This is a genomic window from Promicromonospora sp. NPDC023805 (assembly GCF_040639635.1).
Taxonomy (GTDB): domain Bacteria; phylum Actinomycetota; class Actinomycetes; order Actinomycetales; family Cellulomonadaceae; genus Promicromonospora.
This window is the reverse complement of record NZ_JBFAAH010000001.1, coordinates 168,454-399,139: the sequence shown is the minus strand read 5'-3', so window position 1 is coordinate 399,139 and position 230,686 is coordinate 168,454. Positions and strand designations below refer to the sequence as shown.

Annotated in this window: 193 protein-coding genes, 7 tRNA genes and 1 pseudogene (2 of these 201 running past the window's edge); 139 read left to right on the top strand and 62 right to left on the bottom strand. The window is 70.9% G+C overall.

The features are described 5' to 3' along the window. The 3 genes in view from AB0F70_RS01830 to AB0F70_RS01820 are tightly spaced (at most 28 nt apart) and all read left to right on the top strand, a layout consistent with a single transcriptional unit that may run on beyond the window. Positions 1-680: the 3' portion of an extracellular solute-binding protein gene (locus AB0F70_RS01830; RefSeq protein ID WP_357442849.1), read on the top strand. 652 nt of this gene lie to the left of the window's left edge; 680 of the gene's 1,332 nt are visible here — the last part of the coding sequence; its start codon lies off the left edge, out of view; the stop codon is at positions 678-680. A 28-nt stretch (positions 681-708) separates the two neighbouring features. Continuing rightward, a complete protein-coding gene (locus tag AB0F70_RS01825; protein WP_357442846.1) occupies positions 709-1,713 on the top strand; it encodes a sugar ABC transporter permease in 1,005 nt (334 codons plus the stop codon). Continuing rightward, positions 1,710-2,648, top strand: a complete 939-nt coding sequence (locus AB0F70_RS01820; RefSeq protein WP_357442844.1) for a carbohydrate ABC transporter permease — start codon at positions 1,710-1,712, stop codon at positions 2,646-2,648. The genes AB0F70_RS01825 and AB0F70_RS01820 overlap by 4 nt, the downstream gene beginning before the upstream one ends. A gap of 8 nt (positions 2,649-2,656) precedes the next feature. Here the strand turns inward: AB0F70_RS01820 and AB0F70_RS01815 are convergent, their stop codons facing one another. Further along, positions 2,657-3,676: a LacI family DNA-binding transcriptional regulator gene (locus tag AB0F70_RS01815; protein WP_357442842.1), complete on the bottom strand. Its 1,020-nt coding sequence runs from the start codon at positions 3,674-3,676 to the stop codon at positions 2,657-2,659. A gap of 51 nt (positions 3,677-3,727) precedes the next feature. Between AB0F70_RS01815 and AB0F70_RS01810 the strand changes: the two genes are divergently transcribed. The 4 genes from AB0F70_RS01810 to AB0F70_RS01795 all read left to right on the top strand — a co-directional run bounded on the left by AB0F70_RS01810 (position 3,728) and on the right by AB0F70_RS01795 (position 12,005). Continuing rightward, entirely contained in the window at positions 3,728-4,684 is a 957-nt protein-coding gene (locus tag AB0F70_RS01810) for a family 43 glycosylhydrolase (RefSeq protein ID WP_357442840.1), read from the top strand. After that, positions 4,681-6,861: a glycoside hydrolase family 36 protein gene (locus tag AB0F70_RS01805; protein WP_357442838.1), complete on the top strand. Its 2,181-nt coding sequence runs from the start codon at positions 4,681-4,683 to the stop codon at positions 6,859-6,861. The genes AB0F70_RS01810 and AB0F70_RS01805 overlap by 4 nt, the downstream gene beginning before the upstream one ends. 251 nt (positions 6,862-7,112) lie before the next feature. Beyond that, positions 7,113-10,670, top strand: coding sequence for a discoidin domain-containing protein (locus AB0F70_RS01800; RefSeq protein WP_357442836.1), 3,558 nt, complete (start codon positions 7,113-7,115; stop codon positions 10,668-10,670). Positions 10,671-10,739: 69 nt separating this feature from the next. Further along, the gene (locus AB0F70_RS01795; protein ID WP_357442834.1) at positions 10,740-12,005 is read left to right on the top strand and encodes an alginate lyase family protein; all 1,266 of its coding nucleotides are present in this window, start codon (positions 10,740-10,742) and stop codon (positions 12,003-12,005) included. Positions 12,006-12,038: 33 nt separating this feature from the next. On the opposite strand, the gene AB0F70_RS01790 is transcribed toward AB0F70_RS01795, so the two are convergent. Beyond that, on the bottom strand, positions 12,039-13,151 hold the full coding sequence (locus AB0F70_RS01790) for a chorismate-binding protein (RefSeq protein WP_357442831.1): 1,113 nt from the start codon (positions 13,149-13,151) through the stop codon (positions 12,039-12,041). 190 nt (positions 13,152-13,341) lie between these two features. Between AB0F70_RS01790 and AB0F70_RS01785 the strand changes: the two genes are divergently transcribed. The 3 genes from AB0F70_RS01785 to AB0F70_RS01775 all read left to right on the top strand — a co-directional run bounded on the left by AB0F70_RS01785 (position 13,342) and on the right by AB0F70_RS01775 (position 13,640). Next, positions 13,342-13,413, top strand: a tRNA-Gly gene (locus tag AB0F70_RS01785). 68 nt (positions 13,414-13,481) lie between these two features. Next, positions 13,482-13,552 (top strand) — tRNA-Cys (locus tag AB0F70_RS01780). Positions 13,553-13,565: 13 nt separating this feature from the next. Next, a tRNA-Val gene (locus AB0F70_RS01775) sits at positions 13,566-13,640 on the top strand. Positions 13,641-13,747: 107 nt separating this feature from the next. Here the strand turns inward: AB0F70_RS01775 and AB0F70_RS01770 are convergent. The 9 genes from AB0F70_RS01770 to AB0F70_RS01730 form a co-directional block, all read right to left on the bottom strand. Beyond that, entirely contained in the window at positions 13,748-14,038 is a 291-nt protein-coding gene (locus AB0F70_RS01770) for a hypothetical protein (RefSeq protein WP_357442828.1), read from the bottom strand. Further along, on the bottom strand, positions 14,035-14,277 hold the full coding sequence (locus AB0F70_RS01765; protein ID WP_357442826.1) for a hypothetical protein: 243 nt from the start codon (positions 14,275-14,277) through the stop codon (positions 14,035-14,037). Before AB0F70_RS01765 ends, AB0F70_RS01770 begins: the two co-directional genes overlap by 4 nt. Positions 14,278-14,350: 73 nt before the next feature. Continuing rightward, positions 14,351-14,866, bottom strand: a complete 516-nt coding sequence (locus AB0F70_RS01760; RefSeq protein WP_357442823.1) for a hypothetical protein — start codon at positions 14,864-14,866, stop codon at positions 14,351-14,353. A 125-nt stretch (positions 14,867-14,991) separates the two neighbouring features. After that, positions 14,992-15,300 carry a hypothetical protein gene (locus AB0F70_RS01755; protein ID WP_357442820.1) on the bottom strand — a complete coding sequence of 103 codons (309 nt, stop codon included), beginning with the start codon at positions 15,298-15,300 and terminating at the stop codon, positions 14,992-14,994. A gap of 29 nt (positions 15,301-15,329) precedes the next feature. Further along, positions 15,330-15,953 (bottom strand): hypothetical protein, encoded by a 624-nt coding sequence (locus tag AB0F70_RS01750; protein ID WP_357442818.1) that lies wholly within the window; start codon positions 15,951-15,953, stop codon positions 15,330-15,332. 485 nt (positions 15,954-16,438) lie between these two features. Beyond that, positions 16,439-16,795, bottom strand: a complete 357-nt coding sequence (locus AB0F70_RS01745; protein WP_357442815.1) for a DUF6507 family protein — start codon at positions 16,793-16,795, stop codon at positions 16,439-16,441. Next, positions 16,792-17,622 carry a hypothetical protein gene (locus tag AB0F70_RS01740; RefSeq protein WP_357442813.1) on the bottom strand — a complete coding sequence of 277 codons (831 nt, stop codon included), beginning with the start codon at positions 17,620-17,622 and terminating at the stop codon, positions 16,792-16,794. Before AB0F70_RS01740 ends, AB0F70_RS01745 begins: the two co-directional genes overlap by 4 nt. Next, the gene (locus AB0F70_RS01735; RefSeq protein ID WP_357442810.1) at positions 17,619-19,622 is read right to left on the bottom strand and encodes an alpha/beta hydrolase; all 2,004 of its coding nucleotides are present in this window, start codon (positions 19,620-19,622) and stop codon (positions 17,619-17,621) included. The genes AB0F70_RS01740 and AB0F70_RS01735 overlap by 4 nt, the downstream gene beginning before the upstream one ends. A gap of 527 nt (positions 19,623-20,149) precedes the next feature. Beyond that, positions 20,150-21,154 (bottom strand): hypothetical protein, encoded by a 1,005-nt coding sequence (locus AB0F70_RS01730; RefSeq protein ID WP_357442807.1) that lies wholly within the window; start codon positions 21,152-21,154, stop codon positions 20,150-20,152. Between the two features lie 312 nt (positions 21,155-21,466). Here AB0F70_RS01730 and AB0F70_RS01725 point away from each other — a divergent pair, with 312 nt between their 5' ends. Further along, entirely contained in the window at positions 21,467-22,006 is a 540-nt protein-coding gene (locus AB0F70_RS01725; protein WP_357442805.1) for a hypothetical protein, read from the top strand. A 562-nt stretch (positions 22,007-22,568) separates the two neighbouring features. On the opposite strand, the gene AB0F70_RS01720 is transcribed toward AB0F70_RS01725, so the two are convergent. The 5 genes from AB0F70_RS01720 to pip all read right to left on the bottom strand — a co-directional run bounded on the left by AB0F70_RS01720 (position 22,569) and on the right by pip (position 27,459). Next, the gene (locus AB0F70_RS01720; RefSeq protein WP_357442802.1) at positions 22,569-23,417 is read right to left on the bottom strand and encodes an alpha/beta hydrolase; all 849 of its coding nucleotides are present in this window, start codon (positions 23,415-23,417) and stop codon (positions 22,569-22,571) included. Positions 23,418-23,959: 542 nt separating this feature from the next. Then, positions 23,960-24,466, bottom strand: a complete 507-nt coding sequence (locus AB0F70_RS01715) for a hypothetical protein (protein ID WP_357442800.1) — start codon at positions 24,464-24,466, stop codon at positions 23,960-23,962. Positions 24,467-24,584: 118 nt separating this feature from the next. Next, positions 24,585-25,412, bottom strand: coding sequence for an aminoglycoside adenylyltransferase domain-containing protein (locus tag AB0F70_RS01710; RefSeq protein ID WP_357442797.1), 828 nt, complete (start codon positions 25,410-25,412; stop codon positions 24,585-24,587). 88 nt (positions 25,413-25,500) lie between these two features. Continuing rightward, complete coding sequence (locus AB0F70_RS01705) at positions 25,501-26,364, bottom strand: PHP domain-containing protein (RefSeq protein ID WP_357442795.1); 864 nt, start codon at positions 26,362-26,364, stop codon at positions 25,501-25,503. 135 nt (positions 26,365-26,499) lie between these two features. Continuing rightward, the gene (pip, locus tag AB0F70_RS01700) at positions 26,500-27,459 is read right to left on the bottom strand and encodes a prolyl aminopeptidase (RefSeq protein ID WP_357442793.1); all 960 of its coding nucleotides are present in this window, start codon (positions 27,457-27,459) and stop codon (positions 26,500-26,502) included. Between the two features lie 46 nt (positions 27,460-27,505). Here pip and AB0F70_RS01695 point away from each other — a divergent pair, with 46 nt between their 5' ends. Then, complete coding sequence (locus tag AB0F70_RS01695) at positions 27,506-28,006, top strand: MarR family transcriptional regulator (RefSeq protein ID WP_357442790.1); 501 nt, start codon at positions 27,506-27,508, stop codon at positions 28,004-28,006. A 456-nt stretch (positions 28,007-28,462) separates the two neighbouring features. On the opposite strand, the gene AB0F70_RS01690 is transcribed toward AB0F70_RS01695, so the two are convergent. Then, positions 28,463-29,110: a TetR/AcrR family transcriptional regulator gene (locus AB0F70_RS01690; protein ID WP_357443583.1), complete on the bottom strand. Its 648-nt coding sequence runs from the start codon at positions 29,108-29,110 to the stop codon at positions 28,463-28,465. A gap of 111 nt (positions 29,111-29,221) precedes the next feature. Between AB0F70_RS01690 and AB0F70_RS01685 the strand changes: the two genes are divergently transcribed. Further along, a complete protein-coding gene (locus AB0F70_RS01685; RefSeq protein WP_357442787.1) occupies positions 29,222-30,121 on the top strand; it encodes an alpha/beta hydrolase in 900 nt (299 codons plus the stop codon). A 1-nt stretch (position 30,122) separates the two neighbouring features. Here the strand turns inward: AB0F70_RS01685 and AB0F70_RS01680 are convergent, their stop codons facing one another. The 3 genes from AB0F70_RS01680 to AB0F70_RS01670 all read right to left on the bottom strand — a co-directional run bounded on the left by AB0F70_RS01680 (position 30,123) and on the right by AB0F70_RS01670 (position 32,057). Beyond that, positions 30,123-30,947 carry an MBL fold metallo-hydrolase gene (locus AB0F70_RS01680; protein WP_357442784.1) on the bottom strand — a complete coding sequence of 275 codons (825 nt, stop codon included), beginning with the start codon at positions 30,945-30,947 and terminating at the stop codon, positions 30,123-30,125. 61 nt (positions 30,948-31,008) lie between these two features. Beyond that, complete coding sequence (locus AB0F70_RS01675) at positions 31,009-31,575, bottom strand: dihydrofolate reductase family protein (RefSeq protein ID WP_357442782.1); 567 nt, start codon at positions 31,573-31,575, stop codon at positions 31,009-31,011. Positions 31,576-31,661: 86 nt separating this feature from the next. Continuing rightward, positions 31,662-32,057, bottom strand: coding sequence for a PPOX class F420-dependent oxidoreductase (locus AB0F70_RS01670; RefSeq protein ID WP_357442780.1), 396 nt, complete (start codon positions 32,055-32,057; stop codon positions 31,662-31,664). Between the two features lie 151 nt (positions 32,058-32,208). On the opposite strand from AB0F70_RS01670, the gene AB0F70_RS01665 reads away from it, so the two are divergent. The 3 genes from AB0F70_RS01665 (at position 32,209) to AB0F70_RS01655 (ending at position 32,457) form a co-directional block, all read left to right on the top strand. After that, positions 32,209-32,280 (top strand) — tRNA-Gly (locus tag AB0F70_RS01665). A gap of 25 nt (positions 32,281-32,305) precedes the next feature. Then, a tRNA-Cys gene (locus AB0F70_RS01660) sits at positions 32,306-32,376 on the top strand. A 6-nt stretch (positions 32,377-32,382) separates the two neighbouring features. After that, positions 32,383-32,457: transfer RNA gene (locus tag AB0F70_RS01655), tRNA-Val, on the top strand. 71 nt (positions 32,458-32,528) lie between these two features. Here AB0F70_RS01655 and AB0F70_RS01650 read toward each other — a convergent pair. Beyond that, the gene (locus AB0F70_RS01650; protein WP_357442778.1) at positions 32,529-33,539 is read right to left on the bottom strand and encodes an NADP-dependent oxidoreductase; all 1,011 of its coding nucleotides are present in this window, start codon (positions 33,537-33,539) and stop codon (positions 32,529-32,531) included. Between the two features lie 84 nt (positions 33,540-33,623). On the opposite strand from AB0F70_RS01650, the gene AB0F70_RS01645 reads away from it, so the two are divergent. Next, complete coding sequence (locus tag AB0F70_RS01645; protein WP_357442775.1) at positions 33,624-34,229, top strand: helix-turn-helix domain-containing protein; 606 nt, start codon at positions 33,624-33,626, stop codon at positions 34,227-34,229. Positions 34,230-34,441: 212 nt separating this feature from the next. Continuing rightward, positions 34,442-38,191 (top strand): Ig-like domain-containing protein, encoded by a 3,750-nt coding sequence (locus AB0F70_RS01640; RefSeq protein WP_357442772.1) that lies wholly within the window; start codon positions 34,442-34,444, stop codon positions 38,189-38,191. Between the two features lie 63 nt (positions 38,192-38,254). Here the strand turns inward: AB0F70_RS01640 and AB0F70_RS01635 are convergent, their stop codons facing one another. Together AB0F70_RS01635 and AB0F70_RS01630 are read right to left on the bottom strand one after the other, a co-directional pair. Continuing rightward, positions 38,255-38,962: a tyrosine-protein phosphatase gene (locus AB0F70_RS01635; protein ID WP_357442769.1), complete on the bottom strand. Its 708-nt coding sequence runs from the start codon at positions 38,960-38,962 to the stop codon at positions 38,255-38,257. Positions 38,963-38,972: 10 nt separating this feature from the next. Then, positions 38,973-40,742, bottom strand: coding sequence for a sodium:proton antiporter (locus AB0F70_RS01630; protein WP_357442767.1), 1,770 nt, complete (start codon positions 40,740-40,742; stop codon positions 38,973-38,975). 177 nt (positions 40,743-40,919) lie between these two features. Between AB0F70_RS01630 and AB0F70_RS01625 the strand changes: the two genes are divergently transcribed. From AB0F70_RS01625 to AB0F70_RS01575, 11 genes are all read left to right on the top strand, one after another. Next, a complete protein-coding gene (locus AB0F70_RS01625; protein WP_357442765.1) occupies positions 40,920-41,105 on the top strand; it encodes a hypothetical protein in 186 nt (61 codons plus the stop codon). A gap of 126 nt (positions 41,106-41,231) precedes the next feature. Further along, complete coding sequence (gene thrS, locus AB0F70_RS01620; protein ID WP_357442763.1) at positions 41,232-43,250, top strand: threonine--tRNA ligase; 2,019 nt, start codon at positions 41,232-41,234, stop codon at positions 43,248-43,250. Next, entirely contained in the window at positions 43,250-43,822 is a 573-nt protein-coding gene (locus AB0F70_RS01615; RefSeq protein ID WP_357442761.1) for an HIT domain-containing protein, read from the top strand. Before thrS ends, AB0F70_RS01615 begins: the two co-directional genes overlap by 1 nt. Continuing rightward, positions 43,823-44,452 (top strand): phosphatidylinositol phosphate synthase, encoded by a 630-nt coding sequence (gene pgsA / locus AB0F70_RS01610; RefSeq protein ID WP_357442759.1) that lies wholly within the window; start codon positions 43,823-43,825, stop codon positions 44,450-44,452. Continuing rightward, complete coding sequence (locus AB0F70_RS01605; RefSeq protein WP_357442757.1) at positions 44,452-45,408, top strand: phosphatidylinositol mannoside acyltransferase; 957 nt, start codon at positions 44,452-44,454, stop codon at positions 45,406-45,408. The genes pgsA and AB0F70_RS01605 overlap by 1 nt, the downstream gene beginning before the upstream one ends. A 29-nt stretch (positions 45,409-45,437) precedes the next feature. Then, entirely contained in the window at positions 45,438-46,634 is a 1,197-nt protein-coding gene (locus tag AB0F70_RS01600; protein ID WP_357443581.1) for a glycosyltransferase family 4 protein, read from the top strand. Further along, positions 46,631-47,218: a hypothetical protein gene (locus tag AB0F70_RS01595; RefSeq protein WP_357442755.1), complete on the top strand. Its 588-nt coding sequence runs from the start codon at positions 46,631-46,633 to the stop codon at positions 47,216-47,218. Before AB0F70_RS01600 ends, AB0F70_RS01595 begins: the two co-directional genes overlap by 4 nt. Positions 47,219-47,336: 118 nt before the next feature. After that, positions 47,337-48,251 carry a pyridoxal 5'-phosphate synthase lyase subunit PdxS gene (gene pdxS / locus AB0F70_RS01590; RefSeq protein WP_357442753.1) on the top strand — a complete coding sequence of 305 codons (915 nt, stop codon included), beginning with the start codon at positions 47,337-47,339 and terminating at the stop codon, positions 48,249-48,251. Positions 48,252-48,370: 119 nt separating this feature from the next. After that, positions 48,371-48,790 carry a DUF6000 family protein gene (locus tag AB0F70_RS01585; RefSeq protein ID WP_357442751.1) on the top strand — a complete coding sequence of 140 codons (420 nt, stop codon included), beginning with the start codon at positions 48,371-48,373 and terminating at the stop codon, positions 48,788-48,790. Between the two features lie 22 nt (positions 48,791-48,812). Next, entirely contained in the window at positions 48,813-49,061 is a 249-nt protein-coding gene (locus AB0F70_RS01580) for a ribbon-helix-helix protein, CopG family (protein WP_253871117.1), read from the top strand. Beyond that, on the top strand, positions 49,058-49,399 hold the full coding sequence (locus AB0F70_RS01575; RefSeq protein WP_308292352.1) for a type II toxin-antitoxin system PemK/MazF family toxin: 342 nt from the start codon (positions 49,058-49,060) through the stop codon (positions 49,397-49,399). Before AB0F70_RS01580 ends, AB0F70_RS01575 begins: the two co-directional genes overlap by 4 nt. A 1,242-nt stretch (positions 49,400-50,641) precedes the next feature. Here AB0F70_RS01575 and AB0F70_RS01570 read toward each other — a convergent pair. The 5 genes from AB0F70_RS01570 to AB0F70_RS01550 all read right to left on the bottom strand — a co-directional run bounded on the left by AB0F70_RS01570 (position 50,642) and on the right by AB0F70_RS01550 (position 55,150). After that, positions 50,642-51,277: a hypothetical protein gene (locus AB0F70_RS01570; RefSeq protein WP_357442748.1), complete on the bottom strand. Its 636-nt coding sequence runs from the start codon at positions 51,275-51,277 to the stop codon at positions 50,642-50,644. Between the two features lie 532 nt (positions 51,278-51,809). Next, positions 51,810-52,793 (bottom strand): aldo/keto reductase, encoded by a 984-nt coding sequence (locus AB0F70_RS01565; protein ID WP_357442746.1) that lies wholly within the window; start codon positions 52,791-52,793, stop codon positions 51,810-51,812. A 43-nt stretch (positions 52,794-52,836) separates the two neighbouring features. Continuing rightward, positions 52,837-53,823 (bottom strand): aldo/keto reductase, encoded by a 987-nt coding sequence (locus AB0F70_RS01560; protein ID WP_357442744.1) that lies wholly within the window; start codon positions 53,821-53,823, stop codon positions 52,837-52,839. Positions 53,824-53,825: 2 nt separating this feature from the next. Further along, positions 53,826-54,248, bottom strand: a complete 423-nt coding sequence (locus AB0F70_RS01555) for a cupin domain-containing protein (RefSeq protein WP_357442742.1) — start codon at positions 54,246-54,248, stop codon at positions 53,826-53,828. Further along, positions 54,245-55,150 carry a helix-turn-helix transcriptional regulator gene (locus tag AB0F70_RS01550; RefSeq protein ID WP_357442740.1) on the bottom strand — a complete coding sequence of 302 codons (906 nt, stop codon included), beginning with the start codon at positions 55,148-55,150 and terminating at the stop codon, positions 54,245-54,247. Before AB0F70_RS01550 ends, AB0F70_RS01555 begins: the two co-directional genes overlap by 4 nt. Before the next feature lie 176 nt (positions 55,151-55,326). Between AB0F70_RS01550 and AB0F70_RS01545 the strand changes: the two genes are divergently transcribed. The 6 genes from AB0F70_RS01545 to AB0F70_RS01520 all read left to right on the top strand — a co-directional run bounded on the left by AB0F70_RS01545 (position 55,327) and on the right by AB0F70_RS01520 (position 58,873). Beyond that, on the top strand, positions 55,327-55,701 hold the full coding sequence (locus tag AB0F70_RS01545; RefSeq protein WP_357442738.1) for a carboxymuconolactone decarboxylase family protein: 375 nt from the start codon (positions 55,327-55,329) through the stop codon (positions 55,699-55,701). 3 nt (positions 55,702-55,704) lie between these two features. Then, positions 55,705-56,727, top strand: a complete 1,023-nt coding sequence (locus AB0F70_RS01540) for a zinc-dependent alcohol dehydrogenase family protein (protein ID WP_357442736.1) — start codon at positions 55,705-55,707, stop codon at positions 56,725-56,727. Between the two features lie 53 nt (positions 56,728-56,780). Beyond that, entirely contained in the window at positions 56,781-57,164 is a 384-nt protein-coding gene (locus AB0F70_RS01535) for a DUF2255 family protein (protein WP_357442734.1), read from the top strand. 26 nt (positions 57,165-57,190) lie between these two features. Beyond that, a complete protein-coding gene (locus AB0F70_RS01530; protein ID WP_357442732.1) occupies positions 57,191-57,883 on the top strand; it encodes an NAD(P)-binding domain-containing protein in 693 nt (230 codons plus the stop codon). A 69-nt stretch (positions 57,884-57,952) separates the two neighbouring features. Continuing rightward, positions 57,953-58,474, top strand: coding sequence for an ATP-binding protein (locus AB0F70_RS01525; protein ID WP_357442730.1), 522 nt, complete (start codon positions 57,953-57,955; stop codon positions 58,472-58,474). A gap of 102 nt (positions 58,475-58,576) precedes the next feature. Beyond that, complete coding sequence (locus AB0F70_RS01520) at positions 58,577-58,873, top strand: RloB family protein (protein ID WP_357443579.1); 297 nt, start codon at positions 58,577-58,579, stop codon at positions 58,871-58,873. A gap of 442 nt (positions 58,874-59,315) precedes the next feature. Here the strand turns inward: AB0F70_RS01520 and AB0F70_RS01515 are convergent, their stop codons facing one another. Continuing rightward, entirely contained in the window at positions 59,316-60,815 is a 1,500-nt protein-coding gene (locus AB0F70_RS01515; RefSeq protein WP_357443577.1) for an SDR family NAD(P)-dependent oxidoreductase, read from the bottom strand. 333 nt (positions 60,816-61,148) lie between these two features. On the opposite strand from AB0F70_RS01515, the gene AB0F70_RS01510 reads away from it, so the two are divergent. The 3 genes from AB0F70_RS01510 (at position 61,149) to AB0F70_RS01500 (ending at position 65,849) form a co-directional block, all read left to right on the top strand. After that, the gene (locus AB0F70_RS01510) at positions 61,149-63,749 is read left to right on the top strand and encodes a glycoside hydrolase family 48 protein (protein ID WP_357442728.1); all 2,601 of its coding nucleotides are present in this window, start codon (positions 61,149-61,151) and stop codon (positions 63,747-63,749) included. A 192-nt stretch (positions 63,750-63,941) separates the two neighbouring features. Beyond that, on the top strand, positions 63,942-64,907 hold the full coding sequence (locus AB0F70_RS01505; protein ID WP_357442726.1) for a hypothetical protein: 966 nt from the start codon (positions 63,942-63,944) through the stop codon (positions 64,905-64,907). Positions 64,908-64,985: 78 nt separating this feature from the next. Continuing rightward, positions 64,986-65,849, top strand: coding sequence for a CPBP family intramembrane glutamic endopeptidase (locus AB0F70_RS01500; protein WP_357442724.1), 864 nt, complete (start codon positions 64,986-64,988; stop codon positions 65,847-65,849). Here AB0F70_RS01500 and AB0F70_RS01495 read toward each other — a convergent pair whose 3' ends face one another. Next, the gene (locus tag AB0F70_RS01495; RefSeq protein WP_357442722.1) at positions 65,850-66,548 is read right to left on the bottom strand and encodes a hypothetical protein; all 699 of its coding nucleotides are present in this window, start codon (positions 66,546-66,548) and stop codon (positions 65,850-65,852) included. After that, a complete protein-coding gene (locus tag AB0F70_RS01490; RefSeq protein ID WP_357442720.1) occupies positions 66,545-67,423 on the bottom strand; it encodes a hypothetical protein in 879 nt (292 codons plus the stop codon). Before AB0F70_RS01490 ends, AB0F70_RS01495 begins: the two co-directional genes overlap by 4 nt. Positions 67,424-67,483: 60 nt before the next feature. Between AB0F70_RS01490 and hrpB the strand changes: the two genes are divergently transcribed. The 15 genes from hrpB (at position 67,484) to AB0F70_RS01415 (ending at position 82,545) form a co-directional block, all read left to right on the top strand. Then, a complete protein-coding gene (gene hrpB, locus AB0F70_RS01485; RefSeq protein WP_357442718.1) occupies positions 67,484-69,997 on the top strand; it encodes an ATP-dependent helicase HrpB in 2,514 nt (837 codons plus the stop codon). A 73-nt stretch (positions 69,998-70,070) separates the two neighbouring features. Beyond that, complete coding sequence (locus AB0F70_RS01480) at positions 70,071-70,541, top strand: hypothetical protein (protein ID WP_357442716.1); 471 nt, start codon at positions 70,071-70,073, stop codon at positions 70,539-70,541. A 25-nt stretch (positions 70,542-70,566) separates the two neighbouring features. Beyond that, a complete protein-coding gene (locus tag AB0F70_RS01475; RefSeq protein ID WP_357442714.1) occupies positions 70,567-71,109 on the top strand; it encodes an NUDIX domain-containing protein in 543 nt (180 codons plus the stop codon). A gap of 64 nt (positions 71,110-71,173) precedes the next feature. Then, positions 71,174-71,443: a hypothetical protein gene (locus AB0F70_RS01470; RefSeq protein WP_357442713.1), complete on the top strand. Its 270-nt coding sequence runs from the start codon at positions 71,174-71,176 to the stop codon at positions 71,441-71,443. Next, positions 71,440-71,832, top strand: a complete 393-nt coding sequence (locus AB0F70_RS01465) for a PIN domain-containing protein (protein ID WP_357442711.1) — start codon at positions 71,440-71,442, stop codon at positions 71,830-71,832. The genes AB0F70_RS01470 and AB0F70_RS01465 overlap by 4 nt, the downstream gene beginning before the upstream one ends. Before the next feature lie 78 nt (positions 71,833-71,910). Further along, positions 71,911-72,537, top strand: a complete 627-nt coding sequence (gene pdxT / locus AB0F70_RS01460) for a pyridoxal 5'-phosphate synthase glutaminase subunit PdxT (RefSeq protein ID WP_357442709.1) — start codon at positions 71,911-71,913, stop codon at positions 72,535-72,537. 84 nt (positions 72,538-72,621) lie between these two features. Beyond that, positions 72,622-73,383 (top strand): YebC/PmpR family DNA-binding transcriptional regulator, encoded by a 762-nt coding sequence (locus AB0F70_RS01455; protein WP_357442707.1) that lies wholly within the window; start codon positions 72,622-72,624, stop codon positions 73,381-73,383. 74 nt (positions 73,384-73,457) lie between these two features. Next, positions 73,458-74,036, top strand: coding sequence for a crossover junction endodeoxyribonuclease RuvC (gene ruvC, locus AB0F70_RS01450; RefSeq protein WP_357442706.1), 579 nt, complete (start codon positions 73,458-73,460; stop codon positions 74,034-74,036). 143 nt (positions 74,037-74,179) lie between these two features. Further along, entirely contained in the window at positions 74,180-74,806 is a 627-nt protein-coding gene (gene ruvA / locus AB0F70_RS01445) for a Holliday junction branch migration protein RuvA (RefSeq protein WP_357442704.1), read from the top strand. 43 nt (positions 74,807-74,849) lie between these two features. After that, on the top strand, positions 74,850-75,911 hold the full coding sequence (gene ruvB / locus AB0F70_RS01440) for a Holliday junction branch migration DNA helicase RuvB (protein ID WP_357443575.1): 1,062 nt from the start codon (positions 74,850-74,852) through the stop codon (positions 75,909-75,911). Between the two features lie 141 nt (positions 75,912-76,052). Further along, positions 76,053-76,484, top strand: coding sequence for a preprotein translocase subunit YajC (gene yajC / locus AB0F70_RS01435; protein ID WP_357443573.1), 432 nt, complete (start codon positions 76,053-76,055; stop codon positions 76,482-76,484). A gap of 81 nt (positions 76,485-76,565) precedes the next feature. After that, positions 76,566-78,440, top strand: coding sequence for a protein translocase subunit SecD (gene secD / locus AB0F70_RS01430; protein WP_357442702.1), 1,875 nt, complete (start codon positions 76,566-76,568; stop codon positions 78,438-78,440). Continuing rightward, the gene (gene secF, locus AB0F70_RS01425) at positions 78,440-79,531 is read left to right on the top strand and encodes a protein translocase subunit SecF (protein WP_357442700.1); all 1,092 of its coding nucleotides are present in this window, start codon (positions 78,440-78,442) and stop codon (positions 79,529-79,531) included. Before secD ends, secF begins: the two co-directional genes overlap by 1 nt. Positions 79,532-79,553: 22 nt before the next feature. Beyond that, positions 79,554-80,123, top strand: a complete 570-nt coding sequence (locus tag AB0F70_RS01420; RefSeq protein WP_357443571.1) for an adenine phosphoribosyltransferase — start codon at positions 79,554-79,556, stop codon at positions 80,121-80,123. A 79-nt stretch (positions 80,124-80,202) separates the two neighbouring features. Next, the gene (locus AB0F70_RS01415; protein ID WP_357442698.1) at positions 80,203-82,545 is read left to right on the top strand and encodes a bifunctional (p)ppGpp synthetase/guanosine-3',5'-bis(diphosphate) 3'-pyrophosphohydrolase; all 2,343 of its coding nucleotides are present in this window, start codon (positions 80,203-80,205) and stop codon (positions 82,543-82,545) included. A gap of 83 nt (positions 82,546-82,628) precedes the next feature. Here AB0F70_RS01415 and rox read toward each other — a convergent pair whose 3' ends face one another. The 3 genes from rox to AB0F70_RS01400 form a co-directional block, all read right to left on the bottom strand. Beyond that, on the bottom strand, positions 82,629-84,056 hold the full coding sequence (gene rox / locus AB0F70_RS01410; RefSeq protein WP_357442696.1) for a rifampin monooxygenase: 1,428 nt from the start codon (positions 84,054-84,056) through the stop codon (positions 82,629-82,631). A 128-nt stretch (positions 84,057-84,184) separates the two neighbouring features. Continuing rightward, positions 84,185-85,342 carry an ATP-dependent DNA ligase gene (locus AB0F70_RS01405; RefSeq protein ID WP_357442694.1) on the bottom strand — a complete coding sequence of 386 codons (1,158 nt, stop codon included), beginning with the start codon at positions 85,340-85,342 and terminating at the stop codon, positions 84,185-84,187. Positions 85,343-85,356: 14 nt separating this feature from the next. Further along, the gene (locus tag AB0F70_RS01400; protein WP_357442692.1) at positions 85,357-85,782 is read right to left on the bottom strand and encodes a hypothetical protein; all 426 of its coding nucleotides are present in this window, start codon (positions 85,780-85,782) and stop codon (positions 85,357-85,359) included. Positions 85,783-85,922: 140 nt separating this feature from the next. Here AB0F70_RS01400 and AB0F70_RS01395 point away from each other — a divergent pair, with 140 nt between their 5' ends. Then, entirely contained in the window at positions 85,923-86,192 is a 270-nt protein-coding gene (locus tag AB0F70_RS01395) for a Rho termination factor N-terminal domain-containing protein (protein ID WP_357442690.1), read from the top strand. Positions 86,193-86,296: 104 nt separating this feature from the next. Here the strand turns inward: AB0F70_RS01395 and AB0F70_RS01390 are convergent, their stop codons facing one another. The 4 genes from AB0F70_RS01390 to AB0F70_RS01375 all read right to left on the bottom strand — a co-directional run bounded on the left by AB0F70_RS01390 (position 86,297) and on the right by AB0F70_RS01375 (position 90,838). Continuing rightward, a complete protein-coding gene (locus AB0F70_RS01390; RefSeq protein WP_357442688.1) occupies positions 86,297-87,400 on the bottom strand; it encodes a DNA primase small subunit domain-containing protein in 1,104 nt (367 codons plus the stop codon). A gap of 10 nt (positions 87,401-87,410) precedes the next feature. Then, positions 87,411-88,031, bottom strand: a complete 621-nt coding sequence (locus tag AB0F70_RS01385; RefSeq protein ID WP_357442686.1) for a hypothetical protein — start codon at positions 88,029-88,031, stop codon at positions 87,411-87,413. 72 nt (positions 88,032-88,103) lie between these two features. Continuing rightward, positions 88,104-90,059 carry a DUF349 domain-containing protein gene (locus tag AB0F70_RS01380; protein WP_357442684.1) on the bottom strand — a complete coding sequence of 652 codons (1,956 nt, stop codon included), beginning with the start codon at positions 90,057-90,059 and terminating at the stop codon, positions 88,104-88,106. Continuing rightward, the gene (locus AB0F70_RS01375) at positions 90,056-90,838 is read right to left on the bottom strand and encodes a peptidylprolyl isomerase (protein WP_357442682.1); all 783 of its coding nucleotides are present in this window, start codon (positions 90,836-90,838) and stop codon (positions 90,056-90,058) included. Before AB0F70_RS01375 ends, AB0F70_RS01380 begins: the two co-directional genes overlap by 4 nt. 202 nt (positions 90,839-91,040) lie before the next feature. On the opposite strand from AB0F70_RS01375, the gene AB0F70_RS01370 reads away from it, so the two are divergent. The 7 genes from AB0F70_RS01370 to AB0F70_RS01340 all read left to right on the top strand — a co-directional run bounded on the left by AB0F70_RS01370 (position 91,041) and on the right by AB0F70_RS01340 (position 100,122). After that, positions 91,041-91,703: an MBL fold metallo-hydrolase gene (locus AB0F70_RS01370; protein ID WP_357442680.1), complete on the top strand. Its 663-nt coding sequence runs from the start codon at positions 91,041-91,043 to the stop codon at positions 91,701-91,703. Continuing rightward, positions 91,700-92,383 carry a DinB family protein gene (locus AB0F70_RS01365; protein ID WP_357442678.1) on the top strand — a complete coding sequence of 228 codons (684 nt, stop codon included), beginning with the start codon at positions 91,700-91,702 and terminating at the stop codon, positions 92,381-92,383. The genes AB0F70_RS01370 and AB0F70_RS01365 overlap by 4 nt, the downstream gene beginning before the upstream one ends. Positions 92,384-92,413: 30 nt before the next feature. Beyond that, on the top strand, positions 92,414-93,784 hold the full coding sequence (gene hisS, locus AB0F70_RS01360) for a histidine--tRNA ligase (RefSeq protein WP_357442676.1): 1,371 nt from the start codon (positions 92,414-92,416) through the stop codon (positions 93,782-93,784). Positions 93,785-93,851: 67 nt separating this feature from the next. Then, positions 93,852-96,020 (top strand): intein-containing Rv2578c family radical SAM protein, encoded by a 2,169-nt coding sequence (locus AB0F70_RS01355; RefSeq protein WP_357442674.1) that lies wholly within the window; start codon positions 93,852-93,854, stop codon positions 96,018-96,020. A gap of 60 nt (positions 96,021-96,080) precedes the next feature. Next, the gene (locus AB0F70_RS01350; RefSeq protein WP_357442672.1) at positions 96,081-96,365 is read left to right on the top strand and encodes a hypothetical protein; all 285 of its coding nucleotides are present in this window, start codon (positions 96,081-96,083) and stop codon (positions 96,363-96,365) included. Next, a complete protein-coding gene (locus tag AB0F70_RS01345; protein ID WP_357442670.1) occupies positions 96,362-98,449 on the top strand; it encodes a hypothetical protein in 2,088 nt (695 codons plus the stop codon). Before AB0F70_RS01350 ends, AB0F70_RS01345 begins: the two co-directional genes overlap by 4 nt. A 50-nt stretch (positions 98,450-98,499) precedes the next feature. Next, positions 98,500-100,122, top strand: coding sequence for an alpha/beta hydrolase (locus AB0F70_RS01340; RefSeq protein WP_357442668.1), 1,623 nt, complete (start codon positions 98,500-98,502; stop codon positions 100,120-100,122). 91 nt (positions 100,123-100,213) lie between these two features. On the opposite strand, the gene AB0F70_RS01335 is transcribed toward AB0F70_RS01340, so the two are convergent. Next, positions 100,214-101,428, bottom strand: a complete 1,215-nt coding sequence (locus tag AB0F70_RS01335; protein WP_357442666.1) for a pyridoxal phosphate-dependent aminotransferase — start codon at positions 101,426-101,428, stop codon at positions 100,214-100,216. A 147-nt stretch (positions 101,429-101,575) separates the two neighbouring features. Between AB0F70_RS01335 and AB0F70_RS01330 the strand changes: the two genes are divergently transcribed. Genes AB0F70_RS01330 through AB0F70_RS01320 form a run of 3 tightly spaced genes read left to right on the top strand, consistent with a single transcriptional unit; the run spans position 101,576 to position 106,064 of the window. Further along, positions 101,576-102,556, top strand: a complete 981-nt coding sequence (locus tag AB0F70_RS01330) for a hypothetical protein (protein ID WP_357442664.1) — start codon at positions 101,576-101,578, stop codon at positions 102,554-102,556. Continuing rightward, on the top strand, positions 102,553-104,289 hold the full coding sequence (locus AB0F70_RS01325) for a hypothetical protein (protein WP_357442662.1): 1,737 nt from the start codon (positions 102,553-102,555) through the stop codon (positions 104,287-104,289). Before AB0F70_RS01330 ends, AB0F70_RS01325 begins: the two co-directional genes overlap by 4 nt. Beyond that, entirely contained in the window at positions 104,286-106,064 is a 1,779-nt protein-coding gene (locus tag AB0F70_RS01320; protein ID WP_357442660.1) for an insulinase family protein, read from the top strand. The genes AB0F70_RS01325 and AB0F70_RS01320 overlap by 4 nt, the downstream gene beginning before the upstream one ends. Positions 106,065-106,079: 15 nt before the next feature. On the opposite strand, the gene AB0F70_RS01315 is transcribed toward AB0F70_RS01320, so the two are convergent. Next, complete coding sequence (locus AB0F70_RS01315) at positions 106,080-106,550, bottom strand: PPOX class F420-dependent oxidoreductase (RefSeq protein ID WP_357442658.1); 471 nt, start codon at positions 106,548-106,550, stop codon at positions 106,080-106,082. A gap of 107 nt (positions 106,551-106,657) precedes the next feature. Between AB0F70_RS01315 and aspS the strand changes: the two genes are divergently transcribed. The 6 genes from aspS to AB0F70_RS01285 all read left to right on the top strand — a co-directional run bounded on the left by aspS (position 106,658) and on the right by AB0F70_RS01285 (position 111,380). Then, positions 106,658-108,448, top strand: a complete 1,791-nt coding sequence (gene aspS / locus AB0F70_RS01310) for an aspartate--tRNA ligase (RefSeq protein ID WP_357442656.1) — start codon at positions 106,658-106,660, stop codon at positions 108,446-108,448. Between the two features lie 10 nt (positions 108,449-108,458). Beyond that, positions 108,459-108,590, top strand: a complete 132-nt coding sequence (locus AB0F70_RS01305) for a hypothetical protein (protein ID WP_357442654.1) — start codon at positions 108,459-108,461, stop codon at positions 108,588-108,590. Positions 108,591-108,646: 56 nt separating this feature from the next. Further along, positions 108,647-109,186: a DUF4190 domain-containing protein gene (locus AB0F70_RS01300; protein ID WP_357442652.1), complete on the top strand. Its 540-nt coding sequence runs from the start codon at positions 108,647-108,649 to the stop codon at positions 109,184-109,186. Positions 109,187-109,327: 141 nt separating this feature from the next. Then, entirely contained in the window at positions 109,328-109,912 is a 585-nt protein-coding gene (locus AB0F70_RS01295; protein ID WP_357442650.1) for a DUF4190 domain-containing protein, read from the top strand. Between the two features lie 123 nt (positions 109,913-110,035). Then, on the top strand, positions 110,036-110,686 hold the full coding sequence (locus AB0F70_RS01290; protein WP_357442648.1) for a DUF4190 domain-containing protein: 651 nt from the start codon (positions 110,036-110,038) through the stop codon (positions 110,684-110,686). A gap of 64 nt (positions 110,687-110,750) precedes the next feature. Then, the gene (locus AB0F70_RS01285; RefSeq protein WP_357442646.1) at positions 110,751-111,380 is read left to right on the top strand and encodes a DUF4190 domain-containing protein; all 630 of its coding nucleotides are present in this window, start codon (positions 110,751-110,753) and stop codon (positions 111,378-111,380) included. On the opposite strand, the gene AB0F70_RS01280 is transcribed toward AB0F70_RS01285, so the two are convergent. After that, positions 111,374-112,777 carry an FAD-dependent monooxygenase gene (locus AB0F70_RS01280; protein ID WP_357442644.1) on the bottom strand — a complete coding sequence of 468 codons (1,404 nt, stop codon included), beginning with the start codon at positions 112,775-112,777 and terminating at the stop codon, positions 111,374-111,376. The genes AB0F70_RS01285 and AB0F70_RS01280 overlap by 7 nt on opposite strands. A 122-nt stretch (positions 112,778-112,899) precedes the next feature. On the opposite strand from AB0F70_RS01280, the gene AB0F70_RS01275 reads away from it, so the two are divergent. Beyond that, the gene (locus tag AB0F70_RS01275) at positions 112,900-113,493 is read left to right on the top strand and encodes a TetR family transcriptional regulator (RefSeq protein WP_357442642.1); all 594 of its coding nucleotides are present in this window, start codon (positions 112,900-112,902) and stop codon (positions 113,491-113,493) included. Positions 113,494-113,506: 13 nt separating this feature from the next. Here AB0F70_RS01275 and AB0F70_RS01270 read toward each other — a convergent pair whose 3' ends face one another. Both AB0F70_RS01270 and AB0F70_RS01265 read right to left on the bottom strand, forming a co-directional pair. After that, a complete protein-coding gene (locus AB0F70_RS01270; protein WP_357442640.1) occupies positions 113,507-114,838 on the bottom strand; it encodes a HAMP domain-containing sensor histidine kinase in 1,332 nt (443 codons plus the stop codon). Then, positions 114,838-115,521, bottom strand: a complete 684-nt coding sequence (locus AB0F70_RS01265) for a response regulator transcription factor (protein ID WP_357442638.1) — start codon at positions 115,519-115,521, stop codon at positions 114,838-114,840. The genes AB0F70_RS01270 and AB0F70_RS01265 overlap by 1 nt, the downstream gene beginning before the upstream one ends. Before the next feature lie 150 nt (positions 115,522-115,671). Between AB0F70_RS01265 and AB0F70_RS01260 the strand changes: the two genes are divergently transcribed. From AB0F70_RS01260 to AB0F70_RS01225, 8 genes are all read left to right on the top strand, one after another. Further along, positions 115,672-116,775, top strand: coding sequence for an outer membrane lipoprotein carrier protein LolA (locus tag AB0F70_RS01260; protein ID WP_357442636.1), 1,104 nt, complete (start codon positions 115,672-115,674; stop codon positions 116,773-116,775). Further along, positions 116,772-117,812, top strand: a complete 1,041-nt coding sequence (locus AB0F70_RS01255) for an ABC transporter ATP-binding protein (RefSeq protein WP_357442634.1) — start codon at positions 116,772-116,774, stop codon at positions 117,810-117,812. Before AB0F70_RS01260 ends, AB0F70_RS01255 begins: the two co-directional genes overlap by 4 nt. Further along, on the top strand, positions 117,809-118,690 hold the full coding sequence (locus AB0F70_RS01250) for an ABC transporter permease subunit (protein WP_357442632.1): 882 nt from the start codon (positions 117,809-117,811) through the stop codon (positions 118,688-118,690). The genes AB0F70_RS01255 and AB0F70_RS01250 overlap by 4 nt, the downstream gene beginning before the upstream one ends. A 107-nt stretch (positions 118,691-118,797) precedes the next feature. After that, positions 118,798-119,316, top strand: coding sequence for a DoxX family protein (locus AB0F70_RS01245; protein ID WP_357442630.1), 519 nt, complete (start codon positions 118,798-118,800; stop codon positions 119,314-119,316). A gap of 241 nt (positions 119,317-119,557) precedes the next feature. Further along, the gene (locus AB0F70_RS01240) at positions 119,558-121,240 is read left to right on the top strand and encodes an ATP-binding cassette domain-containing protein (RefSeq protein ID WP_357442628.1); all 1,683 of its coding nucleotides are present in this window, start codon (positions 119,558-119,560) and stop codon (positions 121,238-121,240) included. A 151-nt stretch (positions 121,241-121,391) separates the two neighbouring features. Beyond that, positions 121,392-122,675, top strand: a complete 1,284-nt coding sequence (locus tag AB0F70_RS01235; protein WP_357442626.1) for a ricin-type beta-trefoil lectin domain protein — start codon at positions 121,392-121,394, stop codon at positions 122,673-122,675. Further along, entirely contained in the window at positions 122,675-123,979 is a 1,305-nt protein-coding gene (locus tag AB0F70_RS01230; RefSeq protein ID WP_357442624.1) for an alginate lyase family protein, read from the top strand. The genes AB0F70_RS01235 and AB0F70_RS01230 overlap by 1 nt, the downstream gene beginning before the upstream one ends. Before the next feature lie 104 nt (positions 123,980-124,083). Further along, complete coding sequence (locus AB0F70_RS01225) at positions 124,084-126,171, top strand: M3 family metallopeptidase (protein ID WP_357442622.1); 2,088 nt, start codon at positions 124,084-124,086, stop codon at positions 126,169-126,171. Between the two features lie 77 nt (positions 126,172-126,248). Here the strand turns inward: AB0F70_RS01225 and AB0F70_RS01220 are convergent, their stop codons facing one another. The 3 genes from AB0F70_RS01220 to AB0F70_RS01210 are packed head-to-tail and all read right to left on the bottom strand — an operon-like array spanning position 126,249 to position 127,575. Next, positions 126,249-126,467 carry a hypothetical protein gene (locus AB0F70_RS01220; protein ID WP_357442620.1) on the bottom strand — a complete coding sequence of 73 codons (219 nt, stop codon included), beginning with the start codon at positions 126,465-126,467 and terminating at the stop codon, positions 126,249-126,251. Next, positions 126,464-127,282, bottom strand: coding sequence for a Fic family protein (locus tag AB0F70_RS01215; RefSeq protein WP_357442618.1), 819 nt, complete (start codon positions 127,280-127,282; stop codon positions 126,464-126,466). Before AB0F70_RS01215 ends, AB0F70_RS01220 begins: the two co-directional genes overlap by 4 nt. 53 nt (positions 127,283-127,335) lie before the next feature. Continuing rightward, positions 127,336-127,575 (bottom strand): hypothetical protein, encoded by a 240-nt coding sequence (locus AB0F70_RS01210; protein ID WP_357442616.1) that lies wholly within the window; start codon positions 127,573-127,575, stop codon positions 127,336-127,338. 100 nt (positions 127,576-127,675) lie between these two features. Between AB0F70_RS01210 and AB0F70_RS01205 the strand changes: the two genes are divergently transcribed. After that, the gene (locus tag AB0F70_RS01205; protein WP_357442614.1) at positions 127,676-129,025 is read left to right on the top strand and encodes a M20/M25/M40 family metallo-hydrolase; all 1,350 of its coding nucleotides are present in this window, start codon (positions 127,676-127,678) and stop codon (positions 129,023-129,025) included. Positions 129,026-129,120: 95 nt separating this feature from the next. On the opposite strand, the gene AB0F70_RS01200 is transcribed toward AB0F70_RS01205, so the two are convergent. Continuing rightward, positions 129,121-129,339, bottom strand: a complete 219-nt coding sequence (locus AB0F70_RS01200; protein WP_357442612.1) for a DUF5703 family protein — start codon at positions 129,337-129,339, stop codon at positions 129,121-129,123. 191 nt (positions 129,340-129,530) lie between these two features. Here AB0F70_RS01200 and AB0F70_RS01195 point away from each other — a divergent pair, with 191 nt between their 5' ends. After that, positions 129,531-129,851, top strand: a complete 321-nt coding sequence (locus tag AB0F70_RS01195; protein WP_357442610.1) for a primosomal protein — start codon at positions 129,531-129,533, stop codon at positions 129,849-129,851. 58 nt (positions 129,852-129,909) lie between these two features. Here the strand turns inward: AB0F70_RS01195 and AB0F70_RS01190 are convergent, their stop codons facing one another. Continuing rightward, positions 129,910-130,884 (bottom strand): aldo/keto reductase, encoded by a 975-nt coding sequence (locus tag AB0F70_RS01190; protein WP_357442608.1) that lies wholly within the window; start codon positions 130,882-130,884, stop codon positions 129,910-129,912. Positions 130,885-130,952: 68 nt separating this feature from the next. Here AB0F70_RS01190 and AB0F70_RS01185 point away from each other — a divergent pair, with 68 nt between their 5' ends. From AB0F70_RS01185 to AB0F70_RS01175, 3 genes are all read left to right on the top strand, one after another. Further along, entirely contained in the window at positions 130,953-131,873 is a 921-nt protein-coding gene (locus AB0F70_RS01185; protein ID WP_357442606.1) for an undecaprenyl-diphosphate phosphatase, read from the top strand. 63 nt (positions 131,874-131,936) lie between these two features. Then, complete coding sequence (gene mshC / locus AB0F70_RS01180) at positions 131,937-133,247, top strand: cysteine--1-D-myo-inosityl 2-amino-2-deoxy-alpha-D-glucopyranoside ligase (RefSeq protein ID WP_357442604.1); 1,311 nt, start codon at positions 131,937-131,939, stop codon at positions 133,245-133,247. Positions 133,248-133,358: 111 nt separating this feature from the next. After that, complete coding sequence (locus AB0F70_RS01175) at positions 133,359-133,574, top strand: hypothetical protein (protein ID WP_116675661.1); 216 nt, start codon at positions 133,359-133,361, stop codon at positions 133,572-133,574. A gap of 67 nt (positions 133,575-133,641) precedes the next feature. Here the strand turns inward: AB0F70_RS01175 and AB0F70_RS01170 are convergent, their stop codons facing one another. Further along, complete coding sequence (locus AB0F70_RS01170; RefSeq protein WP_357442602.1) at positions 133,642-134,520, bottom strand: PAC2 family protein; 879 nt, start codon at positions 134,518-134,520, stop codon at positions 133,642-133,644. Positions 134,521-134,625: 105 nt separating this feature from the next. Beyond that, on the bottom strand, positions 134,626-134,913 hold the full coding sequence (locus AB0F70_RS01165; protein WP_165827219.1) for a hypothetical protein: 288 nt from the start codon (positions 134,911-134,913) through the stop codon (positions 134,626-134,628). Between the two features lie 151 nt (positions 134,914-135,064). Here AB0F70_RS01165 and AB0F70_RS01160 point away from each other — a divergent pair, with 151 nt between their 5' ends. Both AB0F70_RS01160 and AB0F70_RS01155 read left to right on the top strand, forming a co-directional pair. Then, positions 135,065-135,826 carry a helix-turn-helix domain-containing protein gene (locus tag AB0F70_RS01160; RefSeq protein ID WP_357442600.1) on the top strand — a complete coding sequence of 254 codons (762 nt, stop codon included), beginning with the start codon at positions 135,065-135,067 and terminating at the stop codon, positions 135,824-135,826. Continuing rightward, the gene (locus tag AB0F70_RS01155; protein ID WP_357442598.1) at positions 135,826-136,299 is read left to right on the top strand and encodes an NUDIX domain-containing protein; all 474 of its coding nucleotides are present in this window, start codon (positions 135,826-135,828) and stop codon (positions 136,297-136,299) included. The genes AB0F70_RS01160 and AB0F70_RS01155 overlap by 1 nt, the downstream gene beginning before the upstream one ends. A 27-nt stretch (positions 136,300-136,326) precedes the next feature. On the opposite strand, the gene AB0F70_RS01150 is transcribed toward AB0F70_RS01155, so the two are convergent. Continuing rightward, complete coding sequence (locus tag AB0F70_RS01150; protein ID WP_357442596.1) at positions 136,327-136,893, bottom strand: HD domain-containing protein; 567 nt, start codon at positions 136,891-136,893, stop codon at positions 136,327-136,329. A 96-nt stretch (positions 136,894-136,989) separates the two neighbouring features. Further along, on the bottom strand, positions 136,990-137,409 hold the full coding sequence (locus AB0F70_RS01145; protein WP_357442594.1) for a hypothetical protein: 420 nt from the start codon (positions 137,407-137,409) through the stop codon (positions 136,990-136,992). 312 nt (positions 137,410-137,721) lie between these two features. Here AB0F70_RS01145 and AB0F70_RS01140 point away from each other — a divergent pair, with 312 nt between their 5' ends. Then, positions 137,722-138,267 carry a hypothetical protein gene (locus tag AB0F70_RS01140; protein WP_357442592.1) on the top strand — a complete coding sequence of 182 codons (546 nt, stop codon included), beginning with the start codon at positions 137,722-137,724 and terminating at the stop codon, positions 138,265-138,267. A gap of 62 nt (positions 138,268-138,329) precedes the next feature. Here AB0F70_RS01140 and AB0F70_RS01135 read toward each other — a convergent pair whose 3' ends face one another. Continuing rightward, a complete protein-coding gene (locus AB0F70_RS01135) occupies positions 138,330-138,890 on the bottom strand; it encodes an HD domain-containing protein (protein WP_357442590.1) in 561 nt (186 codons plus the stop codon). 99 nt (positions 138,891-138,989) lie between these two features. On the opposite strand from AB0F70_RS01135, the gene AB0F70_RS01130 reads away from it, so the two are divergent. After that, complete coding sequence (locus AB0F70_RS01130) at positions 138,990-139,694, top strand: HAD family phosphatase (RefSeq protein WP_357442588.1); 705 nt, start codon at positions 138,990-138,992, stop codon at positions 139,692-139,694. Positions 139,695-139,724: 30 nt separating this feature from the next. Here the strand turns inward: AB0F70_RS01130 and AB0F70_RS01125 are convergent, their stop codons facing one another. Continuing rightward, a complete protein-coding gene (locus tag AB0F70_RS01125; protein WP_357442586.1) occupies positions 139,725-140,642 on the bottom strand; it encodes a PD-(D/E)XK nuclease family protein in 918 nt (305 codons plus the stop codon). 93 nt (positions 140,643-140,735) lie between these two features. Here AB0F70_RS01125 and AB0F70_RS01120 point away from each other — a divergent pair, with 93 nt between their 5' ends. The 27 genes and pseudogenes from AB0F70_RS01120 to AB0F70_RS00990 all read left to right on the top strand — a co-directional run bounded on the left by AB0F70_RS01120 (position 140,736) and on the right by AB0F70_RS00990 (position 174,677). Next, complete coding sequence (locus AB0F70_RS01120; protein WP_357442584.1) at positions 140,736-141,905, top strand: site-2 protease family protein; 1,170 nt, start codon at positions 140,736-140,738, stop codon at positions 141,903-141,905. Between the two features lie 94 nt (positions 141,906-141,999). Next, the gene (locus AB0F70_RS01115) at positions 142,000-143,013 is read left to right on the top strand and encodes a tRNA (adenine-N1)-methyltransferase (protein ID WP_357442582.1); all 1,014 of its coding nucleotides are present in this window, start codon (positions 142,000-142,002) and stop codon (positions 143,011-143,013) included. 141 nt (positions 143,014-143,154) lie between these two features. Then, positions 143,155-144,816 (top strand): proteasome ATPase, encoded by a 1,662-nt coding sequence (gene arc / locus AB0F70_RS01110; RefSeq protein WP_357442580.1) that lies wholly within the window; start codon positions 143,155-143,157, stop codon positions 144,814-144,816. A 143-nt stretch (positions 144,817-144,959) separates the two neighbouring features. Continuing rightward, the gene (gene dop, locus AB0F70_RS01105; RefSeq protein WP_357443569.1) at positions 144,960-146,621 is read left to right on the top strand and encodes a depupylase/deamidase Dop; all 1,662 of its coding nucleotides are present in this window, start codon (positions 144,960-144,962) and stop codon (positions 146,619-146,621) included. A gap of 96 nt (positions 146,622-146,717) precedes the next feature. Next, positions 146,718-146,915 carry a ubiquitin-like protein Pup gene (locus AB0F70_RS01100; RefSeq protein WP_357442578.1) on the top strand — a complete coding sequence of 66 codons (198 nt, stop codon included), beginning with the start codon at positions 146,718-146,720 and terminating at the stop codon, positions 146,913-146,915. Between the two features lies 1 nt (position 146,916). Then, positions 146,917-147,750 (top strand): proteasome subunit beta, encoded by an 834-nt coding sequence (gene prcB / locus AB0F70_RS01095; RefSeq protein ID WP_357443567.1) that lies wholly within the window; start codon positions 146,917-146,919, stop codon positions 147,748-147,750. Next, a pseudogene (gene prcA, locus AB0F70_RS01090) lies at positions 147,747-148,433 on the top strand (proteasome subunit alpha); the annotation flags it as partial. The gene prcB and the pseudogene prcA, both read left to right, overlap by 4 nt. 401 nt (positions 148,434-148,834) lie before the next feature. After that, the gene (gene pafA / locus AB0F70_RS01085) at positions 148,835-150,196 is read left to right on the top strand and encodes a Pup--protein ligase (protein ID WP_357442576.1); all 1,362 of its coding nucleotides are present in this window, start codon (positions 148,835-148,837) and stop codon (positions 150,194-150,196) included. Positions 150,197-150,288: 92 nt separating this feature from the next. Beyond that, a complete protein-coding gene (locus tag AB0F70_RS01080) occupies positions 150,289-151,242 on the top strand; it encodes an FKBP-type peptidyl-prolyl cis-trans isomerase (RefSeq protein ID WP_357442574.1) in 954 nt (317 codons plus the stop codon). Continuing rightward, positions 151,242-152,012: an imidazole glycerol phosphate synthase subunit HisF gene (gene hisF / locus AB0F70_RS01075; RefSeq protein WP_357442572.1), complete on the top strand. Its 771-nt coding sequence runs from the start codon at positions 151,242-151,244 to the stop codon at positions 152,010-152,012. The genes AB0F70_RS01080 and hisF overlap by 1 nt, the downstream gene beginning before the upstream one ends. Before the next feature lie 234 nt (positions 152,013-152,246). Continuing rightward, positions 152,247-154,151 carry an ABC transporter ATP-binding protein gene (locus AB0F70_RS01070; protein WP_357442570.1) on the top strand — a complete coding sequence of 635 codons (1,905 nt, stop codon included), beginning with the start codon at positions 152,247-152,249 and terminating at the stop codon, positions 154,149-154,151. Further along, positions 154,148-156,034 carry an ABC transporter ATP-binding protein gene (locus AB0F70_RS01065; protein WP_357442569.1) on the top strand — a complete coding sequence of 629 codons (1,887 nt, stop codon included), beginning with the start codon at positions 154,148-154,150 and terminating at the stop codon, positions 156,032-156,034. The genes AB0F70_RS01070 and AB0F70_RS01065 overlap by 4 nt, the downstream gene beginning before the upstream one ends. Positions 156,035-156,104: 70 nt before the next feature. After that, entirely contained in the window at positions 156,105-156,503 is a 399-nt protein-coding gene (hisI, locus tag AB0F70_RS01060; RefSeq protein ID WP_357442567.1) for a phosphoribosyl-AMP cyclohydrolase, read from the top strand. Positions 156,504-156,553: 50 nt separating this feature from the next. Beyond that, positions 156,554-158,170 (top strand): anthranilate synthase component I, encoded by a 1,617-nt coding sequence (locus tag AB0F70_RS01055; RefSeq protein ID WP_357442565.1) that lies wholly within the window; start codon positions 156,554-156,556, stop codon positions 158,168-158,170. Further along, entirely contained in the window at positions 158,167-158,817 is a 651-nt protein-coding gene (locus AB0F70_RS01050; protein ID WP_357442564.1) for a Trp biosynthesis-associated membrane protein, read from the top strand. The genes AB0F70_RS01055 and AB0F70_RS01050 overlap by 4 nt, the downstream gene beginning before the upstream one ends. Before the next feature lie 60 nt (positions 158,818-158,877). Further along, on the top strand, positions 158,878-159,141 hold the full coding sequence (locus AB0F70_RS01045; protein WP_357442562.1) for an HGxxPAAW family protein: 264 nt from the start codon (positions 158,878-158,880) through the stop codon (positions 159,139-159,141). Positions 159,142-159,145: 4 nt separating this feature from the next. Beyond that, positions 159,146-159,466, top strand: coding sequence for a DUF4190 domain-containing protein (locus tag AB0F70_RS01040; protein ID WP_357442560.1), 321 nt, complete (start codon positions 159,146-159,148; stop codon positions 159,464-159,466). Between the two features lie 13 nt (positions 159,467-159,479). Then, positions 159,480-159,941 (top strand): DUF2752 domain-containing protein, encoded by a 462-nt coding sequence (locus AB0F70_RS01035; RefSeq protein WP_357442558.1) that lies wholly within the window; start codon positions 159,480-159,482, stop codon positions 159,939-159,941. A 185-nt stretch (positions 159,942-160,126) separates the two neighbouring features. Further along, the gene (trpC, locus tag AB0F70_RS01030) at positions 160,127-160,942 is read left to right on the top strand and encodes an indole-3-glycerol phosphate synthase TrpC (RefSeq protein WP_357442556.1); all 816 of its coding nucleotides are present in this window, start codon (positions 160,127-160,129) and stop codon (positions 160,940-160,942) included. An 11-nt stretch (positions 160,943-160,953) separates the two neighbouring features. Further along, complete coding sequence (gene trpB / locus AB0F70_RS01025; RefSeq protein WP_357442554.1) at positions 160,954-162,228, top strand: tryptophan synthase subunit beta; 1,275 nt, start codon at positions 160,954-160,956, stop codon at positions 162,226-162,228. After that, positions 162,225-163,169, top strand: coding sequence for a tryptophan synthase subunit alpha (trpA, locus tag AB0F70_RS01020; RefSeq protein ID WP_357442553.1), 945 nt, complete (start codon positions 162,225-162,227; stop codon positions 163,167-163,169). The genes trpB and trpA overlap by 4 nt, the downstream gene beginning before the upstream one ends. 50 nt (positions 163,170-163,219) lie before the next feature. Further along, positions 163,220-164,290 (top strand): prolipoprotein diacylglyceryl transferase, encoded by a 1,071-nt coding sequence (lgt, locus tag AB0F70_RS01015; protein ID WP_357443564.1) that lies wholly within the window; start codon positions 163,220-163,222, stop codon positions 164,288-164,290. Between the two features lie 114 nt (positions 164,291-164,404). Then, positions 164,405-168,976, top strand: a complete 4,572-nt coding sequence (gene gltB / locus AB0F70_RS01010; protein WP_357442551.1) for a glutamate synthase large subunit — start codon at positions 164,405-164,407, stop codon at positions 168,974-168,976. Next, positions 168,969-170,447 carry a glutamate synthase subunit beta gene (locus AB0F70_RS01005; protein ID WP_357442549.1) on the top strand — a complete coding sequence of 493 codons (1,479 nt, stop codon included), beginning with the start codon at positions 168,969-168,971 and terminating at the stop codon, positions 170,445-170,447. Before gltB ends, AB0F70_RS01005 begins: the two co-directional genes overlap by 8 nt. 70 nt (positions 170,448-170,517) lie before the next feature. Further along, a complete protein-coding gene (pyk, locus tag AB0F70_RS01000; protein ID WP_357442547.1) occupies positions 170,518-171,954 on the top strand; it encodes a pyruvate kinase in 1,437 nt (478 codons plus the stop codon). Between the two features lie 115 nt (positions 171,955-172,069). Further along, a complete protein-coding gene (locus AB0F70_RS00995; protein WP_357442545.1) occupies positions 172,070-173,740 on the top strand; it encodes a RyR domain-containing protein in 1,671 nt (556 codons plus the stop codon). 124 nt (positions 173,741-173,864) lie between these two features. Continuing rightward, on the top strand, positions 173,865-174,677 hold the full coding sequence (locus AB0F70_RS00990) for an oxidoreductase (protein WP_357442543.1): 813 nt from the start codon (positions 173,865-173,867) through the stop codon (positions 174,675-174,677). A gap of 36 nt (positions 174,678-174,713) precedes the next feature. Here AB0F70_RS00990 and AB0F70_RS00985 read toward each other — a convergent pair. Continuing rightward, a tRNA-Leu gene (locus AB0F70_RS00985) sits at positions 174,714-174,797 on the bottom strand. Between the two features lie 148 nt (positions 174,798-174,945). On the opposite strand from AB0F70_RS00985, the gene AB0F70_RS00980 reads away from it, so the two are divergent. Both AB0F70_RS00980 and AB0F70_RS00975 read left to right on the top strand, forming a co-directional pair. Beyond that, the gene (locus AB0F70_RS00980) at positions 174,946-175,554 is read left to right on the top strand and encodes a response regulator (protein ID WP_357443562.1); all 609 of its coding nucleotides are present in this window, start codon (positions 174,946-174,948) and stop codon (positions 175,552-175,554) included. A gap of 127 nt (positions 175,555-175,681) precedes the next feature. Then, positions 175,682-176,329: a GNAT family N-acetyltransferase gene (locus AB0F70_RS00975; protein ID WP_357442541.1), complete on the top strand. Its 648-nt coding sequence runs from the start codon at positions 175,682-175,684 to the stop codon at positions 176,327-176,329. A gap of 70 nt (positions 176,330-176,399) precedes the next feature. Here the strand turns inward: AB0F70_RS00975 and AB0F70_RS00970 are convergent, their stop codons facing one another. Next, entirely contained in the window at positions 176,400-176,741 is a 342-nt protein-coding gene (locus tag AB0F70_RS00970; protein WP_357443560.1) for a hotdog fold thioesterase, read from the bottom strand. Positions 176,742-176,862: 121 nt separating this feature from the next. On the opposite strand from AB0F70_RS00970, the gene polA reads away from it, so the two are divergent. Continuing rightward, positions 176,863-179,592: a DNA polymerase I gene (gene polA, locus AB0F70_RS00965; RefSeq protein ID WP_357442539.1), complete on the top strand. Its 2,730-nt coding sequence runs from the start codon at positions 176,863-176,865 to the stop codon at positions 179,590-179,592. A gap of 74 nt (positions 179,593-179,666) precedes the next feature. On the opposite strand, the gene AB0F70_RS00960 is transcribed toward polA, so the two are convergent. Continuing rightward, positions 179,667-180,467 carry a class I SAM-dependent methyltransferase gene (locus AB0F70_RS00960; protein WP_357442537.1) on the bottom strand — a complete coding sequence of 267 codons (801 nt, stop codon included), beginning with the start codon at positions 180,465-180,467 and terminating at the stop codon, positions 179,667-179,669. A gap of 227 nt (positions 180,468-180,694) precedes the next feature. Between AB0F70_RS00960 and AB0F70_RS00955 the strand changes: the two genes are divergently transcribed. From AB0F70_RS00955 to AB0F70_RS00930, 6 genes are all read left to right on the top strand, one after another. Then, the gene (locus AB0F70_RS00955) at positions 180,695-182,341 is read left to right on the top strand and encodes an ABC transporter substrate-binding protein (RefSeq protein WP_357442535.1); all 1,647 of its coding nucleotides are present in this window, start codon (positions 180,695-180,697) and stop codon (positions 182,339-182,341) included. A 122-nt stretch (positions 182,342-182,463) separates the two neighbouring features. Further along, positions 182,464-183,471, top strand: a complete 1,008-nt coding sequence (locus AB0F70_RS00950; RefSeq protein ID WP_357442533.1) for an ABC transporter permease — start codon at positions 182,464-182,466, stop codon at positions 183,469-183,471. A gap of 56 nt (positions 183,472-183,527) precedes the next feature. After that, the gene (locus tag AB0F70_RS00945) at positions 183,528-184,430 is read left to right on the top strand and encodes an ABC transporter permease (RefSeq protein ID WP_357443558.1); all 903 of its coding nucleotides are present in this window, start codon (positions 183,528-183,530) and stop codon (positions 184,428-184,430) included. Then, complete coding sequence (locus AB0F70_RS00940) at positions 184,427-186,214, top strand: ABC transporter ATP-binding protein (protein WP_357442531.1); 1,788 nt, start codon at positions 184,427-184,429, stop codon at positions 186,212-186,214. The genes AB0F70_RS00945 and AB0F70_RS00940 overlap by 4 nt, the downstream gene beginning before the upstream one ends. 184 nt (positions 186,215-186,398) lie before the next feature. Then, positions 186,399-187,895, top strand: a complete 1,497-nt coding sequence (gene rpsA / locus AB0F70_RS00935; protein WP_357442529.1) for a 30S ribosomal protein S1 — start codon at positions 186,399-186,401, stop codon at positions 187,893-187,895. A gap of 214 nt (positions 187,896-188,109) precedes the next feature. Beyond that, a complete protein-coding gene (locus AB0F70_RS00930) occupies positions 188,110-190,851 on the top strand; it encodes a tetratricopeptide repeat protein (protein WP_357442527.1) in 2,742 nt (913 codons plus the stop codon). Between the two features lie 17 nt (positions 190,852-190,868). On the opposite strand, the gene AB0F70_RS00925 is transcribed toward AB0F70_RS00930, so the two are convergent. After that, positions 190,869-191,792, bottom strand: a complete 924-nt coding sequence (locus AB0F70_RS00925; RefSeq protein WP_357442525.1) for a cation diffusion facilitator family transporter — start codon at positions 191,790-191,792, stop codon at positions 190,869-190,871. 56 nt (positions 191,793-191,848) lie between these two features. Continuing rightward, the gene (locus tag AB0F70_RS00920; protein WP_357443557.1) at positions 191,849-193,738 is read right to left on the bottom strand and encodes an ABC transporter ATP-binding protein; all 1,890 of its coding nucleotides are present in this window, start codon (positions 193,736-193,738) and stop codon (positions 191,849-191,851) included. 227 nt (positions 193,739-193,965) lie between these two features. Here AB0F70_RS00920 and AB0F70_RS00915 point away from each other — a divergent pair, with 227 nt between their 5' ends. Continuing rightward, positions 193,966-195,198, top strand: a complete 1,233-nt coding sequence (locus tag AB0F70_RS00915; protein WP_357442523.1) for a cytochrome P450 — start codon at positions 193,966-193,968, stop codon at positions 195,196-195,198. A 21-nt stretch (positions 195,199-195,219) separates the two neighbouring features. On the opposite strand, the gene AB0F70_RS00910 is transcribed toward AB0F70_RS00915, so the two are convergent. After that, the gene (locus tag AB0F70_RS00910) at positions 195,220-197,607 is read right to left on the bottom strand and encodes a S8 family serine peptidase (protein ID WP_357442521.1); all 2,388 of its coding nucleotides are present in this window, start codon (positions 197,605-197,607) and stop codon (positions 195,220-195,222) included. 136 nt (positions 197,608-197,743) lie between these two features. Between AB0F70_RS00910 and AB0F70_RS00905 the strand changes: the two genes are divergently transcribed. From AB0F70_RS00905 to AB0F70_RS00870, 8 genes are all read left to right on the top strand, one after another. Next, the gene (locus AB0F70_RS00905; protein ID WP_357442520.1) at positions 197,744-204,067 is read left to right on the top strand and encodes a LamG domain-containing protein; all 6,324 of its coding nucleotides are present in this window, start codon (positions 197,744-197,746) and stop codon (positions 204,065-204,067) included. Further along, positions 204,064-209,751, top strand: coding sequence for an RHS repeat-associated core domain-containing protein (locus AB0F70_RS00900; RefSeq protein ID WP_357442518.1), 5,688 nt, complete (start codon positions 204,064-204,066; stop codon positions 209,749-209,751). Before AB0F70_RS00905 ends, AB0F70_RS00900 begins: the two co-directional genes overlap by 4 nt. 128 nt (positions 209,752-209,879) lie before the next feature. Then, positions 209,880-212,687: a BTAD domain-containing putative transcriptional regulator gene (locus tag AB0F70_RS00895; protein ID WP_357442516.1), complete on the top strand. Its 2,808-nt coding sequence runs from the start codon at positions 209,880-209,882 to the stop codon at positions 212,685-212,687. A gap of 75 nt (positions 212,688-212,762) precedes the next feature. Continuing rightward, positions 212,763-213,392 (top strand): dephospho-CoA kinase, encoded by a 630-nt coding sequence (gene coaE / locus AB0F70_RS00890; RefSeq protein ID WP_357443555.1) that lies wholly within the window; start codon positions 212,763-212,765, stop codon positions 213,390-213,392. Positions 213,393-213,435: 43 nt separating this feature from the next. Then, the gene (locus tag AB0F70_RS00885; protein WP_357442514.1) at positions 213,436-214,122 is read left to right on the top strand and encodes a pyroglutamyl-peptidase I; all 687 of its coding nucleotides are present in this window, start codon (positions 213,436-213,438) and stop codon (positions 214,120-214,122) included. A gap of 94 nt (positions 214,123-214,216) precedes the next feature. Beyond that, positions 214,217-216,331, top strand: coding sequence for an excinuclease ABC subunit UvrB (uvrB, locus tag AB0F70_RS00880; RefSeq protein WP_357442512.1), 2,115 nt, complete (start codon positions 214,217-214,219; stop codon positions 216,329-216,331). Positions 216,332-216,539: 208 nt separating this feature from the next. Next, positions 216,540-217,511, top strand: a complete 972-nt coding sequence (locus tag AB0F70_RS00875) for an NAD(P)-dependent alcohol dehydrogenase (protein WP_357442510.1) — start codon at positions 216,540-216,542, stop codon at positions 217,509-217,511. Positions 217,512-217,771: 260 nt separating this feature from the next. Beyond that, positions 217,772-218,800, top strand: coding sequence for a TerC family protein (locus AB0F70_RS00870; protein ID WP_357442508.1), 1,029 nt, complete (start codon positions 217,772-217,774; stop codon positions 218,798-218,800). A 152-nt stretch (positions 218,801-218,952) separates the two neighbouring features. On the opposite strand, the gene AB0F70_RS00865 is transcribed toward AB0F70_RS00870, so the two are convergent. Together AB0F70_RS00865 and AB0F70_RS00860 are read right to left on the bottom strand one after the other, a co-directional pair. Continuing rightward, on the bottom strand, positions 218,953-219,819 hold the full coding sequence (locus AB0F70_RS00865) for a hypothetical protein (RefSeq protein ID WP_357442506.1): 867 nt from the start codon (positions 219,817-219,819) through the stop codon (positions 218,953-218,955). Positions 219,820-219,943: 124 nt separating this feature from the next. Then, positions 219,944-220,225 carry a YciI family protein gene (locus AB0F70_RS00860; RefSeq protein WP_357442504.1) on the bottom strand — a complete coding sequence of 94 codons (282 nt, stop codon included), beginning with the start codon at positions 220,223-220,225 and terminating at the stop codon, positions 219,944-219,946. Between the two features lie 108 nt (positions 220,226-220,333). Between AB0F70_RS00860 and sthA the strand changes: the two genes are divergently transcribed. The 6 genes from sthA to rapZ all read left to right on the top strand — a co-directional run. Continuing rightward, positions 220,334-221,752 carry a Si-specific NAD(P)(+) transhydrogenase gene (gene sthA, locus AB0F70_RS00855; RefSeq protein ID WP_357442502.1) on the top strand — a complete coding sequence of 473 codons (1,419 nt, stop codon included), beginning with the start codon at positions 220,334-220,336 and terminating at the stop codon, positions 221,750-221,752. Between the two features lie 203 nt (positions 221,753-221,955). Next, on the top strand, positions 221,956-224,748 hold the full coding sequence (locus AB0F70_RS00850) for a tetratricopeptide repeat protein (RefSeq protein WP_357442500.1): 2,793 nt from the start codon (positions 221,956-221,958) through the stop codon (positions 224,746-224,748). Positions 224,749-224,841: 93 nt separating this feature from the next. After that, a complete protein-coding gene (uvrA, locus tag AB0F70_RS00845; RefSeq protein WP_357442498.1) occupies positions 224,842-227,787 on the top strand; it encodes an excinuclease ABC subunit UvrA in 2,946 nt (981 codons plus the stop codon). 132 nt (positions 227,788-227,919) lie between these two features. Further along, a complete protein-coding gene (locus AB0F70_RS00840; RefSeq protein WP_357442496.1) occupies positions 227,920-228,405 on the top strand; it encodes an OsmC family protein in 486 nt (161 codons plus the stop codon). Positions 228,406-228,525: 120 nt separating this feature from the next. Continuing rightward, on the top strand, positions 228,526-230,502 hold the full coding sequence (gene uvrC, locus AB0F70_RS00835; RefSeq protein WP_357442494.1) for an excinuclease ABC subunit UvrC: 1,977 nt from the start codon (positions 228,526-228,528) through the stop codon (positions 230,500-230,502). Between the two features lie 19 nt (positions 230,503-230,521). Continuing rightward, on the top strand, positions 230,522-230,686 hold the 5' portion of the coding sequence (gene rapZ, locus AB0F70_RS00830) for an RNase adapter RapZ (RefSeq protein WP_357442492.1). 774 nt of this gene lie beyond the right edge of the window; the window shows 165 of its 939 coding nt (coding positions 1-165); its start codon is at positions 230,522-230,524; its stop codon lies off the right edge, out of view.

The following is a 230,686-nucleotide window of genomic DNA, read 5'->3' as shown; positions in this document are numbered from 1 at the left end:
AGTGGGTGGTGAACTTCACCGACGAGCACACGCTGGCGGCGGCCGACGTGATCCAGCCGCTCATCGACGAGGACCTGGTCTCCAACCAGACGTACATGGACAAGCCGGCGCTGCTCGAGTACTTCGACTCGGGCAAGATGGCGTCCACGACCACGCAGTGGTGGTCGCTCACCGGCTACCAGACCGGGTTCCCCGACTCGGCGGGCGACTGGTCGGCGCACCCGATCCCGCAGTTCTCGGACGCCGCGGAGCCCGTCACCCCGGGCCGCACGCTCCCGTCGTTCGTGCCGGAGGGCTGCGAGAACCCGGAAGCGGCGGTGGCCTTCTCCGACTGGCTCACCACGCCCGAGGCGATCGAGGCCGGGCGGAACAAGGAGACCGGCGCCGTCGGGTTCCCCGTCCAGATCCCCGACGCGTCCCCCTATGTCGAAGAGGTGGTCCCGAAGGACTTCTTCGTCGACGACAAGGTCGCGGGCGAGGAGATCGTCGCGGCCCAGGAGCGCGTGATCGGCAAGTTCGAGCTCGGCCCGAACTACGACGCCTGGTTCCCCGAGCTGCAGGACCAGTGGGGCAAGGCGGTAGCCGGCGAGATCACCCTCGCCGAAGCCCTCGAGGCGGTCCAGGCGTTCGTCGTCTCCGACCTGGACGCCAAGGGCATCTCCTACACCGTCGCCGAGTGAGCCGCTGATCCACGAGGGGAGGACGCCGATGTCCGTCAACACGCAAGACAAGCACGCCACCGCGCGTGAACCGGTCGCCGGCTCGCCACCCGGCGGGCGCCCCGGGCGCGGCGCCTCACCTCGTGGGCGCGGCCCACGCTGGACCTGGCGCACCGCGCAGAGCGTCAAGGGTGCCTCGCTCACCTTCCCGTTCCTGGCCGGCTTCACGCTCTTCGTGCTCGTGCCGGTCGGGATGGCCCTGCGGGAGAGCGTCTACGCCACGAAGTCCACGGGTGGCCTCGGCTTCGGCGGCCAGACCGTGTCCTTCGTCGGGCTGGACAACTTCGCCGCCGGGCTCGCCGACGGCAACTTCTGGGCGGGGATGCTGCGGGTCTTCCTGTACGCCCTGGTGGTCGTCCCCGTGACCCAGGTCCTGAGCCTCGCCATGGCCCTCCTGCTCGACGCCGCACGCCGCCGGACCGCCGCCGGGTTCCGCATAGCGCTCCTGCTGCCGTACATGGTGCCGGGCATCGTCGCGACCATGGTCTGGATCTTCCAGTACAGCCCTACCGTCGGGCCGCTGACCCCGTTCTTCGAGGCTCTGGGGCTCGACCTGAACTTCTTCTCCAGCTCGATGGTCTGGGTGTCCATGGGCAACCTCGCGGTCTGGGGCGCCCTCGGCTTCACCATGCTCATCCTGTACGGCTCGCTCCAGTCGGTGCCGCACGAGATCTTCGAGGCGGCACGGCTGGACGGCGCGTCCGAGCTGCGGATCGCCTGGTCCATCAAGGTCCCGTTCGTCCGCGGGTCCCTCGTGCTGACGTCGCTGCTCTCGATCATCGGGACGCTGCAGCTGTTCGACCAGCCGCTGCTGTTCCGGGCGGTCACGCCGGAGACCATCACGCGGGACTTCACCCCGGCGATGATGATCTACGACCAGGCGTTCAAGGTGGGCAACCTCAACTACGCCACCGCCCTGTCGGTCATCCTCGCCGTCGTCGTCGGTGTCGCCTCCGCGATCATCTACCGCTTCACGAACAGGGAGGACTCATGAGCGACACGACACTCGTGCCCGAGGCCGCCGCCGCGCAGACCGTACGCACGCAAGGACGCCGCCGGCGCCGGGCCGACGAGAACTCGTCCATCGCGGAAGCCAGGGGCTCGTCCCGCTGGGTCGTCCTCGGGGTGCTGGTCGCCCTGACGCTCTACGCCGTCGGGCCGCTGTGGTGGCTGCTCGTCGCGGCGACCAAGAACCAGCGCGAGCTGTACACCACCAACGGGCTCTGGTTCAGCAGCTTCAACCTGTGGGAGAACGTCAGCACCCTGTTCACCTACCAGGACGGGATCTTCGGCCGCTGGCTGTGGAACACGGTCGTCTACGCGGGGCTCGGCTCCCTCGGGCTCACCCTGGTGGCGCTCGCGGCCGGGTACGGCATCGCCAAGTACCGGTACCGCGGGCGCGGGCTGACCATGGGCCTGATCATCGCGTCCTTCCTGATCCCGGGCTCGCTCATGATCGTGCCGAGCTTCGTGCTGTTCGTGCAGCTCGGCCTGTACGACACGATCTGGGCGATGATCCTGCCCGGCATGTTCGGGTCGTTCTCCGTCTACCTGGCCAAGGTCTATGCGGAAGGTGCGGTCCCGACCGAGCTCATGGAGGCCGCCCGCATCGACGGCGCGGGCGAGTACCGGATCTTCTTCTCCATGGGGCTGCGCCTGCTGTCCACGGCGGGCGCGACCATCTTCCTGCTGCACTTCGTGGCGTCGTGGAACACGTTCATGTGGCCCCTGGTCTTCCTCAAGGGTGTCGAGAAGTGGCCGGTCATGCTCGGCATGTACTCCTGGTTGCAGCGCGGCACCGACAGCACCGTCGACCTGACCAGCCTCGTCCTGACGGGTTCGCTCGTCTCGACCATCCCGATGGTGGTGCTCATGATCGCCCTGCAGCGCTACTGGCGTTCGGGCGTCACGCTCGGGAGCCTCAAGTAGTGGCCGGGTCAGCCCTTCGGCGGGGCGGTCGACTCGCGCACGACGAGCTGCGGCGTGCTGACCGACGACGCCACACCCTCCTCGCCGTCGACCACCTGGGCCAGGAGGCCGAACGCCCGGGCGCCGAGATCCTCGAAGTCCTGGTCCACGGTGGTCAGGGACGGCCGCCACAGGGCGACCAGCGGCTGGTCGTCGAAGCCGACCACCGAGATGTCGCCGGGGACGTCGAGGCCCCGGTCGGACAGGGCCCGCATCAGGCCCAGCGCGATGTCGTCGTTGGCGCAGAAGACCGCCGTGACGTCGCTCATCCCGGCGATCCGCTCGCCCCAGCGGTAGCCGGCGCTCGCGTCCCACTCGGCCCGCATGATCTGCGGGACCGGGGCGCCGGCGGCGGCCAGGGCCGCGCGCCAGCCGTCGGTGCGGCCCGAGTGCTTGCCCTCGGTGGGGCCCGCGATGTGATGCACGGTCCGGTGGCCGAGGTGGAGCAGGTACTCGGTCGCCTGGCGGCCCGCCGCGCGCTCGTCGATCAGCGCGGCGGGGACGTTGCCGGTACGGCGCGAGCCACCCCCGGCGACCACCACAGCCAGACCCTCGGGCAGTGCCCGGGTGGCGTTGATCCCCGCCCGGTCGAACTCGAGCACGATCACGCCCGCCGTGGGCTGCGCGAGCGTGAGGTCGATGGCGGCGCGCACGTGCTCGTCGTCGCCGGACTCCACGACGGTGATCGACACGGTCATGCCGGCGCGGCGGGCCGCCGTCTCGACGCCCTGCAGCGTGCGGGCGTAGCCGTAGTTGGCGGTCGCCCCCGCGAGCACGGAGACGAGCGTGCGTCGGCCGGAACGCATCGAGCGGGCAGCGCCGTTCGGACGGTACCCGAGGGTCTGCACCGCCTCGTGCACACGCTGAGCGAGCTCGGGCGCCACGTACTTCGAGCCGTTGAGGACCCTGGAGACGGTAGGCACCGAGACCTCCGCTGCCCTCGCGACATCGGCGAGAACAGGGGCTCGGTACGACTTCGGACTGGCCATGAGCCGAGCATACGGCAGCTGATAACGTTTTCCCCACCCGAGGAGAGTTGAGTGCCCACCCCACCGCGCGCCCCACGTGGCGTCATCGCACCAGGACGGCTCTTCGTCGACGACCAGGGCGCCGTCGCCCAGCTGCACGGCGTCGGCATCCAGAGGTTCGGCGACCTGTTCTACGCCTGGGGCGAGGACAAGACGAACGGCGGAACCTTCGGGGGAGTGGCCTGCTACTCGTCACCCGACCTCGCGACCTGGACCGCGCACGGGCACGCCCTGCTCGTCTCGTCCGACGTCCCCGACCTCGCCCCCGGACGGGTGATCGAGCGCCCCAAGGTGCTGCGTAACCCCGCCGGGACGTACGTGATGTTCCTGCACGTCGAGTCCGCCGACTACTCCAACGCGCGCGTGGGCTGGGCCGTTGCCGACAAGCCCGAGGGCCCGTACACCTACCTGCGCAGCGAGCGCCCGCTGGGCAACATCAGCCGGGACATCGGCGTCTTCGCGGACGACGACGGCACCGGGTACCTGCTGTCCGAGGACCGGGAGCATGGCCTGCACGTCTACCGGCTGTCCGCCGACTACCTGGCGGTCGAGGAGATCGTGTCGACCACGCTCACACCGCCCAGCGACCACCCGGCCGGCCCGCACGGCTACGAGTCGCCGGCCCTGGTGAAGGTGGACGGCCTGTACTACCTGTTCGGGTCCGACCTGACGGGCTGGTCCACGAACGACAACAAGGTGGCGACGGCGTCGTCGCTCGCGGGGCCGTGGAGCGACTGGGCCGACTTCGCGCCCCAGGGCGCGGCCACCTTCGACTCGCAGACCTCCACGATCGTGACCGTGCACGGTTCCCTGACCACGAGCCACGTCTACGTCGGCGACCGGTGGGACCGGGACGACCTGTTCCACTCCGCGCCCGTCTGGCTGCCCGTGCGGCTCGCCGACGGCGCCGCCGTGCTCGAGTGGCGCGACACCTGGACCATCGACCCCACGACGGGAGTGATCGCATGACCGTGACCCTTCCCGGCCTCGAGGACGCCTCCGAGCAGCGGCTCGAATGGGGCAACGACGTCGTCCGCGTCGTGATAGCCCATGGGCCGTACACGGCGCCGCGGCTCGTCGCGCTGTGGCACACGGCGGAAGGCCGGCCGGACCTGGCCGGCCTGCGCCGCTCCGCGCTCCCGGTGCTTGAGGTCGCGGTGCTCGGCGAGGGCCGCTCGGGCACCTCCGGCAAGCGGCACGTCGACGGCGCCGCGGCCCAGCGCATGCGGATCAGCGAGGTGACCGAGGAGCGGTCCGGCGCCGTCCGGCGCCTCCTGCTGGGCCTTGCCGACCCCGAGACCGGGCTGCGCGCCACCGTCCACTACGAGCTCGCCGACACGATCCCCGTGCTGCGGACCTGGGCGGAGCTGATCTCCGACCGTGAGCTGGTGCTCGACCACGTCACCACAGGCGTCGTCTCCGGGCTCGGCCACGCCGCCCGCTGGGAGACCGAGCTCGCGGTGTGGGAGGCGGCCAACCCGTGGAGCGGCGAGTTCCGCTGGCGCCGGTCCACGCTCGCCGAGCGCGGCCTGTACGACGTCGGCATGGTGCGGTTCGGCCAGGTCGGCTCGAAGAACCGGATAGGCCTCACCTCGACCGGCGCCTGGTCCACGTCCGAGCACCTGCCCATGGGCCTGGTCGAGGACACGCGCACCGGCCGGCTCCTCGCCTGGCAGGTCGAGACCAGCGGCGCCTGGCACACCGAGCTCGGTGACCGGTACGACGACGTCTACCTCGCCGCCATGGGGCCGACGGCGCACGAGCACCAGTGGGCCGGCCGGCTCGCGCCGGGCTCGTCGTTCATGAGCGTGCCGGTGAGTCTCGCCGTCGTCCCCGGAGCCGCGGCCGGAGCCGAGGCGACCCTGGACGCCATGGGCGCGGCGCTCACCGCCCACCGCCGTCGGACCCGGCGGCCCCACCCCGACCACGACACCCTGCCCGTCGTCTACAACGACTTCCTGAACACCCTGATGTCCGACCCGACCACCGACCGCGAGCTGCCGCTCATCGAGGCCGCCGCCGACCTCGGCGCCGAGTACTACGTGATCGACGCCGGCTGGTACGACGACGAGAACGGCGGCTGGTGGGACTCCGTCGGCCAGTGGGAACCCTCGACCACCCGGTTCCCCGACGGCGGCCTCGGCGGCCTCATCGACCGGATCCGCGCCCACGGCATGCGGCCCGGCCTCTGGCTCGAACCCGAGGTGGTCGGCGTACGCAGCCCCGTCGCGCACACCCTCCCCGAGGCGGCGTTCTTCCAGCGCCACGGCCACCGCGTCGCCGAGTGGGGGCGCTACCAGCTCGACCTGCGCCACCCCGCCGCACGCGAGCACCTCGACACGGTGGTCGACCGGCTCGTCACCACCTTCGGGCTCGCCTACCTCAAGCTCGACCACAACATCGACATCGGCCCCGGGACCGACGCCGGCACCGGCGAGGCCCCCGGAACCGGGCTGCTGGAACACGGCCGCGCCTTCCTCGACTGGGCGGGCGCAGTCATGGACCGCCACCCCGGCCTGGTGATCGAGGCCTGCGCGGCCGGCGGATCCCGTACTGACGCGGCCACCGGCGGCGTCTTCCCCGTCCAGTCGGTCACCGACCAGCAGGACTACCGGGCCACCCCGCCCATCGCCGCCGCCGCGCCCCTCGCCCTCCCACCCGAGCAGGCAGGGGTCTGGGCCTGCGTCGACGGCACCATGGACCGCGAACAGCTCGCCTTCTCCCTGGTCACGGCGTTGCTAGCCCGTGTGCACCTGACCGGCCGGGTCGACACGCTGGACGCCGACCAGCGCGCCGTCGTCCGGGAGGCGCTCGCGGCCTACCGGGCGGTGCGCTCCGCCGTCGGCCGCTCCATGCCGGTGTGGCCGCTCGGCCTGCCGGGCTGGCGCGACCCCTGGATCGTCCAGGGGGCGCGCGACGGCGACCACCTCTACCTCGCGGTCTGGCGCAGGGGCGACTCGGACGACGGTGCGCCCGACACGCTCCGGGTGCCGCTGCCGGGCCGGGCCGCCGACGAGGCGGTGGAGGTGCTGTACCCGCGCTGGGGCGGCGAGTCGGTAGCAGTGGTCGACGACGGCGGTGCGCTGGAGCTCAAGCTTCCGGGGCTGACGTCGGCGCGTCTGCTGCGGGTGCGGGTGGGCACGTGAGCGGTGCGGTGCTTAAGGGGAGCGTGGGCCTACGGCCCTGACTCGGCGTACCAGGTACCTCGAGTCAGGGCCGGAGGCCGGCGACCGAGCGTTCTGGCCCGGGAGACAACCGGTTCACAGGGCCCTTGTGCTGTCCGGTACGTCGGGATAACGTATTCCGGGGATAACGATATCCCGACTCACAACGAGGTGACGACGGCGCGGCCACGGCTGCGCTCGGCCCGCAGAGTTGCGGCCGTGGAGGGAACACGATGAGGCAACGCACGTCCAGGCTGCGCTCGAGAGCCACCGCACTCTTCGCCACGGCGGCCGTCGTGGTCGCCGGCATTGCCCCGGCGTCCGCGGCGGTGGCGGACGACGCCGGCCCCGCCGAGCTGCTGGCAGGCCAGGCCGTCGAGATCCACAAGACCGTGAGCGACGCCGGGTTCGCCCATCCCGGCGTCGGCCTGACCGCGGACAACCTCGAGAACATGCGGACCCAGGTGCGCGCCGACGTCGAGCCGTGGGCGAGCTACTACGACGCGATGACGCAGACCAGGTATGCGGCCCGCGACTTCAAGGCGTCCATCCAGGGCCCCACGGACGAGCAGCCGACCACCACCGCGTACGACAACGCGAGCATGCGCAGCCGACAGCACGCCGACAGCACCGGCGCGATGACGCAGGCCCTCATGTACCTGGTGACCGGTGACGACGTCTACCGCGCCAACGCGCTGCACGTGATCCGCACGTGGTCCAGCCTCGACCCGGCCAGGTACAAGTACTTCGGCGATGCGCACATCCACACCGGCGTCCCGCTCTACCAGACCCTCGTCGCCGCCGAGATCATCCGGTCCACACAACCGGCGCAGGACGAGCTCGACGGGTACGACCTGCGCTGGACCGAACGCGACCAGCAGCGGATCGAGGACAACCTCGTCCGCCCGGTGCTCGACACGTTCCTGTTCTCCCGGAACCGCCTCTGGAACCAGCACCTGTACGGCGTGATCGGCATGGTGTCCGCGGCGATCTTCCTCGACGATGCAGACCTCTACGCCGAGCGCGTCGAGTGGTTCACCGTCAACGCGGGCTACGAGAGCGAGCACACGATCAACGGCGGCGACGTGAACGGCTCGCTGGCCGCGATCTTCCGCACCATCGACGCGGACGACCCGCTCAACCCGTACGGCAAGGACTTCGTCCAGCACATGGAGATGGGCCGGGACCAGGCGCACGCCGAGGGCGACGTCGACATCCTGGCGGCCCTCGCCCGGATCGTGAACAACCAGGGCACGCGGATCGACCCGGTCGAGGGGACCGTCTCGACGGCGTCCGACGCCGTCAGCCCGTACGCGTTCCTGGACAACCGCATCCTCGAGGGAGGCGACGCCTTCGCGGCCTACATGATGGGCGAGGGGCCGCCCTACATCGACACCTCCGGCGGCTCGGGCAGGCTCTCCGAGGCCTACCGCGGCCGCCTGCGCGAGCCGCTGAACGAGCTGTACTACCAGTACGAGTACGTCGCGGGCGTGGACGTCGCGCGGGCGGCTCCCTACGTCGCCGAGCTGTACGAGCAGGGCGACGGGCCGCTGTTCCACTACGGCAGCGCCGTCACGAACTTCTGGAACGAGAGCGGCTCGGACTACACCGGCGCCGAGTACTGGGTGGCGTTCCCGCCCGCGCTCGCCGACGAGGACGTCACCGTGCCCCCGCTGGGTGCCGGGCCACAGCTGCCGCTCGAGCAGTTCGGCCACACCCTCGGCAGGGGCGCCAAGCAGCGCAGCAACGACGACGGCGAGAGCTTCGTCCGCCTCGACGCCAGGAGGGACGACGCCGAGGTGGCCGTGCGCCGCGTGGTCTATCCGGACCGCAGCCGCACCGCGCTGGTCGGGGTGCGGGTCCGCACGAAGGGCACCGCAACCCTCGAGATCTCCCGGACCGCGGACGCCGCACCGTTCACCACCGTCCAGCTCCCCGACACGCACGGGCGGTGGCGGCACGTCTGGTTCGACGTCGCCTCGGCCAAGGCGCCGGCCGCGGGAGCCAACCTCGTGGTGCTCCGCGCGACCGGAGGCCGCACCCACGTCGACGTCGAGAGCCTGCTCGCCGACGCCAACGGGACCCTCGCCCCGCCGACCTTCGGCGACGGCGCGGCGCTCGACGCCGTGTCGGTAGCCGGCGAGCCCTACACCCGGGATCTCGGGGTGACCGACCCCGACAGCGACTTCGCGCTGACGCTGCAGGACGCGCCGCGCGGGGCGAAGATCTCGGCGGACGGCACGTTCACGTGGACGCCGGACGGCAGGCACGACGTCGAGCACCTCGTCGTCGTCGCGTCCGACGACGAGGCAGACACCGCGCTGCCCCTGTCCCTCACGATCGCGCCCGACCGGGCGGGTGCGGTGGCCGCGCACCTGGCAGACCTGGACGAACCGGAGGCGTACACGACCGCGACCTGGACGCCGGTCGCCGAGGCGCAGGCGGCCGCGCTCGACGGCGCGGACGACTCGACCACTGCGGAGTTCGGCGCCCTCCTGGAGAACCTGAGACTGGCCGTCGCGGACCTCGAGCTGCTCGACCCGCGCCTGCCGGACGGCACCCTCGACTACACGCGTGCGGTGTCCTCGGCGCAGGTCTCGCCGACGGCCCTCGCGGCCCTGACGGACGGCGACAACCAGACCTCCTGGGGCGACCTCCGGGTACCGAACGTCGTGCTCGACCTCGGGCCGGGCTACCGCGTCCGGGCCTACGGCTTCGGGTTCCTCGCGCGGGACACGTTCCCCAACCGGGCCGAGGGCACCAACGTCTACGGGTCGTCCGACGGTCAGACCTGGACGCTGCTGACCGAGCATCCCAACGTGGGCGACGACGTCGAGGTCGAGCAGGTAGCGGTGCGCGAGGCCGAGCGTGACAGCGCGTTCCGGTACCTCAAGCTCCAGGTCGACGAGCCGGGCGTGCCGACGGATCCCGCGTATCCAGGCATCTGGAGCCTCGCGGACTTCCGGATCGACGGCGAACGGATCGAGGCAGACCTGGACCTGCTGCTCGCCGAGGCGGAGGCCGCTGACCTGTCGGAATACTCCCGTGCGTCGGTCGTGCGGTTCACCCGGGAGGTCGAGGCGGTCCGTGCGGCCGCGGGGCCGGGAGCTGACGAGAAGGCGCTCGCGCGGCGCGTCCTCGACGCCTGGGACCTGCTCGAGCCGCCGGAGCCCGAGCTCGCTGCCGTGTCGCGGCCGTGGGTCACCTCGAGCTCGCCGTCGTGGGACGGACGCCTGGACGCGGCAGCCAACGGCTGGGCGATGTTCGACGGCGACCCGGCCACCTTCACCGACACGAAGCAGGCCGCAGGCTGGGTCCAGGTGGTTCCTGACGACGGCAGCACCTTCCATGTAGAGGCGGTGCGGTACCTGCCCCGCTCCACCCACGTGAGCCGCGCCGAGGGGATCCAGCTCCAGGGTTCCACCGACGGCGGCCGGACCTGGCAGACCTTCGCCACGGTCAAGGGCGCGACGTCGGGCTGGAACCAGATTGCCCTGCCCGAGCCCGTCGACACGGGCGCGATCCGGGTGCTGGCCACCTCCGGCAGCACCAACCTGGCCGAGGTCGAGCTCGTCACCAGCACCGTGGACCGCTCGGGGCTCGACCTGTACCTGGCTGAGACCGCGGACCTGGTAACCGCGGACTGGACGGCGTCGTCCTGGCAGCGGCTCGACGCCGCCCGCGAGGCGGCGCTCGCGCTCCGCTCGGCAGGCGCCGCCCCCGACCAGGAAGAGGTGGACGCCACCACCAATGAGCTCGCCGCGGCAGTGGCCGCGCTCGAAGCGGCCTGAGCTCCGGCCGGCCGGCAGCTGTGCCCGTTATCTATGGCCGTTGTCAATGACGACAGAACGGAAACCGCGATGACCGCACCTGAAGAACACCCGAACACCGGGGCGGACGGCGCCTCGCGCCGGGCCTTCCTCGCCGGATCGTCCCTGGCGGTGCTGGCCGGGCTCTCCGGCAGCGCGCTGGCGGCGCAGTCCGCGTCCGCCGCACCGGCGAGCCCCGCCGCCGTGCTCGCCACCCACCCCGGCATGCAGCACACGGCGGCACAGCTGACCGCCGCCCGTAACCGTGTCGCCGCCGGTGCTCAGCCGTGGACCGCCGGCTGGGGCCGCCTCGTCGCGAACGGCCGGTCCGCCGCGACGTGGCAGCCGCGTCCGCTCGCCGACGTGATCCGGGGCGGGACCGGCGAGAACTATGCCCAGATGTACCCCGACATCCACGCGGCCTATCAGAACGCGCTGCGGTGGCACGTCTCGGGCTCCGATGCACACGGCGCGGCGGCGTCGCGGATCCTCAACGCCTGGTCCGGCACCATGCGGACGCTGGGTGGCAACGCGGACCGGTACCTGGCCGCAGGGCTCTACGGGTACCAGTTCGCCAACGCGGCCGAGCTCGTGCGGAACCGTCCGGACTTCGACCGCGGGCGGTTCGCGGACATGCTGCTCGGCATCTTCCACCCGATGAACGAGCAGTTCCTCACCAACCACAACAACGCGGTGATCACCAACTACTGGGCCAACTGGGACCTGTGCACCATGAACTCGGTGCTGGCGATCGGGATCTTCACCGACCGCTCGGACCTGGTCCAGCGCGCGGTGGACTACTTCGAGGACGGCGCGGGGAACGGCTCGATCCGGCACGCGGTGCCCTTCCTGCACGACGTCGACGGCGGCCTCGGGCAGTGGCAGGAGGCGGGCCGCGACCAGGGGCACACCATGATGGGCATCGGCCAGCTGGGCGCCTTCTGCGAGATGGCCTGGAACCAGGGCATCGACTGCTACGGGTACGACAACAACCGCTTCCTCAAGGGGGCGCAGTACGTCGCCAAGTACAACCTGGGGAACGACGTCCCGTTCACCGACTACACGTGGCAGTCCGGTCCCAACACGACCCCGCCGCACGTCGGCTGGTCCACCCACACCGACGTCAGCTCGGCCAGCCGGGGGCAGCTGCGGCCGGTGTGGGCGTCGGTGCTCGCGCACTACAGCGGGCGGAAGGGCCTGGAGGCGGGCTGGGTGCGTCAGATGGCGGAGCGAGTGCGCCCCGAGGGCGGTGGCGGCGACTACGGCTCGACGTCGGGCGGGTACGACCAGCTCGGGTTCGGCACGCTGATGTACTGATCCGCCGACACACCTGTCACCAACCGGCCTTCGTCACCGGGGCTCCGACGCCAGCGCGACCAGCCGCTCCGCCTTGAGCTCGGTCTCGTGCCACTCCGCCGTCGGGTCGGAGCCCCAGGTGATGCCGGCGCCGGTGCCGAAGCGGAGCACGCCGCCTGTCCCGCCGTCGGCCCACCAGAACGTGCGGATGCCGACGGCGAGGGAGGCCTCGCCGTCGGCCACCCAGCCCACCGCGCCGCAGTACGGGCCGCGGGGGACGGGCTCCAGCTCGCGGATGATCCGCAGCGCGCTCGACTTCGGCGCGCCCGAGACCGAGCCGGGCGGGAACGTCCCGGCCAGCAGGCGGCGCCACAGCTCGCCGGAGCGGACGACGTCGTCGGACAGGGTGCCGCGCACGCGCGAGACGAGGTGCACCAGGCCTGGATGCTCCTCGACCTCCAGCAGCGAGGTGACCGCGACGGTGCCGGGGCGGCAGACGGTCTGCAGGTCGTTGCGCACGAGGTCGGTGATCATGACGTTCTCGGCGCGGTCCTTCTCGGTGAGGCCGTCGGGGGTGCGGGCGGTGCCCTTGATCGGGCCGGACTCGACGACGGTCCCGGTCCCCGGCCCGTCCCGCACGGACAGGTAGAGCTCGGGGGAGGCGCTCACCACCCACACCGGGTCCAGTCCGGTTGCGGCGGGTACGTGGACGGCGGCCGCGTGCGGCGCCGGGTTTCCGGCGGCGAGCCGGGCGGCGAGCGCCCGGGCGTCGGGTTCGTCGCCCGCCTGCCCGATCGCGAGGGGTGCGGACAGCACCCGGCAGATGTTGGCCTGGTAGACGTCGCCCTCGCGCACGTGCTCGCGCACCCGGCGGACGGCGGCCTCGTAGCCGGCCTGGTCCATCGAGGAGGTCCAGGCATCAGCCGGGGGACCGGTCCAGGTGGTGGCGGGTGGTGCTCCGGCGTCGTGCACGGTGGCGAAGCGCCAGGCGCGGGCCTGTCCCGCTGGGCGGGCTCCTGGCGGTGTTCCGGCGGCTGCCTCGAAGTCGGCGACGACGAACCAGGTTCCCGTGGCGAGCCGTTCGGGCTCGGCCAGGACGTCAATGCATTCGACCGCGTCCGTCGCGACGCGTCCGGCGAAGCTCGCCCATCCCGTGTCTCCGGTCACGTCGGACGGCGGAGCTGCGGAAGTCCGGCGGGACGGAACCGGGCGAATCGTGCGGTTTGCGGGCGGATGGGCCGGGCTGGGGGACACGGGACAACCGTACGGCGGCGCGATCGATTGGACGGTTAGCCCTCCGTTCGATTAGTGTTCAGAACGCCGGAACACCGGGGGAAACCCCAGGATGCCCGGCATCGCGGACGTAGCTCAGTGGTAGAGCATCACCTTGCCAAGGTGAGGGTCGCGGGTTCAAATCCCGTCGTCCGCTCGGAAAAAACGCCGCTCTCGTAGATCTTCGGCTGATGAGAGCACGCCAAGGTTGTAGGTTGGCCGGGCGGTGGGTTGGCCGAGTGGCGAGGCAGCGGTCTGCAAAGCCGTATACACGGGTTCGAATCCCGTACCCACCTCGCACAGCAGCATGGGCGATTGGCGCAGCGGTAGCGCGCTTCCCTGACACGGAAGAGGTCACTGGTTCGATCCCAGTATCGCCCACCATGCATGACAGGCCCTCTGGCCGGCGGAGACGCTGGCTGGGGGGCCTTTCGCGTTCCTGGTGCTGGTGGCTGAGCCGCGGCCGTCAGTAGAGCGCGACTTCCCAACTCTCAAGTTCGGGTTCGCCCGGCGGCAGGCTCCCGGTGCAGTACTGGTAGAGCCATGCTGCCGCTCGGCGCTCGGCGCTCGGCGCGCTTCTCGTTCACTGGTTCGCCCTCGTCGTCGAGTTCTAGGACGTTGGCGAAGATCGCGAATAGGGTCTCCATCTGGCTCGGCGAGTCGCGCAGGTCGTCCCAGTAGTCGGTCCCGTCGAGCAGAGGATGTCCGACCGACCCGCGAGCAACCCAACCCGCGAAACGCCGCAGCGCGCCCGATGCCCCGTGGGCCAGCTTTGTGCTCACAACACCAAGCCGTGTTCGGCGTAGGTCTTCTTGTCCCAGTCGGGGTAACTCGTCGTGTAAATGCCCCAGCCCTGGTGCTCGTAGTACAGCGTCATTGCCTCGAAGTGGCTGCTGGCTTCAACTGTCCATGTGAGGCGAGCAGCGGTGGAGAGACCTGCGCGGGCTTGTTCCCCATGTTTGCCGGCGAGGCAGAACAAGTATGGATTCCCCTCGGGGTCCTCCCAGAGCTCATGCAGCACACGGTGAGTGTAGAGCGACCGCCTCGTCATCTCTGGGCCCATGGTGTGCCGTCATGCCAAGAGGACCGGGCTACTACTCAATGGGGAACTTCGCATCGGGGCCTGATGCCGGAACGACGAACGGAGAAGCCCCAGGGGCGACTGTGGTGATCTCCAGGCCAGAGAAAATGAGCGACAAGTTGTGCCCGTTGGTTTCGATCAGTGCCTCGTGGAACGGCCGGCCCATGTCGGCTGACCACTCCTGTGCTTCGCGTGACGCAGGTAGGAGCTGCATGCCCGGGTACAACACCTGCCACTTCACCCCCCGCACGTACGCTTCGCGCTCGCCCGACCGAGTCCAAGCGTCGTAGTCGATCAGGTCGTCGTCCTGCGAATAGAGCCAGACATCACGCCGAACGGCCGTGGTCACTGTCGCGCGAACACAATGGGTGAACCGGTACCGGAGGTGCTCGGGCTCGATACCCGTTCGTGGATCCGCTGTCGCGTAGATGTAGAGGTCGTAGTCACGCATGTAGTCGGCGAAGCCGTGGAAGACCAAGGCCTGGTCGAGCACCTCGTCAAACGCCTGCCGGATCTGCTGTTCGTCCACGTGGACACCCTGCACCAAGCGGCTCGTAGATGCCCGCAACCACAGCCGCGCTGCGCTCCGTGATCAGCCTTGACCACGGGTCCAACAACGCGGACCGTGCCACTAGGGCATGTCTCAGAACTGGGTCAAGGCTGGTTTGGTCGGAAGCGCGACGCTAGCCAGATAGTGAGGTCTTTGGCGATATCGCTGATGCTGTCGCTGATCTGAAGTTCGTGCTCCCGGCGGTGCTTGTCGCGTCGAACGATCTCGTATTGCCCGGGAGACAAGAGGCCAACCGTGGCGAACCAGACAGGGTCATCGGTGTCAGGCTGGATCACAACGAACGTGTTGTCGACGGTGTTCAAGTCGCTGATCAGGATGAACAGCGCGTCCTCGGACGGGTCATCGATGTGGTCGCCGTTCTCGGTATCAGCGACGTAATAGTCCGCGGTCACGAAGATCCTCCGCTTTGGGCTTGTGCGGATCACATGATGACAGAAACACGCCCTAGCAAACGGTCGTCCGAAGCGGACCACTGCCTGGCCCAGACCACCGACGGCAGCCCTCCGCCGTGCCAGGCTTCGATCCGCACCCGGAGCGCGTAGTCCTCGCGGATCAGCAGCTCCAGCGTCGCTTCACGCGACAGCTCCAGGTCCTGGTCCGGTTCGCCGGCCGTGGCCGACGACGGAGCACGCAGCATGCTGATATCCGGAAGCGTTCGCGCGATGGACGGCCACAGGCCTTCCGGTGTGGTGAACGCGACCTGAGCGCCCGGCTCGACGCGTCGCCGGCCGTCGACCCGCGCCAGACGCCGAGTGACCAGCACGACCTGGCCGCCCTGCATCGTCAGCTGGGTCTCCGTGCCGCGTTCTCGGTGCGCGGCGACCAGCGAGCCGCGTACCTGGGCGTTCCGGTGCTCGGCGGCGTCTTCGCCATGGGCGCCGGTACGGATCAGCTCCTGGAGTCGCGACCATTCCGTGCCGCCCACACGCAGGGTCCTCGACAGGGTCATGCGGTGGCCTTCTTCCATGGTGCTCGACGGCGGGCACCACGCCCGAGTAGCCCTGTCGCTGTGGTCGGCCTCATGGCTCGATGCCGAGCGGTTCACGAGCGACCCTCACCTCGGTGGCCGCCTGTCGCGAACCAGGTGCCGTCTTCGAGGTAGATGATGGAAGGGCCGTACCAACCAGGTTCAATCTCGGGGTTGCGGGCCATGGCCTCATCGATCCGCATGATGATCTCGTACGCTTCCGGCTTGGTCTTCGCGGTCAGGTCGGCCGCACCCCTGCTCGCACCGAGCTTCCGAAGCTCTCGCGGCACACGGCTTCGACGGATTCCACACCCTGGACCTGCGCAACTGTCTCGTTGATCAGCTGCTCGCACTTGGCCGTTGTAACGCCGCAGGCCCCGAGGAGCGTCACGGGGCAGCACGCCGGCCAAGGCCAGCAGTCCGTGCGCTCGGCCGTTCCTTCTGGCGCCTGATGTCGTTGGTCGAACTTCCTCTCCACAGGTACGTACTCAACGTTCACCTGGGGTACCGCAGTACGGACCACCACGGGGCGTTGGCCGCCTCGCCGGGTTTCCACCTCGTCTCTACTGCGGGATGGGCAGGCCGCCGGGTGCTTGCGGGCGGGGTCTCGGCATCGGGGGCAGAGCACCGATCGTGGCAGCTGCTCGCTGGTGCTGTCCGGCCATGAGTTCGTCGCCGTCTTCGTAGGCCTGGAGCGCTCCCGAGGCTCCAACAGTGACGGCGGTGATGCGTTCGTCGATCCATCGCAGGCCGGGAACGCGCGACCGGAAGAACTCCCCGATCGCATCGGCACCGGGGGTGGTACTGGTCGCGTCATGGGACTCGACGTCCTTGCGGACGGTCACCAGGGCCTGCTGCTCAATCTCGGCCTTGGCGATGATCGTGCGGACCGGCTCTGGCCCGATGCTCCAGCCGGTCATCGATCCCCGCCGAACAGTGCGCGGGCCGCGGCGGGCGACGTTGGCGCCGGCAGGTCGAGGGCCGCGCGGGCAGCTTGGATGAAGTCGCGGATCTCACTCGAGGCTGCCCGCCAGCGGGACACGCCTTCGAGGAACGCGGTCTTGCGCTCAGCGCTCCCGAAGAATGCCATCGCGCGCGCGTCCGCGATTTCCTTGTCGTAACGGTCCAGAGCCCGTTCCATCGCCGCGGCGGCTGTCTCGAACTCGCGGACGGCATCCCGCGCGGCGTCGCGCTGCTTGACCTTCTCCGACTCGGCGCGGTTACCGGTAGAAGGGCCGACGATGTTGATGTCCACAGTCTGCTGGCCAGATGTGTCGTCGTCGCGCGAGAAGTAGATCGCGACGACCCATTGGCCGTGGCTGCCTGCCTCGGCCGGCCGCTCGAACTGCCAGTGGCCACCGCCCTCGTTGCCGCTGTGCTCGGCAACGGTCCACCCGTCGTCGGAGTCCTTCAGTACCGTGGCCATACGGTCGGCAGCTTCTTCGGGGGTGACCTTGGTGTCTTCAGCGAAGATGAAGCCGGTGTTCCAGCCCCAATAGCGCTGCGAGCCTGGGTCTTCGCCGCCCATCTCGACGTTGGTCCACGTCCAGCCGGAGTTGGGGCCGAGCTGTTCCTCAATCGGCACGTCGTCGATAGTGGCCAGCAGGGACTCCCCGATGGCTTCTGCTTCATTGCCGAGTTCGTCGATGTGCACGTCAGTCACTCCACACGCGGTCAGGAGGGTCAGGAACAGAGCCGTCAGCACGCCTGCGGCGGCCTGGCGTCGTCTCATGTAGCGGTGGTTCATGGCTGCTCCCGGATTTGCGGCGGCTGGTTCTCCCAGTCGTCGACGTCGATCAAGTTCGCCTCGTAATCGGGCAGTTCAATGCCGTTGCGCCAGGTCACCCCGCCGTACCGGTTCCCGACCGTGCCACCCGGCGCGTAGACCTCGACCTGCGTGGCTGTGGCGACGCCCACGATGTTCGCTTGCCCGGTGGTTTCGTTGTAGTAGATGGCCGAGTGTGAGTCCCAGAAACGGCCGGAGTCTTCCAACGGCGCTCCTGCGGCGTCGGTCCCGGATTCCAGGCGCAGCACGTACTGGCCGTCGTGGATAGGCGAGCCGCCGTGGATGAAGTTGTCCTGGATGGGTCCGGTCACGGTGTCGTTGCGGACCATCATCGAGTAGTGCGGGATGTTCTCGGTGCCGAGATCCTTCACCGAGTCCATGCCCATCCCGTACCCGGCAGCCGACACGTACACAACCGCGTCCGGGCGCAGGCCGTCTTTCTCGGCGGTCGCCACGATCGCGCCACCGTAGGAGTGTCCGGTTACGGTCAGGCGTGCGTCGTCGGGTGGGTTCACACCGCCGTCGACGAACTCGTGGAACTTCGGGCCCAGGTCGTAGTAGTACCCCGAGTCCAACGCCTCGTTGATCGCCTGCGGATACACCCCGCCGGCCCACGCGATTACCGCCGTCGACCCACCCGACGTATCCCGGATGCCCGACTGGTTTGCCTGGAAGTAGATGTTGTAGAGCGACTCGTCGGTGCGGCGGAACCCGACGGTGTCCGTGCCCATCCCGGGGGAGTGCACCAGCACGTTCCGCATGTCGGCTGGGATGTCTCCGTTGGCGTCGTACGTGCCGTAGTACGTGGCGAGGACGGACTTGCTGGGGTCGAATGCGATCACGTTCACGCCCGTCCGTACCGTCTTGGCTCCGTTCTCGTCATATTCCCAGCGTTCCCGAAACTCGATGTCGCCTGGCATATCCTGGAGGTTGAGGTAGCCCTTGTACGACGCAAGAGCCTCGGCAGCGGCCGCGCGCTGCTCTTTGAGGGCGTCGAGATGCGCGAGGTAGCCACCAAAGGACCCACCCGGCGGCGGTCCCGCGGCGATCTGCCGGTCGAGATTCTCGATCGCTGCTCCGAGCCGCGCGACCTCGTTGCGGATGTTGATCTCGTTCGCCTCCGCCCGTGTCGCCAGGGGGATGCCGTTGAGGTTCCCGATCACCAGCGGCATCCCCGCAATGAGAGCCGCGCGCTGCCAGGCATCCAGGCCGTCCCACCATTCGCGGACCTGCTCGGGCGTCGCGTTCTCGAACCAGTCCTGATCCGGAGCGAACCACGAGATGTCATCCGCATCCACCCCCGCTTGTCCGGGACGGTGGTCGTTCGCACCCCAGCCGGCCTGGCCGTCGGCGTCGTCGCGCAGCTCTCGCAGGCGGCGTTCGAGCTCGGCGCGTGCGGTCTCGATCTGGTCGAACAGGCGGCGGGCCTCCGCGATGAGCTCCTGGTTGCGTTCGACGGTCGGGGTGTGCTGATGCCAGGCGACGAACCCGGACGTCTTCGCGCCGGCGTACCACTCGGCCAGCTCCGGGGGCTCCAAGGTGACGCGACCGCGCTCGACGTCGTAGAAGTCGATCGTGACACCCGCGGCGACACTGTTGCGGAACGCGTCGATCTCGATGGTCAGCGCCGCGAGCTTCTGCTTCAACGGGGCAAGTTCGTACGCGTAGCCGTCGATCTTCCCGGCGGCGATGAACCACATGTTCGACTCGTGCTTGCCGCGGTCCTGGACCGGGTCCATCGCCTGATAGAGCTGCGATGCTTCGGGCGCGTCGTAGTGCTCCTTCACGCCGGACCAGAGGTTGAAGGCGGTGCCGGTGGCCTCTTCGACCTTCTCACCGGTCTTTCGGCACCACTGTGCTTGCTCTTCGAGCCAGGCCACGTCCAGATCGCTGGCCTGGAACGGGAACGCGGCACTGTCAACCAGGCCGTCGCTGCTTGTGAGGGCCCCCTGACCAGCCATTGAACACTCCCTGTCGACACCTCTCGCCCGGCCGGGCGAGTCCCCGGCGAACAGTGAAGCAGGCCAACAGGGCCCGGGCCAGGTAAGTGGCGCAGCTCGATGAGCTTGGCGTGCGGAGCCGGCCGGGCATTCATTGCCGGGGTGAAGTCGACCTTATACCGTGAGATCCGACATTCGTTTGATGTGGTGATGTGCCTGGTCGAGGCGTGCCCGGCCCATGGGATCTTGTGGAGTCGGTGTTCGTGACCCGCATGACGACGAGCCTGGGTGGCGTGGCTGCTGTTCTCGTCCTCAGCCTGAGCCTGGTGGCCTGCCAGGCCGACGACCCGTCGGATGAGGCTCCCGTGAGCGAGTCGACACCGAGCCCGACGGCGTTGCCGAGCCCGAGCGTTGACCCGTCGAAGGCCGCAATCGCTGAGCGGAGCCTCCTCGACGTCCGCGGAAGATGCCCTACCGGCCCATGTGGCCGTAGTAGCGGGGAGTCGAGTTGGGTTGCGTAACGTGAGGCGCTGTTCGGCACCGGGAGTTCAGTCGAGCAAGACCACCACGGGCTTTCGCGAACGCCGGGAGCCCACCAGACGCTTCTCTGTGGCAAGCAGCGTCATGACGTGCAGGGACTTGACCGGGCCGCGGCTGGCGAACCCAAGGGCGAGTAGCACGAACAGTGCTGTGTGGATGCCGAGGTAGATCAGGTACGGAGTCATGTCGTTCATCCTGAGGCTGGTGCTCGCAAGACCAGTGATGAGCACCGCCAGGAGCGAGAACGCGTAGGCAACTCCATGGCCGACCCAACTCCACGGCCGCTGCTGAAAAACGTAGGCGACCGCGGCCTCGCGAGACTGAATAGCGGCGCCGAACCAGATGGGCATTACCAGCCCCATGACGACGACCTGGGCCACCCCCACGGGTAGCAGAGCGATCACGGACACGCAGGAGGCAAGCGCGAGCGTGGCCAGGAGAGTCCAGCGGGCGGACGCCAGGCGGTCGAGGGGCAGGGGGTACACCGCCTGTTCGACAGCATGCTCGATCCGCATCCGATCTGCCTCGCGCACGTCGTGAGCGAACGCGGTCGAGTGCCGGACCTTCTGCATCTGGATGAAGATCCACGCTCCGAGGCTCGCCGACATGAGCCCGTTCAGGGCCCAGCCGTCGCCGCCGTACCGCCAGTACGACGCAGTCAAGAGGATGCATGCGGTGATGAACAGGTGGCAGGCCAGCCACTCGATACCGTTGATGCGGTCGAGCAAGCGCAGCTCGCGTACGAGCAACGCATCGGTGCGGCGGCCCCGACCGCGGTAGAGGCGTGCCACTGTCTGCCCACGGCGGACTGTGTCCATCAAGGCGAACGTTGCAGCGACCGCGACACCCACCAAGGTCTGGAGCATGCCCAGCTGACCGCCCGGCCCCATCGGCATGAACCCGTCGAATCCATCTCCGACCGCATCCCACAGCGACCAATCGGTCGCGGGGTCCTGGAGCAGGACGCCCACGATGACGGGGAGCCCGAGCGCCAGGAGCACCGGGAACAGCACCTCGACCCACCAGGGGCTCGTCCAGAGCTCGGCAGGAGATGTGCCCCCTGCCGCCGTCGCACGCATACGTCCCACTCGACCAGTTTCGGGCGAAGCTCTCCGTCGCGGAGTGGATCGAACTCGAACACTGGCCGGACGGCGGTTGATACGCATCGCTGCACCTTGGCCGAAGGCTCGGCAACTGTCCATCACATGCGGTGAAGCCATCGGCGTTCAGTACCGAGGATGATTTCGTGCCAAGGGTCGGGCATCGGAACTGTCGCAGGCCACATGGTGCACGGTGCCCGGGATCTAACAACCATTGGAGAGCCGATGACAGAGTCCGAGCTGACCACCAAGCGCCCCGACTACCTGCGCGAGGCACTCTTCAGCGCCCTTGAGCAGAGAGAACGAGCGCGAGGCACTTCCCGGCACCAAGTCTGGGTGCTCACCGGGGTGACTGACATCCTCGCTGACGGCTACCAGATCACGTACATCCCCCTTGACTACGACGGCAAAACGGTCGAGTCGTACTGGCTGCGGCGCGGTTTCATCGACATCGGCAGCATCCACGGGCGGACGCTCATGGTCGTGGCCGAGAACGTCCCGAAACGGCAGTCTGTGCTCCGGGCATGGCGGATTGATCACCGCCGCGACGACGAGCGCCCTCTGCAGGCGCGCGGCATCTCTGCGAGGTCTGTTCGGGGTGTTGTGGAATCGTTCTTGCAGTACCGGAAGGATGTCGCGGCGCATGCAGTTGGGCCGGACGACAACCTCGGCCCGCAGCAGATCCCGATCCGATGGTCGGACTTCGGAGTCCGAGACAGCGAGTCCTTCACCATCGGGAAAGTGCTCACCGCGCCCGGTGTGTAACGGTGTCGCGGAGCTGAGCCCCGAGACATAAAGTGACTCCCGGACGCCGTCGCACCCGCCTCGTCGTCCCCGGCCTGTGACAGCACCTTCTGCACAGCCCACCGTCCTGCCAAGATCCTGGTCCCACTGGGTCCCACGCTCGGCTCAGAGACACCGTCGTTGCAGGTGAGAGTAGGTACTGGAACAGATTCGATCCCAGTATCGCCCACCATGCACGACAGGCCCTCTGGCCGGCGGAAACGCTGGCTGGGGGGGCCTTTCGCGTGCCTGGTGCTGGTGGATTGGTGTGGAGTTCCAGCTCGCCGCGACGATGCCCTCCTCGAACCTGACCGAGCTCCCGCACCAGCGACGTGAACGCAGCCGCCTGGGCCGCTCTGGCGGCCCGGGACTGGGGCGCCTATGTTCACGATCGCGCTAGCGGACGCTGATGCGCACAGACGACATGGTGGCCATAGGGCTCATGGCTCATCGCGCACGCGCTGGTGCAGCGGCGCCGTGGACCGCTCACCGCTTCGGAGCCAAGGGCCTCAAACGCTCCAGTTCTGCGCCTGCGCCTGCACGGTCACTGTTCGAGGTTCTCTTTCAGGAACTGGTCGACGATGTCCATGACGGGCTCGCTGAAGAACCCGCCCGCGCCGTGGCCAGCACCGTCGAGCCGGTAGAGCTCGATCCGGTGGCCTGCCGCCACCAGGGCGTCGCCGAGGACGACGCTCTGCTCGAACGGCACGACCTCGTCGTCGCTGCCATGCATGACCAGGAACGGCGGCAGGGCCTGCTCGGTCGCGGGCCGGATGTGGGTCGACGCGGCGGCGGGCGCGGCCGTGTCGGGGTGCTGGCGGGGGTCGATGCCGCCGAGGAGCTGGACACAGGCGGGGTCCTCAGGCATCAGCGAGAGGTCGCTCGGCCCGTAGAAGTCGACCACCGCGCGAACGCCAAGGGGTTCGTCGTCGTGCACGCCGGGCGCGCCGGCTACGCCGTCGGTCACTGTCGTCAGTACTGCGAGGTGGCCGCCGGAGGAGTCGCCCCACAGCGCGATCCGGTCTGCATCGATCCGGTACTGGCCGGCGTTCTCGCGCAGGAAGCGCACCGCGGACCGGAGGTCCTCCACCTGGGCGGGGAACGGCGCGACGTCGCTCGGCCGGTGCTCGACGATCGCGACGACGTACCCGCGCCGCGCGAACTCGGCCAGGGCGAGAAGCCACTGCCCGAGCTCCTGCTTGCCCCAGCCTGAGCCCTGGACGAACACGACAGTCGGGTACTGGCTCGGGGTGAACCAGTCCTCGATCGGCGGCCAGATGATCTGCAGATGCAGCGCGCGGCCGGACGCTTCTGCGTAGGGCACGTTCATCCAGACGACGCCGTGCCCGTGGGGTGCGGTGCCGTCGATGTTCTTGATCTCCAGGGCATTCATGTGTGGATCGTCGTGCCTGCCCGGTGTCCAGGTCCATGGAATATCGGCACCAAGGGCTGCGTGGCGGATCGGGCAACACCTGACACCGTCGTTGCAGGTGAGAGCTGGTAGTGGAACAGTTTCCATCCCGGTATCGCCCACCAGGCACGACAGGTCCTCTGTCCGGCGGAGACGCTGGCAGGGGTTCTTTCGCGTGCCTGGTGCTGGTGGACTGGTGTGGGCAGACGTCGCGCCAGCCGGGGTCGCTCGTCCGACCAGGCCGTACGCTGCCGGGCGTGCGAGATCTTGGGCGAGCGGTTGGTGGATGACACCCTCTGAGCCAACATGAGCATCGCCGGCGTGCGTCTGCCCGGACGGTGTCGAGTTCGGGATGGCCGGCACCGTGGACCAGCCCAACACCGTCTACCTCGCCCGCGGCGGGCGTGACACGGGTGCCGCTCTGGACATTAATGAGGCGGAGGAGATCCGGTGGATGCCGCTCGCGGAGATCCCGGCGTTGATCGAATCCGGGCAGACCGTGGGTGCAGCGTCAGTGGCAGGACTCATGAAGGTCCTTCTGGACCACGCCGAAGGCCGTCTCGAGGGGTCCTGCTCTCCGTACGCACGAGGCGGATCCGGTCTCGAATCTGTGCCTGCTTGTCGGCGAAGTACTTACTCTCCACCAGTGGTTCGTACGCCATGCGGATCACCCGCCGAGTACGCCAGTCGACGACGTCCACTGCTATGTCGTCCTCATACACAGCGCTGAGTGCGGTCGTGTAACCCTCGGCGCGTTCCTGCTTCTCTCGGCGTTCCACGACCCACATCATCGGACTGAAGCTGCCCCGCCCGACCAGGAGCACGGACGTCAGGAACACAACGAGCGTCACGTACAAGTAGGGCAGATCCTTCGGCACGATCCCGACAAGCGACAGCCCGATGCCGACGGTCAGGATGCCGAACGACGCGAGGGACACGACCAGGAGGACCGAACCCGCATGTTGCCACGCACGTGCAGTGGGTCCGGCCAGAATCCGCCGTTGCATGTCTGGATGCCACTGCTGTTCCATGGGAATGAGTCTGGCCTAACGTGCGACAAGATCGTGGGCACGGGCCACGTAGATATTCACGGTATCGGTCCCGGCATGTAGCCCCAGGCGCACGCCCGATGACCGGATCATCCGCAGGTCATCGGACGGCTTTCGTGACGACCGGTCGGCCAGTGCCGGTCTCCACGACGTAGGCCAGGAATTCCCGCACGTCCCGAAGCAGATCGGCCTGATCCGAGTACCCGGAGCCGCTACCGCCATCGCGCAGCCGCAGGCCCTCGGTCAGCACCCGGTGCCAGCGCTCGTCGTAGTGCGTCAGCGCCCAGCGTCCGGCGCGTGACTTCGCGGTCATCTCGCCGGTGACCAGCAGGTGGTGCAGACGCACCGAGCCTAGGACGCAATGTGAGAGCAGATAGTCGCGCTCGCGTTCATCGGCCGGAAGATCAGCAGGGGTCGCCCGGGCCAGGCCCTCGGCGTTGCGCCGCCAGTAGGTGTCGAGGTTGCCCACGGTGTAGTCACGTAGCGCTTCCTGGTCGGTCCACACCCCGAGCGTGGACTGCTCGGGCCCGGTGACAGTGATCCCGGCCCGGGCCAGTTCGTGCCAGACGATCATCCACGACGGCGAGGCGACCACTTCGAGCTTCCTGGTGAACATCACCTCAGGCATCGGTGGCACCGTGCGCGGGTCGCTCGCCAGATCGGCGGCCAGTACGTGCGGGCCGTCGAACCGGACCGCGGAGTGCGCGGCCATCTGCGCGTGCACGCCCCGCAGCGCCTCGACCTCCGCCGGCCCTGGCCGGTAGGCGAGCGTGGCGACGAAGTCGACGTCGGACTCGCGGGGCGCCCACTCGCCGAAGACCACCCCACCATGCAGGTACAGCCCGGTCAGGAGACCCGCAGGCAGCTCCCGCTCGGCCAGCGCGAGAAAGTGGTCACAGACGTCCTGGACAGGGACCGGCAGCGTCATGCTTCTCTCCTGTAATTAGCGTGCTGAAGGACACGGCTGCGGCGAACGCTGTGCGTACCGTCTCGTCGACGGCGCTGAGGCAGTATCCCTAAAGGGGCCGCGACCTCGTCCACAGCTCCTCCGCCACACTTCCCGGGCTGAACCCGAAATGCTCCAGCATTGCCGTGGCCTCGGGAAAGTTTGCCGCGATCGCGTCGGGTGTGTGAGCGTCGCTACCGATACTGACCGTCGTGCCGCCTTCTTCGGCCCACCACTGCGGAATCCACGACCAGAGTCGTCGCGTGTTCATCTCGAGGGCTCGTCCGCTCTGGGCAATCGACCGCATCGCAGCTCTGAACCCCTCCTCGAACGGGCGCGGATCGAACGGCCCGACAGCTTCGGTAGGCCAGTGCCGGGCCGCGTAGTCGATGTGCGTAAAGACGTCGAACGCGTCCGACCCCTGCACCATGACGGGGACCTGCTCCAGATAGGCACGCATGACGACTGCCGGATCCTGGTCATGGAAGAGCGTCCTCGGTTCCGCGGCGCCGTCGCCGAGGTCGAGGGTGTGCAGCGAGCCGAGTACCCGGTCGATCAGGCCCAGATCGACGATCTCCGTGGCCTGGGCGCCGAACAGGTGCGGCTGCCCGAATTCCACCCCGGTGTGGATCCGGAGGTCGGGGAAGTCATGCCGCATGCGATCGATGGCGTCGAAGTAGCCTTCCGCGTCCAGCACGGCGAAGTCGACGCGGCCCGCATCGTTGATGAGGTCTTGCTGGTGTGGCCTCAGGTCCTCGGGCTCGGCGCGCCACGTATCCGGCATGTCGAGGTGCTCGGTGAAGAAGAGCGCAGGCAGGCCGATCCGCACGGCCTGGGCGCAGGTGGCGCGCATGCGTCCGACGGCCTGAGATTGCGGGCCGCCCGTGTCCCACGACCACTCGCTGTGAACGTGGCTGTCAGCCGGCAATGTCATGAGCCGATGCTGCCACCGTTTGTCCTGATCGTCCCGACCGGGCGCGCGCCTCAGCCGCCTCACCACATCGGGATCGTCCACGGAGTCGGCAGCAGCCCACGAATCTTCAGCGATTCATGACACTGGCGGCTGCGCCTATCCGCGCCGGAACCGGTCGGTGGCCGCCAGTACGGCGTCGAGCGTGGCTTCACCGGACATCCCGTGGCCCTCGTCGGAGATCAGGACCAGCTCCGCATCTGACCAGACCTGTGCCAGATTCCACGCGATGTCCGCGGGTCCGCTGATGTCCATGCGTCCGTGGACCAGCACACCAGGGATACCTGCGAGCTTTCCTGCGTCGCGCAGCAGCGCCCCGTCCTCCAGGAAGCCGGCGTGTCCCCAGTAATGCGTGACCAGGCGGGCGAACCGCATGCGGAAGCGCGGGTCCTGGTACCGGGCGTCGGGTCGGCGCCCAGGGTCGGTGGAGACGTGCACGTCCTCCCACCGGCACCACTCGCGCGCCGCCCGCTCCCGCACGGCCGGATCGGGATGGGCGAGCATCCGGGCGTACGCCTCCGCCAGGTTGCCGTCGCGCTCCGGCTCCGGAGCGGCGTCGCGAAAGCGGGTCCACTCCTCAGGGAAGACCCGCCCCATGTCTCGGGTGACCCACTCCACCTCGCGGCGGCTGGTGTTGGTGACGCTGAACAGCACTATCTCCGAGACGCGATCAGGGTGTCGCTGAGCGTACGCCAGACCGAGCGTGGCGCCCCAGGAGGCGCCGAGGACCGTCCACTGCTCGATGGCGAGGTGCTCGCGAAGCAACACGATGTCGGCGATCAGGTGGGCAGTGGTGTTGGTCGCCAGCGAGGTCTCCGGATCGGCGGCATCGGGAGTGCTTCGTCCGCAGCCACGCTGGTCGAGGAGCACGACGCGGTAGGCCGCGGGGTCAAACATCCGACGCCAGAACGGCCCGGCGCTGGACCCCGGGCCGCCGTGCAGCACCAGCGCGGGCTTGCCCTCAGGGTTCCCGCAGGTCTCCCAGTACACGCGGTTGCCATCCCCGACGTCGAGCATGCCCTGCTCGTAGGGCTCCACGGGGGGATAGATCTTCGTCATGCGGGACGCCTCCTCGGGATTATGACAGCGCTGTTAGATTAACAGCGTGAAGCGCCACCCCGACTCCGAAGCCCTCGGCACCCTGCTCCGCCACGTCCTCGAGCTGCTCGATGGCGACGTGGCCAAGGTTTACCAGGAGCAGGGGCTGCCTGAGTACCGGCCACGTTTCTCCCCGATCATCCGGGCGCTGGTGGCCGAAGGCCCCATGTCGATCAGGGACCTGGCGGAGGCTGTGGGCGTCACGCACTCGGCCGCAAGCCAGACGGCGACCCAGATGGCACGAGCGGGCTTCGCCAGCCATTCCACCGACCCAGGCGACAACCGCCGGCGGCTGATCACCTTGACCCCGAAGGCCCAGGCCTTGCTGCCGACGATCACTGCCGAGTGGGACGCGACGTCGGACGCGATGGCTGAGCTGGACGCGGAGGTCTCGATGCCGCTAGCTGGCCTGCTGACAGAGGTGGCGGAAGCGGTACACCGCCGCCCCTTCCAGGAGCGGATCTCGGCGGCCTACGAGCGCCAGGCGACCAGTGGAGGCTCCAGCTAACGGGTTCCCCCGGTTGCACCACTCGGCGCGGTCGGAAAAGTGAACGAGCGGACGACGTCGCCCAGGGAACCGGGCTGGCCCGCGCTCGGTCGCGGTGATCCCGGCCTTGACCACGCTCCCGTGGTGGGCGAGATAGACGCAGAACTCGCGGGGGTCGTCCAGGACGGTATCGGTCGCCACCGACCGGGTGCGGGCGATCGCCGCGCAGGAGTCGCACTGCCCGGACTTCGCACCCGCGTCGATCGGTGCCCGAGCAGTGCAGGGCACTCGGCGGCCGTCCCACCACAGCCCGACACACCGCCGGTCGAGCCCTACCCCGAGCGACAGTCGCAAACCGAGATCAACCGCGCTGGCCCGCACGTCACCGGTCGGCGAGAGCCACTCCAGCTTGGCGCCGTCCTCGGTCCAGCCGAGCCCGGTAGGCCGCCAGGCGGGCGCGGGGGTGTTGGTCATGAGTCAGCGGTCGTTCGGGAGCAGCCCACTGAGTACCCGTCGCAGGACCCGGTCGAACTGGTCCGCGGAGGGACCGGTGTCGGCCAGTGCCGCAGCGAGGTGCGGAAACGAATCAGTGGATGGCGCGAGAGCTGCATGCGCTTCGCCCGGGTCTCGCCGGTCGTGCTCTTCCTTGCTGAGCAGCCTCGTCACGGCGCTGAAGACGGCTACCGCTTCCAGCATCGTGCCGCCGTCCGACCGGGTCGGCGCGAGGACGGCGAGCGCGTGCTCGAGGTAGGCGCACCCGTTCGGGCCGAGCGCCGGCGCCGTGCTCGACGCCTCGATCATCCAGGGGTGGCGACGGTAGAGATCCCGCGCGTCGTGGGCCAGGTCAAGCATCTGGTCCACCCACGGGCGATCGTCCGGTCCGTTCAGGCGGAGCTCGCCGGTGACCTCGTCGACCATGAGCGCGAGGAGCTCGTCGCGAGTACTGAAGTAGCGGTAGAGCGAGGCCGCCCCGGTACCCAGGGCTAGCGCGACCGACCGCATGGTCACGGAACCGAGCCCCTCGCTATCAGCGACCTCGATGGCAGCCGCGGCAATCTCCTGGCGGCTGTGTCCTGGCGCCCTGCCGCGTCGAGGGCTTGCTGAGGACGAGCCCAGCTCGACCATTGCCGACATCTCGATGAACCTCCCCGTAGCCCCGGATTATGCGAACGCCGTTCGTGAAGTGTAGGTTGCAGTTTACGCGAACGCTGTTCGCATAAGCGGAAGGGGCCTGTCATGACCGACACAGCGAGGTGGAGCCCGACGCGATACGCCCGCAACGGGCAGGTGGAGATCGCCTGGGACGAGCTGCTCGGATCCGACGGCGATCCGCTGCTGCTCGTCATGGGCCTCGGCACCTCTCGGTTCTGGTGGCCCGCCGGCCTGTGCCGAGCCTTCGCCGACCAGGGCTTCCACGTCGTGCGCTATGACCAGCGCGACGCCGGACAGTCGACCCGGATGCCCTCGGCCCGCACCGGAAACCCGTTCGCGGCGCTGTTTGGCAGGAGGGGCGGCGCCTACAGCGCGGAGGACATGACCGACGACGCCGTCGCGGTGCTCGATGCCCTCGGCTGGCCGTCCGCGCACGTCTTCGGGCACTCCCTGGGCGGTACCGTCGCCCAGCGGATCGGGCTGCGGCACCCCGGCCGGGTGCGCAGCGTGGTGTCCTCCGCGGCTCTGCCCAGCGACGTCTCGGGTGTCGGAGTCGCCCGCTACCTGCGATTCGGCCTGCTCGCCCGGCTAGCACGCATGACGTTTCCTGCGGGGCGCGAGGGCGACGTCGCCGCAGGCCTCGCTGTCGCGCGGGGCGTGGCGTCTCCGGCCTACCCGTTCGACGAGGACGCGGCACGGGAGTGGATCGAACGTGAGGTGGACACCGGGCCGCGTGACCGCGCCGCGCAGAGTCGGCAGATCGGTGCCCAGTGGCACGGCCCGCGCCTGAGCGAGCTGACCAGGCCGGCCCTTGTCATGCACGGGGACGCCGACCCGATCCTGCGGGAGTCGGGCGGGCGGGCCACCGCCGCCCGCCTCGACGGGGCCCGGATGGTCACCTGGCCCGGCGTCGGACACGACCTGCCGGAGCCCCTGTGGTCGCAGGTGGCACGTGCTGTCCGCGAGCTGGCTGACTCGGTCTAGCTCATGCCCGAGACCGCCACCGGGCGAAGCTCTGGGCCTGCCCCTCGTGGATGCCACTCACCCACTCCCAGCCGGGCCTGTCCGAGCCGATCCGCGGGTCGTCGGGAGTGCGGCCGTCACGCAGCGCGTCCAGGTACGCACGGTCCAGCTCGATCCTTGCGCGTACCTGGTCGGCTCCGCCGACGGCGGACCCGTGGCCCGGGACGAGCGCATCGACGTCGGCCGTCACGTCCTCCAGCAGCTGCAGCCCGACCAGGTACTCCTCGACCGGGTCGTTGGTGTCGCTGAAGTCGTCGAGCATCGGAGGGAAGAGATCGGAGAGCATGTCGCCGGCGACGAGGACCCCGCTTCCCTCGACCAGCAGCGCCGCATGTCCGGGGGAGTGTGCGGGGTGCTCGATGATCCGAACATCCGGGCCGTCCCACGGTATCCGTGCGGTCCCGGTGGACAGGCCGGTGAGGAGGCCGAACAGGTCCAGCGGCACGTCGTCGGCGATCTCGGGCGGCATGGCCTCGGCGACGCGGGCCTGCCAGCCCGCCCTTGAGCGCAGCTCGTGCATGTCGGCCGCACAGCGGGTCGTGCCGTAACGGGGCGCCTCGCCGAGCCCGGCGTGCCAGAGCACATGGTCCCAGTCGGGATGCGTCGAGAAGCCCGCCACGACGGGCAGGCCCAGCTCGTGGAGGTCGTTCGCGAGGCAGGCCATCTCCGAGTTCTGTATCCCGGCATCGACGACCAGCACGCCGTCCCGGCCCTGCACGACAACCGTGTTGTTCTGGAGAAGCTCGCTCTGATGGACCAGCACACCCTCAGCGACCTGCGTCAGCATGGGCTTCCTTCCGCTCGTGGAGTGGATCTGCCTGTCGGGACCCTGCACGCCGCCCCGACACTCAGCCACCAGCCGCCGGCGGCGCATCCAGCACCGTGGGGATGTACTCCAGCAGCTGGAGCTGCCCGTCGAACAGGTGGTTGTTGACCAACTCGAGCGTGACGTCCGGGTACCCGTCGAAGATGCGCTCCTTGCCGTTGGCGCCCGTGATGACGGGGAAGACCACCACGCGGAAGCGGTCAACGAGGCCCGCCCTGAGCAGCGACCGGCTCAGGCTGAGGCTGCCGATGGTGCGCAGCGGGCGCGAAGAGGTGCGCTTCAGCTCGCGGACCACCTCTACGGCGTCGCCGTCGACCAGCTCGGAGCTGGCCCACGAGAGCGGCGCCGTCAGCGTCGACGAGAACACCACCTTGGGCATGGTGGTCAGGGGATCGTCGGGCATCTTGGCGGCGAACCCGGACATGACCCGGTACGTCGTCGCGCCCATGAGTGTCGTGTGTGACGTCTCGGAGTCCGAGTTGATCCAGGCCAGGTACTCGGGCCCGCCCATGCCCCACAGGCCGGGCCAGTCCTCGGCCGCCGCGTATCCGTCGAGCGAGATGATGAAGTCCACCATCAGGTTCGGCATCGGTCTCTCCTTCGTCGGGGAATCTTCTGTACCAGGAGAGACCGGCCGTGCGCGGAGAACTCATCGCCCCGCGCCGATGACGGCTGCTACGACGAGCAGTGCTCGATGCTCATCACCAGGATGACGCGGTCGGCGCTGTCCGGCGGCGGCAGCTGGTCCGGGTTGCCGTAGCGCTTGCCCAGGTGGACGTAGTACGCACCGGTCGGGTCCGGGATCGTCTCGATCAGCTTGCCGCGGAGCTCGACGTAGCCGTACGCGTTCTCGTGGTTGAGGATCGCGAAGCTCATCGACGGGTTGCGCTGCAGGTTGCGGTACTTGGCGCGCTTCGTGGTGTGCGTGAAACGCAGCGTCTCGCCGTCGAAGTCGAACCACATCGGGTTGACCTGGACTGTGTCGTCCGGGCGGATGGTGCCGAGGAAGCCGTAGTTCGGCGCTTCCAGGATCGGTATCAGGTGGGCGGGGACGAGGTCGGTCGCACTCATACGGCAGAACATAGCCCGCACCTGGGCCCAGAGGCTCCGGAAGACGCGTCGCAGGTGGCGAGGCCATTTCGATTGGACCGGCACACCGTTTGTGAACTACTCTTCCGGAGCGTCACCAACAGGGGCCCGAAAGGGTCCGAGCTGGTGCAACGCGGATGTAGCTCAGTGGTAGAGCATCACCTTGCCAAGGTGAGGGTCGCGGGTTCAAGTCCCGTCATCCGCTCGAACCCATTTTGGTGGGAGAGCACGGTGGGTTGGCCGAGAGGCGAGGCAGCGGTCTGCAAAGCCGTACACACGGGTTCGAATCCCGTACCCACCTCGCAATGGGCGATTGGCGCAGCGGTAGCGCGCTTCCCTGACACGGAAGAGGTCACTGGTTCGATCCCAGTATCGCCCACCAGCACGGAAAGGCCCTCTGGCCGGCGGAGACGCCGGTCAGAGGGCCTTCTGCATGTCTCCGTTCAGCTGCGTTCAGACGCGGACGAGCATCTTGCCGGTGTTGGCGCCGCGCATCATGTCGAGGAACGCGTCGACGGTGTTCTCGATGCCGTCGACGATGGTCTCGTCGTAGGAGATCTCTCCGGCCGCGAACCAGGCCGTCATCCGCTCCTGGAACTCGGGGGCCAGGTGGAGGTAGGCGCCGAGGGTGAACCCCTGCAGGGTGAGCCCGCGGGTGATGATGTTGGCCATGTTGTCGGGCCCGGGGGTCTTCTCCGTGGTGTTGTAGGCGGCGATGGCCCCGCAGAGCGCGGCACGCCCGCCGTCGTTGAACGCGGCGAGGGCGGCTTCGAGGTGGTCGCCGCCGACGTTGTCGAAGTACACGTCGATCCCGTCGGGCGCGGCCTCGGCGAGCTGGGCACGCACGTCGCCGTCCTTGTAGTTGAAGGCGGCGTCGTAGCCGTACTTCTCGGTCAGCAGGGCGACCTTCTCCGGTGATCCTGCCGATCCGATGACCCGCTTGGCTCCGAGGAGCTTGGCGATCTGGCCCGCGGCGGTGCCGACGGCGCCGGCTGCGCCGGAGACGAAGACGGTGTCGCCCTCCCGCATCCCGGCGATCGCCGTGAGCCCCACGTACGCGGTGAGCCCGGTCATGCCGAGGACGTGCAGGCGCAGCGAGAGCGGCACGCCGGGGACGTCGGGGACTACGCGGAACGTCGAGGCGTCGTCCTGCACCGTGTCGGACCAGCCGTGCTGGTGCAGCACGACCGCCCCGACGGGGACGCCGTCGGCGGCCGACTCGACGACGCGGCCGATCGCACCACCAGGGATGGTCTCCCCGAGCGTGAAGGGGGCGACGTAGCTGCGTACGTCGTTCATCCGTCCCCGCATGTACGGGTCGACGGAGACGAACTCGTTGCGCACGCGTACCTGACCGGGCCGGAGGGCGTCGTGGGTGACCGCCACGGTGCGGAAGTTCTCGTGTGTGGGCCATCCGGTCGGGCGGGAGACGAGCTGGATCTGCGTGCTCATGGACTCGGACATGACGTGCTCCCTCGGGGTGGATCTATTCTGTAATGACTCTTCCAATATATACTGGACCGAGCGTTTCAGAAACTGGAGGCAGGGATGGCTCGGACACAAGGGTTCGACCGCGATGTGGTGGTGCGTGCGGCGCGCACCCTGTTCTGGCGTGCCGGGTTCGAGGGCGCCTCGGTCCCAGCCCTGGAGGAGGCGACGGGGCTGAGCCGGTCGAGCATCTACAACACGTTCGGCTCGAAGCGAGGGCTGTTCGACGCCGCGGTGCAGAGCTATCTCGACGAGGTGATCCGGCCGAGGCTGCGCCCCCTGAAGGCCGACGTCGTCGCACCGGAGGCGGTGCTCACGTACCTGGACGGGCTGCGGGAGGCGTTCGCGCGTACCGACTCGATGTCGGCGACCAGCGGCTGCCTGCTCATCAACACCGCCACCGCGCCGGTCGTGCACGACGGCGAGGTGGCGCGCGTCGTCGCCGACTACCGCGACGAGCTGCGCGCGGCGATCGGCAGTGGGGTCGCCGCCTACCTCGATGCGGCAGCGCCGGAGGAGCGGGAGCGCCTCGCCGACGCGGCCACAGGGCTCTCGATCGCCGCGTTCGCGCTCGTGCGGATCGCCCCGGCTGAAGCAGACCGCACGCTCGCCGCCGCTCGGGACCTGCTCACCGCGGCACGTGACCAGGCGGCTCGCGCCTACTGACGCACGCCGCCGTCGCGGCGAAGTGATCAATACAGAACAACATCTTGGCGCTTTTCGCCGCTCCCTATAACGTGGCGCCCAGTAGCTGATCTTAAACGATCAGAAACGAACATCGACGTCGATGGTCACCGAGTGCGGCTCGAGGGAGACCTGCACCGCCTCCGCCGTGCGCCCGGCGTCGAACAAACACTTCAACGTGGAAGGGGAGCACCATGAGACGTAGCCGAATGTCGTCAGCCGCCATCGCCGGGATGCTCGTGTGCGGCGTGATCGGGTCGTCGCTCGTCGCGGGAGCGGGAGCGGGAGCGGGAGCGGGGGCGTCGGCCGCGGAAGCACCTCGTGCGCCGGAGGTCACCGAGATCACCGTCGACGGGGACGACGTCGCAGCGGACAACGTCAACGGCCTGACGTTCAAGGGCTTCGGTGTGCTCAGCGCCAACAGCACCAGCGCTCTCCTGATGGACTACAAGTCCGAGCAGCCGCGGAAGTACGCGGAGCTGCTGCAGATCCTGTTCGGCGGCGAGCACCCGATCATGCAGCACGTCAAGATCGAGATGGGCGACGACCGCAACAACTCGACAGGCTCGGACGTCTCGACGATGCGCACCGCGGACGAGCCCGCGAACGTGCGGCGGCACCCGGGCTTCCAGCTCGCGGCGGACGCCAAGAAGGTCAACCCCGACCTCAAGGTGTCGATCCTGCGCTGGAACGCCGCTCCCTGGGCGGACACGAACGACAAGATCTACGACTGGTACAAGAACACGATCCTTGCCGCGTACCGCGACTACGGGTACATGGTCGACTACGTCCACCCCGGCGTGAACGAGCACACCGCGGACCTGGACTGGACCAAGGAGTACGCCCAGCGCGTCCGTACCGACACGACCGGGTACGTGAGCGACGACCCGCGGCTCGCGGGCTTCCGCCGTGGGGAGGCGAGCCTCTTCCACCAGATCCAGGTGATGGTCTCCGACGAGGCGGGCCTTGGCACCTTCGGTGACGAGATGGTCGCCGACGCGTCGCTGCGCGACGTCGTGGGCGCCTCCACCTACCACTACTTCACCGACGACGACGCGGCAGGGAACTTCAAGCGCCTGGCCGACGAGTTCGACGAGGAGGTCTGGAACAGCGAGGCGCAGGCCACGTTCAGCAACTCGTCGTTCCGGCCGAACAACAACACTGCCGACCCGACGGTCGAGGGCACCGGCCTGGGCGGGAGCGGAAGCTCCCTGGAGATGGCGAACACCATCGTCAAGGGCTTCGCCAACTCCCGGCGCACGCACTTCATCTATCAGCCCGCGATCGGCTCGTTCTACGAGGGCGGGCAGTACTCGTACAAGGAGCTCGTGAGCGCCCGCGACCCGTGGTCCGGATGGATCCACTACGACGCCGGCCTGGCCGCGCTGCAGCACTTCTCGAACTTCGCGGTGACCGGCTGGGAGGACGCGCGCAACCGGTCGGGGATCTGGCGTGCGGTGCCTCAGGCCTCCGCCACCACCGCGACCGGCACCAACCCGGTCAACGGCCGCAACGGCGGCCCGAACTACCTGACGCTCGCGGCGCCCGACCGCTCGGACTTCTCGACGGTGGTCGTCAACGACTCCGAGACGCCGCGGACCTACCGGATCACCCCGGAGGACCTGCACCTCGGGTACAAGCCCCGCCTCGCGGTGTGGGAGACCCGTGCCGCGGACGACGGCGAGGCCTTCGACGCCCGCTACAAGCAGCACGTCGGCAACGTCTCCGCGGACGCCGATGGCGCCTACAGCGTCACCGTGCAGCCGTACTCGATCACCACCGTGACCTCGCTCGACGTCCGCCGCGACAAGGGCTGGACCACGCCGCTGCCCGTCGAGGGCGAGCGCACGGTGCTCGACGCCGGCGCCTCCCGTGAGGCACCGCGGAACGTGCTCTGGTCCGACGACTTCGACTACTCGGACAAGCGCGTGCCCATCGTCCGCAAGGGCGGCGGGCTGACCGGCCGCACCGAGGACTTCGTCGACTCCCGCGGCGGGGACACCGGCGCGATCCCGCTGTACACGTGGGACCGCAACGGCTCCTTCGAGGCCTACCGGGCCGACGACGGCGAGCGGGTCCTGCGCCAGCAGGTCGACCGCGAGGGCACCGGCGTCGGCGGCGCGTGGAACAACGGCGAGCCGATCACCGCCGTCGGCGACCGGCGCTGGAGCAACTACCGCGCCACCGTCGACGTCCGCTTCGAGCGCGACACCGTGAGCGGCAACTACGCCGCCCTCGGCGCCCGCTCCAGCGGCGGCGACACCTCCCACGACCTCCGCGGCACGCCGTACGCGCTGAAGCTGGCCGTGGACGGCGGCTGGCAGCTCACCCGGCGGGGGACCACCGTCGAGAGCGGCTCCGTCGCGGGCGACGGGTGGGACGCCGCCGCGTGGCACCAGCTGTCCGTGCAGGTAGCGGGTGACCAGGTCACCGGCTGGATCGACGGCGCGCAGGTGTTCGCCTGGACCGACGCCGCCCCGATCCTGTCGGGCTGGGTCGACCTCGCCAGCGGGTTCCACTGGACACAGTTCGACAACCTGAAGGTCGAGCGTGTGGCCGATGAGGTGCCGTACTACGGCGAGTACCTCGACGGCCACGAGATGACCGACCTCGACGACCCGGCGGCCACCAGGCTCGTCTACGACGGCGAGTGGGCGCACGCCAACGGCAAGGGCATGTTCGAGTACGGCCGCACGTCGTCGATCAACCAGGCCGACGGCGCCTCCGTGAGCTACACCTTCACGGGCTCCGGTCTGGACGTGCTCGGGGTGAACGACGGCTCCGCACGGCTGGACGTCACGGTCGACGGCAAGCCGGTAGAGCTCAACGCCCGCACCCGCGCGTCCGGCCAGTACCAGCAGGCGTTCGAGCTGCGGGGCCTTGGCTGGGGCGAGCACGCGGTGACGCTCACCGTCGCGTCGGGCAAGCTCAACATCGACGCCGTCGGCGTGGTCTCGGCACCGGCCACCCGGGCGACCGACGTCCGGGCGCTCGCCGCCGCGCTGGACGCTGCGGAGGGCGTCGAGCGCACCGGCGACTTCACCGACGTCGAGTGGACGGTGCTCCAGAACGGCATCGCGGACGCTCGTGCAGCGGTCGCCGACCCGAGGCGCTACCGGCTCGACGGGCAGGGTTCGGCGGACCTCGTGGCCCGGCTCCGGACGGCGTCCGCGCCGGTCGCGAACCGGATAGTCGACCTCGAGGAGCCCCGCGTGGCGACCTACGTCGGCGAGGCTCCGGCCCTGCCCGACACACTCACGGCGGAGCTCACCGACGGCACGACCCGCGAGGTGCCGGTCGACTGGACCGTCGACCCGGCGGCGTTCGACGAGGCCTGGGCGACGGCCGCCGTCAAGGGTTCGTACGGCCAGGCGTCCGCCACCGCGCATGTCGAGGTGGTGCCGCGGGGGACCGTCGCGTTCGCCGACGTCAACGCGACCAGCGGCGTGCTGGGGTACGGCTCGCCCGCCTACACGGCCATCGCCGGCCTCGTCGGCGACGCGCTCGTGAACGACGCACCCGACCGGGTGCGGGAGAACGGCGCGGCGTGGGGGCACTGGGGACAGAGCGCCTCGGGCAGCCGGTCGGTCAGCTACAAGGGCGTCGTCCCCGGTGCGTACGACAAGACGACGACCACCGGGATGTACACGGCGAACCAGGTGGGGGCCGAGGTGTCCTACACCTTCACGCTCCCCGCCGGGTCGTACACGCTCGCGGCGGGCTCACACTCGTGGTGGCCCGACAACAGCAGGAGCGCTGACGTCGTGCTCGACCACGACGGCGCGAGCCACCCCGTCGGGACGGTGACCCTGGACTCGGGAAACCCGAGCGAAGTGCTCAGCTACGACGTCGAGCTGGCCGAGCCGGGCCCGGTGACGATCCGCCTCAAGGCGACAAACAACCAGTCCCCGATGCTCTCGTGGGCGGCGGTAACCCACCCCTGACCTGACCGTTGAGTGCTGGATATTCGCCCTCTGATGGCTGTCAGAAGGGCGAATATCCAGCACTCAACGAGAAGAGGGGGCGGTCAGGCGGGTGCGGAGGGCTCGGACGTGGCCTGGGGTGAGGCCGTTGCGGGAGAGGTAGGCCTCCACCGAACCGTGCCGCGTCCGCAGGTGCTCCAGGGCCCCGAGGATGACGTGCCGGGTCGGCGGGATCTCCCGCCCGACCGTGAGGTCGCGGTCCGCCCCCGGCGCGGCGTACCGCGGGGCGAGCCGCTCGTTGGTGAGCTCGTAGTCGTCGGCCAGCGCGTCGAGGTCCGCCCCGACGAGCGAGAGCGCGAGCGCCACCACCAGCCCGGTGCGGTCCTTGCCGGCGGCGCAGTGCACCAGCACCGGCCCCTCGGGAGCGTCCGCGACGGCGGCGACGGCGCGGGCGAACAGCTCGGGACGCCGGTCCAGCAGCCCCACGTAGAGGGGGACCCACGGCCCCTCGACGGGGTCGCCGGGCTCCTGCAGCGGGAGGTGGAGGGCGGTGGGGCCCGCCAGCCGGCTGGGTTCCAGGTCGATCTCGGTCGGACGGCGCAGGTCGATGATCCGCGAGAGGCCGTACGCGGTGGCGGCGACGACGCCGTCGTCGGTCAGGAAGCTGGGGGACTCCGAACGGACCAGTGCCCGTTCGCGGACGGTGCCGCCGCCCGTGAGGGGGAGTCCGCCCAGGTCACGCACGTTGAGACAGCCGGGCCAGTCGAGGTGGAGCGGTGTGTAGTCCGTCACAGGGGTGAGATTAACGGTCCGAATCGTCCGAATGTATCGGCAGCTTGCCCTTGCGCATCTCGACGGCGATCTGCTCGGCGTCCAGCAGGTCCAGGGCGTCGCCGAGCTGGGCCGAGTCGTAGGTGCCGGCGGACCGGGCGGCGAGGAGCTCCTCGCGCTGGGCGGCGATGGCGGCCAGCCGCAGCTCCCGGTACTGGACGAAGCGCTCCCTGGTGAGCTCCGCGTCCTCGTCCTGCGACTCGTGCTCCCGGAACATGTCCTTGCGCACCCGGGCGACCACGCCGTCGTCGTACGGCGTGCCGTCCGGGCGGCGGGGATCGGCGAGGAAGTCGCGCGCGGCCCGCACGGTCTCGCGGCGTAGGGCCGGGAGGTCGCCCGTGGTGTCCTGCCCGATCAGGCCCAGCCGGCGGGTCACCCATGGCAGGGTGCTGCCCTGGACCAGCAGCGTCCCGAACGCGACGCCGAACGCGACGAGGACCAGGAAGGACCGGCCGGGAGTCTCCGCCGGCAGCGTCTGCGCTGCGGCGAGCGTCACCACGCCGCGCATGCCCGCCCACACCAGCAGGGTGCCCTCGCGCCAGCCGAGCGGCTTGGCGAGGACGTAGTCGATGTCGGCGGTGCGGCGGCGCAGCGTGCCCTGGATCCGTTCCAGCCGGGCGGCGGTCGACCGCCTGCCCTTGACCTCCGCGTTCCCGGCGGCCGGGGGAGGGGTGGCGGCGACCCGGAGGTCTATGCGGTCCTGGAAGCCCGACAGGGTCTCCCGGACGGCTTCGCCGCGGCGCGCCCTGCGCGCCTGGATGCCGATCAGCGGGGTGACGAAGGCCGCCCGCACCACGAGCACCACGGCGCCCGCGATCGCGGCGACGCCCGCGGCCTGCAGGACCGAGCCGTTGCCGCGCTCCACGTCCTCGATCAGGTCGAACAGCTGGATGCCCATCGCGAGGAAGACCGCGCCCTCGAGCAGCAGCTCGACGGTGTGCCAGTTGGACCGCTCGGCGATCCGGTCCTGCGGCCGCAGGTGCCGTGCTGACCCGTTGCCGGTCACGAGGCCCGCCGCCACCACGGCGACCAGGCCCGACGCGTGCAGCTCCTCCGCCGGCAGGTACGCCGCGAACGGGACGACGAACGACATGGCGGTGCTCAGCGCGGCGTGTCCCAGCCGCTTGCGGATCCGCAGGCCCACCCAGCCGACGGGCACACCGATCGCGACCGCCACGCCGGCGGCGTACGCGAAGTCGCCGACGACCTCCCACAGGCTGACGGTCGCCGCCGTCGCCGCGATCGCCGACCGGAGCAACACCAGCGCCGAGGCGTCGTTGAGCAGAGACTCGCCCTCGAGCATCGTGGAGCTGCGCGGTGACGCCCCGAGCCGTTTGACGATGGTCGTCGCCACGGCGTCGGTAGGGCTGACTATGGCGCCAAGGGCGATGGCGGTGGCCAGGTCGATCCCCGGGATCAGCCACCGGAACAGCAGTCCCAGCAGCACCGAGCTGATCACCACGAGGGTGACCGACAGCCCGCCGATGGCCGCGAAGTCGCGCCGGAAGTCCATGGACGGCAGACCGACCGCCGCCGAGTACAGGAGCGGGGGCAGCACACCGCCGAGGATCAGCTCGGGCGGTACCTCGACCGCCGGGACGAACGGCAGCAGGCTCACGCCGGCGCCGAGCACCACGAGCACGAGGGGCGACGCGACGCCGGCCCGGGGCGCGAGCGCGGTCACGGCGATGATGAGGGCAGCCGCTGCGACGGCGATGGTCAGGTACTCGACGTACTCCACGGCCTGACGGTACGAGACGCGGAGCCCACCTGCCGACTCCTGGGCCCGGAATGCTCCGATCTGCCCAGCCCAGCAGTGCGCGGGCGGCAGGGTGCGCGTAGGTTCTCGACTGGTGGCGGATCCCCGTCGCCGAGCAGGGGGCGCACAGCGGTGTGCCTGTGTCGAGAGGATTCGAACATGGGGCTTTTTGACAAGGCCAAGGAGTTCGTGACCGACCCGGACAACATCGAGAAGGCGAAGGAGCAGCTCAACGACGGGAACGTCGACGCTGCTACCGACAAGCTCAAGGAGATCGCGCCCGACAAGGCGGACGGCCTCATCGACTCGCTGGGCGAGAAGGCCAAGGACTTCGGCCAGAGCTGACTCACCGGTCCTCCTGCGGTGCGACCGCAGGCACGGGACCGCTGCTGTATCGGTACGATCGAGGGGCACCGTCCGCGGACGGTGCCCCTCGATCCGTTTCGTTCAGCTTTCGCAAGGAGCACCCCTGTGTCCGACGTCGTATCGCCGCCCAGCCCTGCCGCACTCAACCCGGCTGATACCGGCACGGAGGCGACGACGACCACCGCGACGACCACCGGTATCGAGCTGTACGGCACGCGCCGCGACGTCGTGGTCGTCCGGGTGAACGGTGAGCTGTGGGACCTCGACCGGGAGATCCCGGCCGGCCACAAGGTCGAGCCCGTGACGGTCGCCGAGCCCGACGGCCTTGCCGTGCTGCGGCACAGCGCCGCGCACGTGCTCGCCCAGGCGGTGCAGCAGGTCAACCCGGACGCGAAGCTGGGCATCGGCCCGCCCGTGACCGACGGCTTCTACTACGACTTCGACGTCGAGACGCCGTTCACGCCCGAGGACCTCAAGAACCTCGACAAGATCATGGGCCGCATCATCAAGGAGGGGCAGACCTTCCGCCGCCGGGTCGTCACCGAGGACGAGGCGCGCGCCGAGCTGGCGAACGAGCCGTACAAGCTGGAGCTGATCGGCCTCAAGGGCGGCTCGGGCGACGACGACAACGGCGAGAACGTTGAAGTGGGTGGCGCCGAGCTCACCATCTACGACAACGTCCGGGGCGCGGGGCGCGAGAGCGAGACCGTGGTCTGGAGCGACCTGTGCCGCGGGCCGCACCTGCCGAGCACGCGCCTGATCGGCAACGGCGTGCAGCTCATGCGCTCGGCGGCCGCCTACTGGCGCGGCAGCGAGAAGAACCCGATGCTGCAGCGCGTCTACGGCACCGCCTGGCCCTCCAAGGACGAGCTCAGGGCGCACCTGGAGCGGCTGGCCGAGGCCGAGCGCCGCGACCACCGCCGCATCGGCGCCGAGATGGACCTGTTCAGCTTCCACGACGAGGTCGGCTCCGGCCTGCCGCTGTTCCACCCCAAGGGCGGTGTGATCAAGCGCGTCATGGAGGACTACGTCCGCCAGCGGCACATCGAGGAGGGCTTCTCCTACGTCGGCACGCCGCACATCACCAAGGACGGGCTGTTCCACACCTCGGGGCACCTGCCGTACTACTCGGACACCATGTTCCCGGAGATGGACCTCGAGGGGTCCAAGTACCGGCTCAAGGCCATGAACTGCCCGATGCACAACCTGATCTTCGCCGCGCGCGGGCGCTCGTACCGTGAGCTGCCGCTGCGCCTGTTCGAGTTCGGTTCGGTGTACCGGTACGAGAAGTCCGGCGTGGTGCAGGGCCTGACCCGCGTGCGCGGCCTGACCCAGGACGACTCGCACTCCTACGTGACGCCCGAGCAGGCGCCGTCGGAGGTCAAGCACCTCCTCGACTTCATGCTGAGCGTGCTGCGCGACTTCGGTCTGGACGACTTCTACCTGGAGCTGTCCACGCGGGACGACTCCAAGCCGGACAAGTTCGTCGGCTCCGACGAGGACTGGGTCGCGGCCACGAAGATCCTCGAGGAGGTCGGCCGCGAGACCGGCCTGGAGCTCGTCGCCGACCCGGGCGGCGCCGCGTTCTACGGTCCGAAGATCTCCGTGCAGGCCAAGGACGCCATCGGGCGGACCTGGCAGATGGGCACCGTGCAGTACGACTTCAACCAGCCCAAGGGCTTCGGGCTGGAGTACACGGCCGCCGACGGCACGCGCCAGCAGCCGGTGATGATCCACTCGGCCAAGTTCGGTTCCATCGAGCGGTTCATGGGCGTGCTCATCGAGCACTACGCGGGCGCCTTCCCGGCCTGGCTCGCCCCCGTGCAGGTCAAGCTCGTGCCCGTCGCCGAGGCGTTCGACGACTACGTGAAGGATGTCGCCGCGCAGCTCATGGCCCGCGGTGTCCGCGTCGAGATCGACCTGTCGGACGACCGGTTCGCCAAGAAGATCCGCAACGCGTCCAAGGAGAAGGTGCCCTTCACGCTCATCGCCGGCGGTGAGGACGCCGAGGCCGGCGCCGTCTCGTTCCGGTTCCGCGACGGCGCGCAGGAGAACGGCGTGCCCGTGGCCGACGCCGTCGAGCGCATCGTGGCGGCCGTGGCCGAGCGGTCGCAGCAGGCCTGATGGAACCCACCGTCCAGGACGCAGCGGACTTCGGCCCGCCCGACGACGGCCAGCAGCGGCTGTGGACGCCGCACCGCATGGTCTACATCGGGGGTCAGGACAAGCCGGCCGACTCGACGGTCGGGCAGTGCCCGTTCTGCCGCATCCCGCAGGGCGACGACGAGCAGGGACTCGTCGTCGCCCGCGGGGAGCGGTGCTACGTGGTGCTGAATCTCTACCCGTACAACTCGGGGCACCTGATGGTGCTCCCGTACCGGCACGTCTCGGACTACACGGACCTCGACGCTGCCGAGACCGTCGAGCTGGCGCAGATGACTCAGCAGGCCATGCGCGTGTCGCGCGCCGTGTATGCGCCCGCAGGCTTCAATCTTGGTATCAACCAGGGCGAGGTCGCGGGCGCGGGCATCGCGGCGCACCTGCACCAGCACGTGGTGCCTCGCTGGCTGGGCGACGCGAACTTCCTGCCCGTGGTGGGACAGACCAAGGCGTTGCCCGAGCTGCTGGGAGAGACTCGCCGCCGGCTCGCGGAGGCGTGGGTGACCGCAGGGGGCGGCAACCAAGAGGAGAACTGAATGTTACGGAGCCTGCGCTCCCTCATGACCACGGTGTTCACGCCCCTGGCCCGGCTGCTGCTCGCGCTGCGGGTCTCGCCGGACGCCGTGACCATCGCCGGCACGCTGATCGTCTCGGCGATCTCACTGACGCTGTTCCCCCTGGGGTACACGCTCGTGGGCGGCCTCCTGGTCGGGTTCTTCGTCCTGTTCGACTCGCTCGACGGCGTGATGGCGCGCATGTCCGGGCGGTCCGGGCCGTGGGGCGCGTTCCTCGACTCCACGCTGGACCGCGTGGCCGACGGCGCCGTGTTCGGCGGCATCATGCTCTGGTTCGTGCTGCACCCCGACGAGCACAACGGCCTCTGGGGCATCGCCGTCGCGCTGGCCTGCCTGGTGCTCGGGAGCGTCGTGCCCTACGCCAGGGCACGGGCCGAGAGCGTCGGCGCCACCGCCCAGGTCGGCATCGCCGAACGCGCCGACCGGCTCCTGCTCGCGCTCGTCCCGTTCACGTTCATCCAGGTGGGCCTGCCGGTGGTGGTACTGGAGGTGGTCCTGACGCTGCTGGCGCTCGCGAGCCTCGTCACCGTCTTCCAGCGCATGGCGACCGTGCGGGCGCAGCTCACCAGCAGGGCCGGGCAGGAGGCCTGATGAACGTCGCGGCGGCGCACACGTTCGCGTGGCGGAACGCGACGAAGATCCCTGAGCCCGTCCTGCGGGCCCTGTTCACCGTGGTGGCCGACGTCACCTGGCTGCGGCACGGCAAGAGCGTGCGCCGGATGGAGGCCAACTACGCGCGGGTCCGGCCGGACCTCGACGCCGCCGCGATCCGCCGCCTGTCCCGCGCCGGGATGCGCAGCTACATGCGGTACTTCCGTGAGGCGTTCACCCTGCAGGGCATCACGCCTGAGCAGCTCCGGGCGCGCGTGCGTGTAGTGGGCTACGACGAGCATGTGCGGCCGGTGGTCGACGGCGGGGGAGCGGCCGCCCTGGCGCTGGCCCACCTCGGCAACTGGGACCTGGCCGGGGCCTACGGCTCCCAGTACCTCGCGAGCGTGCTCACCGTCGCCGAACGGCTCAAGCCCGACGAGCTGTTCGACGAGTTCGTCCGGTTCCGCAGCTCCCTCGGCATCAACGTGCTGGCCCTCGGCGGCGGAGACGTGCTCGGCGCGCTGGTCCGCGGCGCCAAGGAGGGCAGCAAGCTCATCCCGCTGCTCAGCGACCGTGACCTCACCTCGACGGGCATCGAGGTGGACCTCGCGGGGCACCGGGCCCGGGTCGCCGCCGGGCCGGCCCTGCTCGGCCTGGAGGCCGGCGTCCCCGTGCACGCGGTCAGCATCACCTACGAGCGGCTGCGCGGCGACCGACGTCGGGCCGCCCGCACGCCGTGGGGAATCGTCATCACCTTCCACCCGCCGCTCCCCGTACCGGACGCCGGGCTGCCGCGCGACGAGCGGGCCCGCCTGCTCACGCAGGGCTGGGTGGACCGGCTCGCGCGGACGATCGTCGAGCACACCGAGGACTGGCACATGCTGCAGCGCGTGTTCGTCGACGACCTCGGACCCGCCCGCCAGAACGCCGCCCGCCGCGCGCGGGAGACCGGATGAGAGGCGTCCGACGCCGCAGCCACCGCGTGCTGCGGATAGGCATCGTCTGTCCCTACTCCTTCGACGCCCCGGGCGGCGTCCAGTTCCACGTGCGCGACCTCGCCGAGGCGCTGCAGGCCGCCGGCCACGAGGTGTCGGTGCTCGCCCCGTCCAGCGACGACACGGAGCTGCCCGACGTCGTCACCGCCGCCGGCCGCGCAGTCCCCGTGCCCTACAACGGGTCGGTCGCACGGCTCACCTTCGGGCCGCTGACCGCCACCCGGGTCCGTCGCTGGCTCGAGGGCGGCATCGGCGGCCACGCGTTCGACATCGTCCACCTGCACGAGCCGATGGTGCCGTCGCTGTCGATGCTCGCGCTGTGGCAGACGACCGAGCCGGTGGTCGCCACCTTCCACACGTCGCAGGTGCGCTCGCGGGCGCTCCAGGTCGCCTACCCGCTGGTCCGCCAGTCCCTGGAGAAGGTCGCCGCCCGGATCGCCGTGTCCGAGGACGCGCGCCGCACCCTGGTGGACCACCTCGGCGGCGACGCCGTCGTCATCCCGAACGGCGTGTACACGCAAGTGTTCGCGAGCAGCCCCCGGCGCCCCGAGTGGACCGGGACACCCTCCGCCCCGACCGTCGCGTTCCTCGGCCGGCTCGACGAGCCGCGCAAGGGCCTGAACCTTCTCGTGCAGGCCGTGCCCACGATCCTCGCCGGCAAGCCCGGCACCCGGTTCCTGGTGGCGGGCCGCGGGGACGACATAGTCGCCGAGACCCGTGAGCTGCTGGGCGAGCAGGCCTCGTCCGTCGAGTTCCTCGGCGGCGTCACCGACGCCGAGAAGGCCGAGCTCCTGGCCTCCGCCGACCTGTACGTGGCCCCCCAGACCGGCGGGGAGAGCTTCGGCATAGTGCTCGTCGAGGCCATGGCCGCCGGGGCCGTCGTGGTGGCCAGCGACCTCGGCGCCTTCCAGCGCGTCCTGGACGACGGCGCCGCCGGCGCCCTCTTCCGCACCGGAGACCCCGACGACCTCGCCGCCACGGTGCTCGCGCTGCTCGCCGACCCGGCGCGACGCGACGCCTACCGCGCCCACGCGACGCAGTGGGTCCAGCGGTTCGACTGGTCCGGCGTCACCGAGCAGGTGCTCGCCGTCTACGACATGACGCTCGCCGCCGACAACGCCATCGGCGGCGACGTCGTCGGACGCATCATGGGACTCTTCCCGCGCCGGGTCGGAGGCGACGCATGACCTGGTCGGAGATGGCGCTCGTAGCCCTAGGGGTGCTCGCGATCGGCCTGCTGCTCGCCTGGCGGGCCGCCTACCGCGTGGACCGGCTGCACCGCAAGGTCGCCGCGTCGCGGATCGCCCTCGACTCGCAGCTCGTGCGCAGGGCGTCGACGGCGGTCGAGCTCGCGGCGTCGGGCGCGCTGGACCCCGCGAGCGCCATCCTGGTGGCGGACGCCGCGTACACGGCGTCGGACGCCGGACCCGTCACCTCGCCCGCCGCCGCGCTGAAGATGGACGGGCTGGGCCCGGACCGGGAGCGGGCGGAGTCGGGGCTCACGGCGACCCTGCGCGAGGCGATGGGGGAGCCGGAGTCGATACAGCTCCTCCTGGCGGGGCCGTCGAGCGAGATCATGGCGGCGCTCGCCGCGGCCTGGTACCGCGCGACGCTGGCGCGCCGGTTCCACAACGAGGCGGTCGCGCAGACGCGGCGGGTGCGCAGGCTCTGGTACGTCCGGCTGTTCCACCTGGCGGGCCGGGCGCCGATGCCGCGCACCGTCGAGCTGGACGACGCCCTGCCGCACGCCCTGGAGCCCAACGGCGGGTGATCGCCCTGTGAACGGCGGACTGGGTGGGTCGGGTCGGGCGATAGAATCCGCTCAGGGCGCCGACCGCGCCCGGAACGACCGGCGTCGATCCCATCGGCGAGAACTTTGCGAGGTAACCGTGACTGAATCCGTGACCGGCGAGAACACCGTGGGTACGGTCGGCACCGCGCGCGTGAAGCGCGGTATGGCCGAGATGCTCAAGGGCGGCGTCATCATGGACGTCGTCACCCCCGACCAGGCGAAGATCGCCGAGGACGCGGGCGCGGTGGCCGTCATGGCGCTGGAGCGGGTGCCTGCGGACATCCGTGCGCAGGGCGGCGTGTCGCGCATGAGCGACCCCGACATGGTCGACGGCATCATCGAGGCCGTCTCGATCCCCGTGATGGCGAAGGCGCGCATCGGGCACTTCGTCGAGGCGCAGGTGCTGCAGTCGCTCGGCGTCGACTACATCGACGAGTCCGAGGTGCTGACCCCGGCGGACTACACGAACCACATCGAGAAGTGGAACTTCACCGTTCCCTTCGTGTGTGGCGCGACGAACCTGGGTGAGGCGCTGCGCCGCATCACCGAGGGCGCGGCGATGATCCGCTCGAAGGGCGAGGCCGGCACGGGCGACGTGTCGAACGCGACCACGCACATGCGTCAGATCCGCCAGCAGATCCGCCGCCTGGCCTCGCTGCCGGAGGACGAGCTGTTCGTCGCCGCCAAGGAGCTGCAGGCGCCGTACGAGCTGGTCAAGGAGGTCGCGACCACCGGAAAGCTGCCGGTCGTGCTCTTCACCGCTGGCGGCATCGCCACCCCGGCCGACGCCGCGATGATGATGCAGCTCGGCGCCGAGGGCGTGTTCGTCGGCTCGGGCATCTTCAAGTCGGGCAACCCCGAGCAGCGTGCGAAGGCGATCGTCCAGGCCACCACGTTCTTCGACGACGCCGACGTGATCGCCAAGGTCTCGCGCGGTCTCGGCGAGGCGATGGTCGGCATCAACGTCGAGGAAGAAGCTGCGCCGGTTCGGCTGGCGGAGCGCGGCTGGTGAGCTAGGTCTTCTACGGAGGGGCCCCGCGGACATCGAGTCCGCGGGGCTCTTCTGCTTTCCTGGGCACGGTGGCCCCTGTGGCCGTGGCTGGGTTGGGTTCAGTAGGCTCGGGCAGAGCCATGACCCGTCCGATAACGGCCGCCTGGAGCCTATTGAATCAAGGTCATGTGTCGGCGCCGTTGTCGGAGTATGAGTGGGGCCAGTCCGGGGCAGGAGAGGGGCGCAGCTCATTGCTCTATACCCGTGAAGACGCCCGGCTGATCAGGCGGCTGGTTCGGCCGTTCTACCTGAAGATGTACTTGGTGGAGGCGCCGACCGAATTCGATCCGGATGCTGCACGCAGGTTCCGGCGCAAGCTGATCAGAGCGGGTATGCGACCGACTTCCGAGCAGGTGGAATGGCTGCTCTTGAGCGGCGGGTGGCGTGAACAGACCATGGGTGCGTGGTTCGCCCTGGCGGTACCCGCCGACAGAGTTCGTGAGGCAGTAGCCGCCGCGTGGATCGACGCGTCCTCGCGCACCTCTCTGGCGGGGCGGTAGAAAAAGTTATACCGTTTGATCCATGAAGACAGCGATCAGCCTCCCGGACCACACGGCGGAGCGCTTCGACCACATCGCGCAGAAGCACGGCATGACGCGGTCGGAGTTCTATCGGCGTGCCGCTGAGCACTACGCCGACGAACTGACCAGTGCAGACCTGACCGAGCAGATCGACGACGCGATCGACGCCATCGGGCAGCCCGGCGACGACACCGCCGAGTTTCGCCGTGCCGCGAACGCGCGCCTGGTCGAGGCTTCGGACGAGTGGTGATCCGGCGCGCAGAGGTGTGCTGGGTCGACTTCGGAGAACCCCGGGGCAGCGCTCCGGCCAAGCGGCGGCCTGCCGTCGTCGTACAGTCCGATCAGTACAACAAATCCCGCATCGCGACCGTCGTCGTCCTGCCGATCACCTCGAACACGGCCCTCGCGCGGCATCCTGGCAACGTGTTCCTCCCAGCTTTGGCGTCCGGGCTGCCGAAGGACTCGGTCGTCAACGTGTCCCAGCCGATGACCGTGGACCGCACTGACATCGAACCCACCGGATTCGCGCTTCCTGACAACCTGATGGATGCCGTCGACGCCGGCCTTCGACGAGTGGTGGACCTGTGACGGTCGACCCGCTGGCCGGGCGATGGAGTCCGTCCTTCTGCGCACCCTGATGTGTACGCCTGATGAGGCGTGCCTGGCGGCGCGACCATTGGGTGTGCGGCAGAACGACCACAAGTCGTGCGGCAAAGACGACGGCCTGTACCAATCTTGGACCACGGCATCAACGTCGACGAGATCCCGGAGCCGCACCGCTTGGCCGAGCGCGGCTGGTGAACTGTCTCTGACCAGCGTTGATGCCCGGAGCGTCGGGGACCTGCTCGGTCCTCGGCGCTTCTGGCGTCTTGGGTGTTGTCCCTGGTCAATCTTGGACACCGGCATGGGGCGCCGACTCGAATGAACGTCTGACCGATATCACGTTCTGCCTCGACTTCCGCGGGTCGGCGCCTACTCTGGTCGGCATGGGGACGGTGCCCACGCCAGAAGAGATCGAGACCGCTCGTACACCTAACGGTGGCTGGACTCGCGAGACGCTTTGGTGAGAGGCCAACTGGTAGCGGCGTTCACCACCGGTGTCTTCACTGTGACCGTCGATCATCCTGGTGGACAGTCCCGACACAAGGCCACCCCGGTCGGTTCTCTGGCAAGGTGTGGGCGAGCGGGACCGTCGTGTACGGCGACGGCGGAGCTGCCATCGAGGTCCTGACGGAAGCCGGGGTTCACCCAAGCCACGATCGCTGAGTAGCTCGGCCTTGGCGCGAGGCTGCCCAACGCGTAGCCGCCGGTGATCGACATGCTCGGTCAAAGGTTCGGCCGCGTGGTTCCATGAGGCGCTTGCGAACCAGGTGCGACTCTGGCCGGCCTCCGCCGGCAACCGGTTGTCGCGTCGAGGCGCGCCGCTGTGATCAATCGGCCGTACCTGTCGTCTGCGTCCGACACCGCGGAGGAGAACGCGCAGATGCCGAGCCTGCCCGGCTCGTCTGGCCGAGCGCGATTACTGATGCTTCGTCCCCCTCTTGCGGCTTGCTGGCGTCCCGATCTCCTGACCGCCCTGGGGGAGCCAGTTGAGTCACATCAACATGACAGGCCCACTTCTCACGATGAGACGCGGGTCTGTTCTCTTCTTGCGCATCACAGTGACACCAGGATGATGTCTGTGTCACGAGCATGGACAGTACCTATGCGAAGCCGTTCTCAACTATCCCGGAGCAGATCCGCCGGTTCCGGGAGCGTGGCATGGGTATGCGACCGAGGCTGCGCGGGCGGTCCTCACCAGCTTCGACGATCGGGCTCTTGGCGCAGTGACTATTCCGAGCCCTCGACGTCCGGGCCGTGGATCGACGGCCCGTAGATGAAGGCGCGGATGCGCTGCTCGGCAGGGGGCTCGGGCATGCTGACGAAGAGCTCCATCCACCACTCGGCGGTTGCGCGACCGTCCGGGACGATCTCGTAGGAGTGTGCCGCGAAGTCGTCGGTCTCGTAGGTATGGGAGACGGTCCACCCGGCCTCGTCGTCGGCCAGAAGTTGATCCTCTATGCGTTCGACGGCTTCCTGTGCGGACACCTCCGATCTCGAGGACAGGAGGAACACGCCCTTCCACTCCCAGGCTGATGTCGCTGAAGCATGCGGGCCGTCGGGGGTTTCGAAGATCTCGGCAGTGATGTCATCGGGCGCGGCGCGCTCCGCGCCGTCCAGCGCATCGACGAGCGTCGCCGCGATCTGCTCGCCATACTCCTGGGACCTCTGCATCGGGTCGGCCGTCGGGCTGGGGGTGCTGGTGTTCGACGTCGATTCGGGTGACGTCGACTCGGAGGACGAGGTGTCCGTGTCTTCCGGAGGGCTGGAGGCCGGAACGCTCGTGCAGGCAGCGAAGGAGCCGGCAACGAGGGTGGCGACCAGTGCGCCGACGACGGCGGTCGTGGCGCGGGTTCTTCGGGTCATCAAGATCTCCTGTGCGTGCCCTCGCCCTTTGACATGCGCGTTTGCATGTTCTCGCGAACCTGCGCGAGGTTGCCAGAACGGTTGCCGACCTGCAACGAAACAGCGGGTTTCGGCTTTCAGAACAGTGATCTGGGACGTCGGCGGGGTGACTACCGGTCTGGAAAGACCGTCAGACGTTGCCACCGGTCGTCAGTTCTCGCCGACAGCGCACCCGATCCGCAGCGGCATCAGAGGACGGCGAAGAAGGAGAACGCGGAGACGCAGGGATTCAGCCAGAACGCATACACGACCGGGCCGAGGAGTCCAAGGACACTTAGTGATCCCGGGGGCGTCGCACTTCAACCTCTACGTCGGGCCCGAATACGTCGAGCCGGCGGTGGCGCGCATGGCCGAGTTCTTCACCGAGCATCTGGCGTAGGCACGCCCTCTGGATACCCACAACCGCCGTCGGACCGTGGGGAGGTGTTAGTCCTCGGGCTGGCCAGTTCGGTGCGTGGTCGGCTCGCGCGGTGCCTTGTCGTGCGGCTCGCGGTCACCAGGCGTAGGCCTGGGGTGCTTCGCCGGGGCTGGGCCAGATCTGGTCGAGCGCGGCGAGTGTGTCGGGGTCGAGGCTGATCGATCCGGCTCGCAGGCTCGCTTCGAGGTGGCTGGTCGTGCGGGCGCCGGCGATGAGCGTGGAGACGACGGGCTGGTGCAGCAGCCACGCCTGGGCCACCTCTGCGGGCGAATGCCCTAGCTCGGCGCACAGGCGCTCGTAGCTGCCGAGCTGGTCGGCGAGCTGGCGCAGCTTCTCCTGGACCTCGGGGGCCTTGCGGCGCGCGGCGGCGTCGTTCTCTGGCGTACCGGCGAGCAGCCCCATCGCGAGAGGGCTCCACGGGATCAGCCCGATGCCGAAGTGCTGCAGTGCCGGGACGAGCTCGCGCTCGATGGCGCGGTTGGTGAGGTTGTAATGGCTCTGCTCGGACACGAGCCCGAGGAAGTGTCGTGACTGGGCGGTCAGCTGGGCGGTAGCGACGTCCCAGCCTGCGAAGTTGCTGGACCCGACGTAGGTGATCTTGCCCTCGTTCACCAGCTGCTCCATGGCCTGCCAGATCTCTTCGAACGGGGTGGACCGGTCGACGTGATGCATCTGGTACAGGTCGATGTGATCGGTCTGCAGCCGTCGAAGGCTCGCTTCGCAGGCCCGCTTGATGTGATAGGCGGACAAGCGTCGGTCGTTCGGCCCGAGCCCCATCGGCTGATAGACCTTCGTGGCCAGGACTATCTCGTCACGGCGGCCGCTCTTGGCCAACCACTCGCCGATGATCTCCTCGGACGTGCCGAACCCCTTCTCCATGTCCGGGGACTGGGGGCCGCCATAGACGTCGGCAGAGTCGAAGAGGTTGATGCCGGCCTCGACCGCTGTGTCCATGATCTCGAAGCTGGCCGGCTTGTCGGTGACATCGCCGAAGTTCATGGTGCCCAGTCCGATACGGCTGACGAGCAGGCCGGATCGGCCGAGGTGCGTGTACTGCATGGGTGATTCCTTCCTTGGCCGGGCGGGTGTCAGGCGGCGCGACTCAACGGTTGACGTAGCCCATGTGGGTGGCGTTGTAGCGGTCGCCGTGGACGCCGACGCGCTGGGCGAGGGCGTCGAGGTCGGCGCGCTCGTCCGCGGACAGGGCAACCGTGGTCGCGGCGGCGTTCTCTTGGATGCGGGAGGTGCGGCGAGTTCCGGGGATGGGAACGATCCACGGCTGCTGGGCGAGCAGCCAGGCCAGCGCCACCTGCCCCGGAGTGACAGCCTTGTCGTCGGCGAGTGCCTTGACGTGGTCGACGAGTGCCCGGTTGGCGGCCAGGTTGTCCGCCTCGAAACGCGGGACGCGGTGGCGGATGTCGTCGTCGGTGAACGTGGTGGTGGTGTCGACAGTGCCCGTGAGGAAACCCTTGCCCAGGGGGCTGAAGGGCACGAACCCGATGCCGAGCTCGGCGAGGGCAGGCAGCACCTCGGTCTCGGGGTCGCGGGTCCACAACGAGTACTCGCTCTGCACGGCGGTGATCCTGTGCACGGCGTGCGCGGCACGGATCGTGGCGACGGACGGCTCGGAGAGCCCGAAGTGGCGCACCTTGCCCTCGGCGACCAGGTCGCCCACGGTGCCGGCGACCTCCTCGATGGGCACGTCGGGGTCGACGCGGTGCTGGTAGAACAGGTCGATCACGTCGGTGCGCAGGCGGCGCAGGGACTCCTCGGCGACGCGACGGATCTGCTCGGGTCTGCTGTTGAGCCCGACGCTGCGCCCGTCCTGGATGTCCCAGCCGAACTTGGTGGCGATCACTACCTGGTCCCGCACCGGTTCCAGGGCTTCACCCACGAGGTCTTCGTTGTCGTACGGGCCGTACACCTCGGCGGTGTCGAAGAACGTCACCCCACTGTCCAGTGCGGAGCGCAGGACGGCGATCATCTCGCTGCGGTCGCCGGGGTTGGGGCCGTAGCTCTGGGACATACCCATGGCGCCGAGGCCGATCGCCGAGACCTCCAGGCCTTGGCCGAGGATCCTGGTGTGCACGGTCAAGCCTCCGTCGTGGTGTGGTCGGCGCGGGTGTAGTCGTCGTCGGTGACGTGCTCGAGCCAGGTTGTGGTCGTGGCGGGGTCGTCGGCGTTCTCCAGCATGGCGAGGTGCTCCATGAACCGGTCCGGTGCGGCCCCGTGCCAGTGCTCCTCGCCGGGAGGCGTGTAGATCGTCTGGCCCGGGGTCGCCCGGATGACGTTCCCGTCACGGGTGCCGATCAGAGCCACGCCGTCGGTGACATGCAGGGTCTGCCCGTTCGCGTGCGAGTGCCAGGCGGTGCGGGCACCCGGCGCGAACCGGACGCGGGCGACGACCATCCGCTGGTCGGGCTCCTGCGGTGCGACGATCGTGTCGACCCACACGTCGCCGGTGAACTGCGCAGGCGGGTTCTTCACGGTCGTGCCCGCGGGGACGATCTTCATGGTCGGGTCTCCTTCTGGCTCTTCGCGGCGGACTCGTGCGGCCGCGGCTGGGTGGTCGTCGTGGCGGCCCAGCTCGCCAGGAGGCGAAGACGCTCCTCGCTGGGCGAGCCGGGCTCGGCGGTGTAGACGAGGAATGACAGCCCCGGTTCGGCGGTGAGCTCCATCCCCTCGTAGGTCAGGGTCACGTCGCCGACGACGTGGTGGTGGAAGCCCTTGGTGCCGCTGCCGTGGCGGCGCACGTCGTGCGCGCCCCACCGGGTGCGGAACTCGTCGCTGCGGGTGGACACCTCACCGATCAGGTCGTGCAGCTGCTTGTCGCCGGGGTCGCGCCCGGCCTCGGTCCGAAGGATGGACACGGTGACGTCGGCGGCGGCCGCCCAGTCGGGGTAGAACTCCTTGGCGCGCTCGTCGAGGAAGCAGAACCGGGCCAGGTTGCCGCGCCCCGGGCCCTCGAAGACCTGGTCGTAGAACGCCTGGCCGAGCAGGTTGGTGGCGAGGATGTCCATGCGCCCGTTGCGCACGAATGCCGGCCCGTCGGTGATCACGTCCAGCGCACGGATCAGGCTCTGGCGGGCGACCCAGTTCTTGGGCTTGCGCCGGCGTACCGGAGCGGTCGCGCCGGCGGCGGCACGCGCAAGGTCGAACAGATGCTCGCGCTCGGCGTCGTCGAGCTGCAGGGCACGCGCGATCGAGTCGAGCACGGCGTCCGAGACGCCGACGAGGCTGCCGCGCTCGATCCTCGCGTAGTACTCGACGCTCACATCCGCGAGCGCGGCGACCTCGCTGCGCCGTAGCCCCGCGACCCGGCGGTGGCTACCGCCGGTGGGCAGGCCCGCCCGCTCGGGAGTGAGCTTGGCGCGGCGCGTCATCAGGAACTCGCGCACCTCGGTCCGGTTGTCCATGCCTTCGACGTTACGACACCTCACCGAACTCAGGGATGCCCTACCAGGACACCTCTCATCAGTGACTCCCACCTGTGCAGGCGGCGTGCTTGATTGGAGATGCCCGCGAAGCAGCCGAGCGGAACTCGCCTCTGGTGCTGCGCGAGCGCGCCGAGACGGAAGGAAAGGGAGCACTGATGAGCGAGAACAACACCCATGAGGACGTCGAGAGCACCGGGGGGTGGACCGGGGGTCAGCAGGCCTTCGGCGACTTCGCGCCGGGGCTCGCGCACTACACCGACAAGGTCCTGTTCGACGAGGTATGGGAGCGCGACGGCCTGTCCAAGCGGGACCGCAGCCTGGTCACGATCGCCGCGCTCACCGCGATGGGCAAGACCGACCAGCTCACGTTCCACCTGGACTTCGCCCGTCGCAACGGCGTCACCGAGGACGAGCTGAAGGAGGCGATCACCCACCTCACGTTCTACACCGGCTGGCCCAACGGCATGAGCGCGATGACGGTCGCCAAGAACGTCTTCACCACCGACACCCCTGCCCCCGAGGAGCGCTGAACCATGCACGGAGCCGTCATCCACGCCCCCGGCGACGTCCGCTATGAGCAGCGCGAGGACCCGCAGATCCTCGCCCCGACCGACGCGATCATCCGCCTGTCCGCCACGTGCGTGTGCGGGTCGGACCTGTGGGACTACCGCGGCATCAACCCGGTCAACCAGCCCACCGCGATGGGCCACGAGTACGTCGGCGTCGTCGAGCAGGTCGGCGACGCTGTGCGCAACGTCCAGGTCGGTGACTTCGTCATCGGATCGTTCATGGCCTCGGACAACACCTGCGAGATCTGCCAGGCCGGGTACCAGTCCCGCTGCGCGCACGTCGAGTTCGCCGGGGCAGGTGGCGCCCAGTCCGAGCTGCTCCGCGTCCCCCTGGCCGACGGCACCCTGGTCGCCACCCCGGGCCAGCCCGACGCCGACCTGATCCCCTCGCTGCTCGCAGCCTCTGACGTGCTCGGCACCGGATGGTTCGGCGCGGTCGCCGCCCAGGCCGGCCCCGGAAAGACAGTGGCCGTGGTCGGTGACGGTGCGGTCGGGCTGCTCGCGGTCCTGGCCGCCAAGCAGCTCGGCGCGGACCGGATCATCGCCATGTCCCGCCACGAGTCCCGGCAGAAGCTCGCCCTCGAGTTCGGTGCCACCGGCATCGTGACCGAACGCGGCGACGAGGGTGTGGCCCGGATCAAGGAGCTCACCGGCGGGTACGGCGCGCACTCGGTCGTCGAGGCCGTCGGCACCCAGGAATCGATGATGCAGGCTATCCGCTCCACCCGGGCCGGCGGGCACGTCGGCTACGTCGGCGTCTCCCACGGCGTCTCCCTCGACGGGCAGGAGCTGTTCTTCTCCGGCGTCCACCTCCACGGCGGTCCCGCGCCGGTGCGCCGGTTCCTGCCCGACCTCATCGACCGGATCTGGCGGCGCGAGATCGACCCGGGCAAGGTCTTCGATCTCACCCTCCCGCTCAGCCAGGTCGCCGACGCCTACCAGGCCATGGACGAGCGCCGCGCCATCAAGGCGCTGCTTCAGCCCTGACGCCGAACGCCCGAAAACCCGGATCCCGGAACCTGCTGAGAGAGGACATCCCCATGGCCACCTGGCCCAGCGACGTTATCGAAAAGATCGGCGCGACCGACGACCTGCACATCGCTCCCTTCCGCGCGGACGGCGAGACGACGGGCACCCTGACCTGGATCTGGTCGGTGGTCCTCGATGGGCGCCTGTTCGTCCGTGCCTACAACGGTCCCCGCGGCCGCTGGTACCGGTCCGCGATCGCGCAGCGCGCCGGACGAATCACTGCTGCTGGGAACGAGCACGCGGTCGAGTTCGTCCCGATCACCGAACCCGAGCTGGGTGACAGGATCGACGCCGCCTACACCCGGAAGTACGCCGGTAGCCCCTACCTGCCGCCGATGGTCGCCGACGGGCCGAAGGCCGCGACCGTCGAGATCACTCCGCGCGACGCGCACTGACAACCCCCGTTGAAGGAATGAACCCTATGAGAATCGCCGTCCTTGGAACCGGAATGGTCGGCCGTGTCCTCGCCGCACGCCTGGCAGGCCTCGGGCACGACGTCGTGATCGGCACCCGAGACCCCGAGGCGACCCTGGCCCGTACGCAGGCCGGCACCATGGGTACCCCGCCCTACGCTCGATGGCAGACCGACCACCCCGACGTGCGCCTGCTGGCCTTCCCTGACGCCGGCGCGCACGCCGAGGTCGTCCTCAACGCCACTCAAGGAGCGGTAGCACTGGACGCGCTGCACGCGGTCGGCGCGGACACCCTGGCCGGCAAGGTGCTGCTCGACCTCGCCCTGCCCCTGGACTTCTCCCAGGGCATGCCGCCCACACTGACCGTGGCGAACACCGACAGCCTCGGCGAGCAGGTCCAGCACGCCTTCCCCGAGACGAAGGTCGTCAAGTCCCTCACCACCGTGTTCTGCGAAGTCATGGTCGACCCGGCCCGCATCCCCGGCGAGCACAACATCTTCGTCGCCGGGAACGACGACGAAGCGAAGAAGACCGTCGAGGGCATCCTCGAACAGTTCGGCTGGCCTACCGGATCGATCCTCGACCTCGGCGACATCACCGGTGCTCGAGCCGTCGAGATGTACTCCCGGCTGTTCTTCACCCTCGCCGGGAGGATCGGCTCCTTGGAGCTGAACATCAACGTCGTCCGCGGCACCCACTAGAGCCGGGGGTGTGTTCAGCGCCCGCGAGGACTGACCACTGAGCCCAGCCTGCCGCCACCGCGAACCGCCGTGCCGTGGCAACCCGCGCGAGGGATCCTGACGCTCCGGGATCGCCGCGCTGGAGTCAAGCGCCGGCCCTTTCTGCTGCACGAGACGGCTCAAGGAGCCATGCCGCTCGACCTGTCACAGGAATCCGAAGGCACCTGGACGTGGTTCGCCCTCATCGCGCCCGTCCTCGAAGCGTTGAACACCGGAGCACCAGTAGTCTTCGACGAGCTCGATGCGAGCCTGCATCCGGTCCTGTCGGCCGAGCTGATCAAGATCTTCCACGACCAGCGCACCAACCCCCGCGGCGCCCAACTGATCTTCTCCACTCATGACACGAGCCTGCTGACCCACCTCAATCGCGACGAGGTCTGGCTGACCCAGAAGCGTCCCGACGGCTCGACCGAGCTCGGAGCCCTCGCGGACTTCGCCGGCGAGCGGGTCCGCAAGTCGGCGAATCTGGAGTCTGCGTACCTGCATGGCCGGTACGGAGCGATCCCTGAGATCGACCCGACCCGGTTGCGCTCGCTCGGGCTCGCGGGCTGAGCCGGCGATGGGGCGAAAGCAGTCGCTGTCGCGCACCAGCGCAAGGAAGCAGCCACGCCGCGTCCTGGTTGTGTGGACCGAAGGCGAGGTCACTGAACCGGCATACAGCAGGCGAGTGACGGTGATGTCGACGAGATCTGGTGCCTCATGGACGTCGAGGCGCCTCGACAGCATCCCCGGCTGTCCGAGACAGTCGCGTTGGCCGCACCGCACTCCAAGGTCCACCTTGCGTTCTCGAACCCGTGCTTCGAAGCCTGGTTGCTGCTCCACGACCGCGACCTTGATGCTTTCCTCACCACCGCCGACGCAGTGAAGGCAGCGCAGGCGTTGGACGGAGTCAACGGCAAGCATGTCGACGCTGGACAGTTCGTTGCGCGCCGCGCCGCCGCGTCCATGTGAGCACAGAAACTGAGGCGGCGGCGAGAGAAGGACGGCGCCGTATTTCCCGATGACAACCCGTCGAGTGACGTGGACCTGTTCCTCGCAGCTGTCGAAGGCGCTTCCTGACAACGTGCGCGTAGAGACTCGACCTGGGAGGTAGCCGGCGAGGTGTGCCAATCCTGGACCATGGCATCAACGTCGACGAGATCCCGGAGCCGCACCGGCTGGCCGAGCGCGGCTGGTGACAGCCCGCGCTCGCGACTGACGGAGAGGCCCCGCGGACAATCGTGTCCGCGGGGCCCCTCTTTTTCCGTAGCGTTGCAGAACAGCGGCTTAGACCCTGCAGAACAGCGACTTACGAAACGCCAGACTACAACTTTCACGATCTGCGGCATGCAACTTTCGGAACGTTGCGTAGGCAGATTTCGGGGACCGGGTCCATCGCAACCTGATCCGAGTTCTACCAGGGCGACGGCACGTAGTCCTTGAGGAAGCAGCCGTACAGGTCCGTCCCGGCCTCGCCCTGGACGATCGGGTCGTAGACGCGGGCGGCGCCGTCCACCAGGTCGAGGGGCGCGTGCCAGCCCTCTGCGGCGATCCGCAGCTTCTCCTGGTGCGGGCGCTCGTCAGTGATCCACCCGGTGTCCACCGCGGTCATCAGTACCCGGTCCTTCTCGAACATCTCCGCAGCGGAGGTCCGGGTCAGCATGTTGAGTGCGGCCTTGGCCATGTTGGTGTGCGGGTGTCCCGCGGACTTGTACCGGCGGGAGAACTGCCCCTCCATCGCCGAGACGTTGACGACGTACCCGCGCCGCGCCTTGGACGTCGCGGCGCGCATCGCGGGCCGCAGCCGCGAGATCAGCAGGAACGGCGCGATCGCGTTGCAGAGCTGGACCTCCAGGAGCTCCAGCGGGTCGACCTCGTCCACGACCTGGGTCCACGAGTTGGTCGTCTGCAGGTCGGGGAGCAGCCCGCCGGCGTCGACGGCTGTGCCGGCCAGGTGGGCGTCCAGGGAGGCCGACCCCGCCCGGAGCGCCAGCGCGGTCAGGGACGCCGCGCTGTGCATCGCGACGGCGTCGTCCTGCGACTGCCCCTCGTGATGGGCGACCGACAGGGCGGTCAGCGCCCCCGCGATCGCAGCGGGGTGCGCCTCCGAGATGTGGTCGAACGTGACCATCTCCGGCGCTACCAGCCCGTGAGGAAGCGGGGCGACCGGCGTCGACTCGCCCGTGACGAGCTGCGAGTACGACCCCGGGGACCGGCGGACCGTCTGGCAGGCGTTGTTGACCAGGATGTCGAGCGGGCCCGCCGCGGCGACGTCGTCGGCCAGGGCGATCACCTGGGTGGGGTCGCGCAGGTCGATCCCGACGATCTTGAGCCGGTGAAGCCAGTCGGCGGCGTCGGGCATCGCCGAGAAGCGGCGCACCGCGTCCTTCGGGAAGCGGGTGGTGATGGTGAGGTGGGCGCCGTCGCGCAGCAGGCGCAACGCGATGTACATGCCGATCTTCGCCCGGCCCCCGGTGAGCAGGGCTCGGCGGCCGGTCAGGTCCGTGCGCTGGTCGCGCCGCACGTGGCTCTTCGCGGCGCAGTCGGGGCACAGCCCGTGGTAGAACGAGTCGACCAGCGTGTAGTCCGCCTTGCAGATGTAGCAGGCGCGGGCGGTGCGCAGCTCCCCGGCGAACGCCCCCGTCGTGTTCGAGACCAGCGGGATGCCGGCGGTCTCGTCGTCGATCCGCGCCGCCGAACCGGTCGCCGTCCGCTCGATGACGCTCCGGTCGTGCGCCTGGATCTCATCGCGGACCGCGGCCTTGCGGGACTTCTTGAGCAGCTTCCACATGTAACCGGTCGCCCGTTTGACCGTCTGGACGTCGGGATGGTTGGGGTCGAGGTCCTTGAGGCTGCCCAGCACCCGAAGGGTGGTAGCGAGCTCGTCCGGGTCGATCCCCGCGTTCGTTGGCACGCCGTAGGGTACCCGCCGCCCGGGCCGGAACCCCAGTCGGAGCACTGTCGCTGCCTGCCCGACGGCGTCCCGCGCGGCCCACGAACCCGCCACGTTAATCCTTTAGGTTCGTTGCCCGGCGCCGCCCTCCGACCGGACAGTCATGACGCGCCCCGGCCCGCCGAGGCGTCGGCCATGTGCACCGACCAAGGAAGGCGGCCCGCCATGCACGGGATGCACGGGATGCACCGAGACCCAGCGGCTCCGAGGAGTCCAAGGAGTCCGAGACGACGGCGGCGCATAGCCGCGACGACCGCGACGCTCACCGTCGCGGCCCTGGCGACGATCGGCATGATGGCGCCCGCGAGCGCCGGCCTGCCGGGCGTCACCCCGGAGGACGACGGCGGCGGGGCGACCGTGGCAGCGCCGCTCGCGGTGGCCGGTGAGTACACCGACCGGTTCCTCGAGATGTACGAGAAGCTCCACGACCCGGCGAACGGCTACTTCTCGCCGCAGGGGATCCCGTACCACGCAGCAGAGACGCTGATGGTCGAGGCCCCGGACTACGGGCACGAGACGACGTCGGAGGCGTACAGCTTCTGGCTCTGGCTGGAGGCGTCGTACGGGCAGGTCACGGGGGACTGGGACCCGTTCAACCATGCCTGGGACACGCTCGAGGACAACATGATCCCGACCACGGAGAACCAGCCGACGAACGGCGCCTACAACCCGGCGGACCCGGCGACGTACGCCCCCGAGCACGACCATCCGAGCCAGTACCCGTCACAGCTCGACACCGGTGTGTCCGTCGGCTCGGACCCGATCGGCTCCGAGCTGCGGCAGACCTACGGCACGTCCGAGGTCTACGGCATGCACTGGCTCTCCGACGTCGACAACATCTACGGCTTCGGCGCGGCGCCTGGCTCGTCGACCCTGCAGGGGCCCAACCACCCAGGCCCCTCGTACATCAACACGTTCCAGCGGGGTCCGCAGGAGTCGGTGTGGGAGACCATCCCGCAGCCGTCGATCGACGACTTCTCCTACGGCGGGCCCAACGGCTACCTCGACCTGTTCACGGGCGACGCGAGCTACGCGAAGCAGTGGAAGTACACCAACGCACCGGACGCCGACGCCCGGGCCATCGAGGCCGTGTACTGGGCCAAGCAGTTCGCCGAGGCGCAGGGCGCCGGCGGCGAGATCGCCGGCACGGTCGACAAGGCGTCCAAGATGGGCGACTACCTGCGCTACTCGCTGTTCGACAAGTACTTCAAGGAGATCGGCTGCGAGTCGACGTCGTGCCCCGCGGGCAGCGGCCGGAGCTCGGCGCACTACCTGCTGTCCTGGTACTACGCCTGGGGCGGCGCGCTGGACACGTCCGGCCCGTGGGCCTGGCGCATCGGGTCGTCGCACGCGCACTTCGGCTACCAGAACCCGCTCGCGGCGCATGCGCTGTCGACGGACCCGGACCTGGTCCCGGCGTCACCGACCGCGCAGGACGACTGGTCGGAGAGCCTGGACCGGCAGATCGAGTTCTTCCAGTGGCTGCAGTCCGACGAGGGCGGGATCGCCGGCGGCGCGACCAACAGCGTCGGCGGCCGCTACGCCGCTCACCCAGCAGGCACCAGCACGTTCTACGACATGGTCTACGACGAGGACCCGGTCTACGAGGACCCGCCGTCGAACCAGTGGATCGGCATGCAGGGCTGGGGCATGGAACGGATCGCGCAGCTCTACCACGAGACGGGCGACGCGCGGGCCGAGGCCATCCTGGAGAAGTGGGTGCCGTGGGTACTGTCGGAGATCACCGTCACCGGCACCTCCTGGGCGGTGCCGTCCACGCTGTCGTGGTCCGGCCAGCCCGACACGTGGAACCCGGCCAACCCGGGCAGCAACTCTGGGCTGCACGTCGAGGTGACGGACCACGGGCAGGACGTCGGCGTCGCGGGCGCTCTCGCCCGCACGCTGATCTACTACGCGGCGGCCTCGGGCGACCAGGCCGCTGACGACACCGCCAAGGCCCTGCTCGACGCCATGTGGACCCAGGACAGCGACGCCCTGGGCGTCGGCACGGTGGAGACCCGCACGGACTACGGCCGGTTCGACGACGAGCTCACCCCCGGCGGGAACGGCACCTACGTGCCGCCGGGCTGGTCGGGCACGAACCCGAACGGCGACCAGGTCGAGCCCGGGGTGTCGTTCCTCGACATCCGGTCGTTCTACCAGGACGACCCGATGTTCCCCGAGGTCCAGGAGTACCTGGACGGCGGCGCCGCGCCGCAGTTCACCTACCACCGGTTCTGGGCCCAGGTCGCCGTCGCGACGGCGATGGCCGACTACGACCGGCTCCTGGGCGACGGCGTCGGCGAGCCGGACACGCAGGCGCCGACGGCGCCGACCGGCCTCCGGGTCACCGGCACGACGGCGAGCTCCGTCTCCCTGACGTGGGCCGCCGCCACGGACGACGTGGGCGTGACGGGTTACGAGGTGCTGCGGGGCGGCGCGGTAGTGGGCCGTTCGAGCACGACGTCGTACACCGAGTCGGGCCTGGACCCGGAGACGGCGTACGGGTACACGGTGCGGGCGTACGACGCCGCGCGCAACGTCTCGCCACCGTCCGGCGCGGTCACGGCGACCACCGACGACGGCCCGATCGGGCAGCCGGGTGGCTGCACCGGCTCGCTGACCGTCGTGAACCAATGGAGCGGCGGCTTCCAGGCGGCCGTCCGGATCACCGCGGGCAGCGCCGCGATCGGCGGCTGGACCGCGAGGTTCAACCTGGCGCCGGCGTCGTTCACGCAGGGCTGGAACGGGCGGTTCAGCACGTCGGGCTCGGCGGTGACGGTTTCCGACGTCGACTGGAACGGGTCGCTGGCTGCCGGCGCGTCTACCGAGGTGGGGTTCACCGGGAACGGCACCGCGCCGTCGTCGGTGCCGGTGACCTGTACGGCTGACTGAGCGGAGCAGGTGAGGCAGATCGTTGACGGAGGGGCCCGCGGATATCGTGTCCGCGGGCCCTTCCGTCTCGCTTCAATTCATCCTGGTCTGTGTGTCCATGTTGTCCGTAACATCACCCGCAGGCTCGCTGGCTGCGGTGGGACGGCGGCTCAGGGCAGGCGTCCGATCCCACCGGAGCGTGAGGGAGTTCCGATGGGGTTGTTCGGTCGCGGCAAGGCGAAGGACCCGTACGGGCGCGAGGCACTGATCGCCCAGAACGAGGCGATGGTCGCAAAGGCAGGAGCCGCCGCGGAGCGGGAGGCGGCCGCCGGACGATGGGCTGACGCCCTCACCTTCAGCGACATCTCGTTGCAGGCCGTCCTGATGTTGGCGCGGTTCGAGCCCGGAGACCCCCGGCACGTCCACGGCGAGGCCGCCACGTTGTACTTCCACGCGTCGGTCCTCGGCCGCAACGGGCGCGTCGACGAGGCGATCGCCGCGGCCGACCGTGCGGCGGAGCTCTACCGACGGCTACAGCCCCACAACCCCGGGAAGTACAACCAGCTCGTCGCCGACGCCGACGGGCGGGCCGAGCGGTGGCGCGCCGAGCTCGCCGGGGATGCGGCGCCTGCGGTGGAAGCGCCCGCCGTCGCCGCGCCCGAGGAAGACGTCGCCGACACCTACGACTCCGCCGCTGAGATCCTCGGCGACGTCGCCCTCCGCCTCCTGGATGAGAGTCCGTTGAGTCCCGAGGAGGCGCGTGGGCTGTTGGCGATCGGCATCGCCCCGGTGGGTGCGGATTCCACGCACGCAAGGCGGGCACGGTTCCACAACACGATCGCGGACCGCCTGAGCGTGGAGGACCCCGACGATGACTGGACCGTCGAGCGGCTCCGGGGGCATGCGCACGACTTCTTCGTCAAGAGCTCCGAGGCGCAGGAGACGGAGATGCGGACCGGCATCGGCGACTACGGGCTGGAATGGGCGCGGACCCTGCTCTTCCTGGCGAAGGGTGAGCGCGAGTCGGCGGACGCCGACGACACGTACTTGCTCGAGGAGTACTGCGGGTGGCTCGCCGGGGTGCTGGGACAGCTGAGGCCGTACACGATCGTCGACGGTCCGACGGCGGAGCTCGTACAAGAGGCGGACGCGTTCCTCCAGGAGGTCGGCGACTGGTGAACGGTAGGCCTGGCACTACCCCTGAATGACCCGTTGCCGTCGATGACCGTGCCCGTGCCCCGATGATCTTGTGGGGGCATGACACTTCTGAAGACCCGCGCGAGCGGGCTCCTGGTTTTCCTCGGCCTCGCGTTCGGCTTTGCCTGGCTGGGCATGGTCGGCGCCTGGGCGCTCGGCTACTCGTTGGTGAACCCGCTGGTGCAGCTGCCGTTCGCATTCGCGCCGGCGCTCGCGGCCTTCGTCGTGCGGCGGTGGGTGACCGGCGAGGGGTTCGCGGACGCCGGGCTGCGGTTGCGGCTGCGCGAGGCGTGGCCGCAGTACCTCATGGCGTGGCTGGGCCCGGCCGCTCTCGTCGCGGCCACCGCCGCCGTGGCCGCGCTGTTCGGCGTGCGCCTCGCCCCGCTGGACGGCCAGATCGCTGGTCTGCCCGGCTGGGCGCTGGTCGCGGTGCTGCTGCTCGTCGTGCCCCTGCTCACGCCGATCTACTGGGGCGAGGAGTTCGGCTGGACCGGCTACCTACGGCAACGGGTGTTCGTCGGCCGGCCCGTGGCGGCGACCCTCGCCACCGGTCTGATCTGGGCGGTCTGGCACTACCCGCTCGCGTTCGTCGGATACATCGAGTTCGACAACGTCGTGGTGGGCCTGGCGGTGTGGACGGTGTCGTTCGTCTGCCAGGAGATCGTGCTGAGCTGGCTCCGGGTGCGCAGCGACAGCGTGTGGACGGCGAGCCTCGCCCACGCCGGGAACAACATGGTGCTTGCCCTGCTGGTCGGGTTCCTGCTGGTAGACGTGGACGTCACTATGGTCACGGTGTACATCACGATCCCGGTCGCAGGGCTCGCCGCCTGGGTGCTGGCGACGGGCCGGCTCGCCCCGCTGCCGGACGTGGACGGTCGCGTCAATGCAGAGGAACTGGCAGCGTCGACCAGTTCGCTGGGCTGATCAGCGCAGCGGGACGATCCCCGTCCGGCCCTCCCACGTGCCATGCTCCGCGAGCGGGCGGAAGCGGAACGTCGCGAACTCGTGGTGGAAGTCGCGGCGCCGGCGTTCGACCATCGCGTCGGCGTGCCGCCGGTCCGCGGGGACGCCGGAGCGGCCGTGCACCATCGACTCCATCTCGCGCACGGTGCGCCACACGGAGAACGTGGAGATCGTGTGCGGCGGCCGGAAGGCGGCCAGGGCGAGCGTGGTGCCGGGGTGGTCGCGCACCTGACGTTCGACGGGCTTGCCCCAGCGCAGGAACCGGGGCACCTCGAGCAGCCGCATCCGCGCGACGGTCACCGCGACCACCGGTTCCTCCTGGTCCCAGTCGCCGGTCCGGGCTGGCAGCCCCGGCAGGGCCGCCAGCCGGGACCAGCGGCGCAGGTACTCCAGGCGCACGTGCCAGCCGGTCGCCAGGTGGCGGCCGAGGACGTCGTCGGACAGGAAACGGTCCACGGCGTCCTCGTCGCGCCACTGCGCGAAGACCGCCATCCGTCGTAGCTGCAACCGGTCCAGGGAGACGGTGGGTGCCCCCAGACGCATGAGGGCCAGGCACTCGGCGTGGTCCAGTCCGGGCGTGGTGGTGCCCGACGGCGGCCGTAGCAGCGCGCGCGCCGTCACGGCGGCCGGCAGCTCGGCGAGATGGAACGTGTGGATCATCGGGTGTGCTCCATCTTGTAGTGGAGACGCATCATCCAGGTGCGCCACATCCGCAGCTCGTGGTCGGTGCGGAGCACCCCGTACGGGTCGCAGTACAGGCGGAAGGTCTCGTGGAGCGGGACGCGCGCCGCGAAGTCCCGCCCGCCGTCGTGCACGACGACGTACGCGCCGTCCTCCCCGAACCGTCCCGGGGGCGACTCCAGGACGAGCCAGCCCTCTTCGGTGACGGCGGGGCGCAGGAACACCTGGACGTTGCCGGACTCGAGCGGGAACGCGACGTGGACGCTCGGCCGTGCCGCGCCGGGGAGGCGGCGCGTCGAGTAGCAGCCGCTGAACACGTAGCGGCCCGACGGCCGGAGTGTCCGCAGCCAGGCGGCGCCCACCTGCTCGCCGTCCCGGTCGCGGATCACGCGGACCTTGCTGTCCATGCCGTGCGCGACGTCGAGCGGACGCATCGGGAGAGACAGCTGCTCCACCCGGCGGGCGAACACCCGCGCGATCAGCTCGCCGGCGGGCCAGAACAGCGGCGACCAGCCGGTCCACACCTCCATGTGCCAGGCGGCGGTGTGCTCGTAGAAGTCCCGGACCCGCGGATCCAGCCGGGAGGCGTCGAACCCGGGACCGTCGAGGACCGTCATCGCGGAGAGCAGGCCGGGTGCGGGGCCGGGTGCCGGGCCTGCTGACGGCTCCGCGGGTGCGACGTCGGCGTCCACCGTGCCTCCGTGGTGCGCGGCCTCGGCGGCGAGCCAGCCGTCCCCGACCGTGGAGGAGCGGCTCATCGGGGCGCGCAACCAGGAGTGGTCCGTCGCGAGATCGATGGGCCTGCCGACCAGACGCCAGAACTTCCGGGACCCGAGGTCCAGCAGATGGTTCACGATGACGCATTCTTGCAGGGTTCTGGCGGCGCATCGCCGATGGTCGGTTACGGTCAGGGCGTGCTGCTGCCTGAATCGTCGGTGCCCGGGGCGGATCTGCCCGTCCGGGCCGTGCTGCCTGCCACGGTCGACGCGGTGCGGTCGCGCGGGACCGCGGTGCTCGTCGCGCCGCCCGGGTCGGGGAAGACCTCGCTGCTGCCGCTCGCGCTGGCCGACGCGCTCGAGGGCACGATCATCGTCGCCGAGCCGCGCAGGATGGCGACCCGCGCGGCCGCGACCCGGCTGGCGATGCTGGTCGGCGAACCGCTCGGGCAGCGCATCGGCTACGCCATGCGCGGCGAACGCAGCGGCGGCAAGGGGCTCCGCGTCGAAGTGGTGACCACGGGGCTCCTCGTCCGGCGTCTGCAGCGGGACCCGGAGCTGCCGGGCGTCGCCGCGATAGTGATCGACGAGTGCCACGAGCGCCACCTCGACGCCGACCTGCTGCTCGCGCTCGCGATCGACGTCCGGGCGAACCTTCGCGAGGACCTGGCGATCGTCGCGACGTCGGCCACGGCGGACACCGTCAGGCTGAGCCGCGCACTGGGCACGGACGTCCCCGCGCCCGTGATCACGGCGTCCGCCGCGCTGTTCGACGTCGCGGTCGAGTGGACCCCGCCGCCGGTCCCCGTGCCGCTGCTGCCCGGAGGGCGGGTGGACCCACGCCTGCTGGACCACGTCGCCGCCGTCGTGCGGCGGGCACTGACCGAGAACGAGGGCGACATCCTCGTGTTCGTCCCGGGGGAGGGGGAGATCAACGGGGTGACCCGCCGGCTGGCCGACCAGAACGTCCTGCCGTTGTTCGGCCGCCAGTCACGGGCCGAGCAGGACCGCGCCCTGGCGCCGTCCGCCACCCGCCGGATAGTGGTCACGACGTCGGTCGCGGAGAGCTCGCTCACCGTGCCAGGGGTCCGGGTCGTCGTCGACGCGGGTCTGGCCCGGGAGCCGCGGACCGACCAGTCCCGTGGCCTCGGCGCGCTGGTCACCTGCCGGGTCTCGAAGTCGTCGGCCGACCAGCGCGCGGGCCGCGCCGGGCGGGAGGCGCCCGGCCGGGTCTACCGGTGCTGGTCGGCTACCGACCACGGCCGGCTCGACGACCACGCGGCGCCCGAGATCGCGATCGCCGACCTGGCGGGCTTCGCCCTCGACCTCGCGGCCTGGGGCGCGCCCGCTGGTGCCGGGCTGACCCTGCTCGACGCGCCGCCGGTGCCCGCGATGACCGCCGCTACCGAGCTGCTGCACCGCATCGACGCCACCGACGACGACGGCCGGATCACCGAGCGAGGCCGGCGGATGACGGCGATCGGGGCGCACCCTCGCCTTGCCCGCGCGCTGCTGGACGGGACGCCGCGGGTCGGCGCCGACCGGGCGCACGAGATCGTCGCGATGCTCTCGGACGACTCAGGGCGCAGCTTCGGCGACGATCTGCCGGCCCGCTGGCGGGCCCTGCGCCGGGGTGAGGACCGCGGAGCGACGGCCCGCTGGCGCGAGGAGGCGAAGCGGCTCGGCCGAGGCACGACCGGCGACCCGCAGGCCGGTCGGGGGACGCGCGGAGTACCCGACGACCTCGCCGTGGGGATCGTGGTGGGGCTGGCCTATCCGGACCGGATCGCGCGGGTCCGGGGGACCGACTCGGCGACCTACCAGATGTCCGGCGGCACGGGCGCCGCGCTGGATCCGCAGTCGCCGTTGCGGACCACTACCTGGCTGGCGATCGCGGTCGCCGACCGGGCGCCCGGTCGCGCCGACGCCAGGATCCGTTCCGCGGCGCCGATCGACGAGCTTACGGCGCGAGACGTCGCAGGCGACCTCCTCTCGACCACCGACCAGATCCGCTGGGACGACGGCCGGATCGTGACGCGGCGCGTCGAGGCGCTCGGCGCGATAGTGCTGGCTGATGTCCCGCTGGCGAAGCCAGACCCCCTGCTCGTCCAGGCCGCCGTCCGCGACGGCATCCGGCGCAGCGGGCTGTCCGTGCTGCGCTGGTCGGAGGCCGCGCTCGCCCTGCGGGAGCGGCTCGCGTTCTGCCACGCCCATCTGGGTGCCCCGTGGCCCGCCGTCGACGACGAGGCGCTGCTGGCCGACCTCGACGGATGGCTGGGGACCGAGCTCGCTTCGGTGCGCGGCGCGCGCGACCTCGCCCGCATCGACGTCGCCTCGGCCCTGAGGCGGCTGCTGCCCTGGCCCGCAGCGGGCCGGTTCGGCGAGCTCGCGCCGGAACGGCTGCGGGTCCCGTCGGGCTCCGAGGTCCGGCTCGCGTACGACGGCGTCGAGCCGCCGGTCCTCGCGGTGAAGCTGCAGGAGGTCTTCGGCTGGACCGCCACGCCGGCCGTCGCGGACGGTCGCGTCCCCGTCGTCCTGCACCTGCTGTCGCCCGCACAACGCCCGGTCGCGATCACCAGCGACCTCGCCTCCTTCTGGAAGAAGGTCTATCCCCAGGTCCGAGCCGACCTGCGGGCCCGCTACCCTCGCCATCCGTGGCCGGAGGACCCGCTGACCGCCGCCCCGACGAAACGCGTCAAGCCTCGCCAGTGAATGCTCGGGACCGCTCCCGAGCCTGACCTGTAAAACTGAGCAGTGGATCCATGACCCGGAGGAAGGGGCGTCCATGAGGCTTCGATACGCAGCGCTCGCGGCTGTTGTGCTCGGGCTGGCGGCCTGTGGCGGACCCGGCCCGGAGCCGAGCGGCCCGTCCGTGGCGACCAGCCCGTCCTCGGGGACGGCGTCCACGGTGCCCGACGACGAGCCGGTCGCCGCGGCGGACGGCACCGACTACGAGGCCTGCTTCGACGCCAACTGTGAGGTGGTCGTCGAGGCGGGGACCGCGATCGAGCTGGACGAGAATCTCGGCTGGGGGATGCCGGCAGGTCTGGATATCGACGGCTGGAACCTGCTGACCGTGGACGACATCGCCGACGGATCCGTCGGCCTGACGCTCTCGGGAGACGGCGCGTCGAGCGGGGGCAGCACGGCCACGATCATCACCGCGGACGGCACTCAGTTCTACCTGAACGGGTTGCTGGTCGACGCCGTCGAGGCACCCGACGGCCAGGCCGTGCTCAGCCTGAGGTGGGGCTGACGGCGCTCCGGTTATCCTGACCCGCATGTCCATCACCTCCGCCCTCGGGGACGACTGGGTCCCGGCACCGGACGGTATCCGGGAGCGTTCGGCGGCTCGCGTCATCCTGCTGGACGCCGAGGGCCGGGTCCTCGTGGTGCGTTCGCACGACGTGAACCAGCCCGAACGGTCCTGGTGGTTCACGGTGGGCGGCGGCATCGACGCGGGGGAGACCCCCGAGCAGGCAGCGCTGCGGGAGATCCACGAGGAGGTGGGCATCACGCTCGACGCGGGCGACCTGGTCGGTCCGGTGCTCACACGGACGGGCATCTTCGAGTTCTTCGCCGAGACGTGCCGCCAGCACGAGGTCTTCTACTTCGCGCGGACGCCGGAGGCGGTGGAGATGACGGACGTCGGCTGGACCCCCGCGGAACGCGAGCTGCTCGACGAGCTGGCCTGGCTGACGGCGGCGGAGCTGCGCGACCAGCCGCTGGAGGTGTTCCCGCCCGAGCTGCCCGACGTCGTCGACCACCTGGTGGCGGGCTGGGACGGGCAGGTCCGGCACCTGGGCGAGCAGTTCGACGACTGAGCTGACCGCTGGAGGCCTGGGTCAGAATGTAGACGCACGTCTACATTCTGTCTACGATGCTGTCATGAAGACAGTTGGCGCTCGCGAGCTGAAGCAGAACCCACACACTGTGATCCAGCACGTCCTGGAAACCGGAGACGAGTACGAGATCACTAGTTACGGCCGTCCGACCGGGGTGCGAATCGTCCCGGACGTCAGGTCTCCTCGCCGCTGGGTTCCGGGGAACAGCCTTGCGGACATCCCGCCGATGAGTCCGCGCAACGCAGCCGCGTGGCGCACGGACATCGAGAGCGCGATGGACGACGAGGTCAGTGACCCCTGGGGGCAGCCGTGATCCTGCTCGACACGAACATCCTGATCGATCTCGATCTGTACGTGTTCGACCCGCGCGAGGAATACGGCGCCAGCATCCTGTCCAGGGCCGAGCTCGAGTTCGGCATCCAAGCGGCCAGAAACCCGCACGACGCCGGCGAGCGGACCCGTCGAATCAACAGTCTTGACCAGCGATTCGCCTGGGTCGAGCTCGACATCGAGTCGACTCGCTCGTACGGCATCGTCGCGGCGGGAGCGCGAGCGACCGGGGCGAAGGTCCGCAGCAAGGACGCCCTCATCGCGGCCCAGGCGCACCGGCACGGAGCCGCGGTGATGACGGCGAACACCGATGACTTCAAGCCTTTCGATCACCTTGTCGAGGTCATCGCTCCCGTTCGCCGGGAAGCTTGAGGCCGATCGACCTTCGTCGTCCGGTCGGTAGAAGACCGGTCCTCGGGCGACTGCCGCGGCGCCGTAGAATGAACAGTTGTGAGTACACCGACCATCGGCGTCCTCGCCCTGCAGGGCGACGTCCGTGAGCACCTGACCGCCCTGCAGTCCGTGGGCGCGCACGCCGTGTCCGTCCGGCGTCCCGCCGAGCTGGCCGCCGTCGACGGGCTCGTGCTCCCCGGCGGGGAGTCCACGACCATCGACAAGCTGCTGCGCATCTTCGAGCTGCGCGACCTGCTGCAGGCCCGGATCAAGGAGGGCCTGCCGGTGTACGGCTCGTGCGCCGGGATGATCCTGCTCGCCGACCGGATCCTGGACGGCACCGCCGACCAGCAGACCGTCGGCGGCATGGACGTCGTCGTGCGGCGCAACGCGTTCGGGCGGCAGGTCGACTCCTTCGAGACCGACCTCGACCTCGTCGGCATCTCCGACGGCGGCCCGGTGCGCACCGCGTTCATCCGCGCCCCCTGGATCGAGGAGGCCGGGCGCGACGTCGAGGTGCTGGCACGGATTCCCGCTGTGGATACGCAGGGCCGTCCCGTGGCGGCCGCCGGTAGGATCGTCGCAGCACGGCAGGGTCCGCTGCTCGCCACCGCATTCCACCCCGAGATCACGGGGGACACGCGGGTGCACGGGTTGTTCGTCGGCATGGTTGCGGGCGGCTGAGCGCTTTCCCCGCTACCGTTCGACCCTGTATCGAAGCCCCGAAGTCATTAGAGCCATCGGAAATGCAAGGAGTCAGGTAGAGGCATGTCAGGTCACTCAAAGTGGGCCACGACCAAGCACAAGAAGGCCGCGATCGACGCCAAGCGCGGCAAGCTCTTCGCGAAGCTGATCAAGAACATCGAGGTCGCGGCGCGCACCGGTGGCGGCGACCTCGCCGGTAACCCGACGCTGTTCGACGCGGTGCAGAAGGCGAAGAAGTCGTCAGTGCCGAACGACAACATCGAGCGCGCACTGAAGCGTGGTTCGGGCGAGGGCGCCGACGCCGTCGACTACCAGACGATCATGTACGAGGGCTACGGCACCAACGGCATCGCCGTCCTCGTCGAGTGCCTCACGGACAACAAGAACCGCGCCGCCTCCGAGGTGCGTCTCGCGTTCAGCCGCAACGGCGGCAACCTCGCCGACCCGGGTTCGGTGTCGTACCTGTTCTCCCGCAAGGGTCTGATCGTGGTCCCGAAGGCCGACGGCGTGGGCGAGGACGAGGTCATGCTCGCCGCGCTCGACGCCGGCGCCGAGGACGTGACGGACCAGGGCGAGGTCATCGAGGTCCTGACCGAGGCCACCGACCTGGTGTCGGTGCGTACGGCCATCCAGGAGGCGGGCATCGAGTACGACTCCGCCGACGTGATCTTCCACCCCTCCATGCAGGTAGAGGTGGACGTCGAGGGTGCCCGCAAGATCATGCGCCTCATCGACGCGCTCGAGGACAGTGACGACGTGCAGAGCGTCTTCGCGAACTTCGACGCGAGCGACGAGGTCATGGCCGCCCTCGACGAAGAGGAGTGACGGCTCTGCCTGTCTGACTGCGTTGCTGGTCGAGCCTGTCGAGACCCCGCCCGGCGCCATGAGAACCTGACGCCATGCGCGTTCTAGGGGTCGACCCCGGCCTGACCAGGTGCGGAATCGGTGTGGTCGACTCCCTGCCCGGGCGCCGGGCACGGATGGTCGCGGTCGGGGTGATCCGCTCCGAGCCGGACCTGTCCACCGACCTGCGGCTGCTCAAGATCGCCGAGGGCCTGGACATGTGGCTCGACGAGCACGTGCCCGACGTCGTCGCGGTCGAGCGGGTGTTCGCGCAGCACAACGTCAGCACGGTGATGGGGACCGCCCAGGCGGCGGGCCTGGCCATGGTGGCAGCGGCCCGCCGGGGCGTGCCGGTCGCCATGCACACGCCGTCGGAGGTGAAGGCGGCGGTGACCGGTTCCGGCCGCGCCGACAAGGCCCAGGTGACCACGATGATCACCCGCATCCTCGACCTCGACGAGGCACCGCGGCCCGCCGACGCCGCCGATGCGCTGGCCCTCGCCGTCTGCCACCTGTGGCGCCCCGCCGGCGCACTGCAGGGCGGCGACCGGCACGAGCTCACCCCGGCGCAGCGCGCCTGGGCCGCCGCGGAGCAGGCAGCGAAGCAGGCAGCGAAGCAGCGCCCCCGCCGCTAGCAGTGCTGCAGTCGCGGGCCGGCGGCGTGGTGTGGGGGGACCGGGTGGTCCGGCTTGTTAGGGTCGTCGCACGACTGTTCGAGTGGGTCTCGACGAAACTGGATCATCGAGGCCCCCATCCACGACCCGAGAAGGGGGACCCCGTGATCGCCTCGCTGACGGGAACCGTGGCCCATGTGGGCCTGGACCGCGCGGTGGTCGACGTCGGCGGCGTCGGCTATCTCGTGCACGCCACGCCCACCACGCTGGCCACGCTGCGCGTCGGCGAGACGGCCGGCGTCGCGACGAGCATGGTGGTCCGCGAGGACTCGATGACGCTGTACGGGTTCGGCGACCCCGACGAGCGCGACGTGTTCGAGGTGGTGCAGACGGTGTCCGGCGTCGGGCCGCGCCTGGCGCTCGCGATGCTCGCGGTGCACACCCCGGACGCGCTGCGCCGGGCGGTCGCGGGTGAGGACCTCGCCGCGCTGACCCGCGTCCCTGGCATCGGCAGGAAGGGCGCGCAGCGCATAGTTCTCGAGCTGGGGGACCGGCTCGGGCCGCCGTCCGGGGCGCTCGCGGGCCCGGGCTCGGTCGAGCCCGCCGCGAACGTGGGCGACCACTCCGAGCGTGTGGTCGAGGCCCTGGCGGGACTCGGCTGGCCCGCCAAGCAGGCCGACGACGCCGTGGCGAAGGTCCTCGCCGACGCCGGGACCGACGCGATAGCGGCCGACGAGGTAGCGACCACGCTCCGTGCCGCGCTCCGCCTGCTGGGAGGACACCGTGGCTGAGGTCTCGGCAGGCTCGACCACCGGCGCGGGCTTCACCACGGGCATGGACCCGGAGACCGGGAGCGGCTCGGCCGGTGAGCGCAGCCGTATCGTCGCGCCGAGCGCCGACGAGATCGAGCGGGCCGCCGAGGCCGCGCTCCGGCCCAAGCGGCTCGAAGACTTCGTCGGCCAGCGGGTGGTGCGCGACCAGCTCTCCCTCGTGCTGCAGGCAGCGATCGCGCGCGGCAACCCGCCCGACCACGTGCTCCTGTCCGGCCCGCCCGGCCTCGGCAAGACGACCCTGGCGATGATCATCTCGGGCGAGCTGGACGCGCACATGCGGCTCACCAGCGGGCCCGCGATCCAGCACGCCGGAGACCTCGCCGCCGTCCTCTCCTCGCTGGAGGAGGGAGACGTGCTGTTCATCGACGAGATCCACCGCCTGGCCCGCCCCGCCGAGGAGCTCCTGTACGTCGCGATGGAGGACTTCCGGGTCGACGTCATCGTCGGCAAGGGCGCGGGCGCCTCGGCGATCCCGCTGGCACTGCCGCGGTTCACCGTCGTCGGCGCGACCACCCGCTCCGGCCTGCTGCCCGCCCCGCTCCGGGACCGCTTCGGCTTCACCGGGCACATGGACTACTACTCGCCCGAGGAGCTGGAGCGCGTCATCCTGCGCTCCTCCGGGCTGCTCGGCGTACACCTGGAGCACGCGGCGGCGCACGAGATCGCCGGCCGCTCCCGCGGCACCCCCCGCATCGCCAACCGGCTGCTGCGCCGCGTGCGCGACTGGGCGCAGGTGCGCGGCGACGGACGCCTCGACCTGCACGCCGCGCGGTCCGCGCTCGAGGTCTACGAGGTCGACCCCATCGGCCTGGACCGCCTCGACCGCGCGGTCCTCACCGCGCTGTGCACCCGGTTCGGCGGCGGGCCCGTCGGGCTCAGCACGCTCGCCATGACCGTGGGCGAGGAGGCCGAGACGGTGGAGACCGTCGCCGAGCCCTACCTGGTGCGCGAGGGCCTGATCGGACGTACTCCGCGGGGCCGCGTGGCGACCCCCGCGGCGTGGGAACACCTGGGGCTCACGCCTCCCGCGCAGTCGCTCCCGGGAACTTTGCCCGGGCCCTGACGTTGATCACGTGGCGTCCCTCGCGGGGCACCCGAGGATCCGGCCCCGGCACTACACTGGGTTGGATCCTCGTCGTACGCACGCGACATACGAGCGCTGCTCATCCGACACCGCAATCGAACAGGGACCCTTACCGTGGAAATGCTCATTCTCGTCGCGATCCTCCTCGTGGTGATGTTCTTCATGTCCTCCCGTACCCGCAAGCAGCAGCGCGAGGCCGCGGAGTTCCGAAACAACCTCACGGTCGGGACCAAGGTCATGACCGCGTCCGGCATGATCGGGACCGTCCTCGACGTCGATGACGCGAACGACCAGGTGACCATCGAGTCCTTCCCGGGCAGCCCCACCACGTGGCTCCGCGCCGCGATCTCGAAGAAGATCGAGGAGCCCCTCGCCGACGACGCGGACACCGACGACGAGGCCGATGAGTCCGAAGTCACAACGGACGGCGAAACGGCAAGTACGATCAGCCCCGACACGAAGGACGTTCCCGACGACCTGTCTGAGCTGGACACCGCCAAGCGCGAGTACCAGGAGCAGCAGCGACGGGACGCCGACGCAGACGGTAAGTGACGGCCGCGCCGTCCGGTAACCCCGGACGGCGCCGAACCCGCACCGGACGTACCCCGGTGCGCACACGAGAAGAGACAGACGTTGGCGACTGACACCCGGCGCTCGCGGCCGGTTCGCACGATCGTGCTCCTGACGATCTTGACGATCCTGCTGCCCTTCGGCGCCCTCTTGGCTGGTTGGCAGTTCGACGGTAAGTCGAACGACAATCCTGACGGAGCGAGCCTGGCCCCTGGCCTGGCCCTTGACCTGCAGGGCGGCACCCAGGTCGTCCTGGAGGCCGTTACCTCCGACGGATCCGAGATCACCCCGGAGGCGATGGAAGAGGCCATCGGTGTCATCCGGCAGCGTGTCGACGCCAACGGCGTCACCGAGGCCGAGATCGCGAGCCAGGGCGACGACCAGATCGTCGTCGAGATCCCCGGCAAGGTGGACCCGGCGACCGTCGCGCTGATCTCGCAGGCGGCGCAGATGAAGTTCCGCCCGGTCCTGACGATCGGCAGCCCGGTCGCGACGGTGCAGCCCTCGGCGAGCCCCTCCGCGTCCGGCGACGGTGCCGACGCGGCCGCGGGCGACGACGCCGCAGCCGATGACGCCGCAGCCGCCGAGCCGACCAAGGAGGAGATCGCCGAGCAGGAGAAGGCGATCAAGGCGGCGACGGACCCGTCCGACCTGGCGCAGATCACGCCGTCGGTCCAGGCCGCGTTCGACGCGCTCGACTGCACCGACCCGAAGAACCTCCAGGGCGGCGGGGGTGACAACCCGAACCTGCTGCTCGTCACGTGCGACCAGACCGGTGCGGCCAAGTACGTCCTCGGCCCCGTCGAGGTGGACGGCACCGACCTGACCTCGGCCACCTCCGGCCTGCAGCCGGGCGGGAACGGCGCCGTCTCGAACGTCTGGGGTGTCAACCTCGACTTCAACGGCGAGGGCACAACGAAGTTCCGCGAGACCACGACGCGCCTGACGCCGCTGGAGCCGCCGCGCAACCAGTTCGCCATCGTGCTGGACGGTCTGGTCGTCTCCGCACCGAGCAGCAACGCGGCGATCACGAACGGGCAGGCCAGCATCTCCGGCTCCTTCACCCGCGACACGGCCGCCACGCTGGCCAACCAGCTGAGCTTCGGTTCGCTCCCGCTCACCTTCGAGGTCCAGGGGCAGAACACGATCTCGGCCACGCTGGGCTCCGAGCAGCTGCAGCGTGGTCTGTTCGCCGGTCTGATCGGTCTGGCGCTGGTCGTCGTCTACTCGCTGTTCCAGTACCGCACGCTCGGTCTGCTGACCGTCCTGTCGCTGGTCGTGGCCGGTGCGATGACCTACGTGGTGATCGCGCTCCTGAGCTGGGGAATGGGCTACCGCCTCTCCCTGCCGGGTATCGCCGGTCTGATCGTTGCCATCGGTTTCACGGCGGACTCGTTCATCGTGTACTTCGAACGTATCCGTGACGAGCTACGTGACGGGCGCACCCTGCGGCTCGCCGTCCAGCGCGGCTGGCTCCGTGCGCGCCGCACCATCTACGCGGCCAAGGCAGTGAACCTGCTCTCCGCGGTGATCCTGTACTTCATGACCGTCGGCGGGGTGCGCGGCTTCGCGTTCACGCTGGGTCTGACCACGATCATCGACGTCATGGTGGTCATCTGGTTCACCCACCCGGTCATGGAGCTTCTCGCCAAGGTGCCGTTCTTCCGTGACGGACACAAGGCGTCGGGCCTCTCGGCCGACCGGCTGGACGTCGCGCCGCGGTACCGGGGCGCCGGGCAGTTCTCCGGTCCGCAGTCCGCCGTCGCCGACGCCCCCGTCGCCGACGCCCCGGACCGGGAGCGTGAGCTGGTCTCGGCACAGTCCGTGAGCAAGGCGCCCCGCGTCGCCGAGGACGGCCGCAGGATGACTATCGCTGAGCGGCGTGCCGCCGAGCGCAAGGCTGCCGCCGAAGCGGCTCAGAACGAGGAGAAGCACTGATGGCTCGCGGCGGTTTCGCCCAGTGGGGCAACGACCTCTACACGGGGCGTCGGTCCTACCCCATCATCCAGAAGAGGCGCGTCTGGTTCTCGATCGTCGGCCTCTTCTCGGTCGCGTCGATCCTTGTGCTCGTGTTCCAGGGCCTGAACCTCGGTATCGACTTCCGTGGTGGGTCCGAGTTCACCGTCTCGGGCACGTCCAACACGGACCAGGACCTTGCGATCGACACGGTCGCCGAGGTGGTGCCCGGTCATGAGCCGCACGTCACCCAGGTCGGCCCGAACGGCGTCCGGGTCCAGGTATCGCAGCTGAACAACGACCAGACCACCGAGCTCCAGAACGCGCTCGGCGAGGCCTACGGCGTGGAGCCGTCGGAGGTCACGGCGAACTTCATCGGCCCCACCTGGGGTCAGTCGGTGAGCATGCGGGCCCTCTGGGGCACCGTCGTGTTCGTCATCGCGGCGGCGGTCTTCATGGCCATCTACTTCCGGGCCTGGCGCATGTCGGTGGCGGCCATCGTCGCGATGCTCCTGGACGTCCTGGTCTCGGCCGGTGTGTACGCGCTGATCGGCTGGGAGGTCACGCCGTCGACGATCATCGGCTTCCTGACCATCCTTGGCTTCTCGCTCTACGACAAGATGGTCGTCTTCGACAAGGTCCGCGAGAACTCCGTGGCCCTGACCGAGCAGACGCGCAGCACCTACGCCGAGCGCGCCAACCTCGCGGTGAACCAGACGCTGGTCCGGTCCATCAACACCTCGGTGGTGGCGCTGCTGCCGGTGGCGGGCATCCTCTTCGTCGGTGGCTTCCTCCTGGGTGCCGGCACGCTGAAGGACATCTCGCTGTCGCTGTTCGTGGGTATCGCGGTGGGCGCGACGTCGTCCATCTTCCTCGCCACGCCGCTGGACGTGGCGCTGCGTGAGGGCGAGCCCAAGATCGCCGCGCACACCAAGAAGGTCATGGACCTGCGTGCGGGTCTCGTGGCGGAGGGTGCCGACGAGAGCATGCTGGCCGCCGCGGCGTCCGGTTCCGCGCAGCTCGTGCCCGGTCATCACCAGGGACATACCGCTCAGCCCAAGCGTCGCCGGTAGGCTCCGCTTCGTGGCAGACGACATGACCGACGTCGCCCTCTCCGGCTTGCTGCCGGAGAGGGCGACGCGCGTTCGCGACCTGATCGTGGACGTCCCAGACTTTCCCTCGCCGGGCATCCTCTTCAAGGACATCACCCCGCTCCTGGCCGACGCCGAAGGGCTGGCCGACGTGATCGAGGCGTTCACCCGCCTGGCTCTGGCCGACGGCGTGGACGTGGTCGCGGGTATGGAGGCCCGCGGCTTCCTGCTCGGTACCCCCGTGGCCCACGCGCTCGGCCTGGGGTTCCTGCCCCTGCGGAAGGCAGGCAAGCTTCCGCCGCCCACGGAGAGCGTGTCGTACGACCTGGAGTACGGCTCGGCGACCATCGAGCTGCGCTCGGGAACACTCACCCCCGGTGCGCGTGTTCTCATCATCGACGACGTTCTCGCCACGGGTGGTACCGCGGCGGCGGCCGCACAGCTGGTGGAGCAGTGCGGGGGAGTGGTGGCAGGACTGGCGTTCCTGCTCGAGCTGGAAGCACTCCACGGCCGGGACAGGCTTCAGGGCCATAACGTCGATACTCTCCTGCGGGTAGGCACGACGTTTCGGTGACTGAGCCGTACGGACGGGGAATAGAGGTCCAGGGCTAGACTGGCGACTCCGGGTTCAACCCGGGGAAGGAGGCGCGTACATGGCTGAGAACACGGTGTCACGCGCTCCCGTGCCCGAGAAGAATCCGCCGACGCCGCCCGGTGGCAACCGGATGCGGAACCGGCTGGTGCGTCTCGGTGTGCGCAGCGTGAGTGGTGGTGGTTCACCCGCGGCGATCGAGCCGCTGCTGCAGGCCATCCGCAGCAATCATCCCAAGGCCGACGTCGCGCTGATCGAGCGTGCGTACGTGGTCGCCGAGAAGGCGCACCGCGGCCAGATGCGCAAGAGCGGCGACCCGTACATCACGCACCCCGTCGCCGTCTCCACGATCCTCGCGGAGCTCGGCTTCGAGGGCACGACGATCGCCGCCGCGCTGCTGCACGACACCGTCGAGGACACCGACTACTCGCTGGACTCGTTGCGCGGCGACTTCGGCGACGACGTCGCGCTGCTGGTGGACGGCGTCACCAAGCTGGACAAGGTGAAGTACGGCGACGCGGCGCAGGCCGAGACCGTGCGCAAGATGGTCGTGGCGATGGCCAAGGACATCCGCGTGCTGGTCATCAAGCTGGCCGACCGCCTGCACAACGCCCGCACCTGGAAGTACGTCCCGTCCAAGTCGGCGGAGCGCAAGGCGCGCGAGACCGTCGAGATCTACGCGCCCCTGGCCCACCGGCTGGGCATGAACACGATCAAGTGGGAGCTGGAGGACCTGTCCTTCCAGGCCCTCTACCCCAAGGTGTACGACGAGATAGTCCACCTCGTCGCCGAGCGGGCCCCCGCGCGCGAGGAGTACCTCGGCGTGGTGCGCGGCCAGATCGAGTCGGACCTGCGCAGCGCCAAGATCAAGGCGACCGTGACGGGCCGCCCGAAGCACTACTACTCGATCTACCAGAAGATGATCGTGCGCGGTCACGACTTCGCGGAGATCTACGACCTGGTCGGCACGCGCGTCCTCGTGGACACCGTGCGCGACTGTTATGCGGCGCTCGGCGCCATGCATGCGCGGTGGAACCCGGTCCCCGGCCGGTTCAAGGACTACATCGCGATGCCGAAGTTCAACATGTACCAGTCGCTGCACACGACGGTGATCGGCCCGGGCGGCAAGCCCGTCGAGATCCAGATCCGCACGCACGACATGCACCGGCGCGCCGAGTACGGCGTCGCGGCGCACTGGAAGTACAAGGAGAAGACGCCGGCCGGCGTCGCGAACGGCGACCCGAAGAACCAGGACATGGCCTGGCTGCGCCAGCTCGTGGACTGGCAGCGCGAGACCGCCGACCCGGCCGAGTTCCTCGACTCGCTGCGGTTCGAGATCGGCGGCGACGAGGTCTACGTCTTCACGCCAAAGGGCATGGCGATGGCGCTGCCGGGCGGCGCCACGCCCGTCGACTTCGCGTACGCCGTCCACACCGAGGTCGGCCACCGCACCATGGGCGCCCGTGTGAACGGCCGCCTGGTGCCGCTCGACTCGCCGCTGGAGAACGGCGACGTCGTCGACGTCCTCACGTCGAAGTCGGAGACGGCGGGGCCGAGCCGGGACTGGCTCGGGTTCGTGAAGTCGCCGCGGGCGCGGAACAAGATCCGCCAGTGGTTCACCAAGGAGCGCCGCGAGGAGGCCGTCGAGACCGGCAAGGACTCGATAGCGAAGGCGATGCGCAAGCAGGGCCTGCCGATCCAGCGCCTCATGTCGCACGAGACCCTGCTCGGGGTCGCGGACGAGATGAACTACCAGGACGTCACCGGCCTGTACGCGGCCGTCGGCGAAGGGCTGATCTCCGCGAACAACGTGGTGGACAAGCTCGTCAAGGCGCTCGGTGGCGCGGACGGCGCCGAGGAGGACATGGCCGAGGCGGCCCGGCCCGGCGGCCTCACCGCCCGGCGCGTGCGCTCGGGCGACCCGGGCGTCATGCTCAAGGGCTCCGACTCCGCCGACGTGTGGGTCAAGCTCGCCAAGTGCTGCACGCCGGTGCCGGGCGACGACATCGTCGGCTTCGTCACCCGTGGCCAGGGCGTGAGCGTGCACCGTTCGGACTGCGTGAACCTGGACGGCCTGCGCAAGCAGCCGGAGCGTCTCGTCGAGGTCGAGTGGACGCAGGGCGCCAACACGATGTTCCTGGTCCAGATCCAGGTAGAGGCGCTCGACCGGTCCCGGCTCCTGTCGGACGTGACCCGCGTGCTGTCCGAGAACCACGTCAACATCCTGTCGGCGTTCGTCTCGACGTCGGACGACCGGCTCGCGGTCTCCCGGTTCATCTTCGAGATGGCGGAGCCCGCACACCTCGCGACGGTGCTCGCGGCGGTCCGGAAGGTCGAGGGAGTGTTCGACGTGCACCGCATCACCGGTACCAAGCCGGTGGAGCGGCCGCAGCTGCCGGTCTGACGGCGTTCGCCGGCCGAGCTGCCTTCGCTGGTCGAGCCTGTCGAGACCGAACCAGGTCTCGACAGGCTCGACCCCCGCGCCGCTCAGCGAACGCTTGACCCGAACCACCGCGCGAGCGGTCCGGCCAGATCCGTCTGGTCCTCGCCGACCCACACCACGTGGCCGTCCGGCCGGAGCAGTACCGCCGGCACGTCCAGCTCCGCGCCGGGGTCGACGACGTGCACCACCCGGTCCGCCCACCCGGCCACGGAGAGGCCACCGGTCCGGTCGAGCAGCACCCCGCGGCCGTCGTGCATCCGCTCGTAGATGCGGCCCTGCTCCAGCTTGATGTCGGGCAGCCGCCGGCCGAGCACCTCGTGCCCCTCGCCGACGTCGTAGCGGATCCCTGTCGCCATGATCTTCTCGGTCAGGAGCCGGCTCACGTCCTCGATGTCCATCAGCTCGGTCAGCAGCCGGCGCACGGCCTGGGCGCCGGGCTCCAGGGACAGCAGCTCGCCCTGGGCGCGGGTGTTGTCGAGCACGTCGGCGGCCACGGGGCGGCGTTCGGCGTGGTAGCTGTCCAGCAGCCCCTCCGGCGCCCAGCCGTTGACCTCGGCAGCCAGCTTCCAGCCCAGGTTGAAAGCGTCCTGGACGCCGAGGTTGAGGCCTTGGCCACCGTACGGCGGGTGGACGTGCGCGGCGTCGCCCGCGAGCAGCACCCGGCCGACCCGGTAGCGGTCGGCCAGCCGGGTGGCGTCACCGAACCGGGACAGCCAGCGCGGTGAGTGCGCGCCGAAGTCGGTGCCGGCGAGCTTGCGCACCTGCTGCCTCAGCTCGTCCAGGGTCGGCGGCGTGGCCCGGTCCTCGGCGACCCCCTCCGCGGGTGCGCCGATGCGGAACAGCCCGTCCCCGATCGACATGGCGCCGAACTCCCGCTGGGACTTGCGCACCTCGGTGACCACGGCCTCCACCTCCTCGGGCGGGGTGGTCAGCTCCACCTCGCCGAGCAGCGTCTCGCGCCGGGCGGGCTCACCAGGGAAGCCGACGCCGAGGAGCTTGCGTACGGTGCTGCGGCCGCCGTCGCACCCGACGAGGTAGCGGGACCGCAGCTGCGTACCGTCCGCCAGCTCGGCGGTCACACCGTCGTCGTCCTGGCTGAGGCCGACCAGCTCGCAGCTCCGGCGGATCTCGATGCCGAGGCTGATGGCGTGCTCGGTCAGCAGGCGCTCCGTGGTGGGCTGCGGGATGCCGAGCACGTACGGATACGTGGTGTCGAGGCCGCCCGGCGTCGGCTTGCTGATGCCCGCGAAGAAGCCACCCACCGGGTACTGCTTGCCGAGCGGGAGGAACCGGTCCAGGAGCCCTCGCTGGTCCAGCACCTCGACGGTGCGGGCGTGCAGCCCCAGCCCGCGGACCACCTTGGTCGGCTCCGCCGCCTTGTCCAGGACGAGCACGCGCACGCCCTGCAGCCGCAGCTCGCTCGCCAGCATCACGCCGGCCGGCCCCCCGCCCACCACTGTCACATCGATCATCGGTTCCCCCGTCAGCATCGCGATATCCGCAGGCTCTGGCCTGAGCCGCCGATTCTCCGGTACGACGGGGGTCTTGCCGCAAGCCCCCCGGTGCGTTATAAGTTGAAGATGGGGGAGGGCATCGTTCTTCAGGCCGTGCCTGGTGCCCCCGGCAGCAGCTCGCCCAGGTCGAAGCCGACCGGCTCGTCCAGCTGCTCGTAGGTGCACGACGCCGGCTCGCGGTCCGGGCGCCAGCGCTTGAACTGCGCGGTGTGCCGGAACCGCATGTCCTCCATGTGGTCGTAGCCCACCTCGAGCACGCGCTCGGGACGCAGGGGAGTGAACGACAGGTCCTTGCCGGAGCTCCAGCGCGACTGCGCGCCGGGCAGCCGGTCGCCGGCCTCGCCGCTCGCGGGGTCGGTCCAGCCGTGCCACGGGTGCTCGTCCGCCGCCGGCGTGCCGGGCTCCACGACCAGGGGCGCCAGCTCCTCGACCAGCTCCGCGCGCCGGGCCGCCGAGAACGACGCGGCGACGCCGACGAACTGCAGCCGCGGACCGTCGTCGGACTCGTCCCACAGGCCCAGCAGCAGCGAGCCCAGCACCGGGGCCTCGGGCGTCGAGGTCTTGTGCAGCCGATAGCCCGCCAGGACGACGTCTGCCGTGCGGGTGTGCTTGATCTTCAGCATCGCGCGCTTGTTGGGGGCGTACGGGCCGTCGGCGGGCTTGGCGACGACGCCGTCGAGCCCCGCACCCTCGAACGAGCCGAACCAGTCCTGGGCCACCGCGGCGTCCAGCGTGCGGGGCGTGGCGAACACGAGCGGGCCCGTCAGCCCCAGCCCGTCCAGAGCCGTGAGCCGCTCGGTGAGCGGCCGGTCCATGAGCGACTCGTCGCCCAGCGCGAGGACGTCGAACACCACCAGCGCGGCGGGCGTCGTCTCGGCGAGCATGTTCACGCGCGACGCCGCCGGGTGGATGCGCTGGGACAGCAGCTCGAAGTTCAGGTGCGCCGCGCCGCCGTCCGGCGTCTGCGCGATGACTATCTCGCCGTCGACCACGCACCGCTCCGGGAGCGCCTCCCGGACCGCCGCGACGACGTCCGGGAAGTAGCGGTCCATCGGCTTGGTGTTCCGTGAGTCGATCCGGACCTCGTCGCCGTCGCGGTAGACGATGGCGCGGAAGCCGTCCCACTTCGGCTCGTAGACGTAGGCGGGACCGACGTCGGTCTCCGACTGGGCCGGGATCGACGCGACACTCTTGGCGAGCATCGGCCGGACCGGTGGCTGCACGGGCAGGTTGAGTGTGGTCACGGTACGAGCCTGCCTCAGCGCGGGACGTAGCGCAGGTAGACGGCGCCGTTCGCGAACGTCCGGGTGTCCACGAGGCGCAGGCTCAGCCGGGCGTCGGGCGGCATGGCGGGCAGGCCGCCGAGCTGCAGGTCGCGCACCAGCCGGGTCCGCGCGGACGTGACCGCCTCCTCGGGCAGGGACGACGACGCGACGACCTTCTCCACGCCCCGCCAGATCTCCGCGTACCGCGTCGTGTGCGGGTCGGGGCCCGGGTCGTGGGTCTCCGAGTAGACCATCGTCTCGTACATGCGCCGGCCGTGGACGTAGACGGCGACGTCCTCCTCGATCTGGTTGATGAACGCGAGCACCTCGTCCGTGGGCGTCGCCCAGCCGAACCTCCCGTCGGCGTCGACGGTGTACCCGTCGGCGGACATGTTCGCGAAGTAGCTCAGGGTTCCCATGCCCCTTCCGACGGCGCCGCGGGGCGGAACTCATCGGTCCGCACCAGTGTCGGGCCGCGCGTGCGAGCCGCTCCGGGCTGGGCCATCGTGGAGGGAACGGTGCTGATGGTGAACGGTCAGCCTGAGCGGGAGGAGCAGCCATGCCGAAGCGTGACCCAGGCCCGAGCGTCAAGGACAAGGAGCTCTACGAGAAGCTCCGCGACGACGGCAACTCCAAGGAGAAGTCGGCGCGGATCGCGAACGCCGCGGCAAACACGTCCCGCAAGAGCGTCGGCCGCAAGGGTGGCAAGTCGCCAGAATACGACGACTGGACGGCCGAGGACCTGCGCAAGCGCGCCGCCGAGATCGGCATCGAAGGCCGCTCCAAGATGCGCAAGGACGACCTCATCAAGGCCCTCCGGTCCCACTGACAACCCTCTGACCCCTTTGAGGTCTAAGTTGCTCCGCTCTGAACCCATTCAGAGCGGAGCAACTTAGACCTCAAAGGGCGCGGGGCGGCCGGAGGGGGAACAGGTCAGTCGGGGGCCGGGTCATTGGTCTTGTCCCGGTCCTTGTCGCGGCTGGGCTGGACGCGCTTGGGCTCGCCCGGCATCTTCGGGTACTCCGGCGGGTAGGGTAGGTCCTCGAGGCCGTCGGCCTCGTCCCGGGCCGCGAGCTCCAGGGCCGAGTCCAGCGAGCAGTCCAGCTCCGGGTCGCGGTCGGCGCGCAGCTCGGCGAACAGGTCGCCCCGCTCGGCGAACCGCGCAGGCGCCGACAGGACGTCGAAGTCGTCCGGGTGCACGTCGGCGACCTCGTCCCAGTCGAGCGGCATCGACACGGTGGCCTTCCCGTTGGCCCGGATCGAGTAGGCCGAGGCGATGGTGCGGTCCCTGGCCATCTGGTTGTAGTCGACGAAGATGGCCTCGCCCCGTTCCTCCTTCCACCACCGGGTGGTGACCTTGCCCGGCAGCCGGCGCTCCAGCTCCCGCCCGATCGCGATGGTCGCCCGCCGCGCCTGCGTGAACGTCCACCGGGGCTCGAGCGGTACGAACACGTGCAGCCCACGCCCGCCGGACGTCTTGGGATACCCGGTCAGGTTGAGCTCACCCAGCAGCTCCCGCAGGTGCGGGGCGACGGCTGCCGCGTCGTCGAAGTCGGTGCCCGGCTGCGGGTCGAGGTCGATCCGCAGCTGGTCGACCGACTCGACGTCGTCGCGCCGCACCGGCCACGGGTGGAAGGTGAGCGTGCCCATGTTGGCCGCCCAGGCCACCACCGCGGGCTCGGTCGGGCATACCTCGTCCGCCGTCCGGCCCGACGGGAACGCGATCGTCGCGGTCTCCACGTAGTCCGGCGCGCCCTTCGGGACACGTTTCTGATAGAAGCCGTCACCCTTCGGGTCGTCCGGCTTCGGCATCCGCGTCGCGAGGCGCGCACCCTCGTGCCAGCCCTTGGGCCAGCGCTCCAGCGTCGTCGGGCGGTGCAGGAGGGCGCCGGTGATGCCGTCGGACACGGCGACGAAGTACTCGACGACCTGCAGCTTGGTGATTCCACGGGGGAAGACGACGCGGTCCGGGCTCGTGACGCGCACGGTGCGGCCTGCGACGTCGAGCTCCACCGCCGGTGTCTTGGATGCGGCCATGCCCTAGAACCTAGCCCGCAAGCTGCTCCAGCGCTGCTGAAAGCGCCCGGTGCGCCGCTGGACGGCCCACCACCCGGACCCGCCGGTCGAGGATCCGCGTGGCGTGCCGCAGGTCCACCCCGCACTCGGCCAGGGCCACCAGGGTGGGTACGGCGGACGCCGTCGGCGCTGTGCAGGCGACGTCGAGAGTGGTCCGGACGAGCCCTGTCACCGGCACCCCCGCGAGCCGGACCGTGTCCCGCGCCAGACCGGGCGCCCGCCGTACGATCCGGCCCGGGCGCGGGGCGGGGCAGTGCGTGTCGGGGGAGTAGGCCAGCTCCACCGGCGCTCCGGCCGGCCAGGCCGGGGCGACGACGCCGTCGTACACGCCCGTGTGCACCCAGGCGGCAGTCGAGGCCGCAAGCACACACCGCACGGCGACGTCGTCCGCGAGCACCAGCGCACGGTGTCCCGAGCCGACCACCGCCGTCGCGGCCACGGCTACGCCGTCCCGCAGCTCGACCAGGGCACCTGCCCGCCGCAGGTCGGACCACGCCACCTGCCCACCCACGTGCGCAGGGGTCACGACCAGCCGCGCGGGCGCCGGACGAGGATCGAGGAGCGCGGCGAGAGAGGTGCCAGGGGACTGCATGGGGCAGAACCTACGCGCAACGGGCCCGGTCGCACAGTGCGACCGGGCCCGCTGTGGACAACTCCGGGGGCGTCAGCCCTTGGAGTCCTCCGCCGCCTTGACTACCTGCTCGAGCCACGAGCGACGGGCCGCGACCGCGGCCTCCAGCTCGGAGATCTTGCGCTTGTCGCCCTTGGCCTGAGCGGCCGCGAGGTCCGCTTCGAGGCCCTCGATGGCGGACTGGAGCTGCGCCGCGGCACCCTCGGCACGCGCACGCGTCTCCGGGTTGCTCCGCTTCCACTGCGCCTGGTCGGCGTCGCGGATCGCGGTCTCGACAACCCGCAGCCGGCCCTCGACACGCTGGATGTCGCCGCGAGGGACCTTGCCGGCCTCCTCCCACCGCTCCTGGATGTTGCGCAGCACGGCCTTGGCCTTGTTCAGGTCCTTGACCGGTACCAGCGCCTCAGCCTCGAGCAGCAGCTCCTCCTTGACCTTGAGGTTCTCGCCGTACTCCGCGTCGATGACGGCGTTCTCGGCGTCCCGTGCCTCGAAGAACCGGTCCTGCGCGGCCCGGAACCGGGCCCACAGGGCGTCGTCGTCCTTGCGCGACGCACGGCCCGCCGCCTTCCAGCGCGTCATGAGGTCGCGGTACGCACCCGCGGTGTAACCCCAGTCCGTGCTTGTGGCCAGCGACTCCGCCTCCGAGACCAGCTTCTCCTTCTCGATCTTGGCGCTGCTGTTGCGCTGCTCCAGGTCGGCGAAGAAGTGCCGGCGCTCGCGGTCGAACGCGGTGCGGGCGTGGCTGAACCGCTTCCAGAGCGATTCCTCCGTCGGGCGGTCGATACGCGGCCCGGAGCGCTGGGCTTCCTTCCAGCTGTCGAGCAGCAGACGCAGCTCCTCGCCGGCGGGGCGCCACTGCATCTTGCTCGGGTCGGTCGCCGCGATCTTCTCGGCGGACTCGACTATCGAGGTACGGGCGGCGACGGCCTCCGCCTTCGCGGCGGACCGGGCCTCCTCGAGTGCGGCCCGGCGCTCGGCGGCACGGCCGCGCAGGGTCTCGACGCGTGCCCGCAGGGCATCCAGGTCGCCGACGGCGGCCGGCTCGGCGGTCTCCTCGCCGAGCTTCTGGAGCGTCTGGTCGATCTCGCGCACCGACAGGTCGGCGCTGTCCAGGCGGGCCTCGAACAGGCCGACCTTCGCGGCGAGGTCGAGGTACCGGCGCACGTACAGCGCCAGCGCCTCCTCGGTGGTGACACCAGGGAACTGGCCGACGATGCGCTCACCCGCGGAGTCGCGGACGTACACGTTGCCATCGTCGTCCACGCGGCCGAACTTCTCCGCCTCGGCGTGCGCGGCGGCGTCGGCCACCGGCACCACGGGCGAGGGGGCGGCGGCCGGCGCAGCCTGTGCCGCAGCGGCCGACGGCGCGCCCGGCTTGGGCGGACGCGGCCTCGCGAGCGCGGCCGGCGACGGGATCGCGGCCGGCTTCGAGGGCGCGGGCTGGGCGGCAGGAGCCGGGGTCGGCGTCACCTCGGCAGGGGCTTCGGCCTCCGCCTGGGGAGCTTCCTCGACAGAAGCTTCCGCGACGGCAGCTTCTTCGACGGGAGCCTCTTCGACGGGAGCGTCCTCGACAGCGGCTTCCGCGACGGGGGCCTCTTCGACGGGAGCTTCCTCGACGGGAGCCTCTTCGACAGGAGCTTCCTCGACGGGAGCTTCCGCGACGGGAGCTTCCGCGACGGGAGCTTCCGCGACGGGAGCCTCCTCGACAGCGGCTTCCGCGACGGGAGCTTCCTCGGCAGGGGCCTCCTCAGCGGGGGCCTCGGTCGCGACCTCGGGAGCCGTCTCGACGACGGGCTCCTCGACGGGGGCGGCCGGAGCCGCCTCGGCGGCGTCCTCGGGTACCTCCACCTCGGCCGGCGCCTCGGTCACCTCTGCTGCCTCGCTCACCGCCTCGGCGGGAGATTCGGCTGCGGTCGGAGTCTCGGCCACGGGCTCGGCGGGCGCGTCCTGCTGGACGGGTTCTGCCGAGCGGGAAGTGGGTTCGCTCACTGGGTCTCAACTCCTTCGATGGTGACCGGGGTGACGGGCGCACCGTCAGGTGCGCCGCCCGCCGTTCCCGCGTCAGCGACTGCCTGGACGAAGTCCAAGCCAGATGTGATCGTGCCGAAGACCGTGTACCCGCCGACTGCGTCGGAAGGGATGGTCGATTCCTCGTAGACGAGGAAGAACTGGGAGCCCATGGACGCGGCGTCGCCGCCGCGGCGCGCCATCGCCACGGTACCCGCGGGGTAGACGTCGTTCTCCGGGGCGTTCTCGATCGGGCCGAACGAGTAGCCCGGGCTGCCGGATCCGGTGAACGTCGGGTCGCCGCACTGGAGCACGTGGATGCCCTCGGTGACGAGCCTGTGGCAGCCGGTGTCGTCGAAGTAGCCGCCCTGGGCGAGCGTGACGAAGTTGGCGACGGCCTGCGGGGCCTTCTGGCCGTCGAGCTCGAGGACGATGTCCGCTTCTGTGTCGCCCGAGCAAGCCTGCAGCGTGACCGTCCACGTGCGGTCCTCGGCGACCGACGGGTCGGCGAGCTCGTAGTCGTCGCGCGCCTCCTCGACACCCGCGGGGCAGGCGCCGGACGCCTCGGGCGCGTTGTCGTCGCTCGCGTTGTCGTTGATCAGCGCCGCGACCACGAACGCGCCTATCAGTGCGAGCACGGTGAAGAGCGCGACCAGGCCCCAGACGCGCTGCTTGTGGGCGCGCTTGACCGCCTGCCGCTGCGCTCGTTTCTCCGCCTGCCTGGCCTGCTGCGCGCGCTGCCGCTGCTTGCTGGACGCCACCGCGTTCCCTTCTCCGTGCTCTCTTGTGCTCGCCTCGACCCGGGGCTTGGCCACGCTGGACCGATTCACTGCCGGATCCGGGGCGAATCACCCCGTGCGGGGACAGTGTAGGCATCGGATGCCAGGACGTACTGTCTGAACCTTTTCACCGAGGGGTGAAGAGGGCCTGTCAGGGAGGGCGCCAGCCGCTAACGTGGGCTTCGTGGAGCTCCGTGTAGTGGTCGCACCCGTCTTCGGCACCAACTGCTGCGTCGTGTCCTCCGGCACCGACTGCGTGGTCGTCGACGCCGGCGCAGGAGTAGCCGACGCCGTCACGCGCCTGGTCGACGACGAAGGCCTCACCCCGCGCGCGGTCCTCGCCACGCACGGGCATGCCGACCACACGTGGGACGCGGGCGAGATCTGCGCACGGTACGAGATCCCGATGTACCTGCACGAGGCCGACGCCTACCGGATCGCCGACCCGTTCGGCACCCTCAGCCCCGCACTGGAGGCCGCGCTCGGACTGCACCGCGACGACTACCGCGCGCCCGCCGTCGTCGAAACGTTCACCACACCCGGCGGGTCCGCCGTGCTGACCTTCGGGCAGGTCATCCTGCACGCCCTGCACGCGCCCGGCCACACGGAGGGCTCCACCCTCTACCGCCCCGACGACACGGTGATCCTCACCGGAGACGTCCTGTTCGCCGGCTCCGTCGGCCGCACCGACCTGCACGGCGGCTCGGACCACGTGATGGGCGAGACGCTGCGTGAGGTGGTGCGCGGGCTGGACCCGGCGCTCGCCGTCGTGCCAGGGCACGGGCCTGCCACCACCGTGGCGCACGAGCTGGAGACCAACCCGTTCCTCGCCGCGGAACGTATATGAGGGCCTACGTCGACCAGCGCGCCGGGATGTCGGCGGCCGGCTCGTCGGCGGCGTGGACCTTCGACCTGGAGCACTGGGGCACCTGCGGCCAGGGACCCGACGACGCCGCGGCGCTGGCCGACCTCGGCATGCGGTGCGGCCTCGGCGCCATGGCAGTCGAGGCCGGGGCGCTCGAGGTCGCGGAGTGCGTGGACCGCGCGCGGACCGGGGACGAGACGGTGTTCGCCCGGGACCGGGTACCGGCGTCGGAGGCGGAACGAGAGACGACGCTCACGATCCTCGAGCACGCGCGGGCCAGGACCCTCGATCTGGTGCGCGCGGCGCCGCCCAGCGTGCTGGCACACCGCGACCCGGACCGCGTGCTGCCGCCCTACGCCTGGTGGCACACGGTGGGGCAGCTAGCGCTGCACATCGCGGACACCGAGTCGCGCTACTACCTGCCGATGCTCGGGCTCCCCGCGCGGGACCGGGCGAGCGACCTCGTGACCGAGCTCGAGGAGTCCGGCGCGCACGTGCGGCGCGTCGTGTCCCAGATGGCGCTGCACCTGGAGTCGTCGTCCGACCGGAACGGGAGCTGGACCAGCGTCAAGGTGCTGCGCCGGCTCGCGTGGCACGAACGCGGGGAGCTCGAGGTGCTCGACCGGCTGGTCGCGCACGCGCCTGTGGAAAGGCCGGGCTGACAGGGCTCCGCTCGTGGGAAGATCTGTGGCATGGCAAAGCCCACTCCTCTCTCCGGTTTCCCCGAATGGCTCCCTGACGGTCGCATCGTCGAGCAGCACGTCCTCGACACCCTGCGGCACACCTTCGAGCTGCACGGGTTCGCCGGGATCGAGACGCGGGCCGTGGAGCCGCTGGACCAGCTGCTGCGCAAGGGTGAGACCTCCAAGGAGGTCTATCTGCTGTCGCGGCTGCAGGAGGAGAACGGCCAGACCCCCGACAAGCAGCTCGGCCTGCACTTCGACCTGACCGTGCCGTTCGCGCGCTACGTGCTCGAGAACGCGGGCAAGCTCGCGTTCCCCCTGCGCCGGTACCAGATCCAGAAGGTCTGGCGCGGCGAGCGCCCCCAGGACGGCCGCTTCCGCGAGTTCATCCAGGCCGACATCGACGTCGTCGGGGCGGGCGAGCTCCCGTACCACTTCGAGGTCGAGGTGCCGCTCGTCATCGCTGAGGCTCTCGGCTCGCTGGCCGGGATCGGCCTGCCGCCGGTCCGCATCCTGGTGAACAACCGCAGGGTCGCCGAGGGCTTCTACCGGGGCATCGGCCTGGAGGACGTCGAGGGCGTGCTGCGCCAGATCGACAAGCTCGACAAGATCGGTCCCGAGAAGGTCTCCGGTCTGCTCGTCACTGAGTGCGGCGCCACGGAGGACCAGGCCAAGGCCTGCCTGGCGCTCGCGTCCATCTCCGGGTCGGACGTCGGGGTGATCGCCGAGGTCCGTGCCCTCGCCGAGTCGCACGGCGCGATGACGGAGCTGCTGGAGACCGGCCTGGGCGAGCTGGAGGCGCTGATCGCTGCGGCCTCGGAGCGTGCTCCGGGCGTGGTCGTGGCAGACCTCAAGATCGCGCGCGGGCTCGACTACTACACGGGCTCCGTCTACGAGACGGTGCTGGTCGGGCACGAGCAGCTCGGTTCGGTCTGCTCGGGCGGTCGCTACGACACGCTCGCCTCGGACGGCAGGAACACGTATCCGGGAGTCGGGTTGTCGATCGGCGTCTCGCGCCTGGTGTCGCGCCTCCTGTCCGCGGAGCTCGTACGGGCGACGCGTTCGGTGCCGTCCGCGGTGCTGGTCGCGGTGTCGTCCGAGGAGGATCGCGCGGTGTCCGACGCCGTGGCCACCGCGCTGCGGGCCCGCGACATCCCGGTCGAGGTGGCGCCGAGCGCTGCCAGGTTCGGCAAGCAGATCAAGTACGCCGACCGGCGCGGCATCCCGTTCGTGTGGTTCCCGGGCACCGCGGGGGAGGACGGCGTGGTGGGCGCCGACCAGGTCAAGGACATCCGCTCCGGCGAGCAGGTGGACGCCGACGCCGCGACGTGGGCGCCGTCCGACGCGGACCGCTGGCCGCAGGTCGTCCCGGTGTCGTGACCGCCTGGCGTTCGACGCCGCGGGCGTAACAACTTGACGCCTGTTCGAACGAGTGTTCGAATCAGGTATGCGTTGGAACGGTCAGGCAATCGATCATGACGACGGTGCGCTCCCTGGGCTCGAGCTGCCCGGGTTGCGCACCGCCGGGCTGCTGCGCACCGTCCGGTCGCCCGAGTTCGCGGGTGTGACCTTCCACGAGGTGCTGGCCAAGAGCGCCATGTCGAAGGTGCCGGCGGTATCGCAGATGCCGTTCAAGTGGACGGTCAACCCCTACCGCGGCTGCTCGCATGCCTGCACCTACTGCGTGGACCCGTCGACGCTCGTCCTGATGGCGGACGGCCGTCAGAAGCCCATCCGGGACGTCATGGTGGGTGACCGGATCGTCGGGACCGAGGCCGACGGCAGGTACCGGCGCTTTGTGGAGACCGAGGTTCAGGCGCGCTGGGGTACGACCAAGCACGCCTACCGCGTGACGCTCGAGGACGGTACGGAGCTCGTGGCCAGCGGTGATCACCGATTCCTCACGGAGCGCGGCTGGAAGTACGTCGCCCCGCTGCCGAAGGGCGACGGACAGCGCCCGTACCTGACGACCAACAACCGGCTCCAGGGCTTCGGGCTGGGGATGGTCACCGACGCCTACACCGCGCCGCCCGAGTCCGCCGACTACCGGAGTGGCTACCTCACGGGGATGATCCGAGGCGACGGGATGCTCTTCGACGGCACCTACCCCAGGAAGAGGGGCGGGACGACGCGGGTCACGATGTTCCGCCTGGCCCTGGCCGACGAGGAAGCCCTGACCCGCTCGCAGAGCTATCTCGCCGCGTCCGGTGTGGCGACCGACCGCCGTCCGTTCGCGCCCGCAACCGAGAAGCGGCGCGCGGTGGACGGCATCTTCACGGCCAAGCGAGCCAACTTCGCGGCGATCCACGAGATCATCGAGTGGCCCGACCAACCGAGCCGGGACTGGTACATCGGCTTTCTCGCTGGGATCTTCGACGCGGAGGGCGGCTGCGATGGTCAGATCCTGCGGATCTCCAACTCGGACGACCGGATGCTCACCACGACCATGAAGGCCATGGGCGTGCTCGGCATACCGCATGTCAGGGAGCCGGCCAACAAGATCGGTGTGGCCACGATCCGTGTCATCGGCGGGCTGTCCAGCCGGCGCCGGTTCTTCGCGCTCACCAACCCGGCGATCACCCGGAAGCTCAAGATCATCGGTGCTGCCGTCAAGACCTCCGTGTCGCTGCGGGTCGTCTCCATCGAGAGCCTCGGGGGCGACTCGGAGATGGTCGACATCACGACAGGAACCGGCGACTTCATCGCCAACGGCGTGATCAGCCACAACTGCTTCGCGCGCCCGACCCACGAATATCTGGATCTGGACTCCGGGCACGACTTCGACTCCCAGGTGGTCGTCAAGGTGAACGTCGACCAGGTGCTGCGCGCCGAGCTGGCCAAGCCTTCCTGGACCCACGAGGCCGTCGCGCTCGGCACCAACACCGACCCGTACCAGCGGGCCGAGGGCCGCTACAAGCTCATGCCAGGCATCATCTCGGCGCTCGCGGACTCGGGCACGCCGTTCTCGATCCTCACCAAGGGCACGCTCCTGCGGCGCGACCTGCCGCTGCTGACCCGGGCCGCCGAGACGGTCGACGTCGGTCTCGGGGTGTCGCTCGCGTTCGCCGACTCACCAGCCGGCAAGGAGCTGCAGCAGGCCGTCGAGCCCGGGACGCCGACGCCACGCGCGCGCCTCGACCTGATCCGCGCGATCCGGGCCGCTGGCCTGCCGTGCGGCGTCATGGTCGCGCCGGTCCTGCCGTGGCTCACCGACTCGCTCGCCCACCTCGAACGGCTCCTCGACGACCTCGTCGATGCGGGAGCAACCGGCGTCACCGTCCTGCCGCTGCATCTGCGGCCGGGCGCCCGGGAGTGGTACCTGGGCTGGCTCGAACGCGACCACCCGCACCTGGTGGAGGGCTACGGCCGGGTCTACGCGCGCGGCGCCTACGCGCACAAGGGGTACCGCGACTGGCTCTGGGAGCGGGTGCGGCCGCTGATCGCCGAGCGCGGGCTCGGGGGTGCGGCCATGCATCGCGCCCGGGCCGCCGGAGCGCACGAGGGCGGACAGCACGTGGAGGGCGACTACCCGCGTGGTGCGTTCAGCGGGGTGCGGGCCGACGGCACCGGTGCGGCGTCGTTGGTCGCGGACGTCGGGAGCGAGACCCTGTTCTGATGGAGCGCACGCGCCACGGCCTGCACACCGCACCGTGGCCCGCGGCGCTAGCGCGTGGCCATGCCCGAGCTCGTTCCGCATACCGTCGCGCCCGGCACTCTCGCCGGGATTCCGCGGCCCGCGTTCCCGCTCGGTGGCGGCATCGAGCTGCGCCCGTGGGCCGACGGCGACGCCCAGACTGTCATGTCGGCCCTGCACGCGGGCGTTCACCCGCACCGGAGGACCCACACGTCGTACCCTGACCTGCGGCGCTACCGTGTGGCCGTGACCGAGCTCGATCCTCAACCCTGTCCGGCCACGGTAGGCCGCGCCCTCGGCCAGCAGTCCAGAAAGGCACCACGATGACCACCGCCCCCGTCCCCGAGTGGCCCCGCATCGAGGCCGTGGCCCGGCCCGACGGCACTGGTGAGCTCACGATCGACGGCACCAGCTACCCGGTCCAGGCATCCACCGTCGAGGAAGCCCGGCTGGCGATCCTCGCGCGTATCGCCGACACCGCTGCCGAGCTCCAGCGCCCGGTGCGGGTGCTGGCCAGCGAGCCGGACGGGCAGTGGTCCCTGATCGTGCACCCCGACGGCCGCGTCCAGGCCGACGACGGCGTTCCGGCGGGCCCCGCGCCCAGCGCGCCGTCGCCTTCGGTCTTCGCACCGAGCACGGCAGGCGCGGGCGCGGGGGCAACCTCCGAGCTGCCCGCGACCGGCCCCGCCGACCCCGCCGTCGAGGACCCCACCGTCGAGGTGCCCGCCGTCGAGAAGCCCGACACCGACGCGTGGGCGCGCGCTGCCCGTCAGGCTCAGGCGACACCGATCTCGACCGGGCCTCAGGAGATCACCGACTCCGCTCCGGTCAACCAGCCGGCGTCCCGCGAGCTGCCCGACGACGACACGGTAGTACGAGCCCACGGTGAACTCGTCGAGGCCGCGCCCTTCGAGCTGCCCGACGACCAGACCGTCGCCCGCGCCCGCAGCGAAGCAGTGGTCGACGCGACGCCGCTGCTGGAGGTACCTGACGACATCACGTCCGTGCGAGCCCATGGCGAGGCCGTCGGCAGCGCGCCGGTCTTCGAGCTGCCCGACGACATCAAGCTCGTGCGAGCCCCTGGTGAGGAAGTCGGCACCGCACCGTTTCTCGAGCCGCCCGACGTCGACACCGTCGTGCGAACCCATGGCGAGGCAGTGGACGACGCGCCTGCTCCGGCCGAGCCGGTGGTCCCACGCCGGCGTCGTCCCGCGCTCCTCGCGGTCGCCGTCGCGGGGGCCGTGGTGCTGGTCGCTGCCGGGACGTTCGGCGTGGTCGCGCTGACCGGCAACCTTCCCGGGCCCGGACCGACCGCCCCCGTGGACGCGCTGCCCGGCGCGGGAGCGACCCTCCCCGTCCAGGCACCCCCCGGCTTTGACGGGACGGCGCTGTGGTCGGTCCCGGTCGGCGACGAACCGCAGATCCTGCTCACCCCTGACGGCGGAGTGCTTGCCGCGTCCGACGGGCAGGACACGTTCACGATCTTCGACCGGGCCACGGGAACCACTACCTGGGAAGGACAGGACCCCGTCTACGGCCTGCGCCTCTCCCAGATCGGCGGGGAACCCGTGCTGGCCGCCGACAGCCCAGGAACGCTGCACGTGTGGCCGCTGAAAGCCCCCGACCCTCTGAGGGTGGCGCCCACCACCATCGACCTCGGCAGCGAGGAGGCCGCGGTCACCTACGGCGGCCCGGCCCCGCTGATCGTGCTCCCGGACCAGAAAGTGGCCCTCCTGGACAAGAAGAGCGCCACGGTCACCCTGGAGGTGCCCGATGGTGCGACGCCGGTGGCCGCGACTGCCCAGCACGTCATCGCGGTCGGGCCTGGTGCCTGGTGGACCATTCCGCCTGACGGGGACCCGGTCCGGAAGGACCTGCCCCGGCCCAAGCAGGCGGTCGGCGACCCGACCGCGGCGATCGCGGTGGGCGGCAACCAGCTGGCCGTCGTCTGGCGGACGAAGGACTCGGCGAAGGACGTCCTGGCCCTGGTCGGCCTGGACCGCAACACGATCCGCGCGAGCGCCATGGTCCGCTCGTCCGCGTTCCCGCCCGACGCCGAACCCCTGCGGGACCGTGCGGGCTCTGCCCGGACGATCGGGCCGGTCCTCGTGGACGTCGGTCCCAAGCCCGTGGTCGCCGACCTCAAGGACATGACTCCCGAAGCGGTGTTCGGGCGGACCGTCTACGGCACCAGTCAGGGCAAGCCGATCGTCGCGACCGTGGGCCCCGACGGCGTCAAGCTCAAGGCCGCCAAGACCCCCGGCGAGACCCCCGGCGAGACCCCCGCCGAGACCCCCGCCGAGGCTGCACAGGTCGCGGCGGTGACGAAGAACATCGCGTTCGTCGTGGCACCGCAGGGCGACGAGACCATCCTGTACGCACTGCCCCGCACCAAGGCGAAGAACCCCTGACCGGACGAACTTTCGTGGCGCAGGTCGGATTCACCTGTTTCACTCGGCGCATGATCTTGCGCTCGACGGCGTCGCGCCGAGCACGCGCGACCCTGACCCCAGTCCTGTCCCTACTCTTCGTCGGCTCGCTGACCGTGGGTGCGGTGCCCGCCCAGTCGGCGACCGGAGCGGCACCGTCAGCCGCACCGTCTGCCGCCGACATCCCCTGGACCACGTGCGCGAACGAGGCCGCTGCCGCCTTCGACTGCGCCGAGATCGAGGTGCCCTCCGACTACGACGAGCCGCAGGGGCCCACCACTACCGTCGCGGTGACCCGCCTGCCCGCGCTGGACCAGGAGAACCGCATCGGCAGCGTCGTGGTCAACTTCGGCGGGCCCGGCGGGCCCGGCGTGGCGACCCTGCACGGGATCGGCGCGGGGCTCTTCGACGCGTCCGTCCGCGAGCGCTTCGACATCGTCAGCTTCGACCCGCGCGGCATCGGGATGTCCGATCCCACCACGTGCTTCCCCACGCTGGCGGACGAGCAGAAGTTCATGGCGTCGAGCCTGATCCTCCCGCAGGACGAGTCGGAGAACGCTCGGTTCGTCCGTGAGGCGGCGACGCTCGCCAGGGGCTGCACGATCTTCGGTGGCGACCGTCTGGCGACGGCGTCGACGGCCAACGTGGCCCGCGACATGGACGTGCTGCGGGAGCGGCTGGGCGAGGACACGCTCACCTACGTGGGCTACTCGTACGGCACGGTCCTTGGCGCGACGTACGGGAAGCTCTTCCCGGACAACGTGCGCGCGCTGGTGCTCGACGGCACGCTCGACCCCCGGGTGTGGACGGGAGACGCGAAGGGCAAGCTCTTCGGCGACCGGATCCGGCAGGCGGAGGGAGCCAGCGAGACCTACGCCGAGTTCGTGCGGCTGTGCACCGAGGCGGGCGAGCGATGCGCGCTCAACGCCCTGGGTGACCCCGCCGAGGTCGTCGAGGGTGTCTACGCGGCGCTGAAGGAGCAGCCCGTCGAGCTCCCGACGGGCCCAGGGACGACCATGACGTTCGGGTACGGCCACCTGGTGGGCCAGATGTTCTTCACGATGTGGGACTCGGCGGACTGGACGAACCAGGCGGCCTTCGTCGCGCAGCTCGCGCTCATGACGGGCGTGGCCCCGTCGGCGAGCACCGAGGCCAAGGGTTCCGGCCCGTCGATCAGCGAGCTGCTGCGCCGCCTCGGTGTCTCGGAGGACTATCAGTCCATCGGTGGCCAGGTCGGCCCCGTCTGCGCGGACGCCGACTTCCCGGGCCGCGTGTCGTCCTACCCGGGCAAGGTCGAGGCGCTCAACGAGCAGTACCCGCACTTCGGGCTGTTCCGCGGCTGGCTCGGCATCCAGTGCGAGTTCGTCCCCGTCGACGACGAGGACGCGTACGCCGGCCCGTGGGAGCAGACGACGCAGCAGCCGGTGCTCGTGATCGGGACCCGGTTCGACCCGGCCACGAGCTACCACTTCACCGCGCCGTACGCCTCCCTGTGGCCGGACGCCCGGATGCTCACCGTCGACGGCTGGGGGCACACGACGATCGGCAGGAGCAACTGCGCCGACGCGGCGATCGCGGAGTACCTCGTCACGCTCGAGGCCGAGGACGGCGCGGTCTGCGAGCAGGACCTCGTGCCGTTCGCGCCGGCCGGCTGACCGTCGTCTCCGCGAAGTAGAGCGCCTGTCCGGGTGTCCCTGGTAACAACAGGGGGACCCGGACAGGCGCTCTACTTCGTGGAAACGGCTCTCAGGCGCGCAGGGTCTCCAGGTGCTCGGCGATCCGGCCGATCGCCTCGGTGAGGACGTCGACGTCGGGCAGCGTCACGAGGCGGAAGTGGTCGGGCTCCGGCCAGTTGAAGCCGGTCCCGTGCGTGACCAGGATCTTCTTGTCGCGCAGCAGCCCGATGACGAAGGCCTCGTCGTCCTCGATCCGGTACACCTCAGGATCCAGCCGCGGGAAGCAGTACAGCGCCCCGCGCGGCCGCACCGACGTGACGCCCGGGATGGCGTTGAGCAGCTTGTCGGCGAGCATCGACTGCTCGTAGAACCGGCCGCCGGGCACGATGAACTGCTCGATCGACTGGTAGCCGCCCAGCGCCGTCTGGATGGCGTGCTGCGCGGGCACGTTGGCGCACATGCGCATGTTCGCGACGAGGGTGAGGCCCTCGAGGAAGTCCCTGGCCCGGTGCTTGGGGCCGGAGATCATGGCCCAGCCCGACCGGTAGCCGCAGACCCGGTACGCCTTCGACAGGCCGCTGAACGTGATGCACAGGACGTCGTCGGCGGCGAAGGTCGCGGTGTGGTGGTGCGTGGCGCCGTCGAACAGGATCTTCTCGTAGATCTCGTCGCTCAGGAGGATCAGGTCGTGCTTGCGGGCGAGCTCCGCGAGGCCCTTGACGGTCGACTCGCTGTAGACGGCGCCCGTCGGGTTGTTCGGGTTGATGACCACCAGCGCCCGGGTGGCGGGAGTGATCAGCGACTCGATGTTCTCCAGGTCGGGGTTCCACCCGTTGGACTCGTCGCAGAGGTAGTGCACCGGCCTGCCGCCCTGCAGGCTCACCGCCCCGGTCCACAGCGGGTAGTCCGGCGCGGGGATCAGCACCTCGTCGCCGTCGTCGATCAGTGCCTGCAGCACCAGGCTGATCATCTCGGAGACGCCGTTGCCGATGAAGACGTCGTCCACGCGCGTGTCGAGGCCGTGGGTCTGGTAGTAGTTCGCGACCGCCGTGCGTGCCGAGTAGATGCCCCGGCTGTCGCTGTACCCCTGTGCGTCGGGCAGGTGGTGGATCATGTCCGCCAGGATCGCCTCGGGCGCCTCGAACCCGAACGGCGCCGGGTTGCCGACGTTCAGCTTGAGGACCTTGTGACCCTCCGCCTCGAGCCGGTACGCCTCCTCGAGGATCGGACCCCGGACGTCGTAGCGGACGGACTTGAGCTTGCGGCTCTGCTTGATCTCTCGCACCGGCTCATGTTCTCAGACCGCACGGCCGGCGTCGTACGAAGTTCACCCGGGCAACCAGCTGGTTCCGGCCGGACAGGATCCACCGCGCCAGTAGCCTCCGGTCGGGCGGTGACGCCCCCAATACTCGAACACCCGGACAGGTAACTGATGGCCACCACACGTGACGCGGCACCGACCGCCGAATTCTTCGACCCCTGGGCACACCTGCCCGACGGCGCCGCGCTGCGAGCAGCCTGCGAGACGGGCGACCTCGCTTCGGCGCTCGCCGTCCTGCGCAGCCTCACCAGGGACGACGACCTCCTGGCCGCGCTCTGGACGATCGCTGGTCACGCGGTCGGCCAGGACGGCTCCCGGCTCACGGGGGCGATCGAGGCGGCCGACGACGGCACGCCGCTCGCGCGTACCCTGCGCGCGCTCAGGTACGTCACGGAGGGCTGGGAGGCACGGTCGCACGCCCGGGCGCAGTTCGTCTCCGCGGGCCAGTTCGAGCAGTTCCACGACTGGCTGCGCCGGGCCGAACGGATCCTGTTCGACGTGTGCTCGCAGCACCCCGGCTACCTGCCCGCCTGGGAAGCCCGGATCACGACGTCCCGCGGACTGAGCCTCGGGGTCGGTGAGACCCGTCGCCGGTACGACCGGCTGGCCGCTCTCGACCCGCAGGTGTTCTCCGCGCAGCAGGCCTGCCTCCAGCAGATCGTGCCCAAGTGGGGCGGCTCGTGGGAGCAGGCCTCGACGTTCGTCACGGAGTGCGCCGCACAGGCCGGACCGGGGTCGCTCGGCCACCTGCTCGTGGTCGACCTGGCGATCGAGCGCTGGGTCGACGGCGAGAAGACCGTCCCGCCGGCGATGGTCGACCGGGTTCGCCAGGCGGCGACGCAGTCGGTGTGGGACCCCCAGCACACGGCGAGCGCGGCCACGGCGACCGCCCACGCGAACCTCGCGATGTTCTTCTCGCTGGCAGGAGTGCCGGCGGATGCATGGCTGCATTTCGCCGCCGTCGGACAGGCGCCCGTCGAGGGCACGTGGGGGTACTACAACGGAGCCGAGCAGATGTACCGCACCCAGCGTGACGCCGCCGCCAAGGCCGCGGCGAAGGTGGCCGGCGGCCCTGCGGGCGCACGCGCATGACCGCCGTCCCGCTCCCGCTTCCCGACCTGTCCGAGTTCCCCGGCGTCACCCTCGCCGAGGCCGACGGCGTGCCGGTGCTCCTCGCGCCCCGCGAGGGCAACACCGGCGGCGGCATCATCTTCCGCGTCGGCTCGGCGCACGAGACGCTCGCCACCTCAGGCATCACCCACCTCATCGAGCACCTCGCCCTGCGCGACCAGGTCCTCAGCGAGGCGCACCTGAACGGCCAGACGCGCGCGGACGTCACCCTGTTCCACGTCGGCGGCTCCGCCACCGACGTCGTCACCTACCTGAACGACGTCTGCTCGGCGCTGCGCGCCCTGCCGATCGATCTCATCGACACCGAGAAGGACATCCTCCGCTCCGAGGCCGCTGGAAAGCACCGCGGCTTCGGCGCACGCCTCCGGATCAGCAGGCACGGCGCTCGCGGCTTCGGCCTGGCCGGGTACGGCGAGCGGGGCCTCGACCGGATCACTACCGACGAGGTGCTCGACTGGGCGGCCACGTGGTTCACGCGCGAGAACGCCGTCGCCTGGGTCACGGCGGACTCGCTGCCCGAGGGCCTCGACCTGAGGCTGCCGGCGGGCGAGCGGATGCCGCCGCCGGTCCTCACGGACGTGCTGGGGGCAGGCCCTGCCTACCTCACCGGCCTGGAGGACGGCGTCGCGCTCGACACCGTCGTGCCCCGCGGCACCGCCGCAGGCCTGACGACCCGCGTGCTCCGAGAGGTGCTGCACCGCGACCTGCGCGGCACCGCCGACATCGCGAGCACCATCGACGTCGACCACGACTTCCTCGACGCGCAGCACACGCGCCTGTCCGTGGTGGTCCAGGGCGCCGAGGGGCAGCAGGGCGCGGCCGCCGGGGGCCTGGCCGACGCGCTGAGCGGCCTGCGGTTCCACGTGACCGACGACGACCTGGCCGCTGCACGTGCGGGAGCCATCGAGGAACTGACCGAGGCCGCGGTGGCGCCCGCGGCGGACCTCCTTCCCGGGCTGGCCCACCGCATGGTCACCGGGCGCCCGCTCGACGGACCGGAGCGGATGCGGGAGCAGGTAGTGAGCGTCACGGCGGACGACATCAGGGCCGTCGCCCGCGAGGCCTGGGGGAACGCGCTGTGGTTCGGCCCGGTCGACATGGACTGGGCGGGGGTCAACCCCGCGGCCGGCTGGTCGGAGCAGCGCGCCGAGGGCCGTAGCTTCGCGCTGATCGACGTACCGGACATCTCGCTCGTGCTGGCGGCCGACGGCGTCGGGACGGTGAGCCCCCAGGGCGCCGTCACCGTCCGTTTCGAGGACTGCGTGCTGCTGGAGACCGTGCCCGACGGCGCCCGCGTGCTCACCGGGGCGGACGGGTTCCGGATAGTGATCGAGCCAACCCTGTACAGCCGACTGGATCCGGCGGTGGTCGCCGCGCACGTGGATTCCCGTGTGCCGCCGAACGTCGTGGTGCACCTGCCCGCGCGGGATCCGGACGACATCCCGGTGGCGCGGCCCCCGGCGAAGGAAATCGCTCCGCGCGTCAAGGCCGACGCCGGACCACGCTCCGTGCTTGCGACGGTCGGCCTCGTCCTCGGCCTCTGGGTGGCAGGCGTGGTAGTGCTCGGCGGCGGCCAGCTGCTCCTGCAGGAGGCCTTCGGCGCCAACATCCGACTGGGCTTCCTGCCCGTGCTCGCCCTCGGCTGGGCGACGTACGGCCTCATCAAGAAGCGACACCCGAAGGAAGGCCGATGACCACCGACGCGCAGACCCGCCCGCGCGAGCTGTACGCACACCGACCGGGGCGGGCGACGGGCGGGCTCGTGTTCCGGGTCGGGTACGCCGACGAGACCCTGCCCACCAGCGGCACCACCGCCCTCGTCGTCGCGCTCGCGCTCCGTGCGGTCGAGCGACCGGGGCTCGACGTCGCCGCCTCGGTGGGGCCCGCCGTGACCGAGGTGCGCGTGAGCGGTTCCGACGACCGGGTACGGACCACGCTGCGCGACCTGTCGCGCGCCCTGGCGGACCTGCCGGTGCGGCACCGCGGGACCGAGACCCGTGCGCTGCGGGAGCGCGCGGCCGACGGCGTCGCGCTGCCGCCCTGGCGACATGGGTTGCAGGGCTACGGCCTCGGGCCTGGCGAGTACACGGGCCTGTACCGGGCGACCGACGAGCACCTGCGGGCCTGGGCACGCGAGCGCTTCGCCGGTCCGAACGCCGTCGCCTGGTTCACCGGCGAGACGGCGCAGGACCTGGACCTTCCGCTGCCGGGAGCCGTCGGCCCGGCGGCGCTGCCGCCACCCGTCCACGGTCCGGAGCAGCCGCTTCCCGCCGATGCTCCGGCGGGCGGGGCCAGGGTCCTCTGGGACGCCCTCGTGCCGGACGTTCCGGCAGCCGCCGTGCTCGCGGAGGTCGCTCGACGGGCGCTGTTCAAGAACCTGCGCCACGACCGCGGCTGGACGTACGACGTGTCCACGTCGGTCGATGTCCTCGACGGCGAGCGGGTCACGCTGCAGATCGCCGCGGGGCTGCGTCCGGAGACGGCCGCGGCGGCGACGGGCGAGTTCCTCGACACCTGGGGGCGGCTCCGGTACGCCGTCGACGCGGACGAGCTGGAGGCAGCACGTGCACACCTCCTGGTCACGTTCGACGAACCGCACCAGGAAGCCTCCTGGCTGCCCGACGGCGCGGTCCGGACCCTGCTGGGCCGACCGGTCCCGACGCCGGCCGAGCGGCGCGCCGCGCTCGCCGCGGTGACCGCCGCCGACGTCGTCTCGCTCGCGCACCAGGCGTGGGACTCGGGGCTGCTGGTCGCGCCCGTCGGACAGGGCTGGGCGGGCACGTCGCTCGTCACCCGCGGGGCGGGCGAACCGGTCTCGGGCCGAGCCTTCGAGCGCATCGACGCCGACGCGACGGTAGTGGTCGGCGACGCGGGCGCCACGCTGCGCCACGGGCGGACACGGACCACTGTCCGGTTCGACGAGACCGCCGTGCTGCTGGCCCACCCGGACGGCGGCCGGCTCCTGGTCGGGCTGGACGGTGCACAGATACCGTTCGAACCGACCCTCCACGACGACCTGGGTGGGCCGCAGATCGCACAGCTCGTCGACCGGCACGTGCCCGATGAGCTGATGGTGCACGTGCCCCGCGAGGCCGCACCGGAACGGCCGGACAAGGACCAGATCAACCGGGCGGCACGGGCACGCGCCGACCGCGAGGTCGAGGAGGACGGGATCCTCCGGACCGCGGGAGCGGCGGCGGCCGGCACCGGCAGGGCAGCGCTCGAGATCGGCAAGCTCTTGGTCACGCTCGCCCTGATCCTCGTGCTGCTCGCCGCCTTCGGCGGCACGTTCCTGTCCGCCGTCGTCGTCCTCGGCGAGGTGGGTGGCCTGCTCGACGGGGACGGATCATGGCGCAAGGTCGCCCTCACCGTCGCGGCGGGTCTCGTCAGTGCCGGCGTGACCTGGCTTTCCTACCGGGCGGTCCTGCGGCTGGGCGGCGTCGACAAGGGCGACCCGAAGAACGACTGACGGCCGGCGGGCGGGTCAGCCCTCCGCGAGTCGCGCAGGGAACCCGCCCGTCGCGATCGGGCCCCAGCGCTCGATAGTGATCCGCACTATCGACTTGCCCTGCTCGACCATGGCCGCGCGGTACTCGTCCCAGTCGGGGTGCTCCTTGCCCGCGGCTGCGCGGAAGTAGTCGACCAGCGGCTCGACGGATTCGGGGACGTCCAGCACCTCGGCGGTGCCGTCGATCTGGACCCACGCCTCGTTGAAGCCCTCGCCCAGCGCCATGAACGACGCGGCGGGGCGCTTCCTCAGGTTCTTCACCTTGGCCCGCTCCGGGTACGTGGAGACGACGACGCGCCCCTGCGGGTCCACGCCGTAGGTGACGGGGCTGAGCTGCGGGGCGCCGTCGGCTCTGCTGGTCACGAGGATCCCGTTGCGGCGCGAGCGGAGGAACTCCAGCAGCTCGTCTCGGGTCACGGCGGTGTTGGTGGCGATAGTCCTGGGCATGAGCGCCAGGCTACGCCGGACCACCCACACCCCGGCCGACGGCGCCAAGGAGTTGCGGCGGTGACTAGAATTCGGAGACCTCACCCCCACGCTGGAAGGACCTCTCAGTGCTCCGCACCAACACGGCCGGCTCGCTACGAGCCGAGCACATCGGCCAGACCGTCACCCTCACGGGCTGGGTCGATCGCCGCCGTGACCACGGAGGAGTGGCGTTCATCGACCTGCGTGACGCATCGGGCATCGCCCAGGTGGTCATCCGGGACGAGGAGATCGCCCACCCGCTGCGCGCGGAGTACGTGCTGCAGGTGACCGGTGAGGTCGGCCGTCGCCCCGAGGGCAACGCGAACCCCAACCTCGCCACCGGCGAGGTCGAGGTCGTCGCGACCGAGGTCGTCACGCTCAACGAGTCGGCCCCGCTGCCGTTCCAGGTGTCGACGGCTCTCGCCGACACCGAGGTGATCGGCGAGGAGGCACGCCTCAAGCACCGCTACCTCGACCTGCGCCGGCCTGCCCCGGCCGCCGCGCTGCGCCTGCGCTCCAAGGCGAACCAGGCCGCGCGGCGCGTGCTGGACGCGCAGGACTTCGTCGAGATCGAGACGCCGACGCTCACCCGGTCCACCCCGGAGGGCGCCCGCGACTTCCTGGTCCCGGCCCGCCTGGCGCCCGGCTCCTGGTACGCCCTGCCGCAGTCGCCGCAGCTGTTCAAGCAGCTGCTCATGGTCAGCGGCATGGAGCGCTACTACCAGATCGCCCGCTGCTACCGCGACGAGGACTTCCGCGCGGACCGCCAGCCGGAGTTCACGCAGCTCGACGTCGAGATGAGCTTCGTCGAGCAGGACGACGTCATCGCCCTGGGGGAGCAGATCCTGCAGGCGCTGTGGGCCCTGGTCGACGTCGAGATCCCGACCCCGATCCAGCGCATGACGTTCCACGAGGCCATGCGCCTGTACGGCTCGGACAAGCCCGACCTGCGCTTCGGCAACCCGATCGTCGAGCTCACCGACTTCTTCGCCGACACTCCGTTCCGCGTCTTCCAGGCGGAGTACGTGGGCGCCGTCGTCATGCAGGGCGGGGCTTCCCAGCCCCGTCGCCAGTTCGACGCGTGGCAGGAGTGGGCCAAGCAGCGCGGCGCACGCGGCCTCGCGTACGTGACGTTCTCGGAGGAGGGCGAGCTCGGCGGCCCGGTCGCCAAGAACCTGTCCGACGACGAGCGGGCGAACCTCGCGAAGGTCACCGGCGCCGAGCCGGGTGATGCGGTGTTCTTCGCCGCCGGCAAGACCTCGGACTCCCGCTCGCTGCTCGGCGCCGCGCGCGTCGAGATCGCGCACCGGACCGGCCAGATCGACGAGGACGCCTGGGCGTTCGTGTGGATCGTCGACGCGCCACTGTTCAAGCCGGCCGGCGAGGACGACGACGTCGACCTCGGCTCGTCCGCCTGGACCGCTGTGCACCACGCGTTCACGTCGCCGACCCCCGAGTGGATCGACAGGTTCGAGGAGGCGCCGGGCGACGCGCTGGCCTACGCCTACGACATCGTGTGCAACGGCAACGAGATCGGTGGCGGCTCGATCCGTATCCACCGCCGTGACGTGCAGGAGCGCGTCTTCGACGTGATGGGCATCGGGCAGGAGGAGGCGCAGGAGAAGTTCGGCTTCCTGCTCGACGCCTTCGCGTTCGGCGCCCCGCCGCACGGCGGCATCGCGTTCGGCTGGGACCGCATAGTCGCCCTGCTGACGAAGTCGCCGTCGATCCGCGACGTCATCGCGTTCCCGAAGTCGGGCGGCGGGTTCGACCCGCTGACGGCGGCCCCGGCGCCGATCACGCCGGAGCAGCGCAAGGAGGCCGGCGTCGACTTCAAGCCCGAGGCCGCGGTGCCGGTGGCGGCCACTACCGCGTGACCAGAGGTACATGACCCGAGGTACCGAGGCCCTGGCCGGAGAGATCTTCTCCGGCCAGGGCCTCGGCCGTGTCACGACCGAGGGCGCCGTACCGCGTCTGACCCGCGTGTTTCCCGGGCGCGCCCCCTCCATCACTGGTTAGGTGGAACCGGGGCGCCGGTCCCGGCACCCCAGGACCCAGACCTGGAAGGCAGCCTCATGACCGAGAACCCAGGCGGCACACCACGCGATCCTCAGCAGGACCCGGAGATCCAGCCCACCCAGCCCTTGCCGGAGTCATCGCTCGAAGCAGAGCTCCCGGCCGGCCCGGCGGATCCGGACCGCACGGAGTCCTTCGAGCAGCCCGCCGCGAGCGCGCCCTACGAGCAGCCCGCCGCTCCTGCCGCGTACGGGCAGCCCGCGGCCCCGGCCGCCCCGCAGCACGGGTACGCGCCCTCGCCGCCCAAGAACGACCTGGCCGTCTGGTCGTTGATCAGCGGAATTCTCAGCTACGTCATGTGCCCGATCCTGCTCGGCGTCGCCGCGGTCATCACGGGCACCATGGGCCGCAGGGCCGCCGACGAGGGCCTGGCGGACAACCGCGGCATGGCCACCGCCGGTCTGATCCTGGGCTGGGTCAACATAGCGCTGTCAGTTCTCGGCATAGTGCTCTTCTTCATCCTGCTGGGCGCAGGGCTGCTCGCCGGAGCCTTCGGCGAGTGGAGCGACGTGAACGACATGGGCGGCTACGGCTACTGACCCATCGACCCGCACGGGACCCGGGCAGATCTCCCCGTGCGATGGCGTGTGTTTGACGTGCCCCGGGCGGCCCCCGACCTGTAGGTTTGGCCTCTCTCCGCCGGTTCAGCCCCGGCACCACGCAATCAGAAAGGCAGCACGATGACCCAGCCTGACGGCGGCCAGTCGCCGTACGACCCGCCGCAGCAGCCGGAGCAGGGACAGCCGGCCACACCGGCGCCGGGCTCGGTTCCCGGGCAGCCCGCACCGTACGAGCAGCAGCCGAACCAGCAGCAGCCTTATCAGCAGCAGTACGAGCAGGCGCCGGTCTACGCGCAGGGTGGGCAGCCCGCGCCCTACGGTGCCGCGCCGCTGCCGAAGAACGGCCTCGGCGTGTGGTCGCTCGTGCTGGGCATCCTGGCTGTGCTGGGCTGCGGCCTGCTCACGGGTATCGCCGCGATCATCACCGGTCACAAGAGCCGCAAGGCCCAGCAGGAGGGCCAGGCCGACAACGGCGCCATGGGCCTCGTGGGCATCATCACCGGCTGGGTCGGCATCGCGTGGACCACCGTCGTGCTCGGCTTCCTCATCGCCGGCGCGATCATGGCGGCGACGGCGGTCAACGACCCGGCCTTCCAGGACGAGCTCCAGCAGCAGATGGAGCAGGAGTACGGCGAAAACGGCGAGACGATGGACCCTGAGCTCCAGGAGCTCATGGACGAGCTCGAGAACCTCGAGAACAGCTGAGACCACCCGTAACCTGTCAGCCCGCCGCATCCGAGGTGATAACTTCTCGGCATCGCGGCGGGCTGACTCGTCGTCTTGTGTCCGCGCCGCGTGGCGCGGCTGAGCCTGGAAGGCAGCCCCCCGATGACCCAGCCCGACGACGGGTACGTCCCCCACGACCCGCCGAACCAGCAGGCTGTCCCGCAGCCGCCGGCGGACCAGCCCCCGACTCCGCCAGTACCGCCGCCCGCCGATGCGGCGCCCGCGCATCCCGTGCAGCACCCGTCGGACCAGCAGTCCCAGGGTTCCGCGGGTCCGACCGGGCAGTACCCGACCGGTCAGCCGACCTCCGGTCAGTACCCGACGGGTCAGTACCCGACCGGGCAGTACTCGACGGGCCAGTACTCGACGGGCCAGTACTCGACCGGCCAGTACCCCTCCGGGCAGCTGCAGCCGCACGTGCCGCAAGGCCAGGTCCAGTACCAGTACGGCCCGCCGCGGCCGTACGGTTACGCGCCCCCGCCGCCGAAGAACGATCTGGGTGTCTGGTCCCTGGTGACCGGCATCCTGAGCTGGATCCTCTGCCCGCTCGTCCTCGGCATCGTGGCGGTCGCCACCGGGAACGCCAGCAGGAAGGCGATCCGGGACGGCCTGGCGAACAACACCGGTGCGGCGACGGCCGGACTCATCCTCGGCTGGATCAACATCGCCCTGTTCGGCGCCGGGATCCTGGTGTGGCTCGGCATAGTGCTCGTCGGGCTCCTCGGAGCGGGGCTCGCGGTCTCCCAGACATGAGTCCGATGAGATCGCTCGCTACCGAGCACAGCGCCCTGGAACCCCGCACGTGGAAGGTACGAGCATGACCCAGCCGGACGAGTGGAAGTCCCCGTACGACCCGCCGCAGCGGAACACCCCGGACCCCGCCCCCGACCAGGGTTCCGTCCCTGGTCAGGCCCCCGCGCCGGACCAGGCAGCGGTGCCGCCCCCGTACGGGCAGCCGTACCCGGACCTGCAGCAGCCCGCGCCGCCCCAGCCCTACCAGCCGGGGCCCGCCGAGACGCAGCAGCCCTATCAGCAGCCGTACTCCCAGCAGCCCTATCAGCAGCCGTACCAGCAGGCCGGCTCGCCCGGGCCGTACCAGCCCCACGCGGGGCAGTACGGAGCTCCCTACGGGTACACCGCCCCCGCCGAGAAGAACGCACTCGGCGTGTGGTCGCTCGTGCTGGGCATCCTCAGCATCCTCATGCTGTTCACCTGCGTGGTCGGTTTTCTCGCGGCCATCCCCGCGCTCATCACGGGGTACATGAGCCGCAAGGCCAACAAGGAGGGCCTTGCCGACAACCCCGGCCTGGCCCTTGGCGGCATCATCACCGGCTGGGTCACCATCGGGCTGACCGTTCTCGGCGGTATCGGCCTCGCGATCCTGTTCACCATCCCGGAGTTCCGGGAGGGCTTCAACGGCTCCTACTCGGACTACTCCGACTACTGACCCCTGACCGCCGCGACGTAACCGTCGGGGCGGACCAGCAGGGTGGTGGCACCGCCGTCGGCCCTGCGGACCATGGCGCGCTCGGCGGGATCCACCTCGCCGAGCGTGCCGGGCAGGTCCGGCGTCGGCGCACCCGCGGGGGCGACCATGACGAACCGGCCCGCGCGCAGCGCCTCGGCGAGGCGTGAGCCGCCCTCCAGCGGCAGGTCGCGGGCGCGCGTCCCGACCAGCGGGTGCGAACCGCGCGGCCGCGGGTAGGCGATGCCCAGCGCGGAGATGAAGCCCGCCGCCCGCCGCCGGATCGGCGCGGCCCGCGACACGATGCCGACGCCGATGGTGCCGGCCAGCGTCGCGAGCGGCCCGCGGCTGGTCGCGGCCCGCAGGATGCCGCCGCTCGCGCGGAGGACCTGCTTGCCGACGGGATGCCGCTCGCCCTCGTAGCTGTCGAGGACGGCGGCCCCCGCGGCGTCGGGCAGCCGCAGGGCGGCGGCGAGCTTCCAGCCGAGGTTCGCGGCATCCTGCATGCCCGTGTTCATGCCGAGGCCGCCCGCGGGGCTGTGGACGTGCGCGGCATCGCCGGCGAGGAGCACGCGGCCCTTGCGGTAGGTCGGAGCCTGGCGCTCGTCCGAGTGGAAGCGGGACAGGAAGCGCGGCTCGCTCATGCCGAAGTCGTCGCCGAGGGTGGCGCGGGCGATGGAGCGCACCTCGTCGAGGTCGACGGGCTCGTCCTCGCTCACGGAGCGGTCGCCCTGCCAGCCGATGAACCGGTACCAGCCGTCGCCGAAGGGGGCGAGGAAGCCGAGCGAGTCGTTCGCCGCTGCGACGCTCAGGGTGTCGGCGGGCTTGCGGGCCAGCCGGACGTCCGCGAGCACCATCGACCGGATGACCGCCTTGCCGGGGAACGGGATGCCTACCGCGCTCCGTACCGTCGAGCGGGCGCCGTCGGTCCCGACGAGGTACCTGGCCCGCAGCTGCGAGCCGTCCGCCGCCGTCACGGTGACGCCCTCGCCGTCCTGGGCGAGGGACGTGACCTCGGTGTCGTGGCGGAACACCGCCCCCGCCTCCTCGGCCCGGCGGCGCAGCAGGCGTTCCACCTCGTACTGGGGCACCACGAGCACGTACTGGAACCGGGAGGGCAGGTCGGCCAGGCTGACGGTGAGCCGTTGGAAGAGCCGGATGGCCCGGACCGGCTGCCCCTTGGCGACGAGCTCGTCCGCGAGGCCCCGCGCGTCGAGCACCTCGAGGCTGCGGGCGTGCACGGCGAACGCCCGGGTGAGGTTGCTCAGCCCCGCCGGACGCTTCTCCAGCACGGTCACGCGGGCACCTGCGGTGGCGAGGTCTCCGGCGAGCAGGAGGCCGGTGGGCCCGGCTCCGACAACTATGACGTCCGTGTTCATGGCGTCCTCCTCGGCTGTCCCGCCGACGGCCGTTCCGCCAACGCTTGTTTGCCAACGCTTGTTGACCAGCCTAGGCAGCGTGGCGCGCACACGTCAACAGGTGTTGGCCTACAGTTGTTGACATGACTGGTGACGTGACAGGTGGCATGACAGGCTCAGAAGTCCCACGCCGCTCCGACGTGACCCGCGCCGCGATCCTGGACGCGGCAAAGGAGCGCTTCGCGTCCGACGGGTACGAGCGGGCGACGGTGCGCGCCATCGCGCGCGACGCCGGGATCGACCCCTCCATGGTCATGCGCTACTACGGCTCGAAGGAGGGCCTGTTCGCCGCGGTGATCGACGTCGAGCTCGACTTCCCGGACCTCAGCGAGATCGATCCGGACCGGCTGGGCGTCGTCCTGGTCACGCACTTCCTCGAGCTGTGGGAGCGGGACACGGTGCTGCGGACCCTGCTGCGCGTGGGAGTGACCAACGAGTCCGGCTCGGAACGCCTGCGCCAGGTGTTCGGCACCCAGCTCGTGCCGGCCGCGCGGGCGTTCGTGCCCGACCCGGCGGACGCCGAACGCCGCGCCGCGCTCGTGGCCGCGCAGGTGCTCGGCATGGCACTGGTGCGGTACGTGCTGAAGTTCGGTCCGGCCGCGGACATGTCGCGCGACGACGTCGTCGCGTGGCTCGCGCCCACCGTGCAGCGGTACATCACCGCGGAGGCGCCGTGACCCGCGGTGCGGCTCAGCCGGCCCGTGGCCAGACGACGGTGAACCTCGCGCCGCCCTCCGGCGACTCGCCGACCGCGACCCGGCCGCCCCGGCGGCGGACGAGCTCGGCGACCAGGGCCAGGCCGAGCCCGGCGCCTCCGGAGGCGCGGGCGCGGTCGTCCGAGACCCGGTAGAAGCGGTCGAAGATCTTCGACCGGTGCTCCGGCCGGACACCCGGCCCGTCGTCGTCGACCAGAACGCGCACGGTGGACCGGCTCGCGAGCACCGACACGACCACCCGGGTCCGGGTGTACCGGCAGGCGTTGCGCAGCAGGTTGTCGAGGACGAGCTCGACCTCGGTGTGCGCGGCGGCGGCCCAGGCCTGGCCGGTCATGGCGTTGACCACCATCGGCGCCGGCTGCTCCCCGGCGCGCTCGACCGCGGCGCGCACCTCGCCCACCAGGTCCACGGTCTCGGAAGGCGGCAGCTCACCGGCGTCCGAGCGGGCCAGCACCAGCAGCCCGTCGAGCAGCGCGGAGAGCCGCTCGGCGTCGGCGAGGACGTCGGCGTGCACCTCGTGCGAGAGCTCCGGGTCGGGGTTGGCCACCGCGACCTCCGACTGCAGGCGGATGGACGCCACGGGGGAGCGCAGCTCGTGCGCGGCGTCGCCGGTGAACCGCCGCAGGCGTTCGGCGGTGGCGTCCTGCTGGTCCAGCAGCACGTTGAAGTCGTCGGCCAGGGCGCGCAGCTCGCCGGCCGCGGCGTCGGGCACCGCCACACGTTCACCGGGGGCGAGACCGCGGACGGACCGGCGCATCCGCGCGACCGGGCGCAGCGCCGACCCGACGGCGAACCAGATCGCCACCCCCGCGACGACCGTCCCGACCAGCGCCGTCAACAGCAGCCACCGGCTGCCCGAGGCCTCGGCGGCGTGCTGCCCCACGAGTCCGGCCCCGACGGCCACGAGCCGCTGGCTGCCGTCCGGGACGGTGACGACGGCGCCGTGCCAGCGGACCGGCCCTCGACCGTCCGCGGTGGTGGGCGTGCCGGCCTTCAGGCTGCGCACCTCGTCGCGCGTCAGGGCGGGCTGTGCGCCGTCGTCGACGGGGCTGCCCGCGGTGTCCAGGACGCGGACCGCCAGGCCGTCGGGCGACACGGGCGCGCCGCCCGCGGCGACGGAGCGCGCCGCGCCGCTCAGCGCCTCCTGGAGCTCGTCGTCCACCGCATCCGTGAGCAGCGGCCCCAGGCCCCGGCCGGCGACCGTCGCGAGGCCGAGCAGGCAGGCCAGCGTGACGGCCGTGACGAGGGCGGTGATCCGCAGGCGCAACGACGTGCCCGCCCAGCGGCCACCCGTCGGTGTCCGCACTAGCGTGGCTCGCCGAGCTGGTACCCGTGCCCCCGCACGGTCCGGACCAGGCCGTCGGCGCCCGCTGCGGACAGCTTGCGGCGCAGGTAGCCGACGTACACCTCCACGACGTTCCGGGTCGCCGCCCATTCGTCGCCCCACACCTCGTGCAGCAGCTCCTCCTTGGTCCAGACCGTCCCGGCTCGCAGGGCAAGGGCCTCCAGCAGCGCGTACTCGCGCGGGCTCAGGGGGACGACTGCATCGTCGTACCGCGCCGTGCGTGCCTCCCGGTCGATCGTCAGCGGCCCGAGCCGGATCCGGTCCCGCGCGATACCCGTCGCCGCCCGGCGCAGGGTGGCGCGCAGCTGGGCGAGGAGCACCACGAAGGAGAACGGCTTGACCACGTAGCCGTCCGCCCCGAGGTCCAGGCCGTCGGCCTGGTCCACCTCGCCGTCCTTCGCCGACACGAGCAGCACGGGCGTCGCGACGCCGTCGGACCGCAGCTCCTGCAGCACGCGGTACCCGGACAGGCCGGGAAGCATGATGTCCAGCAGTATCGCGTCGTACGACCCGGTGCGGGCCAGCTCGAGCGCCGACGGCCCGTCCGCGGCGACCGTCACGTCCATGCCCTCCGCGCGCAGGCCGCGGTCGAGCGCCTTGCGGACGCCCGGCTCGTCGTCGACCACGAGGATCTGCGGCCTCATGGCTGCCAGCATGCCGTATGACCTGCCCTGCCGGAGCATCCCGGACGAGGTCACCGCATGCGACCGCTCGCTGAGGAAGGTCTCAGCAGGCAGGGGGCATCGTTGACGGTATCGGTAGCGCACACTGGTCGAAGAGCGAAGGAGCCGGACATGAGGCCCAGGACGAAGGCACTGGTCGCCGCGGGATCAGGAATCACCCTGGGGCTCGCCGGCCTCGCGCTGAGCGCCCTGCCCGCAGGCGCGGACGACGAGCCGGTGCTGCCCGAGATCGGCGCCGAGGCGCTGGTCGCCTCGGCGCTCGCGGCCGAGGCGCCGGCGTTCGCAGGAGTGGCCGAGCTGAAGAACGAGCTCGGCCTGCCCGCCGTACCCGGGACGGAGGCGCTCGACTTCGAGACGGTGCGCGTGTTCCACGACGGCGCTGAGGGCGCCCGGGTCCAGGTCGAGCGCAAGGCCTCCGAGCTGACGTTCGTCAAGAACGCCGAGGAGGCGTGGGCCTACGACTCGCAGGAGCGCACGGCCAAGGGCCTCACCTGGGACGCGGCCGACGCCGACGCGATGCGCGGGCACGCGGAGGCCGAGCTGGCGGACCCGTCGCAGGCGGCGGCCGAGATCATCGAGCGCCTCCGCCCCACCAGCGACATCTTCGTGGACGGCACCGCCCAGGTCGCCGACCGCGCGGCGTACGAGCTGGTGCTGACGCCGAAGCCGTCCGAGAAGACGCTGCTGCGGGAGATCACCGTGGCGATCGACGCGGAGACGCGGATCCCGCTGCGGTTCGACGTCTTCGCCAACGGCACGACCGATCCCGTCCTGTCGCTCGGCTTCGTCGAGCTCGAGCTGGGTGCGCAGGACGCGGACCTGTTCGAGTTCACGCCGCCGAAGGGCGCGGAGGTCGAGACCACCGAGGCGGACGACGCCGCGGGCGCGCTCCGCGACGCCGGGGGAGAGGACGCCGTCGAGCAGCGCACGACGACGGTCGGCGACGGCTGGGACACGGTGGTGATCGGCGAGGTGCCCGCCGAGGTGCCGTCCGCGGGTTCCTTCGAGGGCGGCCCGCAGGGCGGCCAGGACCTCGGCGGGATCCTCGAGCAGATCGGCACACCGGTGTCCGGCGAGTTCGGTTCCGGGACCCACGTGCAGGTCGCCGTCGGCGGCGTCGTCCTCACCGACGACGGCCGGATCGCGGCCGGTGCGGTGCCGCGGCAGGTGCTCGTCGACGCGCTCGACACGTTCGACGACACGGCCCGGCAGTGACCCCTGCGCACGCCGAGGAAGCGACGGTGCCGGAGGCCGTGAGCGGCTCCGGCACCGTGCCGGCGGCCCGCACCAGGGGGCTGCGCAAGGTCTACCGCGGCACGGTCGCCGTGGACGGCGTCGACCTGGAGGTCCCCGAGGGCGCAGTGGTCGGGATGCTCGGGCCGAACGGCTCCGGCAAGACGACGACCATCCGGATGCTGCTCGGCCTGGTCCAGCCGACCGAGGGCGAGATCGAGCTGCTGGGCGTGCCGATGCCGGGTGCCGCCGACCAGGTGCTCCCGCACGTCGGAGCCCTGGTGGAGGGGCCAGGCTTCCACCCGTTCCTGTCCGGCCGGGAGAACTTGCTGCGCTTCGCGGCCGCCGAGCCGCTGCTGGCCGGCGGCGACCTGGACGGCGCCGTGTCCACGGCCCTGGAGCGCGTGGGCCTCGGGGGCGCGGCAAGGAAGAAGTACCGCGCGTACTCGCTGGGCATGAAGCAGCGCCTCGGGCTCGCCTCGGCGCTGCTCGCGCCGCGCAGGCTCGTCGTGCTGGACGAGCCGACGAACGGGCTGGACCCGGCAGGCACCCAGGAGGTCCGCCGGATCATCGCCGAGCTGCACGACCGCGGTGTGACGGTGCTCGTGTCGTCCCACCTCCTCGCGGAGGTCGAGGCCACCTGCACCCACGTGGTGGTGCTGAACGCCGGGGTGGTGGTGGCGCAGGGCGCGCTGGACGACCTGCTGGAGTCCGGCAGCCCCACGCTGCTCGTGTCCACGCCCGACGGCGCGGCCGCGGTGGACACCCTGCGGGACCACCGGATCCCCGCCCGGCTCGCGCCCGGCGGCGTCCGGGTGGACATCACGACGACGGAGCCCGCGACGGTGATCGAGACCCTGGTCCGCGGCGGCGCGCGCGTGGACGAGGCCCGGCGCGAGCGCACCGGCCTGGAGGAGGCCTTCGCCCGGCTCACGCACGACGTCGGCGACCTGGCCGGCGACGTGGTCGGCGACCTGGTCGGCGAGGTCGACGCCGAGGAACCGGAGGTGGCGCGATGACCGCAGTTGCCGGCACACGGCGCGCCCCGCTCGGACGCCTGCTGCGGGCCGAGGTGCGGTGGATCTTCCGGCGTCCGCGCACCCTCGTGGTGCTGGCCCTGCTCGCGGCGCTCCCGGTGATCACCGGCATCGCCGTCGACCTGACACTCGACGGCGGCGGCGGCCCTGTCGACGCCGGCCCTGCGGGCGCCGGCCCCGGCGCCTCCGACGGCGGCCCGCCGATCTTCGTGACGATGGCCACCAGCGCGTTCGTGCTGCCGCTCGGTTCGCTCATGACCCTGCTGATGCTCATGCTGCCGCTCACCGTGGCGATGGCGAGCGGCGACGCACTGGCCGGCGAGCAGTCCCACGGCACGCTGCGCGGCTGGCTCCTCGCCCCCGTCTCCCGCGGCCGGCTGCTGCTGGTCAAGGCGGTGGGCGTGCTCGTCGTCGCGCTGGTCGCGTCCGGCGTCGTCGTCGCGTCCGGCCTGGTGACGGGCCTGGTCCTCGCGGGAACCGACGGCCTGGTGTCGATGTCCGGCACCGAGCTGTCGATCGCCGACGTGCTGTGGCGGCTGGGCGTCGCCGTCGCCTGGGCAACGCTCTACCTGATGGCGGTCGGAGCCGTGGCGCTCGCGATCTCGGCGTCCACCGAGCACCCGATGGTGGTGGTGGTCGGCGTGCTCGGCGGGCTGATCGTGTCCGTCGTCCTGCTGCAGATCTCGGCGCTGGACTGGCTGCACCCGTACCTGCTGCCGTCCTCGCTCGCCAGCCTGGTCGACCTGATCCGCGACCCGGTCTCGTTCGACGGCCTGGCCGAGGGAGCGTTCCGGGCGGGGTGCTACCTCGTCATCGGCATCTCGCTGGCCTACGCCCGCCTCACGACCAGGGACGGCTGAGCGAGTTCGGCCCCTTAAACGATTAGTGCCGTGTCCCGCGGCGACGCCCGCGTCCTACGTTTTCCCTCGACCGCGCCGCTGACGTCGCACGAGACGGAGACCACGACATGACCATCGATGCTCCCGGCCCCACCGAGGCCGTCAGATCCGCCGCACCACGCCCAGCAACCCAGGCCGCCGCGCGGCCCTCGGCACCAGACACCGAACCCGCCACCGGCGCTCGCGGAGCGCGCGGCTGGTTGGCGTTCGCGGGCCGGGCCGCTCCCGTGCTCGGCTGGATCCTCACGCTCGTGATCGCCCTGGACCTCGGCCAGGGTGCGTACGGCCAGCTCACCGAGTCCGAGCGGTCCGTCGGCATGTTCGAGGCCATCGGGTACCCGGCGTCCGCCGTCCTGCTGGTCGGGGTGCTGCAGGGTGCGGCGGTGCTGCTCTACGCGGTGCCGTGGACCGGGTTCCTCGGCGGGCTGCTGCTGACCGCCTACCTGGGTGGCGCCGTGGCCGCGCACATCCGGCTGGAGGACTCGGTGTCGCACACGCTCACGCCCGTCCTGTACGCCGTCGGCGTCTGGGCCGCGCTGTTCCTGCGCAGCGAGCGCATCCGCTGGGCCGTACTGACCGGACGCTGATCTCGCCGGGGCGCACCGTGGCGTGCGGCAAGGGCGCCGTGAATCACGTTGCGCCCCGGCGTGGGGTCGTGGCAGGCTTTCTCTGCTCCTGCGGGCGGTCCGCGGTGTGAGGGAGCGACCCGAAGGACTGTGATGACAGGCATCTCCCGGTACGAGACCACCTCGCGCTGACGCCTGTCCCGCCGCACCATTCGTTGCGGCATCCCGGCGTCGGCACCAGCCACCACCCGGGAGTCCTTCCATGTTGTCCAACCCTTCTGTCGTGCTGCACGACGTCACTTTCGCCTGGCCCGACGGCGCCGTCGCGCTCGACCACGTCTCCGGTTCCTTCGGCCGCGGCCGCACGGGCCTGACCGGCCTCAACGGGGCGGGCAAGTCGACCCTGCTGCGCCTGGTCGCCGGGCTCCTCACGCCGACGTCGGGCAAGGTCTCCCTGAGCGGGACCGCCGACTACCTGCCGCAGCGGATCACCCTCGACATCGATACGACGGTCGCCGACCTGCTCGGCATCTCGCGGGTCGTGCGCGCGCTGCGCGCCATCGAGTCGGGCGACGTCGACCCCGCGCACTTCGACGTCGTCGGCGACGACTGGGACGTCGAGGAGCGGGCCGTCGCCCTGCTCTCGGCCACAGGCCTGCCCACCGGGCTGGACCGCTCGGTCGCGACGCTCTCGGGCGGCGAGACGATGCTCGCCGCGATCACCGGCGTCCGGCTGCGGCAGTCGACCGGGAGCGCCGCCGTCGCCCTGCTCGACGAGCCGACCAACAACCTCGACGGCAGCGCCCGCGAGCGCCTCTACGAGCTGGTGCGGGGCTGGCGGGGCGCGCTCGTCGTCGTCTCGCACGACCTGGCGCTGCTGGAGCTGCTGGACGAGACGGCGGAGCTGCGCGCCGGTTCGCTGACCACTTTTGGCGGTCCGTACTCGGAGTACCGGGAGTGGCTCGAGGTGCAGCAGGAGGCGGCGGCGCAGACGTTGCGCGCGGCGGAGCAGACGCTGCGCCGGGAGAAGCGGCAGCGGATCGAGGCCGAGGAGCGGATAGCGCACAGCGAGCGCAAGGGGCGTAAGGACGCCGCGAACAGCAAGTACGTGAAGGCGGTGATCAACGACCGACGCAACAGTGCGGAGAAGTCGCAGGGTTCGCGCCGCGGGATGCTCGACGACAAGGTGGACGCGGCCCGGGCGGCGGTGGACCAGGCGGAGCGCGCGGTGCGGGACGACGACCGGATCTCCGTCGACCTGCCCGACCCGGGGGTCCCGGCGGGCCGTCGGCTGGCGGTGCTCCGCGGCGCGGACGGCCGGGAGATCGTGATCCAGGGCCCGGAGCGCCTATCCCTGACGGGCCCGAACGGCGTGGGCAAGACAACCCTCCTGGAGCACCTCCTCCAAACCGTCCCGGCTTCGTTGAGTGCTGGGTATTTGCCCTATGAACCCGCTCCGGACGGGCAAATACCCAGCACTCAGCGAGGTGGGGCGAGAGGTGGGGCGGGGGGTGAGGTGCTGACCGGGCGGGTCGCGTATCTGCCGCAGCGGGTTGATGTGCTGCCCGACGACGTTGCCGTGCTGGAAGCCGTGCGGGCGGGGGCGCCGCACGTGCCGCCCGGGGAGCTACGCAACCGGTTGGCGCGGTTCCTGGTGCGGGGTGCGGCGGTGGACCGGCCGGTCGCGACGCTGTCGGGTGGCGAACGGTTCCGGGTGGCGCTGGCCAGCCTGCTCCTGGCCGACCCGCCGGCGCAGCTGCTGATGCTGGACGAGCCGACGAACAACCTCGATATCGCGAGCACCGACCAGCTCGTCGACGCGCTGTCGGCGTACCGGGGCGCGCTCCTGGTGGTGAGCCACGACAAGACGTTCCTGGACCGGCTGAACCTGGACGCGGAGATCCGCCTGGACGCGGAGGGCAACCTGACGGAGGCGCGTCGGTAGCGCGCTGTGGGCGGTGTACGGGGAAGCCCTGATGTGTCGGGCGTCCGGCTGGTCGTAAGTTCTCCTCACTTACAGCCTTGAAAGTAAATGGAGGACGACCATGCAAGCACGTCTACGGCGCCGTGTGTTCGGTGGCCTCGCGGTTCTGTCCATGGCACTCGTCACCGCGCTGACGCTCAGCGGCGGCGCGCTGCCCGCGCAGGCGGCGACGGGTTCCATCACCGGCTTCGGCGGCAAGTGCGTCGACGTCGCAGCAGCCAGCAGCGCGAACGGCACACAGGTCCAGCTCTACGGCTGCAACGGCACGAACGCGCAGAGCTGGGACGTGCGCGACGACGGCACGGTGCGCGCTCTCGGGAAGTGTCTCGACGCGGCGGGCGGGAGCTCCGCGAACGGGACCCGCGCCCAGCTCTGGGACTGCAACGGCACCGCCGCGCAGCGGTGGACCGCCGGCGGCGACGGCACGCTGCGTGTGCTGGGCAAGTGCCTGGACGCGACAGGGCCCAGCTCGGCCGACGGCACACCCCTGCAGCTCTGGGACTGCACCGCAGGGGCCGCCAACCAGCGCTGGACGCTCCCGACGGGCGGCGGCAACCCGCAGCCCAACCCGGCCAAGATGCCGGCCGCGCCCTACCTCTACCTCGGCTGGGGCAACCCGCCGAGCGCCACGTCGGTCATGAGCCAGACGGGTGTGCGGGCGTTCACCATGGCGTTCATCCTGTCGTCCGGCGGCTGCAACCCCGCCTGGGACGGCAGCCGCCCGCTGACCGGCGGCGTCGACCAGCAGACCATCAACGCGATCAAGTCCGCGGGCGGCCAGGTGCAGATCTCGTTCGGCGGCTGGTCCGGCAACAAGCTCGGCCCGAACTGCTCGACGCCGGCCGCGTTCGCCGGGGCCGTGCAGCAGGTCATCAACGCCCACCAGCCGCACGTCGTCGACTTCGACATCGAGAACTCCGACGAGTTCGAGAACTACACGGTCCAGGACCGCATCCTCCAGGGCCTGATCATCGTCAAGCAGAACAACCCCAACGTGAAGATCGCCGTCACGATAGGCACCGGCCGCAGCGGTCCGGAGGGTGCGGGCACCCGGCTGATCAACCGGGCCGCGCAGCTGGGCGTCGGAATCGACAACTACACGATCATGCCGTTCAACTTCGGCTCCTCGAACATCGCGCAGGACACGATCAACGCGGCAGAGGGGCTGAAGAACCAGCTCAAGTCGGCCAACGGCTGGACCGACGCCCAGGCGTACGCGCACATGGGTATCTCGGGCATGAACGGGAGCTCCGACCAGGGTGAGGTCACCACGGCGGCCGCCTGGACCCAGATCCGCGACTACGCGCGGAACAACGGGCTGACGCGGCTCGCGTTCTGGTCGGTCAACCGGGACCAGCCGGGGTTCGAGTTCACGCGCATCACGGCGGGCTTCTGATGCGCCCCGGCCATCGCGGGGCGGCGGGGGCGCTGGTCAGCGTCGGGGTGAGCGTCGCGGTAGCCGTCGGCATGCTGCTGTCGACGGCGGGGACGGCGAGCGGGACTGCCGGCGGGACGACGACGGCCGCGGCGGGCGCACCCGCCGCCGTCGGGCAGCCCGCGGTGCCCGACGGCGGGCCGGCTGCCGTCCCGGCAGACGTACCCACCACCTTCACGCACCCGGGGGTGCACGTCAGCCGGACCCAGCTCGACTTCGTGCGGCAGCAGGTGCAGGCCGGCGCGCAGCCGTGGCGGCGTGCCTACGACTCGATGATGGGCAGCCGGTACGCGTCGCTCTCGTACACCCCGCACCCGCGGGCGGTCGTCGAGTGCGGGTCGTACTCCAACCCCAACATCGGGTGCACGGACGAGCGGGAGGACGCCATCGCGGCGTACACGCACGCGCTCGCCTGGTCGGTCACCGGCGACGCGCGGTACGCGCAGAAGTCGATAGCGATCATGAACGCGTGGTCGCCGGTGATCCGGGACCACACCGACTCCAACGCGCCCCTGCAGACGGCGTGGGCGGGTTCGGTGTGGCCGCGGGCCGCGGAGATCATCCGGTACACGGGTGCGGGCTGGGCGGCGGCCGACGTCGACCGGTTCGAGACGATGCTGCGCGACGTCTACCTGCCGGAGGTGATCAACGGCTCCCGCAGCAACGGCAACTGGGAGCTGTCGATGATGGAGGCCGCCGTCGGCATCGCCGTCTTCCTCGACGACCGGAACGCGTACGCGTCGGCCAGGCAGCGGTTCCTCGTGCGGGTGCCCGCGTTCATCTACCTGACCTCCGACGGGTCGGTGCCCCGCACCGTGCCCGGCACCGGCAGGGACACGCCCGACCAGATCTTCGCGTTCTGGCACAACCAGCGCACGCTGGTCAACGGCCTCGCGCAGGAGACCTGCCGGGACTTCACGCACACCGGCTACGGCCTCTCGGCGATCTCCCACGTCGCGGAGACCGCCGCCATCCAGGGTGACGACCTGTACCCGCAGGTGGGGGAGCGGCTGCGCCACGCGCTCGGGCTCCACTCGACCTACCAGCGCGGCACCGCCGTGCCGTCGTGGCTCTGCGGCGGCTCGGTGCACCTGGGCCTCGGCCCGATCACCGAGGTCGGTTTCAACGCGCTGCACAACCGGCAGGGCCACGGGATGACGAACACCCAGGCCCTGACCGAGTCGACGCGGCCGCAGGGCACGAACAACCTGTTCGTGGCGTGGGAGACCCTGACGCACGCGGACAACCCGCGCGTGCTCGGCTGACGCTCGTTGAGTGCGGGCTATTTGTGGGACAGACGGCCGCTGTCCCACAGATAGCCCGCACTCAACGAACCGGGCGGGTGCGCTTCATGGGTAAAGATGTGCTTATGACCTCTGCGAGCACCACCACCGAGGGCGCGGACGCCGTCCTCGACCCGGCGAACCCCTTCGCCGCCCCGTCCACCCTCCCGTACGAGCTGCCCGACTTCGCGGCGATCCGCGAGGAGCACTACGAGCCCGCGGTCGTCGCGGGCATGGCAGCGCACCGCGCGGAGGTCGAGGCCATAGCGACCAACCCGGAGCCGGCGACCGTCGAGAACACCCTGGAGGCGCTCGAACGCGCGGGACAGCTCCTCGGCCGCGCGGCGACGGCGTTCTACGGCACGCTGTCCGCCGACTCGACGCCCGGCCTGGAGGACATCCAGGAGCGGCTCGCGCCGCAGCTCGCCGCGCACCAGGACGCCATCAGCATGGACGCCCGTCTCTATGCGCGCGTGCAGTCCCTGGCCGACCAGGAGCTCGAACCCGACACCGCCTATCTGCTCGGCAAGCTCGTCACGGAGTTCGAGCGGTCCGGCATCGCGCTCCCCGAGGCCGACCAGGAGCGTCTGCGCGAGCTCAACTCCCGGATCACGACGCTGCAGGCCAGCTTCGGACGCAAGCTCCTGGCGGGTGCCAACGCGGCGAGCGTGCTCGTGACCGACGAGGCAGAGCTCGCCGGGCTGTCCCCGGACGCCGTCGCCGGGGCGCGCGCCGCCGCCGAGGCCCGCGGGCAGGAGGGCTGGCTCCTGGAGATGCAGCTCTTCACGCACCAGAACGTGCTGGCATCCCTGGCGGACGCCGGCCTCCGGGCGCGCGTCCAGGAGGCCTCGGCGTCGCGCGGCGCCACGGGCGGCGAGACCGACACGCGCGAGGTGCTCCTGGAGCTCGCCCGCCTGCGGGCCGAGCACGCGCAGCTCCTCGGCTACGAGCACCACGCGGCCTACATCGCCGCGGACGCCACCGCCGGCACCACCACCGCCGTCAACGAGATGCTCGCCCGGCTCGCACCCGCCGCCGTCGCCAACGCGCGGCGCGAGGCGACCGAGCTCGCGAAGATGAACGGTACGGCCGGCGTCGCCGCCGCCGACTGGTCCTACCTCAACGAGGCAGTGCGCAAGGATCGGTTCAACCTGGACGACGCCGCCCTGCGCCCCTACCTCGAGCTCGAACGCGTCGTGCACGACGGCGTGTTCAAGGCCGCGACCCTGCTGTTCGGGCTCTCCTTCACCGAACGGCACGACCTGGCCGGCTACCACCCGGACGTGCGCGTCTTCGAGGTGTTCGACGCACCCGAGCCGGGCGAGCCCGACGAAGGCCTCGGCCTCTTCCTCGCCGACTGGTACACCCGCGAGTCCAAGCGCGGCGGGGCCTGGATGAACAGCCTCGTGGACCAGAGCCACCTCCTGGGCCGGAAGCCGGTGGTCGTCAACAACCTCAACATCGTCAAGCCGCCGGCGGGTGAGCCCACCCTCCTCGTGTGGGACGAGGTCACCACGCTGTTCCACGAGTTCGGGCACGCCCTGCACGGGCTGCTCAGCGACGTGCGCTACCCGTCCCGGTCGGGCACCTCCGTGCCGCGCGACTTCGTCGAGTACCCCTCGCAGGTCAACGAGATGTGGTCCTGGGAGCCGGAGATCCTACGCTCGTTCGCCGTGCACCACGCGACCGGCGAGCCGATGCCCGCCGAGTGGGTGGACACCATGCTCGCGTCCCGCATCTGGGGCGAGGGCTTCGCGACGACGGAGTACCTCGCCGCCGCGCTGCTCGACCAGGCGTGGCACCAGCTGACGCCGGAGCAGGTCCCGACGTCGGTAGAGGACGTGCTGCCCTTCGAGGCGGCCGCGCTCGCGGCGGCCGGCGTCGACTTCGACGCGGTGCCCCCGCGCTACCGCACCACCTACTTCAACCACATCTTCGGTGGCGGCGGCTACTCGGCCGGGTACTACTCCTACATCTGGTCGGAGGTGCTCGACGCCGACACCGTCGAGTGGTACGCCGAGAACGGCGGCCTCACGCGGGAGAACGGCGAGGCGTTCCGCCGCAAGCTGCTCGCCCGCGGCGGGTCGCAGGATCCGCTCGCGTCCTTCGAGGACCTGGTGGGGCGCGCGCCGGAGATCGCGCCGCTCCTCAAGCGCCGCGGCCTGGCGGGCTGAGTGCGCCTGTACCTGCCTGGTCCACGGTCACGGGCCACTGCGTGCGTGACCGTAGACCAGGCAGGGCGCGCGTGCCGCTACTCGACACCGATCTTGCGGCAGATGCCGACCGCGCCTGCGCGAGTGAGCCCGAGTGCCTTGGCGATGTCGCCGTAGGATGCACCAGCCTCACGCATTCCACGGACGGCGTTGTTGCGCGCGTCGATCGCCCGCTCCATCTGCTCGCGGATCCGCCTTACCTCGCGCTCGCGCTCGGCTGCGACGGTGGCAAGCTCCTCGACGGTGCCCGCAGTCATGACCATCGCCTCGCGTTGTCCGCCGAGATCCTTCCCTTGTGGTGCGGGCAGCGTCCACGGCGCCGACACTGTTTCCCGTTTGCGGTTGGAGCACCGCAAACGCCGCTGGAGGTGACATAGTGCGGCTGGTAGTACACGGGGATATCAGTCGTGGGCCCCGGGATTTCGTCGTCGCCCTCGACCAACGGTTCAACGTCGATGACCTCAGCCAGCGCCTCCGCGAGCAAGGTTGCGTCCACAGTCTCTTGAACCATGAACCGCCCTGCATTGAACTTGAGTCGAAAGTCGGGGTCGCGGCTGAACCGCCCCGAGTCCACCGTGTGCCCATGCTCGTGGGCGAAGTAGGTGAAGAACACGACCTGGGTGCGAGTGTTGCCCTCGCGAAACAGGTGCGCGACGTTGATCTCGCCCCACGGCTCGGCGATGGCGGAGGCGAACTCGCTCCCGGTCATCTCTCGCAGGCCCGAAATCTGGTGGAGGGTACGGATCGATCGGTCGAAGTGCTCGGTCATTCCCTCCCCGGCCGAGTAGTAGGCGTAGGGATAAGTGGCTTCGGCGTCATACCGACCATCGCGAATGTCCCGAGGCGTGGGGCCGTTCTTGGTCATCCTCTCGGGAAACGAGGGGGCGGTGCGCTCCTGACCGGCCCAGGCGTAGACGTCACCGAAGATGTGCTGGTGGATCGCGCACATGTGAGCTCGGTCAAGATTCCCCGATACGGGCTCTGCGCCGAGTGCTTGTGACACGCGCAGCAGCGCAAATTCTTCCTCGAACTCTCGTAGATCCTCAGCGTTCAGGTGCCCGGCGTTGTTCAACAGGACATTGGTACCTGGGTAGTAGTAGTCGTCCCAGGCGTGGAACCGTGGGCTCAACTGGCGGCTGTCCGCTCGGCCGCCCGCTTGGCGACGCGCTTGGCGGAGCGTGCTGCGATCCGTGAAGCGGCCTCGTCGAAGGTGATTTCACCCCTCAGAGCACGACGGGTGTCCGCGTGCACCTCGGCGCCGCGCGGGTAGTGCCCTGCCGAAGCGAGCACGCCCTCGGCCGCCCTGATCGTCCGGTCTGCTTCCTTGGCGGTCAATGCGCGGTTCTTGTTGCTCTTCTTCGCCACGACGAGCCTCCCTTTGCTGTATCCCCCATCATACATGGCGATGAGCCGAGCGCAGTGCCCAGAGGGTCGGACAGGTACAACGTCTATGTACGGTGGCTCCGTGACCGATACCTTTCCGACCCCCACGCCCGTGCCCACCGCCGCCGACGAGGTCATCCGGATCTGCCAGGAGCTGATCCGGTTCGACACGTCGAACTACGGGAACAACGAGGGCCCGGGGGAGCGCGCCGCGGCCGAGTACGTCATGGAGCTGCTGCACGAGGTCGGCCTGGAGCCCGAGCTGTTCGAGTCCAGCCCGGGGCGCGCGTCCGTCGTCGTGCGCCTGGAGGGGGCGGACCGCAGCAGGCCCGCCCTCGTCCTGCACGGCCACCTCGACGTCGTGCCTGCCGCCAAGGACGACTGGACCGTGGACCCGTTCGGCGCGGAGCTGACGGAGACCGAGACCGGCAGCCTGATCTGGGGCCGCGGGGCCGTCGACATGAAGGACATGGACGCCATGATCCTGGCGGTCGTGCGGCAGATGGTGCGCGAGGGCCGCGAGCCCGCGCGCGACGTCGTCGTCGCGTTCTTCGCCGACGAGGAGGCCGGCGGCGTGTACGGCGCGCGGTGGGCCGTGGACCACCGTCCCGACCTGTTCGAGGGCGCGACCGAGGCGATCTCCGAGGTGGGCGGCTACTCGGTCGAGGTGGGCGGCAAGCGCGCCTACCTGCTGCAGACGGCGGAGAAGGGGATCGCCTGGCTGCGCCTGATCGCGGACGGCACGGCGGGGCACGGCTCGCAGGTCAACCCGGACAACGCCGTGACCGAGCTCGCGGCCGCCGTCGCGCGCATCGGGCAGCATGCCTGGCCGTACACGATCACGCCCACCGTGGACGCGCTGCTGCGCGGCGTCGGGGACCTCACCGGCCTCCCCGTGGACTACGACGACCCGGCGACCATCGACGCGCTGGTCGCGGCGCTGGGCCCGGTCGCGAAGTTCGTGGGCGCCACGGTGCGCAACACGTCCAACCCGACCCAGCTGGAGGCCGGCTACAAGGCCAACGTCATCCCAGGGCGTGCCGAGGCGGCGATCGACGTGCGCCTCCTGCCCGGCCAGGAGGAGTCGGGCATGGCGACGCTGCGCGAGCTCGCCGGCCCGCGCGTGCGGATCGAGCCGATCCACCTGGACACGGCGCTCGAGGTGCCGTTCAGCGGGAACCTGGTGGACGCCATGGTCGCGGCGATCGACGCCGAGGACCCTGGCGCGAAGGTGCTGCCGTACACGCTCTCGGGCGGCACGGACAACAAGTCGCTCCACCGGCTCGGGATCACCGGCTACGGGTTCGCGCCGCTGCAGCTCACGAACGACCTCGACTTCGCGGGCATGTTCCACGGCGTCGACGAGCGTGTGCCGACCGAGGCGCTGAAGTTCGGGACACGCGTGCTGGACCGCCTGCTGGCGACCTGCTGAGCTCGGTTCGCCGAAGTAAGTAGAGCGCCTGTCCGGGGCTCCCTGGTGCACGCCAGGGAGACCCCGGACAGGCGCTCTGCTTCGGCGAACCGGGTTCAGTCGAGGGTCGAGGAGACCCGGATGATCTTGCGGCGGAGCCAGACCTTACGTCTGCCGCCGATGTAGAGAAGGGTCCTTGCCAGCTCCCAACGGCCGTACTCGGCCTCTTCGGTGAGCAACCGGCGGGCGTCGGGCACGCTGGTGTCCGGATCGAATGTCACGATGCGGTACTCGTACTGACTGTGCTTGCGGAACACGGAGCCGTCTCTCGCCATCTGATGCACCGTCCTCGGGTCACGGGTGAGGTCAGTTTATGCCGTTTTCCAAGCTGGGCCGGCAGCAACACACTTTGTTGCGCCCATTGTGACGCACGGGGCGATCGAGCACAGTGACCGAGGTCGCACCACGCCGCAAACGATCACGAATTGCGATCCCGCAGGCCTGGACCTGGCGCTACAGTCAAGGCATGACCGTTGAACCGCGTGCCGCGCTAGATCGCCTCATTGCCGCACTCGAGGCCCATCACCACGCGGTCGCCACTCGCCGGAGTGACGACGACCCCGCCGTCGACGACGCGTACGACGTGCTCGCCGACGCCTACGAGGTGTACGAGGAGTCCCTGGCCACGGTGTTCGGCGAAGTGACGCCGTTCTACCTGGCCGACGAGGTCGACGACGACGATGACGACGACGACGAGGACCTCGAGGACATCGACTTCGACGACGACCTGGACGAGGCAGAGGAATCCGTGGAGGAGGACGAGCCGCAGCCTGCGCAGCAGCGCTGAACCGGCACGAGCACGGGCACGGACGCGGGCACGGACGCGGGTACGGACGCGGGTACGGTCACCAGCGTTCCGGGTAGCCGATCTCGGGGGCGGAGACGTCGTCGAGGGCGGCATGCACCTCGTAGGGCAGCTCCAGGCTCGCCGCTCCCAGCGACGAACGAAGCTGCGCCGGCGTCCGCGCGCCCACGATCGCCGACGCGATGCCCTCGCGCTCCAGCAGCCACGCGATGGCGACCTCCCCTGCGGTACGGCCAAGTCCTTCGGCGGCGGTCGCCACCGCCTCGACGACGGAGGACGCCGAACCCTCCAGGTACGGCTGCACGAAGCCGGCGAGGGCGCCGGCCGCCCGGGAGTCCGCCGGGATGGCGCGCCGGTACTTGCCGGTGAGCACGCCGCGCCCGAGCGGTGACCAGGCGAGCAGCCCGGCCCCGAGCGCGTCGGCGGCGGGCAGCACGTCGCGCTCCACGCCGCGCTGCAGCAGGGAGTACTCGAGCTCGACGGCGGCCAGGCCGACATCGGGCTCGAGCAGCGTCGCGACGCGCGCGGTGGCCCAGCCCGGGTGGTTGCTCAGCCCCACGTAGCGGGCGCGCCCCGTGGTGACGGCTATGCGCAGCGCGTTGCAGGTCTCCTCGAGCGAGGTGTTCGGGTCGGGGCAGGCGACGAGGAACAGGTCGACGTGGTCGGTCCCCATGCGCCGCAGCGACTCGTCGAGGCTGTCGAGCAGCGCGCCGCGGGAGGCGTCCACGACCCGGCCCGAGCCGCCGTCGGGCCGCGACTCCGAGCGGATGCCCGCCTTGGTGGCGAGGACGAGCTCGTTGCGCGCCACCTTGCCGGTCAGCAGCGTGCCGATGACGCGTTCGGCGTCGCCGTCGGCATAGCTGGCGGCGGTGTCGACGAGGGTGCCGCCGGCGTCGAGGAAGTCCCGAGCTTGCTCGGCCGCGTCGATCTCGTCGGTGTCGCGGCCCCATGTCATGGTCCCGAGCCCGAGTTCGGAGACCCGTAGGCCAGACCTGCCTACGCGGCGTCGTTCCATGTCGGGCAGGCTACCCGCGGCCCCGGCGGGTGCGTCCGGAGGCGCGCCGTGGGGTAGTGTCACCGCCCGTGACTCCGTGGGAAGCGATTCTTCTGGGCCTGGTCCAGGGCCTTACCGAGTTCCTGCCGATCTCGTCGTCGGCCCACCTGCGGATCGTCGGTGAGCTGATCGGCTCGGGCGATCCTGGCGCGGCCTTCACCGCGATCACGCAGATCGGCACCGAGCTCGCCGTGATCATCTACTACCGCCAGAAGATCGGCGCGATCCTCGTCGCCTGGTTCAAGGCCCTGACGGGCGCGAACGGCAGCGGCTGGCGCGCGCGCACCGGCCTGGGGCCGCGGTCCGGCTCGGTGGACCTGCGGCACGGCCGCCCCGGCTCGGGCGCGAACCACGACGCCGCCATGGGCTGGTACATCATCTTCGGCTCGATCCCGATCGTCCTGCTCGGGCTGCTGTTCGAGGACGCCATCGAGACCACGTTCCGCAACCTCTGGATCACCGTCTTCACGCTCACGTTCTTCGGGATCCTCCTGCTCCTGGCCGACATCTTCGGGCGCCAGGAGCGCGAGCTGACGTCGCTCACGGGGCCCAGCGCCCTCGGCTTCGGCCTGGCCCAGGCGCTGGCGCTGGTGCCTGGCGTCTCCCGCTCGGGAGGCACGATCACCGCCGGTCTGACCATGGGTTTCACGCGGAAGGCCGCTGCCGACTACTCGTTCCTGCTCGCGCTGCCCGCGGTGCTGGGGTCGGGCTTCTACCAGCTCTTCAAGACCCTCGGTGAACCGCTCGCGCCCGGGGCGCCCGGCTGGGGCGCCACGATCATCGCGACGATCATCGCGTTCGGCGTCGGCTACGCGGTGATCATCGGGTTCCTCAAGATCATCGGGAACTACTCCTACAAGCCGTTCGTGTTCTACCGGTTCGCCCTCGCCGGTGCCGTCGTGTACCTGCTCATGTCGGGCACCATCGACGCGACCGGCGGCGTCGCGTAGAACACATATCCAGCGCCCTGACGTGGTCCGGGAGTGTCGTGGGCGGCGGTTATCGTTGGTCGCGTGCACGCCTGGCCCACACCCCAAGTCCCGGAGCTTCCCGGCTTCCCCGTCTCCGACCCGGTGCGGGTCCACGACTCGACCACCGGTGAGCTCGTCGAGGCGGCGCCGGGGCCACAGGCCCGGCTGTACGCGTGCGGCGTCACGCCGTACGACGCCACCCACATCGGGCACGCGAACACCTATGTCGCGTTCGACCTGCTGGTCCGCGCCTGGCGCGACGCGGGCAAGGACGTCGTCTACACCTCGAACGTGACCGACGTCGACGACCCGCTGCTGGAGCGCGCGACCGCGACGGGCGTCGACTGGCGCGAGCTCGCGGCGTCCCAGACCGCCCTGTTCCGCGAGGACATGACGGCGCTCGGTGTCATCCCGCCGCGGACGTGGACGGGTGCCGTCGAGTCCGTGCCCGACGTCGCGCAGGCCGTGGCCGCCATGCTCGAGTCAGGTGCCGCGTACCGCGTGCCGCTGGAGCCGGGTGCGGGCGGCACGACGCCGGAGCTGGGCGACGTCTACGCCGACCTCACCGCCGACCCGCGCTTCGGGACCGTCGCACGGCTCGACCGGGAGCAGGCGCTCGCCGACTTCGCCGAACGTGGCGGCGATCCCGACCGCGAGGGCAAGAAGGACCCGCTCGACCCGCTGCTGTGGCGCCGTGAGCGCCCGGGTGAGCCGGCATGGGACGGCGGCCCGCTGGGCACCGGACGCCCCGGCTGGCACATCGAGTGCGCGGTGATCGCCCGGGACGGGCTCGGCCTGGCCGCGGGGGAGCGGTTCGACGTGCAGGGCGGCGGTTCCGACCTGCTGTTCCCGCACCACGAGATGTCGACGTCGCACCTGCGGGTGCTGTGTCCGGTCCCCGAGGGCGCAGAGCCCGCCGGGGCGCGCACGCACGTGCACGCGGGCCTGGTCGGCTACGAGGGCGAGAAGATGAGCAAGTCGCTCGGGAACCTCGTCCTGGTCTCCCGCCTGCGCGAGGCCGGCCACGACCCGATGGCGATCCGGCTGGCCCTGCTGTCCCACCACTACCGCACCGAGTGGGAGTGGGACGAGACCTCGATGCCCGAGGGCGAGGCACGGCTCGTCCGATGGCGCGACGCGGTCTCGGGCAACGGCGGCCCGTCCCCCGACGCGACCCTTGCCGCGGTCCGCGCGGCGCTCGCGAACGACCTCGACGCGCCGGCCGCACTCGCGGCCGTCGACGCCTGGGCCGAGGTTTCCCTCGACCCCGCACGGGACACCTCCGCGGACGAGGAAGGCGCTCCGGGAGTCATGGCTCGTACGGTAAACGCCCTGCTCGGAGTGCGTCTTTAACCCTTTGAGTGTCCGGTTTGGGCGAGGTAGGCCAGCGCCACGCCAGGCGCCGGACGGGTTAGTTTTGACCCCTGCTTCCGTTTGTATTTAACCCGGGGCAGGATGGGGAGCATGACGGAGTACGAGGAAGACTTCACGGGCGAGACCCGGGTCACCGTCACGACGACGCCCCGGTGCAGCACGCGCTATCGCGTGGTGCGCAACGGACCAGGATATGCACCGGTCTATGACCGCGTAGAGGACGCCGCACGGTGTCTCGAGACGTGGGTGGGATTTCACGGTCCGGACGCCGGAGTGCGGATCGAACCGATTTCCAGCAGCGTGTGAACCCAACCGCCGAAACCGAATGAAAGAGGCCTGAGCCCGCTGGGCTCAGGCCTCTTTTACGTGCTCGTCAGAGCTTCTCGGGACCGCTGTCCTTGCCGCCGGTGTCCCGTCGGCGCAGGTAGCGCTCGAACTCCCGCGCTATCGCGTCGCCCGAGGCCTCCGGGAGCTCTGCGGTGTCCTTCGCCTCCTCGAGCTGCGCCACGTACTCGGAGATCTCCGAGTCCTCGGACGCCAGCTCGTCCACGCCGTGCTGCCAGGCCGCGGCGTCGTCGGGCAGCTCGCCCATGGGGACCGGCTCGCCGAGGATCTCCTCCACGCGCGTGAGGATGGCGAGCGTCGCCTTGGGCGACGGCGGGTTGGCGACGTAGTGCGGCACGGCGGCCCACAGGCTGACCGACTGCAGGTCGCGCTGTGCCGCTTCGTGCTGCAGCACGCCGACGATCCCCGTCGGCCCCTGGTAGGTGTTGGCCTCGATGTCGAGCACCGCCTGCAGGCCCACGCTGTCCGACGTCGCGGTCATCGGGATGGGCCGCGTGTGCGGCACGTCGGCCAGGAGCGCGCCGAGCGTGATCACCGTCCGCACCCCGAGGTCGTCGGCCACCTGCAGCAGGTCCTCGCAGTACTTGCGCCAGCGCATCGACGGCTCGACGCCGTGCACCAGCACCACCTTGCGCTCGCCCACCTGGGCCACCGAGATGGAGGTCGTCGGCCAGGTGATGGAGCGTTTGCCGTCGTCGTCCAGCGAGATGTACGGCCTGTTGACCTGGAAGTCGTGGAACTCCTCGGGGTCGAGCTCTGTCACCTTCTCTGCGCCCCACACCTCGGCCAGGTGCGTGAGGGCCGACGTGGCAGCACTTCCCGCGTCGTTCCAACCTTCGAAGGCAGCGAGGAGCACGGTCTGGCGAGGCGAGGCCTGCTCCGGCTGCTCGTGATGCGCGTCGGTCATCCCCCCAGCCTATGGTGTGGGACGCCCGGCGTGGCCAGGGGCGCGGTCGCGTTCGCGGACGGGCGAATTGGCGGGCGGACGTCGGCTGCGGACCCGAGGTGCAGGTCAGAACACCGGGACACCGGCGCGCAGCGCGCCGCGGACCTGGACCTCGACGCCGCGCCACGTACCGGTCCAGAGCGTGTAGCCGGGTTCCATCATGCGCTGGTCGATCGCGTGGTCCAGGCCAAGTGCGCGGGCGATGCTCTCGCCGTCGTCCAGGTGCCAGGGCTGCAGGCACACCCGCTCCGGCGTGACCGTCAGTACCTCTATCCAGTCCGCGCGAACGTGCCGCAGCAGATCGATGACATCGCCGAGACGTTCGGTGACCGACTGCGTCGCAATGGGGTTCACGAGACTCTCCGGTGCGTGGATCGGGCGGGGGGCGAGCATGGGGGAGGGCATGGGGCAACTGGCTGAGACAACTGTGCGTCAAAGCACGGGACGTGCCATCGGCAGCGCTCGGGACGTTTCGGTGATAGATACGTCCCTGGGGGTATTCACGATGAGAAATCAACGACTGGTCGCAGCGATGGCTCAGGCAGGCCTGAGCCAGGTGCGCCTGGCTGCCGCTGTGGGCGTTGACCCGAAGACGGTCGAGCGCTGGGTGGCCCAGGGCCGCACGCCGCACCCGCGCCATCGGGTGGCGGTGTCGGACGCCCTGGGCTGCGACGTCGCTGCGCTCTGGGGCGACGTCGACCGGGCCGAGGCCGCGGCGCAGGAGATCGTCGGGGTGTACCCGGCGCGGCGCGCCATGCCGGCCGGTACCTGGCGCGCCTTCCTCGCGGGCGTGGAGCAGCGGTTCGAGCTGCACGCGTTCGCCGCGACGTTCCTGCCCGACCAGACCCTCGACCTGACGACGGAGATCGTCACCATGGCGGCACGCGGCGTGCAGGTGCGGCTGCTGCTCGGCGACCCCGAGGGCGACGCCGTGGCCGTCCGCACGCGGGAGGAGGGCGGTACGGGCCTCGCCGGGCGGATCGCGCTGGTGCTGGCCTACCTGGCGCCCGCGCTCGGCACACCGGGCGTGGAGGTGCGTCTGCACGACCGCACGCTGTACGCCACGACCTTCCGGTTCGACGACGACCTGCTGGTCAACACCCACGTGTGGGGCTCGCCCGCCGGGGCGAACCCGCTGCTGCACCTCAAGGACGGTCCGGAGGCGTCGATGGCGCCCGCTTACCAGGCGGGGTTCGAGCGGGTCTGGACGGCCGCCAAACCTCTGGAGGCATGGCCTCGGACGGAGGACTCGGACAGGGTGGCGTGATGGTGCGGTTCGACTACTTCGACGACCCATCCGCTCCGCCCGTGAACTCCGTGGTCCCGTCGGTGACGGTGGCGGTGCGGGACGACGTCGGACGGCTGCTGCTCATCCACCGCACCGACAACGACCTCTGGGCACTGCCCGGCGGGGGCATCGACCCCGGGGAGACGGTGCGCGAGGCCGGCGTCCGCGAGACCGAGGAGGAGACCGGGTACCGCGTGCGGATCACCGGCCTGGTCGGGATCTACACCGATCCCCGGCACGTGATCGTGTACTCGGACGGCGAGGTCCGCGCCCAGTTCTCCATCTGCATGCGCGGCACGGTCACCGGAGGCGCGGCACGGACCTCTGTGGAGTCGAGCGAGGTCGTGTGGCAGCACGTCGACAGGCTCGGCGAGCTGGAGATCCACCCCTCGATGCGGCTGCGGATCGAGCACGCGGTGGACCCGACGCGGACGATGCCCTTCCTCACCTGACGGGCTCTTGCCGGACCCTGGCGGGCCTCACCTGAAGGGCAGCCCCAGCCGGCGCTCGATCCCGGACACGAGCCGGCGTAGCCGCGGCTCTGCGTCGTGCATGCTGCGGGACACGAGGTGGTCGGGCGGGTAGCGGTCGTAGATGCGCTCGAACCGCTCGTCGACGGTCACCGGCTCGCCCCGCGCCGACGTGGTCATGTCGCAGTAGGTGAGCAGGTCCAGCAGCTCGGGGGCCGGCTCGGGGAACTCGCGCCGCAGTGCGTCGTCCAGGCCACGCTCCGCGGCTTCCACGGTGGACTCCGTGTGGTGCGCGACGAGGCCGGTCAGCTCCGCCGGGACCCCCAGCCGCGCGAGGTAGCGGGCGCCGTCGAGCTGGTGCAGGCCGGTGTCGAAGGCCGCGGCGGCGTAGCCGATGTCGTGCAGGTAGGCGGCGGAGACGAGCAGGTCCGGGCTGCCGAGCACACGCGCGACCTGCTCGGCGCGGCGGCCGACGCCTATCGAGTGCGCGAGGCGGTCGGCGCCGGGCTCGAAGAGCGCGGACAGCAGTGCCTGTGCGCCCGCGGGGTCCAGCTCCCGCGGGATGGTTCCGTGCATCGGTTCACCGTAGATCGCCGTGCGGCGCACGGCGCGACGGGCGGCAAAGGGCGCGGTCGGGGGACGTGTGCTGGTCTGCATCCTGAACCTCCGTCGTCAGAGCTCCGGTCGGCCGTTGACTATCCAGTCGCGGACCATCGCCGTCGTGCGGTGGTGGCCGGCGAGCGCGTCGTCGCGCGTGGCGTGCAGCTCCGCGTACTCCTCGGTGCAGTCGAGCTTGTCGTCCTCGGACAGGATGCCGTCCGGGTCGAGCCGCTCGACGAACACCATCGTTTCGTAGATCAGCGGAGTACGGCCGTGGGCGTGGCCGTGGCCGTTGTCGTCGTCCGCCGAAGCCGTGGAGTCGATGCCGGTCCAGACGGTGGAGACGTGGTAGAAGCCGATGTGGTCGCGCGCGACGTGGTCGCTGCCTGCTCCGCGGCGCAGCACCGACCACTGGTCCTGGGTGATCGGGTTGCCGTCGAGGTCGTAGTACGTCCGCTGCGAGAGTCGCTCGAAGAAATCGGGTCCGAACACGGTCATTCCTCCTCGTCGGTGCTACCGGGGTCGTCGGCCGTGGCCGCCGATCGTGGGCCAGCATCACCCAGGACGTCGCAGTGCGCGCGGCGAGGCTGTGAGTTGCGGGCTGCGGCCGGCACGTGGCGTATTGCGTCGGTATGAGCGCGGCGCGATCCTGGCGCTCGCATCGTCGAGCGCAGGACTTTCGGTCCGTCGCGACCTTCCAGGACCAGAATTAGTGCCCGAAAGAACCGCATATGTCTTATTGCTCCGCCACAAATCACACGGTGAGGTGCGCAGAGCACCCATGGTTCGGGCGAGTATGAAGTAATGCGCAACCTGCGAAACCACCGGGCACTGCTCTCTGCGGTCGGAGCGTTCGTCGTCGCCGGCGGCGCCAGCACGGGCATCGCCTGGTCCCAGGCCGAGCGCAGCAGCGAGCCCGCTGACGTACTGCTCGACGCCGTGGAGCACAGCGAGTCGACGATGCGCGACTACATCGACGAGATCGCGCACCGGTTCGACGAGATAGAGGCGACCTCCGACGCCCGGCGGCAGGAAGAGCTCGCCACCGCGCTCATGACGGACGTGCCCGCGCTGGCCGAGGACGCGCGGGCCGAGGTCCTGACGGCGAAGGACGATGCCAAGGCGGTGACCCTGCCCGACGGCGGCGAGCTCGACCTGGCCAGGGACGCCTATGTGGCGCACATCGACGCGTGGATCGCGGAGTACGACGAAGCGATGGTCTCCCCGGTAGGCGTCGTGGAGGTCGAGCCCGTCGTGAACCGGACGTTCGACAAGGCAGTCGCGGCGTTCGACCGGACCGAGCTCGACGCCGGCCAGGCGGAGCGCGCCGAGCGGCTCCTCGCGGACTGAACCGCCGGGCGCTCGCGTCAGTCCGCTCAGCTCAGGTTTCGCCAGCTTCAGTTCCGCCAGCTTCAGTCCCGCCAGCTCATGGGGGACAGGCTGAGGGCGGCATCCGCTACCCGCTTCGCGACATCCGTGCGCAGGGCCGCGTAGGACGAGTCGATCCACTCCTGCACCCCGGCCTGGCCGCTGTGCCGGTACTCGACCGCCTGGACGAGGCACTCCAGCTTGTCGGCGTCGCGCGCGTAACGCGCCTCGGGCGTCTGCTGCGCCTCGAACTCGGTCACGGCGTCGACGACGGTCGCGGCGGCGGCGGCCGGCAGGGGAGCTACCTGGTCACGGGTGACCGCGACGTTGTCGGGCTTGGTGACGTACGGGCGGGCGGTGTGGGGCAGGTCGGTGATGCGGGTCTCCTGGGAGTCGTGCCAGAGCGCGAGGTAGGCGGCGCGTGCCGGGTCGGCGCCCTCCTCGGCGGCCAGCAGCGCGGCGAGCTGCGCGACCCGCAGGCTGTGCTCGGCGACGGACTCCGGGTCCCGCACCCCGACCTGCCACCAGCCGGAGCGACGCAGGCGCTTGAGCACGCCCATCTCGAAGGTGAAGGCGGCGATGCCGGATGCGGCGGTGTGCGTCATGGCGCTATCGTCCGGCATTCCCGCGCGGCTCGTCGGAGCGTCACGCGCCGGACCATTGCCGGTTACCGGCCGTACGACGTCGACACCTACGATGTGCCGGTGCCTCGCGACTCCTCCGCAGTCCTTCCCGCCGCCGTCCTGTTCGACATGGACGGCACCCTCGTCGACACCGAGCCCTACTGGATGCGTGCGGAGCGCGAGATCGTCGCGGCGCACGGGGCGACCTGGACGCACGAGGACGCACTCGGCGCCGTCGGGCAGGCGCTCCTGACCACCGGCACCATGCTGCGCGACGCCGGCGTGCCGCTCGAGCCCGCCGAGATCGTGGCCTGGCTCGTGGCCCGCGTGAACGAGCAGCTGCGCGAGAGCGTGCCGTGGCGCCCCGGCGTCCTGGAGCTGCTCGACGAGCTGCGCGCCGCGCAGGTCCCGTGCGCGATAGTCACCATGTCGTACCGCAGCCAGGCCGAGGTGGTGGCCGACGGCGCCCCCGCCGGCACCTTCGCCCACCTCGTCACCGGCGACGAGGTCACGCACGGCAAGCCGGACCCCGAGCCGTACCTGGTGGCCGCCGGCCTGTTCGGCGCCCGGCCGGAGGACTGCGTGGCCATCGAGGACTCCAACCCCGGCATCACGTCCGCGCTCGCCTCGGGTGCGCGCACCCTCGGTGTGCCCGCCGAGGTGCCCGTGCCGCCCCGGCCAGGCCTCAACCGGGCGGCGTCGCTCAAGCAGATCGATCTCGAGGTACTCGGGCGGATCGCGGCAGGCGAGGTCGTCGACCTGCTGGGCTTGAGCTCGCCTGCTTGAGCCCGCCCGACGGTCAGCGCCGCCGCGACGTCACACGGTTATACCCAGGCGCAGCGGGATCGCGCCGTCCGGAACCTCCGGGGGAGTGCCGCCGAACTCCGGGCACAGCGACTGGTGCGCGCACCAGCCGCACAGCTTCGTCCGGCGCGGCTTCCACACCCCGGTCCGGGCGGCCTCCTCGATGGCCGACCAGATGGTGCGGATCTTCTGCTCGGTGTGCTCCAGCTGTTCGACGGTCGGCTCACCGCGCAGCACCTGGCCGTCACCCAGGTACACGAGCTGCAGCATCTTGGGCAGCACCCCGCGCTCGCGCCACAGGACGAGCCCGTAGAACCGCATCTGGAACACCGCCGACGACTCGTAGCCCGGACGCGGCGACTTCCCGGTCTTGTAGTCGACCACCCGCACGTCGCCGGTCGGCGCGACGTCCAGCCGGTCCACGATGCCGCGCAGCAGCGGGCCGCCGTCGAGCTGTGACTCCACCAGGAGCTCCCGCTCCGCCGGTTCGAGCCGGTTCGGGTCCTCCAGCGTGAAATAGGTGCCGAGCAGCGAACCCGCACCCGCGAGCCACCCCGCGCGGTCCTGCCCGTCCGGGCCGACCCCGTCCGTGAACAGCGACGTGTACCGGTCGTCCGCCTCCAGCAGCCGGTCCCACTCGCCGGGCAGCAGGTCGTTCGCCGCGGCCAGCGTGCGCTCCCCCAGCGGGGCGTCGTACAGCCGCTCCAGCACCGAGTGCACCAGCGTCCCGCGCGCCGCGGCGGCCGACGGCGGCTCCGGCAGCCGGTCCACCGTGCGGAACCGGAACAGCAGCGGGCACTGCATGAAGTCGTTCGCGCGGGACGGCGACAGAGCCGGCGGCCGCGACGGCGCACGCACGGCCGACACGGTGCCGACCGCCTCCGCCGTCACGTCCGGCACCGGCTCCTGGGAAACCTCCGTCGTCGTCATGGCCCCAACCCTAGGTGCGGTCACCGACATCCCCTGGCAGCCATCCACAGCGCGCCGTGCCCCCGAGGGCGACAGGGCGGATAGGTTTGTCCGGTGACCACCTCGGAGCCCGCCTCCACGCCCGCACCGCCCGCCCCGCAGCGCTCGAAAGGGTTCGTCATCGGCCGCGTGGCCGGCGCGCCAGTCATCGTCACGCGGTCCTGGTTCCTCGCCGCGTTCGTCCTGACCCTCCTGTTCGCCCCCACCGCGGAGGCGCTCTCGCCGGGGCTCGGCGCGAGCGCCTACGTCGTCGCGTTCGTGTTCGTGCTGCTCCTGTTCGCCTCCGTGTTCCTGCACGAGGCCGCGCACGCGCTGGCCGCAAGGGCGCGCGGGCAGAACGTGACGGAGCTCGCCGTCACGATCTGGGGCGGCCACACCGCCTACACCGGCGGCCTGGGTCGGCCGCTCGACGGTTTCCTCGTCGCCGTCGTCGGGCCGCTGACCAACCTGGTGCTCGCGGCCGGGTTCTGGTTCGCGTGGGACCCCGATGCCGTGCAGGACGTGCCGATGCTTCTGCTGCTGGCCGGCGCGGCGTCCAACGCGTTCGTCGGCGCGTTCAACCTGCTCCCCGGCCTGCCGCTCGACGGCGGCCAGATCCTTGAGTCCATCGTCTGGGCGGTCACGGGCAAGCGCACCACAGGCACCGTCGTGGCCGGCTGGGCCGGTCGCGTCGTCGCAGTCGGTGTCCTGCTCTGGGCGCTGGTCGTGCCGTACCTGCGGGGCGTTACACCGAACATCACGAACGTCTTGTTGTCCGCGCTGATCGGGGCGTTCCTCTGGGCCGGCGCCGGCGCCGCGATCTCCAACGGCCGGCGCAGGGAGGCGGTCGACGGGCTGACCGCCGCCGGGCTCGCCGGCCCCGCCGTCGTCGTCCCGCTCGGCGCCACCGTCGCCGACGCGCTCGACGCCCGGGCGGCGGCGGGCGGCGGCACGCCGTCGCACTACGTGGTGGTCGTGGGGCACGGCGGGGTTCCCATCGCGGTGATCGACGGCGGCGCCGTCACGGCGGTCCCGGAGTCGGCGCGCGGCGTGACCCTGGTCGACGCCGTGGCCGTGCCGTTCGTTCCGGGGTCGGCAGTGCCCCCGGCGCTGTCTGGCACCGACCTGCTGACGCGGCTTGCCCAGCGGTCGGGCGGAGCCAGGCTCGTCCCGGTCGTCGACGACGGCCGGGTCACCGGGGTGCTCGACCTCGCCGACGTCGCGCGGGCGATCCGCGCCACCTGACGCGCCACCTGACGCCCCGCCTGATGCCCTGCCTGACTTCCGGTCCGAGCCCGGCGCACGCGTGGGGCCGACCCAGCACTTAGGATGGTCGGTCGTGACCACACCCACCGATACCCCTACCGCCACCGGCGCCGAGCAGCGCCGCGGCCCGTTCCGCGTGGGCGACAAGGTCCAGCTGACCGACCCCAAGAATCGCCTGCACACCATCACGCTGCAGCCCGGCGGCACGTTCCACACGCACCGGGGCTACTTCCAGCACGAGCAGCTCATCGGACAGCCCGAGGGCTCCGTGGTGGTCAACACCGCCAACATCGCGTACCTCGCCCTGCGCCCGCTGCTGGCCGACTACGTGCTGTCGATGCCCCGCGGTGCCGCCGTCGTGTATCCGAAGGACGCCGCGCAGATCGTCGCCATGGCCGACATCTACCCGGGCGCGCGCGTCGTCGAGGCCGGTGTCGGCTCCGGCGCGCTGACGATGTCCCTGCTGCGCGCGGTCGGCGACGCCGGGCACGTGCACTCGATCGAACGGCGCGAGGACTTCGCGGCCATCGCCAAGGGCAACGTCGAGACCTTCTTCGGCGGGCCGCACCCGGCGTGGGAGCTGTCCGTCGGTGACCTCTCCGACGTGCTGCCGGAGGTGGCCGAGCCGGGCACCGTCGACCGCGTGGTCCTGGACATGCTGGCACCGTGGGAGAACGTGGAAGCGGTCGCCTCGGCGCTCGCGCCCGGCGGCGTCGTCGTCTGCTATGTGGCTACCACGACCCAACTTTCGCGCACAGCGGAAGATCTGCGTGCGGACGGCCGGTTCACCGAGCCGGCGGCCTTCGAGACGATGATCCGCGGGTGGCACCTCGAGGGTCTGGCCGTGCGTCCCGAGCACCGGATGATCGGCCACACGGGCTTCCTCATCATCGCCCGCCGGATGGCCGACGGGGTCGTCGCACCCGAGCGGAAACGGCGTCCTGCCAAGGGTGCGTACCCCGCGACGGCCGAAGCGGAGTGGACTTCGGAGGAGCTCGGCGAGCGCGCGGTGTCGGACAAGAAGGTCCGCAAGGTGCGACGTGACCTGGGCGTTGCGCCCGAGGACGCGAGTACCCCGCCTGCGTGAACGGGCTGTAACGATCGAGTACCCCGGACGTCTCAAACGGGTGTTCTTACTCCCGGTGTGTCAGTGACTGTGCTTAAGGTGCTGTTCTCGGAGGCGTTTGCGTCATATGGTCGCCTCCCGGGCCCTACGAGAGGGGATGTCATGACCGAGAACACGTCAGGATACAACCATCCCGAGCATGAGTCTTTGCCAAACCGCGACTACGAGCGCCAGATTGCCCTCCTCTCAGCCAAGAACGAGCGCCTGGCGGAGGCACTCCGCGCGGCGCGCGATCAGATCGTCGAGCTGAAGAAGCAGCTCGACGACCTCGCCAAGCCGCCGGGCACGTACGCCGTGTTCCTGGGGGCGCACACCGACGGTTCGGTGGACATCTCGTCCGCCGGCCGCAAGATGCACGTCTCCGCGAGCCCGAGCCTGGACGTCACGCGGCTGAGCCCGGGCCAGGAGGTCAAGCTCAACGAGGCGATGACCGTCGTCGGCGCGGGGGAGTACGAGCGCATCGGCGAGCTGGTGACCGTCAAGGAGATGCTGGGCGGTGACCGCGTGCTCGTGGTCGGCCGCGCCGACGAGGAGCGCGTGGTGCGCCTCGCCGGCTCGCTGATGGACTCCCCGCTCCGCGTGGGCGACTCGCTCACGGTCGACACGCGCAGCGGCTTCGTGTTCGAGATCGTGCCCAAGTCCGAGGTCGAGGAGCTGGTCCTCGAAGAGGTCCCGGACATCGAGTACGAGGACATCGGTGGCCTCGGCCCGCAGATCGAGGCGATCCGCGACGCGGTCGAGCTGCCGTTCGCGCACCCCGACCTGTTCCGGGAGCACGGGCTGCGCCCGCCCAAGGGCGTGCTGCTGTACGGCCCGCCCGGTTGCGGCAAGACGCTCATCGCCAAGGCGGTCGCGCACTCTCTCGCGGCGATGGTTGCCCGCGCCCACGGGGGCGACCCCGAGGTGAAGAGCTACTTCCTCAACGTCAAGGGTCCGGAGCTGCTCAACAAGTACGTCGGCGAGACCGAGCGGCACATTCGCCTGATCTTCGCCCGTGCCCGGGAGAAGGCCAGCCAGGGCATGCCCGTCGTCGTCTTCTTCGACGAGATGGAGTCCCTGTTCCGCACCCGCGGTACGGGCCTCTCCTCGGACGTGGAGACCACCATCGTGCCCCAGCTCCTCGCGGAGATCGACGGTGTGGAGCGGCTCGACAACGTCATAGTGATCGGTGCGTCCAACCGTGAGGACATGATCGACCCGGCCATCCTGCGCCCGGGGCGGCTCGACGTGAAGATCAAGATCGAGCGGCCCGACGCCGAGGGTGCCAAGGAGATCTTCGGCAAGTACCTCACCAAGGACCTGCCGATCCACCCCGACGACCTGGCGGAGTACGGCAACAACATGGCCGAGGCGCTCGACGGCATGATCACCTCGGTCGTGTCGCGGATGTACTCCGAGGACGAGGAGAACCAGTTCCTCGAGGTCACCTACGCGTCCGGGGACAAGGAGACCCTCTTCTTCAAGGACTTCAACTCGGGCGCGATGGTCCAGAACGTGGTCGACCGCGCCAAGAAGAACGCGATCAAGGACTTCCTGGCCACGGGGCAGAAGGGGATCCGTGTGGAGCACCTCCTGACCGCGTGCGTCGACGAGTTCAAGGAGAACGAGGACCTCCCGAACACGACCAACCCCGACGACTGGGCGCGCATCAGCGGCAAGAAGGGCGAGCGCATCGTCTTCATCCGCACCATCGTCCAGAAGAAGGGCGAGGGTGCCACACCGCGCACCATCGACACCGTTCAGAACACCGGTCAGTACCTCTGACAGCACGTCGAGGCAGGGTCCGCGTCCGTCCGGCGGGCGCGGACCCTGCTTGATCGACGCGACTGGTCAGCGCGACCGATCAAGGTGACCGACCAGTGGAACTACTGCGGCATAGGGTGGTGAACGTGAGCGTACGTCGTGTGATGGGCATAGAGACCGAGTACGGAGTCCTGCAGCCGGGCCGTCCCCTGGCCAACCCCATGCTGCTCTCCAGCCAGGTGGTGACGACCTACCGGGCGATCTCCACGCGTTCCGAGGGCCGGGGTGGCAAGGCTCGCTGGGACTACGACGACGAGGACCCGCTGCAGGACGCACGCGGGTTCCATCTCGACCGCGCCTCGGCGCAGCCCTCGATGCTGACCGACGACCCGTCCTTGCCCGCGCCGTCGGGTCCGGTCACCGGGCAGGTGCCGGTCGTGGAGCCTGGCCTGCCCGGCCGTGGCCGACGCCGGTCCGGCTCGACGCAGGAGGTCGAGCGGCCCGCCGCCGAGGAGTACGACGACCCGAGCGCCGCGAACGTCATCCTGACGAACGGCGCCCGGCTGTACGTGGACCACGCCCACCCCGAGTACTCCTCGCCCGAGGTCATGTCGCCCGAGGACATCGTGCGCTGGGACGTCGCCGGCGAACGGGTCATGCTCGCGGCCCTGCGGGAGCTCGCGAGCTTCCCCGGCAGCGAGGTGGTGCTCTACAAGAACAACGTGGACGGCAAGGGCGCCAGCTACGGCACCCACGAGAACTACCTCGTCGACCGCTCGCTGCCCTTCACGACGCTCGCCGAGCTCATCACGCCGTTCCTCGTCACCCGGCAGGTGTTCACGGGCTCCGGCCGCGTGGGCCTGGGCGCGACGAGCGGCACCCCCGGCTTCCAGATCTCCCAGCGCGCCGACTACATCGAGGCCGAGATCGGCCTCGAGACCACGCTGCGCCGGCCCATCGTCAACACCCGTGACGAGCCGCACGCCGACCGGCAGCGTTGGCGCCGCCTGCACCTCATCCTCGGCGACGCGAACCTGATGGAGGTGCCCACCTACCTCAAGATGGGCACGACGTCGCTCGTGCTGTGGGTGCTGGAGCACCTCGACGAGCTGGCAGAGGCCGGTGTGGACGCACGTGCCGAGCTCGGCGCCCTCCGGCTTGCCGACCCGGTGAGCGACGTGCAGAAGGTCTCGCGCGACCTCGCGCTGACCGCGCGGCTCGAGCTGGCGGACGGCAGGACCATGACCGCGCTGGAGGTCCAGGGCGAGGTCACCGACATCGTCCGGCGGTCGCTGAAGGTGCTCGGCACGGACGCGGAGTCGGACACCGTGCTCGACCGCTGGGCGTCTGTCGTCGAACGGCTGGGCACGGATCCGGCGTCCTGCGCGCGAGAGGTCGAGTGGGTCGCGAAGCTGCGGCTGCTGGACCGCCTGCGCTCGCGCGACAACCTGGAGTGGGACCACCCGCGCCTGCACGCCATGGACCTGCAGTGGTCCGACGTGCGGCCCGAGCGGGGCATCTACCACCGGCTGCTCGCCAAGGGGGCGGTGGACCGGCTGGTCGACGAGGAGAGCGTCGCGCGAGCGGTGCAGCACCCGCCGACCGACACCCGCGCCTACTTCAGGGGCGAGGTGATGGCTCGCTACGGGAGCCAGATCTCCGCGGCGAGCTGGGACTCGGTCATCTTCGACGTCGACGGGTCGCAGGCCCTGCAGCGCGTGCCGATGCTCGACCCGACCCGCGGCACGCGGCGCCACATCGGCGCGCTGCTCGACGCGAGCCCCGACGCCGCGACCCTGCTCGCGGGACTCTCCGGAAGAAGGTGACCGTGGATGTCAGTGTCACCGCCTAGGGTCAATACATGAGGTCAGGGCCTAGGCTTCGAGACCAGTAATACGTCAGTGAATCACCAGGAGGCGATCATGGCCGGTCAGGAAAGAATCAACCCGTCACACGAGGACCGCACTCCGGACGACGACGCGGGGGCCCCTGCGCCTGCCGCTGCGGCGGCGCAGAAGGACGACGACGAGGTCGACGCCCTGCTGGAGGAGATCGACGAGGTGCTGGAGACCAACGCCGAGTCGTTCGTTCGTGGATTCGTCCAGAAGGGTGGGCAGTGACCTGAGCGCAGACCGCACCACAGGACGACTCCCGGACGCCTTCCTGCGTCCGGGATCGTCGTCCTTCGTGGACTTCCTGGCCGAGCACGCCCCCGACCGCCTCCCCGGGAACAGGGTCATGCCAGTCGGTGTGACCGACCCGGCGACCCTTGCCCCGCACGCCACCACGATCGTGGCGCTCACCTTCGACGGCGGGGTCCTGCTGGCGGGTGACCGTCGTGCGACCGCCGGGCCGATGATCGCCAGCCGCAGCATCGAGAAGGTGTTCCCGGCCGATGAGTACTCGGCCGTGGGCATCGCTGGTTCGGCAGGTATCGGGCTGGAGCTGGTGCGGCTCTTCCAGCTCGAGCTCGAGCACTACGAGAAGATCGAGGGGTCGCTGCTCTCGCTCACGGGCAAGGCGAACCGCCTGGCCACGATGCTGCGCGCCAACCTGCCCATGGCGATGCAGGGTCTTGCGGTCGTGCCGCTGTTCGCGGGCTACGACCTGGCCAAGGAGACCGGCCGCATCTTCAGCTACGACGCCACGGGCGGTCGCTACGAGGAGCACGAGCACCACGGCATCGGCTCCGGCTCGCTCTTCGCCAGGGGCGCCATGAAGAAGCTCTGGCGGCGCGGGATGGACGCGGAGGCCGCGATCCACGTGGCGGTCGAGGCGCTGTACGACGCCGCGGACGACGACTCGGCGACGGGCGGCCCCGACACCGTCCGCGGGATCTTCCCCGTGGTCGCCACGGTGTCCGCCGACGGCTACCAGCGCATCGAGGACGCGGAGATCGCCCGCGTCGCGGAGCACATCGTGGCGCAGCGCCGAGAGAGGGGGCACCTCGCATGAACATGCCGTTCTATGTTTCGCCCGAGCAGCTGATGAAGGACCGGGCGGACTTCGCCCGCAAGGGCATCGCCCGCGGCCGGTCCGTGGTGGTGCTCGCCTACGACGGCGGTATCGCGTTCGCCACCGAGAACCCCTCGCGTGCGCTGCACAAGATCTCGGAGATCTACGACCGCATCGCCTTCGCGGCAGTGGGCAAGTACAACGAGTTCGAGAACCTGCGGGTGGCCGGCGTGCGGTACGCCGACATGCGCGGCTACTCCTACGACCGGTCCGACGTGACGGCGCGGGGCCTGGCGAACGCGTACGCGCAGACGCTCGGCACCGTGTTCATCACCGAGTCGAAGCCGCTGGAGGTGGAGATCGTCGTCGCCGAGGTGGGTGCCGAGTCGGCGGACGACCAGATCTACCGGCTCACCTACGACGGCACGGTGGCGGACGAGCACGGCTTCGTCGTCATGGGCGGCCAGGCCGAGCAGCTCGGCCGGCGCGTCAAGGAGGGCTGGCGCGAGGACATGTCGCTCGGCGAGGCCCTGCGGCTCGCGGTGGCGGCGCTAGGCTCGGGCGAGGGCTCGGCGTCGCGCACCATCGAGGCGGCCCAGCTCGAGGTGGCTGTCCTGGAGCGCGACCGGCCGCGGCGGTCGTTCCGACGTCTGACGCGTCAGGTCCTGGCCGACCTGCTCGCCGAGGGCGCGGAGCCTGCGGACGGCGAAGCGGTGCCGTCCGACGACCTCCCGCCGACGGACGCCGTCGCGGTGGGCTCGGCGACGCCGGGCCTGGGGACGGCGGACACAGTGCCGCCGGAGACCGCCGAGACGGCGGAGACGAGCGGCGAGACCGTCGCCGAGGCCGAGGCCGAGGACGTCACCGAGACCGACACGGCGACCGAGACCGACACGAAGTCGGACACCACCACGGCGACCGAGACCGACACCACCACGCCGGATGCCGGGGCGACAGCCCCGGCGGACGACACCACCGACGAGTCCCCGAGCGAGGAAAAGCCCGACGAGGGGCCGGGCACCCCCGGCGACTCGCCTGGCGCCGACCGATAGCAGCACGTTCCGCGAACAGGGAGGGGAAGTCCATGGACCGCAGGATCTTCGGTCTCGAGACCGAGTACGGCGTGACGTGCGCTGCCGACGACGGGCGTGGCCTGTCTGCTGACGAGGTCGCCCGCTACCTGTTCCGGAAGGTGGTGGCGTGGGGCCGTTCCTCGAACGTGTTCCTGAGGAACGGCTCCCGCCTCTACCTCGACGTGGGGTCGCACCCCGAGTACGCGACGGCGGAGTGCGACGACGTGCGCCAGCTCGTCTCGTACGACCGGGGCGGTGAACGCATCCTGGAAGGCCTGGTGGCCGACGCGCAGCAGCGCCTCGAGCACGAGGACCTGCCAGGCAAGATCCATCTGTTCAAGAACAACACCGACTCGGCGGGCAACTCCTACGGGTGTCACGAGAACTACCTGGTGCGGCGGTCGGGAGACTTCTCGCGGCTGTCCGACGTGCTCGTGCCGTTCCTCATCACGCGGCAGATCCTGGTCGGGGCGGGCAAGGTGCTCTCGACGCCGCGCGGCGCGGTGTTCTGCCTGTCGCAGCGCGCCGACCACATCTGGGAGGCGGTCTCCAGCGCGACCACGCGGTCGCGTCCCATCATCAACACGCGCGACGAGCCGCACGCCGACGCCGAGCTGTACCGCCGGCTGCACGTCATCGTCGGCGACTCCTCGATGGCCGAGCCCACCACGATGCTCAAGGTGGGTTCGACGGACCTGGTGCTTCGGCTCGTCGAGGCCGGGGTCCCTATGCGCGACCTCACGCTCGAGAACCCGATCCGCGCCATCCGGGAGATCAGCCACGACCGCACGGGCAAGCACGCCGTGACGCTGGCCAACGGCCGGACGATGACGGCCATCGAGATCCAGTCGGAGTACTACGAGCGCGCCCGCGAGCTCGTGGAGGCGAACCTCGAGGTCACGCCGGTGGTCAAGCAGGTGCTCGACCTGTGGGAGCGCGGGCTGCGTGCGCTGGAGGCGGAGAACCTGTCGCTGATCGACCGGGAGCTGGACTGGGCCATCAAGCTCAAGCTCATCCGGCGGTACCAGGAGAAGCACAGCATGGGCCTCGACGACCCGCGCATCGCCCGGCTCGACCTGGCCTACCACGACATCTCCCGCACCGAGGGCCTGTACAACCTGCTCGCGGCCCGCGGCATGGTCGAGCGGGTCACCACCGACCTGGAGGTCTTCGAGTCAACGGCCCTGCCGCCGCAGACCACCCGGGCCAAGCTGCGCGGCGACTTCGTGCGGGCGGCCCAGGAGGCCCGCCGGGACTACACGGTGGACTGGGTGCACCTCAAGCTGAACGACCAGGCGCAGCGCACGGTGCTGTGCAAGGACCCGTTCAAGAGTGTCGACGACCGGGTGGAGCGCCTCATCGAGAGCATGTGAGCACCGACGGGTGCCCCGGGAGCGGCCACAGGGTCGGGTCCCGGGGCACCGGTCGTTCTGGGGGCGCTGTCGCGTCGTGGGAGAATCTGCTGGTGAGTTCCTGGTTACGCGTCATCGTCGGTGCGCTGGCAGCGACGGCGGTGGCGGTGACCACGGCGTGCGCGCCCGCGTCCTTGCCGGTGGAGGTCGGCCCCGCGCCGACGTCCACCGCATCGCAGGCGCCGCTGCAGGTCAAGGGTACGAGCGGCGCCCCGCCCACGCTCGAGTACAAGAAGCCGTTCGCCGTCGTGCAGTCGGGTTCGCGCACGGTCTGGCCAGGCACGGGGGACGTGCTGGAGCGTGACGACCCGGTGCTGCTGAACCTCTACGCGCAGGACGGCAGGGACGGCACGGAGCTGCAGAACACGTTCCAGACCGCGCCCGCGGCGTACACGATGACCGAGAAGTCGCTCGGCAGCCACCTCTTCGAGTCGCTAGAGGGCCAGCGCGTCGGGGCACGGATCACGCTCATGGAGGAGCAGGACGGTGTCCCGGTGCTGCTGGTCGTCGATGTGCTGCCGGTCCGCGCGTCCGGCGTCGCGGGGGAGGCGCCGGGCAAGAACCTGCCGCAGGTAGGCCTCGACGACCTCGGGGCGCCGACAGTACGCGTCCCGCGCGGCGTCGAGCCGCCGCCGGAGCTGGCCGTGCACCCGCTGATCCGCGGGTCCGGGCAGCAGGTGCGAGCCGGCCAGATCGTCACCGTGGAGTTCACCGCCGTGCGCTGGAGCGACGGTGGTGTGGTCGACACGACGTGGACGGAAGACACTCCGCCGCAGTCCGCGGAGATCGGGATCGGCAAGCTGGTCGAGGGCTGGGACCAGGGGCTGCTGGAACAGACCGTCGGCTCACAGGTGATGCTGGTGGTGCCGCCGCAGGCGGGCCATGCCAACACCAAGAGCCAGCTTGCCGGCGAGACGGTGGTGTACGTGGTCGACATCCTCGACGCGCACAAGCTCGACCCCCAAAAGGCGGGAACCGAGGAAGAACCCAAGAAGAAGGAGGGCTGATGTCCGTCGCGATCCGCGTGATCCCGTGCCTGGACGTTGACGCGGGCCGAGTGGTCAAGGGCGTCAACTTCGCCGACCTGCGGGACGCCGGGGACCCGGTGGAGCTCGCCGGCCGGTACGACGCCGAGGGCGCCGACGAGCTCACGTTCCTGGACGTGTCTGCCTCGTCCGGCGACCGCGAGACCATGGTCGACGTCGTGCGCCGCACCGCCGAGCAGGTGTTCGTACCGCTCACGGTGGGCGGCGGCGTCCGCTCCACCGACGACGTCGACCGGCTGCTGCGCGCGGGCGCCGACAAGGTCGGCGTGAACACCGCCGCGATCGCGCGGCCCGAGCTGATCGCCGAGATCGCCCACCGGTTCGGCTCGCAGGTACTGACGCTGAGCGTCGATGCGCGGCGCGTCACTGGCGACGTCACCACCCCCTCCGGCTTCGAGGTCACCACGCACGGCGGACGGCGCGGGACCGGGATCGACGCCGTCGAGTGGGCGGAGAAGGCAGCCGTGCTGGGGGCGGGGGAGATCCTGCTCAACTCGATGGACGCCGACGGCACCACCGCGGGCTTCGACCTGGAGATGCTCCGCGCCGTGCGGGAGCGCGTCCACGTACCGCTCGTCGCGTCCGGCGGTGCGGGCACGCCCCAGCACTTCGTGGAGGCGGCGCAGGCCGGGGCGGACGCCGTCCTCGCGGCGTCGGTGTTCCACTTCGGCGTACTGACGGTGGGCCAGGTCAAGGACACCATGCGCGCGGCGGGCCTCGACGTCCGCTGACGCTGCTCGACCAACGGGGCACCGGACCCCCTCCTTGACCTCAACCAATGTCGAGGTCCTAACGTCGACGACGCCCGCGGCGAAAAACTGTCGAATCGATTCCCGTGCCGTGAGAAAATTCTGCTGTCCCCGAGGAAGCGAGGTCTTTCCGTGCCCCCAGACGCCCCGCGATCCAGACCGATGGCCCTGACCGGCTCTCGTGTACGCCGGTCGCTCGCACTCATGTGGCGCGGTATGCGCGCCCACCCCGGCATCTACGCCCTGGCCGTCGGCGCATCGGCGATGTTCGGCGCCCTCACCGTCGGCGTGAGCCGCGCGGTCGGCTGGGCCACCGACTCCGTAGTCGTCCCCGCGATCGCCGGTGACGAGGTCGCCCGCGACCGGGTCTGGCTCGGCGGCCTCGTGCTCGCCGCCGTCGCACTGTCGCTCGCCGTGTCGGTCGCCGCACGCCGCATCTGGGCGGGCTTCGGCTTCGTCCGCATCCAGGCAGGCCACCGCACCGCGCTGACCCGCCAGTACCTGCGCCTGCCCGCCTCGTGGCACCGAGCGCACCCGGCCGGCCAGCTCCTGAACCACACCACCTCGGACACCGAGGCGGCCACCGGCGTCTTCAACCCGCTGCCGTTCGCGCTCGGTGTCGTGGTCATGATCGGCGTCTCGATCGTCCTGCTCCTGACGATCGACCCCTGGCTGGCCCTCGCGGCGCTCGCCGTCATCCCCGTCACGGTGGGCGTGAACGCCGTCTACCAGCGGCACATGTCACCAGCGGTCACCCGGGCGCAGCGCCTGCGCGGCGACGTCGCCGACGCGGCGCACGAGAGCTTCGAGGCGGCGCTGCTCGTCAAGTCGCTCGGCACCGAGGACCGCGAGGAGGACCGGTTCGACGCCCGCACGCAGGAGCTGCGCGCCGCGAACGTGCGCGTCGGCATCGTGCGCTCCCTGTTCGACCCCGTGATCCAGACCCTGCCTGCGGTCGGCACCCTGCTGGTGCTCGGTGTCGGCACGTGGCGCATGTCCACCGGTGACGTCGACCCCGGGGACATCGTCACCGCGGCCTACCTGCTCACGATGATGACGGTGCCCGTGCAGGCGTTCGGCTGGGTGCTCGGCGAGCTGCCGCGTGCCCTGGTCGGCTACGAGCGCATCGCGGAGGTCGTCGACTCGACGGGCGCCCTCGAGTACGGTGACGCCCGCCTGCCCCGGACACCCGGCCAGCCCGGTCTCGCCGTCCGCCTCGACGGCGTGGGCGTCGACGTACCCGCGATCAGCGGGGCGCGCGGCGGCTCGATCACCCTGCTCGACGACGTCGCTGTGGACGTCGAGCCCGGCACGACGGTCGCCGTCGTCGGCACCACCGGCGCCGGCAAGACCACGCTGGTGAGCCTCCTGGCCCGGCTGTCCGACCCCACACGGGGGAGCGTGCTGCTCGACGGCACCGACGCGCGGACGCTCGCCGAGGGCGAGATCCCGGCCCAGGTCGCGTTCGTCACCCAGACCACGTTCATCTTCGAGGACACGGTGCGCGCCAACGTGACCCTCGCGGACGAGGGAGCGCCCGGCGCGCCGTCCGACGGCGAGGTCTGGGAAGCCCTGCGGCTCGCCCGCCTGGCGGACACGGTGCGCGAGCTCGACGGCGGCCTCGACGCGCCGCTCGGCGAGCGCGGCGCGAACCTGTCCGGCGGCCAGCGGCAACGCCTCGCGATAGCGCGCGCCCTGGTACGCAGCCCTCGCCTCCTCGTGCTCGACGACGCGACCAGCGCCGTCGACCCGCGCGTGGAGCAGGAGATCCTGCGCGGACTCGCGGACCGGGCCGACGAGCGGGCCGCCGACCAGGCTGCCGACCAGGCTGCTGACAGCGCCGTCACCGGGACCGGCGCGGACCCCGGGCAACCGCCGGGCACCACAGTGATCATGGTCGCCTACCGGATGTCGTCGGTGGCGCTCGCCGACCGCGTCATCCACGTCGAGGGTGGCCGCGTGGTCGACGCAGGGACGCACGACGAGCTCATGGCGCGCGACCCCGGCTACCGCGAGCTCGCCACGGCCTACGAGGTCGAGACAGAACGCAGGGAGCAGGAACGGGCCGACGCCGCTGCCGCCGGTGTGCTGGACGAGAAGCTGGAAGAGGTGGCCGGATGACCGCGGCGACGGACGAGCGCGAAGCGACCGACGTGCCGGAGGACCTGCTCGACGCCGACGGCACCCGCATCGAGTCGACGAGCAACCTCGGTGTGTTCGCGACGCTGCGCCGGGGCATCGAGATCAGCCCGGAGATCGCCAGGGGCATGTGGCTGACGCTCGGCCTGGCGTCGCTCGCCGCCGTCGGCCGCGTGGTGGTGCCGCTCGCGGTGCAGCAGACCATCGACGTCGGCATCCTTGCCGACGCCGGACCCGAGGTGGGCCGGGTGGCGCTCCTGGCGTCGCTGGCCGCGGGCGCGCTCGTGCTGGCAGGCCTGTGCGCGGCGCTCGTCAACGTGCGCCTGTTCCGCTCGGCCGAGGCCGGGCTCGCGACGCTGCGCGTCAAGGCGTTCCGGCACGTGCACGACCTGTCGACCCTCACGCAGAACACCGAGCGCCGGGGCGCGCTGGTCTCGCGCGTGACCAACGACGTCGACACGGTGTCGCTGTTCGTGCAGTGGGGCGGCATCATGCTGCTCGTCAGCGCCCTGCAGATCGTGGTGGCGACCGGGCTGATGCTCGTCTACTCGCCGATCCTGACGGCGGTGGTGTGGGTCGCCTTCATCCCGATGTTCCTCGTGATCCGGTTCGGGCAGAAGTACGTGAACCGCGCCTACACGCTGGTGCGCGAGCGGGTCGGGGCGATGCTCGGCGCGATCTCGGAGGCCGTGGTGGGTGCCGAGACGGTGCGCGCGTACGGCGTGTCGGAGCGCACCGGACGTCGCATCGGCGTCGCCGTGGAGGACACCCGCCGGGCGCAGGCCCGGTCGCAGATCCTGGTCGCGGCGACGTTCTCGTCGGGCGTGCTGATCTCGAACATCGTGCTGGCGATAGTGGTGGTCGTCGGGACGCTGCTCGGTGTCGGGGGCGGCCTGACGGCGGGCCAGCTCGTGGCCTTCCTGTTCCTGGTGCAGCTGTTCACCGGGCCGGTGCAGATGGCCACCGAGATCCTCAACGAGCTGCAGAACGCGGTGGCCGGCTGGCGCCGGGTCATCGCCGTCATCGACACCCCGGTGCAGGTGGCCGAGAAGCCGGACGCGGTGACGCAGGAGCGCGGGCCTGCCCGGGTGACGCTGCGCGACGTCCGGTTCTCCTACCCGAACGGCCCCGAGGTGCTGCACGGCGTGACGCTCGACCTGCCGCCGCGCACCAAGGTCGCGGTGGTGGGGCAGACCGGGTCCGGCAAGACGACCATCGCGAAGCTCGTCACGCGCCTCATGGATCCGACGGGGGGCGCCGTCGAGCTGGACGGCGTGGACCTGCGCGACCTGGCGTTCGCGTCGCTGCGCGAGCGGGTGGTGCTGGTGCCGCAGGAGGGCTTCCTGTTCGACGGGACGGTGCTGGAGAACGCGGCGTACGGGCTGCGGGGCTCGCTGACCGAAACCCCGCCGTCGTCGGCCGAGACCGTCGAGACCGGGGCGGACACCCGCGCCGCCGTCGAGCAGGCGTTCGCCGAGCTCGGCCTGTCCGACTGGGTCGCCGACCTGCCCGACGGGCTGGAGACCGAGGTGGGCCAGCGGGGCGAGTCGCTGTCGGCGGGGGAGCGGCAGCTCGTCGCGATCGCGCGTGCCTACCTCGCCCAGCCGGACCTGCTCGTGCTGGACGAGGCGACGTCGGCGGTGGACCCCGCTACCGAGGTCCGCATCGCGCGGGCCCTGGACTCGCTCACGGCCGGCCGGTCCACGATCACCATCGCGCACCGGCTCTCGACCGCCGAGGCGTCCGACCTGGTGGTGGTGGTCGACGAGGGCCACGTCGCCGAGGTCGGCCCGCACGACGAGCTCGCGGCGGCGGACGGCATCTACGCCCGCATGCACGCGAGCTGGGTCGCCCAGACCCGATAGGACCACCCTCGACACGCGCCGGCGGCGGACATCACACCGCCGTCGGCCCGCGACGTGGCAGGATTCTCGGGTGCCCGAAGTTCTCGACCCCACGATCTCTGCCCGACTCAAGCGCGACGACGCCGGCCTGGTCGCCGCCGTCGTGCAGCAGCACGACACGGGCGAGTTGCTCATGGTCGGCTGGATGGACGACGAGGCCCTGCGTCGCACGCTCACCGAGGGCCGGGTGACCTTCTGGTCCCGGAGCCGTTCGGAGTACTGGCGCAAGGGCGACACGTCCGGGCACGCCCAGTACGTCAAGGCCGTGAGCATGGACTGCGACGGCGACGCCCTGCTCGTCCGGGTGGACCAGGTGGGCGCCGCGTGCCACACGGGCAGCCGGACCTGCTTCGAGGCCGGGGGCGACCTCGGCGCCGTGGTCGGCGAACGGGACCGGCACGACGGCACGCCGCAGGACACCAACCAGTGATCCAACCAGCGATCCAACCAGCGATCCAACCAGCGAGACCAGGAGCACCGGTGACCCAGCTCGACACCCAGCTCGATCCCCACGAGGCCCGCGCGGCGACCGCGCCCGCCGACCTGCCCTGGGGTCGCACCTGGCCGAGCCTGCCGGAGTTCCGGGAGATGGCCGCCGACCGCCGGGTGATCCCGGTGGTCCGCCCGCTGCTGGCCGACGACGCCACGCCGGTCGGCCTCTACCGGACGCTCGCGCAGAGCAAGCCGGGCAGCTTCATCCTGGAGTCGGCGGAGTCCGGCGTGTGGGCGCGCTGGTCGTTCGTCGGCGTCGCGTCCCGCGCGACCCTGACCAGCGACAACGGCCGCGCCGTCTGGACCGGCGACGTGCCCGTCGGGGTCCCGACGGAGGGCGACGTCGTCGACGTGCTCGAGGCCGCTCTCGTCGCGCTCCGCACGCCCGGCGTGGCCAACCTGCCCCCGCTCACCGGCGGCCTGGCGGGTGTGCTGGGCTGGGACATCGTGCGCCACTGGGAGCCGACGCTCCCGGCGACCGCCCCGGACGAGGTGGGCGCGCCCGAGCTGGCCCTGTGCCTCGCCACCGACCTCGCGGTGGTGGACCACCGGGAGGGGACCGTGTGGCTGGTCGCCAACGCGATCAACGCCGACGCCACCGACGAGCGCGTCGACGAGGCCTACGCGGACGCCGTCGCCCGGCTCGACGCCATGGCGGCGCAGCTGGCGACGGCCGGGCCGCGCGTCACCTCCGTCGTCGTCGAGGGCCCCGAGCCGCAGCTCGAGTTCCGCTCCACCCAGGGCGAGTTCGAGGACGCGGTGCTGGCGGGCAAGGAGGCGATCCGCGACGGCGAGGTGTTCCAGGTGGTGCTGTCCCAGCGCCTGGACCTGGACTGCCCGGCAGACCCGCTCGACGTCTACCGGGCGCTGCGGACCATCAACCCGAGCCCGTACATGTACTACTTCCACCTGGCCAAGCCGGACGGCGCCGAGTTCGCCGTCGTGGGTTCCAGCCCCGAGACCCTGGTGAAGGTGGACGACGGGCACGTCACCACCTACCCGATCGCCGGGTCCCGGCCGCGTGGCGCCCACCCGGAGGAAGACGCCGAGCTGGGCGAGGAGCTGCTGGCCGACCCCAAGGAGCGGGCCGAGCACATCATGCTGGTCGACCTGTCCCGCAACGACATGGTGAAGGTGTGCGAGCCCACCAGCGTCGAGGTCGTCGAGTTCATGAAGGTGCGCCGGTTCAGCCACATCATGCACATGTGCTCGACGGTGGTGGGCAGGCTCCGCGCCGGCCGCAGCGCCCTGGACGCGCTGCGGGCGACGTTCCCGGCCGGCACGCTCTCCGGCGCCCCCAAGCCCCGGGCGATCGCGCTGATCGACGAGCTGGAGCCCGCCTCGCGCGGCATCTACGGCGGGGTGTGCGGCTACTTCGACTTCGGCGGCAACATGGACATGGCCATCGCCATCCGCACCGCCTACATCGCCGACGGCCGGGCCAGCGTGCAGGCCGGCGGCGGCATCGTGGCCGACTCGGTGCCGGCCCTGGAGTACGCGGAGTCGCGCAACAAGGCCGCCGCCGCGGTGCGGGCCATCCAGCTCGCGTCACGCCTGGCGCCGCTGCGGAAGACCCCGCTACGGAAGGGCGGGGACGACAAGTGACGCGCACCCGCACCGTCCTCGCACTGCTGGTCCTGGGCGGGCTTACGTTCGGCGTTGGTACACCCACCTGGGTGACGACCACGGTGGCCACCGCCCTGGAGCCCGAGGTGGCGGTCGCCGCCGCCGGCACCTCGGCCGCACCGGGGGTCGGCGCAGGCGCGCTCGTGCTCCTGGCCGCTGGCATCGCCTGCGCGCTGACCGGGCGGGTCGCCCGGTACGTTGCCCTGCTGGTCGCGGCTGCGGCCGGGGTGCTGGTGGTGGCGAGCACGCTCGTCGTCGTCGGCGACCCCACGCCCGCCGCCACCGCCGCCGCGTCCGCGACGAGCGGCGTCACCGAGCTCACGTCACCGGTGACGCTCACCGCGTGGCCGTGGGCCGCGGTCGCCACGGGCGTGCTCGCCGTGGTCGTCGCGGTCTGGGGCGCGATCGCGGCGCGCGGCTGGACGGCGACGTCGGGCCGGCACGAGCGCGCGGACGCCGCGGCGTCGGGCAGCGCCACCACCGGCACGAGCGCCGGCACCACCAGCACCACCACCCGAACCTCCGACGACGCCGACGACGCCACCGCCGTCGGACCGGACGACGAGATCGACCCCCACGACGCCTGGGACGCGCTGTCCCGCGGCGACGACCCCACGGGCCGCTGACCTGACCCTGAGCGGTTAGGCTGAGCGCGTACCGCACGACACGAAAGGCACCCACCTGCGATGACCGAGAACAAGTCCGAGATCGCCTACCTGCCGCCGGGCATCCCGGCGACCAACCACGGCCACACGGTCGCCGCGTGGGTCACGATGTCCGGCATCACGCTGGGGTCGCTCATCTCCGCGATCGGCATGGTGCTGGCCGCGTCGTCGGCGTCGGCGGGGCTGATCATGTTCGTGGTCGGCCTGGTCGTGGTCGGCGCCTCGCTGATCGTCGGCCTGGTGCTGCGCAACCTCGGCATGGGCCAGAAGAAGGTCCAGCGGTAGCACCATGACGACGACCGGGACGACGACGGAGACGACCACCGACCTCACGATGCCCGCGCGGCCCGCCGCGTACCCCCGGAACAACCTGGGTGCCTGGTCGCTCGTGCTGGGCATCGCGTCGGTTGTCCTCCTGCTGGGCGTCATCACCGGAATCCCCGCCATCATCATCGGCAACCAGGGCCGCCGGGCCGTACGGGCCGGCGAGGCGGACAACGAGCGCATGGCGATGACCGGCGTCGTGCTGGGCTGGATCTCGCTGGCGGTCCTGGCCGCGGTCATCGTGCTGGTGATCGCCCGCTTCCTGGCGGGTGGGCCCGATTCCTGAGGTTTCCGGCGAGGTGTCCGGCGAGGTCTCCAGTGAGGCTCCCGACTCCTCCACCCGCAGCAGCGCCCGGCCCGCCGTCCCCTCGGCGCTCCGGGCGCCGCTGCTCACGGGCGCCGCGGTCGGCGCGGCCACGCTGCTGCTCGCACTGCGCGACCCCCACGTCCGCGGCTCCTACGGGTTCTGCCCGCTGCTGGAGCTGACAGGCCTCGCCTGCCCCCTGTGCGGCGGGCTGCGCGCCACGCACGACCTGGCCCATCTCGACCTGGCCGGTGCCTGGTCGGCGAACGCGCTGTGGACCGTGACCGCCCCCGTCGTGGTGGTCCTCTGGCTGATGTGGCTCGTGTCCGCCGCGCGCGGCCGGCCGGTCAAGGGCCTGTCCAGCACCGCCGGCTGGGTCACCCTCGGTGTCGCGCTGACGTTCTTCGTGGCACGCAACCTCCCGTGGCTCCAGCCGTACCTGACGCCGTGGGTCTGACTCAGACGATCCCCAGGGAGTCCTCGGACCACTCCCGGCCCGGGATCTGACGGGACGTCGTCTCACGGTCCGGGAGTGGTCAGGACCACACCCTGGATCCGCCTACGATGGCCATGGGGCGATCGCCCCGGCAAGCGTACGAGGCGTAGCACGAGGGCAGAGCAAGGGCACGGGAGGCTCATTACATGTCGGTCCTGGAGGACATCGTCGCGGGGGTTCGTGAGGACCTCGCGGAGCGTGAGGCACGTGTGTCTCTCGACGCGCTCAAGGAGCGTGCCACCGCGGTGCCCGGGGCCCTCGAGTGCCTCGGTCGTCTCAAGCAGGCGGACGCCGTTTCGGTGATCGCCGAGGTGAAGCGCTCGAGCCCGAGCAAGGGCTCGCTCGCGCAGATCGACGACCCGGCGGCGCTCGCCGCCGAGTACGAGACCGGCGGCGCGTCCGCGATCTCCGTGCTCACCGAGCAGCGCCGGTTCAACGGCTCCCTCGCGGACCTGGACGCCGTGCGCGGCCGGGTGGACGTCCCGGTGCTCCGCAAGGACTTCATCGTGACGCCGTACCAGGTGTGGGAGGCCCGTGCGCACGGGGCCGACCTGGTGCTGATCATCGTCGCCGCCCTGGAGCAGACCGTGCTCGAGTCGCTCGTCGAGCGGGTGCACTCGCTCGGCATGACCGCCCTGGTCGAGGCGCACAACCTCGAAGAGGTCCGCCGGGCCGTCGGTGCGGGCGCCCGCGTGATCGGCGTCAACCACCGCAACCTGAAGACCCTCGAGCTGGACCGCGGCCTGTTCCGCAGCCTCGCCGAGTACATCCCGGACGACGTGATCAAGATCGCCGAGTCCGGCATCCGTGGACCGCACGACGTGATGGAGATGGCCCGCGCCGGCGCCGACGGCGTCCTGGTGGGCGAGGCCCTGGTGACCGACGGCGCGCCGCGCGCCTCGGTGGCAGACCTCGTCGCAGCGGGCTCGCACCCGTCGCTGCGGTCCGTCCGTCCGGCTTGAAGGGATCCGAGGTGACCTCCGTGAAGCTTTCCGACGTCTCCGGCCCGTATTTCGGTGAGTACGGCGGGCGGTTCGTGCCCGAGGCGCTCATCGCGGCGCTCGACGAGCTCGAGACCGAGTTCCGCAAGGCGGCCGACGACCCCGAGTTCGCCGCCGAGCTGCAGCGCCTGCACCGGGAGTACACCGGCCGGCCCAGCCCGCTGACCGAGGTGCAGCGGTTCGCCGCGCACGCCGGCGACGCGCGTGTGTTCCTCAAGCGCGAGGACCTCAACCACACCGGCTCGCACAAGATCAACAACGTGCTGGGGCAGGCCCTGCTGGTCAAGCGCATGGGCAAGAAGCGCCTCATCGCGGAGACCGGGGCCGGCCAGCACGGCGTCGCCACGGCCACCGCCGCCGCCCTGATGGACCTCGAGTGCGTGGTCTACATGGGCGAGGAGGACACCCGGCGCCAGGCCCTGAACGTGGCCCGGATGCGCCTGCTCGGCGCCGAGGTCGTGCCCGTGAAGATCGGCTCGCGCACCCTCAAGGACGCGATCAACGAGGCCCTGCGGGACTGGGTGGCCAACGTCGAGTCCACCCACTACCTCCTGGGCACGGTCACGGGTCCGCACCCGTTCCCCGAGATGGTGCGCCAGTTCCACCGCATCATCGGCGAGGAGGCGCGCGAGCAGATCCTGGAGCGCGCCGGCCGCCTGCCCGACGTCGTCGCGGCGTGCGTGGGCGGCGGGTCGAACGCGCTGGGCATCTTCAACGCGTTCCTCGACGACAAGGACGTCGAGCTGCGCGGCTTCGAGGCCGGTGGCGAGGGCGTCGAGTCCGGTCGCCACGCCGCCCGGTTCAGCGGTGGCGCGCTCGGCGTGCTGCACGGCGCCAAGTCCTACCTGCTGCAGGACGACGACGGCCAGACCCTGCCCAGCCACTCGGTGTCGGCGGGCCTGGACTACCCGAGTGTCGGCCCGGCCCACGCCTGGCTGCACGACCTGGGCCGCGCCACCTACGAGCCGGTGACGGACTCCGAGGCCATGGAGGCGTTCCGCCTGCTGTGCCGCACCGAGGGCATCATCCCGGCCATCGAGTCGGCGCACGCCCTCGCGGGCGCGATGCGCGTCGGCAAGGCGGCTGCGGAGCAGGGCCGCACCGGGCCCGACGGCGAGCCGCTCCTGATCCTCGTGAACCTCTCTGGTCGCGGTGACAAGGACGTGGCGACGGCGGCCCGCTGGTTCGGGCTGCTCGACCAGGGAGCGGCAACCGAAGAGCTGGAACGGCAGGAGGGCCGGGGATGAGCACTGTGACTGAGTCGGCTACAGGGCCGGCCACCGGGCCGCACACCGGACGGCAGTCGGGCGACCTGATCGCCCACCTGCGCGAGCAGGAGAACCGGGCGGCCCTGGTGGGCTACCTGCCGGTCGGCTACCCGACCGTCGACCGGTCGATCGAGGCGCTCAAGACGCTCGTGGACCACGGCGTCGACGTGATCGAGCTCGGCGTCCCGTACACCGATCCCGTGCTGGACGGGCCGGTGATCCAGCAGGCGGCACAGGGCGCGCTCGACGCGGGCGCGCGGGTCTCCGACGTGTTCCGCGTGGTGCGGGAGCTGACCGACTACGCGCCGCACGTCCCCGTGCTGGTCATGACCTACTGGAACCCGGTGCTGAAGTACGGGCCGGACGCGTTCGCACGCGACCTGGCCGCCGCGGGCGGCGCCGGGCTGATCACGCCCGACCTGATTCCCGACGAGGCCGCCGACTGGCTCGCCGCGAGCGAGGCGCACGGCCTGGACCGCGTCTTCCTCGTGGCCCCGAGCTCGACGACGGAACGGCTGCGCCTCACCGTCGACGCGACGCGGGGCTTCGTCTACGCGGCGTCGCTCATGGGTGTGACGGGGGAGCGGACCCAGGTGGGCTCGCGCGCCGAACAGCTCGTCACCGACACCCGCGCGGCTGGCGCCATCAACGTCTGCGTGGGCCTCGGTGTCTCCACCGGGGCGCAGGCGGCCGAGGTGGGTCGCTTCGCCGACGGCGTCATCGTCGGCTCCGCGCTGGTGCGTCCGCTGCTCTCGGACGGCTCGCTCACGGACGCCGACTGGGCGGTTCGTCTCACGAATCTGGCCGAGGTGACGGAGGACCTCGCCGCCGGGGTACGGTCGGCGCGCGCTACCGCGCCCACCGATACACCCGATGCCGCCGTGCCCGGCGGCGTGACCACTTCCGGAGAGGCTCTGTGACGCTGCTGACCGCACTGCCGGCCGCTCTGTACGTCGAGCTGCCTGCGTTGCTGCCCGCTGCGCCCGTCACCGAGGTCGTCACAGGGATCGTCACCGAGATACCCAGCCCCTCCGAGCACACCTGGTACCTCGGGATCTTCCCGCTGCGCGCCTACGCATTGGCGATCCTCGCGGGGATCGCCATCGCCCTCTGGATGACCGCCAGGCGCTGGAAGGCGCGCGGGGGCAACCCGGAGGACGTCCTGGAGATCGCGTTCTGGGCGGTGCCGTTCGGCATCGTCGGGGGCCGGATCTACCACGTGCTCTCCTCCCCGGACCGGTACTTCGGCGAGAACTTCTCGGGTGGGGGCGACCCGATCACGGCGCTCTACGTCTGGGAGGGCGGCCTGGGCATCTGGGGCGCGATAGCGCTCGGCGCGGTCGGGGCGTGGCTGGGCTGCCGGCAGAAGGGCGTCAGGCTCTCGTCGTTCGCCGACGCCGTCGCGCCGGGTCTCCTGGTCGCGCAGGGTGTGGGCCGGCTCGGCAACTGGTTCAACCAGGAGCTGTACGGGCGGCCCACCGAGCTGCCCTGGGGCCTGCGCATCGATGCCGAGCACGTGGTGTCGAACCCTGCCACTGGCGTGGCGTACCCGGAGGGCACGCTGTTCCACCCGACGTTCCTGTACGAGCTCCTGTGGTGCTTCCTGATGGCCGGGGTTCTGCTCTTTCTAGACCGTCGGTTCAAGTTGGGTCATGGGCGGGTATTCTGGGCGTACGTCCTGCTCTACACTCTCGGACGGGTCTGGATCGAGATGCTCCGCATCGACGATGCGGAGCTGGTGCTGGGGCTACGCCTCAACGTCTGGACGTCGATCCTCCTGGGCCTCGCGGCCCTGGTGGTCTCGGTGGTGCTGGCTCGGAAGTTCCCCACCAGGGAAGAGTCGGTACGGCTGCGGCCGGAGGGGGATGATCCGTCGGCCGGGAGTCCGGCCGACCCGGAGCCTGATGCAGAGTCTGATTCAGGGCCTGACTCAGGGCCTGACCCAGCAAGTGCAGGGACCGGTGCGGCAGCCGCCGAGCCGGAGGAAGTGAAGACAGCAGCAGTGGAGAAGTCCGACGCGGACAGCTCCGCGCGCACCTGAGGGGCACGGCGCCGGGACCACCGGCCGACGAGCCCCCCTGACCGACCGGGCCGCCGTCGTCCCGGACCATCGCAAGGAACTGCGCCCGGCCATGCCGGGTGCCTGTGAGGACCCATGACCAAGCCGTTGCCGACACAACAGGTGGGGATGCCCGCACAGGGCCTGTACGACCCGGCGGCCGAGCATGACGCGTGCGGCGTCGCCTTCGTGGCGACCCTGCGTGGCACGCCCGGACGAGACATCGTCGATGCGGGTCTGACTGCCCTGCTGAACCTCGACCACCGCGGCGCGGTGGGGGCTGAGGAGGACAGCGGCGACGGCGCCGGGATCCTCACCCAGATCCCCGACGCGTTCATCCGTGACGTGGTGGGCGTCGACCTGCCGCCCGCCGGGATGTACGCGATCGGTACGGCGTTCCTGCCGACCGACGACGCCGAGCGCGAAGCGATCGTGCACCGCGTCGAGGTGCTGGCCGCCGAGGAGAAGCTCGACGTCCTGGCCTGGCGCGACGTCCCGGTGGACGCCGGGATCGTCGGCCCGACGGCGCGCGCCTCCATGCCGGTGTTCCGGCAGATCGTCGTGGCCGACCCCTCGCGGGGCCTGTCCGGGATCGACCTGGACCGGCGCACGTACCGCCTGCGCAAGCGTGCCGAGATCGAGCTGGGGCTGTACTTCGCCTCGCTCAGCGCCCGCACGCTCACGTACAAGGGCATGCTGACCACCGCGCAGCTGGAGCCGTTCTTCCCGGACCTGTCCGACCCCCGGTACGCCACCGAGCTCGCCCTGGTCCACTCGCGGTTCTCCACCAACACCTTCCCGTCGTGGCCCCTGGCCCAGCCGTTCCGGCTGCTGGCCCACAACGGCGAGATCAACACGGTGCGCGGCAACCGCAACTGGGTGGCGGCGCGCGAGGGCACCATGGAGTCCGAGCTGCTCGGCGACCTCAAGGCGCTGCAGCCCGTCTGCTCGCCCGGCGCGAGCGACTCGGCGAGCTTCGACGAGGTCCTCGAGCTGCTGCACCTGAGCGGGCGGTCCCTGCCGCACTCCGTGCTCATGATGGTGCCGGAGGCCTGGGAGAACCACTCCAGCATGGACCCGGCCCTGCGGTCCTTCTACGAGTACAACGCGAACCTCATCGAGCCGTGGGACGGCCCCGCCTCCCTCACGTTCACCGACGGCACCCTGATCGGCGCCGTGCTGGACCGCAACGGCCTGCGCCCCGGCCGCTGGTGGGTCACCGAGGACGGGCTGGTCGTGCTGGCCTCCGAGGCCGGCGTGCTCGACATCGACCCCGCCACGGTGGTCCGCAAGGGCCGCCTCGAGCCCGGCAAGATGTTCCTCGTGGACACCGGCTCCGGCCGGATCATCGAGGACGAGGAGATCAAGTCCGGTCTCGCGTCGATGCACCCGTACGGCGACTGGATCCGCGAGCACTCGGTCCGCCTCGAGGATCTGCCGGACCGGGAGCACGTGGCGCACAGCCCGGCTTCGGTGCGGCGCAGGCAGCGCGCCTTCGGGTACACCGAGGAAGAGCTCAAGATCATCCTGTCGCCGATGGCGACCACGGGTGGCGAGCCGCTCGGCGCCATGGGCTCCGACACACCCGTCGCGGTGCTCTCGCAGCGCCCGCGGCTCCTGTTCGACTACTTCACGCAGATGTTCGCGCAGGTGACGAACCCGCCGCTGGACGCGATCCGCGAGGAGCTCGTCACGGCCATCGGCAGCGCCATCGGGCCCGAGCCGAACCTGCTCGCCGACATCCCGGAGCACGCGCGCAAGCTCGTGCTCGGCTTCCCGGTGCTGGACAACGACCAGCTCGCCAAGGTCGTGCACGTCGAGCGCGACCGGGAGCTGGAGGGCGTCTTCCAGGCCGAGACCATCCAGGGCCTCTACGAGGTCTCGGGCGGCGGCGCCGCCCTCCTGAACCGGCTCGAGGAGATCTTCGCCGACGTCGACCGGTACGTGGAGGAGGGCGCGAGCTTCCTCGTGCTCTCGGACCGGGACGCCAACTCCGAGCTGGCGCCCATCCCGTCCCTGCTCCTGACCAGCGCCGTGCACCACCACCTGGTGCGCAAGCACACCCGCAACCGGGTGTCGCTGGTGGTCGAGGCCGGTGACGTGCGCGAGGTGCACCACGTCGCGCTGCTCATCGGCTACGGCGCTGCCGCCGTGAACCCGTACCTGGCCATGGAGACCGTCGAGGACCTGGCCCGCCGCGGCTACCTCGACGTCACGCCCGAGAAGGCTGTCGCCAACCTGATCAAGGGGCTCGGCAAGGGCGTGCTCAAGGTGATGTCCAAGATGGGCATCTCCACGATCATGTCCTACCGCGGCGCGCAGATCTTCGAGGCCATCGGCCTGTCCCACGACCTCGTCGAGGACTACTTCACCGGCACGACGTCGCGGCTCGGCGGCATCGGCCTGGACGTCATCGCGGCAGAGGTCGCGGCACGCCACGCCGAGGCCTACCCGCCGTCGGGCAACAAGAAGCCCGGCGAGCGCCTCACCACGGGCGGCGAGTACCAGTGGCGGCGCGACGGCGAGGACCACCTCTTCGACCCCGAGACGGTCTTCCGCCTGCAGCACGCCACGCGGTCCGGCCGGATGGACATCTTCCGGCAGTACACGCGGCGCGTCGACGAGCAGTCGAACCGCCTCATGACGCTGCGCGGCCTGCTGCGCTTCAGCCCTGACCGCGAGCCGGTGCCGATCGACGAGGTCCAGTCGGTCAGCGAGATCGTGAAGCTGTTCAACACGGGCGCCATGTCGTACGGCTCCATCTCGGCCGAGGCGCACGAGACGCTCGCCATCGCGATGAACCGCCTCGGCGGCCGGTCCAACACTGGCGAGGGCGGCGAGGACCCGGAGCGCCTGTACGACGACGAGCGCCGCTCGCGCGTCAAGCAGATCGCGTCCGGCCGGTTCGGTGTGACGTCGGAGTACCTGACGCACGCCACGGACATCCAGATCAAGCTCGCGCAGGGCGCCAAGCCCGGCGAGGGCGGCCAGCTGCCCGGGCCCAAGGTCTACCCGTGGGTGGCGCGCACGCGGCACTCGACGCCGGGCGTCGGGCTCATCTCGCCGCCGCCGCACCACGACATCTACTCGATCGAGGACCTGGCCCAGCTGATCCACGACGCGAAGAACGCCAACCCTGAGGCGCGCGTGCACGTGAAGCTGGTCAGCGAGTTCGGCGTCGGCACGGTCGCGACTGGCGTGTCCAAGGCGCATGCGGACGTCGTCCTGATCTCCGGGCACGACGGCGGTACGGGCGCCTCGCCGCTCACGTCGCTCAAGCACGCGGGTACGCCCTGGGAGATCGGCCTGGCCGAGACCCAGCAGACCCTGGTGCTCAACGACCTGCGCGACCGCATAGTCGTGCAGGTGGACGGCCAGATGAAGACCGGCCGCGACGTGATCGTCGCCGCGCTGCTCGGGGCCGAGGAGTTCGGCTTCGCCACCGCTCCGATGGTGGTCTCTGGCTGCGTCATGATGCGCGTCTGCCACCTGGACACGTGTCCGGTCGGCGTCGCCACGCAGAACCCCGAGCTGCGCGCCCGGTTCACGGGCAAGCCGGAGTTCGTCGTGAACTTCTTCGAGTTCATCGCGCAGGAGGTGCGTGAGCACCTCGCCGCGCTGGGCTTCCGCAGCCTCGAGGAGGCAGTCGGCCAGGTGCAGGTGCTCGACACCCGCAAGGCCGTCGACCACTGGAAGGCGCAGGGGCTCGACCTGACCCCGGTGCTGGCCAAGCCGCAGCTCAAGGAGGGCTCCTCCCTGCGGCACACGACGCTGCAGGACCACGGCCTCGCCAGGGCGCTGGACAACCAGCTCATCAAGGCGGCGGCCCCGGCCCTCGAGCGCGGCGAGGCGGTGCACATCGAGCTGCCGATCCGGAACGTGAACCGTACGGTCGGCACGATGCTCGGCCACGAGGTGACCAAGCGGTACCGCGGCGCCGGCCTGCCCGACGACACGATCTCCGTTACGCTGACCGGTTCGGCCGGCCAGTCGCTCGGCGCGTTCCTGCCCCGCGGCATCACCCTGCGCCTGTTCGGCGACGCCAACGACTACGTCGGCAAGGGCCTGTCGGGCGGCCGCATAGCGGTCCGCCCAGACAAGGCGTCCGTGCTCGACGGCGCGAACGTCATCGGCGGCAACGTCATCGGCTACGGCGCCACGTCCGGCGAGGTCTACCTGCGCGGTCGCGTGGGGGAGCGGTTCGGCGTGCGCAACTCCGGTGCCACCCTCGTCGCGGAGGGCGTGGGCGACCACGCCTGCGAGTACATGACGGGCGGCAACGTGCTGGTGCTCGGGCCCACGGGCCGGAACGTCGGCGCCGGCATGTCCGGTGGCACCGCGTACTTCCTGGACCTGCGGGTCTCGCGCGTCAACCAGGCGGCTCTCGAGGCGGGCGAGCTCGCCCTCGAGGCGCTGAACGACGCCGACTGGGAGACCGTGCGCGGGCTCCTGGAGCGGCACCATGCGGAGACCGGGTCGGCCGTCGCGGCCGAGCTGCTCGCCGACCCCGCCGCGGCACGCGGCCGGTTCACCCGGATGCTGCCGCCCGGCTGGGCGCGTGTGCGCCTGGCACTCAGCGAGGCGGAGGCCGCAGGCGCCGACGTCTCCGGAAAGACCCAGTGGGACCCGTCCGTCTGGGACCAGATCATGGAGGTGGCACGTGGCTGACCCCAGAGGATTCCTCAAGGTCCGGGAGCGGGAGCTCCCGCCGAACCGGCCCGTCGAGGTCCGGCTGCGCGACTGGAAGGACACCCACGCGCACCGCGAGGACGGGCAGGCCTTCCTCAAGGAGCAGGCCGGCCGCTGCATGGACTGCGGCGTGCCGTTCTGCCACCAGGGCTGCCCGCTGGGCAACCTGATCCCGGACTGGAACGACCTGGTGTGGCGCGGGCAGTGGGCCGACGCGATCGACCGCCTGCACGCCACGAACAACTTCCCGGAGTTCACGGGCCGCGTGTGCCCGGCGCCGTGCGAGTCGTCCTGCGTGCTGAGCATCAACCAGCCCGCGGTGACGATCAAGAACGTCGAGGTCTCGATCATCGACGAGGCGTTCGCCCGCGGTCTGGTCACCCCGCACGTGCCGGAGCGGCTCACGGGCTCCACGGTCGCCGTCGTCGGCTCCGGGCCCGCGGGCCTCGCCGCGGCGCAGCAGCTGACGCGTGCGGGCCACACCGTCGTCGTCTACGAGCGGGACGACGCCGTCGGCGGCCTCCTGCGCTACGGCATCCCGGACTTCAAGCTCGAGAAGCTGCACATCGACCGCCGTCTGGCGCAGATGGAGGCAGAGGGCACGCGGTTCCGGACCGGTGTGGCGATCGGCAAGGACATGAGCTGGGACGCCCTGCGCCGCCGGTTCGACGCCGTCGTGGTCGCCACGGGCGCCACGGTGCCGCGCGAGCTGGCGCTGCCCGGGCGGGACCTGGCGGGCATCCACTTCGCCATGGACTACCTGACGCCCGCCAACCACGCGGTCGCTGCCGGTACGCCGGACGTCCTGCCGGAGGGTGCGCCGTCGGCCGAGGCCAAGCACGTCGTCATCATCGGCGGCGGCGACACCGGCTCGGACTGCCTCGGCACCGCGCTGCGCCAGGGTGCCGCGAGCGTCACCACGCTCGCCATCGGCAAGATGCCGCCGACCGAGCGCCCGGCGAACCAGCCGTGGCCGACCGACCCCATCCTGTTCGAGGTCTCGACCTCGCACGAGGAGGGCGGCGAGCGCACCTACCTCGCCTCGACCGTCGAGTTCGTGGCCGACGCGGAGGGCAACGTCCGCGCCCTCAAGGTCGCGGAGACCCAGTACCTGCCCGACGGCCGCCGTGCGGCCACCCCGGGCACCGAGCGTGAGATCCCCGCGGACCTCGTGCTCGTGGCCATGGGCTTCACGGGCCCCGAGACCGGCGTGCTCGAGGAGCAGACCGGCATCGAGGTCACCGAGCGTGGCCTGGTCGCCCGCGGCGAGGACTACGCTGCAAGCCTGCCCGGAGTTTTTGTGGCCGGTGACGCCGGTCGCGGGCAGTCCCTCATCGTGTGGGCCATCGCGGAGGGCCGCGCAGCGGCCGCCGCGGCTGATACCTACCTGCAGGGCAGCACCGAGCTGCCTGCCCCGGTGCGTCCGCGCACGTTCGCTCTGCGGTCGTGACCCGAGAACTTCACCGGGAGTTGTTCACCCCCACAGGGCGCTGCGGCGCCCACCTGCCTAGGCTGGAGACATGCGCAGAGCCAAGATCGTGTGCACCATCGGACCCGCCACGGAGTCGCCGGAGAAGCTTCGGGAACTCGTAGACGCCGGCATGAACGTGGCGCGGATCAACCGCAGCCACGGCGAGCAGGAGGCGCACGCGGCGGTCTACCGTCACGTGCGTGAGGCCGCGAAGGCGGCCGGAAAGTCGGTCGCCGTACTCGTCGACCTGCAGGGCCCCAAGATCCGGCTCGGCCGGTTCGCCGGGGACGAGAAGCACTTCCTGAACAAGGGCGACACCTTCACCATCACCACCGAGGACATCCTCGGTAGCCGGGAGATCGTGTCGACCACCCACAAGGGTCTGCCGAACGACGCCAAGGTCGGCGACCCGCTGCTGATCGACGACGGCAAGGTGCGCGTGCGCGTCACCGCCGTCGAGGGTCCGCGCGTCATCACCGAGGTCGAGGTCCCTGGCCCCGTCTCGAACAACAAGGGCATCAACCTGCCCGGCGTCGCCGTGTCCGTCCCGGCCCTGTCCGACAAGGACGAGTCCGACCTGCGCTGGGCGCTCAAGCTCGGCACCGACTTCATCGCGCTGTCGTTCGTGCGGTCCGCCAAGGACTACGAGGACGTCCGCCGCGTGATGGAGGAGGAAGGCCGCACGGTCCCCGTCATCGCCAAGATCGAGAAGCCGCAGGCCGTCGACAACCTGGCGGAGATCATCGCCGCGTTCGACGGCGTCATGGTCGCGCGCGGTGACCTCGCGGTCGAGATGCCCCTCGAGCAGGTGCCGCTCGTCCAGAAGCGGATCGTCGAGATGGCGCGGCGCAACGCCAAGCCCGTCATCGTCGCCACGCAGGTGCTCGAGTCCATGACGACGTCGCCGACGCCGACCCGCGCCGAGGCCTCGGACTGCGCCAACGCGGTGCTCGACGGTGCCGACGCCGTGATGCTGTCCGGTGAGACCTCGGTGGGCGACTACCCGATCATCACTGTCGAGACCATGGCCCGGATCATCGAGGCAACGGAGGAGGCGGGCCGGGAGCGCATCGCGCCCCTCGGCTCCACGCCGCACACGCGCGGTGGCGCCATCACGCGTGCCGCCGCCGAGATCGGCGAGACGCTCGGGGTCAAGTACCTCGTGACGTTCACGCAGTCCGGTGACTCCGCACGCCGGATGTCCCGCCTGCGCTCGTCGATCCCGCTGCTCGCCTTCACCCCGGAGCAGCACGTCGCCAACACCCTCGCCCTGACGTGGGGTACCACCGAGTACCTCGTGCCGAAGGTTGAGAACGTCGACGCGATGGTCGACCAGGTCGACCTGACGCTGCAGGACCAGGGCCTCGCCGAGAAGGGCGACCTGGTGGTCGTCGTCTCGGGTGCGCCGGTGGGCGTGCCGGGCACGACGAACTCGATCCTGGTGCACCGCATCGGCTCGCACGTAGACGGCCGAAGCGCGAACTAGTCCCACCCAGTTGAGTGCGTGATTTCCGCCCTTCAAACCACGTTTGAAGGGCGAAAATCACGCACTCAACTTTCGTTGGACTGCGGTCAGGGGAGATGTCGCTATTGTTCCGGGCGTGAACCGCTCATTCCCCTGGACCCGCCTCGGCTTCGCCGTACTCGTCGTGGTCTCCCTCGGCCTCGGGTGGTGGGGCCTCGCGCTCGACACCAGCCACCAGCCGGACCGCACCTGGTACGACGTCGTCTACCACGACCTGCAGCTCTTCGTGATGGGTGCCGACCCGGCCAGCGGCGGCGGGCCGCTCTCCTGGCAGCTCCAGGTGGCGCGGTTCCTCGCCCCGGCCACCGCGGTCTACGCGCTGTTCGAGGCCGCACGCGCCCTGTTCACCGGGGAGATCCGCCGGTTCAGGGACCGCCGCGCCCGCGGCCACGCGATAGTCGTCGGCGAGACCGACGCCGCCGACACCGTCGCCGCGGCCCTGGAGGCGGCAGGCCACCGGGTCCTGCGCACCCCTGACGCCTCCGGCCTGCACGACGTGGGCCTCACGGGCGCGACCGTCCTGTACGCGTGCGGCGAGGACACGGACGAGGCGACGGCCAACGTGCTGACCGTCGCGGAGGCGGAGAACGCCGTCCGCGCCGCGGGCAGGGGACCCGAGCGCCTGTACGCCCACGTCAGCGACCCCGACCTCGGCGTGGCCCTCCAGGCGCGGCACCTGAGCTGCGCCGAACCGGGTGTCGACTTCTTCACGCTCGACGTCATCGCCGCGCAGGCGCTCGCGGTGCGCGAGGTGCGGCGCATGGTGGACGCCCCGGGCGGTCCCGCCCCGCTGACGCTGGTGCTGGTCGTCGGCTCCGGCGAGTTCGCCAAGGCCCTCGTGGTGGGCCTGGCCCGCGAGTGGGAGCTCGCGGGGGACGGCGTCCGGCTGGCGGTCGACCTGCTGGCGGACGACGCCGCGCAGGTGGTCGAGGCGCTCCGGACCCGCTGGTCGCCCGTGGCGGAGAAGATCGAGCTGCGGGTCGCGCCGGCGCTCGGCACGGGCAACCTCGGGGAGCCGGACCTGGTCTACGTCTGCCACGCCTCGGACGGCAGGTCCTTGCGGGTGGCCCTCACCGCCACGAAGCTCTGGCACGGCGGCCCCGGTTCGCTCGTGCTCCTGCTCGACGGCCTGGCGGGCCTGACCGGCGCGTTCGGTACCGAGGCCTCGCGCGTGCTCGACAACCTGGACGGCCGCCTGCGGACGGTGACCATGCGCGACCTGCTCGCCGACGTCGAGCGGGAGGAGGCGCGCGCCCACGCCGACATGTACGAGCGGATCGCGCGGGCCGTGCACCACGTCTACCTGCGCAACCAGCGCGAGCGCGGCGTCCGCTGGGGCGAGGTCCCGGCGATGGTCCGCTGGGAGGACCTCTCTGAGGACCTGCGGGCCTCCAACCGGGGCTGGGTGGTCGGGCTGCCGGCGCGGCTGTCGCGGATGGGCGCGACCATCGCGCCGCGCGACGGAGCGCCGGAGGTGGTGTTCGAGGGCGCCGAGCTGGACAAGCTCGCCGAGGCGGAGCACGACCTGTGGGAGTCGGTGCGGGTGGCCCAGGGCTGGCGGAGCGGTCCGGCCCGGGACGACGCCGCCAAGGTGCACCCGATGATCGGCGTGCCGTGGTCCGAGCTGCCCGAGGAGAACCGGGAGAAGGACCGCGACGTGGTGCGGCTGCTGCCCGAGATCCTCGCGGAGTTCGGCCTGGAGGTCGTGCGGTACGACGAGCGTCCGGTGCCCGCAGCGATGCGGTGACGGTCCTGACGCGGGCCGCCACCTGGCACGATGGCAGTTGCTCCCTGCCCCGGCGGGGACTGTGCCTTGCACATGCGGAGTACATGCGGAGTACATGCGAACCGGTGCCGGAGAGGTGTGAACGATGAAGGTGTGTCTTGTCACGGGAGTCTCGTCAGGGATCGGGCTCGCGACAGCGCTCGACCTGCTCGGCGCGGGGTACGTCGTGTACGGCGCCGGGCGGCGCGTGGAGCGGATGGACGTCGTCCGCGCGGCCGGCGGGCACGTCGTCCCTACCGACCTGTGCGACCCCGATGCCGTGGACCGGCTCGTCGAGACGGTGGTCGCGGAGCAGGGGCGGATCGACGTCCTGGTCAGCAACGCGGGGACGGTCCTGCACGGCGCCGTCGAGGACGTGCCGCTCGACAAGGCGCGTGAGTACCTCGACCTGAACCTGCTTGCTCCGGCCCGGCTGGCGCAGCTCGTGCTGCCGCACATGCGCGCCCAGGGGTCGGGCACGATCGTCAACGTGTCGTCGGTGGCCGGCGAGATCGCGATGCCGCTCGGTGGCTGGTACTACGCGGCCAAGCACGGGCTCGAGGCGCTCTCCGACACGCTCCGGATGGAGGTCGGCCAGTTCGGGATAGACGTCGTGATCATCCAGCCGGGCATCATCCGGACCGAGTTCGGCGACCACTCCGCCGACCAGCTCCGCGAGTACTCCGGCGAGGGTGCCTACCGGGACATGGCGGGCGCCATGGCGGGACGGATGGGGTCGGGGCCCGACCAGCAGGGCTCGGAGGCCACGGTGGTCGCGGAGGTGGTGCGGCGCGCCATCGAGGCCGACCAGCCGGAGACCCGCTACGCCGTCGGCCTCATGGCGGAGGACCTGCTGCGCCTCGGCCGGACGCTGCCGGACCGCGCGTTCGACGAGATGGTCCTGCGCTCGGTCCGATGAACCCGCTCGGGTGAGACCGATCCGGTGCGCCTGTCGTGCCGGGTGTGGGACTCGAACCCACATGTCCTCTCGGACAGCGCTTTTTGAGAGCGCCGCGTCTGCCTGTTCCGCCAACCCGGCCTGCTGGGACAACTTGTCCGAGTAGAACATGTCCCGGCGGACATCGAACCACACCCCTGGTCCAGGCCCCAAGCCCGGGGATGCGGGACGTAGGATGTACCCCGTGACCGACGAGAACACCGAGAAGCTTTCCCTGGATCTGCCCCCGATGATCGACGCCGAGCCCGAGGCAGCTCCCGCCCGCCCTTCCCGCCGCGCCGTGGTGGCCGAGGACGAGGCCCTCATCCGTATGGACGTCGTCGAGACCCTGCGCGAGGCCGGGTTCGACGTCGTGGGTGAGGCCGGCGACGGCGAGACCGCCGTGAACCTGGCGATCGAGCTCAAGCCCGACGTCGTGGTGATGGACGTGAAGATGCCCGAGCTGGACGGCATCTCGGCGGCCGAGCGCATCGGCAAGGCCCACGCGGCTCCTGTGGTGTTGCTCACGGCGTTCTCGCAGACCGAGCTCGTCGAGCGCGCCCGCGACGCCGGCGCCATGGCGTACGTGGTGAAGCCCTTCACCCCGGCCGACCTGCTGCCCGCCGTGGAGATCGCGATCTCGCGCTACTCGCAGATCGGTGCGCTGGAGGCGGAGGTCGCTGACCTCACCGAACGCTTCGAGACCCGTAAGCGCGTGGACCGTGCCAAGGGCCTCCTGATGACCAAGATGGGCCTGTCGGAGCCCGAGTCGTTCCGCTGGATCCAGAAGACGTCGATGGACCGTCGCCTCACCATGCGCGAGGTCGCGGACGCCGTCATCGAGCAGGTCGGCGCCTGACGCGAGCCTCGCTCTAGAGCGGGTGAAATCGCGGTTCGCGTGTTCTCTGCCGGGCCGGGTGAGGACTAGTCTCTCCGCTCAGCCGGGCCCTCGGTCCGGAAGCATCAGATCCCGGAAGGAGACAAGCGTGCTCGCTATACGCCCTGCCCGCGAGGACGACCTGCCGGCCGTCGCCGCACTGGCCGCCGAGGCACGCGACGACTCGCCGACCGGGGCCCAGCTCGGAGCCCAGGACACCGGTCGGCTGCTGGAGCACCTCAGCGTGCTGCTCGCCGCCGGCGGACACGTGCTCGTCGCGGAGCAGAACGGCCAGGTCGCCGGTGTCGTCCTTGGCCGGGTCGTCGCCGCGTACCTCTTCGCCCCTCGCGCGAGCCTGTACCTCGACATGGTGTTCGTCGCGCCGCGGGCACGTCGCCACGGCGTCGGGCACGCACTGCTCCGAGCGGCCACCGACCTCGCGGCCGAGCACGGGTGCGAGGACATCTACTCCGCGCCGGTGCCCGGTAACCGCGGGGTACAGCGTTTCCTCGCGCGGCTCGGGTTCGCCCCGGCGGCAGGCCACCGCGTGGCGTCGGTCACGGCGCTCCAGCGCCGCCTCGCCACCGACGCAGCGGCACGGGACGGCGCCCACGCGAGCCGCCGGTTCGCCCGCGTAGGCCTCGAGGACCTCATCGCCCGCCGACGTCGTGCCCGCTCCGTCATCGAGTCCGGGCCCATCGACATGCGCCCGGTGGGCGGGGGCGCGCCGTCCCGCCGCCCCGCGAAGGCCGGCTGAGACGTAGCTGGCCCCTGAGGGCCGCTCAGCTCTGCCTTTGTCGGCTAGAGCCTGCGGCTCCGCTCCGGCTCTAGCCGAGGATCATGCAGGTGAGGCGTGCCGTGCACACCCGCTTGCCCGCGTCGTCGGTGATGGCTATCTCGTACGACGCCGTCGTGCGGCCCAGGTGGACCGCCGTCGCCGTACCCGTGACGTAACCGTCCCGGGCCCCGCGGTGGTGCGTCGCGCTGACCTCGATGCCCACCGTCTGCTTCCCCGGGCCCGCGTGCGCCTGCGCCGCGAGCGAGCCGAGCGTCTCGGCGAGCACCACCGAGGCGCCACCGTGCAGCAGCCCTGCCGGCTGGGTGTTGCCCTTGACCGGGATCCGCCCGACCGCGCGGTCCGGCGCGAGCTCCAGCAGCTCCATCTCCATCCGCTCGAACAGCGTGCCCGTCGTGTCCGCCCCGGCGTACAGGGCCTTCCAGTCGATCGCGGGCTGGTCGATCGTGGGCTCGGAAGATGCAGCGGAAGCGCTCGTGTCAGTCATGCGGGCTATGTTGTCAGGCGTGACCTCCACCGTGCCAAGCCGTACTCCGGACAAGCCTTCGTCAGGCCGCCCCCGTCTCCTGCTGATCGATGGCCATTCCATGGCCTATCGGGCGTTCTACGCGCTGCCCGACACCCTCGCGACCAGCTCAGGACAGATCACCAACGCCGTCTACGGCTTCACGTCGATGCTGACGAACCTGCTGCGCGATGAGCAACCGACCCACATGGCCGTGGCGTTCGACGCGGGCCGGGTGACGTTCCGTACCGAGCGCTTCCCCGACTACAAGGGCACGCGGGCCGCCACGCCGGACGCGTTCAAGGGGCAGGTGCCGCTCATCAAGGAGGTCCTGGACACCCTGCGCATCAACTCGATCGAGCTCGCGGGCATCGAGGCGGACGACATCCTCGCCACCCTCGCCACGCAGGCGAGCGCTGCGGGCATGGACGTCCTCGTGTGCTCGGGCGACCGCGACACGCTGCAGCTCGTCAACGGCGACGTCACTGTCCTGTACCCCAAGAAGGGCGTGTCCGAGCTGGCCCGCATGGACCCGGCAGCGGTCGAGGCCAAGTACGGCCTGCCCCCTGAGCGCTACCCGGATCTCGCGGCGCTCGTCGGCGAGACCAGCGACAACCTGCCGGGCGTACCCGGCGTCGGGCCCAAGACCGCCGCCAAGTGGATCACCGCGTACGGCGGCCTCGCGGCCCTGCTCGACGCCGCCTCCGAGGTCAAGGGCAAGGCCGGCGAGAGCCTGCGCGCGAACCTGGACCAGGTCCGGGTCAACCGCGAGCTGAACGCCCTCCTGACCGACGTCGAGCTGCCGCTCGGCGTGGCCGACCTCGCCCTGGAGGGCTTTGACCGGGAGGCCGTGCACCTCGTCTCGGACACCCTGCAGTTCGGCCAGCTGCGCGACCGGCTCCTCGCCGTCGACCCCTCGGGCGCCGCCGCGGAGGAGGTGCCGGTGGCCGGCGGGGTCGAGCTCGACCTGGCCGACGTCGCCCCGGGCGCCCTCGGCGCCTGGCTCGCCGCCCGCTCGGAGCGCGTGGGCGTCGATGTGGCCGGTACGACAGTGGCGGGCGGCGGGGACGCCTGGGCCGTGGCCGTGGCGGAGCCGACCGGCGAGGCCGCGTACCTCGACCTGACACAGCTCGGACCCGACGACGAGAAGGCGCTCGCGGCCTGGCTGGCCGACCCAGCGGCGCCCAAGATCCTGCACGGGGCGAAGGCCGCCGCGCACATGCTCGCCGCGCGGAGCATGGACCTCGCGGGCGTCGCTTTCGACACCGAGCTCGCCGCCTACCTGTGCTACCCGGACCAGCGCGGCTACGACCTGGGCGATCTCGCGGTGCGCCACCTCGGCCGGGAGCTCAAGGTCGCACAGGCCGAAGGCGCCCAGGGTGCTCTGGACCTCTCGCTCGAAGGTGAGTCAGAGGGGCAGGCGGAGGCGGTGCGGGCCCACGGCGTGGCCGAGCTGGCGACCGCCCTGGAGGGCGAGCTCGCCGACCGCGGCGCCACCCACCTGCTGGACGACGTCGAGCTGCCGCTGTCCGGCGTGCTGGCGCGGATGGAGCGCATCGGCATCGCCGCCGACACGGAGTACCTGACCGGCCTGGAGAAGCAGTTCGCGCAGGGGGTCGCCGACGCCGCCGCCGAGGCGTACGCAGTGATCGACCGCGAGGTGAACCTCGGCAGCCCGAAGCAGCTGCAGGAGGTCCTGTTCGACCAGCTGGGCATGCCCAAGACCAAGAAGATCAAGACCGGGTACACGACCGACGCGGCGAGCCTGCAGGACCTGTTCGTCAAGACCGAGCACCCGTTCCTGGCCCACCTGCTCGCGCACCGCGACGTGTCGCGCCTGCGCACCACCGTCGAGGGGCTGCTCCGGTCGGTAGCCCCCGACGGGCGCATCCACACCACGTTCCAGCAGACCATCGCCGCGACGGGCCGGCTCAGCTCGACCGACCCGAACCTGCAGAACATCCCGATCCGCACGGAGGCTGGCCGCCAGATCCGGCGCGCGTTCCAGGTCGGCGCGGGCTACGAGTCGCTGCTGACCGCCGACTACAGCCAGATCGAGATGCGGATCATGGCCCACCTGTCGGGCGACGAGGGCCTGATCGAGGCGTTCAACTCGGGGGAGGACCTGCACCGGTACGTGGGCTCGCGCGTGTTCGAGGTCGAGCCCGCCGGCGTGACCGCGGAGATGCGCTCCAAGATCAAGGCCATGTCGTACGGCCTGGCCTACGGCCTGAGCGCCTTCGGCCTGTCCCAGCAGCTCAACATCGCCACGGGCGAGGCGCAGACGCTCATGGACGACTACTTCGAGCGGTTCGGCGGCGTGCGCGACTACCTGTCGGGAGTGGTCGAGGAGGCGCGGGCGACCGGGTACACCGCGACGATCCTGGGCCGGCGCCGCTACCTGCCCGACCTCACGAGCGACAACCGGCAGCGCCGCCAGATGGCCGAGCGGATGGCGCTCAACGCGCCGATCCAGGGCAGCGCCGCAGACATCATCAAGCTCGCGATGCTCAGGGTGCAGACCGCGCTGGACGAGCGAGGGCTCTCCTCCCGCCTGCTGCTCCAGGTGCACGACGAGCTCGTGCTCGAGGTCTTCCCGGGCGAGCGGGAGGTCGCGGAGGAGGTGCTGCGCAGCGAGATGGGCGCGGCCTACGAGCTCACCGTCCCGCTCGACGTCTCGGTGGGCACTGGCGCCACCTGGCACGAGGCGGGCCACTGACCCTCCGTTGAGTGCTGGCTATTTGTGAGATCTGGAGGCGTTGACCCACAAATAGCCCGCACTCAGCGGGCGGGTCAGGCCTTGAGCGTCACGAAGACCGCCGTGCCCGGGAGGTAGCGGCCGCGCTCCGGGCCCCAGCCGCCCCAGACCTGGTCGTTCCACTCCGGCCACTCCGGTTCGACCAGGTCCGTCAGCCGCAGGCCCGCGGCGGCGACGTCGCGCACGTGGTCGCCCACGGTGCGGTGGTACTCCGCGTAGAGGACACGGCCGGCGGCGTCGGCCTCCACGTACGGACGACGGTCGAAGTACGAGCGCGACGCGGTCAGGCCCCGCAGGGTCGGGTCGTCCGGGAACGCCCACCGCAGCGGGTGGGTGACCGAGAACACCCAGCGGCCGCCCGGGCGCAGCACGCGGGCGACCTCCCGGTGCACCGTGACGGCGTCGGGCACGAAGGGCAGCGCGCCGAAGGACGTGAAGACGACGTCGAACGAACCGTCCGCGAACGGCAGCGCCCTGGCATCCGCCTGGACCCGCGGCACGACGACGCCCGTTGCGACGTCGAGGCGCTCCGCACCCGCCAGCATGCCCGCCGAGTAGTCGGTGGCGACGGCCCGGGCCCCGCGGGAGGCGAGCCAGCGCGAGCAGTGCGCGGCTCCGGCCCCCACCTCCAGCACGTCGCGCCCGTCGACGTCGCCCAGGAGGCCGGCCTCCGCCTCGGTCAGACCCTCGGGACCCCAGCGGAAGCCGGCGTCACCGAGGAAGTCGCGGTGCTCGTCGAGGTACTCGTCGGCGTTGGCGTCCCACCACGCCCGGGCGGCCCCGGCGTCGTCAGGCAGGTCTCGGTAGCCGAAGGACACGGGCTGGTCATCGCTCACGAGGCAATCATCGCCCCTGTCTGCTTCCTATGGATTCGTACGGCTGTGTCTATGAGTCACGGGCGAATACCATAGGAGCGGCCATAACAAAAGGGTCACGATTGGATTCCGGTCAGGGAAGCGAAATACGCAGGCAACGAGAAGGCTCCTAAGGTCAGGCGCAAACGTCTGCGTGTCGTCGTGTCCCGAACCCGGGCTCGCCGATGCGCTCGAGGAAGGAGAGTGCCATGCGTCGACGCGCTACGCGCCTTGCGGGCGGCGTCACCCTGGTGACTGCGCTTGCAGTGGCTCTGAGTGGATGTGTCGCCAGCGAGCGGGACCCCGAGGGCAGCGACGAGGGCAGCGGCAAGAAAGCCTTCGTGTTCGCCGCGTCCGCGGACCCCGGATCGCTCGACCCCGCGTTCGCCAGTGACGGTGAGTCGTTCCGGGTCGCACGCCAGATCTTCGAGGGCCTCGTCGGAGTCGAGCCCGGCACCGCCGACCCCGCCCCCCTGCTCGCCGAGAGCTGGGACATCAGCGAGGACGGGCTGGAGTACACCTTCCACCTCAAGGAGGGCGTCAAGTTCCACGACGACACCGACTTCGACGCCGAGGCCGTGTGCTTCAACTTCGACCGGTGGGCGAACTGGACCGGCCTGGCCGCGTCCGAGTCCCTGTCCTACTACTACACGCACGTGTTCGGTGGTCAGGGCGAGAACGGCAAGTACGACTCGTGCGCGGCCTCGGACGCCACGACCGCGGTCGTGAAGCTGAAGAGCCCCCTGCCCGAGCTGGTCCCGGCGCTCTCGCTGCCGTCGTTCTCCATGCAGTCGCCCGCGGCGCTCGAGGAGTTCAACGCGGACGAGGTCGGCGGTGCCGAGGACGCTCCCGAGCTCTCCGAGTACGCCACGGCGCACCCGGTCGGCACAGGCCCGTACACGTTCAAGGAGTGGAAGGCCGGCGAGTCGGTCACCCTCAGCGCGTTCGACGGGTACTGGGGCGAGATCCTGGACGTCAAGAGCATCGTGTTCACGGTGATCCCCGAGGGCACGGCGCGCCGCCAGGCGCTCGAGTCCGGTGACATCGACGGCTACGACCTGGTCGCTCCGGCCGACGTCGACGCTCTCGCGGAGGCGGGCTACCAGATCCTGAACCGCGAGCCGTTCAACATCCTGTACCTGGGCATGAACCAGAAGCAGAAGCCGCTGGACGACATCCGCGTCCGCCAGGCGATCGCCCACGCGATCGACAAGGAGGCGCTGGTCGCGGCCGCGCTGCCCGAGGGCACCGAGGTCGCCACGCAGTTCGTGCCGTCCATCGTCTCCGGCTTCAGCGAGGACGTGACGGAGTACGAGTTCGACCAGGCCAAGGCCAAGGCCCTCCTGGCGGAGGCCGGGCAGGAGAACCTCGAGCTCGAGTTCAACTACCCGACCGACGTCTCGCGTCCGTACATGCCGGACGCCGCGGCGATCTACGAGGCCATCTCGGCAGACCTCGAGGAGGTCGGCATCACGGTGAAGGCGACGCCGGAGCCGTGGAGCCCCACCTACCTCGACACCATCCAGGGCAGCGCGAACCACGGGCTGCACCTGCTCGGCTGGACGGGTGACTACAACGACACCTACAACTTCATCGGCACCTTCTTCGGCGCCGAGTCGTCCGAGTGGGGCTTCAACGACCCGGACCTCTTCAAGAGCCTGAGCGACGCGCGGTACGCCGACGTCGACCAGCAGGAGGCCCAGTACCAGGCCGCGAACGAGGCAGTGATGGAGTTCCTGCCGGGCGTGCCGCTCGCCAGCCCGGTGCCGTCGCTCGCATTCACGGAGCAGGTGCAGGGCTACCCGGTGTCGCCGGTGCAGGACGAGGTCTACAGCGTCATCACGTTCTCGGAGTAAGAGGACCCGATGACACACCTAGGGCGCATCGCGCCTTAGGGTGAAGTGCTCAGGTCGGGGCGCGGCGCCTGCCGCGCCCCGACCGCTGTCCGTGACTTTCAAGGATCTTCCTGAGGATAGGTATGCTCCGCCTCATCGTGCAGCGGTTGCTGCTCCTGATACCGCTGCTCCTAGGGCTGTCGGTGCTGTTGTTCGCGTGGGTCCGGGCGCTGCCCGGGGGGCCAGCGACCGCCCTGCTGGGCGAGCGGGCCACACCCGAGGCCGTCGCTCGCATCAACACCCTGTACGGCTTCGACCAGCCGTTGCATCTCCAGTACTTCAAGTACCTGGGTCGTCTGCTGACGGGAGACTTCGGTGTCTCCACGCGGACCGGCCGTCCGGTGCTGGACGAGTTCATCACGCGCTTCCCCGCGACGATCGAGCTGACCGTGGTCGCCCTGATCATCGCGATCGGGATCGGCATCCCGCTCGGCTACGTCGCCGCCCGTCGGGCCGGCTCGATCATCGACCACTCGTCGGTCGTCGTGTCGCTGATCGGTGTCACCGTGCCGGTGTTCTTCCTCGCCTTCATCCTGAAGTACCTTTTCGCCGTGGAGCTGGGCTGGTTCCCCTCCACAGGGCGGCAGGACCCGACGATGATCGCGACGCATCCGACGAACTTCTACGTGCTGGACGGACTGCTCACGGGTGAGTGGGACGCCGCATGGGACGCGCTGGTGCACCTGATCCTGCCGGGCATCGCGCTCGGCACCATCCCGCTGGCGATCGTCGCGCGGATGACCCGCGCCGCGGTGTCCGAGGTGCAGAACGCCGACTACGTCCGCACCGCCCGCGCGAAGGGCATCAAGCCCGCCCGGCTGCGCGGCGAGCACATCATGAAGAACGCGATGCTTCCGGTGCTGACGACGATCGGCCTGCAGGTGGGCCTGCTGCTGTCGGGTGCGGTGCTCACCGAGACGGTCTTCGCGTTCAGCGGTATCGGCTCGTTCCTCGCGGAAGCCGTGTTCAACGCCGACTACCCGGTGATGCAGGGCTTCGTCCTGATGATCGCGATCGTGTACGCCCTCGTGAATCTGTTCGTCGACGTGTCGTACGGGCTGATCGACCCCAGGCTGAGGAGGCAGCAGTGAGTGCCAACGAGCTTCCTGTGACCGACGGAGTGGCTGCCCAGCCGCTCCACACCAGCATCCACGGCGACGGACCCGCCGGCGCCGACCACGGCGGCGAGGGTGTCTGGGCGCGTGCCTGGCGCACGCTCCGCAAGAACCCGGTGGCGATCGCCGGGTTCGTGATCGTCGCGGCCTTCGTCATGGTGGCGCTGCTCGCCCCGCTGATCGCTCCGTACGGGGCCCACGAGCTGCCGGGCCGCGCCGAGGTGCGCCCGACGATGATCCCCGGGCCGTCTGCCGAGTACCCGCTGGGCCTGGACCGCTACGGCGGCGACGTGCTGAGCAAGCTGATCTGGGGCGCCCGCGCGTCGCTCCTGGTCGGCGTCCTGTCCACGCTGTTCGGCCTGGCCGGGGGTATGGCCCTTGGTCTGCTCGCGGGCTGGTTCGGCAAGTGGGTCGACTTCGCCGCGATGCGCCTGGTGGACCTGATGCTGTCCGTGCCTTCGCTGCTCCTGGCCGTCTCGATCGCCGCGATCGCGGGCCAGTCCTCCATGTCGGTCATCGTTGCCATCGGTGTGGTGCAGATCCCGATCTTCGCCCGCCTGCTGCGCGGCTCGATGCTCGCGCAGCGCGGCCAGGACTACGTGCTTGCCGCTTCCGCGCTGGGCCTGAGCCGGCGCTCGGTGACCATGAGCCACGTGCTGCCCAACAGCGTCGGGCCGGTCATCGTGCAGGCGACGCTGACCCTTGCCACTGCGGTGATCGAGGCCGCGGCGCTGTCCTTCCTCGGCCTGGGTGGCGGCGAGCCGTCCACCGCCGAGTGGGGCCGCATGCTGACGGCCGCGCAGCAGGAGCTGGCGGTCGCGCCGCGCCTGGCGATCCTGCCCGGTATCTGCATCGCCGTGACGGCCCTCGGCTTCACCCTCGTGGGCGAGAGCCTGCGCGAGGCCCTCGACCCCCGGAACAGGACCCGAAAATGAGCGACACCCCTGAGCAGAAGACCCCAGCGTCCGGCACCGCGTCCGGCACGGCGTCCGGCACAGCGTCCGACTCGGTGGCCGGTCCGAACGCCGCCGACGTCGTCCTGCGCGTCGAGGACCTGTGCGTCGACTTCCGCACCGAGAACGGCGCGGCACGCGCCGTAGCGAACGCGAACCTGACGGTCCGGCGCGGCCAGACCGTGGCGATCGTGGGGGAGTCGGGCTCCGGCAAGACCACCCTCGCGATGGCCGTGCTCGGCCTGCTCGCGAGCAACGGCTCGGTGGCCGAGGGGCACATCTGGTTCAAGGACGAGGACCTGGGCAAGGTCAGCCCGCAGCGCATGGCGCAGCTGCGCGGGACCGAGCTGGGCCTCGTGCCGCAGGACCCGATGACCAACCTCGACCCGATCATGCGGATCGGGCAGCAGATCGACGAGGGCCTGATCGACAACGGCCTGCGCGGCCGCCGGGACGCGCGTGCTCGCACGGTCGAGCTGCTCGACGAGGTAGGCCTGCCCGACGCCCGGCGCCGGGCGAGCCAGTACCCGCACGAGTTCTCCGGCGGCATGCGCCAGCGCGCGCTCATCGCCATGGGCCTGTCGGGCCGCCCGGCGCTGCTGGTGGCGGACGAGCCGACGTCGGCGCTCGACGTGACGGTCCAGCGGGGCATCCTCGACCAGCTCTCCGGGCTGACCGAGGAGCTCGGCACGGCGGTGCTGCTCATCACGCACGACCTCGGTCTCGCGGCCGAGCGCGCCGACGTCGTAGTGGTCATGTACCGCGGCGACATCGTCGAGCAGGGTCCCGCACGCCAGGTCCTCACCGCACCGCAGCACGAGTACACCAAGCGCCTCATGGCGGCCGCGCCGTCGCTCGCCTCGCGGCGCATCGAGATCGCGCGCGAGCGCGGGCTCGAGGACGTGCTGGACGACGCCCTGCTGGCCCACGGCGAGGACGTGGCCGCGGACGGTGCGGCGGAGGCCGACGTACTGGTGTCCGTCAAGAACGTGAGCAAGGTCTTCTCGATCCGCGGCAACGGCCTGTTCTCGCGTGCCAAGGACTTCACGGCGGTCGACGGCGTGAGCCTCGACATACCGCGCGGTTCCACGGTGGCAGTGGTGGGGGAGTCGGGTTCGGGCAAGTCGACGCTCGCCCGGATGATCCTGGACATCGAGAAGCCGACCACGGGTTCGGTCACGTTCGACGGCGGCCTCGTGGGCGCCGGCAGCCACCGGGACCAGATCGCCTACCGGCGCCGGGTCCAGCCCGTGTTCCAGGACCCCTACTCGTCGCTCGACCCGCTCTACTCGGTGTACCGCGCGATCGAGGAGCCGCTGCGCGCGCACTCCTACGGTGACGCGGCGGCCCGCCGGGCCCGGGTGGAGGAGCTCGCCGACCAGGTGGCGCTCAGCAAGGGCCAGCTGCAGCGGTTCCCCTCCGAGCTGTCCGGCGGCCAGCGCCAGCGCGTGGCGATCGCGCGCGCCCTCGCGCTGTCGCCGGAGCTCGTGGTCTGCGACGAGGCGGTCTCGGCGCTCGACGTGGTGGTGCAGGCGCAGATCCTGCAGCTGCTCGCCGGTCTCCAGGAGGAGCTGGGGCTGACCTACCTCTTCATCACCCACGACCTCGCCGTCGTGCGGCAGATCGCCGACCGGGTGCTGGTGATGCAGGACGGGCGGGTGGTCGAGGAGGGGACCGTCGACTCGGTCTTCGACTCGCCCGCCACGGCCTACACGCGGGCCCTGCTCGACGCCATCCCCGGCAAGGATCTGGAGCTCGCGCTCTGAGGGCTCGCACCGAAGGTTCGCGGCGCCCTGGCTCGCGTTGACCAGGGCGCAGCGACGCCACTAGGATGGCTGGCGGTGCCGTGCGCCTTTTGGCGATCGTCGGCACCTCACGAGCACAGCACCAGCAGAGCTCGAACAGACCCTGTCCTTACTACGCCATGTCCGCATCGGAGCATCGAACTCAATGACCATCTCCACCCCCGCGAAGTCCGCACCCCAGGTTGCCATCAATGACATCGGCACCGAGGAGGACTTCCTTGCTGCCATCGACGCCACCATCAAGTACTTCAACGATGGGGACATCGTCGAAGGCACGATCGTCAAGGTGGACCGCGACGAGGTCCTTCTAGACATCGGCTACAAGACCGAGGGTGTGATCCCGTCCCGGGAGCTCTCGATCAAGCACGACGTCGACCCTGGCGAAGTTGTCGCCGTCGGTGACGCCGTCGAGGCCCTGGTTCTCCAGAAGGAGGACAAGGAAGGCCGCCTGATCCTGTCCAAGAAGCGCGCACAGTACGAGCGCGCCTGGGGCACGATCGAGAAGATCAAGGAAGAGGACGGCGTCGTCACCGGCACCGTCATCGAGGTCGTCAAGGGCGGCCTCATCCTCGACATCGGCCTGCGCGGCTTCCTCCCCGCCTCCCTCGTGGAGATGCGTCGGGTCCGCGACCTCCAGCCGTACGTCGGCAAGGAGATCGAGGCCAAGATCATCGAGCTCGACAAGAACCGGAACAACGTCGTGCTGTCGCGCCGTGCCTGGCTCGAGCAGACGCAGTCCGAGGTTCGCTCCACCTTCCTGCAGACGCTGCAGAAGGGCCAGGTGCGCCCGGGTGTCGTCTCCTCGATCGTCAACTTCGGTGCGTTCGTGGACCTCGGCGGCGTCGACGGTCTGGTGCACGTCTCGGAGCTGTCCTGGAAGCACATCGACCACCCGTCCGAGGTCGTCGAGGTCGGCCAGGAGGTCACGGTCGAGGTGCTCGACGTCGACTTCGACCGCGAGCGTGTCTCCCTGTCGCTGAAGGCGACGCAGGAGGACCCGTGGCAGACCTTCGCCCGTACGCACGCCATCGGTCAGGTCGTGCCGGGTAAGGTCACCAAGCTCGTCCCGTTCGGTGCGTTCGTCCGCGTCGAGGACGGCATCGAGGGCCTGGTCCACATCTCGGAGCTGGCCGTGCGCCACGTCGAGCTGCCGGAGCAGGTCGTCACCGTCGGTGCCGAGGTCTTCGTCAAGGTCATCGACATCGACCTGGAGCGTCGCCGCATCTCGCTGTCGCTCAAGCAGGCCAACGAGGGTGTGGACCCGGAGTCCGAGGACTTCGACCCCGCGCTGTACGGCATGGCCGCCGAGTACGACGACGCCGGGAACTACAAGTACCCGGACGGCTTCGACCCGGAGACCAACGAGTGGCTCGAGGGCTTCGAGACCCAGCGCGAGGCGTGGGAGGCGGAGTACGCCAAGGCGCACGAGCGCTGGACCGCGCACCGCAAGCAGGTCGCCGAGGCGCTCACCGCTGACACCGAGGCGGTCGAGGCCCCCGCGGCCGCGGCCGGCGGCGGTAGCAGCAGCAGTGGCAGCAGCAGCTCCACCACCTACTCCTCGGCTCCGGTCGAGGAGGTCGGCGGGACGCTGGCTTCGGACGAGGCGCTCGCCGCGCTCCGCGAGAAGCTCACGGGTAACTGACCCGAGCTTGATCGACGGCCCGTCGCCCCTTCGGGGGCGGCGGGCCGTCGTCGTCTCCCGGGCCTGCCGCCGGTGTTTTTCACGATGCGGTGCGGTGCCCGGTCCTGTGGCCGCATCCAGCTCGCTGACCTGCGACGACGCCGTTCTGTGCCGCTTCCTGATGTATCACAGGCGTGCTGGTCAGGCGGACCGTGATGTTGTTTGATGACTCCCCATGAGCCGACCCGGACCCGACGAGACGCGGGGCACGAGCCCAGCCGCTCTCCTCGAGCCCGAGCGCGCGGTGGTGCCGTTCATGGGCCGCGGGCGCGAGCTGGCGGAGCTGCGGTCGTGGGTACGGTCGCGCGAACCGGTAGCGCTGCGGCTGCTGTGCGGGCTCGGTGGTGTGGGCAAGACGCGCCTGGCGCTCGAGCTCGGCAAGAGCCTGCGGCGCACCGGATGGACTGTGGTCCACGTGGCGCCGGGCGCGGAGGCCGCCGCGGTCTACGCGGCCGCGGACACGCGCCGCGTCCTGCTGGTCGTCGACGACGCGGCGTCGCGGCCCGGACTGTCCGCGATGCTCGACGAGATCGGGTCCACCCGGTCGCGGGGGCGCCTGCGCGTCCTGTGCACCGCCCGCAGCGGCGGACAGTGGTGGCCAAGGGAGCGGTGGACCAGCCGGTTGTGGGCCGGGCGGACGCCGTCGGCCAGCCAGATGGCGCTGGAGCCGGCCCTCGACAGGACCCTCGACGTGGCCTTCGACCCCGCCCTCGGGCTGGAGGTCGAGCGTACGGATGACTATCGCGCGCTCGTCGAGGCGGCGGCGACGCGCTTCGCCAGGGCGCTGGGTCGCCCGGTCCCGCGGCTGCGGTTCCAGGCGGAGCCCGACCAGCAGGTGCGGGTGCTGGACCTGCACGCGGCCGCGCTGGCGACGGTGCTCGACGGCGGCGGCGACGTCGTCGACCCGGTGGGGGCGCTCGACCTGGTGTTCGGCCACGAACGCGCCCGGTGGGCAGGTTCGGACGCCGATGCGGGGTTCGCCCCGGGCACCGCCGAGGCGGCACTGGCCGTGGCGACGCTGCTCGGCGATCCAACGGACGAGGGCATCCGCGCGGCGCTGCGCCGGACCGGCGCGGAGCCCGTCGCGGGCCGGACGGCGGACGCCGTGGCGTGGGTCCGCGCCCACCTGCCGACGGTCCCGCGGCTGGCGGAGCTGCTCGTCTCGCGCACCCTGGCGGCGTCGGAGGAGCTCACCGCCGCCTGCACGCGCGACCTGGCGCCGTGCGAGGCGTTCGCGATGCTGGCGTTCGCGACCGAGATGGGTCTCGACCGGCCGGTCGCCGAGCGCGACGTCACCCGCGAGCTCGTCGAGGCCGCGGCGTCCGCCCTGCCTGCCGGACGGGCGGCGGACCTGCCCGCGCTGATGCGGGCCTCCCGCCGGCTGCCGCGCTCGTCGGCCGCCCTGGCCGTGCCGGTGCTCGACCGACTCACGCACCGGGTGGCGGATCTCGCCCGGGCGACCGGGAGCGACGCCGAACACGGTGAGGCGCTGACCGACCTCGGCATGGTGCTGATCGCCGAGGCTGAGCCCGACGTCGCGATCGGCGTGCTGCAGGAGGCGGCGGGCATGTGGCGCGGCCTCGCCTGGGGCGACGAGAACCGGTACCGGCCCGCGCTGTGCACTGCCCTGAACAACCTCGGGATGGGGTACCTGGCGGTGGGCAGGCACGGTGACGCCCTCGCCGTGCAGGAGGAGGTGATCTCCCTGTGCCGCCGGTTCCCCGCGGGCGACGGGCTGTGGGCGGACGCCGAGCAGGCACGCGCCCTCCAGAACGCGGGGGTGTCCTACACGGAGCTCGGCCGGGTCGGCGAGATCGAGGTGGCGCAGCGCGCGTCGCTCGAGATCTACCGCCGCCTCGCGGAGGGCGACCCGGTCCAGTACGAGCCGCGGGTCGCCGCGGTGCTGGGCAACTTCGAGGCCCTCACCGAGAACGGGCGGCCGGAGGACGCGCTGCCCGCGAACGCCGAGGCGGTGGCGATCCGCCGCAGGCTCGCCGCCGCCCGTCCCGAGCACCTCGGGGAGCTGGCCTGGTCGCTCGGCCAGCTCGGCACCACCCTGGAGGCCCTCGGGCGGTACGAGGAGGCGGGTGTCGTGCTCGTCGAGGCGCTGGAGCTCCAGCGCCGGCTCGCCAAGGAGAACGAGCGCGGGACCCGCCCAGACCTCGCCGGCGCGCTCTCGGCGCTCGGTGCGCTGTACTCGACCACCGGCCGCGCCGACGAGTCGCTCCGGCTGGAGCGGGAGGCGCTGGAGATCCGGCGCGAACTCGCCGGCGAGCACCCCGACCGGTACCTGCACTACCTCGCGCACTCGCTGTCGAACCTCGGCGTCACCCTGGCCCGGCGCGGCAGGTACGACGAGGCCGTGCTGCTGGAGGAGGAGGCTGTGGCCATCCGCCGCGGCCTGGCCGGCGGGAACGCCCGGTCCCTCAAGTACCTCGCGCAGTCCCTGTCCAACCTGGGCGTACGGTACGCCGACCTGGGCCGCTTCGAGGAGGCGCTGCCGCCCACGCAGGAGGCGGTCGACATGCTGCGGCGGCTCGTGCGGGAGCAGCCGGAGAAGTACCGTACGGGCCTCGCGGAGGCGCTCGCGAACCTCGGCGCCACCCTGCTCGACCTCGACCGGGCCACCGACGCGCTGCCGCCGATGCGGGAGGCGGTGATGATGCGGCGCCAGCTCGTCCTGGAGAACCCGGACAAGCACCGGCCCGACCTGGCGCTCGCGCTGTCCAACCTGGCCAGCGCGATGAGCGCGGTCGGTGACAACGTCGCCGCGCTCGGGCACGCGCGGGAGGCGGTCGACATGCGCCGCCGGCTCGCGGCCGACCTGCCCGAGCGGTACCGGTCCGAGCTGGAGCGGTCCCGGGCGGTGCTCGCGCGGATCGACGCGGCGATCCGGAACCCGGCGTCCGCGCCGTAGCCGGACACACCCAGCGGTCAGACGTGCTGCGCGCGCTCGTGGGCGCGGTGGGTGTGCGGCTCCACCTGGAACGTGGAGTGCTCGACCGCGATGTCGAAGTGCTGGGCCACGCACTCCTGCAGCTGGTCGAGGATGCGGGCGGCGTGGCCGTCGGTGAAGCAGTCGGTGCCGACCACCACGTGGGCGCTCAGCACGGGCAGGCCCGTGGCGATGAGCGACGCGTGCATGTCGTGCACGTCCTCCACGTGGTCGAGCTTCAGCAGGTGCGCACGGACCTCGTCGAGATCGAGGCCCGGCGGTGACGACTCCAGGAGCACGGACACGGTCTCGCGCAGCAGCCTGAGCGCGCGCGGGAGGATGAGGGCGCCGATGAGCAGCCCCGCGACGACGTCGGCCCGCTGCCAGCCCGTCAGGGTGATGACGACCGCCGCCACGACCACCGCGAGCGAGCCCAGGGCGTCGCTGACCACCTCGAGGAACGCGGCGCGCAGGTTCAGGTTGGCGGTACGCCGCCCGGCGAGCACCGCCATCGCCGCGACGTTCCCCACCAGGCCGATCAGGCCGAACACCACGAGCTCGCCGCCAGGCACCGCAGGGGGTGCGGCAAGCCGCGAGATGCCCTCGACGAGCACGTACACGCCGACGGCGAGCAGGACGCCGGACTGGGCGAGAGCAGCGATCACCTCGGCCCTGCGATAGCCCCAGGTACGCCTGGCCGACGGCGGCCGCTCCATCAGCCGTGCGGCGAACAGGGCCATCGCGAGGCCACCGGCGTCGGTGAGCAGGTGCACCGTGTCCACGAGCAGCGCGAGGCTGCCCGTCAGCGCGGCGCCGACGACCTGGGCGAGCAGTACCGCCGTCGTGATCGCGAACGCGGCGGTGAGGCGGCCACGATGGCTGTCCGGCGCGTGATGGTGGTGGTGGGAGTCCACAGGGCACATCCTCCCAGCCCGTGCCGCCGAGCACCCGCTCAGCCGCTGAACCGCCGGACCCGTGGCTAGGCGGTCGCCGCGAACTGGGTCCGGTACAGGTCGGCGTACAGGCCCCCGGCGGCGAGCAGCTCTGCGTGCGTGCCCGACTGCGCCACCCGCCCGTCGGCGAGCACCACTATGCGGTCCGCCGCGCGCACCGTGGACAGGCGGTGCGCGATGACCAGCGACGTCCGGCCGGCGAGAGCCTGGTCGAGCGCCACCTGCACTGCGGCCTCGGACTCCGAGTCGAGGTGTGCGGTGGCCTCGTCGAGCACCACGACGTCGGGCGCCTTGAGCAGGAGCCGAGCGATCGCGAGGCGCTGCCGCTCACCGCCGGACAGCCGGTAGCCGCGGTCGCCCACCACCGTCTCCAAACCCTCGGGCAGCCTGTCGACGAGATCCCAGATGCGCGCCTGGCGCAGCACCCGCTCCAGGTCGGCGTCCGTCGCCTCCGGGCGCACGAACCGCAGGTTCGCGGACATCGTGTCGTGGAACAGGTGGGCGTCCTGGGAGACGACGCCGACGGTCGCCCGCAGCGACGCGAACGTCACGTCCCGCAGGTCGATGCCGGCGATGTCCACCGTGCCCGACGTCGGGTCGTACATCCGGCTGACCAGCTGCGAGATCGTGGTCTTGCCCGCCCCGGACGGGCCGACGAGCGCCACCATCGAACCGGCGGGCACCTCGAACGAGACGTCGACCAGGGTGTCCGCCGTCGGATCCTTGCGCTGCCCCGCCACCGACTCCAGGGAGGCGAGCGACACCTCCTCGGCCCGGGGATACCGGAACGTCACGTCCGCGAAGGAGATCGAGGCGCCCCGGGCGGCGACGGCGGCCCGCAGGTCGACGGCGTCCGGCTTCTCGGCCACCGACGGCTCCAGGTCCAGCACCTCCAGCACCCGCTCGAACGACACGAGCGCCGTCATCACGTCGACCTGGACGTTCGCCATCGCCGTCAGCGGCCCGTACAGGCGCGTGAGGTACGTGGCGAGCGCCACTACCGTGCCGACCGTGAGCTCGCCCGCGATGGCCTGCAGCCCGCCGAGCCCGTACACGGCCGCGACGGCCAGGGACGCGATGGTCGCCAGCCCCACGCGGAACCAGGTGCCGAGCAGCGCCGTCCGGATGCCCAGGTCGCGGCGCTCGCGGGCGGGCTCGGCGAACCGCTCGGACTCGGTCGCGGGGTCGCCGAAGACCTTGACGAGGTGGGCGCCGGACACGTTGAACCGCTCGTTCATGACCTGGCCCAGGTCGGCGTCGACCTCCATGCCGCGGCGGGTCAGGGCGGCGAGCCGGCGGCCGAACCAGCGCGCAGGGAACACGAACAGCGGCACCAGCACGAGGGCGCCGAGAGTGAGCTCCCACGACATGGTGAGCATCGCCGCGAGCGTGAAGGCGATGGTCAGGGTGTTGGAGACCACCGTCTGCAGGGTCGACGTGAAGGCGCGCTGCGCGCCGAGCACGTCGCCGTTGAGGCGCTGCACGAGCGCACCCGTACGGGCCCGCGAGAAGAAGGCCAGCGGCATGCGCTGGACGTGGTCGAACACGGCTACGCGCAGGTCGAGGATGAGTCCCTCGCCGACCTGGGACGACACGAGCCGGTCCGCCACGGACAGCCCGGCGGCCAGGATCGCGAGCACCGCCGCCGCGCCGGCCAGCAGGACGACCAGGCGGGTGTCGCCGCCCGTGATGCCGTCGTCGATGATCCGCTGGAAGAGCAACGGAGTGGCGGCGCCCGCGGCGGCCTCCAGGGCCAGGATCAGCACGAACAGGATCAGTCTGCCCCGGTAGGGGCGGGCGAAACCCACTATGCGCCGCAGCGTGGCCCGGCCGAGGCGCTCGTGGGCGACCGAGCCGTCCTGCGTGAACGACCGCATCGCGCGGCCCCCGCCCATGCTCCCACCGCCACCGTGCATGCTCACGACTGCATCGTCGCACGCGGCCCGGTTCCGTCCGGTATCGGGTCCGGCTCTCTCCGGCGAGCACAGGTGTCCCGAAGGTAGCCGGACTGCCGACAGTGAGCTGGACCACACGGGTGTTACGTGTTCTCCGCAGCCCGTGATAGAAACCCACGATCGGGCGTCTACGCAGGTCGCCCCATACTTCGACGGATGATTCGATGAATATCGACGGGTGGAGGGCCATGTCTGACCTGGAGCCGCAGCGGAGCGGAGGTCGCGTGGCGCTGGTAGATCTGACCGGTGCGAAGGACATGACCGCGGAACTGCGGAAGCTGCAGGACCGGTGGGGGCCGGTGGCCCCCGTCGACCTGGAGCCTGGAGTGCCCGGCTGGCTCGTGCTGGGGCATGCCGAGGTCATGGAGGTGATGCGTACGGAGAGCGTCTTCGCGCGCGACCCGCGGCACTGGAACGAGCGGCTGCCGCTGGACTCGACCCTGCACGCGATCCTCTCGCCGGCCGGACGGCGCGCGCTGTACTACGCGGACGGCGCGGACCACCGGCGGCTGCGGCTCCCGGTGGACGAGGCGTTCGCGGGCATCGACGAGGCGCAGACCGCCGCGATGGTGCGAGGCGTGTGCAGCCGGCTGATCGACTCCTTCGCTGCCCAGGGCCACGCCGACCTGATCGGCGGGTACGCCGCGGCGGTCTCGTTCCTGTCGGTGTCGGGCATGTTCGGGTTCGACGAGCGGCAGGGCATCGCCCTGCTGCGGTGCGCGCACGGCATCTTCGGGCACGGCGGCGACTCCGTGACAGCGCTGGCCACCATGGACCAGATAGTGCTCGACCACGTCCTCGCGACGCGCGAGGAACCAGGGAACAACCTGACCGCCCGGTTCGTCGAGCACCCGAGCTTCGAGGACGACACGGAGATCGTGCACTCGATGGTGGTGGCGATCTGCGCGGCCAACGAGATGCTCGTGACGTGGATCGCGGCCACGCTGCGCCGGATGCTCACCGACCCGCGCTACACCGGCCGGGTCACGGGCGTGCGCCGCGGCCTGGACGACGCGATGGACGAGACGCTGTGGAGCGAGCCACCCGTCGCCAACCTGCCGGCCCGGTACGCCGTGACCGACTGCACGCTCGGCAGGGTACGGATCCAGGCAGGGGACGCGATAGTCATGGGCCTGGCCGCCGCGAACAACGACCCGCGGGTGCGCACCACCGACGACCTGTTCGAGGCGAACAACCGGTCGCACCTGTCGTTCGGCGTCGGGCCGCACGCCTGCCCGGCCAGGCGTCCGGGGCGGCTGGTGGTGAAGATCGCCGTGGAGAGCCTCATGGAGCGGCTCGACCTGCGTCTCACCGACCCCGAGGTGACGTGGGCCCCGTCGCCGTGGTCGCGGTACCCGGCGGTGCTGCCCGTGGCGTTCACGCCCGAGCGGCAGTCCGCTCGTACGCCTGCCCGGGTCTGACCCGGGCAGGCGTCGCGGCACCTACTGCCGGGGCGTGAGGGACCACCCGGTGAGGGTCCCCGCGTCGCCGGCGGCGGTGTCCTGGACGCGGAGGTTCCAGGTGCCGTCCACGGGTTCGGCGGCCAGGTTGACGACGAAGGTCTGGTGCACGTCGTCGGTGCCGCCGCCGGCCCTGTCGAGGAGCGTGTACGCCGTGCCGTCGGGGGCGATCAGCCGCACGACGAGGTCGCCACGGTAGGGGTGGGTGATGTCGACGCGGACCTGTGCCGACGCCGAGGCGTTACCGGGGCAGCGCGCCAGGGTGATCGGGCTGTTGATCGTGGTGTTGTCGGGGACCGGGACGTCGGTGGTGTTCTCGCCGGCGCAGACCGGCGGCGGGCTGGTCGGCGGGTCGAGGCGGAGGGCCCAGGAGTCGATGTACCCGGTGTCGCCGGTCTGGGTGTCCCGGACGCGCAGCCGCCACGGTCCGTCAGCGGTCTCGTCGGACAGGTCGACCGGGTAGCTCGTGCTGATGCCGTCCGCGGCGCCGCCGGTGCCGCGGTGCAAGGGGTAGGCCGTGCCGCCCGGGGCGATCAGGTCGACATAGAGGTCGCCGATGTAGCCGTGCACGATCGCGACGTCGACCACGGCGGTGGCGCTGGGGGTGGTGGCGCAGCCGGTGACGGAGACGACCGACTCGACCACCCCGTTGTCCTGGATCGGTACGTTGCTGCCGTTGGTCTGGGTGCAGCCCGGCGGGCCGGCAACGGTCAGGCGGTAGGTGGTGGCGTGCCACGTCGTCCCGCGCGCGCGGATCTGGACCGCGTAGGTCCCCGGCGGGGTCGACGACGTGGCGGTCACGGTGAGCGTCGACGTCTGACCCGACGTGATGGTGGCCGGCTCGAAGGACGACGTCACGCCGGACGGGAGGCCGCTCGTGGTCAGCGCCACCTGCTGCGGTTCGCCGAGCGTGGTACGGGTCGAGACGGTGGTCGTGACTGACGATCCTGCCTGGACGATCCCCTCGGCACTGTCGAGCACTACCGCGAAGTCCCGGGTGGGCGGTGGCACGTTCCCGGTGTACAGCAGGCGGTTCGGGGAACCTGTGCCCGCTCCCGTGACGACGTCGGGCGTGGCGGCGGCGAGCAGGGTGGCCGAGACCTGGGCAGGGGTGAGCGTGGGATCGGTCGCGAGATGGAGGGCGGCCGCGCCGGCCACGTGCGGTGTGGCCATCGACGTGCCGTTGATCGTGCTGGTGGCGGTGTCGCTGGTGTGCCAGGCCGAGGTGATCGACGAGCCGGGCGCGAACAGGTCGAGGCAGGGGCCGATGTTCGAGTAGGGCGGCTTGGCGTCGGCGCTGGTGGTGGCACCGACGGTCAGCGCGGCGGGCGTGGAAGCGGGTGAGCGGGTGCAGGCGTCGCTGTTGGTCTCGTTGCCTGCCGCCACCGCGTAGGTGATGCCGTCGGCGATCGAGGCGGACACGGCGTCGTTCATCGCCTGGGAGAAGCCGCCGCCGAGCGATACGTTGGCGACCGCCGGCTCGCCCGGCTGATGGTGGGCCGTGACCCAGTCGATGCCGGCGATCACGTCTGCCGTGGTGCCGTCGCCCGCGCAGTCCAGCACCCGCACCCCGACCAGCGAGACGTCCTTTGCGATGCCGTGGCTCTCGCCGCCGACCGTGCCGGCCACGTGGGTGCCGTGGCCGTTGCAGTCGGCCGCGTCGGCGTCGCCGTCCACGACGTCGGTGCCCGAGATCGCGCGATCCTCGAAGTCTTGGTGGCCGACCCGGATGCCGGTGTCGATGACGTAGGCCGTCACCCCGGCTCCGGTGTTCGGATAGGTGTACGAGGTGTCAAGGGGCAGGGCGCGCTGGTCGGCCCGGTCCAGGCCCCAGCTCGGGGTCGGCGACTGGACCTCGGCGACGCTCATCCGCTGGTTGGCCTCGACATAGGCGACCGCCGGGTCCCGGCTGAGCCGGCGGGCGTCGGCGGCGGACATGGCCACGCTGAAGCCCGGGACGGTGTGCCCGAACGTGTCCCGCAGCTCGCCGGAGAACTCCTTCGTCAGGGCCCGGGCCTCGGCGTCCGCCCGGGACGGCGCTGCGTCGTCGAGCACGACTATGTACTCGCCCGGGATCGCCGCACGGCTCTGCTCGCCGAGGACGTCCCCGGCCCGTGCGGCCTGTGGGGACGGCGCGCCCGTGCCCGCCGCCGCAGGCAGCGCGACCGAGGCCAGGACGACGGCGACGGCGGTGGCCATGCCGAGAGCGACCACGCCGGGCGACGTGCGGCGCGCGGGGCCGGCCTGCTGGTTGATCGACTGACTCACGGGTGCCTCCCAGATGTTGCCTCCCAGATCGCGGATCACCGTACGGCGCCGGACTCCGGGCAGGCAGAGGTCGTGCCACACCGTCGGGGGTGATTCGGTCATGCCCGAAATGAGAGCGATCTGTTAGCCCGCCCCAAGATCCTCGCCTGTGTGTCCGGCTGAGGTGCCGGACGGCGACGAAGGGTTGAGCATGCGTTCAGGCGAGGATCTCGAGCCAGGCACGAGGGCTGTCGGCGGGGTGAGGCCGAAGTCAGGGCGCACACCGTCGCGCCGTGCGCTCGCGGCAGTGGTGTCGCTCGCGATCGCCGTGCCGCTCGGCGCCGGTGCGCTCGCCGCCCCCGCCCAGGCGGAGGGCTCCACGTCCGCCACGGCCGCCCGCAGTGCCGTAGCCGACCGCGCCGGGGCACCCGCCGCGCCGTCGGCCCTCGACCTGGCCGGACCGACACCCGAGGAGCGTGCGGAGCAGAAGGCGGCAGCCACCGCGCGTGCGACCGGCAAGCGGGTCGAGGCCCTCGAGCTGCGGACCGAGACACAGTCGGTCTACGCGGAGCCCGACGGCCAGATGGTCGCGGAGCTCAACTCGTCCCCGATCCGCGCCAAGGCCGAGAACGGGACCTGGCAGGACATCGACACGGATCTGAGCGCCGGGAAGGACGGCCTGCTGCGTCCAGGCGCGACACCGGTCGACCTCGCGTTCTCGCCGGGCGGGCCGGACGCCGAGCTCGCCCGCATGGAGGAGGGCGGAGCAGAGCTGGGCCTCACCTCCTCCGAGAGCCTCCCTGCCCCGTCGCTCGACGGCGCCACCGCCACCTACGAGGACGTCCGGCCCGGTGTGGACCTGCACGTGGTCGCGTACTCCTACGGCTTCTCGACGAGGCTCGAGGTGCGGGACCGCGCGGCCGCGGAAGGGCTGATCGCCGACCCGCTCCGCCTCGGCATCTCAGGCGGCGCCGGCGACACCGTCGAGCAGCGCGACGGCGGGTTCGAGGTCGAGGCCGCGAAGGGCGACGGCTCGATCTCGGTCCCGCCGCCGTCGGCAGCCGACGCCGAGGGGCAGCCCGTCGCCCTGGACGCCGGCCCGGAGTCGAGCAGGGCGCCGGACTCGGCGGACCTGGCGCTCGCGGACGACGCCGTCGACGGCGACACGCAGTTCCCGATCACGATCATGCGGGACCACTCGGCGGACAAGTTCGGCTGGGCGACCGTGCTCTCGGGTCTGCCCGACTTCAACGGCTGGAACACGAGCGGCGAGCCGCCGCTGGCGCAGGTCGGCAGGTGCTGGTCGGGGTGGGGCGCGTGCGGCATCAGGAACATCGGTGTCGCGTGGACGTACTGGCGGTTCGACACCAGCTTCCTGTCCGGCAAGGAGGTCGTGGACGCGGACCTGAACGCCGTCGTGGAGTACAGCCCGGACTGCAACGCGACCGAGCGGTATCACGTCGTGCACAAGGCGACGTCCGACCCCGGACCGGGCACGAGCTGGAACAACAAGCCCGGCTGGGAAGGCCCCGCCATCATGATGCTGGCACCCAAGGTCAACACCAAGTGGGGGTGCGGCGGGGCCAAGACGGCAGCGGTCGACGTCACGTCCAAGGTCAACCGCGGCGGGCACACGTCGTTCCTGGTGTCGCCGGCGAACGACCAGGACCTCGAGAACTCGCCGTGGTGGCGCAAGTACAACAACAACGCCAAGCTGATCACCCGCTTCAACACGGTGCCGTTGGTGCCGGACGGGGTGACGACGGACCCGCCGCTGCGGGCGCCCTGCACCTGGTGCGCAGGCGTGCCGTACATCAGCGACTCGAGCGTGAGCATCAAGGCGACCCTGCACGATCCCGACGGTGACGGGCTGCACGGCGTCTGGCGGTACACGAGCAACGGGCAGACCACCGACTACGTCAGCCCGAACGCCGCCGGGTCCGGGACCGTGCACTCCCGGCCGATCACGACCGCCGAGAACGCCGTCAACACCGTGACGTGGCAGGTGAGCGCCCGCGACTGGAACAACGACGGGCCGGTCGCGACGGGTCCGCGATTCGTGGTCGACCGCAAGGCGCCCACCGCACCGGTGGTCGACGGCTACCTGTACACCGACGAGAACCGCTGGCACGGCGGGCTGGGTGTCGAGGGCAGGTTCGACCTCACGGCGTGCACCCCCGCGCTCCGGACGGCGGGGCGGTGCACGACGCCGGACGGCGACGACGACGTCGACCACTACCTGTGGGGCTGGGGCAGCTCGCCGACGAACAAGATCAACGCCGACGCGCTCGGCGGGAACGCCACGATCTGGACGACACCACCCGGCGACGGCGCGCAGTCCTTCTCCGTGCAGGCCGTCGACCGCGCGGGGAACAAGAGCTCGATGGTGGTCCAGCACCTGCGCGTGCGTCCCGGCAACGGGGCTTACGCGGACTGGTCGCTGGACGGCACCGGGAAGGACCGCGCGTACCTGGGCGACCGCGACATGGTGCTCCACGACGGCGCGTCCTACGACGACGGCGCGGTCAACCAGGGTGTGGCGCTCGACGGGAACAGGGCGCACGCGAGCGCGCCCAACGCCGTCCGCACGGACTCCAGCTTCTCGGTGTCCGCGTGGGTGCGGCTCGACAACGCGACCGGTGCCCGGGCGGCGGTGAGCCAGGACGGCACCAACTTCTCGGGCTTCGTGCTGTGGCAGCGGCCCGACGAGGACGGCGACGGCGTGGAGGAGGGCGGCCGCTGGGTGTTCGGCATGGCGTGCTCGGACGCGGAGTACAAGGGCACGTCCATGGCAGCATCGACCGAGCCGTCCGAGGCCGGCGTGCCGACGCACCTCACCGGCACCTACGACGCACGGACCCGGAAGCTGACCCTCTACGTCGACGGCGAGAAGGCCGGCGAGATGACCCGCGGGTCGGCGTGCCAGGACTGGGACGCGAACGGTGACGTCCAGATCGGCCGGACGATGTGGAACGGCGCAGCGGCCGTTGACCACTGGAAGGGCATGGTCGACGAGGTCAGGCTCTACGAGCGCACGCTGACCGCCGCCGAGGCGAAGGCGGCGGTGGCGGGCGCGAACGTGCAGGCAGCCCAGTGGAAGTTCGAGGACAAGCCCGGCAGCAGCACCACGCTGAACAGCGTGCCGGGCGGCCAGGCGGGTGTGCTGCACCAGGACGCTCACCTCTGTGGTGACTGCGACGCCGACGGCGTCGAGGACCCGAGCGTGAGCGAGGGCGCCGTCGGCCGAGCGGTGCATGTGGGTGGCGCCGACGGCGAGGTGGTCTCGTCCGACGGACCGGTCGTGACGACCAACCGCAGCTACTCGGTGGGCGGCCACGTCAGGCTGGACGCGGCGGCGGTCGCGAACCTGGCGGTCGGCGGCCGCCTGGTCGCGCTGTCGCAGGACGGCGTCGACCGCAGCGGGTTCACCGTGTCGTACGTGAAGACCAGTGCGACGGCGGGGCAGTGGGAGTACGCCACCTACGGTGCGGACGCGCGGGGTGCCGCGGCCGATGCGGTGGCACGCTCCGCCGCGGCCGACCCCACGGCGTGGACGCACCTGTTCGCCGTCCACGACGGCGCGAACCGGGCGGTCAGGCTGTACGTGAACGGAAGCCCGGGGAGCCCGGTGACCCGGCCGCACACGGCGTTCACGGCGACCGGCCCGTTCGTGATCGGCAGAGGGCTGGACGGGACGCCGTCGTCGCGCTGGAACGGCGCCGTCGACGAGGTCCGGGCGTACACGAGGGCCCTGAGCCCGGACGAGGTCCAGGCGATAGTGGTGCGCGACGACGTCGCCGCCGGGCGCTGGCTGCTGGACGGGGACGCGACCAGCGCGACCGGGCAGGCGCTGAACGGGACGGTGCACTGCGACGGTGCGACGTCGGAGGCCGCCTGCCAGTGGGGTCCCGGGCAGACCGATCTACCCTCGGACGGGGACGACAAGGCCCTGACGGGCGACGGGGACGACTGGATCTCGGCACCGCACACGCTGGACACGACCAGGAGCTTCGCGGTGACGGCCTGGGCCCGGATCGACGACCTGAACGGCACCTCGACGATCGTGTCCCAGGACGGCCGGAGCATGAGCGCGTTCCAGCTCGACAAGCTGGCCAACGGGCGATGGGGCTTCCAGAGGGCGCGGGTCGACGGTGCCGCCGTCGACCCGCCCTACCTGGTCGAGGGGCCGATCGCGCAGGAGGACGTCTGGACGCACCTGGCCGGAGTCCACGACGCGACGGCAAAGACGATCACCCTCTACGTCAACGGTGAGGCCGCAGGCACCACCGCTGCACCGGTCGTGTGGGACCACCCCACCGGGGAGCTGCAGATCGGTGCGGCCCTGAAGCTCGGCGCCCGGAACAACCGGGTGCTCGGTTCGGTCGACGACGTCACCGCGTACGGCAGGGCCCTCTTCCCGGACGAGGTCCGTGAGCTGGCCGGCCGCGACCTGACGCTGCGGCACAACTGGCGCCTCGACGAGGGCCAGGGCGCCAGCGCGGCGGACGCCGTGGGCGGCAGCGCGGCGGCGGCTCCCGCCGCGGCGCAGGTCGGCTGGACCGACGGCGTGGTCGGGAACGCGCTCGAGCTGGACGGCGTCGACGACCATCTCTCCGCCAAGGACCTCGACGTCCGCACGGATGGGTCGTTCACGGTCTCCGCCGTCGTGCAGCTGGACCGCGACAAGGCCTGCACCTGGGACGACTGGGAGGAGGGCGGGGCCGAACCCGGTGCCGGCGAGTGCGTCCACACGGCGCTGAGCCTGGACGGCGCGTCGGACGGTGACAGCCGGTTCCGGCTCGGCTACCAGGCCGGGGCGGACGCCGCGCACGAGAACGGCGACTGGGTCTTCGAGATGTCCAACGAGGACCGGACGAAGGTCGCCTCGGTCGGGCTGTTCCGGTGCGACCCGTTCAACCCCGACCCCGACGCCCCGTGCGACTTCGACCGGCCGGTGCACCTGACGGGGATCTTCCACGCCCCGACGGGCCGGATCTGGCTCTTCGTCGACGCGGTGCGCGTGAGCGAGGGCGACGGCGTCCAGGCCTGGCCATCTCCCGGGGACCTGCAGATCGGCCGCGGCCGAGACGACTCCGGCGCTCCGGCGGAGTACTTCCCCGGCGTGATCGACGACGTGCGGGCCTACACCGGCGCGTTCAACGACACGCGGGTCAAGGAGCTGCACGCGTTCTACGCCTCGGGCGGGCTCCTGGACCCGGTTCCGCCGAAACCGCCCACGCCCGCCCATCACTGGAAGCTCGACGAGGCGGACGGCACTGCCGCGCCGGTCGACGCCGTCGGGTCGGTGGCCACGACCATGCACGGCGCCGTCGCCACCGACGTCGTCGGCGGCAGGCACGGCCGGGGGCGGAGCTTCGACGGCGTCGACAGCTACGCGGTGGCGGCGGAGCCCGTTCCCGACGCCGGCGAGGCGTTCGCGGCGTCGGCCTGGGTCTGGCCGTCGACCGCGAGCAGCAGCGGAGCCTGGGAGGCGGTCGTCAGCGGCGGGCACAACTACGTGCTCACGCGGGCCGGCAACCGCTGGGCCGTGGCCATGGCGGCGCGCGGGCCGGACGGCGGCGCGAACGTCGTCAAGGAGGTCTACTCCGACGAGACCGTCCGGGTCGGGCACTGGACGCACCTCGCGCTGGTCTACGTCCCGAACCTCGACCAGATGCGCCTGTACGTGAACGGCCGCATGTCCGAGCTCCTGCCCGGCGTCGAGTCGGTCGGGAAGTCCGGCAGCTTCCGGATCGGCGCCCACCAGCGTGGCGCCGCCAGCGAGTTCACCATCCCCTTCAAGGGCCACATCGACGACGTCCGGATCTTCGACGAAGGTGTGTCCGACGCCGAGGTGGCCGCCGTGTACAACGACGTCTGGGACCCGCCGCACGGCACCTGGACGTTCGACGACGACACGGTCGCCGAAACCTCGTGGCGCAAGAACACGACGACCGCCCACGGCACCGTCGGGTTCGTGGCCGGCCGGTTCGGCCGGGCGCTCTCCCTGGACGCCGACAACCCCGGGTACGCGCAGGCTTCGTGGGCCGGAGCACCGAGCTACGGCAGCATCACGGTCGCCGCGCGGGTGCGGGTCGCCGACAGCGCGGGCGTGCAGACGATCGCCTCGCAGGACGGCGCCAGGATGAGCGAGTTCTCGCTGCAGTACGACGGCAACATCGGACGCTGGTCGTTCGGCGGCTGGACCCCGGACACCGACACCGGCACCTTCGCCAGGGCCTACTCGGGGCCGCCGGCAGCGATCGGCAAGTGGACGCACCTGGTCGGGGTGTACGACCACCCGGCCAGGCAGCTGCGGCTGTACATGGACGGCGCACTGGTCGGCCTGCAGGACGGCGTGACCCTCTCCGAGGCGCAGCGCCGCATGGCGATCGGGCGCGGTCAGGTGCGCGCGGCGAACGCCGAGTTCTTCACGGGAGCCATCGACCAGGTCGACACCTGGATGGGCGCCCTGTCCGCGCAGGAGATCGCGGACCTCGCGGCACGGCCCGGACCCACCGCACAGGCCGGACCCACCGCACAGAGCGACCGCGCGGCGCAGACCGAAGGAGACCAGTCATGACCTGGAACGCCAACCCTGACCGCCGCACCTTCCGTCGTCGGTGGATCGCGACGGTCCCCGTGACCGCGCTGATCGCCTCGCTCCTGGTGGTGGCCCAGGTGCCGCAGGAGGCCGCGGCGGCCACACCGGGCGGCCTGCCCGGCATGCCGTCGGTCCCGGTCGTGCCGGCCGACGGGATGGACGCGCCGCCGTCCGGCGACTCGTCCGCTGACGCGCTCGGCTCGGGCCAGCAGCCCGGGAGCGAGGTGTCCGACGGCGGCGGGCGGCCGACGGCGACTACCCTGTCGCCGTCCGCCACCTGGGACGTGTCGAAGCAGACGGGCGACTTCACGTGGTCCTACCCGCTGCGCGTCCCGCCGACGCCCGGCCTCCAGCCGAACCTGGCGCTGGGCTACGCGTCGTCGGCGGTGGACGGGCGCACGAGCGCGACGAACAACCAGCCGTCGTGGGTGGGGGACGGCTGGGGACTGGGGGAGAGCTTCGTCGAGCGGACGTACGGCGGGTGCATGGAGGACAAGGAGGGCAGTCGCGCGCCCAAGAAGGGCTTCGACAACGTCGGGGACCTGTGCTGGCGCGGCGACAACGCCACCTCCGTGTTCGACGGCGGGGGCGGCATCATGATCCGCTCCGGCGGCGACAGCTGGAAGCTCAAGAACGACACCTACACCAGGGTGCAGCAGATCGGGACGCCGGACGGCGGCCAGACGGACGGCGAGGGCTGGAAGGTCACCACCACCGACGGCACCCAGTACTTCTTCGGGTCCCGCCCGGAGTCCAGCTCGGTGTGGAAGGTCCGGGTCTACGGCGACGACGCCGGCGAGCCGTGCTACAGCGCTGCGTCGTTCAAGGAGTCGCGGTGCGACCAGGCGTGGCGGTGGAACCTGGACAAGGTGGTGGACCGCAACGGCAACACGATGCTCTACGACTACACCAAGGAGACCAACCGGTACGGCGACTTCAACGACGCCGACAAGTCGATCACCTACGACCGTGGCGGATGGCTGAACCAGATCCGGTACGGGCTGCACACGACGGCGTCGAGCACGGCCGCCGCGGCGGTGGAGTTCGGCACGGCGATCAGGTGCATCCCCGGCCTTCCGGCCGCCGAGTGCAGCACCAGCAAGCACCAGAACTGGCCCGACACCCCGCTGGCCCGGATGTGCGAGGCCGCGACCTGCGCGGAGAACTCCTCGCCCACGTTCTGGACCGGGCAGCGCCTGGACACGGTGACCACCAAGGTCCGCAAGGGCGGCGAGCTCGTCGCCGTGGACCGGTGGAAGCTCGAGCAGTCCTATCCCAGCCCGGGTGACGGGAGCTCGGGTGCAGCGCTCTGGCTCAAGTCGATCGAGCACTCGGGCCTGATCGGCGGGGGCGCAGGCACCACGCTGCCGAAGGTCACGTTCGAGGGCGCGCAGATGGCCAACCGGGTGGTCACGGACAACCAGACGCCGATCAACCGGTACCGGATCACGAACGTCGTCTCGGAGGCCGGCGGCGTCATCAGCGTCACCTATGCCCCCGCCAACTGCCTCGACGCCAACGGCCGCGTCCCGGCCGGCGCGCACACGAACGAACGCCGGTGCTTCCCGGCCACCTGGGCCGACGAGACGCACGCGGAGCAGACCGCCTGGTTCAACAAGTACGTGGTCTCCGGGCTCGTGGTCGGCGACCTGATCAGCTCCAGCATCGAGCAGCAGCTCCAGTACCGGTACGACGGCGCCGCGTGGCGCTACGACACCAGCGAGTTCACTCCGCCGGACAAGCGGAACTGGAACGAGTTCCGCGGCTTCTCCCGCGTCACGACGATCGCGGGCGACCCGGAGGACGAGTCCGGTCCGCAGACGCGGACGGATACCCACTACTACCGGGGCATGGACCAGGACCGGCTGAACCCGGAGGGTGGCCGGCGTCCGGTGGTCATCAAGGACTCCGAGAACGGTGAGCACACGGACCACGACTGGCTGCACGGCTTCGAGCGCGAGTCGATCACGCGCAACGGCATCGCGGACGACTCCCCGGTGGTGATCAAGACGCTCAAGGACCCGGTCTGGCGTGGCCCCACCGCCGCGCGGGGTGATCTCAAGGCCTACTTCACCGGGGTCGGCACGGAACGGACGTTCACGCCGAAGGACTCCGGCGGACGGGTCGAGACCCGCAAGGTCACCACGTACGACGCGTACGGGCAGCCGGCCACCGTCGACGACCGGGGAGACGTCTCGGTCACGAGCGACGACCTGTGCACCACCACCACGTACGCCGCCAACGAGGGCGCCTGGCTCGTGTCCTTACCCGTCCGGGTCCGGACGGTCGCGGTCGGCTGCACCGAGACGCCGTCGTACCCCGAGCACGCGGTCTCGGACGTGCGCACCCGGTACGACGGGCAGGGTGAGGGAGCCGCGCCGTCGGCGGGGAACCCCACCCTGGTGGAGAGGGTGAAGGGCTACGAGGCGGGCGAGCCGGTCTGGGAGACCCGGTCGACGACGGCGTACGACGCGCACGGTCGGGCGACCCGGTCGACGGACGCCCTGGACCGGGCCACCACCACCGCCTACACACCCGTGGCTGGTGGACCGACGACCGCCACCGTGGTGACCGACCCCAAGGGCTTCACCACGAGGACCGACCTGGAGGTCAGCAACGGGCAGGCGGTCAAGGTGACCGACCCGAACGGCCTGGTCACCGAGAACGTCTACGACCCGCTCGGGCGGCTGACCAAGGTGTGGGGGACCGACCGCCTCCGGACGAGGTACCCCAACGCGCCGTCGGCCACCTTCGAGTACTCGATCAGCCGGGACGCGCCGAACGTGGTGACCGCACGCCACCTCGGCCCCAACTCCAACGACGCGCAGGCCAGGTACGTCGAGGCGCGCACCGTCTACGACGGCAGCTACCGCGTGCGCCAGCAGCAGGCCCCGGCAGCGGGTGGCGGGCGTCTGCTGACGGACCACCGGTACGACACGCAGGGCCGCGAGTACATCGTCACCAACCCCTTCTTCAACGCGGAGCCCGTCGACTCGCGCCTGTGGCGTGCCGCGGACTCGGAGTCGCTGGGACAGAACGTCACGAAGTACGACGCGGCCAACCGGCCGGTCGAGGCGGCGTTCCAGACCAACACGGTCACCGACTGGAAGACCGTGACCCGCTACGGCGGCGACCGGACGTACGTGACGCCGCCAGAGGGCGGGACGCCCACCATGACCGTCACCGACGTGCGGGGCAAGGTCAAGGAGCTGCACCAGTTCCGCGGCGACACGCCCACCGGTGACGCCGAGGTCACCCGGTACGAGTACAACCCCGCCGGGAAGCTGGAGAAGGTGATCGACCCGGCCGGGAGCGAGTGGGACTACGCGTACGACCTGTCGGGGCAGAGGGTCCGCACCGACGACCCGTCCGCCGGCGAGACCGAGTCGGTGTTCGACCCGGCCGGCCAGCTCGTGCGGACCACCGACTCCCGCGGCCAGGTGCTCACCCACGAGTACGACGCGCTGGGCCGCAAGACCGTCGTGCGCGACGGCGGCGACGACGGGACCGTCCTGGCGAGGTGGACCTACGACGCCACGCGGCTGGTGCGGCCCGACGGAACGGTGACCCTCGCCAAGGGTCGGCCGACGGCGGCGATCCAGCTGGACGCCGACGGCAACACCGTCACCGAGAGGGCGAGCTCCTACACCGCCACGTACCAGACCAAGCAGAGCCTGCTGACCATCCCGCGGTCCGAGGGGGTCCTCGGTGACGGCAGCGGCGGTCCGCGGACCTACGCCACCGAGTACACCTACAACGCGGACGGCAGCCTCAAGAGCGAGATCCTGCCCGCGATCGGCGACCTGGCGCAGGAACAGATCTTCCACACCTACGACGACGCCGGTCGCCCCGCGACGACCTATGGCGGAGCCGACGGCGCCGGGGGGACCACCTACTACGCGTCGTGCTCCACGTACACGCGGCTGGGCGAGATGCAGCGCGTCCAGCTGGGTGGTGTGCCCGACCAGGAGGACCAGGAGAACGACTGCGCCACGGAGTTCGACGAGACCGAGCACCGTGCCTGGGTCACCACCTACTACGAGGACTACACCCGTCGGGTGGAGCGCACGGTGGTCGACGGCGAGGTGCCGCGTCCCGAGCAGGCTGACCTGGCCTACGACTACGACGACGCGGGCAACATGCTCTCGATCACCGACACCCCGGGGGAGCTGGCGAGCGACCGGCAGTGCTTCGAGTACGACCACCTGCGCCGGCTGACCGAGGCCTGGACCCCCGGCGCCTCCTGCGCCGCCGAACGCAGCGTCGACGAACTGTCGGGGCCGGCGTCGTACTGGCAGTCGTTCACCTACGACGAGGCAGGCAACCGGCTCACGAAGGTGGACCACGCCCTCAAGGGCAACGTCACCGAGAAGTACGAGTATCCGGAGCCGGGCGCCGAGCAGGCGAACGTGGTCGGGTCGGCGAAGACCATGGCAGCGGACGGGACACAGATCTCGGCCGACGAGTACGCCTACGACGACGCCGGCAACACGATCCAGCGCGGCGACCAGCGGCTCGAGTGGGACCAGCTCGGCAGGGTCGGGTCCGTCACCGAGGGTGGCAAGGTCACCTCGTTCGTCTACGGGGCCGACGGCGACCGGCTGATCCGGCACGATCCCGACGCCTCCACGCTGTACCTGCCCGGGCAGGAGCTGCGGGCGGACGAGGCGACGGGCGAGCTCACTGCGACGCGTTACTACACGCACGCAGGCCAGCCCGTGGCCGTGCGCACCGACAGCACGCTGACCTGGACCGCGAGCGACCATCACGGGACGGCGCAGGTCGCGATCGACTCGGTGACCATGGCGACGTCGGTGCGCCGGATGGATCCGTTCGGGGCGGCGCGCGGAGAGCAGCCGACGACGTGGCCGGGCGAGAAGGGCTTCGTCGGCGGCACGATCGACGCGGCCCTCGGGCTCACCCACCTGGGTGCCCGGGAGTACGACGCCGCGCTGGGTCGGTTCATCTCGGTCGACCCGCTCATCGACCACAGCGACATGCAGCAGATGAACGGGTACGCGTACTCGAACAACAACCCGACGTCGGCCTCCGATGCGGACGGCCTGTTCTTCGGGTGGATCTTCAAGCTGATCGAGACGATCGTGCGGACGATCAACAAGGTCTTCAAGCAGCCGAGCGGACCGCCTCCCACGGAGAAGCGTTACAAGAGGAACGTGTACATCGGCGGGAACGACTTCCCCTACAAGGCTGACGTCGTCGAGAGAGAGTTCCCCACGACCACCGCCTACGAGTACGAGGAGATCGGCGGGCTGATGTGCGGTGGTCCCAAGCAGGAGACGATCGGCGAGTCCTGCACCTATCACTTCGGACAGGCGGGCAGCCGTACCGTCGAGAAGTCCATGAGCATTGGGGGATCGGTGGGGAAACTCGACGTGAGCGCAGCAGTGAAAGAGGCGAACACGGTCTCGTGGAGCACCGATACGACCCACTCGTACGCGCCCAAGGACAACCAGCCGCACTCCGTGAAGTTCTATGTGAGGTGGCGGGTCGAGTCGACCCGGAGGCAGTTCTCGGAGAGCTGGAGCAACCAGAACGGGGAGCAGAGTCGCAACTACGAGACGACGATCATCACGAGGACACCCAGCAAGACGATCTGCCGGATGATCGACGGGGACCGAACCCAGTGCGACAGCGTGTTCTGACGGGCCGGTGTGGCGGGCGGAGCGTCGCCCGCCACCTCCGGACGTGCACAATTCAGGTGAGTTCGGGCTCGCCGCCGGGTCATACTTCCTGAATGTCTCCTGAACGGAGGCGAGGGAGGACGAGCCGGATGAACTTCGGGGTGCTGGGGGAGCTGGTAGTGGTCGCCGACAGCGGCGCGATCACTATCGGCTCCGCCAAGTCGCGGACGGTGCTGGCGCTGCTCGTCCTCAGGCGCGGGCTCGTCGTGCCGATGGCCGAGATCGCCGAAGCCCTCTGGGGTCGGACCGCGCCGTCGAACGCCCGCAAGTCGACGCACGTGGCGGTCAACAGGCTGCGGAAGGCGCTGGGGCCGCTGAGCGAGCTCGTCCGCACCCGCCCGGACGGCTACCTGCTCGACGTGCCCGTCGACCACACCGACGTCGGCCGCTTCACGAGCTGGCTGGGCGTGGCGTCGAACGCCCGGGAGAAGGGGGCGGACGACGAGCTGGCCGCGCTCGGGCACGCCCTCGACCAGTGGCGCGGCGACGCGCTCGGCGACGTGCCGAGCGACCTCCTGGACGCCGAACGCTCCCGCCTGACCGAACAGCGTCTGACGGCGATCGAGCGACAGCACGAGCTGCTGATGACCGCGGGCCGGCCGGCGGACGTCGCCATGCTCCAGGACCTGTGCGACCGCAATCCCCTGCGGGAGGGCATCTGGTACCTCCTGGTCCGCGGCCTGATCGAGTCCGGCCGCCGGTCGGAAGCCCTGAACGCCTTCGACCGGTTGCGCAGACACCTCGCCACCGAGCTCGGGGTGGAACCCGGCGCGCGCCTGCGCGAGCTCCACGTGCGGGCCCTCGCCGGAGAGGACCCGGCGAGCCGCCCGCCCGGCGCGGTGCACCTCGGCGTCATCACGCCGCAGGCCCCACGCGTCGTGCCCCGTCAGGTTCCGCACGTCGCGGGTCTTGTGGGGCGCGGCTCGGAGCAGGCACGACTCGATGCCCTGGCGCCCGGGGGTGGGGAGGCGGGCACCCCCGACACTGCCGTCGTCGTCATCTCGGGCCAGCCCGGCATCGGCAAGACGGCGCTCGCCGGCTGGTGGGCGCGCCGCGCGGCGGACCGGTTCGCCGACGGCCAGATCTGGCTCGACCTGCGGGGCAGCCGCCCGGGAGCGGTGATGGCCGCCGACGATGCGCTGCAGCACCTCCTGGTCTCGCTCGGCGAACAGGCATCGGAGACGCCGGACACCCTCGAGGAGCGCGTCGCCCGCTACCAGACCCTGACCGACGGGCGTCGGCTGCTCATCGTGCTGGACGACGCCGCGAACGCCGAACAGGTGCGCGCGCTGCTGCCAGGCTCCCCGGGCTCGTCGGTCCTGGTGACCAGCCGCTATCGCCTGGACGGCCTGGTGGCCCGCGAGGCGGCGACAGGGATCGAGCTCGATGTGCTGCCCGCGAGCGATGCGCGCGAGCTCCTGGTACGCCGCCTGGGCAGCGACCGTCCGGCCGACGCCGCGACGCTGGACGAGATCGCCGGCCGGTGCGGGCGGCTGCCGTTGGCCCTGGCGATCGTCGCGGCCCGCGCGGCGCGGCAGCGCGACGCAGACCTCGGCTCGGTGGTGGCGCAGCTCCGGTCGGCCCACCCCAGGCTGGATCAGTTCACCCTGGGAGACGACGCGGCAGACCTGCGGTCGGTGTACGCCCGGTCGTACGAGTCCCTGTCGGCACCCGCGGCCCGGCTCTTCCGCCTGCTCGGTGCGCACCCGACTCCGGACCTGTCGATCGAGGCTGTCGCGAGCCTCGCGGGGCTGCCCGTCGAGCAGGCGCGCGGGCGGGTGTCGGAGCTGGAGTCGGCGTACCTCGTGACGGCCTCCGACGGCGGCCGGATCGGGCTGCACGACCTGCTGCACAGCTACGCCGGGGAGCTCGGTGCGCGGCTGGACAACCGGCAGGCGGTCCGGCGTCTCCTCGACCACTACGCCCGCGCGGTGCGCAAGGCAGTGGAACGGCCGGGCGCACGCCGTGCCGCTGATGCCGGAGCGGTCGACGGCCCGGGCGGCGTCCGCGGCGTCAGCGTTCCGCGCATCTGCTCCCCGGCCGATGCCCAGCGGTGGTTCGCCGCGGAGCACGCGAACCTGGTGGCCGTCGTGCGGCTGGCGGGAGACCTGGGACACGACGTCGACTGCGTCCGGATCGGGTTTCTCGCCACGGAGCTCCAGGAGTGGAACGGGCGGTGGGGCGAGGCGACCAGTACCCAGACCGCGGTCCTGGCTGCCGCGCACCGGGGCGGTAGGCGGGACATGGCCGCACGCGCCGAGTTTCATCTGGGCAAGGCGGCGCACCGCCGAGGTGAGCACGAGCGGGCGCACGGCCACTTCCTGCGTGCGGACGAGCTGAACCGCGAGCTCGAGCACGTCACGGGCGGCGCAGAGGTGCACCTCGGGCTCGGTGCCGTGGCCGAGTCCGGCGAGCGGTGGGACGAGGCCCTCGGACATGACCGCCGGGCGCTCGGTCACGCACGAGCCACGGGAGACCACATGGGCGAGGCGCGTGCGATGAACGCCATCGGCTGGGACCTCGCGCATCTCGGGGACCTGGACACGGCGGTGACCTGGTGTCAGAAGGCGCTCGCGCTGGCCGAGGAGATCGACGACCAGCGTGCCGCGGCGGCGAGCTGGGACAGTCTCGGGTTCTGCCGGCAGCAGGCGGCGGACCTCAGGGGCGCACTGCGCGCCTATGAGCGTGCGACGCGGATACGGAGCCGGCTCGGCGACCGCAGCGGAGTCGCCGAGGGGTACCGCGCGACGGGCGACCTCCACGCGCGGCTCGGCGACGAGATCGGTGCCCGGCGCGCCTGGCGAGCCGGCCTGGAGATCCTCGACGGATCGGCTCCGTTCGCGGCGGACGTCGAGCGAGAGCGGCTGTCGCGCGGCTACGGCGTCACCGGCCTGTGAGCCCAGGCGACCCGGATGTTCGGAGGTAGCCTTGACGCCCAGCAGGACTCCAACCATCCCGGCACTGAGGACAACATGTTCCGCATCGGACTCACCGGAGGGATCGCGGCCGGAAAGTCGGTCGCGACAGCACGCCTGGCCGAGCTCGGCGCCGTCGTCATCGACCACGACCTGCTGGCGCGGGAGGCGGTCGCGCCAGGATCGGTGGGCCTCGCCGCGATCGTCGAAGCGTTCGGCGACGTCGTGCTGACGCCGGACGGCGGCCTCGACCGGCCGGGGCTCGGCGCCCTCGTCTTCGCCGACGCGGCCGCCCGCAGCCGCCTGAACGACATAGTGCATCCGGAGGTGCGGCGGCTCTCGGCAGAACGGGAGGCCATGTCGGCCGCCGGGGACCCGACCGCCGTCATCGTGCACGACATCCCGCTGCTGGTGGAGACCGGGCAGGCCGAGCACTTCCACCTGCTGGTCGTGGTGCACACGCCCGCCGAGCAGCGGGTGCGCCGGCTCGTCGAGGGCCGCGGGCTGAGCTATGACGCCGCGCGCTCCCGGCTCGCGTCGCAGGCCGCCGACGACGAGCGGCTCGCCCTCGCGGACTTCACCCTGGACGGTTCGGGGAGCGAGGACAATCTACGCGCACAGGTGGATACCCTGTGGCAGCGCGTGGCCGAAGAGGTCGCGCAGGAGGCGGAGGCAGACTCCGCGTGATCCGGCCGGCGTGATCCGCACGGCCCGGTGAGGAGCGTGCGCGATGAAGGTACTGGTCACAGGGTTCGAGCCGTTCGGCGGTGACGCCGTCAACTCGTCAGGCGAAGCGGTAGCGGCCCTCGCCGCGCGCTGGACAGGGCCGGACGAGCTGGTCACGGCCGTCCTGCCGGTCGAGTTCGACCAGGTCCGCTCCGCCGACGGCCTGCTGCTGCGGCTGCTCGACGAGCACGCGCCCGACGTCGTCCTCGCCGTGGGCCTGGCCGCCGGTGTCACCCAGGTACGGGTCGAGCAGGTGGCGATCAACCTCATGGACGCCCGGATCCCCGACAACGGCGGCACCCAGCCCGTCGACGCCCCCGTGGCCGACGGCGGCCCCGACGCCCGGTTCACGACCCTCCCGGCGAAGGCCGCGGTCGCCGCCGTGCGCGCGGCGGGCATCCCCGCCGGCGTCACGTACAGCGCCGGGACGTACGTCTGCAACGCCGCGTTCTACGCGCTGCAGCACGCGCTGGCCGAGCGGCCGGGCGTGCTGTCCGGCTTCGTCCACGTGCCGCGCACCACCGAGGAGGTAGGGGGAGAGGCCGTGGCGTCCGCGCTGTCGGACGGCGGCGAGCCGCACCTGCCGCTCGAGTCGCTCGTCAGCGCCCTGGAGATCGTGGTGCGCACTGCGCTCGCCACGGCCCGCGGCGAGGCGGTGGAGACCGCCGGAGTCGCCGGCACGCTGCACTGAGAGAGACCGTGGGGGCCCTCGCCGGCAGGCGCACCGCTTCGGCGGTGAGGGCGCTCGCGGCGGGACTGTCAGTGGTCGGTCGTACCGTAGTCACATGCGACCCGTGACCGATCTGCAGCGCACGGTGGCCCCGTTCGAGGTCATCTCCGATTATCAGCCGGCAGGCGACCAGCCGACGGCGATCGCCGACCTGACCGAGCGCGTCCAGGCCGGCGAGAAGGACGTGGTGCTGCTCGGCGCCACGGGTACCGGCAAGTCGGCGACGACGGCCTGGCTCGTCGAGAAGCTGCAGCGGCCCACCCTGGTGATGGCGCCCAACAAGACGCTCGCCGCGCAGCTCGCCACCGAGTTCCGGGAGCTGTTGCCCAACAACGCCGTCGAGTACTTCGTGTCGTACTACGACTACTACCAGCCCGAGGCGTACATCGCGCAGTCGGACACCTACATCGAGAAGGACTCGTCGGTCAACGACGAGGTCGAGCGCCTCCGGCACTCGGCCACCTCGTCGCTGCTGACCCGGCGGGACGTGATAGTGGTCGCGTCCGTCTCGTGCATCTACGGCCTGGGCACGCCGCAGGAGTACGTGGACCGCATGGTCCGGCTCGACGTGGGCGACGTCGTGGACCGCGACAAGCTGCTGCGCCAGTTCGTGACCATGCAGTACACGCGCAACGACATGGCGTTCACGCGCGGCACGTTCCGGGTGCGCGGCGACACCGTGGAGATCATCCCGGTGTACGAGGAGCTCGCGATCCGGATCGAGATGTTCGGCGACGAGATCGAGTCGATCCAGACGCTGCACCCGCTCACGGGCGACGTGGTGCGCAACGAGACCTCGATCTACGTGTTCCCGGCCACGCACTACGTGGCGGGCCCGGAGCGTATGGAACGGGCCATCGGCGGCATCGAGAAGGAGCTAGAGGGCCGACTGGCCGAGCTCGAGAAGCAGGGCAAGCTGCTGGAGGCGCAGCGCCTGCGCATGCGCACCACGTACGACATCGAGATGATGCGCTCGATCGGCACCTGCGCCGGGATCGAGAACTACTCGATGCACATCGACGGCCGCGACCCGGGCACCGCGCCCAACACGCTGCTCGACTACTTCCCCGAGGACTTCCTCCTCGTCATCGACGAGTCCCACCAGACGGTGCCCCAGATCGGTGCCATGTACGAGGGCGACGCCTCTCGCAAGCGTGCGCTGGTCGACCACGGCTTCCGGCTGCCGAGCGCCATGGACAACCGCCCGCTGAAGTGGGAGGAGTTCACCGAGCGCATCGGCCAGACGGTCTACCTGTCCGCCACGCCTGGCGACTACGAGCGCTCGCTGTCGGACGGGGTGGTCGAGCAGGTCATCCGCCCCACCGGCCTGGTGGACCCCGAGATCGTCGTGAAGCCCACCACGGGCCAGATCGACGACCTGCTGGGCGAGATCCGCGACCGGGTGGACCGCAACGAGCGCGTGCTGGTCACGACGCTGACCAAGAAGATGGCCGAGGACCTCACGGACTACTTCCTGGAGCGCAACGTGCGGGTGCGCTACCTGCACTCCGACGTGGACACCCTGCGCCGCGTCGAGCTGCTGCGCGAGCTGCGGATCGGCGAGTACGACGTGCTGGTGGGCATCAACCTCCTGCGGGAGGGCCTGGACCTGCCGGAGGTGTCGCTCGTGGCGATCCTCGACGCCGACAAGGAGGGCTTCCTGCGGTCCGGGCGCTCCCTCATCCAGACCATCGGCCGTGCGGCCCGAAACGTCTCCGGTCAGGTCCACATGTACGCGGACAAGATCACGCCCGCGATGCGCATGGCGATCGACGAGACCTCGCGGCGCCGCGAGAAGCAGGTGGCCTACAACACCGAGCGCGGCCTGGACCCCCAGCCGCTGCGCAAGAAGATCGCGGACGTGACCGACATGCTCGCCCGCGAGGACCTGGACACCCAGGAGCTGCTGGCCGGCGGGTTCCGGAACAACCGCAAGGGGAAGAGCGAGGGCCGGGGGGCGCGGGTGCCCGGCAGCCCGAAGGAGGGCTCGACGACCGGCAACCGGCTCTCCGGCGCTGCCGCGAGCGAGCTGGCAGAGCTCATCCAGGAGCTCACCGACCAGATGCACGCGGCGGCCGCGGAGCTGCAGTTCGAGGTGGCGGCGCGGTTGCGCGACGAGATCTCGGGGCTCAAGAAGGAGCTGCGGCAGATGCAGGCGGCGACGGCGTAGAGCCGGTTGCGCGAGCGGAAGCCGAGCCCTTGCCCACCCGGGCGAGGGCTCGGCTTCCGTATGCGCCGAACGAACGCGCCGAACGAGTGCGGTGACGGTGCGGCGAACACGCTCCGAGTTCACCCTTGACCTGGTCACAGGCCCGGAGGACCCTGATCCCGCAGGGGTGCAGCGCACGTCCGGAAGCAGGACAGGCCAGGAGGCCGTGATGCGGGCACTGACACAGGACAGCTATGGCTTGGACGCCCTCGCGGTGCGAGAGATCCCTGAGCCGCTCCCCGCGAAGGGGCAGGTGCTGGTCCGGGTGAGCGCGGCGGGGGTCAACCCGTACGACTGGCACTTCGCGGCGGGGCAGCCGATGATCGCTCGCCCGATGATGGGCGGGCTCGGCGGTCCCCGTCCGCAGGTCCGGGGCGCCGACCTGTCGGGAGCTATCGTGGCCGTGGGCCCCGGTGTCACCGCGTTCGCGCCGGGCGACGAGGTGTTCGGGTTCGGCGCCGCGGGGACGTTCGCCGAGCGCGCGGTGGCGAACGCCACCCGGATAGCGCACCGGCCGGTCGACCTCACTCACGTCGAGGCCGCCGCGCTGCCGATGGCGGCCCTCACGGCGCTCCAGTTCCTGCGCGCCGCGGGGCTCACGGCCGGGCAGCGCGTGATGATCACCGGTGCGGGCGGCGGCATCGGCCACTTCGCCGTGCAGATCGCCGCCGCGTGGGGCGCGCACGTGACGGGCGTGTGCAGCACGCGCAACGTGGCGATGGTGCGCGAGCTCGGCGCCTCCGACGTCATCGACTACACGCGCGAGGACGTCACGGCAGGCGAGCGGCGCTTCGACGTCGTCTTCACGAATGCCGGCCGGTACCCGCTGCGCGCGCTCGGCCGCGTCGTCGTGCCGGGCGGGCTGATCCTCACCAACGACGGGAGCAAGGCGGGTCTGTTCGGCTCGATGCCCGACCTGCTGGCGGCGCCCTTGGTGTCGCGGTTCCGCCCGTACCGGGCGATGAGCGTCTCGGCGTCCGAGAACGGTGAGGACCTCGCGGTGCTCGCCCGCATGGTGGACGGCGGCGCGCTGCTGCCGATCGTGAGCGCGACGTACCCGCTAGACCGCGCGGTCGAGGCGATCCGGCAGGTGGCCGGTGCCGGCCACGCGCGCGGGAAGCTCGTGGTCACGCTCTCGTAGCGAGCGGCGTCGTACGTCACGTTCGGGAACAAACGTGGTGTCCCGTATGCTTCCCTCCGTTGGAGGGGAGTACCTCATAACGGCTTGGTCGTCAGCACAGCTGCCGATGACGTCAGCTCGGCCTGGCCGGCTCGTGGTGCGTCAGCGTCTGATTTCGGTCAGGCTGGTGCACGGGCGAGCGAGGAAGACCTCCGGTGCCCTGCTGTACACACCGGAGGCTCGAGGCTGTCGCGCGTTCCTCCCTGTTCCGGAAGGAAACAATGGTCCACGAACTACCCGTGACGTTCGAGGTGGTCTCGCTCGGGGCGATGCTCGTCCTGCTGATCGCCGACCTCCTCATCGTCGGCCGTCGTCCGCACGTGCCGTCCATGAAGGAGAGCGCCATCTGGGTGAGCTTCTACGTGGGGCTCGCCGTGATCTTCGGTGGGATCGTCTGGGGCGTCGGTGGCATCACCCCGGCCGCGGAGTTCTACGCCGGCTGGCTCATGGAGTATTCCCTGAGCGTCGACAACCTCTTCGTGTTCGTCATCATCATGGCCCGGTTCGCGGTGCCGCGTGAGCAGCAGCAGCGTGTGCTGATGGTCGGCATCATCATGGCGCTGATCTTCCGTGCCGTGTTCATCCTCGCGGGTGCGGCGCTGATCGAGCAGTTCACGTGGCTCTTCTACATCTTCGGCGCGTTCCTCATCTACACGGCGATCCAGCAGGCGATCCCCGAGAAGCCCGAGGAGCATGACGACTACAAGGAGAACGCCCTCATCCGGCAGATGCGGAAGGTTCTCCCGCTGCACCACCAGTACGACGGCGCGAAGCTGCGGACCGTCGTCGACGGCCGCAGGCTCTTCACGCCGCTGATCATCGTGTTCCTGGCCATCGGCTCAACGGACGTCCTGTTCGCGGTCGACTCGATCCCCGCCATCTTCGGCATCACCAGGGACCCGTTCATCGTGTTCGCCACCAACCTGTTCGCGCTGATGGGTCTGCGGCAGCTCTACTTCCTGCTGGGTGGCCTGCTCGACAGGCTGGTGTACCTGCCCTACGCGCTCTCGGCGATCCTCGGCTTCATCGGGATCAAGCTGATCCTCGAGGCGCTGCACACCAACTCGATCTCCTGGATCAACGGTGGCCACGGCTTCCACTGGGCGCCCGAGATCCCGATCTGGCTGTCGCTCACGGTGATCGTCGTGTCACTGGTGGTCGGCACCGTCGCGAGCCTCCTCAAGTCCGCGCACGACGAGCGGGTAGAGGCGGCGAAGGAGCCCGAGCCGTCGGAGGAGTCCTCGAAGTAGGTCTCTGAACCGACTCGCAACCGACTCGCAACCGACTCGCAACCGACTCGCAACCGACTCGCAACCGACTCGCACTGTGCCGGTAGCCGTACAGCAGGCCGACGGCCGCGTCCACCACGGTGGCGCGGCCGTCGGCCTGCTCGGCTGTCGGCTCAGACGGTCGTGTAGTCCACCTGGATCGAGAAGATGTCGCGGTCACCGGACCGGAGCGTCCCGGTGAACGCGCTCTCGTGCGCCTCGGGCTCGGCGGGGGCCGACGGCTCGACGTCCACCGTGCAGGTCTGGCCCGCCACGGCGAGATGATCGGCCTGCAGCCGGAAGAGGCCCGCCTGCCACCGGGCGCCGGGTCCGGCCGCTGCCTCCAGCACGTGGTCGAACAGCGCGAACGTCGCGTAGCCCGCCACGGAGACGGGCAGCGCGGGGAACCCGTCGAAGTGCCCACGGCACATCGCGGCCTCCACGGACAGCTTGGCCGTGGCGCTGCGGGCGTCGGCCGCGATGTCGACGAGCGGTGCGGGGGCGCTGTACGGGCTGGCCGGCTCCGTCGCGTCCGGTGCCGTGGCGGGGCCCATCAGACGCCGGAACACGGGCGCCGACATGACGAGGTACTCGAGATCGAGCCGCGCCACGAGACTTCCGTCGTCGTCGCGCAGCTCGGTCTCGGCGACCGCACGGTTGCGGCCGGTCATGCGGGCGGTCGCGGTCCCGTGGAGCGCAGTCAGCGTCCCGGCGGGCGGATACATCCGGCCCACCCCGCGGTGCGCGAGGTAGTAGTGCCGGCCGGTGCCCGGGTTGACGGTGGAGGCGGCGGACAGACCGAGGATGGCGAGGTGCCGCCCTGCCTCTGCGATGTTGATCAGGGTCGCCTGGCGTCCGGTGGACGTCTGGACCGGGACCGTGGCGACGGCCAGCCCGGAGGCGGGACTGACCAGGTCACCGAGCGCATAGTACGGCGGCGTCACGCAGATATGCGGACATATATCCGCATAAGCCACCGTGGTGCTGTCGACAGAGGTCATGCGGTGCCTCCCGGACATAGCCAGCTGTGCTCCAACTGGCATCATGTGCACCAGAGGCTGCTCAAGACCATTGCCCGGTCAGGACTTCTCGGTCAAAGTTTTCAAATGGCGGAGTATTGGCGCCCTACTCCGCGAGGCCGCCGATCACCACGTCCCACTGGCGCACGCTGCGCTCGGCGATGACCCCCCGCACCTGGAACGGGTCGGTGTCCAGGATCCGCAGCGCGTCCTCGGCGGACTCCGCCTCGACGACGACCAGCGCGCCGATCCCGCCGTCGACCGGACCCGAGGCGCGGACGACGCCCTCCGCGTTGAGCCCGCGCAGGAAGTCGCGGTGGCTGGGGCGGACCTCGTCACGGGTCGCCACGTCGTCGGAGTAGGTGTAGCTCACGGCGTAGATGCTCATGGCGCCAGCCTGCCATCCCGAGGGCAGGGCCGGTTAATTCTTGATGAAGTCGCACCTTGCGCGACGAAGCCCCTCGTCACGGGGTCGCCGCACCGCCACACTCGGACGATGGACGCACGTGAGAACCACTTCGACCTCGTCGTGATCGGCTCCGGCCCCGGCGGGCAGAAGGCCGCCATCGGTGCCGCCAAGCTCGGCAAGCGGGCGGCAATGGTCGAGCAGCGCGACCACGTCGGCGGCGTCAGCCTGCACACGGGCACCATCCCGTCCAAGACCCTGCGCGAGGCGGTCCTGTACCTGACCGGGCTGCACATGCGGGACGTGTACGGCTCCAGCTACCGGCTCAAGGAACGCATCACCGTCCAGGACCTGCTCGCGCGGCTCCAGCACGTCATCGGCCGGGAGGTCGAGGTGGTGCGCAACCAGCTCGCGCGCAACCAGGTCGAGACGGTGGTGGGCAGCGCCCGGTTCACGGGCCCGCACGACCTCGAGGTGACGGACGGCGAGGGCGACGTCGTCCGGCGGCTGACCGCGGACAAGGTGGTCGTGGCCGTCGGCACCAGGCCCGCGCGGCCCGCGAACATCGCGTTCGACGGCGTCCGCGTGGTCGACTCCGACGGCATCCTCGACATGACGGAGGTGCCGCGGACCATGGTCGTGGTCGGCGCGGGCGTGATCGGCATCGAGTACGCATCGGTGTTCGCCGCGCTCGACACCCGCGTCACCGTCGTCGAGGCGCGGGACAAGATCCTCGACTTCTGCGACTCCGAGGTCGTCGAGGCGCTCAAGTTCCAGCTGCGCGACCTGTCGGTGACCTTCCGGCTGGGGGAGACCGTCGAGTCCGTGACGGCCGGCAGCGGCGGCACGGTCACCGCCCTGGCCTCCGGCAAGCGGATCCCCGCCGACTGCGTGCTCTACTCCGCCGGACGGCAGGGCTCCACCGACGGCCTCGACCTCGCCGCGGCCGGGCTCGAGGCGGACCGGCGCGGTCGCCTCCAGGTCGACAAGCAGTTCCGCACCGGCGTCGAGCACATCTACGCGGTCGGCGACGTGATCGGGTTCCCGGCGCTCGCGGCCACCTCCCAGGAGCAGGGGCGGCTCGCGGCGTACCACGCGTTCGGCGAGCCGATCTCGTCGCTGCTGGAGCTGCAGCCGATCGGGATCTACACGATCCCGGAGATCTCCTACTGCGGGGACACCGAGGACCAGCTCACCACCGCGGGCGTGCCGTACGAGGTGGGGGTCGCGCGCTACCGCGAGCTGGCGCGCGGGCAGATCGTCGGCGACTCCTACGGGATGCTCAAGCTGCTGGTCTCGACCGAGGACCGCAAGATCCTCGGCGTGCACGTGTTCGGGACCGGGGCCACCGAGATCATCCATATCGGACAGGCGATCATGACCACCGGCGGCACCGTGGACCATCTGGTCGACACGGTGTTCAACTACCCGACGCTCTCGGAGGCCTACAAGGTCGCCGCCCTCGATGCGACGAACAAGATGCGGGACGTCGAGCGGTTCGGGTTCTGACAGCAGCGGCACGGGCGACATCGGCACGGGCGAATCAGCCACGGGCGAACGGTCACGGGGCGAAAACGGCTTGGTGACGCCGTTCACGAGCGCCCGGGCGACCGTTACGCCGTGTTCGTCCGTGCACGGTTCTGATCACTGGATGTACCAGTCTTCCCGTTCCCCTTGCAGTGTCGGACGTTCGTCCGGTTGACTTGCTCATCGTGGTGGTCTCGGAGGTGTCGACCCGGTTGGCCGCCGCGGTTCGGGCCGCCCGCACGGTGGTCCGCCGCGGCCCGCTCACGGCTGCTGCGGACGAGCCCCTGGACGGCTTCCGGCAGCCGACCGCGCTGCTCGACCCGGCCCGGGCGGTGGTCCCCTTCCTGGGCCGCGAGCAGGAGCTGGACGAGCTCCGCGCGTGGGCCGAGAGCCCGGCGGCGATCAGCCTGCGGCTCATCGTCGCTCCCGTCGGCTTCGGCAAGACGCGCCTCGCGAACGAGTTCGGCAGCCGCATGGGCGAGTCCGGATGGACCGTCGTCCCGGTGCCGCGCGGCCGGGAGGCCGCAACGGTGCGCGCACGGCCGCAGGGTGACGTGCTCTTCGTCGTGGACAACGCGGCGACCCGGCTGGGCCTCGGCGCGATGCTCGACGCCCTGGCGCGCCCCGCCCGTGGCCGCATCCGAGTCCTCCTGCTCGCCCGGGTCGCCGGGGAGTGGCTGCGCCGCCTGCGCTGGGGCTCGACGCTGTGGCCGCTGCTCGAGCGCGACGGCGCGACGCAGACCCCGCTGGACCTCGCGCTGGCGCCCGGCCTGCCGGACCGCGTGGTGCTGGAGGCCGCGACCGCCGCGTTCGCGGAGTGCCTCGGCGTCGACAACCCCGGCGCGTCCGCCGTGAGCATGCCGGAACCGGTCGGCGGGAGCAGGGTGGTCGACCTGCACGCCGCAGCGGCCCTCGCCGTCCTCGGAGCAGCAGGGGTCTCGGTCCCGGCGACCGAGCTGAACCCGGCGCGCGGGATCCTGCACGTGGCCGCGGGCTCGTGGGCCCGGTCGGCGCGTGAGGCCGGTCTGGAGCTGACCGTCGACGAGGTCCAGGACGTCATGGCCGCCGTGTGCCTGCTGGGCGCCGACGACGCCGCGAGCGTGCGCGACGTGCTGCGCCGGGTGGTGCCGGGGGTGCCCGGCCGCGCCGGCACGCAGTGGCTGCTCGGGCTGCAGCGTCCGGTGATGGGCCTCGAGGCGAACGCCGTCGGGCACGGCCGCGTCGCCGACGTGCTCGTCGCGGACCGGTTCGGACGGTCGGTGGCCCTGGTCGGCTCGTGCACGTGGGGCCTGTCCCGAAAGGCGGCGCTGCGCGTGGTCCACGTCGCCCGCCGGCTGGAGATCGAGCTGTCGGAGACGCCGGGGGTGGGCGCGCTGGCGGCAGAGCTCCTGCGCCGTGCGGGTGACTCCTACGGTGACGACCCACGTGCCCTGCGGACGTCGTTCCTGCTCAAGCCCCGCGGTGTCGTCGACGTGTCGACCGACGACGTGGACAGGGGCGAGCGGGCGGTAGCGGCGGCCCGGGACGCGGCGGGCAGGGCAGAGGCGCTCACCGACCTGGGCATGGCGCTCAGGGACGACGCACGCCTGGCCGAGTCGCTGGACGCGCTGGAGGCTGCCGTGGCCGCGTGGCGCCGCCTCGCGGCGGGCGACCCCGACCGGTACCGCACGGCCCTGGTGGGGGCGATCCACGCCCTGGGCGTCGCGCACTGGCGAGCCGGGATGACGAAGGAAGCGCTCGCCGCGCAGCTCGAGGCGGTCGAGCTGACCCGGACGGCCGAGGAGCGGGACACCGGCTGGATCGAGGCGGAGCTGGCCCGCGTCCTGATGAGCCTGACCGTCGTCCTGAACGACACAGGTCCTCCCCAGGAGGAGAACGCGCGGTTCATGGAGCTGCTCCCGATCCTCCGGAACCTGGTCAGGCGCGACCCGCGGCAGTGGGGTGTCTTCCTGACGACCGCCCTGTCCAACCGCGCGGTGACGCTCACAGAGAGCCGCCCGGAAGAGGCCCCGGCGTTCGCGCTGGAGGCCGTCGAGCTCAGCCGCAGGATGGTGCTGCAGGCGCCCGAGCGGTACCGGCAGGAGCTCGGGTTCGCGCTGACCAACCTCGCCAACTCGTACGCGGCGCTCGGCCGCGACCGGGAGGCGATCGAGCCGCTCGGCGAGGCCGCGGCCCTGCGCCGTCAGCTGGCCCGTGAGAATCCCGCCGCGCACACCTGGACGCTCGCCTACACGCTCGCGTCGCTGGGCGCGGTGCGGTCCCGGCTCGGCGACCTGGACGAGGCGATATCACTCGAACGCGAGGCCGTGCTGCTGCGCCGCCGGCTCGCGCGCGAGAACCCCGCGCGGTTCCGCAGGATGCTCGCCGCCTCGCTGTCGAACCTCGCGGTCACCCACTCGCGGGCCGGGGAGCCGGACGAGGCGCTGCCACTGGAGCAGGAGGCGGTGGCGATCCGGCGCGGCCTGGCGGAGGAGGGGCACCCGGGCGAGGAGTACCTGGCACGTTCGCTGTCCAACCTGGGGGTGCTCTACTCGGAGCTCGGCCGGGCCGAGGACGCCGTCGCGCCGACGGAGGAGGCCGTCGCCCAGCTGCGGCTGCTCGCGGTGAGCGACCCGGAACGCTTCGAGCCGGACCTCGCCGACGCGCTGCTCAACCTGGGCGCCGCGCTCATCGACGCGGGGCGCCCCGAGGAGGGCGTCGAGCCGACGGCGGAGGCGGTGCGCGTACGCCGCGGGCTCGCGCGCCGGAGCCCCGACCTCCACCTGCCGGGTCTCGCCTCCGCGCTCTCGAACATGGTCTCCGTGCACCTCGACCTGAAGATGCTGGACTCCGCGGCGGAGTTCGCCCAGGAGGTCGTGGACGTCCGGCGCCGGCTCGTCGACGGGTCCTACGCGCACGAGCAGGACCTGCTGCGCGCCCTGGACCTGCAGGCCCGCGTACGCCGGTCGGGCGTCGCCGACGGCCGCGCGGTGCGCTGAGAACCTGCGGGCGCCCTGCGGGTGTGACGAGTCTGTCAGCCTGACTTCTAGAACAGGCGTGCGAATGTCAGTGGGTCGCCCTAGGATACTTCTGTGAGCAATCGTCTCGTCGTCTCGGGTGCCCGAGAGCACAACCTGAAGAACGTCTCCCTGGACCTGCCCAGGGACCAGCTCATCGTGTTCACCGGGCTGTCGGGCTCCGGCAAGTCGTCGCTCGCGTTCGACACGATCTTCGCCGAGGGGCAGCGCCGGTACGTCGAGTCGCTGTCCGCGTACGCGCGTCAGTTCCTGGGCCAGATGGACAAGCCCGACGTCGACTTCATCGAGGGCCTGTCGCCCGCGGTGTCGATCGACCAGAAGTCGACCAACCGCAACCCGCGCTCCACGGTCGGCACCATCACCGAGGTCTACGACTACCTGCGCCTGCTCTTCGCCCGCGCGGGCACGCAGTTCTGCCCCGTGTGCGGCGAGAAGGTCCAGTCGCAGACGCCGCAGCAGATCGTGGACCAGATCCTTGAGCTGCCAGAGGACACGCGCTACCAGGTGCTGGCACCCGTGGTGCGCGGCCGCAAGGGCGAGTACGCGGACCTGTTCAAGGAGCTGCAGGCCAAGGGCTTCTCGCGGGCCCGGGTCGACGGCGAGGTCGTGCAGCTGACCGACCCGCCCACGCTGGAGAAGAAGCTGAAGCACGACATCGAGGTGGTCGTGGACCGGCTCGTGGCGCGCGACGGCGTGCAGCGCCGGCTGACGGACTCCGTCGAGACCGCGCTGACCCTGGCCAACGGCCTCGTGATGATCGAGCTGGTCGACGCCGACGTCGACGACCTGACGCGCACCCGCAAGTTCTCCGAGAAGCGGGCCTGCCCGAACGAGCACACGCTCGCGCTCGACGAGATCGAGCCGCGGACGTTCTCGTTCAACGCGCCCTACGGCGCGTGCCCGGAGTGCTCGGGCATCGGCTTCCGGCTGGAGGTCGACCCCGAGCTCATCGTGCCGGACGACGAGCAGACGCTGCGCGGCGGCGCCGTCGCCCCGTGGGCGCAGACGTCGTCGGAGTACTTCGAGCGCGTGCTGGCGGCGCTCGCGGAGGAGATGAAGTTCTCCATGGACGTGCCGTGGCGGGCCCTGCCCGAGCGCGCCCGCGAGGCGATCCTGCACGGGCGCGACCACAAGGTGCACGTCAAGTACAAGAACCGGTGGGGCCGCGAACGACAGTACTCGACCGGGTTCGAGGGCGCCGTGACGTTCCTGGAGCGCCGCCACCGCGAGACCGACTCGGACCTGTCCAAGGACAAGTACGAGGCCTACATGCGCGAGGTGCCGTGCCCCACGTGCGGCGGCGCGCGGCTCAAGCCTGAGGTGCTCGCGGTCAAGATCGACGGGCTGTCCATCGCCGATGTCAGCCGCCTGCCGGTGGGCGAGGCGGCCGAGTTCCTCAAGGGCATAGTCCTCGGGGTGCGCGAGGCGCAGATCGCGACCGAGGTCCTCAAGGAGATCCACGCGCGGCTCGGCTTCCTGCTCGACGTCGGTCTGCACTACCTCACGCTGGAGCGCCCGGCCGGAACCCTGTCCGGCGGCGAGGCCCAGCGCATCCGGCTGGCCACCCAGATCGGTTCCGGGCTGGTGGGCGTGCTGTACGTGCTGGACGAGCCGTCCATCGGGCTGCACCAGCGGGACAACCGCCGCCTGATCGACACGCTCACCCGCCTGCGGGACCTCGGCAACACGCTGATCGTCGTCGAGCACGACGAGGACACGATCCGCGCGGCCGACTGGATCGTCGACATCGGCCCGGGGGCCGGCGAGCACGGCGGCGAGGTCATCCACTCGGGTGACTACGCGGGCCTGCTCGAGAAGAAGGAGTCGATGACTGGCGCGTACCTCTCCGGGCGCCGCTCCATCCCGGTGCCGGCCGTGCGGCGGCCGATCGACCACGACCGGCAGGTCACGGTGATCGGCGCGCACGAGAACAACCTGCGCAACGTCGACGTGTCGTTCCCGCTCGGGGTCCTGACCGTGGTGTCGGGCGTGTCCGGCTCCGGCAAGTCGACGCTCGTCAACTCGATCCTGTACACCGTCATGGCGAACCAGCTCAACGGAGCTCGTCGGGTCGCCGGGCGGCACCGGCGCGTGACAGGGCTGGACCAGCTCGACAAGGTCGTGCACGTGGACCAGGGGCCGATCGGGCGTACGCCGCGGTCGAACCCCGCCACGTACACGGGCGTCTGGGACCGGATCCGCAAGATCTTCGCGGAGACCGAGGAGGCCAAGGTCCGCGGTTACGGTCCGGGCCGGTTCTCGTTCAACGTCAAGGGCGGCCGCTGCGAGGCGTGCGCGGGCGACGGCACCATCAAGATCGAGATGAACTTCCTGCCGGACGTCTACGTGCCGTGCGAGGTCTGCCACGGCGCGCGGTACAACCGCGAGACGCTCGAGGTGCACTTCAAGAGCAAGACGGTCGCCGACGTGCTCGACATGCCGATCGAGGAGGCCGCGGAGTTCTTCAAGGCGTTCCCGGCGATCTCCCGGCACCTGTCCACGCTGGTCGACGTCGGCCTGGGGTACGTGCGGCTCGGGCAGCCGGCGCCCACGCTGTCCGGTGGCGAGGCGCAGCGCGTCAAGCTGGCGGCGGAGCTGCAGAAGCGGTCGTCGGGCCGTTCGGCCTACGTGCTGGACGAGCCGACCACCGGCCTGCACTTCGAGGACGTGCGCCGTCTGCTCGGTGTGCTGCAGTCGCTGGCAGACAAGGGCAACACGGTGATCGTGATCGAGCACAACCTGGACGTCATCAAGAACGCCGACTGGGTGGTCGACATGGGGCCAGAGGGTGGTAGCGGGGGCGGTCTCGTCGTCGCGCAGGGTACGCCGGAGGCCGTCGCGGCGGTCCCGGAGAGCCACACGGGCACGTATCTCGCCGAGATCCTCGAGGGGCACGCGCAGGCCGGCGAGGTCCCGGTGCTGCCGCCGGCGAACGGCAAGCCGAAGCGCAAGCCCGCTGCGAAGAGTGCGACCAAGGCGAAGGCGGGCGCTTCCGCCTGACCGCCCGTCCCCGGACGGCCTCGGGTACCGGATCCGTCGCGGACCGGTACCCGAGGTCGTCCTCGGCGCGGACCTGCGGGAGCCGCGTGCCAGGCATGGCTTCCGGGCCGGGTCAGCCCTAGGGTGGGGCACATGAGCGGAGCCACGCATGACTATGCCGTGACGGTGCGGTGGACAGGCGCGGGGGAGACGGGGACGTCGTCGTACACCTCGTACTCGCGCGACCACGAGATCGATCTGCCGCACAAGCCGCCGCTGCCCGGGTCGGCCGACCCCGCGTTCCGCGGGGACCCGGCGCGGAACAGCCCGGAGGAGCTCTTCGTCGCGAGCCTGAGCCAGTGCCACATGCTGTGGTTCCTGCACCTGGCCGCGGAGTCCGGCCTGATCGTGCGCGAGTACCGGGACTCGGCGACCGGCACGATGCGGGTCGAGGCGCGGGGCGAGGGCGCCTTCACCGACGTGACGTTGCACCCGAAGGTCGTCGTCGACCCGGGCGAGCTCGCGACGGACGAGCACCTCGCGGCTCTGCACCACAAGGCGCACGCGATGTGCTTCATCTCCCGGTCGGTGAACTTCCCGGTCCGAGTGGAGCCGACCCCGGTCCACGTCACCGTCTGATCGCACCCCAGCGTTGAGTGCTGGGTATTTGTGCCTCCGGAGCCGGATGAGGCGCAAATACCCAGCACTCAACGCTGACGCACGTGCGTCACTGTCAGTGGCACCGCATAGGTTTGGGGCATGGCGGATCCAGCTACCTATCGACCCAAGGCGGGAGAGATCCCGACCTCGCCCGGTGTCTACCGGTTCCGTGACGAGCACGGCCGGGTCGTCTACGTCGGCAAGGCGAAGAACCTGCGCCAGCGTCTGGCGAACTACTTCCAGGACGTAGCGAACCTGCACGAGCGCACCCGGCGGATGGTGACGACGGCGGCGTCCGTCGAGTGGACCGTGGTGGGCACCGAGGTCGAGGCGCTCGCCCTGGAGTTCACCTGGATCCAGCAGTACGACCCGCGGTTCAACGTGAAGTACCGGGACGACAAGTCGTACCCGTACCTCGCGGTGACCCTGGGGGAGGAGGTGCCGCGCGCCCAGGTCATGCGGGGGGCGAAGCGCAAGGGCACCCGCTACTTCGGCCCGTACGGGCACGCCTGGGCCATCCGGGAGACGCTCGACCTGCTCCTGCGCGTCTTCCCGATCCGGACGTGCTCGGCCGGCGTCTACAAGCGGGCCGGCCAGTCGGGCCGGCCGTGCCTGCTCGGGTACATCGACAAGTGCTCGGCGCCCTGCGTCGGCCGCATCAGCGTCGACGACCACCGGGCGCTCGTCCTGGACTTCTGCGACTTCATGGCGGGCGACACGGCCAAGTTCGAGCGCCGGCTCACCAAGCGCATGCAGGAGGCCGCCGCCGACATGGAGTACGAGCAGGCGGCCCGCCTGCGCGACGACATCGAGGCCCTGCGGCGTGCCACCGAGAAGAACGCGGTCGTCCTCGGCGACGCCACGGACGCCGACGTGTTCGCCCTCGTGGGCGACGAGCTCGAGGCAGCCGTCCAGGTGTTCCACGTCCGCGGGGGCCGGATCCGCGGTCAGCGCGGCTGGATCGTCGAGAAGGTCGAGGACATCACCGACGGCGAGCTCGTGGAGCACCTGCTGCAGCAGGTCTACGGGGCCGCGGACGAGGTCGACGGGGTCGAGGCCCGCGACGCGGTGCCGCGCGAGGTCCTCGTGCCGGTGCTGCCGCCCGACCTGGAGCAGGTCGGCACCTGGCTCAGCGGGCTGCGGGGCGCGCGCGTCGACGTCCGGGTACCGCAGCGCGGCGACAAGAAGGAGCTCGCGGCCACCGTCCGCAAGAACGCCGAGCACGCCCTGATGGTCCACCGCACCCGCCGCGCGGGTGACCTCACGACCCGCAGCCAGGCCCTCGCGGAGATCCAGGAGGCGCTCGACCTGGAGTCGGCGCCCCTGCGGATCGAGTGCTTCGACATCTCGCACACGCAGGGCACCTACCAGTCGGCGTCGATGGTGGTGTTCGAGGACGGCCTGGCCCGCAAGAGCGAGTACCGCTCGTTCAGCATCCGCGGGTCGGACGGCGACGGCGCCCGCGACGACACGGAGGCCATGCACGAGGTCATCACGCGCCGCTTCAAGCGCTACCTGGCCGACCGGCTCCGGTCCAACGACGTCGAGATGGCCGCTGAGCTGTCGGGTGGTGGGCTGTCGGGTGGCGAGCTCCCCGGCGGCGAGGTGGCCGCCGACGCGCCGGAGGAGAAGGCGCGGTTCGCCTACCCGCCGAGCCTCGTCGTGGTCGACGGCGGACCGCCCCAGGTCGCCGCCGCGAAGCGGGCGCTGGACGAGCTCGGCATCACCGACGTCGCGCTCTGCGGCCTGGCCAAGCGCCTGGAGGAGGTGTGGGTGCCGGGGGAGGACTACCCCGTCATCCTGCAGCGCTCCAGCGAGGGCCTGTACCTGCTGCAGCGCGTCCGGGACGAGGCGCACCGGTTCGCGATAGTGCAGCACCGCAGGCGGCGCAGCAAGGGGATGACCGCCTCCGTGCTCGACGACGTCCCCGGGCTCGGCCCGGCGCGCAAGAAGGTGCTGCTCACCCACTTCGGCTCCCTCAAGCGGCTCAAGGCCGCGAGCGTCGAGGAGATCGCCAGCGTGCGCGGCATGGGGGACAAGACGGCGGAGGCGGTGGTCGCCGCCCTCAAGGCCTGACGCTGGCATGCTTGGCTCCATGAGCAACACCGAGCCGTCACCCATCACCGCACCGGACGGCATCGCCGAGGTCGAGGCCGCAACGCACGGCCCAGAGCACAGCGAGCCGCAGGTGCTGGTGATCACCGGAATGTCTGGCGCCGGCCGGTCGCGTGCAGCGGCCGTCCTGGAGGACCTGGACTGG

What these genes read in the sequence shown, in the direction of transcription:
- AB0F70_RS01825 (WP_357442846.1), top strand. Translation starts at nt 709, where the DNA reads ATGTCCGTCAACACGCAAGACAAGCACGCCACCGCGCGTGAACCGGTC.
- AB0F70_RS01820 (WP_357442844.1), top strand. Translation starts at nt 1,710, where the DNA reads ATGAGCGACACGACACTCGTGCCCGAGGCCGCCGCCGCGCAGACCGTA.
- AB0F70_RS01815 (WP_357442842.1), bottom strand. Translation starts at nt 3,676, where the DNA reads ATGGCCAGTCCGAAGTCGTACCGAGCCCCTGTTCTCGCCGATGTCGCG.
- AB0F70_RS01805 (WP_357442838.1), top strand. Translation starts at nt 4,681, where the DNA reads ATGACCGTGACCCTTCCCGGCCTCGAGGACGCCTCCGAGCAGCGGCTC.
- AB0F70_RS01800 (WP_357442836.1), top strand. Translation starts at nt 7,113, where the DNA reads ATGAGGCAACGCACGTCCAGGCTGCGCTCGAGAGCCACCGCACTCTTC.
- AB0F70_RS01795 (WP_357442834.1), top strand. Translation starts at nt 10,740, where the DNA reads ATGACCGCACCTGAAGAACACCCGAACACCGGGGCGGACGGCGCCTCG.
- AB0F70_RS01745 (WP_357442815.1), bottom strand. Translation starts at nt 16,795, where the DNA reads ATGACCGGCTGGAGCATCGGGCCAGAGCCGGTCCGCACGATCATCGCC.
- AB0F70_RS01740 (WP_357442813.1), bottom strand. Translation starts at nt 17,622, where the DNA reads ATGAACCACCGCTACATGAGACGACGCCAGGCCGCCGCAGGCGTGCTG.
- AB0F70_RS01735 (WP_357442810.1), bottom strand. Translation starts at nt 19,622, where the DNA reads ATGGCTGGTCAGGGGGCCCTCACAAGCAGCGACGGCCTGGTTGACAGT.
- AB0F70_RS01725 (WP_357442805.1), top strand. Translation starts at nt 21,467, where the DNA reads ATGACAGAGTCCGAGCTGACCACCAAGCGCCCCGACTACCTGCGCGAG.
- AB0F70_RS01720 (WP_357442802.1), bottom strand. Translation starts at nt 23,417, where the DNA reads ATGAATGCCCTGGAGATCAAGAACATCGACGGCACCGCACCCCACGGG.
- AB0F70_RS01715 (WP_357442800.1), bottom strand. Translation starts at nt 24,466, where the DNA reads ATGGAACAGCAGTGGCATCCAGACATGCAACGGCGGATTCTGGCCGGA.
- AB0F70_RS01710 (WP_357442797.1), bottom strand. Translation starts at nt 25,412, where the DNA reads ATGACGCTGCCGGTCCCTGTCCAGGACGTCTGTGACCACTTTCTCGCG.
- AB0F70_RS01705 (WP_357442795.1), bottom strand. Translation starts at nt 26,364, where the DNA reads ATGACATTGCCGGCTGACAGCCACGTTCACAGCGAGTGGTCGTGGGAC.
- pip (WP_357442793.1), bottom strand. Translation starts at nt 27,459, where the DNA reads ATGACGAAGATCTATCCCCCCGTGGAGCCCTACGAGCAGGGCATGCTC.
- AB0F70_RS01690 (WP_357443583.1), bottom strand. Translation starts at nt 29,110, where the DNA reads ATGGTCGAGCTGGGCTCGTCCTCAGCAAGCCCTCGACGCGGCAGGGCG.
- AB0F70_RS01685 (WP_357442787.1), top strand. Translation starts at nt 29,222, where the DNA reads ATGACCGACACAGCGAGGTGGAGCCCGACGCGATACGCCCGCAACGGG.
- AB0F70_RS01680 (WP_357442784.1), bottom strand. Translation starts at nt 30,947, where the DNA reads ATGCTGACGCAGGTCGCTGAGGGTGTGCTGGTCCATCAGAGCGAGCTT.
- AB0F70_RS01675 (WP_357442782.1), bottom strand. Translation starts at nt 31,575, where the DNA reads ATGCCGAACCTGATGGTGGACTTCATCATCTCGCTCGACGGATACGCG.
- AB0F70_RS01670 (WP_357442780.1), bottom strand. Translation starts at nt 32,057, where the DNA reads ATGAGTGCGACCGACCTCGTCCCCGCCCACCTGATACCGATCCTGGAA.
- AB0F70_RS01650 (WP_357442778.1), bottom strand. Translation starts at nt 33,539, where the DNA reads ATGTCCGAGTCCATGAGCACGCAGATCCAGCTCGTCTCCCGCCCGACC.
- AB0F70_RS01645 (WP_357442775.1), top strand. Translation starts at nt 33,624, where the DNA reads ATGGCTCGGACACAAGGGTTCGACCGCGATGTGGTGGTGCGTGCGGCG.
- AB0F70_RS01640 (WP_357442772.1), top strand. Translation starts at nt 34,442, where the DNA reads ATGAGACGTAGCCGAATGTCGTCAGCCGCCATCGCCGGGATGCTCGTG.
- AB0F70_RS01625 (WP_357442765.1), top strand. Translation starts at nt 40,920, where the DNA reads ATGGGGCTTTTTGACAAGGCCAAGGAGTTCGTGACCGACCCGGACAAC.
- AB0F70_RS01615 (WP_357442761.1), top strand. Translation starts at nt 43,250, where the DNA reads ATGGAACCCACCGTCCAGGACGCAGCGGACTTCGGCCCGCCCGACGAC.
- pgsA (WP_357442759.1), top strand. Translation starts at nt 43,823, where the DNA reads ATGTTACGGAGCCTGCGCTCCCTCATGACCACGGTGTTCACGCCCCTG.
- AB0F70_RS01605 (WP_357442757.1), top strand. Translation starts at nt 44,452, where the DNA reads ATGAACGTCGCGGCGGCGCACACGTTCGCGTGGCGGAACGCGACGAAG.
- AB0F70_RS01595 (WP_357442755.1), top strand. Translation starts at nt 46,631, where the DNA reads ATGACCTGGTCGGAGATGGCGCTCGTAGCCCTAGGGGTGCTCGCGATC.
- AB0F70_RS01585 (WP_357442751.1), top strand. Translation starts at nt 48,371, where the DNA reads ATGACCCGTCCGATAACGGCCGCCTGGAGCCTATTGAATCAAGGTCAT.
- AB0F70_RS01580 (WP_253871117.1), top strand. Translation starts at nt 48,813, where the DNA reads ATGAAGACAGCGATCAGCCTCCCGGACCACACGGCGGAGCGCTTCGAC.
- AB0F70_RS01570 (WP_357442748.1), bottom strand. Translation starts at nt 51,277, where the DNA reads ATGACCCGAAGAACCCGCGCCACGACCGCCGTCGTCGGCGCACTGGTC.
- AB0F70_RS01565 (WP_357442746.1), bottom strand. Translation starts at nt 52,793, where the DNA reads ATGCAGTACACGCACCTCGGCCGATCCGGCCTGCTCGTCAGCCGTATC.
- AB0F70_RS01555 (WP_357442742.1), bottom strand. Translation starts at nt 54,248, where the DNA reads ATGAAGATCGTCCCCGCGGGCACGACCGTGAAGAACCCGCCTGCGCAG.
- AB0F70_RS01550 (WP_357442740.1), bottom strand. Translation starts at nt 55,150, where the DNA reads ATGGACAACCGGACCGAGGTGCGCGAGTTCCTGATGACGCGCCGCGCC.
- AB0F70_RS01545 (WP_357442738.1), top strand. Translation starts at nt 55,327, where the DNA reads ATGAGCGAGAACAACACCCATGAGGACGTCGAGAGCACCGGGGGGTGG.
- AB0F70_RS01540 (WP_357442736.1), top strand. Translation starts at nt 55,705, where the DNA reads ATGCACGGAGCCGTCATCCACGCCCCCGGCGACGTCCGCTATGAGCAG.
- AB0F70_RS01535 (WP_357442734.1), top strand. Translation starts at nt 56,781, where the DNA reads ATGGCCACCTGGCCCAGCGACGTTATCGAAAAGATCGGCGCGACCGAC.
- AB0F70_RS01530 (WP_357442732.1), top strand. Translation starts at nt 57,191, where the DNA reads ATGAGAATCGCCGTCCTTGGAACCGGAATGGTCGGCCGTGTCCTCGCC.
- AB0F70_RS01510 (WP_357442728.1), top strand. Translation starts at nt 61,149, where the DNA reads ATGGCGCCCGCGAGCGCCGGCCTGCCGGGCGTCACCCCGGAGGACGAC.
- AB0F70_RS01505 (WP_357442726.1), top strand. Translation starts at nt 63,942, where the DNA reads ATGGGGTTGTTCGGTCGCGGCAAGGCGAAGGACCCGTACGGGCGCGAG.
- AB0F70_RS01500 (WP_357442724.1), top strand. Translation starts at nt 64,986, where the DNA reads ATGACACTTCTGAAGACCCGCGCGAGCGGGCTCCTGGTTTTCCTCGGC.
- AB0F70_RS01495 (WP_357442722.1), bottom strand. Translation starts at nt 66,548, where the DNA reads ATGATCCACACGTTCCATCTCGCCGAGCTGCCGGCCGCCGTGACGGCG.
- AB0F70_RS01480 (WP_357442716.1), top strand. Translation starts at nt 70,071, where the DNA reads ATGAGGCTTCGATACGCAGCGCTCGCGGCTGTTGTGCTCGGGCTGGCG.
- AB0F70_RS01475 (WP_357442714.1), top strand. Translation starts at nt 70,567, where the DNA reads ATGTCCATCACCTCCGCCCTCGGGGACGACTGGGTCCCGGCACCGGAC.
- AB0F70_RS01470 (WP_357442713.1), top strand. Translation starts at nt 71,174, where the DNA reads ATGAAGACAGTTGGCGCTCGCGAGCTGAAGCAGAACCCACACACTGTG.
- AB0F70_RS01455 (WP_357442707.1), top strand. Translation starts at nt 72,622, where the DNA reads ATGTCAGGTCACTCAAAGTGGGCCACGACCAAGCACAAGAAGGCCGCG.
- ruvC (WP_357442706.1), top strand. Translation starts at nt 73,458, where the DNA reads ATGCGCGTTCTAGGGGTCGACCCCGGCCTGACCAGGTGCGGAATCGGT.
- ruvB (WP_357443575.1), top strand. Translation starts at nt 74,850, where the DNA reads ATGGACCCGGAGACCGGGAGCGGCTCGGCCGGTGAGCGCAGCCGTATC.
- yajC (WP_357443573.1), top strand. Translation starts at nt 76,053, where the DNA reads ATGCTCATTCTCGTCGCGATCCTCCTCGTGGTGATGTTCTTCATGTCC.
- secF (WP_357442700.1), top strand. Translation starts at nt 78,440, where the DNA reads ATGGCTCGCGGCGGTTTCGCCCAGTGGGGCAACGACCTCTACACGGGG.
- AB0F70_RS01420 (WP_357443571.1), top strand. Translation starts at nt 79,554, where the DNA reads ATGACCGACGTCGCCCTCTCCGGCTTGCTGCCGGAGAGGGCGACGCGC.
- AB0F70_RS01415 (WP_357442698.1), top strand. Translation starts at nt 80,203, where the DNA reads ATGGCTGAGAACACGGTGTCACGCGCTCCCGTGCCCGAGAAGAATCCG.
- rox (WP_357442696.1), bottom strand. Translation starts at nt 84,056, where the DNA reads ATGATCGATGTGACAGTGGTGGGCGGGGGGCCGGCCGGCGTGATGCTG.
- AB0F70_RS01400 (WP_357442692.1), bottom strand. Translation starts at nt 85,782, where the DNA reads ATGGGAACCCTGAGCTACTTCGCGAACATGTCCGCCGACGGGTACACC.
- AB0F70_RS01395 (WP_357442690.1), top strand. Translation starts at nt 85,923, where the DNA reads ATGCCGAAGCGTGACCCAGGCCCGAGCGTCAAGGACAAGGAGCTCTAC.
- AB0F70_RS01390 (WP_357442688.1), bottom strand. Translation starts at nt 87,400, where the DNA reads ATGGCCGCATCCAAGACACCGGCGGTGGAGCTCGACGTCGCAGGCCGC.
- AB0F70_RS01385 (WP_357442686.1), bottom strand. Translation starts at nt 88,031, where the DNA reads ATGCAGTCCCCTGGCACCTCTCTCGCCGCGCTCCTCGATCCTCGTCCG.
- AB0F70_RS01365 (WP_357442678.1), top strand. Translation starts at nt 91,700, where the DNA reads ATGAGGGCCTACGTCGACCAGCGCGCCGGGATGTCGGCGGCCGGCTCG.
- hisS (WP_357442676.1), top strand. Translation starts at nt 92,414, where the DNA reads ATGGCAAAGCCCACTCCTCTCTCCGGTTTCCCCGAATGGCTCCCTGAC.
- AB0F70_RS01355 (WP_357442674.1), top strand. Translation starts at nt 93,852, where the DNA reads ATGCGTTGGAACGGTCAGGCAATCGATCATGACGACGGTGCGCTCCCT.
- AB0F70_RS01350 (WP_357442672.1), top strand. Translation starts at nt 96,081, where the DNA reads ATGCCCGAGCTCGTTCCGCATACCGTCGCGCCCGGCACTCTCGCCGGG.
- AB0F70_RS01345 (WP_357442670.1), top strand. Translation starts at nt 96,362, where the DNA reads ATGACCACCGCCCCCGTCCCCGAGTGGCCCCGCATCGAGGCCGTGGCC.
- AB0F70_RS01340 (WP_357442668.1), top strand. Translation starts at nt 98,500, where the DNA reads ATGATCTTGCGCTCGACGGCGTCGCGCCGAGCACGCGCGACCCTGACC.
- AB0F70_RS01330 (WP_357442664.1), top strand. Translation starts at nt 101,576, where the DNA reads ATGGCCACCACACGTGACGCGGCACCGACCGCCGAATTCTTCGACCCC.
- AB0F70_RS01325 (WP_357442662.1), top strand. Translation starts at nt 102,553, where the DNA reads ATGACCGCCGTCCCGCTCCCGCTTCCCGACCTGTCCGAGTTCCCCGGC.
- AB0F70_RS01320 (WP_357442660.1), top strand. Translation starts at nt 104,286, where the DNA reads ATGACCACCGACGCGCAGACCCGCCCGCGCGAGCTGTACGCACACCGA.
- AB0F70_RS01315 (WP_357442658.1), bottom strand. Translation starts at nt 106,550, where the DNA reads ATGCCCAGGACTATCGCCACCAACACCGCCGTGACCCGAGACGAGCTG.
- AB0F70_RS01305 (WP_357442654.1), top strand. Translation starts at nt 108,459, where the DNA reads ATGACCCGAGGTACCGAGGCCCTGGCCGGAGAGATCTTCTCCGGCCAG.
- AB0F70_RS01300 (WP_357442652.1), top strand. Translation starts at nt 108,647, where the DNA reads ATGACCGAGAACCCAGGCGGCACACCACGCGATCCTCAGCAGGACCCG.
- AB0F70_RS01295 (WP_357442650.1), top strand. Translation starts at nt 109,328, where the DNA reads ATGACCCAGCCTGACGGCGGCCAGTCGCCGTACGACCCGCCGCAGCAG.
- AB0F70_RS01290 (WP_357442648.1), top strand. Translation starts at nt 110,036, where the DNA reads ATGACCCAGCCCGACGACGGGTACGTCCCCCACGACCCGCCGAACCAG.
- AB0F70_RS01285 (WP_357442646.1), top strand. Translation starts at nt 110,751, where the DNA reads ATGACCCAGCCGGACGAGTGGAAGTCCCCGTACGACCCGCCGCAGCGG.
- AB0F70_RS01280 (WP_357442644.1), bottom strand. Translation starts at nt 112,777, where the DNA reads ATGAACACGGACGTCATAGTTGTCGGAGCCGGGCCCACCGGCCTCCTG.
- AB0F70_RS01275 (WP_357442642.1), top strand. Translation starts at nt 112,900, where the DNA reads ATGACTGGTGACGTGACAGGTGGCATGACAGGCTCAGAAGTCCCACGC.
- AB0F70_RS01265 (WP_357442638.1), bottom strand. Translation starts at nt 115,521, where the DNA reads ATGAGGCCGCAGATCCTCGTGGTCGACGACGAGCCGGGCGTCCGCAAG.
- AB0F70_RS01260 (WP_357442636.1), top strand. Translation starts at nt 115,672, where the DNA reads ATGAGGCCCAGGACGAAGGCACTGGTCGCCGCGGGATCAGGAATCACC.
- AB0F70_RS01250 (WP_357442632.1), top strand. Translation starts at nt 117,809, where the DNA reads ATGACCGCAGTTGCCGGCACACGGCGCGCCCCGCTCGGACGCCTGCTG.
- AB0F70_RS01245 (WP_357442630.1), top strand. Translation starts at nt 118,798, where the DNA reads ATGACCATCGATGCTCCCGGCCCCACCGAGGCCGTCAGATCCGCCGCA.
- AB0F70_RS01240 (WP_357442628.1), top strand. Translation starts at nt 119,558, where the DNA reads ATGTTGTCCAACCCTTCTGTCGTGCTGCACGACGTCACTTTCGCCTGG.
- AB0F70_RS01235 (WP_357442626.1), top strand. Translation starts at nt 121,392, where the DNA reads ATGGCACTCGTCACCGCGCTGACGCTCAGCGGCGGCGCGCTGCCCGCG.
- AB0F70_RS01230 (WP_357442624.1), top strand. Translation starts at nt 122,675, where the DNA reads ATGCGCCCCGGCCATCGCGGGGCGGCGGGGGCGCTGGTCAGCGTCGGG.
- AB0F70_RS01225 (WP_357442622.1), top strand. Translation starts at nt 124,084, where the DNA reads ATGACCTCTGCGAGCACCACCACCGAGGGCGCGGACGCCGTCCTCGAC.
- AB0F70_RS01220 (WP_357442620.1), bottom strand. Translation starts at nt 126,467, where the DNA reads ATGACTGCGGGCACCGTCGAGGAGCTTGCCACCGTCGCAGCCGAGCGC.
- AB0F70_RS01200 (WP_357442612.1), bottom strand. Translation starts at nt 129,339, where the DNA reads ATGGCGAGAGACGGCTCCGTGTTCCGCAAGCACAGTCAGTACGAGTAC.
- AB0F70_RS01195 (WP_357442610.1), top strand. Translation starts at nt 129,531, where the DNA reads ATGACCGTTGAACCGCGTGCCGCGCTAGATCGCCTCATTGCCGCACTC.
- AB0F70_RS01190 (WP_357442608.1), bottom strand. Translation starts at nt 130,884, where the DNA reads ATGGAACGACGCCGCGTAGGCAGGTCTGGCCTACGGGTCTCCGAACTC.
- AB0F70_RS01175 (WP_116675661.1), top strand. Translation starts at nt 133,359, where the DNA reads ATGACGGAGTACGAGGAAGACTTCACGGGCGAGACCCGGGTCACCGTC.
- AB0F70_RS01170 (WP_357442602.1), bottom strand. Translation starts at nt 134,520, where the DNA reads ATGACCGACGCGCATCACGAGCAGCCGGAGCAGGCCTCGCCTCGCCAG.
- AB0F70_RS01160 (WP_357442600.1), top strand. Translation starts at nt 135,065, where the DNA reads ATGAGAAATCAACGACTGGTCGCAGCGATGGCTCAGGCAGGCCTGAGC.
- AB0F70_RS01155 (WP_357442598.1), top strand. Translation starts at nt 135,826, where the DNA reads ATGGTGCGGTTCGACTACTTCGACGACCCATCCGCTCCGCCCGTGAAC.
- AB0F70_RS01150 (WP_357442596.1), bottom strand. Translation starts at nt 136,893, where the DNA reads ATGCACGGAACCATCCCGCGGGAGCTGGACCCCGCGGGCGCACAGGCA.
- AB0F70_RS01140 (WP_357442592.1), top strand. Translation starts at nt 137,722, where the DNA reads ATGCGCAACCTGCGAAACCACCGGGCACTGCTCTCTGCGGTCGGAGCG.
- AB0F70_RS01135 (WP_357442590.1), bottom strand. Translation starts at nt 138,890, where the DNA reads ATGACGCACACCGCCGCATCCGGCATCGCCGCCTTCACCTTCGAGATG.
- AB0F70_RS01125 (WP_357442586.1), bottom strand. Translation starts at nt 140,642, where the DNA reads ATGACGACGACGGAGGTTTCCCAGGAGCCGGTGCCGGACGTGACGGCG.
- arc (WP_357442580.1), top strand. Translation starts at nt 143,155, where the DNA reads ATGACCGAGAACACGTCAGGATACAACCATCCCGAGCATGAGTCTTTG.
- dop (WP_357443569.1), top strand. Translation starts at nt 144,960, where the DNA reads ATGGGCATAGAGACCGAGTACGGAGTCCTGCAGCCGGGCCGTCCCCTG.
- AB0F70_RS01100 (WP_357442578.1), top strand. Translation starts at nt 146,718, where the DNA reads ATGGCCGGTCAGGAAAGAATCAACCCGTCACACGAGGACCGCACTCCG.
- pafA (WP_357442576.1), top strand. Translation starts at nt 148,835, where the DNA reads ATGGACCGCAGGATCTTCGGTCTCGAGACCGAGTACGGCGTGACGTGC.
- hisF (WP_357442572.1), top strand. Translation starts at nt 151,242, where the DNA reads ATGTCCGTCGCGATCCGCGTGATCCCGTGCCTGGACGTTGACGCGGGC.
- AB0F70_RS01070 (WP_357442570.1), top strand. Translation starts at nt 152,247, where the DNA reads ATGCGCGCCCACCCCGGCATCTACGCCCTGGCCGTCGGCGCATCGGCG.
- AB0F70_RS01065 (WP_357442569.1), top strand. Translation starts at nt 154,148, where the DNA reads ATGACCGCGGCGACGGACGAGCGCGAAGCGACCGACGTGCCGGAGGAC.
- AB0F70_RS01045 (WP_357442562.1), top strand. Translation starts at nt 158,878, where the DNA reads ATGACCGAGAACAAGTCCGAGATCGCCTACCTGCCGCCGGGCATCCCG.
- AB0F70_RS01040 (WP_357442560.1), top strand. Translation starts at nt 159,146, where the DNA reads ATGACGACGACCGGGACGACGACGGAGACGACCACCGACCTCACGATG.
- trpC (WP_357442556.1), top strand. Translation starts at nt 160,127, where the DNA reads ATGTCGGTCCTGGAGGACATCGTCGCGGGGGTTCGTGAGGACCTCGCG.
- trpA (WP_357442553.1), top strand. Translation starts at nt 162,225, where the DNA reads ATGAGCACTGTGACTGAGTCGGCTACAGGGCCGGCCACCGGGCCGCAC.
- gltB (WP_357442551.1), top strand. Translation starts at nt 164,405, where the DNA reads ATGACCAAGCCGTTGCCGACACAACAGGTGGGGATGCCCGCACAGGGC.
- pyk (WP_357442547.1), top strand. Translation starts at nt 170,518, where the DNA reads ATGCGCAGAGCCAAGATCGTGTGCACCATCGGACCCGCCACGGAGTCG.
- AB0F70_RS00990 (WP_357442543.1), top strand. Translation starts at nt 173,865, where the DNA reads ATGAAGGTGTGTCTTGTCACGGGAGTCTCGTCAGGGATCGGGCTCGCG.
- AB0F70_RS00980 (WP_357443562.1), top strand. Translation starts at nt 174,946, where the DNA reads ATGATCGACGCCGAGCCCGAGGCAGCTCCCGCCCGCCCTTCCCGCCGC.
- AB0F70_RS00970 (WP_357443560.1), bottom strand. Translation starts at nt 176,741, where the DNA reads ATGGAGATGGAGCTGCTGGAGCTCGCGCCGGACCGCGCGGTCGGGCGG.
- polA (WP_357442539.1), top strand. Translation starts at nt 176,863, where the DNA reads ATGTTGTCAGGCGTGACCTCCACCGTGCCAAGCCGTACTCCGGACAAG.
- AB0F70_RS00955 (WP_357442535.1), top strand. Translation starts at nt 180,695, where the DNA reads ATGCGTCGACGCGCTACGCGCCTTGCGGGCGGCGTCACCCTGGTGACT.
- AB0F70_RS00950 (WP_357442533.1), top strand. Translation starts at nt 182,464, where the DNA reads ATGCTCCGCCTCATCGTGCAGCGGTTGCTGCTCCTGATACCGCTGCTC.
- AB0F70_RS00940 (WP_357442531.1), top strand. Translation starts at nt 184,427, where the DNA reads ATGAGCGACACCCCTGAGCAGAAGACCCCAGCGTCCGGCACCGCGTCC.
- rpsA (WP_357442529.1), top strand. Translation starts at nt 186,399, where the DNA reads ATGACCATCTCCACCCCCGCGAAGTCCGCACCCCAGGTTGCCATCAAT.
- AB0F70_RS00930 (WP_357442527.1), top strand. Translation starts at nt 188,110, where the DNA reads ATGAGCCGACCCGGACCCGACGAGACGCGGGGCACGAGCCCAGCCGCT.
- AB0F70_RS00925 (WP_357442525.1), bottom strand. Translation starts at nt 191,792, where the DNA reads ATGTGCCCTGTGGACTCCCACCACCACCATCACGCGCCGGACAGCCAT.
- AB0F70_RS00920 (WP_357443557.1), bottom strand. Translation starts at nt 193,738, where the DNA reads ATGCACGGTGGCGGTGGGAGCATGGGCGGGGGCCGCGCGATGCGGTCG.
- AB0F70_RS00915 (WP_357442523.1), top strand. Translation starts at nt 193,966, where the DNA reads ATGTCTGACCTGGAGCCGCAGCGGAGCGGAGGTCGCGTGGCGCTGGTA.
- AB0F70_RS00910 (WP_357442521.1), bottom strand. Translation starts at nt 197,607, where the DNA reads ATGACCGAATCACCCCCGACGGTGTGGCACGACCTCTGCCTGCCCGGA.
- AB0F70_RS00900 (WP_357442518.1), top strand. Translation starts at nt 204,064, where the DNA reads ATGACCTGGAACGCCAACCCTGACCGCCGCACCTTCCGTCGTCGGTGG.
- AB0F70_RS00895 (WP_357442516.1), top strand. Translation starts at nt 209,880, where the DNA reads ATGAACTTCGGGGTGCTGGGGGAGCTGGTAGTGGTCGCCGACAGCGGC.
- coaE (WP_357443555.1), top strand. Translation starts at nt 212,763, where the DNA reads ATGTTCCGCATCGGACTCACCGGAGGGATCGCGGCCGGAAAGTCGGTC.
- AB0F70_RS00885 (WP_357442514.1), top strand. Translation starts at nt 213,436, where the DNA reads ATGAAGGTACTGGTCACAGGGTTCGAGCCGTTCGGCGGTGACGCCGTC.
- uvrB (WP_357442512.1), top strand. Translation starts at nt 214,217, where the DNA reads ATGCGACCCGTGACCGATCTGCAGCGCACGGTGGCCCCGTTCGAGGTC.
- AB0F70_RS00875 (WP_357442510.1), top strand. Translation starts at nt 216,540, where the DNA reads ATGCGGGCACTGACACAGGACAGCTATGGCTTGGACGCCCTCGCGGTG.
- AB0F70_RS00870 (WP_357442508.1), top strand. Translation starts at nt 217,772, where the DNA reads ATGGTCCACGAACTACCCGTGACGTTCGAGGTGGTCTCGCTCGGGGCG.
- AB0F70_RS00865 (WP_357442506.1), bottom strand. Translation starts at nt 219,819, where the DNA reads ATGACCTCTGTCGACAGCACCACGGTGGCTTATGCGGATATATGTCCG.
- AB0F70_RS00860 (WP_357442504.1), bottom strand. Translation starts at nt 220,225, where the DNA reads ATGAGCATCTACGCCGTGAGCTACACCTACTCCGACGACGTGGCGACC.
- sthA (WP_357442502.1), top strand. Translation starts at nt 220,334, where the DNA reads ATGGACGCACGTGAGAACCACTTCGACCTCGTCGTGATCGGCTCCGGC.
- AB0F70_RS00840 (WP_357442496.1), top strand. Translation starts at nt 227,920, where the DNA reads ATGAGCGGAGCCACGCATGACTATGCCGTGACGGTGCGGTGGACAGGC.
- uvrC (WP_357442494.1), top strand. Translation starts at nt 228,526, where the DNA reads ATGGCGGATCCAGCTACCTATCGACCCAAGGCGGGAGAGATCCCGACC.